134 protein-coding genes, 3 pseudogenes and 1 riboswitch are annotated in these 162,709 nt (G+C 33.8%); of the genes and pseudogenes, 78 read left to right on the forward strand and 59 right to left on the reverse strand.

What is annotated here, in order from left to right; translation table 11 throughout:
• Positions 1-8 precede the first annotated feature (8 nt).
• From FQU21_RS00005 to FQU21_RS00015, 3 genes are read left to right on the forward strand one after another with little or no spacing between them, the layout of a single operon-like run.
• Entirely contained in the window at positions 9-7,133 is a 7,125-nt protein-coding gene (locus FQU21_RS00005; RefSeq protein WP_456236597.1) for a DUF7507 domain-containing protein, read from the forward strand.
• Between the two features lie 26 nt (positions 7,134-7,159).
• Positions 7,160-8,089: a PorP/SprF family type IX secretion system membrane protein gene (locus FQU21_RS00010; RefSeq protein WP_147675971.1), complete on the forward strand. Its 930-nt coding sequence runs from the start codon at positions 7,160-7,162 to the stop codon at positions 8,087-8,089.
• Between the two features lie 10 nt (positions 8,090-8,099).
• Positions 8,100-10,043 (forward strand): OmpA family protein, encoded by a 1,944-nt coding sequence (locus tag FQU21_RS00015; protein ID WP_147675972.1) that lies wholly within the window; start codon positions 8,100-8,102, stop codon positions 10,041-10,043.
• Positions 10,044-10,211: 168 nt separating this feature from the next.
• Here FQU21_RS00015 and FQU21_RS00020 read toward each other — a convergent pair.
• Positions 10,212-11,371 (reverse strand): annotated as a pseudogene (locus FQU21_RS00020) (IS3 family transposase).
• Positions 11,372-11,704: 333 nt separating this feature from the next.
• On the opposite strand from FQU21_RS00020, the gene FQU21_RS00025 reads away from it, so the two are divergent.
• The 6 genes from FQU21_RS00025 (at position 11,705) to FQU21_RS00050 (ending at position 23,821) form a co-directional block, all read left to right on the forward strand.
• The gene (locus FQU21_RS00025; protein ID WP_147675973.1) at positions 11,705-14,881 is read left to right on the forward strand and encodes a SusC/RagA family TonB-linked outer membrane protein; all 3,177 of its coding nucleotides are present in this window, start codon (positions 11,705-11,707) and stop codon (positions 14,879-14,881) included.
• 12 nt (positions 14,882-14,893) lie between these two features.
• On the forward strand, positions 14,894-16,375 hold the full coding sequence (locus FQU21_RS00030) for a SusD/RagB family nutrient-binding outer membrane lipoprotein (protein WP_147675974.1): 1,482 nt from the start codon (positions 14,894-14,896) through the stop codon (positions 16,373-16,375).
• A 152-nt stretch (positions 16,376-16,527) separates the two neighbouring features.
• Positions 16,528-18,117, forward strand: a complete 1,590-nt coding sequence (locus FQU21_RS00035) for a fibronectin type III domain-containing protein (RefSeq protein ID WP_147675975.1) — start codon at positions 16,528-16,530, stop codon at positions 18,115-18,117.
• Positions 18,118-18,123: 6 nt separating this feature from the next.
• Entirely contained in the window at positions 18,124-19,206 is a 1,083-nt protein-coding gene (locus FQU21_RS00040) for an alkaline phosphatase family protein (RefSeq protein WP_147675976.1), read from the forward strand.
• 360 nt (positions 19,207-19,566) lie between these two features.
• Complete coding sequence (locus FQU21_RS00045) at positions 19,567-21,879, forward strand: type IA DNA topoisomerase (RefSeq protein ID WP_147675977.1); 2,313 nt, start codon at positions 19,567-19,569, stop codon at positions 21,877-21,879.
• Positions 21,880-23,215: 1,336 nt separating this feature from the next.
• Positions 23,216-23,821 carry a pseudouridine synthase gene (locus tag FQU21_RS00050; RefSeq protein WP_147675978.1) on the forward strand — a complete coding sequence of 202 codons (606 nt, stop codon included), beginning with the start codon at positions 23,216-23,218 and terminating at the stop codon, positions 23,819-23,821.
• Between the two features lie 95 nt (positions 23,822-23,916).
• Here the strand turns inward: FQU21_RS00050 and FQU21_RS00055 are convergent, their stop codons facing one another.
• The 5 genes from FQU21_RS00055 to htpG form a co-directional block, all read right to left on the reverse strand.
• A complete protein-coding gene (locus FQU21_RS00055; RefSeq protein ID WP_147675979.1) occupies positions 23,917-24,552 on the reverse strand; it encodes a hypothetical protein in 636 nt (211 codons plus the stop codon).
• A gap of 4 nt (positions 24,553-24,556) precedes the next feature.
• Positions 24,557-25,051, reverse strand: coding sequence for an RNA polymerase sigma factor (locus FQU21_RS00060; protein WP_147675980.1), 495 nt, complete (start codon positions 25,049-25,051; stop codon positions 24,557-24,559).
• A gap of 194 nt (positions 25,052-25,245) precedes the next feature.
• On the reverse strand, positions 25,246-26,079 hold the full coding sequence (locus FQU21_RS17815) for an FKBP-type peptidyl-prolyl cis-trans isomerase (RefSeq protein ID WP_147675981.1): 834 nt from the start codon (positions 26,077-26,079) through the stop codon (positions 25,246-25,248).
• A 54-nt stretch (positions 26,080-26,133) separates the two neighbouring features.
• Positions 26,134-26,796 carry a DUF4377 domain-containing protein gene (locus tag FQU21_RS00070; protein ID WP_147675982.1) on the reverse strand — a complete coding sequence of 221 codons (663 nt, stop codon included), beginning with the start codon at positions 26,794-26,796 and terminating at the stop codon, positions 26,134-26,136.
• Between the two features lie 136 nt (positions 26,797-26,932).
• Positions 26,933-28,846 carry a molecular chaperone HtpG gene (htpG, locus tag FQU21_RS00075; protein ID WP_147675983.1) on the reverse strand — a complete coding sequence of 638 codons (1,914 nt, stop codon included), beginning with the start codon at positions 28,844-28,846 and terminating at the stop codon, positions 26,933-26,935.
• Between the two features lie 336 nt (positions 28,847-29,182).
• Between htpG and FQU21_RS00080 the strand changes: the two genes are divergently transcribed.
• The 5 genes from FQU21_RS00080 to FQU21_RS00100 all read left to right on the forward strand — a co-directional run bounded on the left by FQU21_RS00080 (position 29,183) and on the right by FQU21_RS00100 (position 33,938).
• A complete protein-coding gene (locus tag FQU21_RS00080) occupies positions 29,183-30,187 on the forward strand; it encodes a 3-oxoacyl-ACP synthase III family protein (protein ID WP_147675984.1) in 1,005 nt (334 codons plus the stop codon).
• 237 nt (positions 30,188-30,424) lie between these two features.
• Entirely contained in the window at positions 30,425-31,339 is a 915-nt protein-coding gene (locus FQU21_RS00085) for an ABC-three component system protein (protein ID WP_147675985.1), read from the forward strand.
• Between the two features lie 3 nt (positions 31,340-31,342).
• Positions 31,343-31,594: an ABC-three component system middle component 8 gene (locus tag FQU21_RS00090; RefSeq protein ID WP_147675986.1), complete on the forward strand. Its 252-nt coding sequence runs from the start codon at positions 31,343-31,345 to the stop codon at positions 31,592-31,594.
• Positions 31,584-33,335: a DUF2326 domain-containing protein gene (locus FQU21_RS00095; protein ID WP_147675987.1), complete on the forward strand. Its 1,752-nt coding sequence runs from the start codon at positions 31,584-31,586 to the stop codon at positions 33,333-33,335. Before FQU21_RS00090 ends, FQU21_RS00095 begins: the two co-directional genes overlap by 11 nt.
• Before the next feature lie 240 nt (positions 33,336-33,575).
• Positions 33,576-33,938, forward strand: coding sequence for a CoA-binding protein (locus FQU21_RS00100; RefSeq protein WP_147675988.1), 363 nt, complete (start codon positions 33,576-33,578; stop codon positions 33,936-33,938).
• Here the strand turns inward: FQU21_RS00100 and FQU21_RS00105 are convergent.
• Entirely contained in the window at positions 33,922-35,400 is a 1,479-nt protein-coding gene (locus FQU21_RS00105; protein ID WP_147675989.1) for a sodium:solute symporter, read from the reverse strand. The two genes, FQU21_RS00100 and FQU21_RS00105, sit on opposite strands and share 17 nt — an antisense overlap.
• A gap of 124 nt (positions 35,401-35,524) precedes the next feature.
• On the opposite strand from FQU21_RS00105, the gene recR reads away from it, so the two are divergent.
• From recR to ftsY, 11 genes are all read left to right on the forward strand, one after another.
• Positions 35,525-36,142, forward strand: a complete 618-nt coding sequence (gene recR, locus FQU21_RS00110) for a recombination mediator RecR (protein ID WP_147675990.1) — start codon at positions 35,525-35,527, stop codon at positions 36,140-36,142.
• A gap of 12 nt (positions 36,143-36,154) precedes the next feature.
• Positions 36,155-37,249 carry a glycosyltransferase family 2 protein gene (locus tag FQU21_RS00115; RefSeq protein WP_147675991.1) on the forward strand — a complete coding sequence of 365 codons (1,095 nt, stop codon included), beginning with the start codon at positions 36,155-36,157 and terminating at the stop codon, positions 37,247-37,249.
• A gap of 84 nt (positions 37,250-37,333) precedes the next feature.
• Positions 37,334-38,665, forward strand: coding sequence for a dihydrolipoamide acetyltransferase family protein (locus FQU21_RS00120; protein ID WP_147675992.1), 1,332 nt, complete (start codon positions 37,334-37,336; stop codon positions 38,663-38,665).
• 92 nt (positions 38,666-38,757) lie between these two features.
• On the forward strand, positions 38,758-39,531 hold the full coding sequence (locus FQU21_RS00125) for a 3'-5' exonuclease (protein WP_147675993.1): 774 nt from the start codon (positions 38,758-38,760) through the stop codon (positions 39,529-39,531).
• 193 nt (positions 39,532-39,724) lie between these two features.
• A complete protein-coding gene (locus FQU21_RS00130) occupies positions 39,725-40,336 on the forward strand; it encodes a fumarylacetoacetate hydrolase family protein (protein WP_147675994.1) in 612 nt (203 codons plus the stop codon).
• 1 nt (position 40,337) lies between these two features.
• Complete coding sequence (locus FQU21_RS00135; protein WP_147675995.1) at positions 40,338-40,679, forward strand: Hpt domain-containing protein; 342 nt, start codon at positions 40,338-40,340, stop codon at positions 40,677-40,679.
• 3 nt (positions 40,680-40,682) lie between these two features.
• Positions 40,683-41,936, forward strand: a complete 1,254-nt coding sequence (locus FQU21_RS00140; protein WP_147675996.1) for a competence/damage-inducible protein A — start codon at positions 40,683-40,685, stop codon at positions 41,934-41,936.
• A 77-nt stretch (positions 41,937-42,013) separates the two neighbouring features.
• Positions 42,014-42,253, forward strand: coding sequence for a 50S ribosomal protein L28 (gene rpmB / locus FQU21_RS00145; protein ID WP_147675997.1), 240 nt, complete (start codon positions 42,014-42,016; stop codon positions 42,251-42,253).
• Positions 42,254-42,279: 26 nt separating this feature from the next.
• Complete coding sequence (gene rpmG / locus FQU21_RS00150) at positions 42,280-42,462, forward strand: 50S ribosomal protein L33 (protein WP_007648529.1); 183 nt, start codon at positions 42,280-42,282, stop codon at positions 42,460-42,462.
• A 48-nt stretch (positions 42,463-42,510) separates the two neighbouring features.
• Positions 42,511-42,663, forward strand: coding sequence for a DUF4295 domain-containing protein (locus FQU21_RS00155; RefSeq protein WP_147675998.1), 153 nt, complete (start codon positions 42,511-42,513; stop codon positions 42,661-42,663).
• Between the two features lie 410 nt (positions 42,664-43,073).
• Entirely contained in the window at positions 43,074-44,048 is a 975-nt protein-coding gene (ftsY, locus tag FQU21_RS00160; protein WP_147675999.1) for a signal recognition particle-docking protein FtsY, read from the forward strand.
• Between the two features lie 34 nt (positions 44,049-44,082).
• On the opposite strand, the gene FQU21_RS00165 is transcribed toward ftsY, so the two are convergent.
• Positions 44,083-45,159, reverse strand: a complete 1,077-nt coding sequence (locus FQU21_RS00165) for a serine hydrolase domain-containing protein (RefSeq protein ID WP_246124689.1) — start codon at positions 45,157-45,159, stop codon at positions 44,083-44,085.
• Positions 45,160-45,292: 133 nt separating this feature from the next.
• Here FQU21_RS00165 and FQU21_RS00170 point away from each other — a divergent pair, with 133 nt between their 5' ends.
• The 4 genes from FQU21_RS00170 to rimO all read left to right on the forward strand — a co-directional run bounded on the left by FQU21_RS00170 (position 45,293) and on the right by rimO (position 53,732).
• Entirely contained in the window at positions 45,293-47,773 is a 2,481-nt protein-coding gene (locus tag FQU21_RS00170) for an ankyrin repeat domain-containing protein (protein ID WP_147676000.1), read from the forward strand.
• Between the two features lie 18 nt (positions 47,774-47,791).
• On the forward strand, positions 47,792-49,768 hold the full coding sequence (locus tag FQU21_RS00175; RefSeq protein WP_147676001.1) for a thiol-activated cytolysin family protein: 1,977 nt from the start codon (positions 47,792-47,794) through the stop codon (positions 49,766-49,768).
• Between the two features lie 10 nt (positions 49,769-49,778).
• Positions 49,779-52,331, forward strand: coding sequence for a hypothetical protein (locus FQU21_RS00180; protein WP_147676002.1), 2,553 nt, complete (start codon positions 49,779-49,781; stop codon positions 52,329-52,331).
• Positions 52,332-52,427: 96 nt separating this feature from the next.
• On the forward strand, positions 52,428-53,732 hold the full coding sequence (gene rimO, locus FQU21_RS00185; RefSeq protein ID WP_147676003.1) for a 30S ribosomal protein S12 methylthiotransferase RimO: 1,305 nt from the start codon (positions 52,428-52,430) through the stop codon (positions 53,730-53,732).
• Positions 53,733-53,827: 95 nt separating this feature from the next.
• Here the strand turns inward: rimO and FQU21_RS00190 are convergent, their stop codons facing one another.
• The 3 genes from FQU21_RS00190 to FQU21_RS00200 are packed head-to-tail and all read right to left on the reverse strand — an operon-like array spanning position 53,828 to position 58,332.
• Complete coding sequence (locus tag FQU21_RS00190) at positions 53,828-56,563, reverse strand: T9SS type B sorting domain-containing protein (protein WP_147676004.1); 2,736 nt, start codon at positions 56,561-56,563, stop codon at positions 53,828-53,830.
• 28 nt (positions 56,564-56,591) lie between these two features.
• Positions 56,592-57,416: an ABC transporter permease gene (locus FQU21_RS00195; protein ID WP_147676005.1), complete on the reverse strand. Its 825-nt coding sequence runs from the start codon at positions 57,414-57,416 to the stop codon at positions 56,592-56,594.
• Positions 57,417-57,435: 19 nt separating this feature from the next.
• Positions 57,436-58,332, reverse strand: a complete 897-nt coding sequence (locus FQU21_RS00200; protein ID WP_147676006.1) for an ABC transporter ATP-binding protein — start codon at positions 58,330-58,332, stop codon at positions 57,436-57,438.
• 176 nt (positions 58,333-58,508) lie between these two features.
• Here FQU21_RS00200 and FQU21_RS00205 point away from each other — a divergent pair, with 176 nt between their 5' ends.
• Positions 58,509-59,567 (forward strand): hypothetical protein, encoded by a 1,059-nt coding sequence (locus FQU21_RS00205; RefSeq protein WP_147676007.1) that lies wholly within the window; start codon positions 58,509-58,511, stop codon positions 59,565-59,567.
• Position 59,568: 1 nt separating this feature from the next.
• On the opposite strand, the gene FQU21_RS00210 is transcribed toward FQU21_RS00205, so the two are convergent.
• Positions 59,569-59,805 (reverse strand): hypothetical protein, encoded by a 237-nt coding sequence (locus FQU21_RS00210; protein WP_147676008.1) that lies wholly within the window; start codon positions 59,803-59,805, stop codon positions 59,569-59,571.
• 134 nt (positions 59,806-59,939) lie between these two features.
• Here FQU21_RS00210 and FQU21_RS00215 point away from each other — a divergent pair, with 134 nt between their 5' ends.
• From FQU21_RS00215 to FQU21_RS00240, 6 genes are all read left to right on the forward strand, one after another.
• Positions 59,940-61,895, forward strand: a complete 1,956-nt coding sequence (locus FQU21_RS00215) for a peptidylprolyl isomerase (protein ID WP_147676009.1) — start codon at positions 59,940-59,942, stop codon at positions 61,893-61,895.
• A gap of 3 nt (positions 61,896-61,898) precedes the next feature.
• Complete coding sequence (locus FQU21_RS00220; protein WP_147676010.1) at positions 61,899-62,753, forward strand: peptidyl-prolyl cis-trans isomerase; 855 nt, start codon at positions 61,899-61,901, stop codon at positions 62,751-62,753.
• The gene (locus FQU21_RS00225; protein ID WP_147676011.1) at positions 62,716-64,179 is read left to right on the forward strand and encodes a peptidylprolyl isomerase; all 1,464 of its coding nucleotides are present in this window, start codon (positions 62,716-62,718) and stop codon (positions 64,177-64,179) included. The genes FQU21_RS00220 and FQU21_RS00225 overlap by 38 nt, the downstream gene beginning before the upstream one ends.
• 4 nt (positions 64,180-64,183) lie before the next feature.
• Complete coding sequence (locus FQU21_RS00230) at positions 64,184-65,137, forward strand: AAA family ATPase (protein ID WP_147676012.1); 954 nt, start codon at positions 64,184-64,186, stop codon at positions 65,135-65,137.
• Positions 65,138-65,612: 475 nt separating this feature from the next.
• The gene (locus FQU21_RS00235; RefSeq protein ID WP_147676013.1) at positions 65,613-68,390 is read left to right on the forward strand and encodes a bifunctional aconitate hydratase 2/2-methylisocitrate dehydratase; all 2,778 of its coding nucleotides are present in this window, start codon (positions 65,613-65,615) and stop codon (positions 68,388-68,390) included.
• Between the two features lie 305 nt (positions 68,391-68,695).
• On the forward strand, positions 68,696-70,966 hold the full coding sequence (locus FQU21_RS00240) for an aconitate hydratase (RefSeq protein ID WP_147676014.1): 2,271 nt from the start codon (positions 68,696-68,698) through the stop codon (positions 70,964-70,966).
• 345 nt (positions 70,967-71,311) lie between these two features.
• Here the strand turns inward: FQU21_RS00240 and FQU21_RS00245 are convergent, their stop codons facing one another.
• Entirely contained in the window at positions 71,312-71,716 is a 405-nt protein-coding gene (locus FQU21_RS00245; protein WP_147676015.1) for a hypothetical protein, read from the reverse strand.
• Between the two features lie 520 nt (positions 71,717-72,236).
• On the opposite strand from FQU21_RS00245, the gene FQU21_RS00250 reads away from it, so the two are divergent.
• From FQU21_RS00250 to FQU21_RS00270, 5 genes are read left to right on the forward strand one after another with little or no spacing between them, the layout of a single operon-like run.
• Positions 72,237-72,674, forward strand: coding sequence for a GNAT family N-acetyltransferase (locus tag FQU21_RS00250; protein WP_147676016.1), 438 nt, complete (start codon positions 72,237-72,239; stop codon positions 72,672-72,674).
• Positions 72,675-72,698: 24 nt separating this feature from the next.
• Positions 72,699-72,890 carry a hypothetical protein gene (locus FQU21_RS00255; protein ID WP_147676017.1) on the forward strand — a complete coding sequence of 64 codons (192 nt, stop codon included), beginning with the start codon at positions 72,699-72,701 and terminating at the stop codon, positions 72,888-72,890.
• Positions 72,891-72,925: 35 nt separating this feature from the next.
• Positions 72,926-73,732 carry a pyrroline-5-carboxylate reductase gene (gene proC, locus FQU21_RS00260; RefSeq protein WP_147676018.1) on the forward strand — a complete coding sequence of 269 codons (807 nt, stop codon included), beginning with the start codon at positions 72,926-72,928 and terminating at the stop codon, positions 73,730-73,732.
• Between the two features lie 2 nt (positions 73,733-73,734).
• On the forward strand, positions 73,735-74,505 hold the full coding sequence (gene proB / locus FQU21_RS00265; protein WP_147676019.1) for a glutamate 5-kinase: 771 nt from the start codon (positions 73,735-73,737) through the stop codon (positions 74,503-74,505).
• Positions 74,506-74,516: 11 nt separating this feature from the next.
• On the forward strand, positions 74,517-75,716 hold the full coding sequence (locus FQU21_RS00270) for a glutamate-5-semialdehyde dehydrogenase (protein ID WP_147676020.1): 1,200 nt from the start codon (positions 74,517-74,519) through the stop codon (positions 75,714-75,716).
• Between the two features lie 306 nt (positions 75,717-76,022).
• Here the strand turns inward: FQU21_RS00270 and FQU21_RS00275 are convergent, their stop codons facing one another.
• The 8 genes from FQU21_RS00275 to FQU21_RS00310 all read right to left on the reverse strand — a co-directional run bounded on the left by FQU21_RS00275 (position 76,023) and on the right by FQU21_RS00310 (position 86,255).
• Positions 76,023-77,354 (reverse strand): M28 family peptidase, encoded by a 1,332-nt coding sequence (locus FQU21_RS00275; protein ID WP_147676021.1) that lies wholly within the window; start codon positions 77,352-77,354, stop codon positions 76,023-76,025.
• A gap of 165 nt (positions 77,355-77,519) precedes the next feature.
• On the reverse strand, positions 77,520-79,328 hold the full coding sequence (locus FQU21_RS00280; protein ID WP_147676022.1) for an acyl-CoA dehydrogenase family protein: 1,809 nt from the start codon (positions 79,326-79,328) through the stop codon (positions 77,520-77,522).
• Positions 79,329-79,377: 49 nt separating this feature from the next.
• Positions 79,378-79,740 (reverse strand): four helix bundle protein, encoded by a 363-nt coding sequence (locus FQU21_RS00285; protein WP_147676023.1) that lies wholly within the window; start codon positions 79,738-79,740, stop codon positions 79,378-79,380.
• Between the two features lie 34 nt (positions 79,741-79,774).
• Positions 79,775-80,968 carry an acetyl-CoA C-acyltransferase gene (locus FQU21_RS00290; protein ID WP_147676024.1) on the reverse strand — a complete coding sequence of 398 codons (1,194 nt, stop codon included), beginning with the start codon at positions 80,966-80,968 and terminating at the stop codon, positions 79,775-79,777.
• Between the two features lie 52 nt (positions 80,969-81,020).
• Positions 81,021-81,377, reverse strand: coding sequence for a four helix bundle protein (locus FQU21_RS00295; RefSeq protein ID WP_147676025.1), 357 nt, complete (start codon positions 81,375-81,377; stop codon positions 81,021-81,023).
• A 143-nt stretch (positions 81,378-81,520) separates the two neighbouring features.
• The gene (locus tag FQU21_RS00300) at positions 81,521-83,929 is read right to left on the reverse strand and encodes a 3-hydroxyacyl-CoA dehydrogenase/enoyl-CoA hydratase family protein (protein ID WP_147676026.1); all 2,409 of its coding nucleotides are present in this window, start codon (positions 83,927-83,929) and stop codon (positions 81,521-81,523) included.
• Between the two features lie 10 nt (positions 83,930-83,939).
• Positions 83,940-84,386 (reverse strand): MarR family winged helix-turn-helix transcriptional regulator, encoded by a 447-nt coding sequence (locus FQU21_RS00305; RefSeq protein WP_147676027.1) that lies wholly within the window; start codon positions 84,384-84,386, stop codon positions 83,940-83,942.
• 99 nt (positions 84,387-84,485) lie between these two features.
• Positions 84,486-86,255: an AMP-dependent synthetase/ligase gene (locus FQU21_RS00310; RefSeq protein WP_147676028.1), complete on the reverse strand. Its 1,770-nt coding sequence runs from the start codon at positions 86,253-86,255 to the stop codon at positions 84,486-84,488.
• Between the two features lie 312 nt (positions 86,256-86,567).
• Here FQU21_RS00310 and FQU21_RS00315 point away from each other — a divergent pair, with 312 nt between their 5' ends.
• Both FQU21_RS00315 and FQU21_RS00320 read left to right on the forward strand, forming a co-directional pair.
• On the forward strand, positions 86,568-87,131 hold the full coding sequence (locus FQU21_RS00315) for a hypothetical protein (protein ID WP_147676029.1): 564 nt from the start codon (positions 86,568-86,570) through the stop codon (positions 87,129-87,131).
• Positions 87,122-87,571 carry a hypothetical protein gene (locus FQU21_RS00320; RefSeq protein WP_147676030.1) on the forward strand — a complete coding sequence of 150 codons (450 nt, stop codon included), beginning with the start codon at positions 87,122-87,124 and terminating at the stop codon, positions 87,569-87,571. Before FQU21_RS00315 ends, FQU21_RS00320 begins: the two co-directional genes overlap by 10 nt.
• A 222-nt stretch (positions 87,572-87,793) precedes the next feature.
• Here the strand turns inward: FQU21_RS00320 and FQU21_RS00325 are convergent, their stop codons facing one another.
• The 8 genes from FQU21_RS00325 to FQU21_RS00360 form a co-directional block, all read right to left on the reverse strand.
• Positions 87,794-90,844, reverse strand: a complete 3,051-nt coding sequence (locus FQU21_RS00325) for a T9SS type A sorting domain-containing protein (RefSeq protein WP_147676031.1) — start codon at positions 90,842-90,844, stop codon at positions 87,794-87,796.
• 19 nt (positions 90,845-90,863) lie between these two features.
• A complete protein-coding gene (locus tag FQU21_RS00330; protein WP_147676032.1) occupies positions 90,864-91,391 on the reverse strand; it encodes a phage tail protein in 528 nt (175 codons plus the stop codon).
• Between the two features lie 6 nt (positions 91,392-91,397).
• The gene (locus tag FQU21_RS00335) at positions 91,398-91,769 is read right to left on the reverse strand and encodes a hypothetical protein (RefSeq protein WP_147676033.1); all 372 of its coding nucleotides are present in this window, start codon (positions 91,767-91,769) and stop codon (positions 91,398-91,400) included.
• Between the two features lie 143 nt (positions 91,770-91,912).
• Entirely contained in the window at positions 91,913-92,566 is a 654-nt protein-coding gene (locus tag FQU21_RS00340; protein ID WP_246124691.1) for a response regulator, read from the reverse strand.
• Positions 92,554-94,554 (reverse strand): sensor histidine kinase, encoded by a 2,001-nt coding sequence (locus FQU21_RS00345; RefSeq protein ID WP_147676034.1) that lies wholly within the window; start codon positions 94,552-94,554, stop codon positions 92,554-92,556. Before FQU21_RS00345 ends, FQU21_RS00340 begins: the two co-directional genes overlap by 13 nt.
• A gap of 48 nt (positions 94,555-94,602) precedes the next feature.
• A complete protein-coding gene (gene purL, locus FQU21_RS00350) occupies positions 94,603-98,277 on the reverse strand; it encodes a phosphoribosylformylglycinamidine synthase (protein WP_147676035.1) in 3,675 nt (1,224 codons plus the stop codon).
• A 175-nt stretch (positions 98,278-98,452) separates the two neighbouring features.
• The gene (locus tag FQU21_RS00355) at positions 98,453-99,172 is read right to left on the reverse strand and encodes a DUF2911 domain-containing protein (RefSeq protein ID WP_147676036.1); all 720 of its coding nucleotides are present in this window, start codon (positions 99,170-99,172) and stop codon (positions 98,453-98,455) included.
• A gap of 260 nt (positions 99,173-99,432) precedes the next feature.
• Entirely contained in the window at positions 99,433-100,647 is a 1,215-nt protein-coding gene (locus FQU21_RS00360) for an RsmB/NOP family class I SAM-dependent RNA methyltransferase (RefSeq protein WP_147676037.1), read from the reverse strand.
• Positions 100,648-100,804: 157 nt separating this feature from the next.
• On the opposite strand from FQU21_RS00360, the gene FQU21_RS00365 reads away from it, so the two are divergent.
• The 18 genes from FQU21_RS00365 (at position 100,805) to FQU21_RS00450 (ending at position 117,463) form a co-directional block, all read left to right on the forward strand.
• The gene (locus FQU21_RS00365; RefSeq protein ID WP_147676038.1) at positions 100,805-101,386 is read left to right on the forward strand and encodes an RNA polymerase sigma factor; all 582 of its coding nucleotides are present in this window, start codon (positions 100,805-100,807) and stop codon (positions 101,384-101,386) included.
• Between the two features lie 62 nt (positions 101,387-101,448).
• The gene (locus FQU21_RS00370; protein ID WP_147676039.1) at positions 101,449-101,769 is read left to right on the forward strand and encodes a hypothetical protein; all 321 of its coding nucleotides are present in this window, start codon (positions 101,449-101,451) and stop codon (positions 101,767-101,769) included.
• A gap of 5 nt (positions 101,770-101,774) precedes the next feature.
• Positions 101,775-102,317, forward strand: coding sequence for a hypothetical protein (locus FQU21_RS00375; protein ID WP_147676040.1), 543 nt, complete (start codon positions 101,775-101,777; stop codon positions 102,315-102,317).
• A gap of 125 nt (positions 102,318-102,442) precedes the next feature.
• A complete protein-coding gene (locus FQU21_RS17610; protein ID WP_246124692.1) occupies positions 102,443-102,931 on the forward strand; it encodes an EF-hand domain-containing protein in 489 nt (162 codons plus the stop codon).
• Positions 102,932-103,143: 212 nt separating this feature from the next.
• Positions 103,144-103,869, forward strand: coding sequence for a polyphosphate polymerase domain-containing protein (locus FQU21_RS00385; RefSeq protein ID WP_187269289.1), 726 nt, complete (start codon positions 103,144-103,146; stop codon positions 103,867-103,869).
• A gap of 2 nt (positions 103,870-103,871) precedes the next feature.
• Positions 103,872-104,474 (forward strand): DUF4956 domain-containing protein, encoded by a 603-nt coding sequence (locus tag FQU21_RS00390; protein WP_147676042.1) that lies wholly within the window; start codon positions 103,872-103,874, stop codon positions 104,472-104,474.
• Positions 104,475-104,496: 22 nt separating this feature from the next.
• Positions 104,497-105,219, forward strand: a complete 723-nt coding sequence (locus FQU21_RS00395) for a DUF2490 domain-containing protein (RefSeq protein ID WP_147676043.1) — start codon at positions 104,497-104,499, stop codon at positions 105,217-105,219.
• 95 nt (positions 105,220-105,314) lie between these two features.
• Positions 105,315-106,808 carry a CotH kinase family protein gene (locus FQU21_RS00400; RefSeq protein WP_147676044.1) on the forward strand — a complete coding sequence of 498 codons (1,494 nt, stop codon included), beginning with the start codon at positions 105,315-105,317 and terminating at the stop codon, positions 106,806-106,808.
• Positions 106,809-106,960: 152 nt separating this feature from the next.
• Positions 106,961-107,725 (forward strand): YHYH protein, encoded by a 765-nt coding sequence (locus FQU21_RS00405; RefSeq protein ID WP_147676045.1) that lies wholly within the window; start codon positions 106,961-106,963, stop codon positions 107,723-107,725.
• Between the two features lie 38 nt (positions 107,726-107,763).
• The gene (locus tag FQU21_RS00410; protein WP_246124694.1) at positions 107,764-108,339 is read left to right on the forward strand and encodes a toxin-antitoxin system YwqK family antitoxin; all 576 of its coding nucleotides are present in this window, start codon (positions 107,764-107,766) and stop codon (positions 108,337-108,339) included.
• 4 nt (positions 108,340-108,343) lie between these two features.
• A complete protein-coding gene (locus FQU21_RS00415; protein WP_147676047.1) occupies positions 108,344-109,015 on the forward strand; it encodes an SCO family protein in 672 nt (223 codons plus the stop codon).
• A gap of 108 nt (positions 109,016-109,123) precedes the next feature.
• On the forward strand, positions 109,124-110,191 hold the full coding sequence (locus FQU21_RS00420; RefSeq protein WP_147676048.1) for a WD40/YVTN/BNR-like repeat-containing protein: 1,068 nt from the start codon (positions 109,124-109,126) through the stop codon (positions 110,189-110,191).
• Between the two features lie 351 nt (positions 110,192-110,542).
• Positions 110,543-111,418: a hypothetical protein gene (locus FQU21_RS00425; RefSeq protein ID WP_246124695.1), complete on the forward strand. Its 876-nt coding sequence runs from the start codon at positions 110,543-110,545 to the stop codon at positions 111,416-111,418.
• Between the two features lie 41 nt (positions 111,419-111,459).
• Complete coding sequence (locus FQU21_RS00430; protein ID WP_147676049.1) at positions 111,460-112,524, forward strand: substrate-binding domain-containing protein; 1,065 nt, start codon at positions 111,460-111,462, stop codon at positions 112,522-112,524.
• Positions 112,525-112,542: 18 nt separating this feature from the next.
• Positions 112,543-114,066 carry a sugar ABC transporter ATP-binding protein gene (locus tag FQU21_RS00435; RefSeq protein WP_147676050.1) on the forward strand — a complete coding sequence of 508 codons (1,524 nt, stop codon included), beginning with the start codon at positions 112,543-112,545 and terminating at the stop codon, positions 114,064-114,066.
• A 26-nt stretch (positions 114,067-114,092) separates the two neighbouring features.
• Complete coding sequence (locus tag FQU21_RS00440) at positions 114,093-115,061, forward strand: ABC transporter permease (RefSeq protein ID WP_147676051.1); 969 nt, start codon at positions 114,093-114,095, stop codon at positions 115,059-115,061.
• 22 nt (positions 115,062-115,083) lie between these two features.
• Positions 115,084-116,580, forward strand: coding sequence for a mannitol dehydrogenase family protein (locus FQU21_RS00445; protein ID WP_147676052.1), 1,497 nt, complete (start codon positions 115,084-115,086; stop codon positions 116,578-116,580).
• Between the two features lies 1 nt (position 116,581).
• Entirely contained in the window at positions 116,582-117,463 is an 882-nt protein-coding gene (locus tag FQU21_RS00450) for a carbohydrate kinase family protein (protein WP_147676053.1), read from the forward strand.
• Between the two features lie 73 nt (positions 117,464-117,536).
• Here the strand turns inward: FQU21_RS00450 and FQU21_RS00455 are convergent, their stop codons facing one another.
• Positions 117,537-119,006, reverse strand: coding sequence for a mannitol dehydrogenase family protein (locus tag FQU21_RS00455; RefSeq protein ID WP_246124697.1), 1,470 nt, complete (start codon positions 119,004-119,006; stop codon positions 117,537-117,539).
• A 177-nt stretch (positions 119,007-119,183) separates the two neighbouring features.
• On the opposite strand from FQU21_RS00455, the gene FQU21_RS00460 reads away from it, so the two are divergent.
• The gene (locus FQU21_RS00460) at positions 119,184-119,909 is read left to right on the forward strand and encodes an NUDIX hydrolase (RefSeq protein WP_147676055.1); all 726 of its coding nucleotides are present in this window, start codon (positions 119,184-119,186) and stop codon (positions 119,907-119,909) included.
• On the opposite strand, the gene FQU21_RS00465 is transcribed toward FQU21_RS00460, so the two are convergent.
• The 7 genes from FQU21_RS00465 to FQU21_RS00495 form a co-directional block, all read right to left on the reverse strand.
• Positions 119,906-120,358, reverse strand: a complete 453-nt coding sequence (locus tag FQU21_RS00465) for a Spy/CpxP family protein refolding chaperone (protein WP_147676056.1) — start codon at positions 120,356-120,358, stop codon at positions 119,906-119,908. The two genes, FQU21_RS00460 and FQU21_RS00465, sit on opposite strands and share 4 nt — an antisense overlap.
• A 5-nt stretch (positions 120,359-120,363) precedes the next feature.
• Positions 120,364-120,861, reverse strand: a complete 498-nt coding sequence (locus tag FQU21_RS00470) for a hypothetical protein (RefSeq protein WP_147676057.1) — start codon at positions 120,859-120,861, stop codon at positions 120,364-120,366.
• A gap of 33 nt (positions 120,862-120,894) precedes the next feature.
• The gene (locus tag FQU21_RS00475) at positions 120,895-121,437 is read right to left on the reverse strand and encodes an RNA polymerase sigma factor (protein WP_147676058.1); all 543 of its coding nucleotides are present in this window, start codon (positions 121,435-121,437) and stop codon (positions 120,895-120,897) included.
• A gap of 106 nt (positions 121,438-121,543) precedes the next feature.
• Positions 121,544-123,373: an ABC transporter ATP-binding protein gene (locus tag FQU21_RS00480; RefSeq protein ID WP_147676059.1), complete on the reverse strand. Its 1,830-nt coding sequence runs from the start codon at positions 123,371-123,373 to the stop codon at positions 121,544-121,546.
• 34 nt (positions 123,374-123,407) lie between these two features.
• Positions 123,408-125,138, reverse strand: coding sequence for a phospho-sugar mutase (locus FQU21_RS00485; RefSeq protein WP_187269290.1), 1,731 nt, complete (start codon positions 125,136-125,138; stop codon positions 123,408-123,410).
• 100 nt (positions 125,139-125,238) lie between these two features.
• Positions 125,239-126,207, reverse strand: a complete 969-nt coding sequence (locus tag FQU21_RS00490; RefSeq protein WP_147676060.1) for a glycosyltransferase family 2 protein — start codon at positions 126,205-126,207, stop codon at positions 125,239-125,241.
• 39 nt (positions 126,208-126,246) lie between these two features.
• Positions 126,247-126,780 carry a DUF4199 domain-containing protein gene (locus FQU21_RS00495; RefSeq protein WP_147676061.1) on the reverse strand — a complete coding sequence of 178 codons (534 nt, stop codon included), beginning with the start codon at positions 126,778-126,780 and terminating at the stop codon, positions 126,247-126,249.
• Positions 126,781-126,942: 162 nt separating this feature from the next.
• Here FQU21_RS00495 and FQU21_RS00500 point away from each other — a divergent pair, with 162 nt between their 5' ends.
• Entirely contained in the window at positions 126,943-127,194 is a 252-nt protein-coding gene (locus tag FQU21_RS00500; RefSeq protein ID WP_147676062.1) for a type B 50S ribosomal protein L31, read from the forward strand.
• A 283-nt stretch (positions 127,195-127,477) separates the two neighbouring features.
• Here the strand turns inward: FQU21_RS00500 and rho are convergent, their stop codons facing one another.
• Entirely contained in the window at positions 127,478-129,160 is a 1,683-nt protein-coding gene (gene rho, locus FQU21_RS00505; protein ID WP_147676063.1) for a transcription termination factor Rho, read from the reverse strand.
• 195 nt (positions 129,161-129,355) lie between these two features.
• Between rho and FQU21_RS00510 the strand changes: the two genes are divergently transcribed.
• Positions 129,356-129,766, forward strand: a complete 411-nt coding sequence (locus FQU21_RS00510) for a DUF4293 domain-containing protein (RefSeq protein WP_147676064.1) — start codon at positions 129,356-129,358, stop codon at positions 129,764-129,766.
• A 297-nt stretch (positions 129,767-130,063) separates the two neighbouring features.
• The gene (locus FQU21_RS00515) at positions 130,064-130,783 is read left to right on the forward strand and encodes a T9SS type A sorting domain-containing protein (protein WP_147676065.1); all 720 of its coding nucleotides are present in this window, start codon (positions 130,064-130,066) and stop codon (positions 130,781-130,783) included.
• 46 nt (positions 130,784-130,829) lie between these two features.
• Here FQU21_RS00515 and FQU21_RS00520 read toward each other — a convergent pair whose 3' ends face one another.
• Together FQU21_RS00520 and FQU21_RS00525 are read right to left on the reverse strand one after the other, a co-directional pair.
• On the reverse strand, positions 130,830-131,453 hold the full coding sequence (locus FQU21_RS00520) for a class I SAM-dependent methyltransferase (protein WP_147676066.1): 624 nt from the start codon (positions 131,451-131,453) through the stop codon (positions 130,830-130,832).
• Positions 131,454-131,472: 19 nt separating this feature from the next.
• Positions 131,473-132,660 carry a BaiN/RdsA family NAD(P)/FAD-dependent oxidoreductase gene (locus FQU21_RS00525; protein WP_147676067.1) on the reverse strand — a complete coding sequence of 396 codons (1,188 nt, stop codon included), beginning with the start codon at positions 132,658-132,660 and terminating at the stop codon, positions 131,473-131,475.
• Positions 132,661-133,111: 451 nt separating this feature from the next.
• Between FQU21_RS00525 and FQU21_RS00530 the strand changes: the two genes are divergently transcribed.
• Positions 133,112-133,933 (forward strand): SHOCT domain-containing protein, encoded by an 822-nt coding sequence (locus FQU21_RS00530; RefSeq protein ID WP_147676068.1) that lies wholly within the window; start codon positions 133,112-133,114, stop codon positions 133,931-133,933.
• 109 nt (positions 133,934-134,042) lie between these two features.
• On the opposite strand, the gene FQU21_RS00535 is transcribed toward FQU21_RS00530, so the two are convergent.
• The 10 genes from FQU21_RS00535 to FQU21_RS00580 all read right to left on the reverse strand — a co-directional run bounded on the left by FQU21_RS00535 (position 134,043) and on the right by FQU21_RS00580 (position 144,710).
• Positions 134,043-134,579, reverse strand: coding sequence for an acyl-CoA thioesterase (locus FQU21_RS00535; RefSeq protein WP_147676069.1), 537 nt, complete (start codon positions 134,577-134,579; stop codon positions 134,043-134,045).
• A gap of 199 nt (positions 134,580-134,778) precedes the next feature.
• A complete protein-coding gene (rmuC, locus tag FQU21_RS00540; protein ID WP_147676070.1) occupies positions 134,779-136,170 on the reverse strand; it encodes a DNA recombination protein RmuC in 1,392 nt (463 codons plus the stop codon).
• A 205-nt stretch (positions 136,171-136,375) separates the two neighbouring features.
• Entirely contained in the window at positions 136,376-136,534 is a 159-nt protein-coding gene (locus tag FQU21_RS00545) for a type II toxin-antitoxin system RelE/ParE family toxin (RefSeq protein WP_187269291.1), read from the reverse strand.
• Complete coding sequence (locus tag FQU21_RS00550; protein WP_147676071.1) at positions 136,525-136,767, reverse strand: hypothetical protein; 243 nt, start codon at positions 136,765-136,767, stop codon at positions 136,525-136,527. The genes FQU21_RS00545 and FQU21_RS00550 overlap by 10 nt, the downstream gene beginning before the upstream one ends.
• Positions 136,768-137,088: 321 nt before the next feature.
• Positions 137,089-137,883 carry an ABC transporter ATP-binding protein gene (locus tag FQU21_RS00555; RefSeq protein ID WP_147676072.1) on the reverse strand — a complete coding sequence of 265 codons (795 nt, stop codon included), beginning with the start codon at positions 137,881-137,883 and terminating at the stop codon, positions 137,089-137,091.
• Between the two features lie 84 nt (positions 137,884-137,967).
• Entirely contained in the window at positions 137,968-138,993 is a 1,026-nt protein-coding gene (locus FQU21_RS00560) for a FecCD family ABC transporter permease (protein WP_147676073.1), read from the reverse strand.
• 15 nt (positions 138,994-139,008) lie between these two features.
• A complete protein-coding gene (locus FQU21_RS00565; RefSeq protein ID WP_147676074.1) occupies positions 139,009-140,172 on the reverse strand; it encodes an ABC transporter substrate-binding protein in 1,164 nt (387 codons plus the stop codon).
• 234 nt (positions 140,173-140,406) lie between these two features.
• A complete protein-coding gene (locus tag FQU21_RS00570) occupies positions 140,407-141,531 on the reverse strand; it encodes a cell surface protein (RefSeq protein WP_147676075.1) in 1,125 nt (374 codons plus the stop codon).
• An 18-nt stretch (positions 141,532-141,549) separates the two neighbouring features.
• A complete protein-coding gene (locus FQU21_RS00575; protein ID WP_246124699.1) occupies positions 141,550-142,689 on the reverse strand; it encodes a YncE family protein in 1,140 nt (379 codons plus the stop codon).
• On the reverse strand, positions 142,686-144,710 hold the full coding sequence (locus FQU21_RS00580) for a TonB-dependent receptor plug domain-containing protein (RefSeq protein WP_147676076.1): 2,025 nt from the start codon (positions 144,708-144,710) through the stop codon (positions 142,686-142,688). The genes FQU21_RS00575 and FQU21_RS00580 overlap by 4 nt, the downstream gene beginning before the upstream one ends.
• A 113-nt stretch (positions 144,711-144,823) precedes the next feature.
• Positions 144,824-145,012: riboswitch (cobalamin riboswitch) on the reverse strand.
• Between the two features lie 144 nt (positions 145,013-145,156).
• On the opposite strand from FQU21_RS00580, the gene FQU21_RS00585 reads away from it, so the two are divergent.
• Entirely contained in the window at positions 145,157-145,462 is a 306-nt protein-coding gene (locus FQU21_RS00585) for a LytR/AlgR family response regulator transcription factor (protein ID WP_187269292.1), read from the forward strand.
• 96 nt (positions 145,463-145,558) lie between these two features.
• Positions 145,559-146,746, forward strand: coding sequence for an Lcl C-terminal domain-containing protein (locus tag FQU21_RS00590; RefSeq protein WP_147676078.1), 1,188 nt, complete (start codon positions 145,559-145,561; stop codon positions 146,744-146,746).
• A gap of 59 nt (positions 146,747-146,805) precedes the next feature.
• Here the strand turns inward: FQU21_RS00590 and FQU21_RS00595 are convergent, their stop codons facing one another.
• Together FQU21_RS00595 and FQU21_RS00600 are read right to left on the reverse strand one after the other, a co-directional pair.
• Positions 146,806-147,525: a Dph6-related ATP pyrophosphatase gene (locus tag FQU21_RS00595; RefSeq protein ID WP_147676079.1), complete on the reverse strand. Its 720-nt coding sequence runs from the start codon at positions 147,523-147,525 to the stop codon at positions 146,806-146,808.
• On the reverse strand, positions 147,525-149,006 hold the full coding sequence (locus tag FQU21_RS00600; protein WP_147676080.1) for a S41 family peptidase: 1,482 nt from the start codon (positions 149,004-149,006) through the stop codon (positions 147,525-147,527). The genes FQU21_RS00595 and FQU21_RS00600 overlap by 1 nt, the downstream gene beginning before the upstream one ends.
• Before the next feature lie 323 nt (positions 149,007-149,329).
• Between FQU21_RS00600 and FQU21_RS00605 the strand changes: the two genes are divergently transcribed.
• From FQU21_RS00605 to FQU21_RS00620, 4 genes are all read left to right on the forward strand, one after another.
• Complete coding sequence (locus tag FQU21_RS00605; protein ID WP_147676081.1) at positions 149,330-149,839, forward strand: RNA polymerase sigma factor; 510 nt, start codon at positions 149,330-149,332, stop codon at positions 149,837-149,839.
• On the forward strand, positions 149,826-150,314 hold the full coding sequence (locus FQU21_RS00610; RefSeq protein WP_147676082.1) for a hypothetical protein: 489 nt from the start codon (positions 149,826-149,828) through the stop codon (positions 150,312-150,314). The genes FQU21_RS00605 and FQU21_RS00610 overlap by 14 nt, the downstream gene beginning before the upstream one ends.
• A gap of 45 nt (positions 150,315-150,359) precedes the next feature.
• The gene (locus FQU21_RS00615) at positions 150,360-150,920 is read left to right on the forward strand and encodes a DUF4252 domain-containing protein (protein ID WP_147676083.1); all 561 of its coding nucleotides are present in this window, start codon (positions 150,360-150,362) and stop codon (positions 150,918-150,920) included.
• A gap of 68 nt (positions 150,921-150,988) precedes the next feature.
• The gene (locus FQU21_RS00620) at positions 150,989-151,531 is read left to right on the forward strand and encodes a DUF4252 domain-containing protein (protein ID WP_246124701.1); all 543 of its coding nucleotides are present in this window, start codon (positions 150,989-150,991) and stop codon (positions 151,529-151,531) included.
• A 96-nt stretch (positions 151,532-151,627) separates the two neighbouring features.
• Here the strand turns inward: FQU21_RS00620 and purB are convergent, their stop codons facing one another.
• A complete protein-coding gene (purB, locus tag FQU21_RS00625; RefSeq protein WP_147676084.1) occupies positions 151,628-152,971 on the reverse strand; it encodes an adenylosuccinate lyase in 1,344 nt (447 codons plus the stop codon).
• A gap of 87 nt (positions 152,972-153,058) precedes the next feature.
• Positions 153,059-153,625, reverse strand: a complete 567-nt coding sequence (locus FQU21_RS00630; protein WP_147676085.1) for an adenylosuccinate lyase — start codon at positions 153,623-153,625, stop codon at positions 153,059-153,061.
• Between the two features lie 43 nt (positions 153,626-153,668).
• On the opposite strand from FQU21_RS00630, the gene FQU21_RS00635 reads away from it, so the two are divergent.
• A complete protein-coding gene (locus FQU21_RS00635; RefSeq protein ID WP_187269293.1) occupies positions 153,669-154,136 on the forward strand; it encodes a heme-binding domain-containing protein in 468 nt (155 codons plus the stop codon).
• A gap of 200 nt (positions 154,137-154,336) precedes the next feature.
• The gene (locus FQU21_RS00640; protein WP_147676086.1) at positions 154,337-155,572 is read left to right on the forward strand and encodes a glycosyltransferase; all 1,236 of its coding nucleotides are present in this window, start codon (positions 154,337-154,339) and stop codon (positions 155,570-155,572) included.
• Here FQU21_RS00640 and FQU21_RS00645 read toward each other — a convergent pair.
• Together FQU21_RS00645 and FQU21_RS00650 are read right to left on the reverse strand one after the other, a co-directional pair.
• Complete coding sequence (locus FQU21_RS00645; protein ID WP_147676087.1) at positions 155,569-156,015, reverse strand: KTSC domain-containing protein; 447 nt, start codon at positions 156,013-156,015, stop codon at positions 155,569-155,571. The two genes, FQU21_RS00640 and FQU21_RS00645, sit on opposite strands and share 4 nt — an antisense overlap.
• Before the next feature lie 122 nt (positions 156,016-156,137).
• On the reverse strand, positions 156,138-156,818 hold the full coding sequence (locus FQU21_RS00650; RefSeq protein WP_147676088.1) for an SIR2 family NAD-dependent protein deacylase: 681 nt from the start codon (positions 156,816-156,818) through the stop codon (positions 156,138-156,140).
• Between the two features lie 120 nt (positions 156,819-156,938).
• On the opposite strand from FQU21_RS00650, the gene FQU21_RS00655 reads away from it, so the two are divergent.
• Positions 156,939-157,595, forward strand: a complete 657-nt coding sequence (locus FQU21_RS00655) for a TrmH family RNA methyltransferase (RefSeq protein ID WP_147676089.1) — start codon at positions 156,939-156,941, stop codon at positions 157,593-157,595.
• 34 nt (positions 157,596-157,629) lie between these two features.
• On the opposite strand, the gene coaD is transcribed toward FQU21_RS00655, so the two are convergent.
• Together coaD and FQU21_RS00665 are read right to left on the reverse strand one after the other, a co-directional pair.
• Positions 157,630-158,085, reverse strand: a complete 456-nt coding sequence (coaD, locus tag FQU21_RS00660) for a pantetheine-phosphate adenylyltransferase (RefSeq protein ID WP_147676090.1) — start codon at positions 158,083-158,085, stop codon at positions 157,630-157,632.
• A gap of 166 nt (positions 158,086-158,251) precedes the next feature.
• Complete coding sequence (locus FQU21_RS00665) at positions 158,252-159,226, reverse strand: D-alanine--D-alanine ligase (protein WP_147676091.1); 975 nt, start codon at positions 159,224-159,226, stop codon at positions 158,252-158,254.
• 170 nt (positions 159,227-159,396) lie between these two features.
• On the opposite strand from FQU21_RS00665, the gene FQU21_RS00670 reads away from it, so the two are divergent.
• The 3 genes and pseudogenes from FQU21_RS00670 to FQU21_RS17615 form a co-directional block, all read left to right on the forward strand.
• Positions 159,397-159,951 (forward strand): PASTA domain-containing protein, encoded by a 555-nt coding sequence (locus FQU21_RS00670; protein ID WP_147676092.1) that lies wholly within the window; start codon positions 159,397-159,399, stop codon positions 159,949-159,951.
• 2 nt (positions 159,952-159,953) lie between these two features.
• The gene (locus tag FQU21_RS00675) at positions 159,954-160,991 is read left to right on the forward strand and encodes an RluA family pseudouridine synthase (RefSeq protein ID WP_147676093.1); all 1,038 of its coding nucleotides are present in this window, start codon (positions 159,954-159,956) and stop codon (positions 160,989-160,991) included.
• Between the two features lie 1,265 nt (positions 160,992-162,256).
• Positions 162,257-162,391: pseudogene (locus tag FQU21_RS17615) on the forward strand (IS110 family transposase); the annotation flags it as partial.
• Between the two features lie 75 nt (positions 162,392-162,466).
• Here FQU21_RS17615 and FQU21_RS00690 read toward each other — a convergent pair.
• Positions 162,467-162,709: pseudogene (locus FQU21_RS00690) on the reverse strand (Fic family protein); the annotation flags it as partial.

Here is a 162,709-nt window from a genome sequence, read left to right on the forward strand (position 1 = left end):
GAAACACAATCACACCAATAATCACCGAAAACATGGATCCTTTATGTGAAGGGGATAAGATTTACACCTTTACCTATACGGATTGCGCCGGGAATTCTTCGGTTTATACTTACACTTATACTCTGGATGTGACGACCTTACCCGTAGTTCCAGCCAATGGATCCAGCACCGTTGAATGCTTAGCCGATGCCACGCAACCAACAGCGCCAGAGGTCAAAGATGTTTGTGGAAACCCAATCACACCAATAATCACCGAAAACACGGATCCTTTATGTGAAGGGGATAAGGTTTACACCTTTACCTATACGGATTGCGCCGGGAATGTTTCGGTATACACTTACACTTATACTCTGGATGTAACGACCTTACCCGTAGTTCCAGCCAATGGATCGAGCACCGTTGAATGCTTAGCCGATGCCACACAGCCAACAGCACCAGAGGTCAAAGATGTTTGTGGTAATGACATTACCCCCGTGATCACCGAAAACACGGATCCAGTATGTGAAGGAGATAAGATTTACACCTTTACCTATACGGATTGTGCAGGAAATGTTTCGGTATACACTTATACCTATAAAATAGATAAAACAATATTACCTGTTGTTCCTGCTGATGCAGGTAGTACGGTAATGGATATTGTAGATGCTATACAACCAATAGCGCCGGAAGTTAAAGATTCTTGTGGGAACAATATAGTCCCTGTAATAACAGAAAGTGCAGATGTAATTTGTGATGGGGAAAAGATGTTTACTTTTACATATACAGATTGCGGCGGTAATTCTTCCGTGTATATTTATACATATACCATTGATGTAACATCTACATTGGATATAGCTAATACAAATGTTATGAATTGCAGTGATTTGCCTCTTGATTACGATTTGACAAGTTTAACAACATTATCAGGTGTAACTTTTAAATGGACAATAACACCAAATGCAGAGGTAAGTGGCGCATCAAATGGGAGTGGTAGACAAATATTAGATGCTATAACAAATCGTAGTGGAGTGGTTCAAGAGGTGTTGTATACAATAATACCTTTTAATAGCAATGGTTGTGAAGGAACACCTTTTGAATTAGTAGTATCTATTCAGCCGGAGCCTTTTGTTTCAACATTACCAAAAGATATAACATGCAGTAATAAGACTTTAAATCATGATTTAAGTGCTGATGTTGATTTAGCAGGAACTACTTTTTCATGGGTGGCTTCCAATAACGTAGATGTTAATGGAGAAACTACAACAGCTTCAACAGGTTCTTTAATTACAGATACTTTAATTAATGTTTCAGGATTAGAACAAACAGTTATTTACACGATAACACCAACTTCAGTTAATGGTTGCGTTGGCGATTCTTATGAATATGTTGTAATTGTTAGTCCGCAAGCTGAAATGTTAGTTAAAAAATCTACATTACCGGCTATAGATGGAAGTTACGATACCGTTGGAGAAGTTATTCAATACGAGATTACCATAGAGAATATAAATGAGGTTGAATTGAGTCATGTTAGTATTGAAGATACTAATGCCGATTCTGGAAGTGTTTTACCTACAAATGTTACTACAATTCCAGCTATGGGGTTAGTCACTTTTACAGCTTCCCATACCATTACTCAGGCAGATTTAGATGCAGGGCAAGTTGTAAATAAAGCAGTAGCATCAGGTGTAGATCCATGTGGAACATTAGTTTTAAGTGATTCCGATGATCCAACTACAGCAGAGCCTAATGATGATACAATTACGATATTGTCTCAAAACCCTTCTGTGTCTTTAGAAAAAACAGTAGTATTTAATGATGAAAATGAAGATGGAATCGCTCAAAAAAATGAAACATTAACGTATGCTTTCAAAGTTATTAATACAGGGAATGTAACATTAAGCAATATTTCTATAGCCGACCCATTAGTTGCTGTTAAAGGTGGGCCAATAAATTTATTACCTACAGATTTTGATGATAGTACCTTTTATGCAACCTATATTATTACACAAGAGAATATAGATTCAGGACGTGTTACAAATTCGGCAACAGTATCAGGGAACAGTCCTAATGGAGGTATTGTTTCAGATACGTCAGATGATCCCAATAATGCTACTGATCATGATGTTGATAGTGATGGAGAACCAGATGATATAACGGTATTTACTTTTGAAGAAAACCCACAATTAAAAGTTTCAAAAACAGGGGTGTTTATAGATTCTAATGGCGATGGCACTGCTCAAGTAGGAGAAACAATAGCATATACATTTGATGTTTTAAATACAGGAAATGTTACTGTTTTTGATATTTCAATTACGGATGATTTAGTGACAGTCTCTGGGGAACCAATAACTTTAGCTCCAAGAGAAATTGATAACACGACGTTTACAGCTAATTATGTGTTAACACAAAAAGATATAGACGAAGGAAGTGTTACCAATATCGCAACTGTTTTAGGAAAAACATTGCGTGGCGTTATAGTTAGCGACGACTCTGATGATCCAACCACCACAGCCGATAATGATGCTACAATAACGTCGTTATTGCAAAACCCTCAATTATCTTTATTGAAAACCTCTCAATTTAATGATGAAAACGGTAATGGTTATCCAGAAATAGGAGAGAGTATTACTTATATTTTCGATATTAGAAATACAGGAAATGTGACTATCAGTGATATTGAAATTACCGATGCAAAAGTTACGGTTAGTGGAGGATTAATTACCTTAAAGCCAAATGAAAGGGATAATTCTACCTTTACAGCAAATTATGTCATAACCCTAGCAGACATAAATACAGGAAAAGTTACAAATACAGCAATGGCAAGCGGTAAAGATCCAAACGGTAGTGTTGTGTCAGACACTTCTGATGATCCTAACAACCCAATGAACGTCGATTTAGATGGTAATGGAGATCCTGATGATAATACAGTAACAATCTTATCTGCTAATCCGCAAATAAGTGTTACCAAAACAGGAGTTTTTAAAGATGAAAATGGAGATGGAATAGCACAAGTTGGAGAAACAATTGTTTATGCTTTTAATATAACAAATACGGGAAATGTAACTATTAGTAATATTGAAGTTACCGATGCATTGGTTATGGTTTCAGGAGGAGAAATTAGTTTAAATCCTACGGAAAATGATAACACTACATATGTAGCAGTTTATACCATAACACAATTGGATGTAGATGCTGGATATATTGCGAACACCGCAATGGTTACAGGTAAAGACCCAAATGGACTGGTTGTAACAGATACTTCGGACGATCCTAATAATCCAACAAATAATGATACCAATGGTGACGGAGAGCCAGATGATGTAACCATTACAAGTTTACCATTTAAAGGCGGTATAAGTTTAACAAAAAGCGCTTTACCAGCAACCGATGGAAATTACGATAGTGTTGGTGAAAAAATTACATATCAACTCATAATAACCAATACAGGAAATACAACATTAACAGATGTGCGTGTTACAGATGTTAATGCAGACTCAGGAAGTATTACGCCATCAAATATAGCTTCAATAGCACCAGGGACAAGTGTTACAGTAAATGCAGAGCATACCATAACCCAAGAAGAAATAAATCTAGGAGTTGTTTCCAATACCGCTTCAGTTGAAGGTTTAGATCCATTCGGAAATTCGGTAACAGATGATTCTGATGATCCAAATAATACAACGGATAATGATACAAACGGCGATGGGGAACCAGATGATGTAACAAACACAAGTATAAAGCAAAATTCATCTATAGAATTAGAAAAAACCTTCGTGTTTAAAGATAATAATGGAGATGGTATTCCTCAAAAAGGAGAAATAATAATTTATAATTTCTCAGTAGTCAATACTGGAAATGTAACTTTAAGCAATATTATTATTTCAGATGCAAAGGTCACCGTAAAAGGAGGACCAATTAGCTTAATGCCTTCAGAAGAAAATCATTCAACATTCTATGCCGAATATGTTATTACTCAGGCAGATTTAGATTTGGGAAGTATTTCAAATACAGCAACTGTAAAAGCAACAGATACCAATGGGGGAGCGGTAACAGATACCTCCGATGATCCCAATGATACAACCGATAATGATATTAATGGAGATGGTGAGCCAGATGATACTACAATAACAAATTTATTAAAAAAGCCAGAATTAAAAGTATCAAAAACCGGAACCTTTATTGATGCAAATGGTGATGGACTGGCACAAGTAGGCGAAAATATAAAATATGTTTTTGATGTATCTAATACAGGAAACGTTACTATGTCTAATATTGTAATTACAGACCCTTTAGTAACGGTGTCAGGAAATACAATAACTTTAATTCCTGGTGAAACTAATAGTAACACATTTACCGCACTTTACGAATTAACACAAGACGATGTAAACAGCGGTTTTGTTGAAAACACAGCAACTGTTTCGGGAACAGACCCTTCTGGAAATATAATAACAGATGATTCCGATGATCCAACAACAGTAAATGATAATGACGCCACAGTAACAAGTCTGGCTAGAGATCCAGAATTAGCGTTATATAAAACAGGAATTTTTAATGATGAAAATGGCGATGGTATTCCTCAAAGTGGAGAAACTATTTCTTATGTTTTTGATATAAGAAACACAGGTAATGTAACGGTGTTTAATATTGTAATTACAGATCCAATTGTAGCTGTAATTGGAGGACCGATTGATTTAAACCCTGGCGATTTAGATAGTACCACCTTTACGGCAGAATATACGATACAACAATCGGATATAGATTCCGGTAATTTAACCAATACAGCACTAGCCGTTGGAGAAGATAATGACGGTGGTACGGTTACAGATGTTAGTGATTATTCCGATGATCCTGATAACCCTATAAACGAAGATATTGATGGAGACGGTGACCCCGATGATCCAACAGTAACCGAGCTTACTGGTAATCCCGAATTAAGTTTAATTAAAACAGGAATATTTAATGATATTAACGGAAATGGATTAGCAAATGTTGGTGAAACCATAACCTATAACTTTGGAGTTACAAATACAGGAAACGTTACAGCTACAAATGTTTTAGTGACAGATGCTTTAGTAGCAGTGAATGGCGGTCCAATAGATTTAATTCCTGGACAAACAGACACCACAACATTTAGTGCTGTTTATACTATAAGTCAGTTTGATTTAGATTCAGGACAAATTACCAATACAGCTATAGCTACCGCTCAGGATCCTAATGGAAATACAATTTTAGATTATTCTGACGATCCAAATAATCCAAGAGATGTAGATGATAATAATGATGGTAACCCAGATGACGATACCATGACAACCTTACCAACAAAAGGAAGTATAAGTATTATTAAAGAAGCGTTAGCTGCTAACGATGGGGCTTATGATACGGTTGGCGAGCAAATTGGTTATAATATTACAGTCACAAATACAGGTACTACCACCTTAACCAGTATTAAGGTTATAGATACCAATGCAGATCGTTTACTTCCTTCTAGTATAACCTTGTTAGTTCCTGGAGAAAGTGTTTCTGTATTGGCAACACATAATTTAACACAAGCAGATATTGATACAGGAAATGTCTCAAATTCAGCAACGGTAGAAGCAACGGATCCTTTTGGAAACTTGGTGGAGGATACATCCGATGATCCAAATAACATAACCAACGAAGATATCAATGGAGATGGAGAACCAGATGATATTACAAATACCACAATCAAACAAGCTCCATCATTATCCCTTACTAAATCAGCAGACTTAGCACCCGATGGCTTGTGGGATACCTTAGGGGAGGTTATTACGTATAGTTTAGAAGTTGTAAATACAGGAAATGTAACATTATCAAACCTTGTGGTTACAGATAACAATGCAGATGTAGGAAGTATTATGCCTGCTCAAATAATAGCCTTGGCACCAGGAGAATCTGTAGCTTTATCGGCAAGCCATAGCATTACTCAAAACGATTTAGATACTGGTTTTGTAACTAATACCGCGCTAGTCACAGCAGAAGATACTAATGGAGGTATCGTTACAGACGAATCTGATGACCCCGATAATCCAACAAATAATGATGCAAATGGAGATGGAGAGCCAGATGATGCTACGGTTACTAATACACCACAGTTGGCTATTTTAGATATCACGAAAACTGTGAATATGACTACATATTCTAATATCGGTAATATGCTAACTTATACCATAAATGTTACAAATACAGGAAATGTAACTTTAATTAATCTAGCCCTAATAGATCCTAATGCCACAATTGTTAGTGGAGCTACAACCTCTATTTTAGCTCCAGGAGAAACGTTTACGGCAACAGCAGAACATGTTATTACAACCGCCGATATTGATGAAGGTGTAGTTGAAAATCTAGCTTATGTAGATGGCACAATTATTAATTCTAACATCTTTATAAGAGAAGATTCAGATGATCCTAATAATACAACTAATGTTGATATAGATAATGATGGGGATCCAGAGGACCCAACAATAAGTGTGTTTAACGGATCTTCAGATATTGGTATTGATAAAGAAGTAGATAATATAAACCCAATAGTTAACGATCAAGTTGTATTTACTATTACATTAACTAATGAAGGATCTGTAACAGCAACCAATATTGTTGTAGAAGAAACGCTTCCAAGTGGATATGAATTTGTATCTTATTTAGCAACTTCAGGTACATATTCAGAGTTTGATGGAGCATGGACTGTACCTGTAATTAATGAAAGCGATGTTGAGCTATTAGAGATTACAGTGAAAGTATTAGGTTATGGAGACTATTTAAACACTGCAACTATTAGTAGTTTAAATGGTGGTATGGATACAAACCCTACAAATGATTCGGCTAGTGCCTTTGTAGATGCCGGTTGCAGTTTAGTTGATAAGGAGTTTTCTCCGAATGGCGATGGCAATAACGATACCTTAATTATAGATTGTATAGAGCGTTATCCAAATAATAACTTTGAAGTTTATAACCGTTGGGGTAACATTGTTTATAAAAAACAAGGCTATGTGAATGCCAATGGCTGGGACGGAACTTCTAATGGAAGAGCTACTGTTAATGATTCAGATAAATTACCCGTAGGTACCTACTATTACATATTAGATTTAGGTGATGGATCTAAACCTAAAGTTGGTTGGTTATACATAAATAGATAATATTAAAGTAAAAAAGATTAAAAAGAATGATAGATAAATTATCATATATAAAAAGCTTTATTTTATTAGGCTTTACCATACTGCTAAGTTTAGATATAGCAGCGCAGCAAGACCCTCAGTTTACACATTACATGTATAACACAATGACTGTAAATCCAGGGTATGCCGGACAGCGAGATGTGTTAAGCGTAACAGGATTATATAGAACACAGTGGGTAGGTATAGATGGCGCACCTAAAACATTAACCTTTGGAGTACATACACCACTTAGAAATGAACGTATAGGTTTAGGTTTAAATGTAGTAAGCGATCAATTGGGACCTTCAAAAGAAACAAGTGTAGATGGTAATTTTTCATATACCATACCTTTAGACCTCTATGGAGATTTAGAATTATCTTTTGGGCTTAAAGCAGGACTTCATAGCCTGGATACTAATTGGGACCATGTAGTATTGAGACCGGGAAGAGAAACACCCCAGAATTTAACGTTATTATCTCCTACTTTGGGTGGTGGTTTTTATGTGCATTCTCAAAAATGGTATATAGGATTATCAGTACCTAATATATTAAATACAGATCATTATGATGACATACAGCAATCTATAGCTAAAGAACGCTTGCACTATTTTTTAATAGGAGGCTACGTGTTTGATATAAATGAAAACACAAAATTAAAACCCGCTTTTTTAGTGAAAGGTGTTTCGGGAGCTCCTTTAATAGCCGATCTTTCCATGAGCGCTTTATTTAATAACAAATTTACTTTAGGGTTAGCTTATAGATGGGACGATTCTGTTAGCGGAATGTTAGGATTTCAATTATCTGAAGGTTTACTAATAGGGTATTCTTATGATTTTACAACAACAGCTTTAAATAGTTATAATAGTGGAACTTATGAAATTATGTTACGCTTTGAGTTACAGGAATTAGGCAAATTATTATCACCAAGATTTTTCTAAATAAAATAGAATGAAAAATATAAAACACATTATTGCAGTAGTGTTTACCTTTATTATAGGTTTAATAAATGCTCAAGACATAAACATAGAAAAGATATCTAAAAACTACGATTATTTAGCCTATGTTACCACAAGTGAAATATTGTTGAAAGTAGCAGAAAAAGGCTATGAGTCTTCCGAGTTATTTCAGAAACTAGGAAATTCTTTTTATTTCAATAATAAAATGGAAGACGCCGTAAAGTGGTATGAAAAATTAATGAATTTAGAGCATCAAAACCCATTAGATCCAGAATACTATTTTAGATACGCACAAGCTTTAAAAGGTATAGAGGATTATAAAAAATCTGATAAATGGATGAAAAAGTTTAAAGAAGCCAACCCTTTAGATTTTAGATCTATAGCTTTTGATGAAAATAAAGATTATTTATCTCGTATTGAAGAGCGAAGTTATAAAAATGTGATAATAAAAAACTTAGAAATAAACTCTAAGCTTTCTGATTTTGGAACAACACCATATAGCGATCAAATTATATTTGCATCATCAAGAGGAAAATCTGGTATGATTTATAAATGGAATAATCAGCCTTATTTAGACCTGTATTCGGCCACCAAGCAAGACGATGGCGCGTATGGACTTGTAGAAAAATTTGATGATAAAATAAATACAAAATTTCATGAATCATCAGTAACTTTTACCCCGAATGCTAAATTTATATATTTTACTAGAAATAATTATTTTAAAAAGCGCTATAGAAAAGACGACAAGGATTTTAATAGACTACAATTATTTAGAGCAGAATTGGGAGAAAATGGAACATGGGGAAATATTAGTCGTATTCATTTTAATAATGATAGTTATAGTGTTGCTCACCCAACTATAAATGCCGATGGAAGTAAATTGTATTTTGCTTCAGATATGCCAGGGAGTATCGGGATGTCCGATATTTACGTAGTATATATAAATGAAGATGGAACTTTAGGGACTCCAGAAAACTTAGGAGTAAATATAAATACAGAAGGAGTTGAATCTTTTCCTTTCATAAATAAAAAAGGAGATTTATATTTTTCATCAACGGGATACCCAGGATTGGGAGGTTTAGATATTTATGTGATTAAAGACTTTGAACAACTAAGAAATAAAAAAACCAACACATATAACATTATAAATATAGGCAAACCATTTAATAGTTTTTCAGATGACTTTGCGTATTATGAGAATTTAAAAAAGCATACAGGGTTCTTTTCATCTAATAGAGAAGGAGGTAAAGGGGATGATGATATATATAGTTTTACTATTGGAGATTGCAAACAAGAGTTAGCAGGTATTGTTAAAGATTTTAAAACGCAAGATTTATTAGTAAATGCTACAGTAACCTTATTCGATGCTTTAGGAAATGTGATAGAAACAAAAAAAACAGGAGCAGATGCAAGCTTTAGTTTTCAAGCGGATTGCAATGACGTGTATTTGATAAGAGCAGAAAAAGAAGATTATTCTACCGATGAGAAACGTATTGAAGCAATAAATTCAATAGATAATTTAAATCTGAAATTACTATTAAAACGAGATAAACAAAAGGTTAAATTGGGAGACGATTTAGCTAAAACTTTAGATATTCCTATAATCTATTTTGATTTAGATAAATCTAATATTCGTCCTGATGCGGCTTTAGAACTTCAAAAAATAATTCAAGTCATGAAAGAGCATCCAGAAATGAATATCGAAGTGCGTTCCCATACCGATAGTCGTGCTAATGATGCCTATAATGATGCTCTGTCAGAAAGAAGAAATAAAGCAACAATTAAATACTTAGTAGCTATTGGTAAAATAAAAGCTTCTCGTTTACGAGGAAAAGGTTATGGTGAAAAAAGACTAGTTAATAGATGTTCCAATGGCGTTAAATGTACAGAAGCAGAACATCAAAAAAATAGACGAAGTGAATTTATAGTATTTTAATTAAGGGGTAAGCACATTAAAAAAAGGAAGAAAACACGCTTTAAATGGGGGCAGATTTACAATCAATTGTATATTTGTTTTCCTAATAGGTTATAATCAATATTAACGAACCTATGGATTTTGAAATTATTTTTAAAAAACACAAAATTTTGGATAGACTCACTAATTTTAAGCTACATTTTTATTGTTTTTCATTATTAATTCTATTTCCATTTCTACAGGAGCCTTGTAACCTAAAGCAGAATGAAGTCGTTTATAATTATACCACTTAATACACTGGTCAATAACCTGATAAGCTTTTAAAAAGTATTTAAAGATATATCTGTTTGTGCATTCATATTTTATTGTTTTAAATAAGCTCTCTGCTAAAGCGTTGTCCTAGCAGTTCCCTTTTCTACTCATACTTTGCGTTATTTTCTTACTAGATCTTAAAACACTTGTCATTTTATTCGATGCATATTGTACACCTCTATCAGAATGAAAAATAAGGTTATTGGTTATAATTCTGTTTTTTCTGGACTGTAACCAGGCTCTATAGACGATGTTTTCAGTATTCATATCCTGGGTTAATACCCAAGATATTATTTTCCTATCTGCTAAATCTAAAACAGTTGTAAGGTAATTTCATTGATTGCCAACTTTTATATAGGTAATATCCGAAACCCATTTTTCACCTAATTGTATACTTGTAAAGTCTCTATCTAGCACGTTCTCGGCTAAGGTAAAGGTATGGTTTGAGTCTGTTGTACATACCCTAAACTTCTTGCTTAATATACTTCTTAAACCTAATTCTTTCATAATTAAAGCAATGTAGGATCTTGAGTAAAGAAGGCCTTCACGCTCCAAAGATTTTTGGATACCGAAACTGCCATAAACTTGGTTGCTATCGTTAAAAATAGCTGTAATCCTTAATTTTAAAAGAGATATAGAACTCTTTTCACGTTTATGTTGGGCAATGCGCAACCAAGTATAATAACTGTTTTTGCAAACTCTCATGCAGTTACACATCTTTTCAACAGGAAACAAACCAGTGTTGAATTTAATAAACTGGTATATTACTTGTCGTTATGGGAAAAGATGCTTACCGCTTTTTTTAAGATATCACGCTCTAATTTAACATACTTCAACTCCTTTTCCAAAGCTTTTATTTTAAGCACCTCTTCCTTGTTGACATTGGTCACTCCCTTTTTGTTAAATTATTTGTCCCATCTATAGATGGAAGCTTGGCTAACCCCAAACTCTTTGGTGAGTTCCTTTACTGATTTACCTGAATTTAACAATTCCATCAAGGTCTTTGTAAAACTTTGATTATAAGCTATTCTAACCATTTTACTAAGTTAATTTATTCACTTAAAAGCGTACCAACAAAACTAGACAATCCACTACTTTTTCAACTAGCTCACCAATACCAGAAACCCCTTCTTTTTAAAATATTTAATCTATAATTTTATAATAGGTTGTATCTTTTTCTTTACCATCAAACCAACGATTTATATCAAGGCATCCCAAATATTCATTAATATTAAGTTTACGGTTTTAACATTTGATTAACGTTCTGTTCTTTTTTTATTGATGTTTATATAAAATCGAAATATTTACAATGCCCAAACTAATATTCACTTTTGCATCATTATATAACTAATGTAAATATTTTAATGAAAATGAATAAAAAACTAACTAGATGTTTTATTCTGATGCTATTCCTAATAGTATCTAATGCTTTTGCTCAAACCGCAGGAGGAACCATTGAGGGTATTGTTATAGATAATGAAAATATACCTTTACCAGGAGCAACTATTTTTCTAAAAGGAAATCAAAATGGAGCGGCTTCAAATTTTGATGGAGAGTTTAAAATATTAAATGTACCACCGGGAACTTATAATGTTGTTGTAAGCTTTGTTGGGTATTCAAGTAAAGAAATTTCTGTTAGCCTAAAAGCTAATCAAAATGTAGATTTAGGATCAATAAAGCTAGAACAATTATCTGAATCTTTAGACGAGGTGGTTGTAACTGCTTTAGGAATTAGTAAAGCTGAGAAAAAAATTGGTTATGCTACACAGAAAATGGATGTAGACATTATTGAAGAAATAAATGCACCCAATGTAGGGAATTTATTTACGGGCCAAGTTGCCGGATTAACAGTAAGTAATCCAACAGGATTATTTCAAAAACCAACATTCTCTCTTAGAGGAAAAACGCCATTAATTGTTATAGATGGTATTCCTGTAGAAACGGATTTTTACGATGTTTCGGCTAATAATATTGCTAACATAAATGTACTAAAAGGAACTACGGCATCTGCACTTTACGGGTCTAGAGGAAGAAACGGAGCCTTATTAATAACCACTAAAAATGCCAAGGAAGAAGGCTTGGAAGTTACGGTATCGCATAACACCATGGTTTCTGCTGGTTTTACGGTGTTTCCAGAAACACAAACCGAATACGGAAATGGTTCGAATGGAAAATATGAATTCTGGGATGGTAAAGATGGTGGTATTTCCGATGGCGATATGATTTGGGGACCTAAGTTCGAGCCAGGCGTTTTAGTTTCTCAATGGAATAGTCCAATTTTAGATAATGTTACTGGCGAAACTATTCCGTGGTGGGGTGATGTTTCAGGAACGCAATACGATGATAAATCGCGATATTCTCGAGTGCCAACGCCATGGGAATATCATAATAACTTAAAAGATTTTATGGGAACGGGGTATATTTCTAGTACCGATTTCTCAATCGCAAGCAAGTCTGAAAAAGGATCGTTTCGTTTATCTGGAAATTATTCAGACCAAAAAGATAGAGTGCCTAATTCAAGTCTAAAAACCGGTGGTTTAACTTTTAAATCTACAACCAACTTATCAGATGCACTTACCTTAGATACCAAATTATCTTATAATAAAGTGTATTCTCCAAACTACCCAAGACATGGATATGGACCAAAAAACCACATGTACACCATTTTAATTTGGATGGGTGATGATGTGAATGGGAAAGAGTTAGAACAACACATGTATGTTCCGGGTCAAGAAGGATACCGACAAGCGAACTTTAACTATGCTTGGTATAACAATGTGTATTTTGCAGCTAATGAATTAAACCAACAGTATAACGCCGATTTAATTAATGCACAAATGGTGTTAAATTATAAATTAGCAGAAGGTTTAAATTTACAAGGAAGAGGATCGGCTGTGGTTCAAGATATTTTTGAAGACAGAGAGAGTCCTAAAACCTATTTGAATTATGGTGATGCCAGGGAAGGGGATTATAAAACATGGAATTCAAACAAATTAACGGTTAATTATGATGTTCTTGCTTCATATACCAAAGCATTGAATGATGATGTTTCTTTCGATATTAATGCAGGCGCTTCTACCTATTACAGAAAATACCAACAAGAGTATAATTCTACAGATGGTCTTGTAGTACCTTTTGTTTATAGTCTTAATAATACAAGCGGAAATGTTACTGCCACCACGTATTCAGAGCAAAGAGCAACCAATAGTGTTTACGCCACAGTAGGTGTCGATCTTTATAACGCGGTGTTTTTAACGGCTGCAGCAAGAAACGACTGGTCTTCTACCTTACCAACAGAAAATCGTTCTTACTTTTATCCATCGGTTTCTTTAAGTACTGTGGTTTCTAATGTTGTAACCATGCCAGAATTTATAGACTATTTAAAAGTTTATGGTTCTTGGGCACAAGTATCTAGTGATTTAAGCCCATATAGTACAGAATCGTATTATACAAATAGTGGCGTTTTTGGAGGTAATGTAAAGTTACAATACCCTAACGGATTAGTGAATTCTAATATCGAACCAGAAAGTTCAAATTCTTTTGAGTTAGGCGTTAGTTCGGCATTTTTAAAAAATAGAATTGGCTTAGATCTTACTTATTATAATGTTGTAGATACCAATCAGATTATCGATTTACCAATTTCTAATACGTCTGGTTTCGAAAACAGAAAAGTAAATGGTAATGAATATACCACAAATGGTTTTGAAGTTGTCCTTAATGCCAAACCTATTATAAACGATAACTTTTTATGGAACGTAACAGCTAACTGGAGTAAAAAAGTTAGAAAGATTACAGAAATTTATGGCGGTAATACTACTTATAATAATTTAAGACTTAATGATCGTGCCGATAGTTATTATGCTACGGTTTGGCAAAAATCGGCCGATGGCGATTTAATTTTAGGGTCTAACGGTTTGCCAATTAAAGATAACTACCCGCAATTATTAGGACACAACGATCAAGATTGGACATTAGGTCTTCAAAATAGTTTTAAGTTTAAAAAATTAACCATCAACGTTGGTATAGACGGTGGCTGGGGAGGTTTAATTCGTTCCAAAACGGTTGAAAAAATGTGGTGGGGAGGTAAACATCCTAATTCTACAGAATATAGAGATGCAGAATATGCGGCAGGCGTGCCTGTTTATGTACCAACAGGTGTTCAAGTAACCGGTGGTGAGTTGATTCAAAATGTGAATGGTGATGTTATTTCAGATACCAGAACATACACCCCAAATACAACAGCGGTTAGCTGGCAAACGTGGTCTCAGCAATACCCTTATAGAGCTGCGGTTACCTACAAAGAAAGCGAGAAGTTTGCTAATATTTTTGATCGATCGTTTTTTAAATTAAGAAGCCTTTCTTTTAAATACGATTTAACTGAATTAGCAAATATTAACCGAGTTAAAAGTTTGGATGTAACCTTAAGCGGATACAACTTATTAATGTGGAAGAAAGCAGATATTATCGATCCAGATTTTGGGAATGATGATGATTTGCAAGATCCTTCTACAAGGTATATTGGTCTAGGTGTTAATGTTAAATTTTAGTAAAAAAACAAAATGAGAAAAATAGTAATTTTATTTAGTATAACCGTATTGATGGCTTTTACAGGTTGTCAAGACCTTACAGATTTAAACGACAACCCCAATAATGTGAGTGAAACTCATCCGCAATTATTGTTAACTAATATCGCAAGTAATGCGTTTAGTGTAGATGGAACAGGAACCTTATATGCGTCTCGAATTTTAGTGCAAACCGATGGTGAAAATACCGGTCAATATTATAATTGGAGTCGTGGTAGTTTTGACGATTACAACATGTTGGGAGAAGTCACCAAAATGATGCAGGAAGGTGAGCGCATAGGAAGCGCTGAATACGTAGCTTTGGCTAAGTTTTTTAGAGCATATTATTTTTATAATCTCACACTTACTTTTGGAGATATTCCTTATAGCGAAGCGCTTAAAGGGGAAACAGAAGAAAATTATTTACCATTATACGATACCCAAAAAGACGTGTTTGTTGGTATATTAAATGAATTGTCTAAGGCTAACGATTTATTACAAGCTAATACCAATATCATTGATGGTGATATTATTTATGGTGGAAACACTGTTAAATGGCAAAAATTGATTAATTCGTTTAGGTTAAAGATACTTATGACGCTTTCTAAAAAGGAAAGCGATACAGATTTAAATATTAAAAATGAATTTGCGAGTATTTATAATAACGCCCCATTAATGGAATCAAATGCAGATAATGGACAGTTAGTCTTTTTGGATGAAGAAGGAAGCCGTTATACAGAATTTAACTCGAGTGGGTATAGTTCAGGAATGTATATGGCGTCGACATTTATAGATATGCTGAAAAATAGTGAAGACCCAAGATTATTTATTTATTGCGGACAAACTAAAAACGGAAAAGAAGCAGGCTTAGCCATCGATGATTTTTCCTCGTATGAAGGTGGCGATCCTTTGGCGCCTTACGCAGAAGTAAATGATAAAGCCGCTGCTGGTGATGTTTCTAAAGTTAACGATAGATATACTACAGATCCAACAACAGAACCTCATAACTTAATGGGATATTGGGAATTAGAATTTGTTTTAGCAGAAGCTTCTGTGCGTGGGTGGATAACGAGCGATGCTAAAACTCATTATGAAAACGGTGTAAAATCGTCTTTTAGTTTTTACAATACTTATGCTAAAAATTATGAATCTTATGTAGATGCATCAGCTGCCGATACTTACCTTATGGGGTCGGAAGTTACATTTAACAATGCACTTTCTACCAATGAAAAATTAGAGCTTATTTTAACTCAGAAATATTTCACCTCCTTTTTACAAACCGGATGGCGGTCTTATTTCGATCATTTAAGAACGGGATTTCCAGCTTTTGCACAAACAGCAGGGGTAACACCTCCAACACGATGGATATATCCAACGTCGGAATATAACAATAATTCAGAACATGTAGAGGCCGCTATCGAAAGCCAGTTTGGAACCGGAAATGATAAAATTCGTGAAATACCTTGGTGGTTAAAATAGAGTTAGCTTAAGTTAGTGGAATATTTCCGCTACAGCGAGGCACTTTTTAATCATAAAAAAAAGTAATTAAGACTATGGGGATTTACGCTCCATAGTCTTTGATTTCAGATAGGTTCATATAAATTTATACCAACGAAACAAAAAATAGACAAATGAAAATAAATAAAATACTTTTCGGTTTAATTTTAATTCCGATTATGAGTTTTGCTCAAGTTGGAACTCCAACATTTTTAGTAAAACCTTTTTTACAAGATGCGGAGCCTAATTCTATTATAATAAAATGGGAAACGTCTCAGGGTGAAGAAAGTATTGTAGAATGGGGTTTAACATCTAAATTAGGTGAAAAATCAAAAGGAATTTCTTATGATGTTAATTTTTCGGAAAGCAGAGTGCATGAGGTTAAAGTTGAAGGATTAAAACGGTTTACGGATTACTATTACCGAGTGCGTACAGGAAAATTAGTATCCAATATTTTTCAGTTTAAAACACCTCCTTTTTCTTCGGATAATGAGTCGTTTAATTTGATTGCGATGAGCGATATGCAAAAAGATCATAACAATCCTGATAAATTTTTAGAGGTTGTAAACGATGGTATTTTAAGTTATTTAGAAAAGGAGTTTGAGGGAACCCTTCCTAATAATTTGGCAATGGTTTTAGTTCCTGGAGATTTGGTGGAAAACGGCAGAAAATATGAACAATGGCAAAATGATTTTTTTACACCTGCTGAAAAAATATTTTCAGAAGTGCCTGTGTATCCCGTTTTAGGAAATCATGAACGTAATTCCTTATTTTATTTTAAATATTTTAGCCTTCCTGAAAACGGAACGCCTGCCTATGCCGAACATTGGTGGTATAAAGATTATGGAAACACCCGTATTATTGGACTTAATTCCAACGATGGATATCGTAATCTGAATGAACAATATCAATGGCTTGAGAATGTATTGAAGGATACTGAAAAAAATGACAATATAGATTTTGTCTTTGCACAAATGCATCACCCACATAAATCGGAATTATGGATTCCAGGAGAAACCGATTTTAGCGGAAAAATAGTGAAGGCTTTAGAAGATTTTTCAACTAAAACAGGAAAACCAAGTATCCACTTTTTTGGACATACCCATGGTTATTCTAGAGGACAATCTAAAGAGCATAAACACCTATGGATAAACGTGGCTTCGGCTGGTGGTGCTATTGATAATTGGGGCGAATTTGAAGGTCGAGATTACGACGAATTTACCGTAACCCAAGACGAATACGGTTTTGTTGTACTTGAAGTAGACGCGAATAAAGAGAACCCGAAATTTACTATTAAACGAATAAGTAGAGGGAATGAAGAGCATTTTAAAAACAATGAAGTTACCGATACTTTAGTGGTTTATAAAAAGGAAAGAAAACCAATAACTCCAATGGTAATGTCTCCTAATAATGAAGTTGTACCAATAACGGGAGCGCTATTAAAAGCAGGCGATTTTAATAGTGATTATAAAAGTGCGTTTCATGCGGCTTCGAATTGGCAAGTTTCTGAAAATGAAAATTTTGATACATTAGTGATGGATAGCTGGAAACAATTTGAAAACTGGTATTATTTAGAAAACCGACAAAAAGATGATGATTTAACCGATGAAAAAACAAGGCGTTTAAAACCAAATACAACCTATTTTTGGAGAGTGCGTTACAGAGATCAAAATTTAAATTGGAGCGATTGGTCTCAAACGGCATCATTTAAAACTGAAAAATAAAAAATCATGAAAAAAGGCTTTAAGTTTTTAATTCTTACAGCTGTACTGTTTATTTCTTACGGGATAAAAGCACAGTCCGATAATAAACCGAATATATTTTTAATCACCTTAGATGGGGTAAGATGGCAAGATGTCTTTACCGGTATAGACACCGTTTTATTGAACAGCGATTACACCAAAAGTAAAACGTTTTTAAAAGAGAAATTTGTTGGAAATTCTATTGAAGAAAACAGAACGCTATTAATGCCTTTTTTCTGGAATACCATTGCTGAAAAAGGACAATTACATGGTAACAAAAATCTTGGGAGTAACGTGAATCTCACCAATACTATGGCGTTTTCATACCCGGGATATAATGAGATTTTAACAGGAGCGGCCGATGATGAACACGTGAATAGTAACAAGAAACTTTACAATAAAAATATAAGCATTCTTGAAAAAGCAAACCATTTTGATGCCTATAAAAACAAAGTTGCCGCTTTTTGTAGTTGGGATGTGTTTCCATACATCATAAACGATAAACGCAGTGGTATTCCGGTAAATGCTGGATATATGGATGCTACATGCGATTTAAATAACACAGAAAAGTTTTTAAATGACATCCAACGTCAAGCCCCAATTATATGGGAAGGTGTCAGATTGGACGTTTTTACACATCATTTTGCTAAAGAGTATATTAAGAAAAATAAACCGAAATTGGCTTATATTGCTTATGGAGAAACGGATGATTTTGCTCACGAAGGTATGTTTGATTTTTATGTAAAATCATTACATAATACCGATGCTTTAATTAAAGAGTTGTGGGATTATGTTCAAAATGATGCATTCTATAAAGACAATACGTATTTTATTATTACTACAGATCACGGTAGAGGTACAGGGGTTGAAAAAGAATCGATATGGACTAGCCACGGTGATGAAGTTAAAGGCGCAGACCAAACTTGGATCGCTCTTTTAGGACCAACTATTAAAGGAACTGGCGAAGGTGAAAACGAACAGTTTTATACCAATCAAATTGCTGCAACTATTGCTAATATTATTGGTTTAGAAATTTCGGATTCTAAAATGGGGAAGGCATTGAAACTTTAAAAGGCTAGTTTTAAAATAAATAAAAGACAATATTTAAATTAATCCGAAAGGCCATTGAGCAGCCGGATGTCATGCTGAGCTTGTCGAAGCAACGCAAACGAATTGATAATAATGTGTATCCTTTTCGCCAAGTTCAACCAGACAAATAACACATCATAGATTTTTTATACAACCTCTTTATATTAGAAAAGAGGCTGTATTGTATTAAAAATATAAGTTCCATAGTTTAAAATAGAGTACTATTGAAATAGAAAATAAGTTATTTACAAGCTTTTAAATTCGTTAATAACTCCTGAAGAAATGGGCTTTAAAAACCCATCAAAATTCCTATTTTGCACCTTCTATTTTAAACTGAAACAAGTGAAAGTCTGTATAGCCGAAAAACCAAGTGTTGCCCGCGAAATTGCTACCGTATTAGGAGCGAATACCAAACGCGATGGCTATTATGAAGGCAATGGTTACGCGGTAACTTACACCTTTGGACACTTGTGCACGCTTAAAGAACCCAACGATTATAAACCTTACTGGAAAAGTTGGGATTTGAATAATTTACCCATGCTTCCCGAGAAATTTGAAACCAAAGTGGTTGCGAATGACGGTATACAGAAGCAATTTAGGATTGTGAAAAGTTTATTTGATAAAGCCGAATTGGTTATAAATTGTGGGGATGCCGGGCAAGAAGGAGAACTTATTCAGCGTTGGGTGATGAATGAAGCTGAATATAAAGGCAAAGTACAGCGTTTATGGATTTCATCCTTAACCACCGAGGCGATAAAAGAAGGATTTCAGAATTTAAAACCTGCTGAAGATTACGATAATTTATATTATGCCGGATTTTCTAGAGCCATTGGCGATTGGCTTTTGGGCATGAATGCCACCAGATTATATACCGTAAAACATGGTGGTTATAAACAAGTGCTATCGGTAGGGCGGGTGCAAACCCCAACATTAGCTATGGTTGTGGGGCGTTTTAAGGATATTGAAAACTTTAAGCCGCAACCGTATTGGGAATTGCAAACCTTGTATCGTGAAACGCTTTTTAGTTATGAAGAAGGGCGTTTTCTTAAAAAAGAAGATGGGGAAGCTTTAGCGAATAAAGTAAAAGAAAGTGATTTCGAGATTCTATCGACCACCAAAAAGAAAGGGAAGGAATACGCTCCAAAACTTTTTGATTTAACAGGTTTACAGGTATATTGTAATACCAAGTTTGGTTTTTCAGCCGATGAAACCTTGAAAATTGTTCAGAAGTTATATGAACAAAAAGTAGTGACCTATCCCAGAGTAGATACCACATTTTTACCGAATGATGTCTATCCAAAAGTACCCGGTATACTTGGTAAATTAACCAATTATGCTACGTTAACGCAACCGCTTTTAGGGAAGAAAATAAAAAAATCGACCCGCGTTTTTAACGATAAAAAAGTCACCGATCACCACGCTATTATTCCAACCGGAATTCAAATTAATTTACAGTACAACCAACAGCAGGTTTACGATATTATCGTAAAACGGTTTATTGCGGTGTTTTATGACGATTGTACGGTTTCGAATACCACTGTTTTGGGTAACGCGGCCAAAGTTGTTTTTAAAACCACGGGAAAAGAAATTTTAGAAAAGGGCTGGCGTGTGGTTTTTGAAAATCCGAATGCCAAAGAAAAGGAATCGGGAATTTTACCCACTTTTGTAAAAGGTGAAAAAGGGCCGCATGAACCCTCGTTTTTAGAAAAAGAAACCAAGCCGCCAAAGCAGTTTACAGAGGCAACGTTGTTACGGGCTATGGAAACGGCAGGGAAGCAGGTGGACGATGAAGAGTTACGAGATTTAATGAAAGAAAATGGTATCGGGCGTCCATCGACACGAGCCAATATTATTGAAACGCTTTTTAAACGAAAATATATAAAGCGTAATAAAAAACAGGTGTTACCAACCGTTACCGGGATTCAGTTAATTGATACCATACAAAATGATTTGCTGAAATCTGCTGAACTCACGGGGTCTTGGGAGAAGCAATTAAAGGATATTGAAAAAGGAACCTTTAGTGCTGGCGCTTTTATAAAAAATATGAAGCGCATGGTAGATGCTTTAGTTTACGAAGTGCGAAGCGAAACTAAACGTGCGAATATTTCTCAGGCTAATGTGGTGAAAACCCGAGCAGCTAAAGCAACCGTAAAAAAGCAAGCTGGTATTTTGGCTGAGGTTTGTCCGAAATGTAAAAAAGGACAGCTTTTAAAAGGGAAGACTGCTTATGGTTGTAGTGCTTATAAAGACGGTTGTAATTTTGTAATGCCATTTAGTTTTTTGGATAAAAAAATCTCTGAAAAACAGTTTATTCGATTGCTACAAAAAGGTTCTACGGTGAATTTAAAAGGTTTTAAAACGGATAGCGGAACAGTTGAAGGTCTATTGCGTTTTGATGATGATTTTAAGTTGAAGTTGGAACCGAAAGTACAGGTGGCAAAAACAGAAAAACCAGCAGATACTTCTGGTTCTGATACGTTGACTTGCCCAAAATGTCATAAAGGCACCGTGATAAAAGGAAAAACGGCTTATGGCTGTAGCGCTTATAAATCGGGTTGTGATTTTAAAATGACTTTCGATACAGTAAAATCTAAAATTAACGGACAGAAGCCAACAAAAGAATTGGTTTATAAAATTTTGAAAGGCGAAGTGTAGCTTGTTTCTTTTTTGTCATGTCGACGAAAGGAGACATCACATAAAGCTATTAAAAGCCCATGTTATGTGATATCTCCTTTGGTCGATATGACATCAGTTTGCAGTTTTAGTTCGTTGCATTATGATGAATAAAAGTTTTGTACAAACAGAATAGAAGTATTTAAAGAAATAATAGGAATGCGTTTGTCATGTCGACGCTAGGAGACATCACATAAAGCTATTAAAAGCCCATGTTATGTGATATCTCCTTTGGTCGATATGACATCAGTTTGCAGTTTTAGTTTGTTGCATTATGATGAATAAAGGTTTTGTACAAGCGAAATAGAAGTATTTAAAGAAATAAAAAGTATGCATTTGTCGTGTCGACGCTAGGAGACATCCCATAAAGCTATTAAAAGTACTTGTTATGTGATATCTCCCTTCGTCGATATGACAGTAGTTTGCGGTTTTAGTTCGTTGCGTTATGATGAATGATAGTTTTGTATAAACGGAATAGAATATTTAAAGAAATAAAAGGAATGCGTTTGTCATGTCGACGCTAGGAGACATCACATAAAGCTATTAAAAGCCCATGTTATGTGATATCTCCTTTGGTCGATATGACATCAGTTTGCAGTTTTAGTTTGTTGTGTTATGCTTAATGATGGTTTTGTACAAACAGAATAGAATATTTAAAGAAATAAATAGTATAAGTTTGTCATGTCGACGCTAGGAGACATCACATAAAGCTATTAAAAGCCCATGTTATGTAATATCTCCTTTGGTCGATATGACATCAGTTTGCAGTTTTAGTTTGCTGGATTATGATGAATGATGGTTTTGTACAAGCGAAATAGAAGTATTTAAAGAAATAAAAAGTATGCATTTGTCATGTCGACGCTAGGAGACATCCCATAAAGCTATTAAAAACGCTTGTTGTGTGATATCTCCTTTCGTCGATATGACAGCAGTTTGCGGTTTTAGTTTGCTGTGTTATGCTGAATGATGGTTTTGTATAAACAGAATAGAAGTATTTAAAGAAATAAAAGGAATACGTTTGTCATGTCGACGTTAGGAGACATCACATAAAGCTATTAAAAGCACCTGTTAGGTGATATCTCTTTTGGTCGATATGACATCGGTTTGTAGTTTTAGTTTGCTGCATTATGATGAATAAAGGTTTTGTAAAAACAGAATAGAAGTATTTAAAGAAATAAAAGGAATACGTTTGTCATGTCGACTTTAGGAGACATCCCATAACAGTAGGTTTTATTAATAGAGAAAATCTACTTATTTTATTTTTAAAGCGAAACATACAAATTGAACAGTCCGTAGAATTCCCAAAAAGAATTAGAGAATGACCGATAATAATACCGAGAATACCATTGAACATAAACACTACGCGATTTACAAACCTTATGGGTTTTTAAGTCAGTTTTACAGTAATTCTACACAGCAAAAGCGTAAACGGTTTTTAGGCGAATTGGGCAATTTCCCGGAAGGTATTATGGCCATTGGTCGTTTGGATGAAAAATCGGAAGGATTGTTATTATTAACTACCGATGGTAAAATGAGCGATTTTGTAAACAGCCAAAAGGTGGAAAAGGAATACTACGCACAAGTGGATGGCGATATTACAGAGGAAGCTGTTGCGCAATTAAAAGCGGGTGTAGAAATTGGTTTTGATGGTAAAAAGTACCAAACAAAACCGTGTAAAGCTTTTAAATTAGAGTCGCTCCCTGAGGTTCCAAAAGCACAGCAAAAAATTAGAGATGATCGGCATGGACCAACATCTTGGGTGTCTATTACTTTAAACGAGGGTAAATTTAGACAGGTACGTAAAATGACTTCGGCGGTTGGTTTTCCGACGTTGCGATTGGTGCGTGTTAGGGTAGGAAACCTTGGTTTAAATGATATGCAAATTGGTGATGTTATTGAACATAGCACATTTGCCCTGCGTTAGGGATTGCAGTGGAAAACCCACAGCAAGACCAATGATAATTGGACTTGCGAGGATTTGTAGCGTAAAGCCCGACCCTTGGGTAACGCCCAAAAAAATTAAATTTCTAGCTTTTTAATTTCTTTATAATTTCGGTTTAATTGTTTTAATAATAGCCCGTAAATAAGCTTGTAAAATAACCAAATAACGCCAATAAATATACAGGTAATTAGGAGTAGAAATGCGATAATGACTAGCATTTTTGTGTTTCCTGCCGTGGCGAGTTGGTGCGATATTTTTGGATTGTTGTGCAAGGCATAGTAAAAACCAACCATGATGGATGTGCCCGCCATAACGAGATTATAGAGCACGTAATATTTTACTATTTTACGTGTTTTTATAATGCTTTCCATAAGTTTTTTTGTGCTATCGGTAACCGAAATGGATTGGTACGATTTGTAGAGCAAGTAAATAAAGATCCCGATGATGATGTAACTAAAAATAGTGAAGGCTACAAATACCGTGTCGTTTGTGTAAATGGCGTCTAGTTTTGCTTTGTATTCTGGGGTGCAAAAAAACGGAATCATGTTTATGATAATCCAAAACGCAAGTTCGGCGATGCTAATGTAAAAAAGGGTCTTTACGATGGAAGACGATTTTTTATGCAACATGGGGTAAATATCATTTACCGTTAGTTTTTTATGATTGGGTTTGGTGGCGTTCCAATCCTTTTTTAAGATATCTAATTCATCCATAGCGTTACGGATTTAGTATGGTTTTAAGTTTTGTTTTTATTCTATTCATTTTCACACGTGCATTCACTTCACTTATTCCTAATGTGGTACTTATTTCTCTGTAATCTTTGTCTTCTAAATACAAGAAAACGAGTGCTTTTTCAATGTCGTTTAATTGGTGTACAGCTTTGTACAGTATTTTTAATTGTTGGTCTTTGGTGTCGTCGTAATCTTCTGCTTTTATTTTAAAAGCTACGCCTTCATAATCTTGGGTGTTTATGGTGCGTTTCGATTTTCGGTATAAGGTAATCGCTGTGTTTAAAGCGACTCGGTACATCCAGGTACTGAATTTAGAATCGCCACGAAATTTAGGATAGGCTTTCCATAACTGGATGGTTATTTCCTGAAATAAATCGTTGTGGGCATCATAATTATTGGTGTACAAACGGCAAATTTTGTGCGCAATATTCTGATGCTTTTCTAGCAATTCTACAAAACTATGTTCTAGTTCTTTATTCAAAGTTGTGGGTTAGTTACTCTATAAGTAGTTTGTAATTTAAAATTGTTACAGAAATTTTTAATTTTTTTAAACGGATGCTGTTATTGGTTGTGGTTGCCTGTTTTTTTTGATTTTAAATATAGGGAATTAATGTAAAAACGGCTGCTTAATTTTTATTTAAGCAGCCGTTAATTTATGTGTTTTAACTGAATGTTTTAGTTTACTGAAATAAGATTGACATCGAAAATTAAAACAGATCCTGCCTGAATACCGTTATAATAATAATTTCCGTAAGCTAAATGAGCCGGTACTAAAAGTTTACCGCTTCCGCCTTCTTTAAAATAAGGGATGCCTTCTGTCCAACCGGCAATAACTTGTTGTAGGTTAAATGAAACGCCTGAATCATCGCTTTCATCGAATACAGTTCCGTCAGTGTAGTACCCTTTATAGGCTACGGTAACATTATCGCTTTCTGTGGGTTGGGCTCCTGTACCTTCTTCATCAATAATATAATATAATCCGCTACCAGTTTTTTCGGCGGTTAAATTATTGTCTTCAATATATTCTAAAATGTCTTGGTCGTTTTCGGTTTTGTAGTTTACATAAATTAATTCTATGTCGAAAATTAACACCGAGCCAGCTGGTATAATACCATTGGTCGAACTTCCATATCCTAAATGTGCAGGAACTATAAGTTTACCGCTACCACCTTCGTTAAAGTACGGAATGCCTTCTAACCATCCATACATTAAGCCTTCTAGGTAAGTATCAAAATAGTCATCGGTAGATTCATCAAATACGGTACCATCGGTTAAATAGCCTTTATAATCTACTAGAACACGGTCGTATAAAATTGGGGCTTCTCCTGTGCCTTGCTCGTCTATAATGTAGTATAGACCAGAATTACTTTTTTCAGCATCTAAATTATTGTCGGATAAATAGGTTTGAATTTCTGCGTCGTTTTCTTCCGAATAATCAATAAATTCTTCTGTTTTACTGCATGAGGTAATTACTAGTAAGGTAAGTGCTATTAATAGAGTGTTTTTCATTTTTCTGTTTTTTTTTGTAAATATAGGGTGAATTATATTTGATAAAAAAGATTATTAATCAACCTTTTTAAAACGTAATACCTCGGTGCCATCTGGGTTATAAATATAAAGATTCTGTTTTTCTTTTTTATAGGTTGTGGCTTGAAGTATAGATAGATTGAAAGGACGATCTATATTAACATCAAAGCACATTTTTTTTGTTGAGATTACAGGTCCAAATGTTATGTTTTTTGAGTTTAATGCAATTATTTTTCCCGAATAACTGTTACAACCATCTGTTCCAAAGATCATCATTTTTGTTAGATTGATTTCTAAAGTAGGTATGTTAATTTTAGTGTCTATAGGGTTTGCATTGATATGAGTTACAGCCCAAATATCATGTAGTGCTACTTTAGGATCTTGTTTTTTTTCTAAAATATTTATTAATTTATAAGAAATCGAATTGGCATCTGTAGGCGTGTTTTTAAGTTTTGTTTTAGAAACTTCTATGTGTTGAAAATACCCTGTTTCAAATTTAAATCTATCAATGGGTGTTGTTAAATTTTCCCAAGTGGCTTGGTCTAAGTTTTTTCCGTAATATACCTGTAAGCAAGTCGTGTTTTTTGTGCCAACATTGCAATCCTTTTTTGTACTATTTACCCACATTGTTGTTGTTTTGCAAGAGGTAAGTACTAAAGTGAATAAAATAATAATTAAAAGTGACTTTATATGGAGCATTGCTTAAGGTTTGTATTAAAATATTTATACCGCTAAAGGTATTGTTTTTATAAAATAAAACAAAACCACTCTGTTTTTACAAAGTGGTTTAGAATTAATTTATGAGATTCCCTCCTTCGAGGGCATTGCGCTTTGCTTATTTTATCATTTCGTAGCTACGTTTAATAAAGTTTGTTAACTCTTCACCTTTTAATAAACCTTGAGAAAGGCGTGCTAAATCTAAACTTTGAGTAATTAAACGTTCTTGAGTTTCCTTTACTTCGGTTGCTAAAATATCGCTAACTAAAACCGAGTTTGTATTTACAACTAAATTGTATGTTTCTGGCATGTTGCCAAACATTTGCATACCGCCACCACCTGTAGCTTGCATTTCTTTCATTCTACGCATAAATTCTGGTTGCGTAATGGTGAATGGTACCTCGTCGCTATCCATAGATTCTAACTGAACTGTGAATTTTTCTTGAGGAATCACTTCTTTTAATAAAGCATCTAGGGTTTTAGTTTGTTCTTCATCTAATTTAGAAATCGTGGTTTCGTCTTTCTTAATTAAATTACTAATATGGTCACCATCAACACGAGCAAACGTAATGTTTTCTTTGCTGCTTTCTAGTTTCTGAATTAAATGTGAAACTATTGGAGAATCTAACAATAAAACTTCGTAACCTTTAGCTTTAGCAGATTCAATATAACTGTGTTGTTCATCTTTATTAGAAGCATAAAGGACAACCAATTTACCATCTTTATCAGTTTGGTTGGCTTTAATTTTGTTAAATAATTCTTCGTAAGTGTAATGTGTGCCATCTACGGTTGGATATAATGCAAAGGCATCTGCTTTTTCAAAGAATTTTTCTTCAGAAAGCATACCGTATTCAATAACGATTTTAATATCGTTCCATTTTGCTTCAAAATCTTCGCGGTTTGCGTTAAAAAGTGATTTTAACTTATCGGCTACTTTTCTAGTAATGTAAGATGAAATCTTTTTTACAGCACCATCGGCTTGTAAGTAAGAACGCGATACATTTAACGGGATGTCTGGCGAATCGATAACACCACGTAACATGGTTAAAAATTCTGGAACAATGCCTTCTACGTTATCGGTTACAAATACCTGATTTTGGTATAATTGTATTTTATCCTTCTGTATTTGCATGTCGTTAGACATTTTTGGGAAGTATAAAATACCTGTTAAGTTAAATGGGTAATCTACATTTAAATGAATATTGAATAACGGCTCTTCGAATTGCATTGGGTACAATTCACGGTAAAAGCTACTGTAATCTTCATCTTTTAAATCGGCCGGTTGTTTGGTCCAAGCCGGATTTGGATTATTAATAATGTCGTCTACTGTAATTTTTTTGTGAGGCTCAGTAGTTTCTTTACCATCTTTATCTTTTATGGTCGCTGGCGTAAAATCTGGATCGTTTATTTCTTTAGTTCCAAATTTAATTGGCACTGGCATAAACTTGTTATATTTTGTAAGTAACTCTCGTATGCGGCTTTCTTCTAAAAATTCTGTAGAATCTTCAGCAATATGAAGAATAATTTCAGTTCCACGATCTGTTTTGTCCGATGCTTCTAAAGTAAACTCAGGCGATCCGTCGCAAGTCCAATGTGCAGCAGGTTCCTCTTCTTTATGCGATTTAGTGATGATTTCCACTTTTTCAGCCACCATAAAAGCAGAGTAAAACCCTAAACCAAAATGACCGATAATTCCAGAATCTTTAGCCGAATCTTTATATTTATCTAAAAACTCTTCAGCTCCAGAAAAAGCCACTTGATTAATATATTTTTCAACCTCCTCGGCAGTCATTCCTAAACCTTGATCGATAATATGAAGTTTTTTACCTTCTTTATCAATTTTAACTTCAATTTGTGGATTGCCGTATTCAGCTTTAGATTCGCCAATACTCGTTAAATGTTTTAGCTTTAAAGTGGCATCGGTACCGTTACTAATAAGCTCACGTAAAAATATTTCGTGATCGCTATATAAGAATTTTTTAATAAGCGGAAAGATATTCTCTACCGATACATTAATACTTCCTTTTGTCATGATATTATTGTTTTTAGTTTTTCATTTCCTCCTAAAAGGAAAACTGTTTTTACTTTTTATTTACTGTAAAATGTTAGTCAACAAAAATGCCAATTGAAAAAATATGACAAAGTGGCATTTTTATATTGAAATATAACAATTTCAGAGTGCTATTAATCCAAATTCCTATTTGTTTGAAAAACAAAGGTTTTCTAGTTAAATAGCCTGTATGATACGCTTTTAAATTATATCGTTATTATTGATAATTTAAAAAATAGCGCCGTTGCTTTTTAAATCCATAGAAATTTGACGAATTAAAAGACTTATTGTATTTTGCCTAACTAATCTATCAAGCGCATGTACAATTCAAAAATAACAGGTTTAGGGAAATACGTACCAGAAAACGTGGTAACTAACCACGATTTGTCAAAATTAATGGACACTAACGATGCTTGGATCCAAGAGCGAACCGGTATTGAAGAACGCCGCTGGATAAAAGAAGGCTCAGAAGATACCTCGGCAGTAATGGGAGCAAAAGCTGCCCGAATTGCCATAGAGCGCTCCGGGTTAACCAAAGACGATATCGATTTTATTGTTTTTGCCACACTAAGTCCCGATTATTATTTCCCAGGTTGTGGCGTGCAAATTCAAGATATGCTAGATATGCCAACCATTGGAGCGCTCGATGTACGAAACCAATGTTCAGGCTTTGTGTATGCATTGTCGGTGGCCGATCAATTTATAAAAACCGGCATGTATAAAAACGTGCTCGTCATTGGTGCCGAATACCATAGTAACGGACTAGATAAAACCACACGAGGCCGTAGCGTAAGTGTTATTTTTGGTGATGGCGCAGGAGCCTGCGTGTTGTCTCGCGAAGAGGATAACACAAAAGGCATTCTATCCACACATTTACACAGTCAAGGTAAATATGCCGATAAACTTATCGTAGAATCGCCAAGTATCGGGCATTGGGTTCCCGAAATTTTAAACGCTAAAGATCAGGATATCTCATATTTTCCATACATGGACGGACAATTTGTTTTTAAAAATGCCGTCGTGCGTTTCAGTGAAGTCATCATGGAAGGCTTGGCAAAAAACAATATGCAGAAAGAAGATATCGATATGTTTATTCCGCATCAAGCCAATTTACGAATCTCACAATTTATTCAAAGAAAATTTGGATTAACCGACGATCAAGTGTTTAATAACATTCAAAAATACGGTAATACCACCGCGGCATCCATTATCATTGCCTTAACCGAAGCATGGGAAGAAGGCAAAATAAAAGCAGGCGATAACGTCGTTTTAGCAGCTTTTGGTAGCGGCTTTACTTGGGGAAGTGTTATTATAAAATGGTAAAAATTATTTAACTATAAAAATATGGGCGTTCCCCTTCGGGTCAGGCTTTCCATTACAAGTCCTCGCGCCCCGATTTCATCAGGGGCACTGTGGGCTTTTCATTGCAATCCTTAACGCGTGTGTTTGCAAGGCAGAGGGTGTAGTTGGTTTAACTAGTGAGTGTTTGGTGGTTGAGATGCGTTAAAAATAGAGATTCAAATACACTTAATGGTATAATTTAATACCTTTGCAAACATTATGAAATACCCATTAGAATACTTAACAGATAGTGATTTTGAAATCTTAGTTGCATTAATTTGTAGTGAGATTTTAGGAATTGGAACTATCGTTTTTTCTGAAGGTAAGGATGGTGGAAGGGATGCCGAATTTAACGGAACAGCTAATAATTACCCAAGTAAAATAGAACCTTGGAGAGGTAAAATTATTATTCAAGCAAAACACACTCAAAGAAATAATGCAAGTTGTTCAGAAAGCGACTTTCAATCAATTCTAAAAAATAGTGTTATTCCCGCAATCCAACAATTAAAAAAGAAAGATGAGATAGATTATTATTTACTTTTTACAAACAGAAAATTAAGTGGTGGTCAGCATCCTAAAATTGAGGATCTTTTTGATACAAAAACTGGAATTGAAAATAGAGTGATTGGTTTAGAGCAAATTGAATTATGGATAAATTCATATCCTTCAATTGCAAAAAAATTAAATCTTAACAAACTACTTCTTCCTCTAAATTTTGATGAAAATGATTTAAGACTTATAGTCAATTCTTTCAGCAAATTAGATAAGAAAAAAGGAGAGTTGTCAAAAATTCCAGAAAATCGCGATATTGAAAATAAAAACAAATTAAACGCACTAAGTAAAGAATATTTTGACAACGTAATCAAAAAAAATCTAATCTATTTTGGACAGATAAGAGCATTTCTAACAGATTCAATCAATAAAGAATATTTAGATAAATATGAAAATACTATTGATGATATAAATGCAAAAATAATTGTGCACAGAACTGATTTCGAAAAATTTGAAATGATATTAGAATTCTTATATGATTTCATAGTTGAAAATAATACAGAGTTAAAAAATAAACGTAGATTGATTCGATTATTTCTACATTATATGTATTATAACTGTGACATTGGAATTAATGAATAAATTATGCTAACACCAACAAAACATACGAACATTAAATATTCTGTAATTTATATTGCAGGCAAAGTTTTGGGCTTCCTAAAAAAGGAAACTTTAATAAAATATGAAGATTTAAAAGAAATGTTAGTAAGTGAAATTGGAGTAAATGCAAAAAACAATATCGATTATTCTTTAACTTTTTTATTTTCTATTGGCAAAATAGAATACTTGAAAAACATTGACGCAATTAAGTTAATCAACGACAATAATGAAGATTAGTAAAATATATTCTAATAAAAATTTCAAGAATATTGAATTTAATGACAAATTCAATGCTGCTGTTGCGTTCATAGAAAGTGATAAGAAAGAAGACACTCATAATTTAGGTAAAACGTCCTTAATTCGAGTTGTTGATTTTTTACTCTTATCAAGTTATAATAAGAATACAGATAAATTATTAGGTAATAATCTTTTTATTGGTCAAGATTTTTACGGAGAATTCAAACTAAATAGCGAAAAGTATTTAGTCGTTAAACGTTCTATAAATACTGCTACTAAAATATCTTTTAAATTAAACAACACTAAATTAGATAGTTTTAAATTGGATATTGATTGGGATGAAGAATTAACATTAAATAAAGCAAAAGCAAAATTTAATGAATGCTTAGATTTCAATGTTTTGTCAAATTGGGACTACAGAAAATCAATAACCTATTTTTTAAGAAGTCAACAAGACTATTTAGATGTTTTTAAATTAAACAAATTTAAAGGCAAACATAAAGATTGGAAACCATTTGTTTTTGATTTACTTGGGTTCAAAGGGAATTTAATTTTAGAAAAACTAGAAATTGAAGAGGAAATAGATGAATTAAGGAAAAGAATACAAACTTTAAGGCTCGAAGCACAAATAGATACTTCTGAAAAAGATAGATTAGTAGGGCTTTTAGAAATAAAGAAAATTGAACTTTCAGGGGTTAAAAACCAAATAGATAAATTCAATTTTTTTAAAGAGGATATTCTTACAAACAAGCAACTTGTTGAAGAAATTGATACAAAACTTCAGGCATTCAATACTGATAGATATAGAATTTCATATGAAATTAACAAAATAGAATCATCACTATCTGAAATAAATGATGATGTTGACGATAAAGAAATTAATAGTCTATTTGAAGATGTAAACTTGTATTACCCTAAGCAATTAAAAAAGGAATATAACGATTTAATTAATTTTCAAAAATCCTTAACAACAGAGCGGAAAAAATATCTATCTGAAACGCTTAGCCAGTTAAAGCTAGATTATTCTGAATTAAACAAGAAAATCAAGGAACTTGAATCTCAGAAAAGTGATTTATTGTCTTTATTGACAGAGAAAGATAGTTATCTAAAATTTAAAGAATATCAGAAAAAAACAATTGATATTGAGGTTGAGGTAGAGCGTATTAAAGATAAATTAAAAGCCATAGACAGCACTTTAATTTTAGAAAACGACATAAAAGAAAAACGAGAAATAATAGATGATAAAATTTCAGAATTAAAAATATCTTTAACAGAAAGAAAACACTCAAATATTAATAAAGTTTTTAACTCTATAATTAAAGAGATATTAGATACAAATGCTTTAATTTCATTGAAGCTAAATAATCAAGGGAATGTTGAATTTAATGCTGATTACCAAAATAAAACTGATTTATTAAAAACTTCTGAATCACAAGGAACAACATATAAAAAACTACTTTGCGTTGCATTTGACTTATCACTATTAGTTAATTACTCTGATAAATCATTCTACAAATTTGTTTATCACGATGGAGTTTTAGAAGGATTGGACGACAGAATTAAAATTAGATATATAAATCTAATAAAAGAGTTTTGTGAAGAATATAACTTACAATATATAGTCACTTTAATAGATTCTGATTTACCGAAAGATATGCCTGATTTAATTGAAGATAAAGATATTTGTCTAAGACTGAACGATAAAGACAACTCTGGTAAGTTGTTTTTGAATAGTTTCTAAAAACAACAATTTATTATTAATAAGTAAAGCTCGGGCGTAAACCCGAGCTTTTAGAATTAATTATAATCAAACACGTTACAAGATTTATAATTGAAGGTGACTAACTCTAAATAATTATTTGGTGTAGTATGTTGATTATCTTTATTGTAACGCTTTTTTTTGATTATTGTTTTATAAGGAGGTTGTTTTTTTTTGAATTCTTAAAAATTATTAAGTATATTTTGAAATAACTATAATAAAATGAGTAAGAAAACATTAGTAATTGGAGCGTCAATAAAACCAGAACGCTATTCAAATAGAGCCATTAAAAAATTAGTTACGCATAAACACGAGGTTGTGGCTATTGGTTTAAAAAAAGGCAACGTTGCAGGTATCGAAATTGATACCGAGTTTATACCATACCAATCTATAGATACAGTAACGTTGTACTTAAACCCCAAACGGCAAGAGCCTTATTACAATTATATAGTATCGTTAAAACCCCAGCGTGTTATATTTAATCCCGGCACCGAAAATCCTGAGTTTTATAGACTTTTAAAGGAAAACAATATTATAATCGAGGTGGCTTGTACTTTAGTGCTTTTAGCTACAAATCAATATTAAGTGGTACTTTTTTCGAAATAATAAATAACCCAATAAAAGTAAATAGGCCGTTAATAATAAGGAGTTCGTAACCAATAACGTAACCGCCAAAATTTTCGGCAGGCACATTTCCTATAATAAAGGATAGCGTTAAAGCCACTAAAGCAACCACCCAAACTAGTTTGTCTTTAATGGTTCGTTTGGTGAAAATGCCAAAGGCAAATAAACCTAATAGTGGGCCGTAAGTATAGCCAGCTACTTTTAATAAATTATCAATAACATTACTATCCAATACGTATTTAAAAATAACAATAATGATAATAAGTAAAACACTCATTAAAATATGAACGCGTTTTCTTAAAGATTTTCTACCGCGTTCTTCGCGTTTTTCAATCCCTAAAAAATCGACACAAAAGGAGGTCGTTAAAGAGGTTAAAGCAGAATCTGCGCTACTGTATGCCGCGGCAATTAAACCTAGTAAAAAGAAAATAGCTAGGGTAATACTTAATCCGCCGTTAAGGGCAATTTCAGGAAAAAGTAAATCTGTTTTGGTTTTTCCGTCTAGTGTTGGTATGGCTATGTTGTATTTTTCAGCATAAATAAAGAGTAGTGCTCCAAGTAATAAGAATACAAAATTTACCACAATTAAAACCGTTGCAAAGGAAAGCATATTCTTTTGAGCGTCTTTCAACGTTTTGCAACTCAGGTTTTTTTGCATCATATCTTGGTCTAATCCCGTCATACAAATAGCAATAAACATACCGCCTAAAAACGATTTTATAAAATGACTTTTAGCTAAAATAGAATCGGTAATCATTATTTTGTTGTATTTCGTTAGTTCTTCCGAAGCTAAAAAATCTGCAAAACTCCAATTCAGTTTATCTGTAATTAAATAGACGGCTACTATTAGAGCGGTTAACATAAATAGCGTTTGTAAAGTATCGGTCCAAATAATGGTTTTTATACCGCCTTTAAAAGTATATAGCCAAATAAGTAAAATGGAAATACTTACGGTTACTATAAACGGAATGCCATAAGCATCAAACACAAATTTTTGTAAAACAATAGCAATTAAATAGAGTCTAAATGCGGCGCCTAAAACTCGAGATATAAAAAAGAAAAAGGCACCCGTTTTATAACTTACGGTACCAAAGCGGCTTTCTAAATATTGGTAAATAGATGTCACGTTTAGCCTGTAATAAATAGGCATAAGTACAAAAGCAATAACTAAATAGCCGGCTAAATAGCCAAAAACCACTTGCATATAGCTAAATTGCGATCCGTTTACCCAACCCGGAACAGAAATAAAAGTAACCCCCGAGAGCGAAGCGCCAATCATTCCGAACGCTACTAAATACCAAGGCGCCGATTTGTTGGCTTTAAAAAAAGCGTCGTTACTATCTTCTTTTCCTGTAAAATAGGAGATTAAAATTAATACGCCAAAATAAGCGACTATTAGTAAAAGTATTTGTGTAGCTGTCATTAAAAAGTGATTTTCAAGTTTCAAAATACGAATATTAAATTTCAATAAACAAGCGGAAGAGGCGATATTTAAAAGTATGTATTAAAATTAGCGAAATTCCAAGCTAAATAGTAATTTCGCAGCCATGGAATTTTCTTCAAAATTATTAGAACGCGCTGTAAATGAGATGTCTCAATTACCAGGGATTGGTAAGCGCACGGCGTTGCGTTTAGTTTTGCATATGCTAAGGCAACCTAAAGAACAAACTATAGGTTTGGCAGAAGCCTTAAAAACCATGAGAAATGATATAAAATTTTGTAAGTCTTGCAATAATATTAGCGACGTGGCGTTGTGTGAGATATGTTCTAATCCCGGGCGAAATAAATCGGTGGTGTGCGTTGTGGAAGATGTTCGAGATGTTATGGCAATAGAAAATACAAGTTCGTATAAAGGATTATATCATGTTTTAGGTGGAAAAATTTCGCCTATGGATGGTATTGGTCCTCACGATTTAAATATAGAATCCTTGGTAAATAAAGTGAAAGAAGGCGAAATTAAAGAACTTATTTTTGCATTAAGTTCAACGATGGAAGGAGATACCACGAATTTTTATATTTTTAAACAAATTCAGGATTACAATGTGTTTACATCAACCATTGCAAGAGGGATTTCGGTTGGAGATGAACTAGAATATGCCGATGAAGTCACATTAGGACGTAGTATTGTTAATAGAATACCTTTTGAATCGTCTTTAAAACTCTAATATTTCCGTTATTTGAAACTTTCAGTTGTTATTTTAAATTATAATGTACGTTACTTTTTAGAGCTTACTTTAAAGAGTGTATACGCTGCTATTTCTGAAATTGATGCTGAAATTATTGTCGTTGATAATAACTCTAGCGATGGTAGTTGTCAGATGGTGAAAACCCTATTTCCCGAAGTAAAACTCATTGAAAATAAAGAGAATTTAGGTTTTTCTAAAGGAAATAATATAGGGGTCGCTTTGGCTAAAGGTGAATATATATGTATTTTAAATCCTGATACGGTAGTTGCTGAAGATACCTTTACAAAGCTTTTAAATTTTTCGGATAAAAAAGAAAAATTAGGTATTGTAGGTTGTAGATTAATGAACGGAAGTGGCACATTTTTACCCGAAAGTAAACGTAATATTCCAACGGTAAAAGTGTCTTTAAAAAAAATATTAGGCTATCCCAATCAATATTATGCTAATCATTTGGAAGCAGAAAGCATAGGTGAAGTGAATATATTAGTCGGCGCTTTTATGTTGCTTAAAAAAAGTGTTTATGATGCTATTGGCGGTTTCGATGAAGATTATTTTATGTACGGAGAAGATATCGATTTATCATATAAAGTGCTAACTTCGGGTTATAAAAATTACTATTACGGACATACAACGGTTATACATTTTAAAGGAGAAAGTACTTTAAGAGATAAAAATTACGCCCGTCGTTTTTATGGTGCCATGCAAATTTTTTATCAGAAGCATTTTAAGCAAAACCTCCTTTTCGATTTTGTAGTTTGGTCCGGAATAAAGCTTGCTTTTATTTTTAGAAGAGTGCGTAAAAATAAAATTAAAGCGATTTCAGAATATGTTTTTATGTCGGAAGATATAAACAGTAAATTAGAAGCTAAACTGCAACAAAAATTGCGTTTAAAAAAGGAGCTTAATGAGGTAAAAGAAGATGCAGAAATTATTTTTGATGCAAATACGATGTCTTATAAAGAGATTATTGATTCTATTAAAAATACCAATAACCTGTTAACCTATAAAATATTACCAAACCAATCGTCTTTTATTATCGGGAGCACCGATGGTTTTAGTCAAGGGGAAGTCATAGTTTTTGAATAGTATTCTGTGGTTTGTGCAAAGAAATTGCTTGTTTTTCATTAATTTTGCACGGTAAAATTAAAAAACAAGTATTTTAATATTAATATGGCAAAGTTTGAACTAAAGTTACCAAAAATGGGAGAAAGCGTTGCTGAGGCAACGATAACTTCTTGGTTAAAAGACGTTGGAGATACTATTGAAATAGACGAAACGGTAGTTGAAATAGCAACCGATAAAGTCGATAGTGAAGTGCCTAGTGAAGTAGACGGCGTATTAGTTAAAAAGTTTTTTAATGTGGATGATGTGGTTCAGGTTGGGCAAGTTATAGCAATAATTGAAACGGAAGGCGACATTGAAAAAACAACTACTGATATCGAAGAACAAGTAGAGGTTGAAAACAATGAAGTACAAGCGGCCGAACACATTGAACAAACCATAAATGTAGCTAAAGAAGCCGTTACCTCTATAGTATCAAACGGTACGCGTTTTTATTCGCCCCTAGTTAAAAATATAGCAAAAGCTGAAGGAGTTACTCAAGCCGAATTAGACATGATCTCTGGCACAGGTAAAGATAACCGAGTTACCAAAAACGATATTTTAAACTATATTGAAAATAAAGGAGTTACTCCTGTAGCTGCCATTCCAAAAACAGAAACGCCGGTTGCTGCAACTGCTGTAAATAATGTGGCGGCAAAATCGGTACCGAAACCTGTGGTGGTTTCTAGTGGTGAGGATGAAATTATTGAAATGACTAGAATGGGCAAATTAGTTGCTCACCATATGGTGGAGTCGGTTCAAACGTCGGCACATGTACAAAGTTTTATAGAAGCCGATGTTACAAATGTTTGGAATTGGAGAAAGAAAGTAAAAGCAGATTTTATGAAACGTGAAGGTGAAAACTTAACCTTTACACCCATATTTATGGAAGCTATTGCGAAAGCGCTTCGGGATTATCCTATGATGAATATTTCCTTTCAAGATGGTAAAATAATTAAAAAGAAAAATATAAATCTTGGTATGGCGGCAGCTTTACCCGATGGTAATTTAATAGTTCCTGTTATTAAAAATGCCGATCAGCTTAATTTAGTTGGTATGGCAAAACAGGTTAATGATTTGGCTAATAGAGCCCGTTTAAATCAGTTAAAACCTGACGATATTCAAGATGGAACTTACACGGTTACCAATGTAGGGACTTTTGGCAGTTTAATGGGAACACCAATAATAAATCAGCCGCAAGTTGGTATTTTAGCCTTAGGAGCGATAAGGAAGGTGCCGGCAGTTATAGAAACACCCGAGGGCGATTTTATAGGTATTCGTTATAAAATGTTTTTATCGCATTCCTATGATCATCGTGTTGTTAACGGCGCCCTTGGAGGCATGTTTGTAAAGGCGGTTACCGATTACCTTGAGGCTTGGGATATTAACAGAGCAATTTAAAATTTATTTAAATATTACTTTAAATCCAATCCTTAAAACGATTGGGTTTTTTATTTTTACCAATATCTAAAAAAAATCAACCCTTATAAAGAATGAAACTTAATCTAACAAAGCCTATTTGTTTTTTCGATTTAGAGACAACTGGTGTAAATATTTCTAAAGATAGAATTGTAGAAATTTCAATTTTAAAAGTCTACCCTAACGGAAATAAGGAAAGCAGAACCTGGTTAGTAAATCCAGAAATGAATATTCCAAAAGAAGTTGTCGAAATTCATGGGATAAGCAATGAAAAGGTGGCCAACGAACCGACTTTTAAAGCATTGGCTCGCGATATTTATAACATGATTAAAGATTCCGATTTGGGAGGTTTTAACTCTAACCGATTTGATATTCCTCTATTAGCCGAAGAGTTGTTGCGTGCTGATATCGATTTCGATATGAAAAGTTGCTTATCGGTTGATGTGCAAACCATTTTTCATAAAATGGAGCAGCGTACGCTTAGTGCGGCTTATAAATTTTATTGTCATAAAGAATTGGAAGGTGCTCACGGTGCCGAAGCAGATACCAATGCGACATACGAAGTATTGAAAGCGCAAATTGAGAAATATGACGATTTGGAAAATAGCACCAAATTTTTAGCTGAGTTTAGTGCTAGAAATAAATTTGCCGATTTTGCAGGTTTTATTAGTTATAATAAAAATGGTGAAGAGTGTTTTTCCTTTGGGAAGCATAAAGGGAAATTGGTAACCGAAGTTCTTGAAAAAGAGCCTGGGTATTTTGGTTGGTTATTAAATGCCGATTTTCCGTTGTATACTAAAAAGGTTTTAACAGCCATTAAATTGCGGGGTTTGAACAATAAAATTTAGAAAAAAAACAGACGTTTTATGGCTTAAACAGCTATTCGCGTTAGGGATTGAAACGGATAGCCCACAGCCTGACGAAGGAAGTGCGAGGACTTGAAGTGTAAAGCCCGACCCTTGTGGTAACGCCCTAATTAAATAAAATAATAATTGCGCTAATATGTGAATGGCTTGGCGTAGTAACATAAAATAATAACTCGTGAAATTAATTTGTATAGGCCGGAATTATACCGAGCATATTGAAGAGTTGGAAAATGAAAAACCAACCGATCCCGTAGTGTTTTTAAAACCAGACACGGCAATTCTATTAAAAAAACAACCCTTTTTTATTCCAGATTTTTCTAACGATGTGCATTACGAAGTGGAAGTTTTGGTGAAAATAAATAGAGTGGGTAAGCATATTGATAGAAAATTTGCTCACAAATATTACCAAGAAATTGGTTTAGGAATAGATTTTACAGCCCGAGATTTACAAGCACAACTAAAAGCAAAAGGTTTGCCATGGGAAAAAGCTAAAGGTTTCGATGGCGCTGCTGTAATAGGCGAGTGGTTGCCGGTTAGCGATTTTGAGGATATAAACAAAATGTCGTTTTCACTAAAAAAGAACAACAAAATTGTGCAAAACGGAAATACTAGCCACATGTTATGGCAAATTGATGAATTAATAGAATATGTGTCTAAATATTTTACTTTGAAAATAGGAGATATTATATTTACAGGAACACCAGCTGGTGTTGGGAAAGTTACAGCTAACGATAAACTTGTTGGTTTTTTAGAAGAAAAAGAACTGTTTTCTATAATTGTTAAATAAAATGGAAAGAAATTATAAATTAAGTAAAATAAAAGAGCTGTCGGAAAACGATCAAGATTTTATTTTAGGATTAGTAGCCGTTTTTTTAGAAGAAGTACCAGCGGATATATTATTACTAAAAGAAGCGATATTAGAACAAGATTTTCAGCGTACTTACCAAATAGCTCATAAATTAAAGCCTACTATAGATTTATTTCAGTTAGATACCCTTGGCGATTTACTGGAAATAGAACACTGGGGTAGAGATGTTTTGAAATCGGTAGATATTTTACCAAAACTAGAAAAAGTAATGCGGTCGGTAGAACTTGCTATGGCAGAAATGAAAGCGGATTTTAAACTTTAAACTATGTTAGCTGAAATTATAACTATTGGAGACGAGTTGCTTATAGGTCAAGTGGTGGATACAAACTCCGCTTATATCGCTAAACGACTTAATAAAATAGGGATTTCGGTTTACCAAATTACATCTATTCAAGATGATAAACAACATATTTTAAAAGCTTTTAAAGAAGCCGAAAACCGTGTTGATATTATAATAATTACCGGTGGATTAGGGCCTACTAAAGACGATATTACCAAAAAAACAATTGCAGAATATTTTAACGATACTTTAGTTAGAGATACTTTGGTAGAGGAAAATATAAAGGAACTTTGGCATAAATATGTGCGCCAAACCTTGTTGCAAGTTAATTTAGACCAAGCTTTTGTACCTTCTAAAGCCACCGTTTTAATGAATACTTTAGGAACAGCTCCTGGCATGTGGATGGAAAAAAACAATAAAGTATTTGTTTCTCTTCCAGGGGTTCCTTTCGAAATGGAAAACTTAATAGATATAGCGGTTATACCTAAACTAAAAGAAAAATTTAATTGTCCGTTTATTTTACATCGCACATTATTAATTTTTGGGCTAGGAGAAAGTACGCTCGCCGCCAGAATTGAAGATTGGGAAGATGCGCTACCTCCAGAAATAAAATTAGCTTATTTGCCAAGTCTCGGGAATATGCGTTTGCGTTTATCTTCTAAAGGATTCGATAAGGAAAAAGTGGTTTCTGAGGTTCAAAAACAAATAGATCAACTTATGCCGCTTATAAAAGAAGAATTTGTTGGTTTTGAAGATGACGACGCTTCTATAGAATCTATAATAGGCAAACAACTTACCAAATTAGGTAAAACCGTAGCAACAGCAGAAAGTTGTACCGGAGGAAAAATAGCCGAACGTTTTACCGCTAATCCGGGAGCATCGGCTTATTTTAAAGGAAGCATAGTAAGTTATGCTACCGAGTCTAAAATTAATATATTAGGCGTTTTAAAAGAAACTATTGATAGCGAATCTGTAGTTAGCTCACAAGTGGCAGAAGCTATGGCAAAACAGGTTTTAAATTTATTTAATACAGATTATGCCATTGCTACAACCGGTAATGCAGGGCCGGCAAAAGGCGACGCTAACGTTCAGGTTGGAACGGTTTATATTGCTATAGCCACAAAATCTAAAGTGTATTCAGAAAAGTTTATGTTAGGCAACCTTCGGTTAAAAGTAATAAATAAAGGGGCTAACAAGGCTTTTGAAATGTTATTTAAAGAAATTTTAAAAAATAGATAAAATTTTAATTGTCATAACGTAAACATTTTATATATTTGCACCTCGATTTTAAGCAACAAAATTTAAAGTTATATAGAATGTCAAGAGTTTGTGAACTTACAGGAAAGAAAGCGATGGTTGGAAACAACGTGTCTCATGCATTAAACAGAACTAAACGCAAATTCAATGCGAATTTAGTAAAGAAACGTTTTTACCTTCCAGAAGAAGACAGCTGGATAACTTTAAAGGTTTCTACATCTGCTTTAAAAACAATTAATAAAATAGGTATTTCTGCAGCAATTAAAGAAGCAAAATCTAAAGGATTTTTAACGAAGTAATTCGCTGTATTTAAAATAAAAAGGAAATGGCAAAAAAAGGCAATAGAATACAGGTAATATTAGAATGTACAGAGCATAAAGAATCTGGGCAACCAGGAACTTCTCGTTACATTACTACAAAGAATAAAAAGAACACGCCAGATAGAATGGAGATTAAAAAATTTAATCCAATTCTTAAGCGTATGACAGTTCATAAAGAAATTAAATAATTTAGAAGTTTTAATTTTAAAACTTCAAATACCTTAAAAATATAGGTCATGGCAAAGAAATCCGTAGCATCATTACAAACAGGATCTAAAAGATTAACAAAAGCAATAAAAATGGTAAAATCTCCAAAAACAGGAGCTTATGTTTTTATTGAATCTATTATGAGTCCAGAACAAGTAAACGACTTTTTAGCTAAAAAGTAAATTACTTGGTTGCACAATATTTAAAGCTGCTTTCGTTTTCGAAAGCAGCTTTTTTATTTTTATATTTGAAATGAATGCTAAAGTGTTTATATTTAGGTGTTAAAAATAAAATACTTAATACAGCTAGTGAATAACTGCCACAATAGCAGTAAAATATTTCTGGTAAGGATTTTGATATTTATGATTTTGGGCGTTACCACAAGGGTCGGGCTTTTCGCAGTCGCTTTTTTGTGTTGCATAGGTGCAACCACACAAAAAGAGCTTCAACAATGCTTCAATCCCTAACGCATCATGTTTGTTATGTACATGTTTAAACGGAAATTAAAATATTATCAAAACATGTTATTACGTTAAAAACCAACAAAATAAAGAGGCTTAAAGAACTCTTATAATAAATAACCAACCAAAGAATGAGCTTTTTAAAAAAAATATTTTCGTCGGAAAAAAAAGAAACCCTTGATAAAGGATTAGAGAAAACAAAAACCAGCTTTTTCGGTAAATTAAGCAAAGCGGTTGCAGGGAAATCTAAAGTTGATGATGAGGTTTTAGATAATCTTGAAGAGGTTTTGGTTTCTAGTGATGTTGGAGTAAATACCACTTTAAAAGTTATTGAACGTATTGAAGAACGCGTAGCAAAAGATAAATATTTAGGAACGGGAGAGCTAAATAAAATTCTTCGCGAAGAAATCGCAGGACTTTTAAGCGAAACAAATTCTGGTGAAGAATCTGAATATACCATTCCAGAACTACCAAAGCTGGCAGATGGAGCAAAAACGCCTTATGTACTTATGGTTGTTGGTGTAAATGGTGTTGGTAAAACCACTACTATTGGTAAATTAGCCTATCAATTTAAAAAGAAAGGACTTAAAGTAGTTTTAGGGGCAGCCGATACCTTTCGTGCCGCTGCAATCGATCAATTACAGGTTTGGGCAGATCGGGTAGATGTGCCAATGATTCGTCAGGAAATGGGAAGTGATCCAGCTTCTGTGGCTTTCGATGCCTTGCAGTCTGGTGTTAATCAAGATGCCGATGTTATTATTATTGATACCGCAGGGCGTTTGCATAATAAAGTGAATTTAATGAATGAGCTAACCAAAGTAAAACGGGTGATGCAAAAAGTTGTTGATGATGCCCCTCACGATGTTTTATTAGTTTTAGATGGTTCTACAGGGCAAAACGCATTCGAGCAAGCTAAGCAGTTTACAGCAGCAACAGAAGTAACTTCTTTAGCAGTAACAAAATTAGATGGTACAGCAAAAGGTGGTGTTGTTATTGGGATTTCCGATCAATTTAAAATTCCTGTAAAATATATTGGAGTAGGAGAAGGTATTGAGGATTTACAAGTGTTTAATAAGTTCGAATTTGTAGATTCGTTTTTTAAATAATCGTTGATAAAATGGCTTGAAACTATTGGTGTAATTAATCCATCAAGGCATTTAGTTTTTCCCACAAGTCGTTATCAAAGCTAGATAACGCAAAATTTTCGTCACTTGCAGCTTCTCCCATTCTAATAATGACTAATTTTTTACTAGGAACAATATAAATTTTTTGGTCGTTTTTACCCAATGCCGCATACATATCATCGGGAGCATTTGGAATTAATTTGCCGCTAAACTCAAATTGTGTTTGTGGTAAATGATAGGTAGATTTTCCATTTATCCACCATAAATAACCATAAGCTTCATTAATATTTTGAGAGGTGTTTGTGGCTTCATCTAGAAAATTTTCAGAAACAATTTGTGTGTTTTCCCATTTGCCTTTCGCGTAAATAAGTTGTCCAAAACGCGCCATGCTTCGGGTATTGCTCCAATAAACATTTAAATCATTAAGATTAATCCATTGACCCGTCATGCCAATTTTGTCTTTTAAATTATCGGTAAAATAATCGTTCCAATCTTGGTTACTTGCTGCTGCAACTACATCTTGCAGTTTAACATAAACATTATGATAGGCCCAGCGAGACCCTGCATCATCCAAATACTGAAGGTTTTCGGGTGAAACATCATCACCCAAAGTATCATTTAAACCAGAGTTCATAGATAATAAATGTTTACAGCTTATTAGGTTTTCTTGTTCTAGAGTGGTAATCGTCCAGCCTGTTCCTAAATAATCCGATACTTTATTATTGATATTTAATAGTTCGTTATCTTGAGCAATCCCAACGGTAGTCGATGTTAGTGTTTTTCCTGCACTGGCCCAATACCAAAATTTGGAGCTGCTGTGCTCGTTCATATAAGCTTCTATTACAATTTTTCCGTTGTGTAAAACCATAAAGCTTTTCGTGTTTTTTTCTTCTAAGTAATCCAGAAGTGGCTGCAGTTGGGTTTCATTCCAATTTAAATCGGAAATGGATTTTGTTTCCCAAGTATCAGAGTTTATCGGTGGGAAATACATGGAATTTATAGGGGAGTCTTCTTTAAGTTCATTGGAATTTTTAGAAGAACAGCTACTTAAGGATAATATGAAAAAAAAGATGAAGTAATTGATAGTTTTCAAAAGATTTGTTTTAATACTGTGACTGTTTTTTTTATCAAAGGTTTAAAAATAACTTGGGTTTTATTAATTGTTTGTTAAATTGCACCAAAAAACACTTGTGTTTCAGTTGTTTAACTTAATTTTTATTTATCGAATGTATAAAACTACTACATTAAATTTAATTTTTATACTCTTTTTTTTATCATATTATGGATTTGCCCAAGATGTTATTTCAGAAGGTAAAAATGTAAAAATGTCTTCTATTAATGGGGCTAACGATGGGCATTACTGTGTTGATGGGAATGATGATTTCTTGACAAAAGAGGATGTTGAAGGTGTTACTTTTTACAGCCAAACTGTAGGAGGTCAATATCAATGGATTCAAATTGATTTGGAAAGTATTTATGATATTAGTAAAATTTCACTGTCTACAAAGGGTATTAAATTTGTAAACCCAAACTTCAATAACAACGGCCTTGTAGCTGTAATTAGTAATGATCCAAACTTTAAAGGTGTGTATAACCCTAAGGAAAGTTCTTCTGTAGGGTTGATTTCAAAAACATTAAATGTTTCTAGTCCCATAGGAATAACCCCTATTAGTAACTTTTCAGGGCGATATTTACGTATTTGGGATACTTATATTGGCGGTGTAAACTTGACCGAAGTAACAGTATATGGAAAACTTAGTGATAAAGCCGTAACCAGTGCTATGAAATCGGGTAATAAGAATGAGGCTATTAGAATTTTAAACGAAAAAATTAGTGCAGGAGGTACAATCGATCAAGACCAGACGTTAAAAATGGCTATAGATCAAAAGAGTAGTGAGATGTTACAAACAATTTTAGGAAATAACCCTAAAGTGTCTAGTAGTGTTTTGGAATATGCTTTAACCTCTAATTACGATACAAATGTGGTATTGGAACTATTGTCTTCTGGTGATGTTAATGTAACATCTAAAACAGCATCCTTGGCCATAAGTAAAAAGGATTTGGACTTAGTAAAGAAAATGCTTAGTGAAAAATCATCCGCTTTTACAAGAATTCATTTAGACGAGGCTTTTAAAACCGACCAAATACAAATGGCCGAGGCCATACTATCCAAATCTAAAATGACACCGAGTGCAACGGCAATGAATGCCGCGGTAAAATCGGGAAATGTTATTTTGGTAAACGACTTAATTAATAAATATGGGGGCGCTCCAAAATCGAGTATGTTAACAGAGGCTATTCGAAATGAAAACCAAAATATGATAGCCTTATTTTTGCCTAAAGTAAAACCAGAAAGTGAAGCTTTTGTTTTGGCTGCTCAACAAAATGATGAAGATCTATACTCAAATTTATTGGACTTAAAAGGACTAACAGATAATAGGTCTATAAATAAAGCCATTGATAACGAAAATTTAAGTATACTTAAAATGGGCCTAAAAAAGGGTGGTAAAGCAAAAGATGCTTTGGGATACGCTATTTCCAAAGATAAATTAGAAATTATTGAATATTTAATATCTCGTGATGATGTTGATTTAAAACAAGCTATAGATTACTCGGTCTTAAAAAATAATTCAGATTTACTAACTACAATTTTATACGATTATAATGGGGATGCAGATGATGCTTTGTCTGCGGCTATAACGGCTAAAAACAACGATTTAGCCTTTTTAGCTTTAGAAACCGATAAAACAAAACCTACAGTGTATTTAAAAGCAGCGGTAGAAACTGGAAATGATAACTTAGCTAAAAAAATAGTAGACCACGGTGGTGAACCAGCAGCAGGAATGCTTTCTGCAATAGCTAAAAATAATGGCGATTTAGTGATGTATTTTATTGATGCGGGAGCACCAGTTACAGATGCTGAACTTATAAAAAAGGCCGCGAATTCTAATTTAGAAATAACAAAAGTGTTGTTAGATTATGGAGCCGATCCTAATCACGGGATCGAATCTGCAACAAAAGCAAATCAATTGGAAATAGTTCAATTATTAATCGACGCAGGTGCCAATGTAAACTTAGGTATGCCAATAGCTATTCATATGAACTATACCGATATTGTTTTATTTTTAATCAATAATGGTGCAGAATGCTCGAACTCAGAGTTTATAAAAACAAGTGCACAAAAAAATAATGTCAAAGTGGTTTCTGCTTTAATAGAAAATGGAGCTATGGCCCAAACAGGTCTTAATTCTGCAATTATTGGAAATAGTTTAGAGGTATTTAATTTATTGCTAGATAATAATGCGTTGCCTAACGGTAATAATTCTATGCTATTAGCATCAAAATATTCGGCTTTTAAAATAGTGCCTTTATTAGTTAATAGTGATGTAAATATGGAATATAAAGACGCAAATGGTTCATCATTTATTCATGTTTCTATAGCTAATGGAAATAGTTTAAACACAGTAATAGCCTTGCTTAAAGCCGGTGTTTCTCCAGATGCTCAAGATAATAAGGGTAATTCATTACTGCACGCTGCTGCCATTAAGGGAAAAACTTATATACCAACTATACAAGCACTCGCCAATGCAGGAGCCAATGTAAATGCGATAAATAATGAAGGCGAAACCCCGAGAAAAGCAGCAAAACACCAAGCTACTAAAACCGCCATAAAAAATTTAGGTGGAGAACGAAAAATTAAAAATTAAAACGAAAATAAATTTTTTATGAAAAGATTACAGTGTTTTGTTATCCTATTATTGTTACTACCTTTTTTTGATGCATTAGCACAAGATGCAGAATATAAAGTTATGATTGATGCCGACCCTTTAATTAAACAATTACAAGGTAGAGATTTGCCAGGAGAGGCTCAAGTAAGGGTTGTGCTTACAGGAAAGAATGGCGAGGTTATTGGTGGAAAATTAGCGTCATCTATTATACCTTCTATTACTATTGATGAAGAAGATGACATTGGTAAAGTTATTGGTGTAGAAATTACCTTAAACGGTATTGGGTGGACTAAATCGGTAACCATAAGAAATGTAAAGGTTAAAAAATATGTTGGAGATGTTTCTAAAACGTATAATTTTCCTTGTGGTTGTCCCTTAACTCAAGGTAATCAATCGGTGTATATGGATGCCGGTGGTGCGTTAGAATTTACTGCCGATGCTGAAGCCATAAGGACAGAGGAGTTGGAAAATTTTGAATTTGATGGTGAATTTTCTAGTGACGATGTAAATGCCGGCTCCTTTACAATAAGTAAAAGAGTAATACCTACGAAAGCAACAAAACGTGGTGTTGCAAAAAAAGAAAAGGTATCCAAAACAAGAATATGTACAACACAAGAGTATGTGGCAAGTGCTTCTTTTGATGTTAACTTTTTAACTAATCCAACACAAAATGCTATTTATCCAGGAGCTTTAATTTATGCTGAAGATTTAGCAGATGGTTCATATAATAATATCAAATCAGGTAAAGATAGAGCTCCTTTAGATATTTCTACAAGTAGTGCTGTTATAGGTATTCCTGCCATGCACGTTGAAAACCCTTCGCTTAGTAAAATTAGAACAGCCATGAATGATATAATGATAAATCAGCAACGTGGTGCTTTGGATGTGCAAGCAAATTTTGAGATTTTAGAAGTAGATAGTAAAGAAGAACTTAGTATTGCATTAGGCGGACATTTCGAAAATAAATCGGTTACGGCTAATGTGAGTTTTGATTACGCTACAAATTCAGAAAAAACGTTGAAAGTCGTCAAGTTTGCGCAAATATATTACACCATGGATATCGATCAACCTAGTAGCCCAGAAGATGTATTTACTAATCCTAAAGATGCTATAGAGGTTCTAAATAGTGGTAAAACCCCATTATATGTGTCGCAAGTAACTTATGGTAGAATTGCATATTTCTTTATGGAAACCACCTTTGATAGCGAGGATATTGCAGCTCATGTAGATGGAGAGTATAGAGGCGCTTTTACAGCTGGAGGTGAAGCCGATTTTGGGAGTTCAGTAGAAAAAGGAGAAACCAAAATAAGTGCTTTAATAGTTGGTGGAGATGGAGATGGTGGTATTACTGCTGTTAACGGTTATGATGGATTTAAAGAAATGTTAGAAACAGGTGGGCAGTTAAACGAAAAATCTTTAGGGGTACCTGTGTCCTATACGTTAAGGTTTTTATCGGATAACACGATTGCTAGAACAAATTTGGCAACAAGTTATACAAAACGAACCTGTAGAGAGGTAAATGACCCAATGCAAGATCTAAGTTTAACGGTACACAAGATAACCTCAGATGGCGACTATGATATGCATGGCACCTTTCAAGCTGTAATATCTACAGCTCAAAATCTTGCTGGTCCCACAACTAAAACGCTCACAAATATTAAACTTTTCGAAGATAGTAACCCAGGGAAAATGGGGGACGATAAAAAAGCCGATGTCAACAAAACATCATTACCAATTAAAATTGACTCTAGAAAGATTAACGACTATTACGTACAAGTTTACTTTTATGTAAAGGAGCATGACCCCTATGTTTTTAATGAAAGTGATAGCAATTCTGAGACTAAAATGGTAAGGTTAAAAGATGTTTTAGCGGTAGATAAGCAGGCTGCAGCAACAGAATCTGCAAGAAATATTATTTCTGTTATTGTCGATCAGCATACGTATCATCTCCAGTATAGTATAATTATGGAATAATAAAAAGAACATGAAACACTTTAAATTTAAAACAATCATCTTTTTATGCATTTCTGTTCATTTTCTTTCTTTTGGTCAAGCACAAAGTAAATTAGCTTTAAAAGCTAGAGCTTTAATAGGGAAAAATGATGCTGTGTCAAAAAAAATTAACACGCTTGTAGCTTGGGATGCCGTTAAATATTGTGCAAAACAAGCCGGAGTAATCTCTCAAAGTAAATCTAATAAGTTAATTTCAGAAGATATTATTAATGCTGGAGATGCTAAAGTACAATCGCATACTCGAATACCAAAAGGCTACATCATTGGTTTTTTCGATAATGGTGTGTTATTGCATACTATGATATCTACTGGGAATGGTAAAGCTGTTGGTGTTAACAATAAAAAAGCAATTGGTGTTGGGGTAAATGGTAAGTGGGAAGAAATTACTTTACAGCAATTACAATTCAATCCAAAGACTTCAGTTTTCTTATTAAATGGGAAAAAAGTATTGATGGTTGAAAAACCGGGAAGTCAAATTTCAAATGTTTATTATTACAAAAATAGACCTAAGAAAATGATTAATACTCAAAATAATGGTGTAGTAGAGGTAACAGATGAGATACAGGGAATTAGAAATGAAAAGAATATAAAATATCAAAATTTAGCTGCGGCTAAATGGTCTAAACGTCATGGATATCATCCAGATATTGAGTTTGAAAAGTATAAACAGCAATTTCCTGAATTTAAGAATTGGCAGCAATATGCAGCCAAAGCAAACAGTATGCTAACAACTATAATAGGGGCTAATGGTAAACCTGAGTATATAAATAAAAACTATATTATCAAGCGTTATCATGACACCTATTTTTTTGTAAAAAGCGATTTGGTCATGCTGGTTTTAGATGAAAATAATAAGCCTTTAACTATGCAAAAGGTGAAAAGTTTGCAAGCATTTGAGAAAATATTCGAAAGTCAAATTAAATGGGATAATTATTCTGGGTTAAAAAATGCCATAAAAAATGCGAAACTAGAGTTTCAGCAACATAAAGGAGATTTTAAATTTAAATTATGGAATGAGTATGCTTACTACGCTCAAAGTTTAATAGACAACATTGTTGAAAAATCGAGTTTTGATAGTGCTATAAAAACAAAACGTGTCATGGGCGATCTTTTATATTTCAATACCAAAACAGGTGTTTTTATTGCGGCAAACAAAAATAATTATATTCTAACCATGCTTAAACCAGTAAATGGAATTGCGCACTATAATTCTTTTAAGGCAACAAAGCCAACAAAGAATAATAACTATGATTCGGTTACAGATGTACTGAATGCTGGCGCAAATGAATACGAATCAATAGATGCCGTTTTAGGTGGCGAACATTTAGCATGGACTAAAATAGAGGGTACTTCGGCACAGCAAGAATATGCAAAAAACAAAAATGACTTTCCAGAAATAAAATCATGGGAAGATTATGCAGAATTAGCTAACACCATGCGTGAAACTAAAAAAGTAGGCGCTAAAACAACATTTAAGAATATTAGGTTAAAAGTGCAATTGTACGGTAATTATGCTTATTTATTCGATCCGGTAAAGAAAGAGATGGTTATCCTTGATAAAGATCGCCTTCCTGTGACTTTACAGCGCATTGAAAGTATAGTAGATTTTAATGAGTTTGTTAAAACCAAGGTTAAATGGGATCCTTACTTAGATAAAAAAGACCCCATATTAAATGCTAAAGACGAGTTTAATCGTTATAAATCCGATTTTAAATTTAAGCTTTGGCAGGACTATGCTTATCATGCTCAGGATCTCATTGACAATATAGTTGAAAAAGCTAAAAATGATAATAATATATTAGCACAAAGAAATTGGAAAGGTCACCTTGTTTACTACAATAAAAGTACAGATGTTTTTATTGCAGCAAATCAAAATAATAATATTATTACAATGCATAAACCTATTGGGCTCGAAGGCGTGGCATATTATAATTATTATTCGGCTAAAATTCCACCAACAACAGTACGTTTGGATCGAGCTGCTCTAGAAAAAGCTTGGTTTGAAGCTCAAGCCGCTTATGCCAAAATACCAGAGGGCGTGTATACTAAGCCTGGTGAAAATATAATAGAATCCAATTATGATGATAGTAATACGGCTATTGGAGCACATACTTCAGAATACGATACCGTAGATCCAAGTTTAATGAGGGACGTTGACCAAGAAAACCACGTTGCTGTGGATACACAAGAAAATCCATCATTATATACTGAAAGCATAAAAAGTAAACCAACTACGGCTTGGGCTAAAAAAGGAAATTTGCCTGGAGTACGGGTAGCAAGTTTGGCTTATAGAGACCACAAAAAGGAGTTTAAAAATAATATTTCTATAGTTGAGTATATCAGTTTGGCACATCATTTTAACACGAATACACCCAATGATGCGGAAATTAAACAACTACAAAATGGTGATAAAGCCATTTATCATGAATTTTCAAATTTACTAGGTGTTTATGATTTTGAAGGGTTACCAAAAATGTTTTATAAACCACTCAACAGAAGAGCTGCTTTTGATGAATTGAATTAATTGTATGTCGTTTTTAGGAGATAAGCTTAATAAACTCTAAGAATGAAAACCTAAATTCATAAATCATTACGTATCTTTGCACACTTAATTTTTGGTATGAGAACGAAAACACTTAAAAAGAACAAAATCAATGTTGTAACGCTTGGCTGTAGTAAAAATGTTTACGATAGTGAAGTATTAATGGGGCAGCTTAAGGCTAGCGGGAAGGATGTTGTTCATGAAGAAAAAGGTAATATTGTGGTAATCAACACTTGTGGATTTATCAATAATGCTAAGGAAGAAAGTGTAAATACTATTCTGGAATATGTTCAGAAAAAACAAGACGGTGATGTGGATAAAGTTTTTGTTACCGGGTGTTTAAGTGAACGTTATAAGCCAGATTTAGTAAAGGAAATCCCGAATGTGGATGAGTATTTTGGAACCACGGAGTTACCAGGATTATTAAAAGCTTTGGGAGCCGATTATAAACATGAACTCATAGGTGAGCGTTTAACAACCACACCTAAAAATTATGCGTATTTAAAAATTGCAGAAGGATGCGACAGACCTTGTAGTTTTTGTGCAATCCCGTTAATGCGTGGAAAACACAAAAGTACGCCTATTGAAGATTTAGTAACTGAAGCAGAAAAATTAGCAGCTAATGGTGTTAAAGAATTAATTCTTATTGCTCAAGATTTAACCTATTACGGACTAGATATTTATAAAAAAAGAAACTTAGCCGAACTTTTAGAAGCTTTGGTAAAAGTAGATGGCATCGATTGGATTCGTTTACATTATGCATTCCCAACAGGGTTCCCGTTAGATGTGCTTGATGTTATGAAACGGGAACCTAAAGTTTGTAATTATTTAGATATTCCGTTGCAGCATATATCCGATTCACTTTTAAAAAGTATGCGTCGTGGTACCACTAAAACGAAAACTACTAAATTGATTCATCAGTTTAGAGAGGCTGTTCCAGAAATGACCATTAGAACCACTTTAATTGTCGGTTACCCGGGTGAAACGGAAGAGAATTTTCAGGAATTAAAACAATGGGTTAGCGATATGCGTTTTGAGCGTTTAGGTTGTTTTACATATTCTCATGAAGAAAATACACATGCTTATACGTTGGAGGATGATGTTCCCGAAGAAGTGAAAATAGACAGAGCGAATCAGATTATGGAAATTCAATCTCAAATTTCATGGGAATTGAATCAGCATAAAATAGGGCAGGAATTTAAAGTGGTTATCGATAGAAAAGAAGGAAACTACTTTGTGGGGCGTACCGAGTTTGATTCTCCAGATGTGGATAACGAGGTATTAATTGATGCTTCAAAATGTTATTTAAAAACAGGGGAATTCACGACAATAAAAGTTACAGAAGCAGAAGATTTCGATTTATACGGCGAAGTGGTTTCTTAAATCAAGTATAGCAAAGCAAATATTGTTTATAAAAAAGGTTTGAATACATTTAATATTCAAACCTTTTTTATGTTATTCTTTTTCAGTAGTATTGCTTAGCGTTTAAGAGAAAAATGGTTTTTATACGTTCTGCCATCTTCTAATAGGATAACAAACCAATAATCGTCTGCCGGTAGAAGAGCGCCTTTAAAGGAGCCGTTCCAGCCATTGTTTTTTGGGGTTAATGCTTTTAGTAATTTACCGTAACGGTTATAAATATATATTTTTGAGTTAGGTTGGTTATCGGCCGACACGCCATAAACTTTCCATGTATCATGATAGCCGTCACTATTGGGGGTAAAGAATTTTGGAAAACCAATAACATAAGCCGTTTCCATGATTTCTCCACAATCGTTTTTTGTGTCTTTTACAGTTACCGTGTAAATTCCTGGGAAAACATTCTCGAAAATAGGACTGCTTTGGTATGGAGCAACAACCATAGTAGCGTTTTCGTCTAGTAGTTGGTATTCGTAAATACCATCACCAGTAGCGAAAACGGTAATCATATTATTATCCGATATATCTTTGACTTCAATATTGTTTATGGTAGCTATGCTTACACCTTCAACAGTAATAGTTTGGGTTTTAGAACAACCATTAGCATTTGTTACAGTAACATCATAATTACCAACACTGTTAATTTCTATGGAGTACGTGCTTTCGTTTGTAGACCAATGGTAAGTGAAATTTTCTGGTAAATCATTTGTTATTTCAGGGTTAATGGTTATGGTTTCGGGAAATTTATTAGTGCAGTAATAGGTTAAGGCTTCCGTGTCTATTTCTGGTAATTTATTAACGGTTAATAAAACTTCACTAATACCATAACAGGCGTTTGCATTTTCTATACGGGCGTAAATGGTATGCGAATAAGCCGTTGTGTTTGTATAGTTGTTATTTAGTCTGTTTTTTTCTAATAGCGCATCATCATAATTTTCATAATATGAAATAGTTATACCAGCAGGCAATCCTGTAGCAATTTGAGTATTGGCATAGCCTAAATTAAAGGTGTGAAATCCGTCTTCAATACCATCATCATCACATTCTGTAAGTTGCGCATCATTAGTGCCTGTTGTACTCACGGCTAGAGTTAATTCCGAAGTGCTAAAGCATAATGTGTTAATATTATAAACTTCAACATAAATAGTTTCTGGGTTTGCTATGTTTATATATTCGGCACCATCAACTTCCTTCGTTCTTGCGGCATCGGTAAAGAATTTGGTTGCTAAGTCAGGATTATTTCCAGTTAATGCTTCGTTAGCTTTGTTTAAAACGAAAGTTGTTATACCATCTGCTATAGCGTCTTCATCACATTGCAGCAGTGTGTAGTCAAAAGCTATTGGATTGTTATAATAGTTTACATAAGCTTCTCCTTCTAGGGCACAATCGCCATTATTGGGGTCAATATAAACTTCGTAATGTCCGCTTTTGTCTATGAATAATTCCGAAGTTGTTTCGGCTAAAGGCGTTCCGTTTAGGGACCAGGAATATGTAGCACCAGGAATAGAAGTTCCAGAAATAAGATCTGCCGTTAATGTATATGATTCATGTTCACAAAGATCTAAATTAATGGTGTTTTTGTTATTTTTTATGATATCTATTTTTGTGTTAAAAAAGGATTGTATAAATGGAGGAAGTCCTTGAGATGATAAATTGGGAGCTATACTAATGGCGTTATGTATATAATTACTTGCAAGTCCAATTTCATTGGGATTATTTATGGCTCCAAGAAAAGTAAGTCCTTGACTGTATGTTGCGCTTAAAGCTCTATAAATTTTACCATTTGGAGCCAGTTGAAGTCCACCCCGAAACAGTTGCCTGTTATCTAAAATAACAGCAGACCCCACGATATCAGTGGCTAGTAAATTATATTGAAGAAGCTGTGATTTATGGTTTGTTGGATCTTCGTTTTCAGCATAATCTATGCTATTAAAATCGTTATATGCATTTACATAGAGCAATTCACTGTTTGGAGAAAACTCTAAACCGTAAGCTTTGTCTGCAACGCCGCTTATTGTAATGGGGAGCTGGTTACTTACTAGTCCAGTACTTACGTCAAAATCATATAAAAACAAACCGTTTTGCACATTAGAACTGGCTAATTTAGTGCCATCTGGAGAAAGTTTTAAATAGCCTCGATAGTCTGTAAATATGTTAGGAGGAAAGGTAAATGTGGATTTAACAGGTGTGTTTTGTATACCAGTATCATTAACTTCAAAGGCATAAAAAGTATCTAGTTCTCCGGGGTTTCCGTCTTTAGAAGCAAAGCCAATAACCCAGATAGCTTGAGTAACGCAGTCTTTTAGTACAGCGGTTATTTTTTCCGAACAGTCTTTTAATAGGTTTGTGTTTTTGGTTGTAACTTTACCTAAACCATTATCTAAAGTTATATCGACTTCAGAATAGTTTAAACCATAATGAAATTCTTGATTGTTATGGTCGTCTACTGTAAAAATATAATAAATATCGTTGTTATTTGGCTTTGGAACAATAATGGCCGATTGTGTACTGGACGGATCTCCATATAAATTGGAGCCATTACTCATTACATTATGGTTTTTATTCCAAACGGTTATTCCATCGGTATAGAAGAGTAAATTACCAAATTCATCAGAAATTGAGGCGCTGCCTTCATAAGTGTCTATTTGTCCATTAGATAAGGAAGAGACGCTGTTGGATGCTAAGTCGAATTTAATTCCACTATTAAATCCAAAATACCAATTAGAAGCTTCACCTTGAGCTAATAAAATAAGTCCTAATAAATTAAATAAAGTAAATAATAGTTTTTTTTTCATTTAATAAGAGCAATAGCTTTCAAATATATCATAAATCCCGCTTTTTTAATAATTTAAAGGATAAAAATATAAATAATGCTGTCCAACCTAAAACAATAACAAGTTCATGCCAATGCACTAAATAATCATAAGCCAGTTCTGCTTTTTCAGGGAATTTAGACATCGCAACACGTTGAAAAGGTTGCTCTATTAAATTATACATGGATTGTAACGGAAAGAAATTTTGAATTTTACTAGCAACATGGTGGTCGAATTGCCAGGTTAATAAACCAAAAATAATCCATTCAGAAATAAATAAGACAAATAAGAATGCCAAAGCAAAAGCAGATCGTTTAACCAACATGCCTAAAAAGAGACACAAGCTAAAAAAGCCCAATAATTTTACAAAATAAGCTAGTAGGAAATTAGTCTCTCTAATAATAATTCCAAATTCGGTATAACTAGAATAATACAGCCCAATGCAAAGCGAAATAAGCCCAATTAGCACCGTAGAAATTAGCGAAAAGAAAACAATAGCGTAGAATTTAGATAAAATAAATTCCTTTTTACTAAGCCCATCAATCAGGTTTTGTTTTATGGTTTTGTTACTGTATTCATTACCAATCATACTCACCACAACAATAGCAAAAAAGAACTTAAATTGCGATGCGAAAAAAGTAGTTAAATGCCAGATTATAGGAAAATTGAATACGCCTAGTTCTCCCAATTCTAAAGTAAAGAACCCAAAAACATTTATTTTTATAGATGATAAAAGAATCACGAAAAACGGTAAAATAAACGAAATAAAAATTAAAATTTTACTGGTTCTGTTTAGTAGGAGTTTTTGCAATTCTAGATTTAAAAGTCGTAACATAAGCTTGGCTTTGTGTGAATTATTGGTTATCGGTTAATTGTAAAAACTGTTCTTCTAAACTTTCTTTACGTTGTACTAAATGGGTTAAAATAATGCCGTTTTCAAAAAGCTGTTTGTTAAAATTTTCAGAACTTAACGGTTCCTTTAAAAAAGCGGTTATTAATGCGTTTTCGGTTTTTACATTTGCAAATGCAGGGTGTTTTTCAATAAAGGCTAGTAATTCAGCTTCTTTATTACATTTTAATTCAAAAAAGCCGTGGCTAGATATCATTTCGTCTACACGGCCAGAATATAGTTTTATACCTTTTCGTAAAACAACCACGTGCGTGCATACTTTTTCAACTTCATCCAGTAAATGCGACGCCAATAAAATAGTTGTGCCTTTAGCGGCAATTTGTTTAATAATTTCTCTAATTTGGTGAATACCTTGTGGGTCTAATCCGTTTGTAGGTTCGTCTAAAATTAAAATTTCAGGATCGTTTAATAGGGCCGAAGCAATGGCTAAACGTTGTTTCATTCCTAAAGAAAAGGTGCCGAATTTATGATTTTTTCGATCTAAAAGTCCAACAATTTCAAGTTTTTCTTCAATATTATTTAAGGCTACGTTTTTTATTTTACAAACCAGTTTTAGGTTTTGTGCAGCCGTCATATACGGGTAAAAATTGGGGCGTTCAATAATAGCACCAACTTTTTTTAAAGCATCATGTGTTGTGGTGTTGCCGTCAAACCAATGAAAATTACCTGCTGTTTTATTCACCACGTTTAAAACAATGCCTAAAGTGGTCGATTTTCCGCTGCCATTTGGACCTAATATGCCATAGATATTTCCTTTGTTTATGGTAAACGATAAATCTTTAACGGCAGTTAAAGATCCAAATTTTTTAGTAAGATTCCTGATGGTGAGTATAGATTCCAAACGCGATGGGTTTTTATACCGCTTTTTAAAAGCTGGTGTTTGTTTTTAGTACGACGAGATATTTCCTTTTTTGTTACAATAAAGGAAATAAAAGTGTCATTGTATATTGAAAAGAATAAGAAGAGATTCTGCTAATTACTGAAAAAATATTTTAATTTTAGATATATTTACAGACTATGGAAGATTTAAAAATATCGAAAAGAAAACCCTCTTTCCCTATTACGGAAAAGTTAAGTAATTATCTATCGGATTATAATAGGAATACAAAAATCCCTATTTTTTACGATGATTTATTACGCTTCCAGGGCTCGGTAGTGGTATATGATAAAGATGATAATGACACCCTTTGGATTCGAGTGTATTATAATGAATTTGAACGCGAGGAAATTGATAACTCGCTTAAAAAAGTCTACACCATTCTACATTCCGATGGGAACGAAAATATTTTTCAGTATTTAAATGTTGATGCTATTGATTTTTGCACTTTTGGAAACTCTAAGCCTTTTCGAGTAAAAGTTCGAAATATTATAAATGACAATTACACCTATTTCTATATAAAAACAGCCGATGCATCGCGTATTTATGGTCTGGAATTGGAACACATGCTTTCGCCTTATTATTTGAATTTTTTGGTTTATGAAAATACTTTGATTGAGGAACATATTGTTGGCATTCCAGGTGATGAGTTTATTAAGAATTTTTTACCAAAATGCGATAAAATGGAAAAAATGCAAATTGCTAAAGAATTTGTAAAATTTAACGAACGTTGTATGGTGAGGCTTTTAGGAGATATGCGTTCTTATAATTACGTTATCGTACCCACTCACGATTTTGATCATGTGGTTTATAAAATTAGAGCTATAGATTTCGATCAGCAATCTTATGAAGGAAAACTTAACATTTATAGACCTCAGTTTTTTAAGGAAAATTTTAGAATGGTAGAATTGGTTTCCGAAAGTTTTCAAAGGTTATCCATAAACCAATATAAAATTGAAGAGCGTTCTATTTTAGTAAAACGTTTAAAAAGTTTCCATATTCGAATAGGAAAATTGGTAGCATGTATGAAAGAAGATTCTATTTCTACCGAAGAAAATATAAATTTATTAAAATCTAAAATATACGATTACACTCAAGATATAAGGTTTAAAAATTGTAAAAATATGGGTGAAATATTAGAGCAAACACTAGTGTTTTTATCACATAATTACGAAAATGTAAACTTGTTGAAATTTTAGGTTAAGAGGTGTAAACTTGCCCACGATGTGGTTTTAAAGCATCTCGAATGGGTTTCATATCGGCTTCATTTACAACTAAAAAAGCAATGGAGTGCATCTCACTTAAAACTTCAACACCAGTAATATTAATGTCTAGTTTTTCAAGTTGAATGTATTCTTTTAAATGGATTACATGGTGTTCTGCTGTTTTATGGCCATTAGGACCTCTAAAATCCCAGATAAGTTTTAGTTTTCGCATACGTAATCGTGTTAAATAAGTTTCAAATATACTTTAAAAAGTGCAATAATCTTCTTTTTAAAACGTTTGTTAAATCAACTTGTCTAATAGGTTAATATTACTACTTTTGCTTTTATTAAAAATTATATTTTCATATGAAGTTTAAATATTTTTTTGTGTTAATTCAGAGCTTTTTATGTTTTGTTTTAAATGCTCAAGAATTAGATAAAGAGGTGTTAATGCACGTGGATGGCGATCCTGTATATGTCTCCGAATTTATGACGGTTTACAATAAAAACTTAAATTTAGTGCAGGATGAATCACAAAAAAATGTAGACGAATATCTTAAACTTTTTACCAATTATAAACTTAAAATAAAGGAAGCTAAAACTCAAGGTTTAGATAAAAAACCAGCCTACAAAAATGAGTTGTCCAGTTACAGAAAAGAGCTGGCTAAAAATTTCATGACCGATAATACGGTGACGGAAGCTTTAGTTGAAGAGGCTTATAATCGTATTTCTAATGAAGTAAAAGCTCAGCATATTTTAGTGTTATTATCTGAAAATGCAAGTCCCGCCGATACGTTGGCAGCGTATCAAAAAATATCCAAATTACGTGATGCGACGTTAACGGAAGGTTTTGAAAATGTAATGAATCACCAGGCCGATGGGAAAACTATTATAGCCGAACAACTTGGTTGGTTTACAGGGTTTAAAATGGTGTATGCTTTTGAAAATGCCGCGTATAATACGGCTGTTGGCGAAACCTCTCAACCTTTTAGAACCCGGTTTGGGTATCATATAGTTAATGTGCAAGATAAACGTAAATCGCGAGGCGAATGTACTGTAGCACACATTATGATTCTTAAAAAAGAAGAGGCTAATGCTGAAGATCTAGAAACTAGAATTGAAGATATTTATAAAAAAATAAAACAAGGGGAAGATTTTGAGGCGCTTGCTAAACAGTTTTCCGAAGATAAAAGTTCTGCGTCTAAAGGTGGTTTATTACCGCCGTTTTCTGGAGGGCAATTAAGCACGCCAACATTTGAAGATGTCGCCTTTGGGTTAAAGGAAATAGGTGCGGTTTCTAAACCTTTTAAAACCCAATATGGTTGGCATATTATTAAATTATACAATAAAAAACCTCTTGAAGATTTTAAGGACATAAAGGCAAAATTAGTTAACAAAGTACAGCACGACGAGCGCTCTACACGTATTGATCAAGCGCTGTATGATAACTTAAAAACGACCTATAATGTCAGTGATAAAGAACCAAATCTGGATTATTTTGCATCCATTTTAAATGCAGATTATTATATTAGTAAGTGGAAATTACCTTTAGATTTTGATGGCGGAAAAACACTGTTTACCATAGGCGATAGAGCATTTACTTATTTAGATTTCGGCTATTTTATAATGAAAAACCAACGACGTGTAAGTAGAGATACATCTTTTAAAACCATTATTTCAAAAAAATACAACGATTTTCTAAACGCAAGTTTAGTGGCATATCACGAGGCTAATTTAGAAAATGAAAATCAAGATTTTGCTAATATAATTAATGAGTATCGGGAAGGATTATTACTTTTCGACTTAATGGAGACAACCATTTGGAATACCGCGAAAACAGATTCGTTAGCCATTGAAAAGTTTTACGAATTAAATAAAGAAAATTATGTTTTTCCAGAACGTATTGATGCTGTGGTGGCTTCTTCAGCTAAAGAAAAAACACTTAAAAAAGTATCCAAATTATTAGCTAAAAATAAAGCTTTAGAGGTTATTAAAAATACTGTCAATACTAAGGATGCCGTTGAGGTTGTTTTTACTTCCGGAATTATGGATGCCCAGCACCAAATGCTTCCAAAATCATTTCAATTTAAAAAAGGGATTTCAAAAATATTTAAACATCACGATGCTTTTGAAGTGGTACAAGTAAAGGCTGTTTTGCCAGAAACTCAAAAGACTCTGGCAGAATCTAAAGGCGCAGTTATTTCAGATTATCAAAAAGATAAAGAAGATAAATGGGTAAAAGCTTTAGCTAATAAATATAAAGTAGTTATCAATAAAGTGGTGTTTGATAAAGTGAAATCTCAAATTGAAAGTAATAAGTAATCCATGCAAAGAATATTTACCTTAATAATGTTAGTGTCACTATTGGTGTCTTGTAATTTCTCTTTAAAAGAGGAAGAAAACGCTACGCCCATTGCCAGAGTAAATAATGCATATTTGTATAAAGAAGATATTGCGGCAGTAGCAGCAGAAACAAATTCTAAAATTGATAGCACTATTTTAGTTGAAAATTATATTAATAATTGGGCCACACGGCAATTACTTTTAGATGGCGCATTACTTAATTTAAGTGAAAAAAAACAAGCGGCATTCAATAAATTAGTAGCTCAGTATAAAACCGATTTATATACAAAGTCTTATATTGAAGCGCTGGTAAAGCGAAGTCTAGATACGGTGGTTAATAGAAGCGAGGCAGAAGCTTATTACAGTCAAAATAAAGAGGCTTTTAAATTGAATGAGGAATTGCTTAAATTTCGATACATTCATGTAGACGAAAATATTATTGATTATAAGGGTATCGAGAAAAAATTTAAACGTTTTAATGAAACCGATAAAAGGGAATTAGATTCTATATCTATTCAATTTAAATCCTACTCTTTAAACGATTCTATTTGGATAAAAGTAAGCCAAGTTATAAAGAAAATACCTGCAATAACTCCCGAAAATAAAAATGAACTGTTAAAAAAATCTAATTTTATACAGCTCAAAGATTCATTAGGAGTATATTTGATGCAAATTAATGATGTTTTATTGCGGAATGATACAGCGCCGTTAGAATTTGTTACGCCTACAATTAATCAAATTGTTAAAAACAAACGGAAATTAGAACTTATTAAAAAATTAGAAAAAGACATTACTAAAGATGCTATTAAAAATAAAGAATTTGAAATTTATAAATAACTTAAAATTTATTACTGTTGCTTTACTGTGTTTAGGACAAGCAGTATTTGCTCAAGAGATTATTGAAGATGCGGTTGAAGTAGCGCCAACACAAGCAGTTGTGAGCAAAAAAAGCGAAGTTGAAAATAATTACAGAAAGAAAAAAATAGATGCCGTTGCCGCAGTAGTTGGAGATTATATTGTATTAGAATCCGATGTTGATAAAACCTATTTGCAATTGGAAGCTCAAGGTGTAGATGTTAAAGAGATTGAGCCTTGTCAATTATTTGGTAAACTTTTAGAAGATAAATTGTATGCGCACCACGCTATTCAAGATAGTATTGTTGTTTCCGATGCAGAAATTCGCAGTATGGTTGATTATCAAATGGAGCAATTTTTAGCGGAGTTAAATGGCGATATGAAACGCTTATTAGCGCTTTACGAAAAAGATACAGAAAAAGCCGTTCGCAATGAAATGTTCGATATTAATAAGAAAAATAAATTGGCACAGGAAATGCAAGCCAAAATTGTATCGGAAATAGAAGTCACTCCTGAAGAAGTTCGTTTATTCTTTTCTAAAATACCAAAAGAAGAACGCCCAATCTTTGGAACAGAACTTAAAGTGGCACAAATTGTTTCAGAACCAAAAGTATCTCCAGAAGAAGAACAAAAGGTTATTGATAAATTAAAACAATTTAAAACCGATATTGTTGAAAATGGAGCAAGTTTCCGTTCTAAAGCCGTATTATATTCTGAAGACCCTGGCTCGGCAAGCCGTGGCGGAAAATACACCTTAAATAAGAAAAAACCACGAATGGTTAAAGAATTTAGAGAGGTGGCATTTTCGCTTCAAGAAGGTGAGGTTTCAGAACCTTTTAAATCGGACTTTGGTTACCATATTATTACCGTAAATAAAATTAGAGGCCAAGAATATGATGTGAGCCATATCTTATTAACCCCTAAAGTGTCTAGTGAAGCTATTGACGAAGCTAAAGAACGTTTAGAAAAAGTAAGAGACCGTATTGTAAAAGGAGAAATTACCTTTGCAGAAGCCGCTCGAGAAGCTAGTGATGAAAAAGAAACAAAATACGATGGCGGGCAATTAATAAACCCAGCAACACAAGATTATAATTTCGAATTAACTAAAATGGATCCTGAATTATATTCTCAAATTCAAGATTTAAAAGAAGGTGAAATTAGTTTAGTTTTAAGCGAACAGGATCGCTCTGGAAATACTAAGTTTAAAATATTAAGAGTCACCGATAGAATTGATGAGCATGAAGCAAACTATGCTAGAGATTATTTAAAAATTAGAGAATTAGCTTTAGACGAAATGAAAATTAAGGCCATTGAAGATTGGCAAAAAGAAAAAATAGCAGATACCTATATTAAAATTGGAACAAAATATAGAGACTGTGAGTTTTCTAGTAACTGGTTAAAAAAGTAAAACTATGTCCGATGTTGTTGCCATTGAGCAATTTGTAAAACAATTTAAAGCTTTAAAAACCGAAGTAGCCAAAGTTATTGTAGGTCAAGAAGATGTTGTAAATCAAATTTTAATTTCTGTTTTTTCTGGAGGTCACGCTTTACTTATTGGTGTACCTGGTTTAGCAAAAACGTTAATGGTTAATACTATTGCCCAAGCTTTGGGGTTAAATTTTAAACGTATTCAGTTTACACCAGATTTAATGCCAAGTGATATTTTAGGTAGTGAAATTCTCGATGAAGACCGTCATTTTAAATTTATAAAAGGTCCTATTTTTGCTAATATTATTTTAGCTGATGAAATTAATAGAACTCCGCCAAAAACACAAGCAGCCTTACTAGAGGCCATGCAAGAACGTGCCGTTACCGTTGCTGGGCATCATTATAAATTAGATTTACCATATTTTGTTTTAGCAACTCAAAACCCTATTGAGCAAGAAGGAACGTATCCGTTACCCGAAGCGCAATTAGACCGTTTTATGTTTGCTATTAACCTAGATTATCCCACTTTTGAAGAGGAAGTGCAGGTTGTAAAAGCAACTACAAACGATAATAAAGTGAAGGTTAACGCTTTGTTTTCTGCGAAACAAATTGTCGATTTTCAACATTTAATTCGTCGTATTCCTGTAGCCGATAACGTTATCGAATATGCGGTTTCTATGGTTGGAAAAACACGTTCAAATAGTGATAAAGCACCACAAATAGTTAAAAACTATTTAGATTGGGGTGCTGGGCCAAGAGCATCTCAAAATTTAATTTTAGCAGCTAAAACACATGCCGCTGTACATGGTAAATTTTCTCCAGATATCGAAAATGTACAAGCAGTAGCCGAAGGTGTTTTAAGACACCGTATTATTAAAAACTACAAAGCAGAAGCCGAAGGTATTTCAGAAACCAACATTATCAAAAGCTTGTTTTAGTGCTAATTTTATAGGCGATGCCTAAAAATGTATATAGCACAAATTATTACTATAAATATTTATTATAATAAAAAATAAAAGGAAATAAAGTAAAAGGTTAAATTTCCAAGGAATACAGTAATGTATCACAGAAGTATTAAGGATTTCTTAAAGATACTTTATCTAAATTATTAAATATACAGTCATATTAATAATTAATAGTACTATAATAAATTAGTATCGTAACCTGTTGTATTCCCGCTTTACTTTTTAATACTTTGCTTTAAATTTTTTATGTTTGCAAAGTTTATGGAATAAGCTATTATTTATTTTGTAGAAATCCCATTATGGTTTTATTAGCCAGAACGAATTTTTAGGTATTTAATAACACTATATTCTTATCTTTAATGGCTTCCAAACAAAAACATTTTTATGTTAATTACTGTTTTATAAACTTACACTAATCTAATATTGACAAAAAAAATATTATTTATTTATGACCACTTATAATGATTACCTTAAGCAGATCGAAGAAAGAAAAGATCAGGGACTTAATCCTCAGCCCATAGATGGTGCCGAATTATTAAGCGAAATTATTGCTCAAATTAAAGATGTAAATCACGAGCATCGCAAAGATTCTCTAAATTTCTTTATATATAATGTTTTACCAGGAACTACAAGTGCTGCTACGGTAAAAGCTAAGTTTTTAAAAGAAATTGTTTTAGGCGAATCTTTAGTTGAAGAAATTACTCCAGCATTCGCTTTAGAGCAATTATCGCATATGAAAGGAGGACCTTCTATAGAAGTGCTATTAGATTTAGCTTTAAGTGACAATGTTGAAATTGCAAAACAAGCTGCTGAAGTACTTAAAACACAAGTGTTTTTATATGATGCCGATACAGATCGTTTAGAAAATGCTTATAAAGCGGGAAATGCTATTGCTAAAGATTTACTTGAAAGCTACGTAAAGGCCGAGTTTTTTACAAAACTTCCAGAAATTGACGAAAAAATAGATGTGGTAACATTTATAGCTGGTGTAGGTGATATTTCTACAGATTTATTATCGCCTGGTGGTGATGCACACTCGCGTTCAGATAGAGAATTACATGGTCAGTGTATATTCGAACACAATAAAGAACAACAAAACGAACTAAAAGCCTTACAAGCAAAGCACCCAGATAAAAGAGTGATGCTAATTGCAGAAAAAGGTACTATGGGTGTAGGATCTTCTAGAATGTCGGGTGTAAACAACGTGGCATTATGGACAGGAATTAAAGCAAGTCCTTATGTTCCTTTTATTAACATAGCTCCAGTAATTGCGGGAACAAACGGGATTTCTCCTATTTTTTTAACTACAGTTGGTGTAACTGGAGGTATTGGTTTAGATCTTAAAAACTGGGTACAGCAAAAAGATGAGGAAGGAAAAACCATTGTGGATGCAGATGGAGAGCCTGTATTAAAAGAAGTATATTCTGTTGCAACAGGAACAGTACTTACCATTAATACAAAAGAGAAAAAACTTTATAAAGGAGATACCGTATTAAAAGATATTTCAGATGCATTTACGCCTCAGAAAATGGAATTTATGAAGGCAGGTGGATCTTACGCCGTTGTTTTTGGTAAAAAATTACAAACTATTGCCGCTAAAATTTTAGGAGTAGAAGCGCCTCAAGTTTATGCGCCATCAAAAGAAATTTCTGTTGAAGGGCAGGGGCTTACGGCTGTAGAAAAAATATTCAATAAAAATGCTGTTGGAAATACTCCAGATAAAGTGTTACACGCAGGATCAGACGTTCGTGTAGAAGTTAACATTGTAGGTTCTCAAGATACTACAGGTTTAATGACCTCTCAAGAATTAGAGATGATGGCTGCTAAAGTTATTTCTCCAATTGTAGATGGCGCTTACCAATCGGGTTGTCATACCGCTTCTGTTTGGGATAGTAAATCAAAAGCAAATATTCCTAGATTAATGAAATTTATGAACGACTTTGGTTTAATTACGGGTCGTGATCCTAAAGGAAAATACTTCCCAATGACCGATGTTATTCATAAAGTACTTAATGATATTACTGTTGGAGATTGGGATATTATTATTGGTGGAGATTCGCACACACGTATGTCTAAAGGAGTTGCTTTTGGAGCAGATTCAGGAACCGTAGCTTTAGCACTTGCTACAGGTGAGGCTACCATGCCAATTCCACAATCTGTAAAAGTTACCTTTAAAGGTGAAATGAAATCTTATATGGATTTCCGTGATGTTGTTCACGCTACACAACAACAAATGTTAAAGCAATTTGGTGGCGAAAACGTATTCCAAGGTCGAGTTATTGAGGTACACATTGGTACACTTACTGCCGATCAAGCTTTTACATTTACAGATTGGACAGCCGAAATGAAAGCGAAGGCATCTATCTGTATTTCTGAAGATGATACTTTAATTGAATCTTTAGAAATTGCAAAAGGACGTATCCAAATCATGATTGATAAAGGTATGGATAATGATAAACAAGTGCTTAAAGGACTTGTTGAAAAAGCTGAAACTAGAATTACTGAACTTAAAACAGGAATTAAACCTGCTTTAAGACCGGATGCTAATGCTAAATATCATGCAGAAGTTATTATCGATTTAGACGAAATAGCCGAACCAATGATTGCAGATCCAGATGTAAATAACGATGATGTTTCTAAACGTTATACCCATGATACTATTAGACCTTTATCTTTTTATGGAGGAACTAAAAAAGTAGATTTAGGATTTGTAGGGTCTTGTATGGTTCATAAAGGTGATATGAAAATATTGGCTCAAATGTTAAAAAATATTGAAGCTCAACACGGAAAAGTTGAATTTAAAGCGCCTTTAGTTGTTGCGCCTCCAACTTACAATATTGTCGATGAGTTAAAAGCAGAAGGCGATTGGGATGTTTTAGTAAAATATTCAGGTTTTGAGTTTGATGATAGCGCACCAAAAGGATTGGCTCGTACTAAGTACGAAAATATGTTATACTTAGAGCGCCCAGGTTGTAACTTATGTATGGGGAATCAAGAAAAAGCAGAACCGGGAGATACGGTTATGGCAACCTCTACACGTTTATTCCAAGGTCGAGTTGTAAAAGATGATGGTGAGAAAAAAGGTGAATCATTATTATCATCTACGCCGGTAGTTGTATTATCTACCGTTTTAGGAAGAACTCCAACCTTAGCAGAATATGAAGCTGCAGTAGACGGTATTGTTTTAACGAAGTTTAAGCCTTCTACAAAACAACTCGTGAGATAATTAGAATATAATTAGTTATTATAATTAAAAGCTTGAATCTTAGATTCAAGCTTTTTTTGTTTTATACAGTTCATTATATATTTTTTCAAGTTAAAAAAAATAACCATTATGTTTTATTTTAGTACTTTTATAAAAAGACCTAATAGAAGTCTTTATTTTTAGTTGTTATAGGAGTTAAATATTTAGAACAGCGAAGGTTGTGTTAAAATGATTTAACGTTATCAAAGGGTGAAATTATGATTATAATAAGTCTATATTTTGTATCTTGTAGTAATTAAAATCAAATAACAAAAAACAAATATTTTATGGCATTTGACATCGACATGATTAAAGAGGTTTATACCAAAATGGCAGAGCGTGTAGATAAAGCACGAGGCATTGTAGGTAAACCGCTAACACTTTCAGAAAAGATTTTATATTCTCATTTGTGGGATGGAAGCCCAACCGAGGCCTTCTCTAGAGGTAAGGATTATGTAGATTTTGCACCAGATAGAATTGCATGTCAAGATGCAACGGCCCAAATGGCCTTGTTGCAATTTATGCAGGCTGGAAAACCTAAAGTAGCTGTGCCAACCACAGTACATTGCGATCACTTAATTCAAGCAAAAGACGGAGCAGCTAAAGATTTAAAACACGCCAACAGCGTAAGCAGTGAGGTTTTTAATTTCCTAGAATCTGTATCAAATAAGTATGGTATCGGTTTTTGGAAACCAGGTGCAGGAATTATTCACCAAGTAGTTTTAGAAAATTACGCCTTCCCTGGAGGGATGATGATTGGTACCGATTCTCATACCGTTAACGCGGGTGGTTTAGGTATGGTCGCTATTGGTGTTGGTGGCGCCGATGCTGTAGATGTTATGGCAGGTATGGCTTGGGAGCTTAAATTTCCTAAATTAATAGGTGTGAAGTTAACTGGTAAATTATCAGGGTGGACTGCACCAAAAGATGTTATTTTAAAAGTAGCCGAAATTCTTACAGCAAAAGGAGGAACCGGAGCTATTGTTGAGTATTTTGGCCCTGGAGCAACCGCAATGTCTTGTACAGGTAAAGGAACCATTTGTAACATGGGAGCTGAAATTGGGGCAACAACTTCAACTTTTGGCTACGATGAATCTATGGAGCGTTATTTACGCGCTACAGACAGAAGTGATGTGGCCGATGCCGCAAATGCCGTTAAAGAACACTTAACAGGAGATGCTGAGGTATATACAAACCCAGAACAATATTTCGATGAACTTATTGAAATTAACTTGTCAGAATTAAGCCCATTATTAAACGGCCCGTTCACTCCAGACTTATCTACACCAGTAGGTAAAGATATGAATAAGAAAGCTACTGATAACGAATGGCCTATAAAAGTAGAATGGGGATTAATTGGTTCTTGTACCAACTCCTCTTACGAAGATTTATCTAGAGCATCATCCATAGCACAACAAGCCTTAGATAAAGGTTTAAAAATGAAAGCTGAATTAGGAATTAACCCAGGGTCAGAGCAAGTGCGCTATACAGCCGATCGCGATGGAATTCTTGGGATTTTTGAAAAATTAGACGCTAAAATATTTACAAATGCTTGTGGGCCATGTATTGGGCAATGGGCAAGATATAGCGATCCTAAAAACGCACCTAAAAATAGTATTGTACATTCTTTTAATAGAAACTTTGCGAAACGTGCCGATGGAAACCCAAACACACACGCCTTTGTAGCGTCTCCAGAAATAACGGCAGCCATTGCCATTGCTGGGCGTTTAGACTTCAATCCAATGACCGATAAGTTAATTAATGAAAATGGAGAAGAAGTGATGTTCGATGAGCCTACAGGGTGGGAGTTACCGCCAAAAGGTTTCGAAGTAAAAGACAATGGGTATTTGGCTCCAGAAGCCGATGGTAGCCACGTACAAGTAAAAGTAGCCGAAGATTCAGAGCGTTTACAATTACTAACACCATTTACTCCGCTAGGAGACCATATTGCGGGGGCAAAACTTTTAATAAAAGCCTTAGGTAAATGTACCACCGACCATATTTCTATGGCAGGCCCTTGGTTACGTTTTCGTGGGCATTTAGATAATATTTCAAACAACTGTTTAATTGGAGCTATTAACGCATTTGGCGAAAAAACTAACTTTGTTAAAAACCAATTAACAGGAGAGTTTGGTGGTGTTCCAGATACTGCACGTGCTTATAAAGCAGCAGGTATTAAATCGATTGTAGTTGGCGACCATAATTATGGCGAGGGATCGTCTCGTGAGCATGCCGCTATGGAACCACGACACTTAGGTGTTGCGGCAGTTATTGTAAAATCTTTTGCACGTATTCACGAAACAAACCTTAAAAAACAAGGAATGTTAGGTTTAACCTTTGCAAACGAAAACGATTACGATTTAATTCAAGAGGATGATACCTTCAACTTCACAGATTTAAATGAATTTGCACCAGACAAACCGTTAACTTTAGAAATTGTACATACCGATGGTAGTACCGATGTTATTAAATTAAACCACACTTATAACGACGCGCAAATAGCTTGGTATAAAGAAGGTTCTGCTCTTAATTTAATTAAAAAAGAAAATAACGGGTAAATAGTAAATAAGGCTTGCAAAGTTTTTAAAACCTTGTAACATCTTAATCTTATAAAAATCTAGCTCTTGGGCTAGATTTTTTTGTTTTATACGTTTTCTATTTAGGGCGTTACCCAAGGGTCGGGCTTTCCGCTATATCTTTTTGCTGGAAGCCTAGATTTTTTCAAGGTTTTAAGTCTAATTTAAAGGTCGTTTTCTTTAGTAAAGTTACCAGTTAATTTACGCAAAAAGGATGCCGCATCAATCCCTAACGCGGTGATAATCCGTAAGGTTTAGTCAATTATTAGCTGTCAAAATGTCAATTGCTATAGTGTTTCAACAAAAAAGGAAATATTATAAATACAATCAATTTTTATCAATAACCTCTTGCAGCGTTTTATTAAAACTATTCGTTTTTACAACCGTATTTCCTAATCCCCAAATAGAGGCATGAGCCGTAAAATGAATGTTTTCAGGAATACCTTTTACCTTTTTTTTAAAGGTAATTTCTTTGCTTATTTTTAAATACAAACCATAATTTAAAACAGAAGCACTTTCAACCGTAGCACCCTTTGGATATATAATAACTTGCTCTTTAGGGTTTACATGGAAGCCTGTATAATATAGGCTGTTATTTACCTTTGTGTTCGAGCCGTTTTTTTCGCGTTCTGTAGTAATTTTTATTTCAGAATGTAGTTTAAACAGGTTTATTGGATTAAAATATATCAATAAAATAAGAACCACGAAAATGATTAATTGCTTCTTCTTCATTGAATTCTTTGGGTATTATTTTTATTTTGCATTTGTTATATCAATTGGCATACTCAAATACCGTTCTCAACATTTAGTTTATAATAGACTGGTTTAACGAATTTATGATTTTTTTCTTACAAACTAAAAAATAGTAGATTTTAAAAATATTTATTTTCAATCGTTCAATTTATCTTATGGGTTTGTTTATAAAACAATGATTTATAAATGTTTAAAATAAGTCCTTTATTAAAACTTGTAATTATCTTAACAAGCTTAATTTGTTGTTGGCGAGTAGTTTTTCTATATTTGCACCATGGTAAAAGGCATACACGAAAAGAGAAATAATAGAATCTTTAACTTCAGTTTTCTAGTTTTTAGAACGCAGTCCGATAAATTTATCCCTCCTGGATTCTAGTCTAAGCCAACCTTTCCTTTTTACAATATTTTTGCATTTTCATTATATACTTATGTTTTTAGGTAAATAATGAGCTATTCTGTTTGCCTAGTTTATAGGCATAATCATAAATAATATCATTTAATGACTATTACGACTTTTGATGCCTTTTCGCGACTATCAATTAACGAAATCTCTCGTATTTCAAAATTTTTGTATAACCATTCAGGAGCTTTTAAAGATTCTAAAAGCGCTATTCGGAAATCAATTATGTATGCTGCAAAGGAAGTTCCAGGCCTTGGGGGCTATGTTTTTATTATGGAAAATAATGACGAAATATTGGGCGCCATAGTGGTAAATAGAACAGGTATGAATGAATATTTAGCCGAAAATATATTGGTTTATATGGCGGTAAAAGATACTTATAGAGGAGAGGGGATTGCTAAAAAACTACTATCGCATACTATAAAATATTGTACGGGCGATATTGCGATACATATAAATAAAGATAATCCTGTTATAGAACTTTTTGAAAAACAGGGTTTTAAATCAAGAAATATAGAAATGCGATTAGAACGATAATCCATTCTTTTAAAATATACACAAATGAAAATATTAAGAGTAAAAAGAAATACAACTTACGAAAAAATACACAGTGTTAAAATGGGCGAACTTACAAGTAAAGTTACATATATAAAAACATACTTGTTTGGATTGCCTATAAAAACTTTGCATAAATATCGAGAAACTTATTATGGTGAAGTAAAAGATTATAAAGACTGTATTCTTTTTGTTTAACCTAAAACTATAAACATTAACTAAATATATATTAAATGAAAGTATTGGTAATTGGAGCAGGAAACATGGGGCTTACATATGCAGAAGGCATGTCTAAATCTAAACTGTTAAAAAAGAGAAATATTATGGTTTTGGATAAGTCTGAAGAGAAATTGGAAGCGCTTAATCAAATGTCTCATTTTGATGCCTTTAAGGAGCTTGAAGACTGTGTGCCAAAAGCAGATATTATTTTTATAGCCGTAAAACCATATCATGCCGAGGGAGTTTTTAAAGCTATTCGTCCTTTGGTAAATTCACAACAAATTATGGTGTCTATCATGGCCGGCGTTACTATAACTTCTATAAAAGAACTTACAGGCCTAGATAAAATAGTGCGTGCCATGCCTAATTTGCCTGCGCAAATAGGAAAGGGGTTAACCTCTTATGTGACGTCGCCAGAAGTGTCGAGAATAGAAATGTTAACGGTAGAAAGTTTGTTAGATACCACAGGGAAATCCATGCAGGTTTCTAGTGAAAAATTAATTGATGCCTCTACTGGAATTTCGGGTAGTGGACCTGCTTATGTATTTTATTTTATGCAAAGTATGATGGAAGCAGCGCTTCAAATGGGCTTTTCAAAAAATGATTCCTCTGTTTTGGTAAGCCAAACTTTTACCGGAGCAATCGAGCTGTTTAATCAGTCTAATTTATCGCCAAACTCTTGGATGGACAGGGTAGCCTCTAAAGGCGGAACCACACGAGCTGCATTGGACTCTATGGAAGATAATAATGTTAATGAACTAATAAAAGAAGCCGCTTTTGCAGCATTTAACCGTGCGGTAGAAATGGGAAAAGAACACTAAAAATGTGTAAACAAAGAATAGTAATTAAGGTTGGTACCAATGTAATGACCAACAAAGACAATAGAATTGTAAAACCAGTTTTAGATCGATTAGTAAAACAAATAGCAGAACTTTATGAGCGAGATATTATGACAATATTAGTGTCTTCGGGTTCTGCAATTGCGGGAAAGGAAGTTTTAGGGAAATCTAAAATTAAAGATAAAACAGTAAGACGCCAAGTGTATTCATCCATTGGACAACCAAGAATGATGCGGCTTTATTATGGTATTTTTCATGATTATGGATTAAAATGTGCGCAAGTACTTCCTACTAAACGCGATTTTTCACCTGGAATTCACAGACAAAATATGATTAATTGCTGTGAAGGATTATTGTCTGAAGGCGTTATTCCTATTGCAAATGAAGATGATGCCGTATCGGTAACCATGTCTATGTTTTCCGATAATGATGAGTTAGCGAGTTTAATTGCTCAGCTTATAAATGCCGATAAGCTTATTATTTTAACAGATATCGACGGACTTTACACCGGGCATCCAGATGCCGCAAGTAGCGATTTAGTAAAAAATGTCGATCCTGAGGAGGATCTCGATAAGTATATTCAAGAAAATACAAAAGCCGAAGGAGAGGGCCGTGGCGGTATGGGATCGAAACTTGATTATGCGCAACAAACAGCGGCCAATAATATTCCAACTTATATTGCTAATGGTAAAAAAGACAATACTATTATTGATATTATAGATGGAAAATCAGTAGGCACAAAAGTGTCTCTTTAAAAAAAATGACCATGAAATTATTATCAGAAAAAATAAAAAATAGTGTTTTAAAAAGTATGGAAATCCTTTTAAAGGAAAATGAAGACGCTTTATTAAATGCTAATAAAAAAGATATTACGGCCTTTAATCAAGAAGATCAAGCCATGTACGATCGATTAATTTTAAATAGTAAAAAAATTGACGGTATGATTATTGCAATACAAGTCGTTCGTGAACAGGAAGATCCATTAAATAAAATTATTAGCAGAAAACAATTTGACAATGGTTTAGATGTTGTAAATAAAACAGCACCATTTGGAACTATAATGATTATTTATGAATCTCGACCCGATGTCACTGTAGAAGCTACCGTGCTTGCTTTTAAAGCAAACAATAAAATACTACTAAAAGGCGGTAAAGAAGCCGTGAATAGTAACGCGGCTATTGTTAAACTTTGGCATAAAGCACTTGAAGAAAATAATTTAAGTACCGATTATATCCAAATGTTAACCATGAACCGCGAAGAAACACAAGCATTCTTAAAAAATCCAACGGAGCAGTTAGATTTAATTGTACCCAGAGGAGGCGAGAAACTTATTAAATTTGTAAAAGAACATGCCACATGTGCGGTTTTGGTGAGTGGGCGTGGCAATAATTTTTTGTATGTCGATGAGGCAGCAAATTGGAAGCAAACTATTGAGGTTATTTTAAATGCAAAAACACAGAAAATTTCAGCTTGTAATGCCCTCGATAAAATATTAGTGAGTAAAAAAATTCCTGATTATGCGGGTAGAATTTCAGAATTAACTGAAATATTAAAAAGTAGTGGTGTAGATGTTTTAGTTGATAACGATACAAAATCAATTTTAAAAGGTGAAAAACCAATTGATGATCAATCCATTTGGTATCAAGAATTTTTAGAAATGAAATGCTGCATCGGATCGGTAAATTCTGTTTTTGAAGCTATTGAAAAAATAAATGAATATTCAGGAGGACATTCTGCAACCATAATGACTACAAATTCAGATGTTGCCAAAACCTTTATGGAACAAGTAGATTGTGCTGTAGTCTATCAAAACGCATCAACTCGCTTTACCGATGGGGGGCAAATAGGCGTAGGGGCAGAACTTGCTATTAGTACGGATAAATTGCATCACCGTGGGCCACTAGGTCTAAAAGAACTGGTTACAAATAAGTACTATGTTTTTGGAGATGGCCAGGTTAGGGTTTAAAATAAGGATTCTTTCATAATTAAATCTTAATAAAATAAGTTTGAAATCTCAGGTTAAATTTTAATCTGAGATTTTTTATTTCTAAAAAGAGAATACAAATTATTATTTAGCACCCAAAATCAAGTGCAGAAAGAAATAACTTTATATAATGTTTGTTTAACTTTAGCTTAATAGTATTTCTTAGTAAGAGTTCTATATTTGTAGTGCTATTAAATTAGTGGTAATTACATTAGTTAGACTTCAAATGTCGAAGATAAACTAGTGTTTTTTGCTTTATAATAGGTTTGTTAATAGGAAAAAATCTCATTACCTCAGAATTTGGTTCGGAAAAGCGACAGGGCTTTCAAATCCATCTTTTCCTATGGCTGCAATTCCGAAAAAATAATTGTCAATTACAATACCATCAAGCATAAATTCTAATACATTTCCAACATAGCGGCTGTAATCCCAAGTAGGAGAAGTGGTATCTCGCCAATATATTTTATAGCCTATGGCGCCTTCAACCTTATCCCATTTAAATTTAACCGACGGCTCTACAATACCGCCAATGGCTACTGTTTTTGGGGCTGGTGGAGCCCACGCCAAACTCGCTAAATTTATGGCATTTACAGCGGTTAATTTTTTTGCATAATCAAAATTAACATGTTCTATAACATCGCCATATTTAACACCATTTTCCTCACGAATATCTTGGTGTTGTTGCGTGTAGTTTTCGTGAGCTTCCATAATGCGTATTCCTGCAAAACCTAAGTCGTTAAAAGGTCTGTGATGTCCGCCACGACCAAAACGATCTAATCTGTAAATCATCAAGGGGTTCATTTCAGGCATATATGTTTTTACCGTTTTATGTACATAACGCGCTAATTGTCGCGAAATACCATCAACTTCCCCTCCATAAAATCTTCTAAGTTTACGTGCTTTTTCGGTTTCGTTAGCAGGAACAGGTTCAGAAAATATTCGAAAGCTTCTATTGTCAATAACGCCATCCACACCTTTTATATTTCCTATCATGTCGTTATTAAGGATTCCAATAATATCCCAACCTTGTTTCTTGGCATATTTTGCTAAACCGCCACCGCCAAATAACCCTTGCTCTTCACCTGATAAGCCAACATAAATAATACTGTTTTCAAACTGGTATTTACTTAATACTCGGGCGGCTTCAATAGTGCCCGCCATTCCTGAGGCATTATCATTTGCTCCCGGAGCATCTTTTGTGAAATCCATGGTGTCACTGCCTCGAGAGTCAATATCGCCACTCATTATAATATAACGATTTGGATATTTTGTTCCTTTTTGAATGGCTACCACATTAACAATCCAAGCATCATGTGGCACACGTTTGTTGCCTACTTTGGATACAAAATCTTTCTGATAAAAAACATCTAAACAATTTTTACAATCATTTGAAATAGTTTCAAATTCAGATTTAATCCAGCGTCTTGCGGCTCCAATACCTCTAGTGTTGGAAATAGTATCGCTAAAGGTATTTCTAGTGCCAAAATCAACCAAAGTTTGAACGTCTTTTTTTATACGTTCTGCGGAAACTGCATCAATAATATCGTATATTTTTGGATTGGTTTGGGAGGTTGCTATTGTAATAAATAATAAGGTAAGTGTGTTAAAAATGAACTTCATGATTTAGGGTTTAGAAGGAGTCAATGAATAGAATGATTTAGGTATTACGATTTTTTTTTACTAATATCGTGATTAATATTTATTTTACACAAAATAAAAGCGCCTCGAAAATTAATTCGAAGCGCTTTTTACATTTGAGTTAGTCACACAAATTCAATTATTGTATTAAAAGCAGTATTTGTTTTCTGCTTTTACTTTTTCTGCGATTTCGTTACGTAAATCTACAATATCTGGGTAGTTTTGGTATTTTGTAAAGCGTTTAAGCCCCATAAGCATCATGCGTTGTTCATCGCCTTCAGCAAAAGAAATAATACTTTCTTTTCCTTTTTCTTCTATAATATCTACAGCATGATATAAGTATAATTTGGACATCGCTATTTGAACAGATTGAGAATCGGCTCCAAAGCGTTTCGCATTTTTTTCGGTTCTTAAAATAGCCGATTCTGCCATATATATTTCAATTAAAATATCGGCGGCAGCTATAAGAAGTTGTTGATGTTTATCTAAATCTGGACCAAATTTTTGAACTGCTCCACCTGCAACCATTAAAAAGGTCTTTTTTAGCTTTTGAATCATGACTTTTTCTTCTGAAAATAATTCAGAATAATCTGGGGTTTCAAAAGAAGGAATGCCCATTAATTCTTCTTGTACTTTTTTAGCGGGTCCTAATAAATCTACATGGCCTTTCATGGCTTTTTTAACTAGCATTCCAACAGAAAGCATACGGTTTATTTCGTTTGTGCCTTCGTAAATACGTGCAATTCTAGCATCTCTCCAAGCAGATTCCATAGGAGTGTCTTCCGAAAAGCCCATCCCTCCAAAAATTTGAATACCTTCATCTGCCGCGAGTTGTACATCTTCAGAAACCGCTACTTTTAAAATAGAACATTCAATAGCATATTCTTCAACACCTTTTAATTCGGCTTCTTGATGTGTGTTTCCAGCAGCTTCTCGTAAGGCAATTCTATCTTCTATATTTTTTGCAGCTCTATAAGTTGCAGATTCTCCTACGTATGCATTAGTTGCCATTTCGGCTAATTTCACTTTAATAGCACCAAAATTTGAAATTGATGTTTTAAATTGTTTACGCTCGTTAGCATAATTTACAGCAGTTGATAAAATGCGTCGTTGAGAATCTAAACATGCTGCGGCCAATTTAATACGTCCAACATTTAAGGCATTCATAGCGATTTTAAAACCTTCACCACGACCAGCTAACATACTGTCTACAGGAACTACAGTGTCATTAAAAAATACTTGACGGGTAGAGGAAGCGCGAATACCTAGTTTGTGTTCTTCTTCGCCTAAAGTAATCCCGTTTGGATTTTCTTTATCGAATTCTACAATAAAACCGGTGATGTTTTTATCCTTTTCAATACGAGCAAAAACAATCATCAAACTACAGAAACCTGCATTTGAGATCCACATTTTTTGGCCGTTAATTTTATATGTTTTTCCGTCTTCCGAAAGGGTAGCCGTAGTTTTTCCGGAGTTAGCATCAGATCCTGCTCCAGGTTCGGTTAAGCAATAAGCGCCAAACCACTCTCCCGAAGCTAATTTAGGAACGTATTTTTGTTTTTGTTTCTCTGTGCCATAAAGGGTAATTGGCAGGGTGCCAATTCCTGTATGCGCTCCAAAAGCCGTACTAAACGAGCCTGTTCCAGAAGAAATATAATCGCATGTTAGCACGGTAGAAACAAAGCCCATGCCCATACCGCCATAGGCTTCGGGAACCGCTACACTTAAAAAGCCCATATCTCCAGCTTTACGCATAACTTCTTCGGTTAATGCATAGTCTTTAGCTTCAAAACGTGCTTTATGAGGAATAATTTCACGATCATTGAATTCCATTACGGATTCTTTCATCATGGTTTGTTCTTCTGAAAAATCTTCAGGAGTAAATACGTCTTCGCAATTTGTTTCTTTTACTAAGAACTGACCGCCACGAAGGATGTCTTTTTCTGTATCTGCCATAACTTTTTTATTAATTAGATTATAGAAGAAAGAAAATAGAAGATAGACCTTAATTGAGGCTATTTTGGAACCCCATTGTCATTCTCTGGAATTCCTCTATTTTTTCTTCAAGTATTTTTAAATTGTTTTCGTTTATATAATTTCTATGCTTTGCGACTAAAAGTTGCGTTCCTAATTCGAAAGAGGATCCTAAAGAAATATCCAAGAAATGACTAAAGGATTTATCTGTTCTAGCAGAACCTTCTGCAATATTACTTGGCATTGAGATAGAACACCTGCTCATTTGAGAACTTAAATCGAACCTTTCGTGCTTTGGAAAATTTAATAATAAGTCGGAAACATCATTTGTTATCTCTAAACCGAGCTTCCAAATTTTTAAATTCTTATAATTATGTCTTTGCTTAGCACACATCAGTCTTTTCTCTTTGTTCTATGATCTCTCTTCTTTAAGATAGGAATTCAAACACCCCACAAGCTCCTTGACCAGTACCAACACACATAGTAACCGCACCATATTTACCTGTCATATTACGCTTGCGCATTTCATCGAATAACTGTACAGAAAGTTTTGCTCCGGTACATCCTAGCGGGTGTCCAAGTGCAATGGCACCACCGTTGACGTTAATAATATCGGGATTAAGATTTAACTCTCTAATTACTGCTAAAGATTGGGAAGCAAAAGCTTCATTTAATTCAATTAAAGCTAAATCGTCTTGTTTTAAACCTGCTTGTTTTAATGCTTTTGGAATGGCTTTTACAGGGCCAATGCCCATAATTCGAGGTTCAACACCTGCTGCAGCATAGTTTACTAATCTAGCAATAGGTTCTAGATTTAATTCTTTAACCATTGCCTCGCTCATCACCATAACAAAAGCCGCGCCATCGCTCATTTGCGACGAGTTACCGGCTGTAACACTTCCGCCAGCAGCAAATACAGCTCTTAATTTTGCTAAAACTTCTTTGCTTGTTCCGGCACGAGGACCTTCATCTTTAGTTACAGTATAAGATTTTGTGGCTTTTTTTCCATTGGCATCTACATAAGTTTGTTCTACTTCAATAGGAACAATTTGATCTTGAAAACGATTTTCCGCTTGTGCTTTTAAGGCTTTCATGTGCGAATTAAAGGCAAATTCATCTTGGTCTTCACGAGATACTTTGAATTGTTTAGCTACCGCTTCCGCAGTATTTCCCATACCCCAGTAATAATTCTCATGACCGGCACTTACGGTATCGTAGTTTAGTTCGGGTTTAAACCCGGTCATAGGCACGGAACTCATACTTTCAGCCCCACCGGCAATAATACAATCTGCCATTCCAGCTTGGATTTTTGCTGTAGCAATACCAATAGTTTCTATTCCAGAAGAACAAAAACGATTTACGGTTACGCCCGGAACATCGACGCTGTTTAAACCTATTAATGAAATAAATCGAGCCATATTTAAACCTTGTGCTCCTTCTGGCATGGCATTACCTACAATAACGTCATCAATTCTTGAAACGTCAAGATTTGGTAATTCCTTCATCATGTGTTGGATGGTTTCAGCACCTAACTCATCGGCTCTTTTAAATCGGAACACGCCTTTTGGAGCTTTTCCAACTGCGGTTCTATATGCTTTTACAATGTAAGCTTGTTTGCTCATAATAGTATTAAGATTTTAGTGCAAAGAATTAAGTAAGATGTCGTATATAGAATTAAGCCTTTGTTAATGATTTTTGAAGTGAATAATTCATTCTAGTCACTTCGAGAACTTCATTAATAATTGGTCTTACTTTTTCTTCTGTTATTAAATTTAATCTTTTAGATAAATATAGTTGTGTTAATAATTCGAAGGATGAACCATTTGCTATTCCTAAGAATTGCTTGAATTCTCCGTTAGTATTTCTTCCTGCACCTTCGGATATATTTGAAGGAATTGAAACAGCACTTCTTCTAAGTTGAGATTTTAATCCAAATTTTTCTTCATTAGGGAAATTTTCGGAGGCCTTATAGCAATTCTCTGTTATATCCATTGCTTTTTGCCAAATCTTTAATTCTTCAAATCTGTGCATGATAAATTAGTTTTTTAGTATCGCGTATTAAGATTGTTTTTTTCTAATTGTTGATATTTGAGAACAGTGATTAAAAAGTTCATGTACTTGAAATTTTCTTAGTTACTCATCTTTGTACTTAATACTTTATTCTAAGTGCTTTTCTAATTACGTAACGGTTTTCCTTTAGTTAACATGTGTTGAATACGTTCCAAAGTTTTACGTTCTGTACATAAACTTAAGAAGGCTTCGCGCTCTAAATCTAATAAATATTGCTCTGTTACTCGTGTTGGTTCAGATAGGTCGCCTCCGGCCATAACGTAAGCTAGTTTATTGGCAATTTTCATATCGTGTTTAGAAATATAATTACTATCTTCCATAGCATCGGTACCTACTAAAAACATACCTAAAGCTTGTTTACCAAGGACTAAAACATCTTTTCTTTTAATAGGTTGGGTGTAACCCATATCTGCCATAAGTTTAGCATGTTGTTTGGCTACTGCTATTTGTCGGTCTTTATTAACAACTACAATATCTTTTCCTTTTTGTAAAACGCCCATATCAAAAGCTTCATAAGCTGAGGTTGATACTTTCGCCATACCAATAGTTAAAAAGTATTCTTGAAGAGTGTTTAGTTGCACATCTCCTTTTTTGAATGTGTCTGAAGCTCTTAAAGCCATTTCTTTAGAGCCACCACCGCCTGGAATAACACCAACACCAAACTCAACAAGTCCCATGTAAGTTTCTGCTGCAGCAACCACTTTATCGGCGTGTAATGATAATTCGCAACCACCACCAAGTGCCATGCCATGAGGTGCTGAAATGGTTGGGATGGATGAATATCGCATACGCATCATGGTATCTTGGAAGTATTTGATTGCCATATTAAGCTCGTCATATTCTTGTTCGGCAGCCATCATGAAAATCATGCCAATATTTGCGCCAACCGAGAAGTTTGCTGCTTGATTACCAACCACTAAACCTGCAAAATCTTTTTCAGCTAAATCAATAGCTTTATTTAATCCGGCAAGAACGTCGCCACCAATGGTATTCATTTTAGACTGAAATTCGCAGTTTAATATACCATCGCCCAAATCTTCAATTACAACGCCTGAATTTTTAAAGACTTCATTGGTTTTTCTAATATTATCTAAAATGATGAAACTGTCTTGTCCAGGGATTTTCTCTTGTGATTTCTTATGAATATCATAAGCATAGGTTGCACCTTCCTTAACAGTATAAAAAGACGTGCTTCCAGAGGCTAGCATATCTTTTACCCAAGCAGCAGGCTCTAATCCTTCGGCTTTCATAATTTCAATTCCTTTTTCTACACCAATAGCATCCCAAATTTGGAAAGGCCCATGTTCCCAACCAAAACCAGCTTTCATCGCATCATCAATTTTATATAAATCGTCTGTGATTTCTGGAATTCTATTAGAAACATAAGCAAACAATGCAGCAAAACTTTTTCTGTAAAATTCGCCAGCTTTATCTTTTCCGTTTACTAATACTTTAAAACGGTCAACAACTTTATCAATCGTTTTCGTAAGTTCTAAAGTTGCAAATTTTGCACGTTTAGCCGAACGATATTCAAGGGTGTTTAAATCTAAAGTTAGAATTTCTTTAGAGCCATCTGCAGCCACTTGTTTTTTATAAAAACCTTGACCGGTTTTGCTTCCTAACCATTTGTTTTCCATCATGGTGTTGATGAAATCTGGTAGTTTAAAAAGTTCTAAACGTTCATCGTTTTTACAGTTTTCTGAAATACCGTTTGCAACGTGAACCAAAGTATCTAAACCTACAACATCAACGGTTCGGAACGTGGCCGATTTTGGACGACCAATAACAGGTCCTGTTAATTTATCGACTTCTTCAACTGTTAAATCTAAATCTTTTACGGTGTGAAATAAACTCTGGATACTGAAAATTCCAATACGATTTCCAATAAAAGCAGGCGTGTCTTTTGCTATTACCGAAGTTTTTCCAAGAAATTGTTCGCCATAACCATTCAGGAATTCTAAAACAGACGCCTCTGTTTTTGGCCCAGGAATGATTTCGAATAATTTTAAGTAACGTGCTGGATTAAAAAAGTGGGTTCCGCAGAAGTGTTTCTGAAAATCTTCACTACGTCCTTCACTCATAAAATGAATAGGAATTCCAGACGTATTCGATGTAATTAATGTTCCTGGTTTTCGGTATTTTTCTAAGTTTTCAAACACCATTTTTTTGATGTCTAATCTTTCTACTACCACTTCCATAATCCAATCTACCTCGGCAACTTTAGCGATGTCATCTTCTAAATTTCCCGTGGTTATTCTACTTGCAAAAGCCTGACTGTAAATAGGCGAGGGTTTCGATTTTAAAGATTTCGTTAAGGCATCATTTACCAATCGGTTTCTTACAACTTTGTCTTCTAGAGTGAAGCCTTTAGCTTTCTCTTTGTCGTTTAGTTCTCTGGGAACAATGTCTAATAATAATACATCAACACCAATATTGGCGAAGTGACAAGCGATACCGCTTCCCATAATTCCGGAACCAATAATCGCCACTTTTTTAATTCTTCGTTTGTTCATCTTATTTTAACTAGTTGTCGTTTTGTGTGTATATTTTTTTGTTAGATACCATGTCTAAGATCACATCGGCTACTTCATTAAAGTGCTTTAGTTTTTCTTCGGTGATGTTGTTTTTTATTTTATCATTGAATGTTAAAACACGATCTTTCGAATAGTCTCGTTTTTCAATGCCGAAAGGAGTGAGTTTAATAATTACGCCTCGGCCATCTTCTGGATTGGGATGTCTATCAATCAATCCTTTTTTTTCCATAGTCTTTAAAATCCTTGAAAGACTTGTGGCTTCCATGCCCATTTTAGGACCTAAAGCAGTCGATGGAGTGCCTTTTTCTGGATCTATGCTTAATAAGGTAAAACCCGTTGCCATAGTACTATCAAATTTTAAAGCTTCTTCATTATACATTTTTTTAACCGCAAGCCAAGTGGTTCGTAAAACGTAATCTATAGTTCTATCTTTCATATTAAGAGGTTGTTGTCTCCAAATATAGTAAAATATACTATGCGTGCATAATATATTTTTGTTAATTTATTAATTTTTTATTAATAAAACAATATTAGGTTAGCCTCTATAAATTTTTTCAATAAGCGGAAGGTACTTTTGTTTAATAACCTTACGTTTCATTTTCATGGTTGGCGTTAAGTGCCCTGCGTCAATAGACCATAGGTCTGGGGTAATTTCAAATTTCTTAATCTGTTCCCATTTGCCAAAGTTTACATTTGCGGCATCAACTTCTTCTTGAATTCTCGCGTGTAAGTGCGGATTCGTTATTATGTCTTTATTGTTGGCAAACGTAATGTTATGGCGTTTAGCCCATTCTTTAACAAACTCAAAATTAATTTGAATTAAAGCGGCGGGCATTTTTTCACCTTCACCAATAACCATGATTTGTTCAATAAATCGAGATTCTTTAAATTGATTTTCAAGTAAGGCAGGCGCCACATATTTACCTCCCGAAGTTTTAAACATTTCTTTTTTTCTATCGGTAATTTTTAGGAAACCATCGATATCCATTTCACCAATATCACCTGTGTGGAAATAATCACCCTTAATAACTTCGGCTGTTTTGGCTTCGTCTTTATAATAACCCATCATGACGTTGGGGCCTTTTACAAGTATTTCTCCGTCTGCGGCAATTTTAACTTCAACGTTATCAATTACTTTACCAGTAGTTCCTACTCTAAAACCACCGTTGCGCATGTCGTTTACAGATATAACAGGGGAGGTTTCTGTTAACCCATAGCCTTCCATTATGGGTAAGCCGGCAGCAGCAAATATTCTGGTTAATCGAGGTTGTAGTGCGGCGCTACCAGACACCATAAGGTCTAAATTACCACCAAGAGCTTCCTGCCATTTTTTAAAAATAAGTTTTCTTGCTATTTTAAGTTGAAACTCATACCACCATCCGTTTTGACCATAAGGTTCGAATTTTAAGCCTAAATTTACGGCCCAAAAGAAAAGTGCTTTTTTTATACCTGAGAGCTCACTGCCTTTAGCTATAATTTTATCATACACCTTTTCGTATAATCGGGGTACGGCGGTCATAACGTTAGGTTTAATTTCTTTGAGATTATCGGTCATTTTATCGATAGATTCCGCAAAGTAAATTTCCGCACCACAATATTGGTATAAGTATAAGATCATACGTTCGAAAACATGGCAAACCGGTAAAAAACTTAGGGTTTTTGCTTTTCCATATTGAAATGGAACACGGTTTTGGCTATTTAAAACTGTTGAAACTAAATTGTTATGAGAAAGCATAACGCCTTTAGGTTGCCCTGTAGTTCCAGAGGTGTAAATTAAGGTTGCTAAATCGGTCGATTTTACGCCGTTTTTTATAGTTTCAACTTCAGCTTGATTACTTTTATCATCACCTAATTTGAGGACTTCTTTCCAACTTGCTTCGTTTTTAATATCATCAAAGGTGTAAATGTTTTTAAGTTTGGTGTTCCCTTTAATAGCATTTAGTTTTTTTACAATGTCTTCATCTGAAACAAAACAGTATGTAGATTCTGAGTGATTTAAAATATATTCATAATCTTCTGCACAAATAGTTGGATATATAGGAACATTTTGAGCACCAATTTGTAACACCCCAACATCGAGAATACTCCATTCTGTTCTATTTGTAGAAGAAATAACGGCAATTTTATCGTTTGGCTTTACACCTAATTTTAATAAACCACGACTTATGGCATTGGCTTGATCTACATAGTCTTGAGAAGATGTAGATTGCCATTCTCCATGGTGTTTTGTGTTAAGTGCCTTATCTAAATTATATGTTTCTAATTGATAATAAGGGAAGTCAAAAAGTCTGGTGATTTTGGTCATTTGATATTAAAATTATATATTGCAAAATAGGAAATAAAATAAGATAATCAAATATTAGATAAAAAAAGTAATGGATTCGTATAAAACTTTATTTATTTTTATCAATCTTCTATTGTGTGCGTTTTTAGTTTTCGGTGCAGTTTTAATTGAAATTAATTTTTTTGGTGATATTAAGGTACGATTTTTTGGTTTAAAACACCTTAATTTTAACGTCCTTTTAATACCTGTTGTTTTTTGTTGTAAATACCTTCCTTTCTTTTAATAAGAGTTCGTTGATATTCTTTACTTTTGAAGCTTTATTACATTAGGGGTATGATTAAAAAGCATGTAAAAAAGCTTTCTTTTTTTTTAATAATTTTATGTCATTTAGGGTTTTTAGCTGCGATATTTTTCGAAAATCAAAATAATATTTTTGTTTCAGCTTTTATTATTCTGTCGTTAATATTACTCAGAGTTACATATAAAAAAACACCGTTAAGTTCTGGGAGTCACAGTTTCGAGCACGTGTTAACGGTTGCCTTTGTTTTTTTTGGTGCTATTCTAACCTATGTTTTGTGTACTTCTTTTGGACTAAGCAGTGTTTTATCGGCTAGTTTGGTTGGTTTAATTGCTAGTTTTATTCCTGACTTCTTTAAAAAAAGTGTCTTTATTCAGGGAATGCCAACGGCTGTATATTGCGGTGCATTTGTGGGGATGACGAATATAAATGTGGCTACAGATTATGTGTTTATTACCCTAGCCAGTGCTATTACCGGTTTGTTGTTGGTTGGAACTAAGGATACCTTTCATGGTGTTGGTGGTAAATTAGGAACTTTGGCTTTTGGAGGTGTAGCATTTGCTTTTTTTATAACCTATTTTATTTCTCAATGGATATAGAGCAATTCATATTATTTTTAGTTGGCGGCATTTCAGCAATGGTTACGTTCTTTTTGCATGTCGATTTGAAACAAGGGCCGGTGAGAGCATCGGCTTTAGTTGGTGTTTTGTTTGGAGTATTTGTTTTATGGTTTCCTGATTTATTATCGGCTTATTTAACTAAAAATTTGCCATTAGTTTGTTTTGGAGCCTCTTTTATAGGGATGGTATCTTCTAAAGTGCTATCAAATTATTTTTTAATAGGGTTCTCTGGAGTTGTGTTTACCATTATTTTTTTTAATACGAGTCGCTATTTTAATGGTTTTGGTGGCGGCTTAGGTTCGGCGGCTTGCATTGCGCTTTTAGTTAGTTTGAGCTTTCCTGTTTTAAGGAAACAACGGCGATTGCGAAAGCGGGGCTTGCAAATAAAACGGAAGATGAACTCTAAAAGAGAAAAATAAGATTGAACACAAAAAAGTGGGTTGAGAATTGTGTCTTAACCCGCTTTTTTATGATATAACAACAATATATTACTTTTTCTTAATCCAAAGACGTGCGTTTACGAAGGCTTCTAACCAAGGGAAAACGTTATTTTTTCTGTTTTTTTTGACTAAGAATTATTAATAAAGAGGCCAATACTTTTTTATAGTCTTGACCTCTAAAGGAGATTAATAGCTTTTTTATTACTGTTTAATGATTTTAAAATTTTGAGAGTAGTTGTTACTATAAAGTTTAAGTAAATAGATTCCTGACGGTAGTTTAGAAACATTAATAGTTTTTGATGTTTGGTTCATATTTTTTAAAACTACCTGTCCTTGTATGTTGTATATACTATAGTTGTATTTTTGGTTGGGTGTTTTAATGTTTAGTATATGGTTAACTGGGTTAGGGTAAATGGTAAAAGCCGTGGGACTAATTGTTTCTGTACTTAAAGTAGATTGCAGTTCGTAGGCTCCAACATCAATGATGGTATTTAAAATGCGAGGGTTACCAGTAATATCTGTACTTTCTGTATTAAAACTATTGTCACCTGCATTTACAAGTACACCTTGATTAGCTGGGTACAAACCGTCATCTTGGGTACCCCAAATACCATCATTACCAATAGGATTACTCTTATTTATAAACGGGTCTGAAGTAAGTTGGGTAAAACTAAGCTCTGAATTACCTAAAAGATAAGAGGTCTCACTAAAGTTATTAATGCTATTTGAGTTAATAATAGCTGCAGGATAAACACTGCTGTTATGAATATCATTACCGTTTGCATAAAATACAGAGTTGTGTAAGGTAACTTCAGAGCTTGGTGAATTTACCATGCCACCACCCCTGTTTTCTGTAGTTGTATTACCATAAAAAGTTGTGTTAATTATGCTAGGGGAACTCGAAAAGTTATGTATACCACCACCTTCTTCTGCCGAATTTTCAACAAATACAGTATTAATAATGGTAGGAGAAGCCCCTATATTATATAGTCCGCCACCATATTTTGCTGAATTTCCAACAAATATGGTATTAATAATAGAAGGTGAAGCACTAACGTTACTCATACCGCCACCTTTTCCAGTGGTAGAATTGTTTACGAATCTAAAGTTGCTGATGGTAGGATTTCCATGGTTTTGCATACCTCCTCCATTAAAATTATTAATGGATTGGCCATTAATAACTGCTTGCTTAATACCATTTGCATTTCCTTGGGTTATGGTAAAGCCGTCTAATAAAGCAGCATTGGTAAGGTTTGTAGTAACCACAACTCTTAAGGTATTATCGCTGTTGTTGTCTAGTACACCTACATCACCACTCAAAATGGTTGGGTTACTATAGTCTTGGGTGTCATTACTTACATTATAGCTTCCTTTTATTTGAATATCATTTTGAATTAAAAAATAATAATCTCTAGGGCTGGAGCAACCACCAGTGCATAAACGAGAAGTTGATGGTTTAAAGGTTTGTCCTCCAGCTACACGTATTTCGCCTGTAAAACCACAGTCTTGTATAGCTAGTGCAGTTTCTATATCGGTAAACGCATTTGTCCAACTGCGACCATCATTAGTACCTGTAGCGTTTGCATCTACATAAATAATGGAATCAGAACTTGAATTGATACAATAATTTTGAAATTCATAAGCTCCAATATCAATAGTTGAGTTATTTATCCTTGGATTTCCTACCAAATCTAAGTCGTTATTTAAATCACCACCAGCATTCGTGTATGCTGTATTACTACCAGCATCTATGGCAGGAGAGTAGGCATTTAATTGATAATCATTTGTGTATAAAGGGTCTGTATTTTCTATGTTGTTACTTCCTGTTATGTTAGGGGGTAAGTTGCCATTGTTACCACTTGTTCCGTTATAAAACAAACAATAATTTGCAGTTCCCGTACCCGGACCATCGTCATTTATATTCCCATTTGTACCACTATTATTGGTGAAAATGGTATTTGTTGCATTGATGCTACCGTTATAAAAATGTACACCACCACCATTATTGGAGTTGTTGTTTGCAATGGTACAATTGGTAATGTTTATGGTGCCACTTTCGGCAGATATAGCGCCTCCATTATTGTTGGTTGCATTGGAATTGAAAAGCGTATTAATTATTTCTAAAGTTCCTCCATATGAAACCAAGCCTGCGCCTACAACAGCATGATTACTTCTAATGCTACAGTTGAATATTTTGTTATTTCCATTGTTATAGACTCCTGCACCAGTGCGTCCAATAAAAGTTGGGGAATTTTCTGTGAGATCATCGGCATAGCCCCACTGTATATAAAACCCATTAATTTCAGCGTTGTTACCAACCATGGTTACAATGGTATGGCTATCTCCGGGGTTTTCGGTTAAGGAATTATTTAAGTCCCCACTTAAAATGGTTGGGTTTTCAGCCCAGTTGCGCGCATCGGCTGTGGTTTCGGTACCGTTGAATCCTCCTAGAATAGTGGTACCCTCGGGGATAACAAAACTATCGGTTTCTAACGTTCCAGGCGTGTAGGTGCCTTGTGCTACCCAGATTTGTAGAGGCGTGGTTGCCCAACTAGGGTCTTCGTTTTGTTTGGCCCAAACTAAAGCATCCGACAGTTCTGGGATGGCATTAGTCCAAGAGTTACCATTTGCTGAACCACTGCTTGTATTTTTATCAACATAGAGTATGTTGTTAGCATCGGGTGTAATTGTTGGTCCTGCTGCAGGTATTTCTAGTTGAATATTATGCCAACCGACGTTATTTAAAGTGTTCGCGATTTCTTCGTCAATTTCAAAACCTGTAATATTAGTAGAATTGATTGTGTTATCAGAAGTAATTGTACCAGTAACAGGAAAACCGTCTTCTTGCCCTCCTGCATTTGTGTTTTGAGAAAAGATACCTCCTTTTAAATTTTTAATGGTTACCTCTCCTTCTTTAAAAGGATTGTCGAAATCAATGCTTACAAAATTGAAATTGATAGGAGCTCCGTTTTTTAATAGTTCAAAGGTTTCTTTATCTGAAAATGCCGAGTAAAAAATATTGTCTCCACCTCCTAAATCTTCTAAGACTAAATCTCTAGAACAACTTACTTTTAGTAAATAGGAGTTTCCATCTACGGTAATGGTTTCTTCAATACGGTTGTCTGAACTTGTGACTCCTCCAGTACCACCATAATCTATGGCATTATCAATAGTGAAATTTAAATTGGTTTGAGCAAAACTAATGCTTGAGATAAGAAAAATAAATAGATATAAGTAGTAGTTTTTTTTCATAGTAGTTGATTTAAATTTATTAGGGTCTAGGAGGAAATATGCCTTCAAGACAAATAATATAATTTACTGCTATAAAAGGCTGCATATTATCATGAGCAGCTCCATTTCCTGATTTATTAACAGCAATAGTATCCATAGGCATTGTATTGTTTTTAATATCGCTATACGTATTCCCATCAGCTAAATAGTGATTTGCTGCTTTTGTATATGTCTGACTCCCTCTTTCCAAAGGAGAAGCTATTTGAAGACTAGCTTCATGACTATGACTAGGCATTTCTTCTAGAGATAAACTTACTTTTTCTTTGCCTCCTTGAGCACCTAATTTATAATTAGAAAATCCATAACCTTGACCAGCACCAATAGGAGTTCTTCCTCTAAAGTCTGGTAGGGCAAATGTAGATCTTCCGTCACCTCCGTAGGTGGTTCCTATCAAAGAATATAGTGTTGTATTTCCCGCTATTGGCAGTAACTGTCCATGGCAAAAAAGCCATCCTTTTGGAGCAAAATTACCGGCAAATATTTTTATAATTCCTATATATTCATCCATAGTATTTTACTTAATAGTTATTTCTTCCAATTTAATTTTTACAGCCTCACCTTTAACAGCTTCAATGCTATAAGAACCATACTTATCTAATGTTAATATAAATTCACCTTTACCATTATAACGGCAGTATGCTTCTGTAGTTGCCACTCTAATTAATAATCCAAACTCGCCTTCTGGAATAGGATAATCTGGAATTTTATCTGTTCCTAAATCAATAAAAGTTACATTACTTGCAGAAATACTTAAATAGGCATTTGTTATATCTTTAAATGTAGATGTGTCATGATTTAAAATAGGGTAATCATGGCGTTTTCCCGCTTTGGTGTAATAGAGCAATCCCTGGTCATGGAAATCATTTTTAATGGTAAGTGTATACATCTTTATAGGTGTTTATATTGTCAAAACTATAAACGTCTTATAAATACTGAAATACGTGTTTTTAATAAATATTACGTAGGGGTACGTAGTAATTAAATAGCGTTATTAACCTGCTGTTAAAAATAACTACGGTGGTTATAAGGTTATAAACCAAGAATGAATGCTTTATATTTTTCAGCCCAAAAGGACAAAGAAGTGTCGTTAGATACTAAGTCGAGCTTATGAATAATGTTGCTTCGGTGTTTTTCAACTGTGCGAATAGAAACAGTCAGTTGGTTTGAAATTTCTCCAGAAGTATAGCCTTGTGCAATTAGTCTAATAATTGTTCTTTCTGAAGGTGTAAGGAGTTTAAATTTTTTTAATTGGGGGTTTATATCTTCATCAAAGATTTCATTAAAAGTTTTACTAAAATAAGTTTTTCCTTTTAATACCTGTTGTAAACAATGATCTAATTCTTCAAAAGGTTCGTCTTTTAATAAATACCCTTGAATTTGAAGTTGTTCTGCTTGTATGATGATACGTTGTTCTTTATATGAAGTCAGTAAAATAAATTTGGTTAGTGTGTGGTTTTCTTTTGCTTTTTTTATAACCTCAATACCAGATAATATAGGCATTTCTATATCTAAAATAGCAATAGTGGGCTGTTGTTCAATAATTAAATTTAATGCTTCTAAACCTGTTTTTGCTTTTCCAGAAACTTGATATTCTTTAGATTCTAGCGCTTCTATCATGCCTTTTAATAACAAAGGATGGTCATCGGCTACAATAATTGTTGCGTTTTTATTTAAGTTATGCACGGTATAGTTGCTTTTAAAATAGTCCCTTCAGAAGGTTTGCTTTCTATTAGAAAATTTCCTTTTAAAATTAGAATTCTTTCGGATAAGGTTTTAAGGCCTAAACTTTTTGATATTTTTATTTTATTAAGATCAAAGCCTTTACCATTATCTCTTATTTGGATAAAAATAAGATTTTCATTTTCTTTTATCGAGATGTTTACAGAATTTGCTTCAGCATGTTTAATAATATTATTTAAGCTTTCTTGCATAAATCGATATAAATGAACGTGATCATTTTTATTTAAATGATTGTCAATGTTGTCGATTTCAACTGTAAAAAAAATGTCTGTATCGTTATCCAAATCATAAATAAGTTGGTTAAGGCTAGATGTAAGGCCTAACTCATTTAGTAGTGGCGGGTATAAACCTCTAGATATGGATCGCACTTCTTCCAAAACGTCATCGGTTAAATGGGTTAATTGGGTGTGCGCTATATTTTGTGCTTTCGTTTTAATAAGACTTAGTTGTTGTCCTACACCATCATGTAATTCTCTAGCGATACGCGTACGTTCTGCTTCTTGCCCTAATAAAAGATTTCTTGAAAATTCTTTTTGTATTTTCTGTTTTCTATTTTCATACTTTTTAGACATTAAAAGGTAAAGGATAGTAAAAACAGAAACTAAGCTTAAACCACCAAAGAGAATCCATTGTGTTTTTAGTTTATTTTCGGTAGAAAGCAATTCAATATTTTTTTTCTGTTTAGCAATTTCAAAATCTTTTTTTTCAACATCAAATAAACTTTGCACATAATCAAAGCGTTTTCTAGTCGTGCGTTGCTGTAAAGAATCTTTAAGATGAGTATAGTTTTTAAAATGTTGTAGTGCATTTTTATGGTTACCTAAACCCTCATAGGTTTTAGCTAAAAGTTTTTCAAATTCTAAAACATTTGCAGCTTCTTTAGCTTTTTTTACAGTATTATAAACAGGTAATATTTGCTGTTTGGCTTCTTCGTATTTTTTATGGGTATATAAATTAGTGCCTAGCGCTAAACAGTAGTAAGTGTTCAAAAAACTATTGTTTTTATAACTACGCATTAATTTTTTTAAAACAATTAAATGTTCATCCGATGTTTTTAAATCGTTATGTCTAGCATAAATGTAAACGGCACAAGCATAGCTAAGTACTTTTATGATATTCTTGCTTTCTGAGTTAACAGTATTTACTTGCGCTATCGCTTTTTTAGCATGGAAAATCTCTTTGTCTTTCTTGTTTTTTTGAGTAGAGGCATCAATGGCTGCAGTAATGTGAGCCATAACAACAACATCTTTAGTAGATATTAACGGTTCTAGTTTGAATATTTTTTCTCGTACTTTTTCAGCTTCGTTATAAAGTCCATTAGTACCAAATAAACGGCTAAGTCCATTTAATGACCATAAATAAGATATCGTATCTTTTTGATGTTGAAAAAGGGTAATGGCTTTGTTAAAATATTTAGCACCATTAACAATATCTTCTAATTTGGCACTGTTTTCTCCTGCTACTAAATAGGTATAACCGTATTCATATAAAGAAGAATCTTTTTCTGTATTAAATCGTTTTATGTTTTCATTAAGAATGGTTAACGATTTATTGAATTTTTGAAGGTATGTAGCCGCTTCAGCATAATTAATATAAAACTTAGTAATCTGCTCTTTATTGGTACATTTATTAATTTTAGATTGGAAATCTTCGGCTATTTGATAAGCCTTTACATTATTAACATGGTTAAAGGTATAATACTTAATACATTTATTTACATATAATAATGCGCTATTATAATCTTGGTGTTTTAGAGCAAAATCTATTTTGTTTTCAAGAAATTTAATGGCCGTACTATCTAAAACATTTGTTTCAGTTAAAACAATGTTATTAAGTGTTTTAAGTTGGCTATTAGCAGAGTTTGCTGTTTTAAGTTGTTTGTTTAAAAAGACATCATCTATTGTGTCTTGGCTGTAAACAAGCCAAGACACACAAAGCAAACAATATGTAAGTAGTTGCTTTTTGATAGATGCTGAAATTTATTTTTTCTCAATCCAAAGACGTGCGTTTACGAAGGCTTCTAACCAAGGTGTTGCTTCGTCTTTTCTGTTTTCTGGGTAATTTGCCCAGTTCCATTGGAACGTAGAACGCTCAATATGTGGCATAGTTACTAAATGGCGCCCTGTTTTATCACATAACATCGCGGTGTTATAATCGGAACCATTTGGGTTATTCGGATACCCTTCATAACCATATTTAGCAACAATATTGTACTGATCTTCTTTTTCTGGTAAGTTAAATTTACCTTCACCATGAGAAATCCAAACTCCTAAAGTGCTTCCTGCTAAGGTAGAAAGCATCACTGAATTATTCTCTTGGATTTTTACAGAAGTAAATGAACTTTCGTGTTTTTGAGAATCGTTATGGTGCATTTTTCCATGAACTTTATGTTCTGGATTAATCTCTTCTAATTCCATGAATAATTGGCAGCCATTACAAATTCCAACAGATAAGGTGTCTTCTCTTTTAAAGAAATCTTGAATAGCTTTATTCGCTTTTTCGTTGTATTTAATAGCGCCAGCCCACCCTTTTGCAGAGCCTAAAACATCGGAGTTTGAAAAGCCACCAACAGCTCCTAAAAACTGAATATCTTCTAAGGTTTCACGACCAGAAATTAAATCGGTCATGTGCACATCTTTGACATCAAAACCAGCTAAATACATGGCGTTTGCCATTTCACGTTCAGAATTAGATCCTTTTTCACGTAGAATAGCTGCTTTTGGACGTTTGCCTGTAAAAGCCTCTAATTTTCCTGTGAAATGTTTCGGGAATGTATATTGAAGTGGTTGATTTTTATAGTTGTTGAAACGGGCTTCAGCTAAATCATTAGCCGTTTGTTTTTGATCTAATAAGAATGATGTTTTATACCAAACATCTCTAGTTTCAGCAATATTAAAGCTGAAATTATCATCGTTATTTTTTATATTTAAGTTTCCGGTGTTATTTGCAGAACCAATATTGAAGAACTCTATGTTGTTTTCAGCTAAAACTGGTTCTACTGAAGCATCCGCTTGAAAAACAAGTCCAGAATTTTCAGCAAATAATACTTTTATAGAATCTTCTTCATGTAATGCAGAAAGATCTAAATCGGCACCTAAGTTCACATCCGCAAAACAAAGTTCTAATAAAGTGGTGATTAAACCACCGGAAGCCACATCGTGTCCTGCTTGTATTTTATCGTCTTTAATTAAATTTTGGATGGTATTGAAAGCTGTTTTAACAAAAGCGGGATTCTTTACATCTGGAGCATCATTTCCAATTGTATTTAAAACTTGGTTGAAAGAGCTTCCTCCTAGTTTGAATTTATCTTGAGACATGTTGATGTAATAGATGTTTCCGCCATTATGCTTTAATAAAGGCTCTACAACTTTGGTTATATCATTACAGTTAGCACCTGCAGAAATAATCACAGTACCAGGAGAAATTACATCGCCATCGGGATATTTTTGCTTCATAGAAAGCGAATCTTTTCCGGTTGGAACATTCACACCTAAATCGATAGCAAATTCTGAAACTGCTTGAACCGCTTCATATAAACGTGCATCTTCACCTTCGTTTTTACATGGCCACATCCAGTTAGCTGAAAGTGAAACCGATTGTAAACCATCTTTTAAAGGCGCCCAAACTAAGTTGGTAAGCGATTCTGTAATGGAGTTTCTACTTCCTGCTTTCGGGTTAATTAATCCAGAAATAGGCGAGTGCCCAATAGTGGTTGCCACACCTTCTTTGCCTTTAAAATCTAAGGCCATAACACCCACGTTATTTAGAGGGATTTGTAACGGTCCAACACATTGTTGTTTGGCCACTTTACCACCAACACAGCGGTCTACTTTATTTGTTAACCAATCCTTACAAGCCACAGCTTCTAATTGCAATACTTGGTTTAAGTAGATTTGTAAGTTTTTGGTTTTGTATCTTGAGTTTTTGTATTTTCTAACAACGGTTTTATCGGTTAAAACCGTTTTAGGAGAACTACCAAACATGTCTTCTAAAGCTAAATCCATTGGTTTATGGCCGTTGGTTTTAGATTCAAAAGTAAAACGGTCATCGCCTGTAACATCACCAACTGTGTACATTGGTGAACGCTCACGCTCTGCAATTTTGTTTAAGGTTTCAATATGGTTTTCGGCAATTACTAAGCCCATACGTTCTTGAGACTCGTTACCAATAATTTCTTTGTCAGATAAAGTTGGGTCTCCAACAGGAAGCGCATCTAAATCGATTTTTCCTCCCGTATCTTCAACCAATTCAGAAAGACAGTTTAAGTGTCCGCCAGCACCGTGATCGTGAATAGAAACAATAAAGTTTTCGTCACTTTCTACCATGCCACGAACGGCATTGGCCGCACGTTTTTGCATTTCTGGGTTAGAACGTTGTACCGCATTCAGTTCAATTCCTGAAGCAAATTCTCCTGTATCGGCAGAAGATACTGCGGCTCCACCCATACCAATTCTATAATTTTCGCCACCAAGAATAACGATTTTATCACCGGCTTTAGGCGTGTCTTTTAAAGCTTGGTCTGCTTTACCATAACCAATACCACCCGCTTGCATAATCACTTTATCGAAACCTAATTTTCTTGCTGGAGATTCGCTTACAGAAGCATTTTCATTATGTTCAAAAGTCAATACAGAACCTGTAATTAATGGCTGACCAAATTTGTTTCCAAAATCTGAAGCACCGTTAGATGCTTTTATTAAAATATCCATTGGGGTTTGGTAGAGCCAATCTCTAGCTTCAAACTTTTGTTCCCAAGGACGGTTTTCTTCTAATCGAGAATAAGAGGTCATATAAACCGCTGTTCCAGCTAAAGGTAACGATCCTTTTCCTCCAGCTAATCTATCTCTAATTTCTCCACCAGCACCTGTTGCTGCTCCGTTAAAAGGTTCAACAGTGGTTGGGAAATTATGGGTTTCCGCTTTAAGCGAAATTACAGATTCGAAATTTTTTGTTTCGTAAAAGTCGGGTTTGTCAGCAGTTTTAGGCGCAAATTGCTCTACTACTGGTCCTTTTACAAAAGCGACATTATCTTTATATGCCGAAACAATATCGTTTGGATGTGTCTCGGATGTTTTTCTAATTAATTTGAAAAGTGACGTCGGTTTTTCTTCACCATCAATGACAAAAGTTCCGTTGAAAATTTTGTGACGACAATGCTCTGAATTTACTTGAGAGAATCCGAAAACTTCAGAATCTGTCAGCGGACGTCCAATTTTTTTAGCAACACTTTCTAAATAATCTACCTCTTCATCACTTAAAGATAAGCCTTCTTGTTGATTGTAAGCCGAAATATCTTCGATGTTTAAAATAGCTTCTGGTTTAATGTTGATGGTAAAGGTCTCTTGGTTCAAGCTTGAGAACTTTTCTGAAATCATAGGATCGAAATCTTTGAAATCTTCAGTAGAAGCTAAGAATTCTTCAATTCTGATAATATCTGAAATTCCCATATTCTGAGTAATTTCAACAGCATTGGTACTCCAAGGCGTAATCATGGCTGCTCGTGGGCCAACAAAAAAAGCATCTATGGATGCTTGCTCTATTTGAGGTTGGTCTCCAAAAAGCCATGTTAATTTTGCAATGGTTTCGGTAGATAATTCTTTTGTTGTTTGAACAGCAAATACTTTACTGGTTACGTTTCCAAAGAAATGAATCATTATATGTGTGTTGTTAGTTTAAAGAAAGTGCAAATTTAATTCTTTTTAGTTGATTTTCTATTAAAAATGTGCGAAGTAACAGATTGAGTTATTAAGGGGTTTTAAACAAAAAAGCGACCCTTTTTTAAGGCGTCGCTTTTTAATTATTTTATGCAATAGGTGTTTGTTTAACCTGTTAATTTATAATTATAGGAATAGCGATTACTGTTTTTTCTAAAGTGAAATTTAGTTGAACAGCATTATTATTTAAATAAATAAAATTGGCTAATACATTTAAAACGGGTTGTGTAATGCGTTTTGATGTTATCGTGGTTTCTGCTACTATTCGGTTTTTATTAAAAGGTTTATTGTCTTTTTTATAAAAAACAACAAGCCAGTCGTTTCCAGGGAAAGCATTCATGGATTCGTTAAGCGGTGCCCAATCGTTTCCTGGGAATTTTACATTTGAGTTTTTTGGTTTCCAATCGTTGCCCGGAAATAAAATTTTAGAATTTTTAGGCTTCCAGTCATTACCAGGGAATTTAACTTTGGAGTCTGTTGGTTTCCAATCGTTGCCAGGGAAAGCATAAACTTGGTCATTATCCGGTTTCCAGTCGTTACCCGGAAATAGTAAAATAAGATACTTGCCAGCTTTTATTTTAATGTTATTTATGGTTACGTCTTTATTAAATTCTATTTCGGTGGAGCCGTTAATGCTTTGTTTCCATTGTTCTTTGTAGGTTTCCACGTCTTTATCCGTAATCCGTTTTACTTTTGTTTTGTGTGTTAAATTAATTTTTAATTCAGTTTGTCCAACTTTATGAATAGTCGTTGTTGTTACGTCTAGTTGTTGAGCTGCAATTTTCGTATTGATGCTTGCTAGTAAAAACGCAAAAAATAGAAGTCTAATTTTCATATAAAGAATTATTAAAAACAGGCTGCAAACAGAAATGTTCTGTGTGTAATGTTTTGTTATTTAGTTTGTTATCAAATGTAGTGAAAAATAATTAATTTTTTTAAAACTGAAATAGGACTCTAGATTAGCTCGTTTATTCTTTGTGTTTTTTGTAAAAGAAAACGAGCGTAATACCCTCGGTTTATTAAGGTACTACGCTCGTTTTAAAAGCTTGTTTATGTATTTTCGAATTACTACTGAATTAGCAATTTGATTGTTGTTTACGCCTTGCGTTCTAGTAAAGCCATGTAAAACCCATCGAATCCAGATTTGTGTGCCATTACTTTTTTATCTTTTACTAAAGAGAAGTTTTCTCCGGCTTCCGATTTTAAAAATTTAGCAACCTGTTCTTGGTTTTCCGAAGGTAATACCGAACAAGTGGCATAAACCATTTGTCCGCCTGCTTTTACCATTCTAGAATACTGTTGTATAATCTCTTGTTGGGTTTTCTTGATTTTATCGAGAAATTCTGGTTGCAATTTCCATTTGGCATCTGGGTTTCTTCTTAAAACACCTAAACCAGAACAAGGAGCATCAATTAATACACGGTCGGCTTTATCGTAAAGTTTTTTAATCACTTTAGTCGATTCTATCGCTCGGTTTTCAATATTATGAGCACCATTACGTTTAGCACGTCGTTTTAATTCGTTTAATTTATTACCATAAATATCCATGGCAATAATTTGTCCTTTATTTTCCATTAAAGACGCCAAGTGCAAGGTTTTTCCACCCGCGCCAGCACAAGCATCTACCACGCGCATACCTGGTTCTACATTTAAAAACTCGGCAACTAATTGCGAAGAGGCATCTTGTACTTCAAAATGTCCGTTTTTAAACATGTCTGTAGAAAATACATTGGCACGCTCTTTTAATTTAAGAGCACTTGGATGGTTTGATAAAAAATCGGTTTCAATATCTAAATCGAATAAGGCGGTTTGTAGCGCTTCCTTAGTTGTTTTTAGAGTATTTACACGTAAAATAACATCGGCTTGCTGGTTTAAAGCTTCAATTTCCTTGCTCCAAAGCTCTTTTCCAAGTTCTTTTACGCCAATTTCATCCATCCAATCCGGGATAGATTCTTTAAATTTTCTGTTTTTAGACAGTTCATCGTATCGGCCTTTAATACGGCGTAAAGGTGTGCCTTCAAAATATTTCCAATCGGGTAATTTTATACCTTTTAGTGTCGCCCAAACGGCAAACATGCGCCATAGGTTATCACGATCAAAAGGTTCTTTTACTTCGGCAATTTCGGCGTATAAACGTTTCCAACGCACCATATCATAAGTGGTTTCAGCAACAAAACCGCGGTCTCTCGCGCCCCAGCGTTTATCTCGTTTTAATAATTGTTGTATCACCTTATCGGCGTATTTGCCTTCGTTAAATATTAGGGTTAAACCATCAATAACCGCAAAGCATAAATTTCTGTGTAATCGCATTTTTTTGTATTCTCGGTTTTCTGTTAGCGGAGGTTGGTAAACGGGGTTCGAATACCTTCTTCTATTAAAATCAAACCGTATTAATTTAATATAGTGTGCAAAGTTACGCTTTATTCATTAATAATTTTTCTTAATTTGCAGCGATTAATTAGCACTTTTGGAAGAACAAGACTTTATTAACGATTTAATAGCAGGAAAGTCATTTGCTTATGGCAAGCTTATAGACCTTTTTCAGCAAAAAGTGTTTGCAACTTGCATTTCGTTTGTGCCAAATAAAGAGGATGCGGAAGATATTGCGCAGGATGTGTTTGTTGAGGTTTTTAATTCGATTAAAAAATTTAAAGGAAATTCTAAGTTGTCTACATGGATTTACCGGATTACCACAAATAAATGTTTAGAGTTTATTAGGAAGAAAAATACTAAAAAACGATTTGCATTTTTGCAGTCTATTATGGGAAATGATATTCCTGTGGACAAAACCAAGTATTTTACCGAAATGAATCATCCCGGGGTTTTGTTAGAAAATAAAGAAAAAAGTGAAACGCTTTTTAAGGCTATTAATCAGTTACCCGATGCGCAACGTGTAGTGTTTACATTGAGTAAAGTGGATGGAATGAGTTATCAAGAAATTTGCGAGGTTACCGAGAAAAGTTTATCGTCGGTAGAGTCTCTCATGTTTCGAGCTAAGAAAAATTTACAAGATATTTTAGGTGATTTTTATAAAAACGATTTAAAATAAAAAAGCGGAAGTAACGCAAGTTTTTAAAACTTATTGCATCTAAATTATTAAACACAGTAAAAATGGAAAATAATAAAGACATACAAAACAAGATTGATAGCGCTTTAAGTGCTATGGATGCTATTGAAAACGTTAATGTGTCTCCTTTTTTTAAGGATAAAGCCATGCAGCGTTTGTTTGCTGAAAAAGAAGAAAAAATAACCGTTTGGAATTGGTTTACTCCAAAATTGCAATTGGCTACATTGGTTTGCGTTGTGGTTTTAAATGTATTTGCATTTACGCAGTTAAAGGCGTCTAATAATTCGAGTTATAATGAAAACATTGAGCAGTTTGCCGAAACTTATGGGTTGTCAACAAGTTTAGAAACATCATTTTTAAATTAAATCAGATGAAAAAAAATATACCTTTATATATATTACTGTTATTTTTAATTGTAGTCAATGCTTTTTTCTTATTTAATTATTTAGGAAGACCCAATTTTGAAAAAGATAATCCATCTAGAGATCCGGCAAGTTTTTTAACAGAGCAGTTGGAATTTAGCGAATCGCAGATTAAAGAAGTCGAAGTTATTAATAAAAAACAACATCAAAATATGATGACGATAAACCATGATGTTCGTCGTTTAAAAGATGAGTTGTTTAGTAAATTATCCAGTGAAACAATTAATGAGCAAGTTGTAGATTCTATAACGACTTTAATAGGATTGAAACAAAAGGAAATGGATAAAATGGCTTTTTATCATTTTCGATCTATTCAAGAAATTTGTAATGACACTCAGAAAGAAAAATTTAAAACAATAATGAATGATGCCCTTCAAAGAGGTTCTCATAATAGAGAGCGGTTGCCAAATAAAGAAGGTGAAGAAAGAAAAGGGCCTCCGAGAGGAGGGATGGGAGGAGATCGTCAAGGTCCGCCACCGCCAAGGCCTTAAATAATCTAAGAGACTCTAATTAATTTTAGGGTCTTTTTTTTTGTGATTATATTAACACGTGGAAGCACAAGTTTACTAGAAAGATCCCATCTAAACTTACATAAACAATAAAATAATATATTAAGATGAAGAATAAAACAATTAAAGTAGGAGTCTTAGTTTTTGGATTAACATTATTAACTACTGTGCAAGGATTTTCTCAATCAGAAAAAAGAGAACAGAAACAGCAACCACCAGCCTTTAGTGAGTTGTTAAAAAAGTTGGATGCTAATGAAGATGGAAAACTTTCGGAGCGTGAGGTAGATGGTCCTTTAAAAGAACACTTTGCAGAAGTAGATGCTAATAAAGATGGATTTATAAGTGAAGATGAAATGAAACCAAAAGGGAAAACAGAAACTTCAGAGAGGAAAGGAAAAGGAAAAGGAAAAGGCATGCCAACTTATGCCGAGTTATTAGAGAAGATGGATGAGAATAAGGATGGTAAACTTGCAGAAAGTGAAGTTAAAGGACCTTTGAAAAATGATTTCGCTAAAGTTGATACAGATAAAGATGGATTTATATCGGCGGCTGAATTGGAAAATGCGCCTAAGCCAGAACGTCAACAAAGAAGATAGATTATTAATGTGTTTATAGATTAGATTAGATTTAATATTGTGGTTGTTAAAAGACTCAAAATTTTGAGTCTTTTTTTGTGTTAAGATTTTTTTAACATAAAATGAGCGCAAGTTTTAAAAAGGATAGGCATCTAAACTTTCATGTAACAATTTAGTAACACTCTGTTAATATTAAATAAATTGATCATATGCCGCAAAACATCAAAAAAATAATGAGTAGGTTTTCTTCTATTTCGTTGGAAGAAATGAACAGTGTCGCCTTAATGAAACGTACCGATACCAAGTTTGTAATAAACAAATCTCAGCTGTTTGCTGTTTTAAACGAAATTTCAGATCAATACAAAGTATTAGAAATTAACGCCGATAGAATTATGAGTTATTCATCGTTGTATTTCGATACAGTAGATAATAAGTTTTATAACGACCATCATAATGGTAAAAATAATAGAACTAAAATTAGACAACGCAAATATGTGGAATCTAACCTTTGTTTTTTAGAAATAAAACAAAAAAATGGTAAAGGTGAAACCAATAAAACGCGGATTCCAGTTCAAGATTTTGAATTGAATTTATCTAAATCTTCAGAAGCGTTTATTGCCGAAACGACACACCAGGATTTTAATTTAGAGCCTAGTCTTTGGAATGGTTTTAACCGAATTACGTTAGTGAATTTAAAAAGTAAAGAACGGGTTACAATAGATTTAAATCTGTCTTTTAAAATAAATGAAACAGAAAAAAACTATCATAATTTAGTTGTTGTGGAAGTTAAGCAAGAGCGTTTTAATAGAAATTCTGCTATAGTAAAAGCTCTAAAATCCTTACGCCAACACCCTTATAATATTAGTAAATATTGTATTGGAATGGTGAGTCTTTATAACGATTTAAAGTATAACATATTTAAAAAGAAATTAATTAAAATCAATAATATATCAGCATAATTATGGAGTTTTTAGAGATACCAATATTCGACGATGATTTTTTTAAAATGGCATTTCGCTTTCTAATAAATTTAGGGTTTCTTACCCTGATTATTAGATATCTGTATTACACGTCCTCTAAACGCAAGGATTATTTGTTTACCTTTTATATGATAAGTTTTATTGTGTTCTTTTTGTGTTTTACGCTTAAAAAATACGAATTGGATATCGGTATGGCATTAGGTCTTTTTGCCATATTTGGTATAATTCGGTATAGAACCGATGCTATTGCTATAAAGGAAATGACCTACTTATTTGTGGTTATTGGGGTGTCTGTAATGAACTCGTTGGCAAATAAAAAAATGAGTTATGCCGAAATTCTTTTAGCCAATACCGTTATTGTTATTTCAATAGGTATTATAGAGAAATTTTGGCACTTAAAACATGAAGTCACAAAAGAGGTCGTGTATGAAAATATTGAAAATATTAAACCTGAAAATCACGCTTTGCTTAAGGCTGATTTAGAAAACAGAACAGGGTTAGCTATAAACGAAATATCTGTTGGCGATGTCGATTTTTTGAGAGATACCGCGGTTTTAACCATATCCTATTATAACCGAAAGTAGAATTTTTATAAAACTAATAAGTATGAAATTATTTAAAAAAAGGCGATCGTTATTTGTATTAATTCTACTGTTAAGTGTGCTTTGTGTCAATATAAATTATGGGCAAACAGATGACACTAGCGACTGGGCGTCGTGGAATACCATTGGGTTTAAATATAAATTAAATAAAAAATGGAGCTTCGCTTTAGAGGAGCAGCTTCGGTTTAAAGAAGATATTTCTGTAATTGATGAATATTTCACCCAATTGGAAGCAGAATATGAGTTTTTTAAAAATTTTAGTTTAGGAGCTGGACTTCGATATATAAGAGAAAATGATAATCAAGGGAATGTTCAAGGTTATGAAAATCATTTCAGATTTAATTTCGACCTCTCTTATAAACATAAAATAGATCGATTTACTTTGGGGTATAGATTGCGCTATCAGAATAAGAATGAATTAGGTGTATCTTCCAATGACGGTGATTATGCAAATCAAAATATACGTTTAAAGACGTCTCTTAAATACAATATTAAAAAATGGCCGTTAGATCCTAAGTTTTCAGCAGAATTATTTAATCATTTTGAAAAAGAAGATGATAACGGCTTTAGTAAATATAGATTGACTTTTGGTACAGATTACGATATAAAGAATTTTGGCAAAATCGGACTTTTTTATCGCATGGAAAAAGAACTAAATGTAGATATCCCCGAAACTACCAATATTATCGGGCTAAAATACACGTACACCCTTAAAAATAAAAAATAAATTAGGTAACATCTAAGGGTAGGTGTTTATAATAGAGGTAGACAAGTATTATCGGGCTAATCATCTTAATAATAAATTAATTAAAATAAATAATAATGAAAAAAATAAAAAGTAAAATAGTAATTAATGCCTCTGTTGTTTTGGCGTTTATCGTTTTTAATGCCTGTTCTAATGGAGGTGCTAGTATAGATGTCGTTGAAGATGATAATGAAGAGGTGGTTGTGGATATTGATGATACCGATTTTGAACCAACCGATTGGACGGATGAAACACATAGTAAAGATGTCGATCCAAATTTTGACAAGGTGTTTGAAGATGGTACCGTAAAACGACTCGATTTGGTAATTACAGAAGAGCGTTGGCAAAACATGCTAGATGATATGACAAATTTGTATGGCAGTTTTGGAGGGGTTTCCGGAGGTCCTAATGTTGGAGGTCCTAATGTTGGAGGTCCTGGTCCTGGTGGTCCTGGTGGCGGACAAGTAGGCGGGCTTTCTGATGTTGATGATAATCCTGTTTTTGTGCCAGGGGAAGTCTTCTTTCAAGGTAAAGAATGGTATCGCGTGGGGATTCGTTTTAAAGGAAATTCTAGTTTGCAAAGTGCTTGGCAAGCAGGGATTTTAAAATTATCATTTAAATTAGATTTCGATGAATTTGAAGATGATTATCCACAAATAAAAAATCAACGTTTTTACGGTTTTAAAAAACTCAGTCTTAAAAATAATTATAATGACAGTTCGATGATGCGTGAAAAAGTGGCGGCTGATGTCTTTAAAAATTTCGGTTTAGCAGTTTCCAACACGGCATTTTATACGGTTTATGTAGATCATGGCGATGGTCCAGAGTATTTTGGAGTGTATACTTTGGTTGAAGAAGTTGATGATACCGTTATCGATACCCAATTTGATGATAATGATGGTAATTTATATAAACCAGATGGTGATGCAGCAAGTTTTGCAAGTGGTACTTACGACGAAGATGAGTATGTAAAGAAAACGAATGAAGATGATGGCGATTTCTCGGATGTTGCTAGTTTATTAGATATTTTGCATGATAGTTCTCGAACTTCAGATCCTGCAGCATGGCGTGCAAGTTTAGAAACCGTATTTGATACCGACGTGTTTTTAAAATATTTAGCGGTAAACACGGTAATCCAAAATTGGGATACTTATGGCATAATGACCCATAATTATTTCTTATATAATAATCCTGATACCTCTAAATTAACTTGGATTCCTTGGGATAATAATGAAGCGCTTCAAACCGGAAATCAAGGTGGGTCTTTAGAATTAGATTTTTCAGATTTAAGAGCATCTTCATGGCCAATAATTGATTACTTGTATAACGATGAAACCTATAAAGCAAAATACGATACTTATGTTCAGGAAGTTATAGATGGTTCTTTTAATACTGCTACTATGCAAGCATTGTACGATTCGTATGCTACGTTGTTAGAAGCGTATGCAACGTCTGAAGTTGATGGGTATACCTTTTTAAGTTCTAGTTCAAGTTTTCAAATTGCAGTAAGTCAATTAAAAAGCCATGTGTCTAGTAGAGCGTCGGCAGTAAATAGTTACTTAAATAATTAGATTTTTTTTTTTTTGAAACACCCTAAAGCGATTTGTTTTAGGGTGTTTTTTTGTTTTCTAATTTAATAAATAAAAACAGCGCAAGTTTTAGGTAGGAATAGCATCTAAAAAAACATAATCAATTATAGTGTAACCTAAAATAAAACGTTAAAATGAAAGTGAAAACAAAAAAAATAGTGTCGTATATAGGCTTTTTAGTTTTAATTTTATCTGTATTTGCCTGTGGTAGCGAAGGAGATTCTAGTGAAGAAACTAGTAGTGATGATGAATCGGTAACGGAATTACATGCGGCCTTTGCGGCTTTCGATACCGATGCCACTGATATTTATTTATCGGATAATAAAACAACCGTTACTATTGAAACTACAGGTTTGCCAAACCATAAAACGGTGTATTGGGGTGAGGGTAGCGATTTATATATGGAAGAGCCAACCGTAGAAACGACGCCTTCTATTATGACGAGTAATAACAATGCGGTAACCATCACTGTAGATGCTACACCAGATTTAACTGGAAGTACGGTAAGTACACAATTAAATACTATTGGTATTGCGGTAAGTGGCGCTTCAATTTTTAATGATTCCGAAGGAAATGGGCCTTTAGATCAAGCGGCAGCAAGTTTAGATTGGACAGGTGCTCATATTGGTCCTGGAGTGTATCACTACCATTTAGAGCCTATTGCGTTTTCTGACGACGATGATAATTTAGTAGGGATTTTATTAGATGGTGTGTTTCTTTACGGAAGAAAATGTAGCGCAACGGGAGATTATCCAACAGATTTAGATGCATCTGGCGGACATACAACTACTACCCAATATACCAATGGTGTTGAAGAGTATCATTACCATATTATAAACGAATTATATTCAACAACAGGATCGTACATTGCATTTGCAGGGCCTTATCAAGGTTATTAATTATGAGATTTGTAAAATTTGTTTTTTTATTGATTTGGTTGACGCTCTTATTCGGTTGTAAGCAGTCTACTGGTGATAGTCAACATAATAATTTCGATGTCATTAAAAATATTGAAGTGGCTAAATCAAGTTTGGAATTGGATGGTAACGAAGGTGTTTGGTCGTATAAAAACAAACCTTTTTCTGGTTATGCGGTGAGTTATTATAAAAACGGTATGGTAAAAGAAAAAATCGGATTTAGTAACGGGAAAAAGGAAGGTGTTGCTAAAATTTGGTTTGTAAATGGCGTGCTAAAAGTAGAGTCGCATTATAATCAAAATAAATTGGTTGGTGCTTATCGGTCTTGGTGGGATAATGATGTTTTGTCTTCGGAGGTCTTTTATGAAAATGGGAAAAAACAAGGTGTAGAGAAGAATTGGTATAATACAGGAGTGCTCTCTAAAAAACGAAATCTTGTGGATGGGCAGGAGCAAGGGTTGCAACAAGCTTGGTTGAAAAATGGGATGTTGTATGTAAATTATGAAGCTAAAAACGGACGTGCTTTTGGTATGCATCGAGCAAATTCTTGTTACCAGTTAAAAGATGAAGTTGTTGTTATGAGTAAAAGAAAATAAGTTTATGAAATATGCGTATATGCTTTTAGTGCTTTGTGTTTTTGGTTGTAAAAAAACAATTAAAAAAGAAAATATAAAGGTTGTTGAAACTAGTAGAGTGGATTATTTGCCATATTATAATGATGAGTCGTTTACGCCACATTGGTTGATGCCAAATACAGAGGCAGAAAAGAGTTTTCATAAAATTCCCGATTTTAATTTAATCAATCAGTTAGGTGAAACCATAACTCAAAAGACTTTTGAAAATAAAATATATATCACCGATTTCTTTTTTACAACCTGTCCTGGTATTTGTCCGAAAATGACGGGTAATATGGTTAAGTTGCAAGAAGCGTTTTTGAATGATGATGAGGTTTTATTGTTATCGCATTCCGTAACGCCAACAATCGATTCGGTGCCTGTTTTAAAAGAATATGCTAAAGAGTATGCTGTAATATCAAGTAAATGGCATTTGGTAACAGGAGATAAGCAAGAGATTTACAATTTAGGACGCGAGCAGTATTTTGTTGAGAATGATTTAGGTGAAGAAAAAAGTATAGACGATTTTTTACACACCGAAAATTTTCTTCTTATTGATAAAGAAAAGCATATTCGCGGTATTTATAATGGGTTAAATCGAGCCTCTGTAGCACAATTAATTACCGATGTTAAAGCATTAAAAAAAGAGATTTATTAAATTATTTGAATTCATGAAATTATAGTAATCGATTAAGTTTAATTGATAACCCTAAAGGTTCCATGTGTTATGCGGGAACCTTTTCGAATTTTTACATAAATTTGTTTTATGAAAAAAATACACCTTATTGTTTTATTTGTCCTATTTGTGTTTGCGTGTGGAAACCTTAAACCCACTAAAAATAAAAATATAACAGCGGTTGAAATTGAGCATATCATCGAAGATTCGCTTTTAAATGTGCGAGCTCTGGAAATTGTTAAAGAAACTCAAGGTGCTTATTTTTTAACTTCAAAAGGAGACGCTGGTCATATTTATAAAAGTGAGCACGATAATAAAATGAATGTAGAGTATCCTATTCAGGTTGGTCCAGATTCAATAAATAATAACTTCAGGTCACTAGCGGTTACTTCGAAAAATGGTTTTGCCTTATCTATTGAAAGTCCTGCACGCTTGTATAAAATTAAAAACGACGAGAAACAACTGGTTTATCAAGAAAATCATCCCGACGCATTTTATGATGCTTTAGAGTTTTGGAACGATAAAGAGGGGATTGCTATGGGCGATCCTACCGATGGTTGTTTAAGTATCATTATTACCCGCGACGGAGGAAATAATTGGTTTAAATTACCTTGTGAAGATTTACCAAAAGCTAAGGAAGGTGAAGCGGCTTTCGCGGCAAGCGATACTAATATTGTTATTGTTGGCGATAAAACGTGGATTGTAACTGGTGGAAAATCTAGTCGAGTATGCTATTCACCGAACAAAGGAAAAACATGGCAAGTGTTTGAAACACCTATTATTCAAGGAAAAGAAACCACAGGCATGTATTCTGTAGATTTTTACGATGAACAAAACGGATTTGCTATTGGTGGCGATTATACAAAACCAGATAGTAATATAGCGAACAAAATTAGGACTTCCGATGGTGGTAAAACATGGACTTCTGTTGCTAGTGGTGAAAATCCGGGTTTTAGAAGTTGTGTGCAATATGTGCCAAATTCAAACGGTAAAAGTCTTGTTGCTGTTGGTTTTAAGGGGGTTGATGTTTCTAATGATGCAGGAAATACATGGCAACATATTAGTGATCAAAGTTTTTATACTATTCGGTTTGTAGATGGTTTTACAGCTTATGCTGCAGGAGCAGGCAAGGTATCTAAGCTTCACTTTAAAATGTAGAAGCGTCCGAGTTAATAGTTCTATAAAGTGTCATTTTTAAGGTGCAAAATCCCTTCTCTTCTTTTTTTTTAAATTGTCAATTTCAATGAAATAGATCTCAATTATTTCGAATTTGGTAAAATTTATACATTCCTATTAAAAATTTCTTATATTTTTTTACAAACGTTCAAAGTACGTTAAATGTCTTATTTTAAAGGTTTTTCGGTTGTTTTTAGTTTTGTTTTATTTCGTAAATAGTTGTTTTTAAGTGTTTTGTTTGAAAAAATATTTGGAAATATCAAAAAAAATAAACTATCTTTGAATTATAAACGTCCAAAGTACGTTTTATAAACTAAACTAAATATTGAAATAATGAAATCACCACTTCAAAAAATCAAATTAAATTTTGAGCACTTCTCTAACTCTGGAAAAAAAATAGACACATTTAAAATGGTGTTATTGGCTGTTCTTTTTGTGGGTTTTAATACTGCTAATGCTCAGAGTGATTTAGACAATAACGATTATAAGGTGTTTAGTGCTGGGGCGCATTTAAAAAACATGCACCTATGGCATGGGTTTGTGGTAACACCGGGGCCTATGTTAGCAACTAACTTAGAGTATAATTCACGGAACAGTAAAATTACTTTAGGCGTTTGGGGCGGAACAAGTTTCGGAGCTTCTAATGATGTTACTAATAAAATTACTGGCGAAAATGTTGCGGCCCATTATCAAGAGTTTTCATTATATACCAAATACCGTTTTTCCGATAAGTTCTTTATCGAAGCGGTGTCTCATAATAACTTTACCGGAGTAGAAGAGCGTGGCGATGTTTTACATTACTGGAGCTACGATAAAACGCAAGGTTACAACTTTGTCGATCTTAACTTTGGTTATAATATAACCCCAAATACCTTATTATATTTTGCAACTATTATCAATGGGGGTTCCGGAGATTATGAAGTGCAAACCGATGGTTCTTTAGAAAATTCTTGGACACATTACTTTGAGGTAAGCAGTAAAGTTTGGGAGAAAGGAGATTCTAGCTTATCTTTATTTGCAGGTGGTGCTTGGTCTTTTATAACCGATAAAACATTTTATACCCAAGGTGCAGGGAATTTAATTAACGTAGGAGCAACGTTTAATAAAGATCTTAAATTAGGTAACTATAATTTGCCGGTTGGTGTAACCGCTATGTGGAATCCAGAACAAGAGAAAACGGTACTTCAGGTAGATTTTACCATATTTTAACAACCAACAACTAAATAAAATAACATTTTAAATTATTTATTATGAAAACAAAAAATAGAAGATCCGTTTTAAAGTTAATGTCAAGGCCAATATTAGCGTTAGCTTTAATTTTTAATATGTCTAGTTGTGTGGAGCAAACGGGTTCTACAGATACAGATGTTAATGCTTCCGAAGACACTAGTGAAGTTTTTGAGAGCTCTATAGATCTTACTGGTAAAAAAATAGGCTATTGTTCTCCTACATTAAATGCGCCTTATTATCAATCGTTACTTCAGAGTATACAAGCGACTACGGAAAAAAACGGCATGATATTTTTATCGGCCGATGGACAAGATGACATCACTAAACAAGTGGCGGCGGTAGAGGATTTAATTACAAAAGGGGTGGATGCTTTGTTATTAAACCCGAAAGACCCTGATGCCTTGGTAGGGGTAACTAAAGCCGCAAAAGCTGCCGGGATTCCTGTTTTTATTATTGATGGTTCTATCGATCCTTCGGCAGATTATGTAACAACTATTCAGTCTAATAATTTGGCAAATGGTGCATTGGCCGGGGAGTGGTTAGTAAAAAAAATGGGGAATACTAAAATGAATATTGCTTTATTAAGTGGTAATGCAGGAAACCCGGTAGGAAGAGCTCGTAAACAAGGTTTGTTACAAGGGATTGCTGAAGAACAGTTAAGATCCCAAGGAAAAATAGATTTAAATGTAAAAACTCAAGCTTATACCGAGTGGTCTTACGCTGGTGGTTTAAAAGCGATGGAAGATATTTTAGTGGCGCATCCAGATATTAATGTGGTTATTACAGAATCGGATGTTTGTGTATTAGGAGCTATTAAAGCCATTGCTCAAGCTGGTAAAACGGATGATATTTTAATAGTTGCAGCTGCCGACGGACAAAAAGAAGCGATTAAATATATTATGGATACCGATTTTTACGGATGTACGGCTATGAATAGCCCGGTACAAATTGGTAAAAATGCGGTTCAATATGCTATTCAATATATGAATGGGAAAAGGGATTTTGCTAAAACATCTTTTACAGCCCCGCTCTTGATTACTAAAGAAAACGCTGCAAAATACTACAATCCTAAAGCTTTATTTTAATCTCTAAAATTCATTAAAATGAAAAAAAATAATAGTGAATATAGACTTGAAATGACCGGAATATCCAAAAGTTTTGGTGTGGTTTCAGTATTAGAACATGTGAACTTAAAGGTAAAGCCGGGAGAAATTCACGCGTTACTAGGTGAGAATGGTGCAGGAAAATCTACCTTGGTTAAAATACTAAGTGGGGTGCATCAAAAAGATTCTGGAAAAGTGGTTCTGGATGGTGAAGAAATTAGTCCAAAGAACACGCACGACGGCCAAGTATTGGGTATTAGTGTGGTGTTTCAGGAATTATCTTTAGTAAACGATTTATCGGTGGCCGAAAATATTTATTTACACAAATTGGGCTCTAGTAAGTTTTGGATGAATTGGAAACAAATCACTAAAGACGCTCAGGAATTAATAGATTCTTTAGGGTTTGAAATTGATGCGTCTGCACGCGTTCGGGATTTAAGTATTGTTCAAAAGCAAGTGGTTGAAATAGCCAAAGCGCTTTCCGAAGACACCAAAGTTTTGGTGCTAGATGAGCCTACGACGGTTTTCGATCCTACCGATACTAAAAAACTGTTCGATAACCTTTTCAAATTAAAAGCAAAAGGTATTTCTATTATCTATATCTCTCATCATTTAGATGAGATTTTCAAAATAGCCGATTCTATTACCGTGCTTAGAGATGGTGTAGATACCGGAAGTATGGCGGTTGCCGATACCAATACCGATGGTGTAATTCGCTTAATGATTGGTAGAGAGTTAAAAGATTTATATCCAACTCGTGATGTAAAAATAGGTGAAGTTCCTGTTTTAGAAGTTAAAAACTTAACGGCCAAAGAAACCTTAGTTCACGATGTGTCTTTTTCGGTGCGCCCTGGTGAAGTTTTAGGAATTGCAGGTTTAGGTGGCAGTGGAAGAACAGAAATGGCTAAACTTATTTTTGGAGCGCATAAAAAGAAATCTGGAACTCTAATTTTAAATGGTAAAGAAATAAAAACCAAAACACCGGTTTGTGCTGTTGGACATCAAATTGGTTTTGTTTCAGAAGATAGAAAAGAAGATGGTGTGTTTTTGCCGCTATCCATTAGACGAAATATTAGTGTGACTAATTTCTCTGGTATTTCTGGTAAACTAGGGTTTATTAATGTTGATAATGAGTATAAAAATGTGTTAGATTTAATTGAAAAATTAAACATTAAAACACCAAGCTCGGAGGTTGATGTTAAAAATTTAAGTGGCGGAAATCAGCAAAAAGTAGCTTTAGCAAAATGGTTAAGCATTGATAGTAAAGTTGTTTTTATTGACGAGCCTACCCGTGGTGTGGATGTTGGAGCCAAAATTGAAATTTACAACCTTATTAATGAAGTCGCTAAAAAAGGCGTTGGGGTTGTAGTGATCTCTTCCGATATGCCAGAAATTATGGGTGTTTCAGACCGTATTTTGGTTATGCACGAAGGAACATTTTACGGAGAATTAACCAAAGAAGAATTTTCCGAAGAAAACATTTTACGCTACTCTATTGGCGAAAGACTTAAACAAGTAGTCTAACTAAACTATAACAAAAAACAAAAATCATGGCATTAACATTAAAACAACAACTAAGTAGCCCTGGAGGTCTGCTTAAGTTTCTCGTAAAACATAATACAATTTTCATTTTTGTATTGCTGGTTATCTTTTCAGCATTAATTTCCGACGTGTTTTTTACTTCGGTAAACCTTTCAAATTTATTAAAACAAGTGTCTGGTATTGGTATTGTTAGTATCGGTATGCTCATTGTTATTTTAACCGGAGGGATTGATTTATCCGTAGGCTCTATGGTGGCATTATTAGCGGTAACATTTGCCATATTAGTCAATGTATTCATACTGCCAGTAGCCATTTTATTAACCCTTGTTATTGGGTTTGGTTTAGGTTCCGTTTCAGGTTATTTGGTGGCTTATCAAAAAATGGCACCCTTTGTCGCCACTTTAGCTTTAATGACGATTGCCAGAGGTTTAGGATTTATTTATTCTAAAGGATCTCCGGTCACTTTTAAAACTCCAGGTGGAGCTTTCATGTCTAACTTCGCAAATAATTCTACATTAGGTATTCCAAATATTGCTATTGTATTCTTTTTAATTGTGATTTTAGCCATGGTTATGCTACGTTACAACGTGTTTGGTAGACTGGTAATTGCCATAGGAAGTAACGAGGAAGCCTCACGTTTATCGGGTATAAAAGTGAATAAATATAAATTTTTGGTCTATGCTATTTCTGGAGCTTTAGCCGCAACAGCTGCTATAATTGTGGCTTCTAGAACCAATTTAGGGTCCCCAAATATGGGAATGGCTTGGGAACTCGATGCTATTGCTGCGGTTGTAATTGGTGGAGCCAGTTTAAATGGCGGAAAAGGAACGGCTATAAATACCTTAATGGGGGTGTTAATTTTAGGGTTAATCGGTAATATATTAAATCTACTCAATGTACCGTCTTATCCACAACAAGTTGTAAAAGGAGCTATCATCATTTTTGCTGTTCTACTTCAGCGTTTTGATAGTAAATAATTTCATATAATACTTAGAAAAAATGACAAGTTATAAATTAAATAATCTCAACTTATCAAAGATTGAGGCTGAGGTTGCTATCCCAAAATATAACCGGGATAATATAAAAACAGGTATTGTACATGTTGGAATTGGTGGGTTTCATAGATCGCATGAAGCGTTTTATACCGATCAATTATTACATGATGAATCTATTACAGATTGGGGTATTTGCGGTGTGGCATTGCTGGATTTTGATACTAAAATTTATCAAACTCTAAAAGCGCAAGACGGTTTATATACCTTGGTTGTAAAAGAGTTAGATGGATCTTTAACCAAACGTGTTGTCGGCTCTATTGTTGAGGTGCTGTATGCGCCAGAAAACCCATTGAAGGTGGTGGAAAAAATGGCAAGTTCTAGTGTTAAAATTATTAGTTTAACCATTACTGAGGGTGGGTATAATTATGATGAAGCTACAGGAGAATTCAATTTTGAAAATCCGTTAATTCAACATGATCTAGATAACCCAGAAGCACCAAAAACAATTTTTGGGTATTTAACTCAAGCCTTAAAACTTCGAAAAGAAAATGGATTGCAAGGTGTTACCATCCAATCTTGTGATAATATTCAAGGCAACGGACACATGACTGAAAAAATGCTTTTAAGTTATGTAAAGGTGGCCGAACCAGAATTAGTGTCTTGGATAGATGAGCATGTATCGTTTCCAAATGCTATGGTGGATAGAATTACACCGGCAACAAGTCCTGTAGATATTTCGAATTTAAAAGAAACATCGGGAATTGATGATGCTTGGCCAGTAGTATGTGAGCCTTTTAAACAATGGGTTATTGAAGATGATTTTAAAGCAGGTAGACCCGCTTGGGAACAAGTAGGTGCCCAGTTTGTAGAAAATGTGGAGCCTTACGAAAAAATGAAACTCCAGTTGTTAAACGCGGGGCATTCTGTTTTAGGCATTTTAGGGGCCTTAATAGGTTATGATACTATAGATGAAGCGGCAAACAACCCAAGTATCAATGCCTTTTTAAGAGCATATATGGGGACGGAAGTAACGCCTGTTTTAAATGATTTAAAAGGTGTAAACCTTGAAAGTTATGAGGTGTCATTACTTCAACGTTTTGGAAATGTTTATATTAAAGATCAAATAGATCGAATTTGTTCTGAAAGTTCGGCTAAATTTCCGATATTTATTCTTCCAACCGTAAATGCGCAGTTAAAATCAAATAATCATATTGAGCATGCAGCATTTGTAACAGCAGCATGGGCTATTTATAGTTTAGGTGAAGATAAAAATGGAAAAGCTTTAAATATTAAAGACGCCATGAAGCCTATTTTAAAAGAAAAGGCTATAGCTTCTAAAGATAATCCAACGGCATTTTTAGATATAGAATCTATCTTCGGAAAATTAAAAGATTCTAAACTTTTTACAGAGGCATTTACGTGTGCATATAAAGATATCGTGAAAAACGGTATTGAAAAATGTATTTTGGAAATAAATACGAATCGTGTAAATTTTATATAAAATGACAAATATTACCTGTTTTGGAGAAGTATTGTGGGATGTGTTTCCAACCCATAAAAAAATTGGCGGAGCCCCTTTAAATGTAGCGGCCCGACTGCAATCTTTTGGAAATAATGTATCTATGGTTAGCCGTATTGGCGAAGATGAAAAGGGAGAGGATATCCTCGAATTTTTTAAAGAGCGAGGTGTAAATACAGACGGCGTTCAAGTAGATACCATACTTAAAACAGGGAAAGTAAAAGTTATTTTAGATGAAGAAGGTACGGCTTCTTATGATATTATGTTTCCTAGAGCTTGGGATAAAATCGCCCTTAGCGATACAGCAAAAGCTATACTGCAAAATTCGGATGCCTTTGTGTTTGGAAGCTTAGTGGCGCGGGATAAAGTCTCTAGAGAAACGCTTTATGAACTTTTAAAATTAGCAAAGTATAAAATTTTTGATGTGAATTTAAGGCCGCCTTATTACAATAATGAGGTCCTTAAGCACTTAATGAGTCAGGCCAATTTTGTAAAGTTTAACGACGAGGAAATTATAGAGATCGCCAAAGCATTTGGTTTTACTTCAGAATCGTTAGAGGCTATTGTACAGTTTATAGCCACAGAAACTCAAGCTGAAACCATTTGTGTTACTAAAGGAGGAAAAGGGGCTATTTTATATGTGAATAATACCTTTTATACTAATAGTGGGTATAAAGTAAAAGTTGCCGATACCGTTGGTGCTGGAGATTCCTTTTTAGCATCCATTATTACACAATTATTAAAAAAGCAAGGACCTCAAGACGCTTTAAACTTTGCTTGTGCTGTTGGTGCTATTGTGGCCAGTAAAGCAGGAGCAAATCCAGAAATTAAAAAAACAGAGATTGAACGAATGATTAATAGCTAAGAATTTGTTTTTTGTTAATAGTGTTTGAAAAGCTTTATGAATTTGGTCATAAAGCTTTTCTTGTTTTACAGTACTAAATTAAATTAGCATTGAAGTTTATAATACTTTCTTTGGCGGTGTGCGTTCTCAAATAATTTAAATAGTTCGAATATTTTTCAGTAAAAAACACATTGGAAGCTAAGTTTTTAAAAACAGATTCAATTTCTAGAAATTTTATTGGGTTTTGGTGAGATCGGGTAGCCATTCTAATTAAAGTATTACTTATAGAATCTTCAATATTATAAGGGTTTCCTTGATCGTCAATACCGTCGTTATATTTACACCAAGCCGCAATAATAAACGCGATATGGTTTATTTGTTTGTTTTCTTGCTGCAATTGACTGTTTAAAGTGGATAAAATAAAAATCGGAATTTTAGCAGAACTTTCGCTGCAAATCCTAGAAAGACTATCGTTTATATTCGGGTTTTTAAAACGAGATATTAAGGTTGTTTTGTATTCGTTAATGCTTATTTTTTTTGCTTCAATTAAAGTGGGAGCAACTTCGTTATCCATGAAATTTTCTAAAAACAACATAAAATCGCTGTCGTTAGCAACTTCTTGTACCGTTTTGTAGCCGTGTAATTTACCTAAAATTCCTAAAATACTATGTCCAGCATTTAAGAGTTGCAATTTCATGTTTTGGTAAGGCGCAATATTTTTTACAAACTGCACACCAACTTGTTCCCAGTTTGGCCGTTCTTCATAAAAATTATCTTCAATAACCCATTCTGAAAACGACTCGCAAACCACAGGCCATTGGTCTTCTATGTAAAAGTTTTGTTTTAAAAAGTCAATATCTTTATGCTGTGTTACCGGGGTAATTTTATCCACCATTGTGTTAGGGAAAGTGGTGTGACTTTCTAGCCAAGGCAATAAATCGGGTTCGTGTTTATTTACATAGTTAAAAAAGGATTCTTTTATAGTGTCACCATTATTTTTAATATTGTCGCAGGATAAAATAGTACAGCCGGATAAACCACGAAGTTTCCGTAATTTAAAAGCGTGTGTTAAATAACCAAATACCGTTTTAGGATTAAATGGATACACAATATCTTGAGCAACCGCAGGGTGTTGTAGGTTAAATTCGCCGGTTATTTCATTTAAATGATAACCGTCTTCGGCGATTGTTAACGATATAATTTTAATATCTGGAGTTGCCAGTCGCTCAATAACGGCCATAGGATTTTCTGGGCCAAAAAAATATTCTACAATCGAGCCTATTATTTTGGGTTTATGGACCCCAGCTGCATCTTTGGTTATTAAAGTATAAAGCCCATCTTGATCTTTTAAAACATTATAGGTTTTACGGTCGGAGTCCAGTAAATCTATACCGCAAATACCGTAATTAAATTCATGATGTTTTTCAATTAAATCGTGCATAAAATTCGCTTGGTGGGAGCGGTGAAAATTGCTTACGCCAATATGTGCAATGCTAGTGGTAATTTGGTCTCGATTAAACAATGGAGTTGCTGCATTTTTTTTTAGCGCATGTATATTTTCCATGTTTAAATATAAAGAATTTGGCATTTTATTTTTGTCTTGTGTAACGTTTATAATTCTTTTTAAATTTACATAAAAAAATATTGATTTGCATTGAAAATTTCTGGTTTCATTGTATATTAGAGACTAAGAAAATAGTTAAGTCTATTTTTTTTTAAGAAGAATTTTTGAAGATAATAAATGGATTTTAGGAAGCGAGATAATGTATCTGTAGATTGTGTAATTTTTGGACTGAATGCTGATGGTTTAAATGTTTTGTTGCGAAAGCGCTCACTTAATATGTTTGATGAAAATTATCCGATAATTGATGATTGGATGATTACCGGTGGCCGCGTTTTTATAAGTAAAACCTTGGAGGATTCTGCCAATCTTATTTTTGAAGGAATTACTGGGTTTAAAGAATTTAATAGAACGCAATTTAAAACGTATGGAAATCCAACCCGATTAAAAACGGATAAAGATTTGCTTTGGGTACGTAGTCATGGTGTAAAAACGCAATCTATGACTATTGCTTATTATTTTGCACAACCTATGAAATGTATACAGGCGAATGAGGATGAATTTAAATGGTTTCCAGTACGGGCTTTGCCAGAATTAGGTTTCGATCATAGTGAAATTATTAAGGATGCTCATGAGGATTTGCAACAAAAAATTATGGTAGAGCCTATTATTTTCGATTTAATGCCCGATAAATTTACTCTAAATGAATTGCAATTTGCTTTTGAATCGGTTTTAGAAATTGAATTGGATAACCGAAATTTCAGGAAAAAAGTACTTAAAAAAATATATATAGTTCCTTTAAATGAGACTAAAAAAGGAACGGCTAAAAAACCATCCAAATTGTATGTTTTTAGCCGTGATGTTTATGATAAGGTCTCGAAAAAAGATTTTATTGTGAATGTTTAATCTTTTTGCTCTTTTTTACGTTTTTTGTATTGGTCGAACAGTTTTCTGTTAAAATCATCTTCAGTTGCTTTGAGCAAGATAATTTTTTTAGGCGACATAATTTTCTTCAAATTTGTAATTAAGTTAACACGTTCTTTGTGTAAGTTGTTTTCTGCGGTAACAAATTTGTTTAGTAATTCTTCTGCTTTAGTATCGCTTAGTGTAGCAATATTATCTTTTATTTCTTTGCGAATATTACGCATATCTTCATATTTATACTTTCTAGAGTTTTCATCATAGGCATTATAAATAGGCCAAAAGGCTTGTGCTTCTTTAGTTGTTAGATCGAGTTTTTCTGTTATAAAAGACACTTTTAATGCTTGTATACGCTCTCGGTCATGGTTATGGCGTTGTGCAAATAATGTTATGCTAAATAAAAATATGAGAAGGGAGATTATGTGTGTTTTCATGCTGTTTATTTTGTAATTAAATCTTCTGCGGAAGTATGTTCTAAGAAATAACCCTCCATAGCTTCATCAGTAACCTCTAAAAACGCAAAGGCATCTTCTGTAATTTCATTGTCTAATAATAAGGAGGCTATATCATAAGTTCCTACGTTTTCCTCTAAGATATAGTTTTCAACGGTATCGGCATCTAAGTTGTCCCAGCTTGTTTCTGTTTTAGTAATCGAAAGGTTAAAAAGTAATAATACAGCTGCGGCAATACTAGAGATATAAAGTAAATTCTTTTTACTAAATAAAGGAATTACTTTGGTCGTTTCTTTTTCTGATACTTGGTTTAAAATGCAGTCCTCTAAAGTTTCAAAATAACCTTCGGGGGCTTTAAAGCCAGAATTTTTTGCGGCTTCATTAAGCTTTATTTCGGTCATAAAACGATCTTCAAGATTATCGAAATAATCTTTTGGAGCTTTTAATCCTGAGTGAGTTACGTTATGTATTTTATTTGTTTTCATCTTATTATTAAGACTTGTTTTTTTTCAAAAGGTTTAATCTTTTGTCAAAAAAGCTTCAATTTTTTTTACGGCCAAATGGTAGGATGCTTTTAAGGCGCCTTCACTTGTTTCTAAAATCTCCGACATGTCTTTGTATTTTATGTCTTCAAAATACTTCATATTAAAAACCAATTGTTGTTTTTCTGGCAAAGTAGCAATGGCTTGTTGTAATTTTAACTGGATGGCATCACCTTCAAAATATACATCGGAGGTTAAATTATTAATCGCTAGTTGCTGTACTTCTTCATTACTTGTTTGTAACCGTTTAGCATTTTTATTGATAAATGTAATCGATTCGTTAGTAGCTATACGATACATCCACGAAAATAGTTTACTGTCGCCTTTAAAATTATCAATATTTTTGAAAATTTTTATAAAGGTATTTTGTAAAACATCATCGGTATCGTCGTGCGATTTTACAATATTTCTAATATGCCAATATAAACGCTCTTTGTATAACGAGATTAACGTTCTAAAGGCTTGTTCTTTTTGAGGTTTAGATTGTAGCTGTTTTATGAGCGTTACTTCGTCGGTCACAAAAAAAGTATTTATTTGTTAGACTTATAAATAGGAAGAAGGTTTAATCTGTTTAATAAAAAAAAATCAAATTTTAAAAAAATAGATAGGTATTTGTAAGGGGTTGTTATTCGAAACTTTGCATATCTACCAGTTTTTTATAAACACCTTTTTGAGTGATAAGTTCTTGATGTTTGCCTTGTTCTACAATTTCGCCTTTGTTTAAAACCACTATTTGATCGGCATTTTGAATGGTTGACAGTCTGTGTGCAATAACAATAGAGGTTCTGTTTTTCATCATGTTTTCTAGAGCAACTTGTACCAAACGTTCGCTTTCGGTATCGAGAGCAGAGGTGGCTTCGTCCAAAATCATTATTGGTGGACTTTTAAGTACGGCACGAGCAATACTTAAACGTTGCTTTTGTCCACCAGAAAGTTTGTTTCCTGCATCGCCTATATTGGTGAGGATTCCTTCTGGTAATTCTGATACGAACTCCCAAGCATTGGCAATTTTTAAGGCTTCAATAATGTCGCTATCTGTGGCGTCTTGTTTCCCTAGTTTTAGATTATTCGCAATAGTGTCATTAAATAATATAGCGTCTTGGGTTACAATACCTAATTGGCTTCTTAGTGAGCTGGTTGTTAAATCGCGGATATTGATGCCATCTATTAAAATTTCACCTTTATTTACGTCGTAAAAGCGGGTGATGAGGTTAGCTATGGTTGATTTTCCACTTCCCGATTGCCCAACTAAGGCCACGGTTTTTCCTTTAGGGATATTAAGAGAAAAATTCTTTAAAACATAATCGTCTTGATATTTAAAAGATATGTTTTTGAATTCTATATTAGTATCGAAACTGGTTTTATTAATGGCTCCTTCTTTGTCTTTTAAAGGGTTTGGTGCATCTACAATTTCTTGAATACGTTCTGCAGCGGCATCACCTTGTTTGATATTGTAAAGTCCTCTAGAAATCGCTTTCGCAGGCACTAGAATATTATAAGCCAATCCCATATATGCAATAAAAGAACTCCCGTCAAGGGTTTTGTCTACCAAAACTAATTGTCCACCATACCATAGTAAAATAGAAATAACTAAGATGCCTAAAAACTCACTGGCTGGCGATGCTAAATTTTGACGGTTTAGTAATTTGTTTGAAAAATGGTAGAATTTGCTCGTAGAATCTGTGAATTTTTCATAAAACTTAGCTTCAGCATTAAAACCTTTAATAATACGTAAACCGGTTAATGTTTCTTCTAAAGTTGAAAGCGTAATGCCTTGTTCTTTTTGAACCCTATCGGATTTTCGTTTTAAACTTTTACCAATTCTTGAAATAACTAAACCCGAAAGCGGAATGAAAATGAAGACAAAAACGGTTAATTTTACACTTATTAAAAGCATCATGACTATAGTGAAAATAATAGTAAGTGGTTCGCGAACAATAAGTTCTAATGCTGGAAGCATAGAATATTGCAAGGTTGAAACATCCGCCGTAACTCGTGTCATGATATCTCCTTTTTTTTGTTCAGAGAAATAAGAAAGCGGTAATTCTACTGTTTTTTTATAGACTGTATTTCGAATATCTCTAACAACACCGTTACGTAAAAACACCATAAAATAATTGGCCAAATAGCCAAAAATGTTTTTTAGTAGAAACAATACGATAATTAAGCTTACCACTATAAGAAGTGCTTTTTGCGGATCGTTATCGGTGTGTAAACTGACTTGATATGCTAAATAATCTTTATAGAAATCTTTAAGGCTGGATACCCCTTTATAAACCGGTTTTATAATGGCTTCTGCTTTGTCTTTTTTTTCGAACAAAATATCGAGCATTGGGATTAATGCGATAAAAGATAGGGCCCCAAATAACGCATAAAACACATTAGAAATAATGTGTCCTATGGCGAAATTTTTATAAGGTTTGGCATACCGAAGTATGTTGTAAAAATGATTCATCTAAATGATGCTAATTATTTGTTTTGATAAACCTTTAAATAAGGTTCATGCTTTTTAAAATATCTTCCGCTTTAGTATCAAGAGAAGCTTCGGTTGTTTTGAAGTTTTCAACAGCTGCTAATTCGGTGTTTACGCTCACGTAGAATTTTATTTTAGGTTCTGTTCCACTTGGGCGTAATGCTACTTGGCTACCATCTTCAGTATAATAAATTAATACGTTAGATTTAGGAACATCAATAGTTGTTTCTTCACCTGTAGAGGTGTTTTTAGAGGTAGAAGCTTCGTAATCTTCAATTTTAACAACTTTAGAGCCGTTGATGTTGGTGTATGGTTTTTGGCGCGCATCAATCATCATTTGTTTGATTTCTTCAGCACCTTCAATTCCTTTTTTAGTTAAAGAGATTAATTTTTCTTTGTAAAAACCGTGTTCTGTATATAATTGAAGTAATTCTTTAAAGAATGAGCTTCCGTTAGATTTAGAAATTGCAGCAATTTCGCAAGCTAATAGGGTAGAGGTTACGGCATCTTTATCGCGAACAAAATCGCCAACCATAAAACCAAAACTTTCTTCTCCACCACCAATAAAATCTAATTCTGGAAAATCGTGAATTAATTTAGCAATCCATTTAAAGCCGGTTAAAACAATTTTACTTTCTACGCTATAAGCGGTGGCTAGTTTGCTTAGCATTGGGGTAGAAACTATTGTTGAGGCAATAAATTCTTTCCCTTTTATTTTTCCATCCGCTTTCCATTGTTTTAATAAGAAATCGGTCATCATTAACATGGTTTGGTTTCCGTTTAATAATTGTAATTCACCATCGGCATTACGTACAGCAACACCTAAACGATCACAATCTGGATCGGTACCAATAACGATGTCAGCATTTACTTTATCGGCTAATTCTAAAGCCATTTTTAGAGCAGCAGGTTCTTCCGGGTTAGGCGATTTTACTGTTGGAAAACCGCCATCTGGAGCCTCTTGTTCTTTTACAATATGCACATTTTTAAATCCGGCACGTTTTAAAGTTTCAGGAACTGCGGTAATGGAAGTGCCGTGTAAAGATGTAAACACAATAGTTAAATCATCTTTAGCAGCTTGTGTTGCTCCAACAGATCCGTTTTTAACAGAAGCATCGATAAATACATCATCTACATCTTTTCCTATATATTTTATTAAATCGTTGTTGGCTTCAAATTTAATATCGGCATAATCCAAATCGTTAATTAGTTTGATAACCCCGCTATCATGTGGTGGTACTAATTGTCCCCCGTCTTGCCAGTATACTTTATATCCATTATATTCTGGAGGATTGTGTGATGCTGTTAAAACAATTCCGCAATGGCAGTTTAAATGTTTCACGGCAAAAGATAATTCTGGTGTTGGGCGCAAATCTTCAAATAAGTAAACTTCAATCCCATTTGCCGAAAATACATCGGCAACTACTTTTGCCAGCGATTTACTGTTATGTCTGCAGTCGTAAGCTATTACGGCTTTTGGTGTTTCGTTTGGAAATTGTTTATGTAAATAATTGCTTAAACCTTGAGTGCTTTTTCCTAAGGTGTATTTGTTAATGCGGTTTGTTCCAACGCCCATTATGCCGCGCATTCCACCTGTTCCGAATTCTAAATCTTTATAAAAACTTTCTTGTATGTCTTTTGGTGTATTTGCAATACTATCTTTTATAGTTTTTTGCGTTTCCTGATCGAAAGTTGGAGTTAACCAAGCGTTTATTCTGTCTAAAATTTTAGGTTCAATGTGTATCATGTTGGTATAATTAGGTTTGTAACAAATGAGGACAAAAGTAAGGAATTGTTAAAGATTATTTTTTATAAACAGGCGATTTTGATGTTATTGAGGTGTTTTTTTACTTTTTCTTAATAGTTGGGCTTAAATTTAATTCATCTTTAATTAAATATCGTTTTTTATTAGGTCTGTTTCGTAAAATAATTTCACCTAAAAAGCCTGCAACAAAAAATTGTGTACCAATGATCATGGTTGTAAGAGCAATGTAAAATTGCGGACGTTGAGTAATTAAACGTCCGGCTCGATCTAAAAATAATTTATCGATACCAAGGTAGAGTGCAAAAGCGAAGCCAATGGCAAACATAATAAAGCCTAATGCCCCGAAGAGGTGCATGGGGCGTTTTCCAAAGCGTGATAGAAACCAAATAGTAATTAAATCTAGAAAACCATGGATAAAGCGGTCTATGCCAAATTTAGTTTCGCCGTATTTTCTAGCTTGATGCTGAACAATTTTTTCACCAATTTTAGAAAAGCCAGCATTTTTAGAAAGCACAGGGATATAGCGGTGCATTTCGCCATTAACATTAATGTTTTTTATAACGTCTTTTTTGTAGGCTTTTAGTCCACAGTTAAAATCGTTTAGTTTAACACCCGATGTTTTTCTAGCCGCCCAATTAAATAATTTTGAAGGCAGATTTTTGGCAATTACAGAGTCGTAGCGTTTTTTTTTCCAGCCAGAAACTAAATCGAAACCATTGGCTATAATCATATTATACAGTTCGGGTATTTCATCTGGACTATCTTGTAAATCAGCATCCATGGTAATAACAACGTTTCCTGTGGCTTTATCAAAGCCGGCATGTAAGGCTTGTGATTTTCCAAAGTTTCGTAAAAACCGAATGCCTTTTACGTTTTGGTTTTTAGCTGAAAGGTTAGAAATTATGTTCCATGATCCATCGGTACTACCATCATCTATAAAAATAATTTCGTACGAAAAACTGTGAGATTGCATAATGCGTACAATCCAATCGTGTAATTCGGTTATGGATTCTTCTTCATTAAGTAGTGGTATAACTACTGATATATTCATGTATATATTTTCAAATAATAAAGTTCAAAAATACAGAAATTATTCCTTGTTCGGGTTGTTTTTTTTCAAAGCAGCGGCAACAATTAATCCTATAATAGCAAAGAATATTAAACTTTGCGCTAAAGACTTAATTTGGGTACCAACGGCAAAGGTGTCTTGTTTTTCAATTTCATCAACCGATTGAGCTATGGCTTCTACTGGGGCGTTCATGTTTTTCATAAACGATTCGGTATTGCTTATCAGGATGTTTTTTATTTCAATAGCAGCATCGGTATCAATAAAATTAAATAAGAATACGGTAAAAACAGTGCTTATTATCACGCCTATGGCTACTGTTATAAAATAAGAAGAGAAAGTCTCTTTAAAGGAAAGAAAACCATTAAAAGCACTTTTTATTTTAGCTGTGGCAAAAACACCGTAGCCTATCACTGTTAAAGGTAAAACTAATAACATAATCCAGTAGTTTACCAATAAGTTTAGGTTTATTGCATAGGCTATAAGTGTAAAAAGCGAAAGACCAAGGCCTAAATAAAGACCGTAATTTGTAGCTATAGATTTTATTGTTTTTTCCATATTATGTTTTCATTAAATAGTTTTAAGTACACTATTAGTGTTCAAAGGTAATAAAACGTTACATTTGCGGGGATAAAAATATATTAAAAAAAAGTGTTGTTAATTTATAAATTTTACTTAAATTTGCACTTCTAAAATTGAAAAGAATAAAAGCATTTAGCGATGAGAAAAGGTATACACCCAGAAAATTATAGATTAGTAGCGTTTAAAGATATGTCTAATGAAGATGTGTTTATTACTAAATCTACAGCAAATACAAATGAAACTCTTGAGGTTGACGGTGTTGAATATCCATTAATAAAAATGGAAATTTCTAGAACATCTCATCCTTTTTACACTGGTAAATCTAAATTAGTAGATACAGCTGGTCGTATTGATAAATTCAAAAACAAATACGCTAAATTTAAAAAATAAATTTAGTTTACATTTATAAAGAGAGCCTTCATATTTAATATGCAAGGCTTTTTTGCATATTTATATTTTGGTGACTATAATTATAGTAACTCCCTTTTAGTTTGTTATAACTACTTGAAACGGTTTGTGTTTTAGTGCTGGTAATAAAAGTATTTACAAGAGCTTCTTGAATTTCTTTTGTTTTAAATTTTTGCTGTTTTTCTGTTTATGATATTGCTGTAAGTTTAGTGCAAAAAAAAGCCTTAACTTTTACATTAAGGCTTTCGTGTTTATATTGGAATTCTTATCCGTTCATTGAGATTAGGAACTCTTCGTTGTTTCTAGTTTGTTTGAAACGTTCGTTAATAAATTCCATAGCTTCCACAGGATTCATGTCTGCTAGATATTTACGCATCACCCACATACGTTGTACGGTGTTCTCATCGAGTAAAATATCATCGCGACGTGTGCTTGAAGAGGTTAGATCGATTGCAGGGAAAATTCTACGATTAGAAATTTTTCTATCTAATTGCAGTTCCATATTACCGGTTCCTTTAAATTCTTCAAAAATAACTTCGTCCATTTTAGAGCCTGTTTCGGTAAGTGCTGTGGCAATAATAGTAAGTGATCCTCCGTTTTCAATGTTTCGAGCCGCACCAAAGAAGCGTTTAGGTTTGTGTAGTGCATTGGCATCTACACCTCCACTTAATATTTTGCCAGAGGCGGGTTGTACAGAGTTGTAGGCACGTGCCAGTCGGGTAATAGAATCTAAAAGAATTACAACATCGTGACCGCATTCTACTAGGCGTTTTGCTTTTTCTAAAACAATATTGGCAATTTTTACGTGTTCGTGAGCTTCTTTGTCAAAGGTAGAAGCAATAACTTCTCCACGTACATTTCGTTGCATATCGGTTACCTCTTCCGGACGTTCATCAATTAATAAGATCATTTGATAAACCTCTGGGTGGTTTGCTGCAATGGCATTGGCAACATCCTTAAGTAACATGGTTTTACCCGTTTTTGGTTGCGATACAATCATACCACGTTGTCCTTTACCTATAGGCGCGAACAAATCCATAATTCTAGTGGATATCGTACTTTGACGACCAGCTAAATTGAATTTTTCTTGAGGGAATAAAGGGGTTAAATGTTCGAAAGCTACGCGGTCTCTTACTACGTTGGGATTTTGGCCGTTAATTCTTGTAATCTTAATTAGGGGAAAGTATTTTTCGCCTTCTTTTGGAGGACGTACCTGACCTAACACAGTGTCTCCAACTTTTAAACCGAATAAGCGAATTTGAGATTGCGATACATAGATATCATCTGGAGAGGATAAGTAGTTATAGTCTGACGAGCGTAAAAAGCCATACCCATCTTGCATAATATCTAAAACCCCTTCGCTTTCAATAATAGCATCGAACTCAAAATCTGGATCGCGATAGCGATTACGGGTGTCTTTATTACCATTATTTCCAGCGTGGGTATTGCCGTTTTTTTGGTTTTTATTTTGTTGATTGTTTTGCTCGCGTTTTGGTTGTTGTTTTGGTCTTGGGTTTGGCTGATTATCGTTTTTTCGATCCTTTGGTTGCGGGCGGGTTCTTGGTTTAGGTTTGTTATCGGTTTTAACCTCTACCTTTTCGGGTTTTTGTTCAATGTCTTTTTCAACTACAGGTTCTGCTGGTTTTGATTTGGGCGCTGTTTTAGAGGTTTTAGTATCTAAATCTGCAGTGCTTGTTTTTTTTGGTGTTGGTTTTTGTACTCGTTGCCTAGGTTTTCTTTGTTTTGGTTTATCAGAAACCGGTTTTTCTTCTGGTTTATTTGTGGTAACAACAGCATCTACAGCTTTCGGGTCTGATGCTTGCGTGTCTAATATTTGATAAACTAAATCTAATTTTTTTAAAGAACGATACTTTGGAACGCTCAGTTTTTTTGCAATCTCCTGTAAGTCAGTGAGCTTTTTTTCTTTTAATTGTGAAATTTCAAACATCGATGTATTTTGAATGTTATATATTGAATATAAAATTATGTTTTTTTGAAAAAATGAATTTTTATTCTGAAGAATTAACAACCTGTTATTGCGGTTGTTGGGAATTAATACTGCAATTATACAACTTTATTTTAATTTTTTAGTGTATTTTTTTAAAGAAAACCATTATTTTTGCCAAGTAATTAGTAAAAAAATATGTTACAACGTATACAAACCGTTTATTTATTAGTGGCAGCAGTAGTATCGGCTGGATTAATTTTTGTGTTCAACTTATGGACTACAAGCGTTGGTGAACTTGTTTTTGCTAAAGATTATATGCTGTATTTTGGCCTTTTTTTGGGTTCGGCGATATTGTCTATAATTTCTATTTTTATGTTTAAAAACAGGAAGCTTCAATTTGTTTTGGGGCGACTAAACATCATATTAAACTTTATTTTATTAGGATTTTTTGTGTATCAATCACTAAATTTATCTGGAGAGACGGCGGTTTCAGAGAAAGGTATTGGCATGCTGCTCCCTCTTGTTTCTATCGTGTTATTGGCATTAGCCAATAAGGCCATCAAGAAGGATGAAGAGCTCGTAAAATCTGTTGATCGATTACGATAGACCTAACATCTTAGTAGTATTAGTGCGTTAAAACTCCGAAGTGAAAACTTCGGAGTTTTTTAGTTTAACAGTTTAGAGTTGTAAATTATAATCCTTATTTTTTTTCGATAAATATTTGTTTTTGTAAGAAATTGTTGTAAGGTTGTTTTTTTCGTTATTTTTTAATTTATTTAGAGTTAAAAGGTTTTTTATTTCGCTAAAGTGTTAAATTTTTTTAATTTGTAGCCTTTTTATTCTTTTTTTTAAATATGCTTCACTATTTTTGAAACAAGTTATTAACCAATAATAAAAGATACTATGAGAAAAAAACTACTTTTAGGCTTATTTTTAGCCATGGGGATTACAGCAACAAGTTTTGCGCAAATGACAGAAACCCACACCGTAAAACCAAGTGATGGGGGAACCACATCTATAGAAATAAATGATACCGTAAGATTTGATGATGGGGATATTTTAAACCTTCTTAACCTTGGGATATTAGATGTTAATTTACTCGTAAAGATAGAATGTACCAGTGCGCCTGCGGGAGTAAATAAAAATGATTATTCACAACAAACTGTTTTAACACTTTCAGTACTTCAAAATATTTTGGACGCGATACTAAATGTTAATCCGCTTTCTGGTTTATTAGGCTTTAATGATCTTGTTTTTAGTGAAGCAGAAGGGGATTACGAATTTACTTTGAGTCGTGTTGATCCTGCACTAATTGGTTCAGGTACGTTAACTGAGTTAAAAGATTTTACTATTGAGGTTGGACCTGAAGGTACGCTTGGGCTTGGTAATGTAGAGGGTACACCAGAATTTTCTGTTGTGAGTAAAAACGGAATGGTTACCGTTAATAATGTAAATGATAGCGAAGTTACAGGTATGTCGGTTTACAGTCTTTCTGGGGCTCAAATTTATAAGTCTAATAAAGCTGTATCATCCATAGATTTAAGTGCTGTATCAGATGGTGTATATGTATTGTTAGTGCAAGATGGAGCGTCTACAACAACTAAAAAGTTTGTGAAGAACTAAATTAATAGTTAACTTAATTTTATAGAAACCACCTAATATTGTTTTTTTAGGTGGTTTTGTTTTTTCTACCAATAAATCTAATTACAGAGGCGGTGCCTTTGTGAAAAAGACCTTCGGCTAACTCAACTTGTTGTTCTTCGAGTAAAATAATTTCAAAATCGGGGAAATCTTTTTCAATCGTTTCTTTTGTAAATAGGAAGTCTTCATTTTTTGGTCCACCTATGTTTGGGTTTTTTTCTCTAAGTTTTAAATTGTTTTTACTAAAACCTTCCAGTATAATCATCCCGTTTGGTACGATTAATTCACTAATTTTTTTATGATATTTAGATAATAATGTTGGTGGGAAATGAGCAAAAATTAGAGCAGCACAGTTGTATGTTGTGTTTATGATGTCGAGATCAAAAAAGTTACCAACGGCGTAGTTAATGGTTACATGTTCTTGTTGGCATAATTTTAGAGCTTTGTTTTTACCTTCAATACTAATATCAAAAGCGGTTACCTCTAGTCCTTTTTTTGCTGCGTAAACGGCGTTTCTTCCTTCGCCTTCCGCTGGCAGTAAAATTTTTCCTTTAAGGTTGTATGCGTTAATGGTATTCTTAAAAAAAGTATTCGGTTCAATGCCGTAGGCGTAATCTTCAGAAGCATAGCGTTCATCCCACATATCTTTCATTTTATTTATTATTATAAGATTAATTTATTTTGTTTAAATGCTTGGCTAAAAACACGCCCATGCTAGCACAAGCTTGTAATAGATAGCCACCTGTTGGAGCATCCCAATCAAGCATTTCCCCAATACAAAATGAATTGGGCATATTTTTTAATTCAAAATTCTTGGTAACAGCGTTCAAGTCGATACCGCCAACGGTAGAAATGGCTCGGTCAATTGGTGCTGTGTTTTGTATGACTAGCGGGAATTTTTTGATGTTTTTTATTAATAAGTCTACATTTAAGTACTCTTCTTTAGATAAATAGGTTTTTAATAAATCGATTTGAGCCCCACTTAACTTGAGTTCTTTTTTTAAGATTTCAGAAATGTTTCTATATTTTGATTCTTTTATTTTAGAATTTAGCTTTTCTAAATTTAAAGAAGGTTTAAAATCGATAAAAATAGCCGTTTTTGAATTTTTAGCTAGCTGTGCTCTAATTTGTGGACTTAGCGCGTAAATAGCATTTCCTTCTAGTCCAAATTTTGTAATAACGACTTCTCCTTTTTGGGTGCTATTATTACAAGAAATCGCAATGTTTTTTAATGGTGTGCCTTCGTGTTGTTTAAGAAACGAAGGTTTCCAACCTATTTGATAGCCGCAGTTGGAGGCTTGAAAAGGTTTTGTTTTAATGCTTTTTTCCGTAAAGGTATTAAGCCAATCTCCTTTAGATCCTGTAATTTTCCAGCTACTTCCGCCTAAAGAAAAAACGATATAATCGGTTTGTATGGTTTTATTATTAATTATAGGATTTTTGTTAGAATCCCATCCAGAAAAAAGGTGTTCATATTTAAATACAACGTCTTTTTCATTCAGAAAATTAAGAATTGCCGTAAGTACTTCAATAGGTTTAATACCTGCTTTTGGATATACTCTTTTACTACTTCCTATATATGTTGGAATGCCTATTTTATCAAGCCAATCTCTAAAATCGGAATTGGTGAAATTAAGTAGGGCTTGTTCTAAAACATCATGTGGGGTGTAGCGTTTAATGAATGGGTTAATGGGTTCGGAATGTGTTAAGTTGAAGCCTCCTTTACCCGCAACCAAGAATTTTCGCCCTGCGGTTTTGTTTCTTTCATAAATAGTGATATCAAATTTTTCGGTATCAAGAAAAGCAGCTAGTAAAAAAGTTGAAGGTCCAGCACCTATAATAGCAATTTGTTTTTTCATGAAATAAAAATAGGGATTATTAGATTTTTTTTAGATGTTAATGATGGCTATTTTCTGTTCCTTTTTTTTGCTAGATTATCCTAATCAAACTCATGAGGTTTTTTTAAAAATGATAGTTAAATGGTTTAATATTAACTATATGCTGATGTAATCTTGAGTGTTTTTAAATTTGAAAAGTATCCTTTATATTGAATTTTACGTAAAGCATGGCTGTGTTTTTTATTGGGTATTAAACGAATTTACTGCTTTTTTGTAAAACTTAAAATATTCTTCGTCGCGTCAAGTTTCGTTATAAATATTTATTAATTCCTAACGGAAGAATATATTCTTGTTAAGAATTAAAAATAAAAGCTAAACTTCTGTATAAAAGAAGGTTATTGATATATTGATAGACTACCTTTGCAGAAAATTGTTAAGTTAACATTTTTAACTAAAAAAAGAAAAGAAAATAATGAATACAATATTCACAGATGCTAGTTTTCAGAATATGACAAATGTAGCAAACCGATATGGAATAAGTGTTAATGCGGTTACAGATTTAACCCAAGCGCTTATGCAAAGTAATGGAACCATGGCGCAATTTAATATTCCAGAATTGGGTGGTGGTGGCCAATGGATGCAAGGCGGTATGACCATGGTAGGCGATATGTTTAACAATCAACTTAAATCTACTGTAGATGGACTTTGTATTGAACTATCAAATTTGATAAATCAAGGCGGAATTCAATATAAACCATTACCGAAAATACAAAATCAAAATGGATTTCAGTCGGGATCTGCTAATTGGTGGGGCGATTTAGGGTTTCCTAATTCTACAGGGAGCCAAAACGGAACAAGTTATGCTATTTTTTCGAATATAGGGCGTTTAGCGATTCAACAAAACGGAAAAGTAACCGTGTTTGATACTTTAGATAATCAAATAGGGGGTATTGGTCAGCAACAAGGCGGAAATTACTCTGTTACATTTACTAGTCAATATGGTACGGTAGATTTAAATACATTGCCTATTGTTTCAGGAGGCGAGAACAAACCAATGCCACAGCAGCAACCGGAGCCGATAAATAATAATAATGTACAACAAAATCAGCCAGAGCCAATGATTACAGAACAGGCTCCTGTAAGTACCAATAGCGCTAATATTAATTCCAATAATAATGCTTTGGAAGAAGATATTTTTATGAAAATAGAAAAGTTAGCAGCTTTAAAAAATAAAGAGATCCTTTCGGTAGAAGAGTTTGAAAATAAAAAAGCCGAATTATTAAGCAGATTGTAATAGTAACCGCTTTTTATTTTAAAGTTCCATTCACTGAATCTATTTATATTCTGTGAATGGAACTTTTTAATTTTATATGTTTTTGAAAAAATTGTGTATCTGTTTAGATTTACAAATCTACCTGAGCATTTTGTGTTTTTACAAATTCTAAATGATCTTCAATTTTAAATTCCGAAGGTTTAAAAGTATTACTTCTAGTACGAGATTGCTCTTGTCTTCGAATACTTCTCGCAAAACGACGTACGCTTTGTTCGGTATCTAAAATAATACCTGGAACGGTCACGTTTTTACCATTTTCATCTTTAGCAACCATAGTGAAATAACTCGAGTTACAGTGCTTTTTTTCGCCTGTTTGAATGTTTTCCGATTCTACACGAACCCCAACAACCATAGAGGTTCTCCCTGTATAATTTATTGAAGCTTTTAAGGTGAGCAATTCTCCAACATCGATAGGATTTAAAAAATCTACTTTATTAACAGAAGCCGTAACGCAATAATGACGGGAATGTTTTGATGCACAAGCAAATGCAATTTGATCCATTAAATTAAGAATATACCCTCCGTGAATTTTTCCACTAAAATTGGAGTTCGACGGTAACATAAGTTGGGTAATGGTAATTTGCGATTCTTTTGGATGTTTAAACATAAATTAGATGGCCTTAAATTATAGCTATTAGTTTTGAAATATATTCTAAAATTAAAAATATATGAAATCTAATTTATAAAGGTATTTAATTTTTAAGAAGTTCTAAGCAAATCGACTTTCAAAAAATGATTTTCGCAATGATTATTTTTTTGCTTTAGGAATACAATAATGCTAAAAGGCGAATTATAACAGCAATGAATTAATTTAATTCATCTTCCTGAGCGCGTTTAATGATAGCTTCGGGTAAGGCTTTTTTAGCTTTTGCACCCATTTTTTTAAGTTTTTCCACGCTAGTAATTATATTACCTCGGCCGTCGACTAATTTATTCATGGCAGCAGAATAATCGGTTTTAGCCGCATCTATTTTTTTTCCAACGTTGGTTAAATCTTTCACTAAGCCTTCAAATTTATCATAAAGCGCACCGGCTTGTCGGGCAATTTCAATGGCGTTTTGTTGTTGTTTTTCGTTATTCCACATGCTATCAATAGTACGAAGCGTTGCCAATAGGGTAGAAGGCGTGACAATAACAATATTTTTCTCGAAAGCTTTGTTGTAAATAGAGTTATCTTCATTTACAACCACCGCAAAAGCAGGTTCTATAGGGATAAAAAGTAATACAAAATCGGGAGATTCTATATCATATAAATCCTGATAATTTTTAGCTGAAAGTTGATCGATATGGCGTTTAATGGAATTAATATGTGCTTTTAAAAATTGTGGTTGCTCTTCCAGTTCTGCATTTACAAAACGCTCGTAATCGGTTAAAGATACTTTACTGTCGATAATCATTTTTTTACCGTCGGGTAGATTTAAAACCACATCGGGTAAAACGCGAGAACCATCTTCCAAAGTAAAACTTTGCTGCACAAAATATTCGCGATCTTTCTCTAATCCCGATTTTTCCAAAACACGCTCCAATACCAACTCGCCCCAATTACCTTGCATTTTACTGTCGCCTTTTAAAGCGCGCGTTAGGTTGGTGGTTTCTTTTGTCATTTGTTGGTTTAAATCTTTTAAACCTAACAATTGCTCTTTTAAAGCGGAATGCATACTAATACTTTCCTTTTGGGTTAAATCGACTTTTTGTTCAAAAACTTTAATTTTCTCTTGTAGCGGATTTAAAATATTACTAATGTTTTCTTTATTTTGAAGGGTGAATTTCTCCGATTTTTCATCTAGTATTTTGGTGGCTAATATTTCAAAATCTTTACGCAATTGCTCTTGGCGTGCTTCTAGTTCGGCATCTCGTTTTTGGTTTAGAGTTTGTAGGTTTTCGAATTCTGTATTTCTTCGTGCTAATTCAGCATTTAAAAAATCTTTTTCACGACGAATATTTTCACGCTCGTTTTCAATTTTAGAAATGGTTTCTTTTAATTCGGAAATTTGAGCCGTGCTAACTTGGTCTTGTTTTAGTTTTTCGCTTTGAGTGTATTGTTTAAAATCGTCGAATTGTTGCTGTAAATTAGTATGGCTCGCTTCGAGTGTACTTTTTTCGCTTTTACTTTTAAGTTTGGTGAAAAGCATGCCTAAATATCCACCTATTATAGCAGAAATTAAGATGGCGAGTATGAGGATGATGTTGTCGTTCATTTTGAAAAAAATCTTGGGATAGAATCATCTTGTTCTTCTATTTTTTAATAGAAGTTCTTAATTTTAAAAACGATGATACTATCATTTATGCGTTATCAAAAATACAATCATTTAATTCAAATTAAGGAAATAAAAATAATTTTTAATTGGGGGAGTGGGGTTTGTAATCACAGATTTTACAAATTAAAATTAGAATACCAATTGGTTAATTCCGTTTATAGTAATTTACTAGTTTTAAAGTTTCGTTATAAATTCCGTTAACGAGTTTTTTTGCAATTTTAGTACCTGCTTTTTCTCGATAGTATTTATAAATCTTTTCGAGCTCTTTTTGTGAAAAATCTGTCCAAAATAATTTTAATTCCATTTGTCAATATTGGCTTTCAATTCGCTAGATTCTGTTAGGCGACCATTTTCTGAATCTTCCATAGATGTATCAATCCGAGAATTAAATTCCTCAATTGTCATAGGTTTTAAATCTCCATTATCGGAGTTTTTATTTTCTTTTTTTAGGATTTTTTCAAGTCGCGAAATAACATCTTCACTTTGAATTTTCAAGAACTCTTGAATAAATTCCAATTTTCTTGTTTGTAAATCCATTTTATTAGCTTTTTATTAAAGATACGAAAATATCAATTTAATACTTTATTTTGTTGAATGCAGGACGGGGTTATAGTTTGAAGAAAAGAATAGTTACGGTTTTACCTTCCCAGTTTTCCTAATAAAATCAGATACAACCAGCAAGCAAAAACTTATTGATTAAGTCCGAAATTTAGCCGGTATTTTTATACACCCGATTTGTTTTGGCTTGTTTTCAGTAAGTTGAAATACTTAAAGATAATATTTTAAATGAAGATTTAAAACCATTTTTGCATAAGAGTTTAGGTTTGAATCTTCCTTTTCGGAAAAGAAATCTGCCGTTTACTTCTTCACCCGAAAACTCCCAGTATCTTTATCAAAATTAATTAAATCTTTCGGGAAAAGCGATTCAAAAACACCTTGTTGTATAAGTTTGCAGGGTTGATTGGAAACTACGGTTCCGGCATTCATAACAATCATAGTGTCACATAATTGAATGGCTAAATCTATTTCGTGAGACGAAAACAGAATGGTTTTGCCTGTGTCTTTGGATAATTTCTGGAGTAATTTTAGAATATAAGCTTTGTGATACATATCGAGATGCGAGGTGGGTTCATCAAGAATAATTAAGTCGGTATCTTGAGCTAAGGCACGCGCAATCATCACTTTTTGTAACTGGCCATCGCTCAATTCGAAACATTTTTTGTGTTGTAAATCTTTAATATTAGTTTGAAGAATGGCTTTGTTAATTATGGAGGTATCCAGTTCCGATAAATTACCAACCCAATTGGTGTAAGGTTGTCTGCCAAGTGCAATTAATTCAAAAACAGATAAATTTTTCGAGGCTATTTTTTCGGTTAAAACCAAACTCAATACTTTCGCTAAGTCTAAAGGATTATAATCTTGAATAGATTTTTTATTAATAAAAACAGCACCAGATAGCGGTTTTTGCACGTTGGTTAAAGTTCTGAGAAGTGTCGATTTCCCAATACCATTGGCACCAACAAGACCTATTAATTCTCCTTTTTTTAATTCAATATTTATGTTTGAAGCTACAACGGTTTCGGTTTTTTTAGAAGCATAACCAATAGATAAATCTTCGGTTTTTAAAATGATATTTGTGGTTTCTTTTTTCATTCTGTTTTATAAATTCCTCTATCCTCTATCCTCTATCCTCTATCCTCTATCCTCTATCTTCTGTCACCCGTCTTTTTTTTTCCATTAAAACACCATACCTCGTTTTCTAACCAATAACCAAATCACTACGGGCGCACCAATTAAAGCAGTAATGGCATTGATTGGTAAGGTGTAATCGCTATTGGGTAATTGCGAAATACTGTCGCAAATAAGCATAACAATACCGCCAAGTAAAAATACGGCAGGCAGTAATATTTTATGATTGGAGCTGTTAAAAATTTGACGTGTTAAATGCGGAATGGCTAAACCAATAAAAGCGATAGGGCCAGTAAAAGCCGTGATGGTTCCAGCTAGTAAACTGGTTGCAATAATGATAATTAATCGGCTTCTTTTAATATTTAACCCTAAACTTTTGGCGTAATTTTCACCTAAAAGCAAGGTGTTTAATGCTTTTATGGAAAACACACTCGCAAGAAGTCCGATAAGGTAAATGATAAGAAAAATAACCAAATCGCTCCAAGATAAATTTCCTAAACTACCAAAGCCCCAAAACACATATTGTTGTAATTGTTGTGCCGATCCAAAATAGGAAAGCACACTAACAATAGCGGCGGTTATGCTAGCAAACATAAGTCCGATAATAAGTATCGCCATCGTGTCTCGCACTCGTGTAGACACAATTAAAACGGAAAGTAACACTAAAAAACTACCTAAACTGGCAGCAATAACAATGCTCCATTTTGTTACAAAAAACGATGCGAAAACACCACCAAATACACCCGAACCTAAAATAACTAAAGCCACACCCAAACTCGCGCCCGAACTTATACCGAGCACAAAAGGACCCGCCAATGGATTTCTAAATAAGGTTTGCATTAATAATCCGGAAATTCCTAATCCTGAACCCACAATTATAGCGGTTATAGCTTTGGGTAAGCGGTAATTTAAAATAATATGTTGCCAACTTTCTTGTGCTACACCGTTATTTAAAAGGCTATTAAAAACAGCTTTAAAAGGAATGGAAACGGAGCCTAAACTAATATTCATAAAAAAGCAGAGCACTAAAATAAGTGTTAATGCAAGAAAAGAATATTTGTAGGTTTTGCTCATTTGTTAGGGGTATATTTACTTTAAACGTTCAAAAAAATAAAGATCGTAATCTTTAAGTAATTCGGGATGACAAATTTTTATTAAATCTTTTAAAACTAAATCGGGTCTGCTCATACCTAATTCAAAATATAAAACACCACCAGTATCTCCTGTGGTATTGGTAGACGAATAGATGTTTTTGTTTTTAAAGGCTTTAAATTCGGCATTATGTGCACTGGCATTTTTTAGATGCTCTAAACTTGAATAATTGGATGGACTTAACCAAATATCGGCGTTTTGAGCTTTTATAAAAACAGACTCAAAATTAAGTTGTAAACTTCCTGTGCCTTCGGAGTCTTGCCATAAATAATTGGTGTTGGCATCTTTTAATAATTGCGCTTCGGTACTGGTTCCGTTAGGTAAATACCAAATATCATTATGCATGGCACCACTTAAAATGGTGGGTTTGTTTTTTACTTTGGCGGCTATTTTTTTAGCAGTTATATATTCTTTTTCAATGGTATTAAAAATAGAATCGGCTGCTTTTTCTTTGTTATACAGCACGCCAAAAAACTTTATCCATTCGGCTTTCGCTAGTGGAGAGGTTTCCACCCAATCTCCATTGTAGAGTACAGGGATTCCGGCTTTTTCAATAAGATCTAAAGATTTATTGTTGCCATCAATTCCAAAACCAACGACTACCTCTGGATTTAATTCCAATAAAACTTCGGTATTTATACCTTCATTTTTACCCAATTCTCTTACGTTTCCACTATCAATTCTAGCTCTTATTTTTTTAGAAGAGACATATTCTGTTCCAGGGAAACCGACCAAAGTTTTTTCTTCACCTAAAAGTTCTAAAGCTGGAATATGTGTTGTAGAGGTGACTACTATATTTTTTATAGGGGTAATAATGATCGCGTTATAGTCATTTTTTAAAAAACTGGTTTTCGCAGCGTTTTCTTGACTAATGCATACATAACGATACGTTTTTTCTGCTTTTGGCCATGGGTTTTTAATCTCTAAAACCTGATAAGTATTGTAATCTTTAATAGTAAAACCTTTGGCGTATTTTAGTGTTCTTTCTTTTGCCTTGGGAATTTTAATACTTGTTTGTTTCTCTTTTTTACACGAAATAAAACCTATAAAAAGAACAAGTAAAATGTAGAGAAAAGACTTTTTTTGTAACAATAGTAACATTTAGGTTGATTAATTTTTTTAAGTTTATATAAAATTTCTGTTATGAGAAACGGTTCAAATTTAACGATATATATAGTAGGAGGTATTATTATCCTGCATTTTTTAGTTGGTTTTATCTACCTAGTTTATAAATTGAATAAGAAAAAGTAAAGGGCATGTATTAAACAAAAGCCGAACATGATATTATTGTTCAGCTTTTGTTACTATTATAAGTTTTTAACTTCTATATAGGGTTTATAGTAGGTTTAAATCTGCTATTCCCGTTACTTCTGTAGAAAGTTCTCCTAACCAACCCATATTGGCTTGAATACCTGTTTGGATTTTTATAAAATCGATTCCCGTTAAGTTGACTGTATTTCCTTCTGAATCTATTGCTGAAGCAATATCTATTTCATCGCCACCAGGTGTGTTATCTGCATAACCAGAATCAAAAGAATTACTTTTAATCCAGGTTGGGTTACTCATGTCGATATTAATATCTGGTAAAAGTGTTCCTGTAATAGTATATGAATCTTCTGTTACAGATTCTGGGTAATAGGCTTGAGTGTTATAGGCATTTGTTGCAATAACACCGCTATTTCCTTCGCTATCGGTCCATGGCACATCATCTGTGTCCGCATCTGGCTTTGTGTAAGTGACGCTATAATTTTTTATGGTTCCCTCTAATTCATCTGCAGCGCCTTTAATTTCATACCAAGTATCATCTGCAATACCGTTAGCATTTTCATCTTGCATCACCCATATTACGCCAGGCTCGGCAAAACCACTCATAGCATTTCCGTACACTATGATATCATTGCTGTCTTCAGTATTTAACACGGTATGATCGAAAGCATAAGAGACAGCGCCTCCCCAGCCTCCTAAAGTTACCATTCCTTTTTTACCTTCAAGTGTTTGTGCAGCTTCAAGAGTACCAAGCGAGGTGTTTATTTTTTGTCCTGGAGCTGGTAAGTAATCTAATAAAGTGGTGACATACATATTGCTGTCAACTGTGGTTGAGCGGATTTTAGCATCGACAACAATTGTATAATCGAAGGTGTATTCGCCAGCTTCATTAAAGGCTTTATATGATAAAACATATTCGCCAGAGGTTTCAGGAATAAATTCATAAGTCGATGTTGAAGATACCACGAGGTCCGCTAGAGTCCATGTTTCTTCATAGTCAAATTTATTTAAGTTTTCTGCTGAAAAATTAAGCGTTTCCCCCATAGAAATGACGAGGTTGTTGCTTGCTTCTGATAATTGAATTTCTGGAGCAATAACATCGTCTTCAGAAGAACAAGATACGCTTATCATAGCTACCAATGCTGGGATGATAAATAATAAACGTGGTTTTAAAATGGTAATAAATTTAGTCATGAATTTTGATTTATATAATTAATATGTGAATACAACTTTGTTAGGAATATCTCCTGTTTCTACTTCCCATTTTAGAACACCATCTGCGGAAAAGCAGTAAAGACTTCCTGGTGTCACATAATCTTTAGCATCAGTAATTAGGATGTCTTTGGTTTCGGGATTGATATATATTCCGTAAGGGATTTTAATAAGTGTTTCGTTACCATCTTTAATAATCGACCCGTCTAAAACGGTTTCAGTGGTGGTATCTAAAGTGTTATAAGAAATCGTGTTTTCTCCTGTTTGATAGCTAAATTCTGTGCTGAAAATGTAAAGCATGTCATTAAAAAATGTCATGTTACTTACTGCTAAATCAAAGGTTTTTTTAACAGTTTCAGTTTCTGTATCCACGACAAAAAGTTTGGATGCTGTTTCAAAATAATCGCCTCGTGAAGAAACGTAGAGATCACCTTCGTTATCAATTTGAATACGGTGCAGATTAATGGCGACTTCAATACGTTTTGTTTCGGTAAAGCTATCAATATCTATTACAGAAACAGTCGATTCGTAATCTGGTGCGCTATAGCCGCCAGAGTTGGCTACATAAATTTTATCGTTATAAGCTACTAATTCTTCGGGTTGTCTGCCCACTTCCACAGAACGGGTAATACTTAAACTAGTGGTATCTATTTCTACAACTTTGCCATTTGCCGCATTAGGATCACCAATGCTTCCAAGGTAGGTGCTTAAGTAGGCTTTTCCATTATAGAACGTCAGGTATCGTCCGTTATCTATATCGATTTGTTTCAGTCTTTTACGAGTGTTTACATCTAAAACTTCAACTTTATTTGAGGCATTAACTACCACATATAATTTAGAACCATAGATACCCATATCATTCCCTACATCGCCCAAACCACCTACGGCTTCGGGGTTTGCAGCTTTAAAAACTTCTTTGTCGTAAATCCCTGTTTCGTAATCCATATAATCTAAGGCGGCCTTGTTCATAGACATATTGCCTTCGTTTAATAGAAAGAAGCCTTTAACTTCATCCGATGATTCTGTGGGTACTTCCGTAGCTGGTTCTTCATCTAGTGGATCATCGGTACGGCAGGCGTTAAAACTGAATAATAAAGCAATAAGCAGTAGGGTTTGTAAATTTAACTTGATGTTTTTCATAATGTATAATTTAAAGAGAATCGGTATGATCTTCCTGGCATCGGAAAATTTTTAATAACAGTATATTGTTGATTGAAAGCATTGTTTACTTCCATTTTAATTTTTAACGGATTTTGTTTTAAAAACAAGGTGTAGCCTAAGCTTAAATCGTGCGTGTACCAAGGTTGTAAATAGTTGGAATTAATATTGGCCTTTTGGCTATACCTTTCGCCAGTGTAAATAAAACTGTAATTAAATTCAAGCTTATTATAATCGAGCATGGCACTTAAACTCCCACTGTGTAATGGGATATAAGGTATTTGATCGCCGTAATTACTTGTGCCTTTGGTAACATCTATAGATTCTTGATAGGTGTAGCTTAAGTTGGTTCTATAATGAATTTTTTTACCTAAATTTCCCGCTGCTTTTATCGTGGTTTCTATACCGGTAGTTTCTACTTTTCCTAAATTAAGCATAGACCAGCGGAATAAGTTAGTTCCCGGTACCGCTACAATTTTATTTTCTATTAAGTTTTTATAAACATCGGTTTGAATATCGAAAGCGATGTTTTTAATTTCAGGTTGAAAAGAAAATCCGAAGTTTATTTGAGTGGCATCTTCTGGGTCTAAAAAAACATTGCCAACAAAGGTGTAATACAAATCGTTAAAGGTGGGGAGCCTAAAAATTTTCTTATAAAAAGCTCTAAGTCTAAATTTTTCTGAAGCAAAAGGTTGCCAATTCACCATAAGGGCGGGCGTGTATTTTTGTAAATCTTCGGCAGATTCGTAATACTCAACATCATCATTAACTGTTGTGCTTAATAAACTGGCTTGGATGTGAACTTTATCAAAATTAAAATCGGTTGCCAATGCGTTTAATAGGGTTAATCTTTTTGGGTATGCAAACCGATATAAATTAGCTTCCATGGTATTTTTTTGAACATCGGTAGCCAAGGAAATATTCCAAAATGGACGAATTTTAACCGTGTTTACCAAAGAGGCATAATATTCTTTTTGGGTATAACGGTTATCTAATTCGCCATCGGTTGTAATAATTTCGGGGTCTACATACCGCGAGTAGTTTTTGGCGTACTTTCCTCTAAATACAATAAAATAGAAATCGTTTATATGGTGGGTGTATTCCCCTTGTAGAAAATTGTTTTTATCCCATAAACGTTGCGGACGTTCGAATCTGTTGGCTACAATAGTACCAGGTAAACCACGTTCCGAATCGTAATGATAATACTTAAGGTTCCAGTTGGTTTTTGTACCCTGCTTGCCGTATAAAGATGCTTCTAGTCTTAAGGCTTCAACATCAGCGTTTTTTCTAACGGCAATAGTATCATAAGTGTCGTTGCTATATTCAAATTTATATTCGCCATTCGCATTGGTGTACTCTGTACTAAAGCGCGCGCTTAATTTGTTATTAATTTTAAAATCGAAATCGACTGCCGGATTAAATAAACCAAAAGACCCTGATTTTAAACTTACATTGGTTTGTAGTTTTTTATCTTCTGAAAATTCAGGGGTTTTAGATTGAAGATAAATACTATTGGAAGATGCATAGGATTTTGCCGATTGATTTAAATCTGAACGCTGGCCTTGATAAAGGGCTATCGCTTCCATATTCTGTAAAGAATATTTACCTAAATCTATTTGACCATTTTGCGCATTTCCCAACTGAACACCATCATAAAAAACACCGGTATGTTGCGATCCCATACTTCTAATGTTAATGGTTTTTATACCACCAATTCCGCCATAATCTTTTAGCTGAACACCGCTAAAGAAACGGATAGCATCTGCAACGCTATTGGTGCTTAAACGGCTTAATGTATTACCGGTTAATTCTTGTACGGGAGCGGGTGAAAAATGACTGTTTAACGGTTCTGGATTTAGATATCTTTTAGATTGTAATAAATATATTTTATCTAATGAAACCGGTATTATAGAATCTTTTTCTTGAGCGTATAAAGTTGATGAATTATTGAAACCAATACTCATATAAACAAACAGAAAGCAATGTAAAAAAGAAATCCTCATACTTTGTTTTTAACAAACGAGGACAGAACAATAGAAGTCCTGCGTATCTAAAACATTAAAAATGTAAAAGATAGACAGATATCTAATTCTAGCTTCAATCCCCGAAAGCTTATTGAATTATTATAAAAATGGCAGGTATTCTGACTTGCTTCTTTCACCCGGTCTTCCCTTTCTAAGAAAAGTGACCACACTTGGGGTTTCAGTTTTTAAGCTTACAGCTGCGGGACAGTTTTAGAGTTGCACTAAATTCCCTTTTTAATGTCAAGTTGTTACACTCGACAACCATTTTTAGTTAAAAATAAAGTGCAAATATATAGAATTAATTAGTTAACAACACCCCATTTTTATTAAACTTATTGAAGTTTTTTTGTTTAAAATTTCAGAAGAATAAATAGTTATAAAAACATGATTTATGTCCTATTTTTAATGATTTTTTATTTATAAAATTGGGGCAGCAGCATATTCGTATTAATTTTAATGATATTAAATATATTGAAGCTCAAAAAGAATACGTCGCTTTACATTTAGTGAATGGAGAACCTGTAAAAACCTTACTTCGTCTTAAAAATATTGAAGACATTTTGCCTAAGGAATATTTTATGCGAATTCACCGTTCTTTTATTGTTAACCTCAATCATATTGTTACCGTCGAGCGGAATAGAATTATTTATAGTCGAAAAGAATTTATCGTGGTTAGCGATACCTATCAAGAGGATTTTAAGAAGTTTTTGAATAAAAATTTTTTCAATTGAAATTTCGTTGATTGAAAGTTGCCTTCTATTGATTTCTTTCTTTTTCTTAGCATTCATTTTAGATCTTTATATCAGTTAAATTTAAAATATAGCGTTATGAAAAATAGTATTAAAAAAGAACTGGTGGTATTAATTGTATTTGTTTCCGTTTTCTATACGGCCGCGGCACAAATTACATATCCTATTGTCGACACGAATGTTTCTGAATTTTATAGCAACAATAGAGTGATTTCAGAACCCAATGAAGGCGAGGCGTTTTATGGGCAAGATGGTACATATACAGGAAATCAACCCTCATATACCGATAATGGCGACGGCACTATTACCGATAATGTAACGGGATTAATGTGGGAAAAAGATATGGGTGAAAAAATGACCTATGAAGCCGCTTTTTCCAAAGCCCAACAATCTAATTTAGGCGGGCATTCGGATTGGCGTGTGCCAACCATTAAAGAGTTGTATTCCTTAATTTTGTTTACTGGTCAGGTTAAAGGCGCAAAATCCAATAAGTTATTTATTGATACCGATTATTTTATTCAACCTATTGGAAATACAAATATTGGAGAACGCGAAATTGATGCACAAACCTGGTCGTCCACGGAATATGTAGGTTTAACTATGCATAGTGATAAAACCATTTTTGGAGTTAATTTTATTGATGGTCGCATAAAAGGATATCCTAAATTTAAGAAAAGAACCCAAACAGCAAATACCATGTATTTTCGTATGGTTAGAGGGAATACAGACTACGGAAAAAATAATTTTATAGATAACGGCGATGGGACGGTAAGTGATTATGCTACAGGATTAATGTGGCAAAAAGCAGATGATGGCAAAGCACGAGATTGGGAAGGGGCATTAGCCTATTCAGAAGATTTGGAACTTGCCGGTTATACCGATTGGCGATTACCTGATGCTAAAGAATTACAAAGTATTGTAGATTATTCTAGATCGCCGCAAACCACAAACTCTCCTGCTATCGATCCTGTTTTTTCAACTACTGAAATTAAAGATCCCGAAGGGAAATCTGGGCAATATCCATTCTTTTGGACTAGTACCACACATTTAGATGGTGTAAATCCAGCAGCAGGTGCCGTGTATATTGCTTTTGGCGAAGGACAAGGGAAAATGCGAAATACGCTTATGGATGTGCACGGGGCTGGATGCCAAAGAAGTGATCCTAAAAGTGGAAATAAAAACCAATATCCTAAGTATTTCGGGCCTCAAGGCGATGTGAGGTATGTTTACAATTATGTACGAAGTGTTCGTACTATTAAACTTTAATGTTTCTGTTTAAAAATCTCTTAATATTAAATATAATATAAAAATGAACTTGCATTTTTCTAAACCGGCACTAAATCGCAATACCAAACGCCATAGTTATCGGCAGTACAAACGGAATCATCATTGCCTTTTGGCGCATCATATTCGCGATATACTTTTTCGCCAATGGTAAAAGGAATGGGGTTTTTAAAAATAGGACCATCGAAACAAAAGGTGTGAAATTCGCCGTTTTCGCCGCAAGGATCTACACCTTCGGGTAAATTATCTATAAAATGCTCATCGATAATAGTACCCACAAAATCTTGATCGAAAAATTTAGAGTTTGCACAAACTACAATGGTTTTAAACCCTAAGTTTAAAAACTCGGTAAGTAATGTTTTGGTGTCTTTTTTCCAAATAGGAAAAACCGTTTTTATATGATGTTTAGCTAGATTATTTTCGCGATAAGTACGTAAATCTTCCAAAAATATATCTCCAAAAGCACTGTGGGTAAAACCGTTTTGTTTTAGTTGAGAAACCGTATTAAGCATAACCTCCTCGTAGGTTTCCATGCTTGGCATTTCGGGGAGTTCTATTAAACTGGCTTTAATATTTATGGCATTAGTTTGGGCTAAAAGTAATTCCTTTCTAAGGCCGTGCATAGACACCCGATTGTAATGGCTATTTACAGTTGTAATTAATTGCTCAACGCTATAGTTTGTATCTTGTAATAAATAATATAAAGCTAAAGCGGAATCTTTTCCCGAACTCCAATTAAAATAGGTTTTGTGTTTTTGCATTATTTAGATAAAAAATCGGCATTAATATACATCTCATTTTTAAATTTATTGGTTATTAAGGGGGCTTTTAAAAGTGTTGCATCTGTTTGGGTTTTAGATGCTGTGTTTTTTGCTGAAATCGCTCTAATATCATCTAAAGCCGCTTTTAAAACCGCTTCATTTTCGTCTCCAAAAGCCAATGTGTTGTTCCAGTATTCGTATTCTATAACTTCGGCAATATTAGGCTCAAAACCAGAGGTGTAATCACTTTCTCCATTTTTATTGAATATTTGAAAAACTATGGGTTGCATGGCGTTTAAATGTGTTGAGTTTGCCGTACTTCTATTTAAATAATCGGAATCTGGAGAATCATACAAGGTAATGGAACCCACATTTTTTCCGTAGGTTGTCGTTCCAATGCGGTTTACAGGAATGTATGGTAATAGTCCGTTTATAATCATTTCACTTGCCGATGCGGTATTGCCCGATGTTAATACATAAAGCTGGTTTAATGTTGTTAACCTATTTATGCTTTGTTCGCCTGTTTTGTCGCCACTAGAATTATAGACATTTAAGGTGTTCTCAAAGTTGTAATACCCATTTTCGGCGTCGTGTTTACTGTTAAAAATTAATTCGGCAAAGCGTTCTGTGTTGGCGTTGGCGTAAATCATACTCGCTAAATAAGCCGATGTTTCTACCGATCCGCCACCGTTTAGTCTTAAATCCAGAATAAGTTCGGTAATGTTTTCAGATTTAAAGAACGCAAAGGCATCATTTAATTCGTCGTTATACGATGATGTAAAACCGTTATACACTAAATAGCCCACTTTTTTTCCGTCGATATTATCGAATACTTTTGTTAAATAAACCGGGTTTTCTGAGATAATTTCCGCTGTAATGGTTTTGTCTTCTATAGGAGTTAAAACACCGTTGTTTTCTGAAACAAAAGATAGAGTAACGCTATCTTGATATAATCCATTTATAGCGTCGCTATAGGTTGAGGAGGTTAATGTGGTGCCATTAATGGCGTTTATAATATCGCCTCGTTTTATGCCGGCAGCACTGGCTGGCGAATTATCGGTAACGTAACGGACATAAAGGATGACGTTGCCGTCACCATCAATTTGGACACCTTGAGGTTGTAATCCAAAGGATTTGCTAATACCTTGAAAAGCATTTTCTTGTTCGATATAATCTTCAATAAACCATGAAAAACGATCAATAACATCCGTTTGATAAATAAGGCTATAAAATAAGTCTTCTGGTGTTGAAAAGCTGCTTAAATAGGATCTGTAAGTACTGCTATTTTCGGTTTTAGAATCTGCTAAATCTGGAACTTCCGTTTGCCAATTGTACCAAGAATTCATGGCTTTCCAAACAAAATCGTTTAAGTTTTCTGTTTGTTGTGCTTCGGAAACAATAATGTCGTCTTTATCCTCAAAACAACTCACTGTTGTTAATGCTAATGAAAGCAATAGGAACAGGGTTTTTATATTTTTCATGTGCTAACTAATTAAATGGGAATACATTTTAAAACTCTAAATTTAGGTACATTATTGTGTAATAAAAAATAATGTTAATAGTTTAGACAAGATTTGGAGGCAGACCTTACGTTAGGGATAGCAGTGGAAAGCCCACAGTAAGCTCGATGATAATCGAGATTGCGAGGACTTGTAGCGTATAGCCCGACCCTTTGTAGCTTTTGCGGAAAAGGGGAACGCCCAAATTAATTTTAAATTATTTACTTTCGATGTAACAAATGAGAAAGGTGGTCGTCATCATATTAAATAGCCGTAACCTAGCTGTTTTATAAAACCAATTAAAAATGACTCAAACAGAGTTTTTAAATGTTGTAATGCCTTTTAAGGATAAAGTATTTCGGTTGGCGAAACGCTTGCTAGTTTCTACGGAAGAGGCCGAGGATGCTACGCAGGAAATGCTTTTGAAATTATGGAATAATAAGGAAAAGATGGCCGAGTATAAAAATGTGGAGGCTTTTTCGATGACGATGACTAAGAATTTTTGTTTCGATAAATTAAAGTCGAAGCAGGCACAGAACCTTAAAATTGTACACACCAACTACGAGGATAAGCAAACGGCTTTGCAAAAGCAGATGGAGTTGAATGATAGCGTAAACTGGGTGTCTAAAATTATTGAGGATTTGCCGGACTTACAGAAAACAATAATTCAGTTGCGAGATATAGAGGAATATGATTTGGATGAGATTGCGAAAATGCTGGACATGAATAATACAGCGGTACGTGTAAACTTGTCGAGAGCAAGAAAAACAATAAGAGAAAAGTTGACTAATACACATAATTATGGTGTTAAATAATATAGAAAAATTACTAGAAAAATACGATAATGGTGAAACAAGCCTAAAGGAAGAGCAACTGTTAAAAAACTATTTTGCAAGTGACGATGTTGCGCCCCATTTGGAAGTTTATAAATCCATGTTTGGTTATTTTTCAATATGTAACCGGGAGCAGTTTAATAAGGACATTATTTTTGAAACTGAAGTAAAAACAAAGAAACAACCTTTTAATTACAAGTGGTTAGCGGTTGCCGCAGTGGCCGTTTTAATGATTGGGTTTTACTTTGGAGGTTCGCTAAATAATAATGATTTAGGGACTTATGAAGATCCGGAGTTGGCTTTAATGGAAGTAACGAAATCTTTAGAAATGATTTCGAAAAACTTTAATAAAGGTGTGGCTACGGTGAATTATTTAGACCAAATAGAAAAAGGAACCGCTACGTTGGGATACCTTAACGAAGTGGAAAATGCGACTGGAATAATTTTTAAAAATTAATTAAGAAAAAAAATGAAGAATTTAAATAGATTAAAATCAAATACAATGAGAAATAGATTAATAGTATTCGTAATGGCGCTAGTTTTACTACCATTAACAGGTATGGCGCAGCAGGATGTTTTTGATAAATATAGTGATAATCCCAATGTGACTTATGTGTCTATTAAACCTAAAATGTTCCAAATGATTGCTAAAATGGGCATTAATGTGGACGATGCCGAAGCGCGAGCGTATATGGATATGGTGAAAAGTATTACTAGTTTTAAAACCATGATTACCGATAATAAAACTATAGCTGCCGATCTTGGTAAATGGGTAAAGTCGCGTTCTAGTGCGCTAGAGGAACTCATGGAAGTTAAGGACGATGGTACAAATGTGAATTTTTACGTAAAAGAAGGCAAAGATGCCGACCATGTTAAAGAGCTTTTAATTTTTGTAAACGGTATTGATAAATACATGGAAGAAGGTATTGAAATTGGTGGCGAGGAACGTAAAATTGAAACCGTTGTCGTGTCGCTTACTGGAGATATTGACTTAAACGAAATATCTAAACTTACCGATAAAATGAATATTCCAGGAGGTAAACATTTAGAAAAAAACAGATAAGGTAATGCTATTTTAAAAAAAAGTATAACTCAATTAAAATAATCAATCAATCAATCAATCAATCAATCATGAAACGAGCAGTTCATCACATGTTATTAGGTCTTTTTGTTGCAGCTATTTTAGTAAGCTGTAACAATGGGCCAACATTGCAAACCTATTTTGTAGATCACCAAGAGGCGCCTAATTTTATTTCGCAAGATTTACCGCTTTCCATGTTGAATATGGATACTTCTAATTTTACAGAAGCGCAGCTAGACGCTTTTAATTCTGTAAAACGATTGAATTTTTTAGCCTATAAAGCGAATGATAATAATGCCGATTCTATGAATATAGAAATGGTTACTGTAAAAGAAATATTGAAGCATAAACAATATAACGACTTAATAGAGTTTAGTGATAAAGGCAATAAAATTATTGTAAAATATATTGGTACTGATGAGGAAGCCGATGAGATTATCCTTTTCGGAAACTCGAAAAAACTAGGTTTTGGAATTGTACGTGTTTTAGGAGATAATATGAACCCTACTAAAATGGGCACCTTGATTGCATCTTTAAACCATGCGGATATAGATCTCAATCAGCTAAAAGATATTAAGAATTTTTTCAACTAAAATATTTAGTATAATTACCATTTAGTGGTAATATTAAAAAAGGGACACTTTTATTAAAGCGTCCCTTTTTTATGATATATATAGAATTTTCAACTCTTAAATCCCCGTATAATTACTTGGTGTAATTTGTTTTAATTCGGCTTTAATAGCATCCGAAACCTCTAAAGTATCAATAAAATTAGAAATAGACGCTTGGTTTATTTTTTCGTTAGTTCGGGTTAACCCTTTTAAAGCTTCATAAGGATTTGGGTAAGCCTCACGACGCAGTATAGTTTGGATAGCCTCGGCAACTACAGCCCAGTTATTTTCTAAATCTTGAGCAAATTTATCTTCGTTTAAAAGTAATTTGTCTAAACCTTTTACAGTCGATTTAAAAGCAATTAAAGTGTGCCCAAAAGGAACGCCTACATTACGTAAAACCGTACTATCTGTTAAATCACGTTGTAATCTTGAAACTGGTAATTTAGCCGAAAGATGTTCGAAAAGCGCATTTGCAATCCCTAAGTTTCCTTCAGAATTTTCAAAATCGATAGGGTTTACTTTATGTGGCATCGCTGAACTTCCTACTTCGCCAGCTTTAATTTTTTGTTTAAAATAATCGGTAGAAACATAAGTCCAGATATCGCGATCTAAATCTAAAATAATGGTGTTTATACGTTTTAAGTTATCAAATAAAGCGGCTACGTGATCGTAATGCTCAATTTGTGTGGTTGGAAACGAGTGATGTAAACCTAATTTTTCTTGAACAAATTGGTTTCCAAAAGCTTTCCAATCAATATTTGGATATGCTACGTGATGAGCATTAAAATTCCCTGTTGCTCCACCAAATTTAGCAGCACTTGGAATATCATTCAATAAGTTAAATTGTTCTTGTAAACGCACCACAAAAACTTCAATTTCTTTTCCTAAACGGGTTGGAGATGCTGGTTGTCCGTGGGTTCTTGCTAACATTGGGATCTCTGCCCAATCTTTAGATAATGTTTTAAGTTTTTCTAAAACCACAAAATATTCAGGAACATAAACATCGTTCATAGCTTCCTTAATACTTAAAGGAATAGCCGTGTTGTTTATATCTTGAGAAGTTAACCCAAAGTGGATAAACTCTTTGTATGCCGAAAGATTTAAAGCATCAAACTTTTCTTTTATAAAATACTCAACCGCTTTAACATCGTGGTTGGTAACACTTTCAATTTTTTTGATAGCCAAAGCATCTTCCGAAGAAAAATTCTTATAAATACCTCTTAAATCTTCAAAAACACCGTTATCAACAGATTCTAATTGAGGTAAAGGAATTTCGCAAAGGGCTATAAAATATTCAATTTCAACTAAAACACGATATTTTATTAAAGCTTCTTCCGAAAAATAAGGCGCTAATTCGTTTACTTTACTTCTATAACGACCATCGATTGGCGATATGGCGTTTAATGCAGATAATGACATAGTTTATTTGATTTTTTTGAAGCTGTAAATATAGTTGTTTTACACGGAAATTTGAACACCGAAGCTCGAAGTTTTAAAGCTTTTAAATTATTTTCTATTTAGCTTTTTCAAAATTTGTCGCGCACGTGCTTTAAATGCCGCACTTTGAATATTAAAATCGCGTTCTAAAATGGTTTTTAATTCGGGATGTACCCAATCAAAATCCTTTCCGAATAAAAAAAGGGTGACCATGCTATAGGCTTTCGCTGCCACTTTTTCATCGTTAATCATATAATCGAAACAGGTTTCAATAATACGGTTTTGATGCGTTTTGGTTAGTGCCATTTTTATGGCGTTATCGTCTTTTGCATAGTAATGTTTTGCTAAAAGTTCACAAATTTTGGCTGCAGGGCGAACAGCCGAATCCAAATGAATTTTGTGCATGTTTTCTGTAAAAGTATCTAAATATGGAATTATAGTTTCCATGTTTTCACTACAAGTAAATTCTAAAACCCAAGCGGCTCGCGGTGATATTTTATCGTCCACCAAAAAAAGAATGTCTAATAATTTTGGGATTAACTCGGGGTTGTTAATCATCATATTCGCATAAAACAACCGCTTTTCTCTGGAGTGGTTGGCGTAATTTAATTCCTTATACAGTTGCTCAATAGTCAAATGGATTGTGTATTTTTATGGTTTAAATTTAAATAAAAAGAAGATGTTAAAAAAAGTATTATTGGTATTATTGATAGCATTTGTCGTTGGTCAGTTTTTTGGGACAGAAAAGAATGAAGGCGATTTAACTTCGGTTAATGCGTTTTTGGCTGAAACTAATCCGCCAGAAGAGGTTAGACTTATTTTAGAAGAAACTTGTTACGATTGCCATAGTGATGCAACTCGCTATCCTTGGTATAACAATATTACACCCGTAAATTTTTGGTTAGCTAACCATGTTAATGAAGGCAAAGAAGAATTAAATTTTTCAAACTGGGTGGGGAATTCCGTAAAACGAAAAGACCATAAGTTTGAAGAAATTATTGAAATGGTTGAGGATAAAGAGATGCCTTTAGAATCTTACACCATAACGCATAAAGAAGCTAAACTTAGCGATGCACAAATTGAAGCAGTTGTTGGTTGGGCTAAATTGGTACGTATAAAATATAGTATGGAGGCGAAGCCGGAGTAAATTAGTCGCAGTCACAGTCACAGTCACAGTCACAGTCACAGTCACAGTCACAGTCGCAGTCACAGTCACAGTCACAGTCACAGTCACAGTCACAGTCGCAGTCACAGTCACAGTCGCAGTCACAGTCGCAGTCACAGTCACAGTCGCAGTAGCATTCAAAAAGGAGAGCAGTCATTACGTTTTAATATTATATAATTTAAGTGAATAAAAAAGTGCTAATTATCGGTTTTGTTTGGCCAGAGCCTAGAAGTTCTGCGGCAGGAAGCCGGATGATGCAATTGATTGAAACGTTTCAAACTCAAAATTACGAGATTACTTTTGCGAGCCCCTGTGCCAAAACAGATCATGCCTTTAATTTGAAAAGTATTGATGTTGCACAAGAAAACATTGAACTTAATAATTCTAGTTTTGACGATTTTGTAAAAGCTTTAAATCCCGAGATTGTACTTTTCGATCGGTTTATGATGGAAGAACAGTTTGGGTGGCGGGTTACTGAAAATTGCCCAAATGCTATTAAAATTTTAGATACCGAAGATTTACACAGTTTACGAAAAGGCAGGCAACAAGCCTTTAAAGATGGCGCAGATTTCGATAAAAACTATTTATTTAATGATACGGCAAAACGAGAAATAGCCAGTATACTTCGATGCGATTTAACTTTAATTATTTCGCAAGCGGAAATGGATATTCTAAAAAATGATTTTAAAGTAGATGATGCTTTACTGCTTTATCTGCCTTTTATGTTAGATGACATTTCTAAAGAAACCATTGAAAAACTTCCAAATTTTGAAGATAGAACGCATTTTATAACGATTGGAAATTTTTTACATGAACCTAATTATAATGCCGTTTTATATTTAAAAGAAACCATTTGGCCCTTAATCCGAAAGCAACTTCCAAAGGCAGAATTACATATTTACGGGGCTTATACTTCGCAAAAAGTGAATCAATTGCACAACGAAAAGCAAGGCTTTTTTATTAAAGGTTTTGCCAAAGATGTTAATAGCGTGATGCAACAAGCTAGAGTTTGTTTAGCACCAATTCGGTTTGGAGCAGGCTTAAAAGGTAAATTAATTGATGCCATGCAAAATGGTACACCTATGGTAACATCTACTGTTGGTGCCGAAGGGATGTTTGGGGATTATGAACCTAACGGATTTATTGAAGATGATGCCAGCTGTTTTGCAAACAAAGCCGTTCAGCTTTATAAAAATGAATGGTTTTGGACCGAAAAACAGCAATACGGATTTGCTGTAATTAACAATCGATTCAACTCTGGGAAACATCAAAAAGTGTTTTTATCCCGAATTAAATCGATTGTTGAAAATTTATTTATGCATCGTCAAAATAATTTTATGGGGCAAATGCTGCAACATCATAGCATGCAAAGCACCAAATTTATGAGCCGATGGATAGAAGAGAAAAATAAAGCCTAAGCTTCTACTTCACTTTTCTTAATTTTTCTGTAAGTAAAGGAATTAAAAATGTTTCGTTTACCAAAACGTGTTTGTTTATCCGATTGTGAAAATTTGATATACAAGGCTTTGTTTACACCAAAAAACTCATAAGTATTTCCGTCTAAAAAGGTAACCTCTAAAAGCAACCCTTTATGTTGCCAATCCATTATAGGTGTCGCAATAGTGGCATTGAATTCGTCTAAATTAGCAGCCTTTGTTTCTGGAGCAATGCTCACTAAAAAATGATACCCATCAATAATTTGGCGACTTTTTAATTCAGCTTCAACAGCTTTTTCGTCTCCAGCCTGAAATTTATCAGGGTGCCATTCTTTAACTAAGTTTCGGTAAGAAGATTTAAGAGATTTTAAGCTCATATCTTGTTCTGCACCAAATAATTTCTTGTATTCATTAATACGTTTCATAAAAAGCAATTCTAAATTTTGCGCGAAGATAGTCTTTTTAAAACGGTTATAGTTTTGTAAATTAACTATTTCTACTTTAAATGGTTGCAGTCATGAATAATACTGTATATGTTATTCTAAAATTAATTTTTATGTAATAGTTTAATTACTTTAGAAATTCCAACAGTTGCCGGTTCGGCTATTACTGTGACGTTTTTATTACTTTCCATGTTTGGTTTTGGATCTATAAAATAAACAGCTGTCTGTTGTGGTACATAATGTATTAAACTCGCAGCCGGATACACTTGCATCGATGTACCAATAATGATTAAAATATCGGCAGTTTCACAAATTTGAATGGCTTTGTCTAGCATGGGGACATCTTCTCCAAACCATACAATATGCGGTCGTATTTGATAGCCTTTATCGCATAAATCCCCAATTTTAATGTCAGTCGTACACGGTTTTATATCCGTTTTATCAAAAGAACTTCGGGATTTTAAAAGCTCGCCGTGTAAATGCGTGATGTTTGTACTGCCGGCCCGCTCGTGTAAATCGTCGACATTTTGAGTAATGATACTCACTTTAAATTCCTTTTCAAGCTCAGCTAAATCCAAATGTGCTTTATTAGGTTTAACCGTGTTAAGTTCTGTACGGCGTTGGTTGTAAAAATCCAAAACCAATTTGGGGTTAGCAGCAAACCCCTCGGGTGTGGCTACTTCCATCACATTATGACCTTCCCATAAACCATCGGCATCGCGAAAGGTTTTTATACCACTTTCGGCACTTATGCCAGCTCCTGTTAATACAACTATATGTTTCATACTGTTAAAAATAAATATTTAAAATGAATTTGAATGCTTTAAATTTTAGTAAAATCAATAGGTTTTTATAGGAAATTATTCAGAACTGATAAATCTAAAAAACTTTTATATTTTTGGCCTATGATTGACATGAAACTCTTAGAGCATTTGGAAACCTTCCTAACGCCATCACGAAAGGAAAAATTCGATAAAGTTTTAGCACAGCGTACCAAACATTTTACGGTGGCCACCGAAGATGTGTACCAACTGCACAATACAAGTGCGGTTATGCGTACTTGTGATGTTTTTGGAATTCAAGAACTTAATATTGTGGAAGAACAAAACAGTAAAGATATTGATCGGGAAATTGCCATGGGTGCTCAGAAATGGGTAGATTTAAATCGTTACAATCACGTTAAAGACTGCCTCGTCGATTTAAAAGCCCAAGGGTATCAAATTGTAGCCACTACACCACATGCTAATGACTGCGATATTAAGGATTTTGATGTGACTAAAAAGTCGTGTTTTTTCTTCGGAAGAGAAACGGAAGGGTTATCGCAAACCGTTTTAGATGAAGCCGATTGTTTTTTAAAAATCCCTATGGTTGGATTTACCGAGAGTTTAAATATTTCAGTTTCGGCGGCTATTATTTTGCAACAAGCCACGTCTAAATTAAGACAAACCGATTTGGAATGGCATTTAACTGAAGATGAAATTCTTGAAAAACGGTTAGATTGGTGTAAGAAAACTATAAAAAGTTACGAAAAAATTATAGCACGTTTTTATGAAACGGTTTAAATTTTACAATGGCGACTTAAAAACCCATTTTTCACTATTTTATTCTAACGGTATCGGGAACTAATTTTGTATAATCGCCATTATTTCTAATCACATCACGCACAATAGATGAGGATATGTACGATGTTTTTGCAGCCGTTAAAAGAAAAACGGTTTCAATAGAAGCTAGCTCGCGGTTGGTATGGGCAATCGCTTTTTCAAACTCAAAATCAGCTGGATTTCTTAAACCACGTAATATAAACTCCACACCTATTTCTTGACAAAAATGCACGGTTAATCCTTCGTAGGTTACTACTTTCACTTTAGGTTCGTCGGCAAATGTTTTTTCAATAAAAGCTTTACGTTCTTCAAGGGAGAACATATATTTTTTATCGGCATTAATACCAATGGCAACTATAATTTCATCAAAAAGGGTGACACCACGTTTTATAATATCGTAATGTCCTAAAGTTATCGGATCGAATGACCCTGGAAATAATGCTTTTCTCATAATGTTTTGTCTTCCCAATTAAAGGACATATTTATGCGTTAGTAAAGATACAATTCTAAAGTTTGATTGAGAATTAAGTATCGAGAATTAAGAGTCAAGAATCAAGAAAAAAGACTTGAGATTCTAGACTTGAGTATTAAGTATCGGGTATTAATGATTAAGTGTTTTATTTTAAGGCTTCTTCAATGGCGCTATCAAATAAGTCGCTTAAACTAATTCCTGCGGCTGCGGCTTGCTGTGGTAAAATGCTTTCTCGAGTTAGCCCCGGAATGGTATTCATTTCTAATAAATGGGGTTCGCCATCTTTAAAAATATACTCGCTTCGGCTAAAACCTGTCATTTTTAAAACCTCATAAACCTTTTTTGCAACGGTGTTTACTTTGTTTTCTTGCTCTTTTGTAAGTCTTGCTGGTGTTATTTCTTGCGATTTTCCTAAATATTTAGCTTCATAATCGAAAAAATCATTTTCACTTACAATTTCGGTAATCGGTAATACTTTGGTTTCACCTTTATAAATAATAACGCCAACAGAAACTTCGGTCCCATCTAAAAAAGATTCAATAATAATTTCATCATCCTCTTTAAAAGCAGCATCAATGGCGGGTTGTAAATCGGCTTTCGTATGCGCTTTGGAAACACCAAAACTGCTTCCGGCTTTATTCGCTTTTACAAAACAAGGCAAGCCAACTTTGGCAATAATATCATCTTCATTTATTACATCGCCTTTGTTTACAAAATAAGATTCCGCAGTTTTAATACCATAAGGTTTTAGTACACTCAAACAATCGCGCTTATTAAAAGTAATACCGGCTTGATACATACCACAGCTGGTGTGCGGTATGTTTAGCAAATCGAAATATCCCTGCATAAAACCATCCTCTCCGGGCGAACCGTGTATGGCATTAAACACACAGTCGAAAGTGGTTTTTACACCATTTACCGTTACCGAAAAATCGTTTTTATCAATAGGGAATTCGGTGTCATTGACATCCACATAAACCCATTTATCTTTAAATATATGAATGCGATATGGGTTGTATTTTGTGCTATCTAGGCATTCAAAAACGACATTTCCGCTGGTTAAGGAAATTTTATATTCGCTAGAGTAGCCTCCCATAATAATGGCGATATTCTTTTTCATTGGTGTGTGTTTATATATTCCGCGCAAGCGAAAAAATCTTTATTCAGTCTAAAATCAAAAATAAAACGTAACTATAATTAGTTAATATTCGCAAAGCTAAAATATCATATAAATTACAAAAGAAAAAACAGTTCTGTTTTTATATCTTTGCCTAATTATAAAAATTATACATGAGCATTTTTAAATTCCTTGTTAGTAAATCGTTTGTTAAGCAATTAGTGCTAGCTATTGTGGCTATTGCAGTACTTTGTTTCATTATGTTGAAATGGTTAAATGTCTCCACAAATCACGGTAATTTTGAAACGGTTCCAGAATTAACTGGAAAATCTATTCATGTGGCCGAAATAGAATTAAGCGAAAATAATTTGAAGATGGAAATACAAGATTCGGCAAATTATAATCCTAATTACCCTAAGTTTTCGGTAATAGAACAAGAGCCTGTTTCTGGAACACAAGTTAAGAAAAACAGAAAAATATATTTAACATTAAACCCATCTGGTTACCGAAAAATTGTGGTCCCCGATTTAAAAGAACGTACCTTTCGCCAAGCCAAACCAACTTTAGAAGCCTTAGGGTTTAAAGTGGGAAAGCTATCTTATGAAGATAATATTGCCGAAGATATGGTACTGCGTATGACGTACAAAGGCAAAACACTACAACCCAACGATAAATTAGCGAAAACTTCTGTTATAGATTTAGTTTTAGGAAACGGTAACAGACCTTAATTATGGACGCATATACCCCACAATTGCCCGACGAAGACAACCTTTACGAACACCATTCATTTACAGTAGATAAAGGGCAAACACCGCTTAGAATTGATAAGTATTTAATGAATTTTGTTGAAAATGCCACCCGAAATAAAATTCAAGCAGCAGCCAAAAATGGTAGCATTTATGTTAATGATGTCCCTGTAAAATCGAATTATAAAGTAAAACCTTTCGATGCTATTCGTGTGCGTTTTGCACACCCACCATTCGAGAATTTATTGGTTGGTGAGGATATTGATATCGATGTGGTTTATGAGGACGATGATTTATTAGTTGTAAATAAAGCAGCAGGCATGGTTGTGCATCCAGGACACGGCAATTACTCCGGCACTTTAATAAATGCCCTAATTCACCGTTTCGATAATTTACCAAATAACTCCAGCGAGCGCCCCGGATTGGTGCACCGTATCGATAAAGACACCAGCGGTCTTTTGGTAGTCGCGAAAACCGAGGAAGCTATGGCGCATTTATCCAATCAGTTTGCCAATAAAACCAGCGAGCGCGAGTATGTGGCCATTGTTTGGGGAAATGTAAAAGAAGACGAAGGTACCATTGAAGGCAACATTGGCCGACACCCCAAAAACCGATTGCAAAATACCGTGTTTTTCGATGACGAAGCCGATAAAGGCAAGCCAGCCGTAACACATTACAGTGTTTTAGAACGTTTAGGTTATGTTACTTTGGTATCTTGCAAACTCGAAACCGGACGTACACACCAAATTCGTGTGCACATGAAACATATTGGGCACACCCTGTTTAACGACGAGCGTTACGGTGGTGAAAAAGTACTAAAAGGCACCACGTTTACCAAGTACAAGCAATTTGTAGACAACTGCTTTAAGGTATTACCAAGGCAAGCCCTGCATGCAAAAACACTCGGCTTTGTACACCCAACCACCGGAGAATTTATGCGTTTTGATAGCGACATTCCAGACGATATGCAACAATGTATCGAAAAATGGAAAACTTATTCTAAACATCAAGAATTAGAATAATAACGTTTTGGGCGTTACCCGAAAAGGGTCGGGCTTTACGCTATATCTTTTTGCGTAATATTTAACTTTTATTAAAGTTTAAGCCTAAAAGTGCACCCCGTTTTTTATTAAGATTATTAGTGCTTTTTTTATGCAAAAAGGATGCCGCTGCAATCCCTAACGCGGGTGCTTGCTGGAGAAGTGAAATTTGGCTTTTGCTAACGTTACCTGTTTTTGTTATTTCAACCAAAGGGAGAAATTACATGAAGAGCGGCGGTTTTGCTGTTTGGAATTATGGGATTTCTCCTAGTATCGAAATGAAATATATAAGGATTAGTTATCCTTAAACTTGAAGAATAATTTTTTTTGCATAGCATTATGTACACTCGTTGCAAACAATCGCTAGCGGGGAGGTTTAGTGATTTTTACTTGTTTTTTACCACAATACTTTGTTGGCTGCAGGCTTTTATTCTCTTTTTAAATTTTCGTATTTCAATTACTAACTTGATTTAAGTATGATTTATATTCCACAATAATGATTATTCCAATTATTATTAATTCAAGTATGAAATATATCCATCCTAGTTCAGTAAGTTTTTCAGAATACTTTATTATCAATCCAAGGGAAATTAACGAATAGATACTATTACTAATTATTAATATTTTTAAAAAAGGTTTCCAATTTGACTTAATAAACCTGTTACAACTCATTGAGAAAATAAACAAGCTAAAGCCTATTCCAGATAATAGATATAATGTCTTTTTAGGCATTCCGAAATGCGGTTCCAATTGTGCTAAAATTCCGAATAATGAAATCGCAGTTATTAAAGCTCCGAAAGCATCAATCAGAAAAATTCGTTTTGGATTAATTTTAAGTTCATTCAGAAAGTTTTGTTTCCAATTTGACATATTCAATATTTGTTATTACATCCTGTTTTTTAGCTTGCTGGTAACGTAACGTGTTTGTGAATGATTAGTTGCGTGGTTAAGCTCTAAAGTTGGCAAATAAAAACCAAATAGAAAAAAAACGAAAATATTTTTAATTTAAGCAGTTGATTATAAGTTAATTACGTTCATTTTTTAGGCGTGGTTTTTTTATTCGCTTATTCTATTAATTTTAAATCTATTCTCTCGTTTAGAATTCTGATTATTTCAATTCTATCATTTGACATTTGCCGATAAAATATTATGTGATTTCCAAATTTTGCGCGAGTAAGTTTTTGTTTATTCCGTAATATTCTTTTCCAATATCGGGATTATTTCCTATTCCATTACAAGCCATTTTAATTGTTGCCAAAGGAAAGCGCAAAAAAACAGTCTTAATAGCTGTGTGTAATAAGTTGCTAAAACAGGCTTTTGCAATAGCAAAATCAGGATTGATATATGGTGATATTTATAAAAGTACTTTAGCGAAAAATTAATAGATTTTTACTTGTTTTTTACCACAGTACTTTGTTGTTCTTAGTGCTTTTTCAATATTTCAATCAATTTTGTATTCACATAACACTTTCTCTTCCAATCTTTTGAGAGGTTAGTATTCCAATTTCTTCCATTTTTTTTAAATATCGAGAAGCGGCCTTTCTTTCTACGTTTAATTTTTCTACAACAAATTCTATTTTAGAATAAGGTTGTTCAAAGAGTAATTCAATTAATTCTTTTCTGTAAATTTTAGGTTCCTTTTCTTGTGCATATATTATAGTTTTATCCAATAATACTTTAATTGAATTTATTTTCTCAAT

Origin of the sequence: Algibacter pacificus, assembly GCF_008033385.1 — a bacterium.
In the GTDB taxonomy this organism is placed as follows: domain Bacteria; phylum Bacteroidota; class Bacteroidia; order Flavobacteriales; family Flavobacteriaceae; genus Algibacter; species Algibacter pacificus.

What these genes read in the sequence shown, in the direction of transcription:
- FQU21_RS00010 (WP_147675971.1), top strand. Translation starts at nt 7,160, where the DNA reads ATGATAGATAAATTATCATATATAAAAAGCTTTATTTTATTAGGCTTT.
- FQU21_RS00015 (WP_147675972.1), top strand. Translation starts at nt 8,100, where the DNA reads ATGAAAAATATAAAACACATTATTGCAGTAGTGTTTACCTTTATTATA.
- FQU21_RS00025 (WP_147675973.1), top strand. Translation starts at nt 11,705, where the DNA reads ATGAATAAAAAACTAACTAGATGTTTTATTCTGATGCTATTCCTAATA.
- FQU21_RS00030 (WP_147675974.1), top strand. Translation starts at nt 14,894, where the DNA reads ATGAGAAAAATAGTAATTTTATTTAGTATAACCGTATTGATGGCTTTT.
- FQU21_RS00035 (WP_147675975.1), top strand. Translation starts at nt 16,528, where the DNA reads ATGAAAATAAATAAAATACTTTTCGGTTTAATTTTAATTCCGATTATG.
- FQU21_RS00040 (WP_147675976.1), top strand. Translation starts at nt 18,124, where the DNA reads ATGAAAAAAGGCTTTAAGTTTTTAATTCTTACAGCTGTACTGTTTATT.
- FQU21_RS00050 (WP_147675978.1), top strand. Translation starts at nt 23,216, where the DNA reads ATGACCGATAATAATACCGAGAATACCATTGAACATAAACACTACGCG.
- FQU21_RS00055 (WP_147675979.1), bottom strand. Translation starts at nt 24,552, where the DNA reads ATGGATGAATTAGATATCTTAAAAAAGGATTGGAACGCCACCAAACCC.
- FQU21_RS17815 (WP_147675981.1), bottom strand. Translation starts at nt 26,079, where the DNA reads ATGAAAAACACTCTATTAATAGCACTTACCTTACTAGTAATTACCTCA.
- FQU21_RS00070 (WP_147675982.1), bottom strand. Translation starts at nt 26,796, where the DNA reads ATGCTCCATATAAAGTCACTTTTAATTATTATTTTATTCACTTTAGTA.
- htpG (WP_147675983.1), bottom strand. Translation starts at nt 28,846, where the DNA reads ATGACAAAAGGAAGTATTAATGTATCGGTAGAGAATATCTTTCCGCTT.
- FQU21_RS00080 (WP_147675984.1), top strand. Translation starts at nt 29,183, where the DNA reads ATGTACAATTCAAAAATAACAGGTTTAGGGAAATACGTACCAGAAAAC.
- FQU21_RS00085 (WP_147675985.1), top strand. Translation starts at nt 30,425, where the DNA reads ATGAAATACCCATTAGAATACTTAACAGATAGTGATTTTGAAATCTTA.
- FQU21_RS00090 (WP_147675986.1), top strand. Translation starts at nt 31,343, where the DNA reads ATGCTAACACCAACAAAACATACGAACATTAAATATTCTGTAATTTAT.
- FQU21_RS00095 (WP_147675987.1), top strand. Translation starts at nt 31,584, where the DNA reads ATGAAGATTAGTAAAATATATTCTAATAAAAATTTCAAGAATATTGAA.
- FQU21_RS00100 (WP_147675988.1), top strand. Translation starts at nt 33,576, where the DNA reads ATGAGTAAGAAAACATTAGTAATTGGAGCGTCAATAAAACCAGAACGC.
- FQU21_RS00105 (WP_147675989.1), bottom strand. Translation starts at nt 35,400, where the DNA reads ATGACAGCTACACAAATACTTTTACTAATAGTCGCTTATTTTGGCGTA.
- recR (WP_147675990.1), top strand. Translation starts at nt 35,525, where the DNA reads ATGGAATTTTCTTCAAAATTATTAGAACGCGCTGTAAATGAGATGTCT.
- FQU21_RS00120 (WP_147675992.1), top strand. Translation starts at nt 37,334, where the DNA reads ATGGCAAAGTTTGAACTAAAGTTACCAAAAATGGGAGAAAGCGTTGCT.
- FQU21_RS00125 (WP_147675993.1), top strand. Translation starts at nt 38,758, where the DNA reads ATGAAACTTAATCTAACAAAGCCTATTTGTTTTTTCGATTTAGAGACA.
- FQU21_RS00135 (WP_147675995.1), top strand. Translation starts at nt 40,338, where the DNA reads ATGGAAAGAAATTATAAATTAAGTAAAATAAAAGAGCTGTCGGAAAAC.
- FQU21_RS00140 (WP_147675996.1), top strand. Translation starts at nt 40,683, where the DNA reads ATGTTAGCTGAAATTATAACTATTGGAGACGAGTTGCTTATAGGTCAA.
- rpmB (WP_147675997.1), top strand. Translation starts at nt 42,014, where the DNA reads ATGTCAAGAGTTTGTGAACTTACAGGAAAGAAAGCGATGGTTGGAAAC.
- rpmG (WP_007648529.1), top strand. Translation starts at nt 42,280, where the DNA reads ATGGCAAAAAAAGGCAATAGAATACAGGTAATATTAGAATGTACAGAG.
- FQU21_RS00155 (WP_147675998.1), top strand. Translation starts at nt 42,511, where the DNA reads ATGGCAAAGAAATCCGTAGCATCATTACAAACAGGATCTAAAAGATTA.
- ftsY (WP_147675999.1), top strand. Translation starts at nt 43,074, where the DNA reads ATGAGCTTTTTAAAAAAAATATTTTCGTCGGAAAAAAAAGAAACCCTT.
- FQU21_RS00170 (WP_147676000.1), top strand. Translation starts at nt 45,293, where the DNA reads ATGTATAAAACTACTACATTAAATTTAATTTTTATACTCTTTTTTTTA.
- FQU21_RS00175 (WP_147676001.1), top strand. Translation starts at nt 47,792, where the DNA reads ATGAAAAGATTACAGTGTTTTGTTATCCTATTATTGTTACTACCTTTT.
- FQU21_RS00180 (WP_147676002.1), top strand. Translation starts at nt 49,779, where the DNA reads ATGAAACACTTTAAATTTAAAACAATCATCTTTTTATGCATTTCTGTT.
- rimO (WP_147676003.1), top strand. Translation starts at nt 52,428, where the DNA reads ATGAGAACGAAAACACTTAAAAAGAACAAAATCAATGTTGTAACGCTT.
- FQU21_RS00190 (WP_147676004.1), bottom strand. Translation starts at nt 56,563, where the DNA reads ATGAAAAAAAAACTATTATTTACTTTATTTAATTTATTAGGACTTATT.
- FQU21_RS00195 (WP_147676005.1), bottom strand. Translation starts at nt 57,416, where the DNA reads ATGTTACGACTTTTAAATCTAGAATTGCAAAAACTCCTACTAAACAGA.
- FQU21_RS00205 (WP_147676007.1), top strand. Translation starts at nt 58,509, where the DNA reads ATGGAAGATTTAAAAATATCGAAAAGAAAACCCTCTTTCCCTATTACG.
- FQU21_RS00210 (WP_147676008.1), bottom strand. Translation starts at nt 59,805, where the DNA reads ATGCGAAAACTAAAACTTATCTGGGATTTTAGAGGTCCTAATGGCCAT.
- FQU21_RS00215 (WP_147676009.1), top strand. Translation starts at nt 59,940, where the DNA reads ATGAAGTTTAAATATTTTTTTGTGTTAATTCAGAGCTTTTTATGTTTT.
- FQU21_RS00220 (WP_147676010.1), top strand. Translation starts at nt 61,899, where the DNA reads ATGCAAAGAATATTTACCTTAATAATGTTAGTGTCACTATTGGTGTCT.
- FQU21_RS00225 (WP_147676011.1), top strand. Translation starts at nt 62,716, where the DNA reads ATGCTATTAAAAATAAAGAATTTGAAATTTATAAATAACTTAAAATTT.
- FQU21_RS00230 (WP_147676012.1), top strand. Translation starts at nt 64,184, where the DNA reads ATGTCCGATGTTGTTGCCATTGAGCAATTTGTAAAACAATTTAAAGCT.
- FQU21_RS00235 (WP_147676013.1), top strand. Translation starts at nt 65,613, where the DNA reads ATGACCACTTATAATGATTACCTTAAGCAGATCGAAGAAAGAAAAGAT.
- FQU21_RS00240 (WP_147676014.1), top strand. Translation starts at nt 68,696, where the DNA reads ATGGCATTTGACATCGACATGATTAAAGAGGTTTATACCAAAATGGCA.
- FQU21_RS00245 (WP_147676015.1), bottom strand. Translation starts at nt 71,716, where the DNA reads ATGAAGAAGAAGCAATTAATCATTTTCGTGGTTCTTATTTTATTGATA.
- FQU21_RS00250 (WP_147676016.1), top strand. Translation starts at nt 72,237, where the DNA reads ATGACTATTACGACTTTTGATGCCTTTTCGCGACTATCAATTAACGAA.
- FQU21_RS00255 (WP_147676017.1), top strand. Translation starts at nt 72,699, where the DNA reads ATGAAAATATTAAGAGTAAAAAGAAATACAACTTACGAAAAAATACAC.
- proC (WP_147676018.1), top strand. Translation starts at nt 72,926, where the DNA reads ATGAAAGTATTGGTAATTGGAGCAGGAAACATGGGGCTTACATATGCA.
- proB (WP_147676019.1), top strand. Translation starts at nt 73,735, where the DNA reads ATGTGTAAACAAAGAATAGTAATTAAGGTTGGTACCAATGTAATGACC.
- FQU21_RS00270 (WP_147676020.1), top strand. Translation starts at nt 74,517, where the DNA reads ATGAAATTATTATCAGAAAAAATAAAAAATAGTGTTTTAAAAAGTATG.
- FQU21_RS00275 (WP_147676021.1), bottom strand. Translation starts at nt 77,354, where the DNA reads ATGAAGTTCATTTTTAACACACTTACCTTATTATTTATTACAATAGCA.
- FQU21_RS00280 (WP_147676022.1), bottom strand. Translation starts at nt 79,328, where the DNA reads ATGGCAGATACAGAAAAAGACATCCTTCGTGGCGGTCAGTTCTTAGTA.
- FQU21_RS00285 (WP_147676023.1), bottom strand. Translation starts at nt 79,740, where the DNA reads ATGTGTGCTAAGCAAAGACATAATTATAAGAATTTAAAAATTTGGAAG.
- FQU21_RS00290 (WP_147676024.1), bottom strand. Translation starts at nt 80,968, where the DNA reads ATGAGCAAACAAGCTTACATTGTAAAAGCATATAGAACCGCAGTTGGA.
- FQU21_RS00295 (WP_147676025.1), bottom strand. Translation starts at nt 81,377, where the DNA reads ATGCACAGATTTGAAGAATTAAAGATTTGGCAAAAAGCAATGGATATA.
- FQU21_RS00300 (WP_147676026.1), bottom strand. Translation starts at nt 83,929, where the DNA reads ATGAACAAACGAAGAATTAAAAAAGTGGCGATTATTGGTTCCGGAATT.
- FQU21_RS00305 (WP_147676027.1), bottom strand. Translation starts at nt 84,386, where the DNA reads ATGAAAGATAGAACTATAGATTACGTTTTACGAACCACTTGGCTTGCG.
- FQU21_RS00310 (WP_147676028.1), bottom strand. Translation starts at nt 86,255, where the DNA reads ATGACCAAAATCACCAGACTTTTTGACTTCCCTTATTATCAATTAGAA.
- FQU21_RS00315 (WP_147676029.1), top strand. Translation starts at nt 86,568, where the DNA reads ATGATTAAAAAGCATGTAAAAAAGCTTTCTTTTTTTTTAATAATTTTA.
- FQU21_RS00320 (WP_147676030.1), top strand. Translation starts at nt 87,122, where the DNA reads ATGGATATAGAGCAATTCATATTATTTTTAGTTGGCGGCATTTCAGCA.
- FQU21_RS00325 (WP_147676031.1), bottom strand. Translation starts at nt 90,844, where the DNA reads ATGAAAAAAAACTACTACTTATATCTATTTATTTTTCTTATCTCAAGC.
- FQU21_RS00330 (WP_147676032.1), bottom strand. Translation starts at nt 91,391, where the DNA reads ATGGATGAATATATAGGAATTATAAAAATATTTGCCGGTAATTTTGCT.
- FQU21_RS00335 (WP_147676033.1), bottom strand. Translation starts at nt 91,769, where the DNA reads ATGTATACACTTACCATTAAAAATGATTTCCATGACCAGGGATTGCTC.
- purL (WP_147676035.1), bottom strand. Translation starts at nt 98,277, where the DNA reads ATGATTCATTTCTTTGGAAACGTAACCAGTAAAGTATTTGCTGTTCAA.
- FQU21_RS00355 (WP_147676036.1), bottom strand. Translation starts at nt 99,172, where the DNA reads ATGAAAATTAGACTTCTATTTTTTGCGTTTTTACTAGCAAGCATCAAT.
- FQU21_RS00360 (WP_147676037.1), bottom strand. Translation starts at nt 100,647, where the DNA reads ATGCGATTACACAGAAATTTATGCTTTGCGGTTATTGATGGTTTAACC.
- FQU21_RS00370 (WP_147676039.1), top strand. Translation starts at nt 101,449, where the DNA reads ATGGAAAATAATAAAGACATACAAAACAAGATTGATAGCGCTTTAAGT.
- FQU21_RS00375 (WP_147676040.1), top strand. Translation starts at nt 101,775, where the DNA reads ATGAAAAAAAATATACCTTTATATATATTACTGTTATTTTTAATTGTA.
- FQU21_RS17610 (WP_246124692.1), top strand. Translation starts at nt 102,443, where the DNA reads ATGAAGAATAAAACAATTAAAGTAGGAGTCTTAGTTTTTGGATTAACA.
- FQU21_RS00385 (WP_187269289.1), top strand. Translation starts at nt 103,144, where the DNA reads ATGAGTAGGTTTTCTTCTATTTCGTTGGAAGAAATGAACAGTGTCGCC.
- FQU21_RS00390 (WP_147676042.1), top strand. Translation starts at nt 103,872, where the DNA reads ATGGAGTTTTTAGAGATACCAATATTCGACGATGATTTTTTTAAAATG.
- FQU21_RS00395 (WP_147676043.1), top strand. Translation starts at nt 104,497, where the DNA reads ATGAAATTATTTAAAAAAAGGCGATCGTTATTTGTATTAATTCTACTG.
- FQU21_RS00400 (WP_147676044.1), top strand. Translation starts at nt 105,315, where the DNA reads ATGAAAAAAATAAAAAGTAAAATAGTAATTAATGCCTCTGTTGTTTTG.
- FQU21_RS00405 (WP_147676045.1), top strand. Translation starts at nt 106,961, where the DNA reads ATGAAAGTGAAAACAAAAAAAATAGTGTCGTATATAGGCTTTTTAGTT.
- FQU21_RS00415 (WP_147676047.1), top strand. Translation starts at nt 108,344, where the DNA reads ATGAAATATGCGTATATGCTTTTAGTGCTTTGTGTTTTTGGTTGTAAA.
- FQU21_RS00420 (WP_147676048.1), top strand. Translation starts at nt 109,124, where the DNA reads ATGAAAAAAATACACCTTATTGTTTTATTTGTCCTATTTGTGTTTGCG.
- FQU21_RS00425 (WP_246124695.1), top strand. Translation starts at nt 110,543, where the DNA reads ATGAAATCACCACTTCAAAAAATCAAATTAAATTTTGAGCACTTCTCT.
- FQU21_RS00430 (WP_147676049.1), top strand. Translation starts at nt 111,460, where the DNA reads ATGAAAACAAAAAATAGAAGATCCGTTTTAAAGTTAATGTCAAGGCCA.
- FQU21_RS00435 (WP_147676050.1), top strand. Translation starts at nt 112,543, where the DNA reads ATGAAAAAAAATAATAGTGAATATAGACTTGAAATGACCGGAATATCC.
- FQU21_RS00440 (WP_147676051.1), top strand. Translation starts at nt 114,093, where the DNA reads ATGGCATTAACATTAAAACAACAACTAAGTAGCCCTGGAGGTCTGCTT.
- FQU21_RS00445 (WP_147676052.1), top strand. Translation starts at nt 115,084, where the DNA reads ATGACAAGTTATAAATTAAATAATCTCAACTTATCAAAGATTGAGGCT.
- FQU21_RS00450 (WP_147676053.1), top strand. Translation starts at nt 116,582, where the DNA reads ATGACAAATATTACCTGTTTTGGAGAAGTATTGTGGGATGTGTTTCCA.
- FQU21_RS00455 (WP_246124697.1), bottom strand. Translation starts at nt 119,006, where the DNA reads ATGGAAAATATACATGCGCTAAAAAAAAATGCAGCAACTCCATTGTTT.
- FQU21_RS00460 (WP_147676055.1), top strand. Translation starts at nt 119,184, where the DNA reads ATGGATTTTAGGAAGCGAGATAATGTATCTGTAGATTGTGTAATTTTT.
- FQU21_RS00465 (WP_147676056.1), bottom strand. Translation starts at nt 120,358, where the DNA reads ATGAAAACACACATAATCTCCCTTCTCATATTTTTATTTAGCATAACA.
- FQU21_RS00470 (WP_147676057.1), bottom strand. Translation starts at nt 120,861, where the DNA reads ATGAAAACAAATAAAATACATAACGTAACTCACTCAGGATTAAAAGCT.
- FQU21_RS00480 (WP_147676059.1), bottom strand. Translation starts at nt 123,373, where the DNA reads ATGAATCATTTTTACAACATACTTCGGTATGCCAAACCTTATAAAAAT.
- FQU21_RS00485 (WP_187269290.1), bottom strand. Translation starts at nt 125,138, where the DNA reads ATGATACACATTGAACCTAAAATTTTAGACAGAATAAACGCTTGGTTA.
- FQU21_RS00490 (WP_147676060.1), bottom strand. Translation starts at nt 126,207, where the DNA reads ATGAATATATCAGTAGTTATACCACTACTTAATGAAGAAGAATCCATA.
- FQU21_RS00495 (WP_147676061.1), bottom strand. Translation starts at nt 126,780, where the DNA reads ATGGAAAAAACAATAAAATCTATAGCTACAAATTACGGTCTTTATTTA.
- FQU21_RS00500 (WP_147676062.1), top strand. Translation starts at nt 126,943, where the DNA reads ATGAGAAAAGGTATACACCCAGAAAATTATAGATTAGTAGCGTTTAAA.
- rho (WP_147676063.1), bottom strand. Translation starts at nt 129,160, where the DNA reads ATGTTTGAAATTTCACAATTAAAAGAAAAAAAGCTCACTGACTTACAG.
- FQU21_RS00510 (WP_147676064.1), top strand. Translation starts at nt 129,356, where the DNA reads ATGTTACAACGTATACAAACCGTTTATTTATTAGTGGCAGCAGTAGTA.
- FQU21_RS00515 (WP_147676065.1), top strand. Translation starts at nt 130,064, where the DNA reads ATGAGAAAAAAACTACTTTTAGGCTTATTTTTAGCCATGGGGATTACA.
- FQU21_RS00520 (WP_147676066.1), bottom strand. Translation starts at nt 131,453, where the DNA reads ATGAAAGATATGTGGGATGAACGCTATGCTTCTGAAGATTACGCCTAC.
- FQU21_RS00525 (WP_147676067.1), bottom strand. Translation starts at nt 132,660, where the DNA reads ATGAAAAAACAAATTGCTATTATAGGTGCTGGACCTTCAACTTTTTTA.
- FQU21_RS00530 (WP_147676068.1), top strand. Translation starts at nt 133,112, where the DNA reads ATGAATACAATATTCACAGATGCTAGTTTTCAGAATATGACAAATGTA.
- FQU21_RS00535 (WP_147676069.1), bottom strand. Translation starts at nt 134,579, where the DNA reads ATGTTTAAACATCCAAAAGAATCGCAAATTACCATTACCCAACTTATG.
- rmuC (WP_147676070.1), bottom strand. Translation starts at nt 136,170, where the DNA reads ATGAACGACAACATCATCCTCATACTCGCCATCTTAATTTCTGCTATA.
- FQU21_RS00545 (WP_187269291.1), bottom strand. Translation starts at nt 136,534, where the DNA reads ATGGAATTAAAATTATTTTGGACAGATTTTTCACAAAAAGAGCTCGAA.
- FQU21_RS00550 (WP_147676071.1), bottom strand. Translation starts at nt 136,767, where the DNA reads ATGGATTTACAAACAAGAAAATTGGAATTTATTCAAGAGTTCTTGAAA.
- FQU21_RS00555 (WP_147676072.1), bottom strand. Translation starts at nt 137,883, where the DNA reads ATGAAAAAAGAAACCACAAATATCATTTTAAAAACCGAAGATTTATCT.
- FQU21_RS00560 (WP_147676073.1), bottom strand. Translation starts at nt 138,993, where the DNA reads ATGAGCAAAACCTACAAATATTCTTTTCTTGCATTAACACTTATTTTA.
- FQU21_RS00565 (WP_147676074.1), bottom strand. Translation starts at nt 140,172, where the DNA reads ATGTTACTATTGTTACAAAAAAAGTCTTTTCTCTACATTTTACTTGTT.
- FQU21_RS00570 (WP_147676075.1), bottom strand. Translation starts at nt 141,531, where the DNA reads ATGACTAAATTTATTACCATTTTAAAACCACGTTTATTATTTATCATC.
- FQU21_RS00575 (WP_246124699.1), bottom strand. Translation starts at nt 142,689, where the DNA reads ATGAAAAACATCAAGTTAAATTTACAAACCCTACTGCTTATTGCTTTA.
- FQU21_RS00580 (WP_147676076.1), bottom strand. Translation starts at nt 144,710, where the DNA reads ATGAGGATTTCTTTTTTACATTGCTTTCTGTTTGTTTATATGAGTATT.
- FQU21_RS00590 (WP_147676078.1), top strand. Translation starts at nt 145,559, where the DNA reads ATGAAAAATAGTATTAAAAAAGAACTGGTGGTATTAATTGTATTTGTT.
- FQU21_RS00595 (WP_147676079.1), bottom strand. Translation starts at nt 147,525, where the DNA reads ATGCAAAAACACAAAACCTATTTTAATTGGAGTTCGGGAAAAGATTCC.
- FQU21_RS00600 (WP_147676080.1), bottom strand. Translation starts at nt 149,006, where the DNA reads ATGAAAAATATAAAAACCCTGTTCCTATTGCTTTCATTAGCATTAACA.
- FQU21_RS00605 (WP_147676081.1), top strand. Translation starts at nt 149,330, where the DNA reads ATGACTCAAACAGAGTTTTTAAATGTTGTAATGCCTTTTAAGGATAAA.
- FQU21_RS00610 (WP_147676082.1), top strand. Translation starts at nt 149,826, where the DNA reads ATGGTGTTAAATAATATAGAAAAATTACTAGAAAAATACGATAATGGT.
- FQU21_RS00615 (WP_147676083.1), top strand. Translation starts at nt 150,360, where the DNA reads ATGAGAAATAGATTAATAGTATTCGTAATGGCGCTAGTTTTACTACCA.
- FQU21_RS00620 (WP_246124701.1), top strand. Translation starts at nt 150,989, where the DNA reads ATGAAACGAGCAGTTCATCACATGTTATTAGGTCTTTTTGTTGCAGCT.
- purB (WP_147676084.1), bottom strand. Translation starts at nt 152,971, where the DNA reads ATGTCATTATCTGCATTAAACGCCATATCGCCAATCGATGGTCGTTAT.
- FQU21_RS00635 (WP_187269293.1), top strand. Translation starts at nt 153,669, where the DNA reads ATGTTAAAAAAAGTATTATTGGTATTATTGATAGCATTTGTCGTTGGT.
- FQU21_RS00645 (WP_147676087.1), bottom strand. Translation starts at nt 156,015, where the DNA reads ATGAAACGTATTAATGAATACAAGAAATTATTTGGTGCAGAACAAGAT.
- FQU21_RS00650 (WP_147676088.1), bottom strand. Translation starts at nt 156,818, where the DNA reads ATGAAACATATAGTTGTATTAACAGGAGCTGGCATAAGTGCCGAAAGT.
- FQU21_RS00655 (WP_147676089.1), top strand. Translation starts at nt 156,939, where the DNA reads ATGATTGACATGAAACTCTTAGAGCATTTGGAAACCTTCCTAACGCCA.
- coaD (WP_147676090.1), bottom strand. Translation starts at nt 158,085, where the DNA reads ATGAGAAAAGCATTATTTCCAGGGTCATTCGATCCGATAACTTTAGGA.
- FQU21_RS00665 (WP_147676091.1), bottom strand. Translation starts at nt 159,226, where the DNA reads ATGAAAAAGAATATCGCCATTATTATGGGAGGCTACTCTAGCGAATAT.
- FQU21_RS00670 (WP_147676092.1), top strand. Translation starts at nt 159,397, where the DNA reads ATGAGCATTTTTAAATTCCTTGTTAGTAAATCGTTTGTTAAGCAATTA.
- FQU21_RS00675 (WP_147676093.1), top strand. Translation starts at nt 159,954, where the DNA reads ATGGACGCATATACCCCACAATTGCCCGACGAAGACAACCTTTACGAA.